The organism is Caulobacter sp. (assembly GCF_965279145.1).
Classification (GTDB): domain Bacteria; phylum Pseudomonadota; class Alphaproteobacteria; order Caulobacterales; family Caulobacteraceae; genus Caulobacter.
In genome coordinates, this window is record NZ_OZ257139.1 from 2,668,718 (window position 1) to 2,898,778 (window position 230,061).

Sequence of the window (230,061 nt, forward strand, 5' to 3'; positions counted from 1 at the left end):
CCATCGTCCACGAAAAAGGCCGCCCAGCTAAGCCGGGCGGCCTTCGTCTTATCTATGGGCCGGCCCTAGTGGATCGGCGTATCGGCCAGCACGCTGGCGCCGCCGGGCGCTGCCCGCAGGCGGGCGTGGGCCAGTTCGTCCATAATCGCCTGGGAGCGCGGATCGCCCAGGATCCAGGCCGAGGCGGCGACGGCCCGCATCGAGGTGGAGCTGACGCCCAGGGCGCGCTCCAGGGCCTCGAAGGGCGACTTGCCGCCGTCCATGCGCTTGAGCTTAACGTCGCCCTTGATGTTCGCCAGGGCCTTGGCCTTGTCGACCGCCTGATAGAAGCCGCCCAGCTCATCGACCAGACCCAGTTGCAGGGCCTGCTCGCCGGTCCAGACGCGGCCCTTGGCGATCTCGCGCACGCGCTCGGGCGGCAGCTTGCGGCCCTCCGAAACGCGGGTGACGAAGCCGGCATAGATGCGGTCCATCCAGCCGGCGAACTTGGCGCGCTGGTCGGGGGTGAAGCCCTCGCCCGTGCCGAAGGCGCCGGCATAGTCGCCGCCCACATGCACTTCGCGGGTGTCGACGCCGAAGCGCGACAGGGCCTCGCCCAGGGCGAACTTGCCGCCATAGACGCCGATCGAGCCGGTCAGGGTGGTGGGCTCGGCCACGATCGAGGAGGCCTGGCTGCTGATCCAGTAGCCGCCCGAGGCGGCATAGGTGCCCATCGAGACCACGACGGGCTTTCCGGCGGCCTTGACGGCCTTGACGGCGGCCAGGATCTGCTCGGAGGCGGTGTCGGAGCCGCCGGGCGAGGACACCCGGAAGACGACCGCCTTGACGTCCTTGTCGGCCGCCGCGTCGTACAGCGCCTTGGAGACGTCGTCCGAATAGACCGTGGTCTCGCCGCCGAACGGCGAGCCGCCGCCGCTGGAGCCGGTCATGATCGCGCCTTCGGCGCCGATCACGGCGATGGTCGGGCCAGACTTGGCGGGCGACTTCTTGCCATGCGCCGCATAGTCCTCGAAGTCGATCAGCTTGGCGCCCTTGCCGGCGCGGGACAGCACCACGCTCTGCAGGTCGTTGACCTGGCCGACGCGGTCGATCAGGCCCTTCTCGCGGGCTTCCTGGGCGCTGTAGGGGCCCGCTTCCAGCACCTTGATCAGCGCGGCGGGCGCGACCTTGCGGTCGGCGGCGGCGGTGGTCAGGGCGCTGCGATAGACCGAGCCCATCCATGACAGCGACGATTCGCGGTGCGCGGGGGTGTAGTCGCTGTAGAGGTAGGGATTGACCGCGTTCTTGTATTCATAGCGCTGCTCGTACTCGGCTTTGACGCCGTACTTGTCGAAGAAGCGCTTGAAGAACATCGCCTCGCTGGCGACGCCGACGGCCTGGAACGAGCTGTCAGGCTGCATCCAGAACTCGGTGGAGGCCGCGCCCAGCATGTAGGTCGAGGTCACCATGCCCGAGGGATAGAGCCCCTGGCTGTGCGAATAGATCGGCTTCTTGCCCACCGAACGGAAGTGCTTGAAGGCCAGGCGCAGTTCGTCGGCGGTGGCCGGAGCGATGCCGCCCTCTGGCAGGCGCACGAAGATCGCCTTGACCTTGTCGTCGGTCTCGGCCCGCCGCAGCGTCTCGATCACCGACATCACGGAGTTTCCCCCGCCGCTGAACGCCGCGAACGGGTTCTGGGCTTCCTGGTCGGTCAGGCCGCGGCGCAGGTCCAGCGCCAGGACGGAATGGGCGGGAATGGGGGCCGGCCGGGCCGCGCCGGCGGCCATCACGATCAGCAGGAAAGGCACGCCGACCACGAACAACACCAGGCCGACAAAGACGCCGGCCACGGTCAGGAAGAACTGCTTCATCGAAGATCCCGTCACGAGTTGCCACACAAGCTAACGGGTGTTGCGGTGCGGTCAAATGAACAGCGTGCAACCTGGCGCGAGCGCGCCAGGATTATCATGGAATAGACAGGATACAGATGCGGGAAAAATGGTCGGAGTGGCAGGATTTGAACCTACGACCCCTGCGTCCCGAACGCAGTGCTCTACCAGACTGAGCCACACTCCGACTTGGAGGGCGGCTTATAGAGGGGCGGTCGCGGCCTCGCAAGCGTGAATTATGGCGCTGTAAAAAGAAGTTCAAAGTCCCGTTGCATCCGTCCGACTCGTGCGCTATCTCCACCGCCTCGCCGAACCCCACGGGGTTTTGCCGTTCCTGCTGGGGAATGGTGTAATGGTAACACAGCGGTTTTTGGTACCGTCGTTCTAGGTTCGAGTCCTAGTTCCCCAGCCACACTTCCCAAGACTTGTAGAGACGTTCGGGGCGCCGCCAGCCGTCGCGCCGTCACCGCCGACGCCAGGCGCGCGCGCCTGGCTCGCGCAAGACAGCGCTGTTTCGGCCGCGATTGTTTCGCCATTGAAACCAAGATTAGACGCGCCCGGCGTCCGGTCGGCGAAGATGTGCGGCCCTGGCCCGTGGTCATCGACGGTGGGGACCTGCCGACAGGCAAGATTTGGGGCGTCTTCCACTTATCGACAACGGCCGTGCCAGTTCGCGCCAGATATTGGCGGTGTCTTCGACGCTTGGACGGCGGGGTGTTCTTATCGATTTTCAAGATCCCGAAATTGACCCGACGGCATCCCTGAGGCGTTTTGTCGCGGGATTTTTTACAATTTCAGATTGTCATCGCTCGAAGCTCGGCTGTGATCACGGTTCGCGGACTCCGGGTCTCTATTTCGCGCCCGCGAACAGAAAAGATTCACCTTATGATCAACTATTCCTGCATTTTATCCTGAAGACTACTTGTATTTCGGTCAGAGGGGTGTATTCCCGAAACAAATCCGCATGGAGTCATAATCGTGGAAGACAGGGCGTCCCTTATCGAACTGACCGCTGAAATCGTGGCCAACTATGTCGCGAATAACAGCACGCCGGTTTCCGATCTTCCGGCTCTGATTCGAGCAACTCACGACGCGCTGGCAGGTATTGGCTCGCCGGAAGCACCCGTCGTCGAGAGCGTTACCAAGGCGACCGCGGCGCAGATTCGCAAGAGCATCACGCCCGACGCCCTGATCAGCTTCGAAGACGGCAAGCCGTACAAGACCCTCAAGCGCCACCTGACGACGCACGGCATGACCGTTGCCGAGTACAAGGCCAAGTGGGGCCTGCCCAACGACTATCCCACCACGGCGCCCGCTTACAGCGAAGCCCGTTCGGCCATGGCCAAGGCCCTGGGCCTGGGGCAGGGCGGCCGCAAGGCCAAGAGCCCCGCCAAGGCGCCGCGCGCCCGCAAGGCCTAAAAGCCGAAAAGGCTTTCAAGACCCGTTCAGGAGGGGCTGGCCGAAAGGTCGGCCCCTTTTCTGATTCCAGGATCAGGCCGAGGCGCGCGCGTCTTCCGGCGCCGGCGGCGCCAGGACCCGCGTCATGGTCTCGACCAGCTTCACGACCTCGATCGGCTTGGGAATCAGGCCGTCCATGCCCGCCTCCGAATAGAGCATCCGCTCGTGGGTCAGCACGCTGGCCGTCACCGCGATGATCGGGGTGCGGGGACGGCCGGTCTCGCCTTCGCGCTCGCGGATCGTCCGGCTGGCCTCTATGCCGTCCATGCCGGGCATGTGGATGTCCATCAGGATGGCGTCCCAGCGTTCGCGCTCCCACATCGCCACCGCCTCGCGGCCGTCGACCGCGAACTGGCCGCTGACGCCCAGATGGCCCAGCAGGGTCAGCAGGACGGTGCGGTTGGTGTCGTTGTCGTCGACCACCAGCACCCGCAGCGGGGTCTCGTTGTCGAGGGTCGCGTCGGGCAGGGTCGCCACCGCGCCCTCCGTCGCTTCGACTTGCGGCATGGCGGTGGAGAAGCTGAATCGGGTGCCGCCGTCCGGGAGCGAGGCGAAGTCGATCCGGCCGCCCATCAGCCCGACCAGCTCCTTGCAGATCGCCAGGCCAAGGCCTGCGCCGCCCGCGCGCCGGGTGCTGGAACTGTCCAGTTGGACGAACTTGCCGAAGATGAGGTCGCGCTGGGTCTCCGGGATGCCGACACCGCTGTCAGCGATCTGGAAGGCGAGGGTGTCGCCGTCGCCCCGGACCGAGACCCGCACCGCGCCGGCGTCGGTGAACTTGATGGCGTTGGAGATCAGGTTGCTCAGCACCTGGCGCAGGCGCTGGGCGTCGCCCAGGCGCCAGCCCGTCGCCGTGGGGGCGATATCCAGTTCGAAGGTCAGGCCCTTTTCCCGCGCCAGGCCGCCGTACAGCTGTCGCAGGCCCTCGAGCACGCCCTCCATGGCGAACGGCGCGGGGATGATCTCCATCCGGCCGGCCTCGATCCGCGAGATGTCGAGAATGGCGTTGATGACGCCCAGCAGCGACTGGCCCGACGTGGTGATGATTCCCAGGCGACGCCGCTGTTCCGGTTCCAGCGCGCCGCTCTCCATGATCTGGGCCATGCCCAGGACGCCGTTCAGGGGCGTGCGGATCTCATGGCTCATGGTGGCCAGGAAGTCGGTCTTGGCGCGGTTGGCGGTCTGGGCGGCCAGGGCCAGGGCCTCGGCCTTGCCTTGCAGTCGCCGGTTTTCCTTCAGTTCCCGCTGCAGCTCGGCGTTCAGCGCGTCGCTGGCCAGGCGGGCCCTGACCTCGCGTCCCACCACGCCGCGCATCAGGGTCGACATGCCGCCGGCCGCGAAGGCGCCGGCCAGAGCCAGGAACATGTATTGGTTGATCGTGTCGCCGGGCGCGTGGCGGGCCATCCAGACCAGCCCCGCCACCGCCAGACCCACGCTGACCAGGGCGACGCGGCGGCTGGGGGCCGAGGTGGCGAACACCAGGGCCATCAGCACGAAATAGACCAGCTTCTGCGGCTCGAAATGGAGGCTCTGATAGACGACGACATTGGCCAGGAAGAGGCCGTTCATGCCCATCACCAGGCCTTCGAGGCGCAGGCCTTGCGTGTTTCCGCCGCGCAGAGCGCGCCAGGCCGCCAGGCCGTAGCAGGCCGCCACGATCGACAGTCCATCCAGAATGAAGAGCTCAGCGCCGGTTTCGTAGAACGGATGTGAAAGGCTGATCAGGCAGTAATAGACCGCGGCCGCCAGAAGATAGCCTCTGGCGATGGGCACATAGGCCTGCATCAATGCGCGGTTGGTCGGAGACGTCAAACCCCTGCCTTCTGAACTATTAGGTCCCCACCTTTTCAGAGTTGTAGAGGCGAAACGTTAAGCCTTGCTTTGAGTGTCGCTACACCCCGCTCAGGGTCAGACCCGGCGAATCGGGCTGGCGCTCGCCGCCGCCGTTCAGCGGCCGCTGCATCCAGACCAGATCCACCCAGCGCCCGAACTTGTGGCCCATCGACGGGAACACGCCGCGCGGCTCGAAGCCCATGGCCGCGTGCAGGCCGATCGAGGCGGCGTTGCCGCTGTCGCCGATCACGGCCACCATCTGTCGCAGGCCCAGGGCCTCGCACTGGGCGATCAGGGCTGTCAGCAGCGCCTTGCCCACGCCCTTGCCGACCGCGTCGGGCGAGACATAGACGCTGTCCTCGACGGTGTAGCGATAGGCGGCGCGCAGGCGGAACGGGCCGGCATAGGCATAGCCCAGCACCACGCCGTCCTCCTCGGCGACCAGATAGGGCAGGCCGCGCTCCAGGAACGCGGCGCGCCGGCGGGTCATCTCGTCCTGGGCGGGCGGATCCTCCTCGAAGGTGCCCAGGCCGTTGAGGACGTTCCAGCCATAGATGGCGGTGATCGCCGGGAGGTCGGCGTCGGTGGAGGGGCGGATCGTGATCATCAGATCCTCCCCCCAGCGGGGGAGGTGTCGGCGAAGCCGACGGAGGGGGAAGTCGGCCGGTGTTGGGGATGACTTCCCCCTCCGGCCCTTCGGGCCGCCTCCCCCGCTGGGGGGAGGACCTTGAACCGCGCGCCCATCAAGCCTCCCAGCCCTTGTCCACGGCCCAGACCGCGAAGGCGTAGTCCAGGGCGATCTCCTTGAGGAAATCAAAGCGTCCCGACGCGCCGCCATGGCCGGCGTCCATGTTGATCTTCAAGAGAGCAGGCTTGCCGCTGGTCGAGGCCGGCCGCAGCTTGGCGATCCACTTCTCGGGCTCCCAATAGGTGACGCGCGGGTCCGACAGGCCGCCGGTGGCCAGCACGGCCGGATAGGGCTTGGACGCGACATTGTCATAGGGGCTGTAGCTGGCGATGTAGTCGTAGGCTTCCGCGTCCTCCAGCGGATTGCCCCATTCGGGCCATTCGGGCGGGGTCAGGGGCAGGGACGTGTCGCTCATGGTGTTGACCACGTCGACGAACGGTACGGCCGCGATGATCCCGGCGAACAGGTCGGGCCGCATGTTGGTGATGGCGCCCATCAGCAGACCGCCGGCCGAGCCGCCATAGGCCACGGTGTTGGCGGGCTTGCCGTAGCCGGCGCCATGCAGGTGCTCGGCGCAGGCGATGAAGTCGGTGAAGGTGTTTTTCTTCTTGAACTTCTTGCCGTCCAGGAACCAGCTCCAGCCCTTTTCCGAGCCGCCGCGCGGGCAGGCCGTGGCCCAGATCCAGCCCCGGTCGACCAGGCTGAAGTTGCGGATCGAGAAGCTGGCCTCCATCGAGATGCCATAGCTGCCGTAGCCGTACAGCAGCAGCGGGGCCGAGCCGTCCAGCGGCGTTCCCTTCTTCATCAGGATGAAGATCGGCACGTCGGTTCCGTCGGACGCCTTGGCGTTCAGGCGGCGGGTCTCATACTTCGAAGGATCGTGGCCCGAGGGGATTTCCTGGGTCTTGCGCAGGGTCCGCTGGCGGTTGGTCATGTCGTAGTCGAACCACTGCCGGGGCGTGGTCATCGAGTTGTAGACGAAGCGCACGGTGGCGGTGTCGTACTCGTAACCGCCCTCCAGGCTCAGCGCATAGGCCTGCTCGTCGAAGCCGACCACATGCTCTTCACCACCGACCGCCGTGATGACGATGCGGTTGACCGCGTCCACCTTTTCCAGCCGCGCGAAGTGGTTCCTGAAGGCGATCATGCCCACGATCAGCCGGCCGGGATGGTGGGCGATCCAGTCCTTCCAGTGCGCCTTGCCGGGCGTGGCCTCAGGCGCGGTGACCAGCTTCCAGTCGACCGCGCCGTCGGCGTTGGTGCGGATCACGAAGTGGTCGTTCCAGTGGTCGATCTCGTAGCGCACGCCCACCTGGCGCGGCTCCATGATCACCGGCTTGGCCGTCGGGGCGCTGGCCGGGATCAGCAGGTTTTCGCTGGTCTCCTGGTTGCCGCAGCTGATGACGATGAACTTTTCCGACGAGAGCACGCCCACGCCGATGAAGAAGCCTTCATCGGGCTCGTCATAGATCAGCACGTCGTCCTTGCCGGCTCCGCGCGCCGGGCGGCGATAGATCTTCGCGGGACGGCCGTTGTCGTCCCGGAAGGTCCAGAACAGCCATTCACTGTCGGGCGAGAAGCAGAAGTCGCCGGTGGTGCTTTCGACCGGGCTGTCCAGCACCTGGCCGGTCGCCAGGTCCTTGACGTGAATGCGGTAGACTTCCGAGCCCTGCTCATCGATCGCGAAGGCGTAGAGCTTGTGGTCCGGCGAATGGCTGGCGGCGCCGACCTGGTAGAAGGCCTTGCCCTTGGACTCGGCCTCTTCGTCCAGCAGGATCTGCTCGGCCCCGCCGCCCTTGGGCTTGCGGGCGTGGATCGGGTGCTGCGCGCCGGTCTCGAAGCGGGTGTAGTATTCCCATTCGCCGTCGGGCGCGGGCACGGACGCGTCGTCCTGCTTGATGCGGCCCTTCATCTCCTCGAACATCGCCGCCTGCAGCGTCTCGGTCGAGGCCAGCATGGCTTGGGTGTAGGCGTTCTCGGCGGTCAGGTGTTCCTTGACGTCGGCCTTGATCAGCGACGGGTCGCGCAGGACCTTCTGCCAGTTATCGTCCTTCATCCAGGCATAGTCGTCGGTGCGGACGCGGCCCAGCTGCTCGATGCGCTTGGGCTCCTTCTTGGCGACGGGCGGGACGGGGCGGGCGCTGGCGGGAGCTGACATCGCGATTCCAGGACTGAAGACTGAACTGGAAGTAAGCACGGCGGTCGCGCTCGTCATCATCTGACGACGGTTCATGAGCTTTTTTCTCCCAACGCCCGAAGGTTGCGTCTGCGTCAGAACGCCAACTTGCGAGGCGGCGCGGGTCTGGTCAAACTGAGTCCCGCACCGGACGAGATTGGACGGCGCGGGGGTAGTAAGAGCGTAAGGGGCGACGATGGCGTATGACCTGTCCGTCGATCTGATCCAGGCGACGGTGCAGCTGGAACAGCCGCTCGGCGATGGTTCCCGCACGGTGGGCACGGGCTTTCTGGTCGCCGACCAGTCGCCCGACGGCAAGCCCCGCACGATCCTGATCACCGCCGGTCACGTCTTCGACCGCATGCCCCTGGCCTCGGCCAGGATCGGCTATCGCGTCCAGGCCAAGGACGGCGTCTGGCGCTACGATCCGCAGACCCTGAAGATCCGCGAGGGCGATCATCCGCTTTGGGTCAAGCACGCCGGCCGCGACATCGCCGCCATCGTTGTGGAGGCTCCGCCGGAATTCGCCAGGGCCGCCATTCCACTGGCCTGGCTGGCCCAGGACGACACTTTCGGCAAATACAACCTTGGCCCCGGCGACGAGATGATGGCCCTGGGCTTTCCGCGCGGGCTGTCGGCCAATCCGGCCGGCTTTCCGATCCTTCGGGCCGGTCGGGTGGCGTCGTATCCCTTGGCCCCGGCCAGCAATTTTCCGACCTTCCTGATGGACTTCTCGGTCTTCCCCGGCAATTCGGGCGGGCCGGTGTTCATGGCCGAGGGCGCGCGTCGCCGGCCGGGAACCGACAAGTCCGAAGAGGTGCAGTTCGTGGCCGGCATCCTGACCCAGCAGGTCGAGCTGTCGGGCGAGCGGCTGGAGATCGGCATCGTCACCCACGCCAAATATATCCGCGAGACCATCGCCCTGCTCGACAGGCCGCCGGCCGGCATGGCGGTGGCCGCCGCCGCGACGCGGATCGAGGCCATCCTGCCCGGAGGAACGGCCGCCTCGGCGGCGGTCTCGGCCAGCGCCATGGGCGTCGGCCGCTAGGAAAGTCCGGAACCTCGCTCTGCCCGGCCCGTTTCTCCTGCGAACGTTATCGCAATCACAGGCAGGAGTGAGCCATGAGCACCAATCGTGTTGAAGGCGCTATCGACAAGGGCGTCGGCGCTACCAAGGAAGCCCTCGGCAAGGCCACCGGCAACGAGAAGCTCGAAGCCGAAGGCATGGCCCAGAAGGCCAAGGGCGACATCCAGAACAAGGTCGGCCAGGCCCAGGACAAGATCGGCGACGCGATCAAGCGCTGATCGTTTCCTGACTAAAATCCATTCTGATGAAGACGGCCGCGGGAGCGATCCCGCGGCCGTTTTTCTTTACGCGTGAGGTAATGGCGCAGGGGCCGACAGCGTTCTAGCTTCGGGTCATGACCACCACCGTCCGCACCCTCGGCGAGCGCCTGCGCGACTGGCGTCAGAAGCGTCGCCTCAGCCAGCTGGACCTGGCCTGCGAGGCCGGGATCTCGACCCGCCATCTCAGCTTCCTCGAGACCGGCCGGGCCGCGCCCAGTCGCGAGATGGTGCTGCGCCTGGCCGAGTGTCTGGATGTGCCGCTGCGCGAGCGCAACGCCCTGCTGCTGGCCGCCGGCTTCGCGCCGGTGTTTCCCGAGCGGTCGCTGGACGATCCGGGCCTGGCGGCGGCCCGGGTGGCGGTGGAAGCGCTGCTGACCGCCCACATGCCGTTCCCGGCCCTGGCCATCGACCGGCGCTGGACCATGCTGGCCAGCAACGCCTCGGCCGGCCTGCTGCTGGCGGGTGTCGATCCGAAACTGCTGGAGGGGCCGGTCAATGTGCTGCGGGTCAGCCTGCATCCCGACGGCGTCGCGCCCCGGATCGCCAATCTGGCCGAGCTGCGCGGGCATATCCTGTCGCGGCTGCGTCGCGAGCTGGCCGACACGGGCGACCCGGGCCTGGCCGACCTGATCCGGGAACTGTCGGCCTATCCCGGCGGCGAGGCCCATCCGCGCGGCGGCGAGGGCATGATCGCCACGCCCCTGCGGCTGACGACGCCGGTGGGCGAGCTGTCGTTCCTGACCACGACCATGACCTTCAGCGGCCCGCTGGACGTCACGGTGTCGGAACTGACGATCGAGACCTTCCTGCCCGCCGATCCCGCCACGGCCGCCGCTTTGCGGGCCATGGCGGGAAGCTAGGGCGGGTTTGCTTCAGATTGAATCGCGCATCCCATTTTCCCGTCTTCCCGGCGAAGGCCGGGACCCAGATTCATCCGGAGCATCTCGTGGGTTTCATCTGGGCCCCGGCTTTCGCCGGGGAGACGGAGATTTTGGGTGGTCGCTTCGATGGAAACCAAACGTGCTCTAGAGGTCAGGCGCCGTAGATGATCGAGATCGTCTCGGCCACGCAGGCGGGGCGCTCTTCGCCCTCGATCTCGATGGTGCATTCGTTCTTCATCTGCAGGCCGCCCGACTTGGGCTCGACGCTGAGCAGCTTCTGGCGCATGCGCACCTTCTTGCCGACCCGCACCATGCCGGTGAAGCGGACCTTGTCGCAGCCATAGTTGATGCCGCGCGTCACGCCGGTGACGTGCAGGATGCCGGCGCCCAGCATCGGGATCAGCGACAGGGTCAGATAGCCGTGGGCGATCGGGCCGCCGATTTCCTTGGTGGCGCGCTCGACATCGACATGGATCCACTGGTGGTCGCCGGTGGCTTCGGCGAACAGGTTGACCCGCTCCTGGCTGATCTCGACCCAGTCCGAAACGCCGATCTCCTGACCGACCAGGCTGGCGATATCCGCATAGGCGACTTGTTTCATGGCGTTCTCCCAAACACGTCTTTTGCAAACAGTTGTTTGATTGATCCCATGGCCGGGCGGCCGGGGCAAGGTCAAGCCGGCGCAGTTGTGTCGGTGCTTTTTCGGCGACAGGTCGGCGAAGGGCGTTTCGTCGATCGCTCTGTGTGTAATAGTCGGACAAATATGCGCCACCAAGGGTAAGATCGACCGCATGACCCGGATCAGCCGACGCGCCCTGATGGCGCTCTCCAGCGGATTGATGGTGGCCGGAACGTCGGTCCAGGCCGCGACAGCGACGGGGGGCGTGGAGCCTTATCGGCTGGATCAGGTACGCCTGCTTCCCTCGCTCTTTCTGACATCCGTAGAGACCAACCAGCGCTATCTGCTGTCGCTGGATCCCGATCGTCTGCTGCACAACTTCCGCAAGGGTGCGGGCCTGGCGCCCAAGGGGGAACTGTATGGCGGCTGGGAGGCCCTGGGCATCGCCGGTCACAGTCTAGGCCACTATTTGTCCGCGGTTTCCCTGACCTATGCCCAGACCGGCGATGCGACCTGCCTGGAGCGCGCGCGCTATATCGTGCGCGAGCTTCGCGCGGTGCAGGTCGCCCAGGGGGATGGCTATGCCGGCGGCACGACGGTGGACCGAGACGGCCGCACCGTCGACGGCAAGCTGGTCTATGAGGAACTGAGGCGTGGGGAAATCCGCACCTCGGGCTTTGATCTCAACGGCGGTTGGGTGCCGCTGTATTCCTACCACAAGGTTTTTGCCGGGGCGCTGGACGCGCATCGTCTGACCGGTGATTCCGAAGCCCTGACCGTGGCCGTCGGCCTGGGCGACTATCTGGGCGGGATCCTGGAGCGGCTGACCGATGAGCAGATCCAGCAGATCCTGCGGGCCGAGCACGGGGGTCTGATCGAATGCTATGCCGAGCTTCACGCCCGCACCGGTCAGGCGCGCTGGCTGACCCTGGCGCGCCGGGTCTGGCACAAGGCCATCCTGGATCCGCTCAGCGAAGGTCGCGACGAACTGGCGGGCAAGCACGCCAACACCCAGATCCCCAAGGTGGTGGGTGTCGCGCGTCTGTATGATTTGACCCGTGACCCCCGTGACGCCCGCACGGCGCGCTATTTCTGGGAAACGGTCACGCGCGACCACTCCTATGTTATCGGCGGCAATTCCGATCACGAGCATTTCGGCGCGCCGCGTCAGTTGTCCGCCCATCTGGTGCAGGAGACCTGCGAGGCCTGCAACACCTACAACATGCTGCGCTTGACGCGGCGACTGTACGGTTGGAGCGGGGAGGCCTCGTATTTCGACTACTTCGAACGGGCGCACCTCAACCACATCCTCGCGCAGCAGGACCCGCGAACCGGGATGTTCAGCTATTTCACGCCCCTGGCGTCGGGCCTGGCGCGGCTGCATTCCGAGCCGGAGACCTCGTTCTGGTGCTGTGTGGGTTCGGGCATGGAGAGCCACGCCAAGCACGGCGAGAGCATTTATTGGCGGCGCGGATCGCGCACCCTGATCAATCTCTACTATCCCTCGCGGCTGAACGCGCCGGATGCGAGCCTGACGATCAGCACCGACTTTCCCCATGACGACGAGGTCTTCATCCAGGTTGAGCGGGCTCCGAAGGAACTGGCCCTGCGGGTTCCCGCCTGGTGCGCGGCGCCCGTTCTCACCGTCAATGGCCGGCCGGCCGGGCGACGGGAAGACGGCTATCTGGTCCTGAGCGACCTGAAGGCCGGCGATCGGTTGGCCCTGACCCTGCCCATGACCCTGCGGGCCGAGGCCATGCCCGATGACGACCGCATGGTGGCCTTCCTGGCGGGGCCGCTGGTTCTGGCGGCCGATCTAGGGGCGGTTGACGGTCCCTGGCAGGGTCTGGATCCCGTGATCGTCGCCGACGACGCCGTCCGGGCCCTGAAGGTTTCCGCGGCCGAGCCGCACAGCTTTGGCCTGGAGTCGCCCGGCCAGCCGGCCACGCTGAACCTGCGTCCATTCTACAGCCAGCATCGCAACCGCACGGCCGTCTATTTCCGCCGCTACAGCGCGAGCGAATGGGCGGCGGCCGAGCCCGGCGTACGGGCCGAGACCGCGCGTCGCGCCGCGATCCGCGCCGCGACGATCGACCTGATCCGTCTGGGCGAGCAGCAGCCCGAGATCGACCACAACTTCGCCGGCACGCCCAATACCGCCACCGTCAGCCATATCCGCGACGGAGGGCGCTGGATTCAAGGCGGCTATCTGGAATTTGATCTGGCGGTCGCGCCTGGGCCCATGGCTTTGCAGATGGCCTATGGCGGCGGCGATCGCGGCAAGGACTTCCGCATCCTGATCGATGGACAGTTGCTGGTCCGCGAGACCCTTGAGGGGCCGGCAACCGGTGAGCGCCAGCTTCGCAGCTATCCGCTGCCTTCAGTGCTGACCCTGGACAAGCGCAAGGTGCGGGTGCGGATCGAAGCCGACCGTGACCAGTGGACGACGGCCTTCGAGGCCCGGATGTTCCGACAGGAAGCCGCCGTCTAGAGCAAGGCGCGTGAAATCGGAATCGCGCGCCTTGCTCCAGGTTTTTGTTGCCGCATCGTTTTCGGAAAGCCGGCGTCCATTTTCCCGCACGATGCTCCAGGCGCCTGGTCCCGGAATGATGTGCCGCGCCTTGATCGGGATGGGGGGGGTGACCGCCTCATTCAGCCGCTTGCGCGCCTCGCCCCTATCCCTTCGCCCAGTACGCATCCCGGATCAGCCGCTTGTAGAGCTTGCCCGTGGCGTGGCGCGGCAGTTCCTGCATGAAGTCGATCCGGCGCGGCGACTTGACGTGGCTGAGGTTGGCGCGGGCGAAGGCCATCAGTTCCTGGGCCAGGTCGGTCTGGTCGTCGGCCCAGTCCATCGGCTGGATGACCGCCACCACCTTCTCGCCCATCTCGTCGCAGGGCGCGCCCACCACGGCGGCGTCGGCCACTTTAGGGTGGGTGATCAGCAGGTTCTCGATCTCCTGCGGATAGATGTTCACCCCGCCGCTGATGATCATGAAGCTCTTGCGGTCGGTGAGGTAGAGATAGCCCTCCTCGTCGACCCAGCCCACGTCGCCCAGGGTGGTCCAGCCGTGCTGGTTGTAGCTCTCGGCCGTCTTGTCCGGGGCGTTGTGATAGTTCACCGCCGGGCCGTTGGCGAAATAGACGCCGCCCTCGGTGCGCGGCGGGACGGGATTGCCGTCCTCGTCGCAGATCCGCAGTTCGCCCAGCACGGCCTGGCCGACGCTGCCCTTGTGGGTCAGCCAGTTCTGCGAGTTGATCCAGCAGAAGCCGTTGCCCTCGGTGCCGGCGTAGTATTCGTAGATCACCGGACCCCACCAGGCGATCATCTGCTCCTTGACCGGGATCGGGCAGGGGGCGGCGGCGTGGACGGCCGACTTCATCGACGAGACGTCGTATTTGGCGCGCGTCTCTTCGGGCAGTTTCAGCATCCGCACGAAGTGGGTCGGCACGAACTGGCCGCAGGTCACTTTGTACTTCTCGATCAGGGCCAGGGCGACCTCGGGGGCGAACTTCTCCATCACGATCACCGTGCCGCCCAGCTTGTGGACGCTCATGCACCAGCGCAGCGGCGCCGCGTGATAGAGCGGGGCGGGGGACAGGTAGACGCTGTCGCCGGAGAAGCCGAACAGGCCCTGGGCCATCATCTGCAGCGCGTTGGGCTGGTCGATCGGGCCGCCGTTCAGCGCCGGCTTGACTCCCTTGGGCCGGCCGGTGGTGCCCGACGAATACAGCATGTCGGAACCCGCGCTCTCATCGGCGATCGGAGTCTCGGGCATGGCCGCGCGCGCCGCCTCGAAGTCGGCATAGGGGCCGTGGGCGCCGCCCACCGTGTAGAGCCGCAGGCCCGGAACCAGGGCCGCGATCTCGTCGATCATCGGCCCCATGGCGGTGGAGGTGATGAACACCTTGGCCCCGCAATCGGTCAGGATGTAGTGGGTCTCGGCCGGGATCAGCTTGGTCGAGACGCACACATAATAGAGGCCGGCCCGCTGCGCCGCCCAGGTGATCTCGAAGAAGCGGGCGTTGTTCTCCATCAGGATCGCGATGACGTCGCCGGCCTGAAGTCCCAGCGACCGGAACAGCTGCGCGCCCTGGTTCGACCGCGCCTCCAACTGGGCGTAGGTCACGACTTCGCCCGAGCCGGCCATGACGTAGGCGGGCTTTTGGCCCTGGGACTGGGCGTGGATGTAGGGATGCATGTGCCGGGGTTTCCTTAAGCCGCGACCGGGGTCTTGGCGTCCTGCAGGATCATCGCCGCGCCCTTTTCACCGATCATGATGGTGGGTGCGTTGGTGTTGCCCGAGACCAGGCGCGGCATGATCGAGGCGTCGACGACGCGAAGACCTTCCACGCCGCGCACGCGCAGCCGGGCGTCGACCACGGCCATCGGCCCCGAGCCCATCGCGCAGGTGCCGACCGGGTGATACAGGGTCGATCCCGAGGCGCGGGCGTATTCCAGCAGCATCTCGTCGGTCTCGAAGCCCGGACCGGGGTTCATCTCGTGGTCCACATACTGGGCGATGGCCGGCTGCTCGCCGATCTTGCGGGCCCACTTCAGGCCGGCGATGGCCACTTCCTGGTCCAGCGGGTCGGACAGATAGTTGGCGAAGATCGCCGGATAGTCCGACGGATCGGCCGACTTGATGCGGATATGGCCCCGGCTTTCCGGGCGCAGTTGGCAGGGGGCGATGGTCATGCCCGGCGCGTCTTCCAGCTCCATCTTCTGTTCGTTGAACAGCTTTTCCAGATCCATGGTCGCCGGCAGGATGTGGAACTGGATGTCCGGTCCAGCGAGGTCCGGCCTGGATTTACAGAACGCGGCGACGTGGGCCGCCGACAGGGTCAGCAGGCCCTTGCGGAACAGCACGTATTTCAGCGCCTCGGCGGCCAGGCGACCGCCCTTGCTCATCGCGTTGATCGACGGCGCGCCGGCCTTCAGGCGGTAGCGGACGCCGGTCAGATAGTGGTCCTGAAGGTTCTCGCCGACGCCGGCGACATCGGCCACCACGGCCACGCCGTGCTGGCGCAGCAGCTCGCCCGCGCCGACGCCCGACAGCTGCAGCAGTTGCGGCGAGTTGATCGCCCCGCCGGCCAGGATCACTTCGGCGCGCGCCTTGGCCACGCGCTTGACGCCGTTCTGGACGAATTCGACGCCGCTCGCGCGCTTGCCCTCGAAGGTCACCCGGCTGGCCAGGGCGTTGGTCTCGACCCGCAGGTTGGCGCGCTTCATGGCCGGATGCAGATAGGCGACGGCGGCCGAGCAGCGCGCGCCGTTCTTCTGGGTCACCTGGTACCAGGTGGCGCCTTCCTGGTCCTTGCCGTTCAGGTCGTCGTAGCGGGGAATGCCGGCCTGGTCGCAGGCCTCGATCAGGGCGTCGGAAATGACATTGCCGTCGCGCATGTCGGAGACGTTCAGCGGGCCGCCGGTGGCGTGCAGGTCGCAGGCGCCGCGCTCCTGGTTCTGCGACTTGCGGAACCAGGGCAGGACGTCGTCCCAGGCCCAGCCTTCGCAGCCCAGCTGCCGCCAGCCGTCATAGTCGGCCTGCTGGCCGCGCACATACAGCATGGCGTTGATCGAGGACGACCCGCCCAGCACCTTGCCGCGCGGCCAGACGTGCTGGCGTCCGCCCGTGCCGGGGTCGGGCTCGGTGGTGTAGAGCCAGTTGACCTTGGGGTCCTTCAGGGTCGAGGCGTAGCCGACCGGGATGTGGATCATCAGGTTGGAGGCGAACTGCGAAAGGTTCTTGGTCGGGCGGTCATCGCCGCCGGCTTCCAGCAGCAACACCTTGAAGCGGCCGTTCTCCGACAGCCGCGCGGCCAGCACGCAGCCGGCCGAACCGGCCCCCACGACGATGTAGTCCGCCTCGATGATCGTGCTCATCGTTTCTCTCCCTTTCGCCGTCCGCGTGTCTCCGCGTGATCGACGTTCACTCACCATGCGCGGGTCTGGCCCGAACGCAAAGCCTCACCTTGCGTCAGGTGATTTCACGTTGCCGTCGCGGCGCCGTTGGCGCGCCATGTTTACCCGCTATCGTTGCTTCAAAGAACAATGTTCCCGGGAGAAGACGCGTGGATCTGATCAGCCAGACAGTGGTGGACGGCAAGGCCGGGCCCGGAGCGGGAACGACCTATCCCACCCTGCCCGACGTGGACCTCGCAGACATCTTCCGCTTCTCCAAGGGCCAGCCCTTCGCCGACTACGCGCGGATGCGGGCCGAGGCCCCGGTGATGTGGCACCCCGAGCCCTATGGCGGCCCCGGCTTCTGGGCGGTGACGCGCCATGAAGACGTGATGACCGTCAACGGCGATCCGGCCACCTATTCCTCGCAGCGCGGCGGCATCCTGATGGCCATGGGCCCGCCCGACCGCCGCCACGCCCTGCTGTTCCGGGCGTCGATGGACGCCATGATCAATCTCGACGCGCCGCATCACCTGCAGCTGCGTCGCGAGCACATGCCCTATTTCACCCCGTCCTATCTGCGCGGCATCACCGAGGCGGTGCGCGGCGAGGTGACCCGGCTGCTGGACGCGATGGAACCGCTGCTGGAGGGCGGGGCGACCATCGACATGGTCGAGCACTTCTCTTCGGTGCTGCCGCTCTTCACGCTGTGCGAGATCCTGGGCGTGCCGCCCGAGGACCGCCCCAAGTTCCTGAAGTGGATGCACTATCTGGAGCGCGCCCAGGACCTGGCCGTGCAGCAGGCCGCAGCCCCGATCACGCCGACGCTGGAGCTCATGCAGTTCGTCATGGACTTCAACAACAACGTCGAGGAGATGTTCGACTACGGCCGCATGATGCTGCTCAAGCGTCGGGAAGATCCGCAGAACGACCTGATGACGGCGATCGCCCGGGCCCAGGTCGACGGCGCCCTGCTGGCCGACGAGTATCTGGACGGCTCCTGGCTGCTGATCGTGTTCGCGGGCAATGACACCACTCGCAACACCCTGTCGGGCGCGATGAAGCTGCTGACCGAGTTTCCGGACCAGAAGCAGCTGCTGATCGACGATCCTGGCCTGATCGGCGGCGCGGTGGACGAGTTCATCCGCATGGTCAGCCCGGTGATCTACATGCGCCGCACGGCGACGGCCGATGTCGAGCTGAACGGCCAGATGATCCGCGAAGGCGAGAAGGTGATCATGTATTACGGCGCGGCCAACCGCGATCCGGAGGTGTTCCCCGAGCCGGACCAACTGGACGTGAAGCGCCCCAACGCGGCCAAGCATATCGCCTTCGGTTACGGTCCTCACACCTGCATCGGCAAACGCGTGGCCCAGATCCAGCTGGAGGAAGCCTATCGCCAGATCCTGGCCCGCTTCCCCGACCTGAAGGCGACCGGCGAGATGGAGATCGCGCCCAACAACTTCGTCCACGCGATCAGCAAGCTGATGGTCAAGCGGGGGTAACGCCCTTCTCCCCTTGCGGGAGAAGGTGGCCGCGAAGCGGGCGGATGAGGGGTTTCACCTGATCCGTCCGCTCGCCCCCTCATCCGTCGCCTGACGGCGACACCTTCTCCCGCAAGGGGAGAAGGAAAGTTGCCCCAAATTCATACGCATGTTTGACTGACTGAAAATCAGGAGGACCCCCATGTCGCAGCCCACCTTCGAGACCCTGCTCTATGACGTCGAGGACGGGATCGCGACGATCACCCTGAACCGGCCCGAGCGGATGAACGCCTTCACCGCCCGGATGATGAAGGACCTGATCGAGGTGTTCGACGTCACCGACGCCGACGATGCGGTGAAGGTGGTGATCGTCACCGGGGCGGGCCGGGCGTTCTGCGCCGGGGCCGATCTGGGCGCGGGCGGAGCCACGTTCGATCGCACGTCGCCCCAGGCGCTGGAGCGGGAAGAGGGCAAGGTCGGCGATCTCTATCGCGACGGCGGCGGCCGCTGCACCCTGCGGATGTACGACAGCCTCAAACCCATCATCGCCGCCGTGAACGGCGCGGCCGTGGGCGTGGGCGTGACCATGCAGCTGCCCATGGATATCCGTCTGGCCTCGACCGACGCCAAGTTCGGCTTCGTGTTCGCCCGGCGGGGGATCAATCCCGAGGCCGCCTCGTCCTGGTTCCTGCCGCGTCTGGTCGGCCTGCAGACGGCGCTGGAGTGGTGCTACACCGGCCGGGTGTTCGGCGCGCAGGAGGCCCTGGATCGCGGCCTGGTCCGTTCGCTGCACGCGCCCGAGGATCTGCTGCCCGCCGCCCGGGCCCTGGCCCGCGAGATCGCCGACAACTCGGCGCCCGTCTCCATCGCCCTGACCCGCCAGCTGCTGTGGCGCATGGCCGGCGCCGACCATCCGATGGAGGCCCACAAGGCCGACAGCCGCGCCATCCAGGCGCGCGGCGCCTCGGCCGACGCCAAGGAAGGCGTCACCTCGTTCCTGGAAAAGCGCGCGCCGGTTTATCCCGACAAGGTTTCGAGCGATCTGCCGGATATCTGGCCGGCGTGGGGCGATCATCCCTTCAGCTGATACTTTTGGTCACGCAGGGGCGTTCCCATATCCAGGGGGCGCCCCACCCGTCGCTCATCGGACGTTAATGACGATCTGATCAGTTCGGGATGACGGCTGCTCCGACCGTCTGGATGACCATGAGCGAACCCGCGCCGATCCCCCCGTTCGACACCCCGGAGGTTGCCCCGCCGGCGGCGAAGTCGCGCGCGGCGCTGCTCAAGCGCCTGGCCGACGTGGTGTGCCTGCCGGCCAGCCGGGTCAACGCCTTTGAACGGGCGATGACGGCCGACCTGCTGGTCGAGATGCTGCGCGACGCGGTCACGGTGGAGCGCGAGAAGGTCGCCCGTCGCCTGGCCAATCTGGTCGAGATTCCCGGCGCGCTGGTGCGACTGATGCTGCGCGACGAGCTTTCGGTGTCGCGGGCGCTGCTCGAGAATTCCTCGACCCTGGGCGACGCCGACCTGATCGACTGCGCCCGCAACGCGACGATGGAGCACCGCCGGATGATCGCCCTGCGCCGCGGCGTGGGCGAGATGGTCGCCGACGCCCTGGTCGAGGCCGGCGAAGCGCCGGTGGTCGAGGCCCTGCTGCGTAATGAACTGGTGCGCTTTGGCCATCAGACCATCGAGAGCATGGTGGCGATGACGCGTGACAACCCGCGCCTGATCCCGCTGTTGCTGCGCCGCGCCGAGCTGCGGCCCAGCCACGCCTATGTGATGTTCTGGTGGACCGACGCCGACGCCCGCAAGCAGATCCTCCAGCGCTTCGCTGTCTCGCGCGAGATCCTGCAGGACGCCGTGGGAGACCTCTTCGCCGTGGCCTCGGACGAGGGCTGGCAGGACCCGATGTCGCGCAAGGCCCTGCAGTTCATCGAGCGGCGGCAGCGCAACCGCGCCGCCATCGCCAAGAGCCCGTTCGACAGCCTCGACGACGCGATCGCCGCCGCCCAGAACGGCATGACCCGCGATATCGCCGAGGAGATCTCCTATCTGTCCGGCCTCAAGCCGATGACCGGCGCTAAGATCTTCACCGATCCTGGCGGCGAGCCCCTGGCCATCCTGTGCAAGGCCACCGGCCTGCCGCGCGCGGCGGTGCGGGCGCTGTGGCGCGGGCTGCGCCGGCCCGAGACCGACTCGACCGGCGCCGTGGCGCCGGCGCTGGACCGCGTGCTGGCGGTGTTCGACATGATCGCCGTCGATCGGGCCCAGACCGTGCTGCGCTACTGGAACTGGTCGCTATCGTCGGCGATGACGCCCGCGCTGCTGAAGGCCATCCGCGAGGGCGACGAGGCGGCGGTGGACGAATATTCGGTGCCCCAGCGCGCCGCGATGCTAGCGCTTTCGCGCGATTTTGGCCGATAGATCAAATATCACTGAACGCATTGGGCGAGCGATCGGCCAAACTGGAGGAACTCGACCTCCATTGGCGCTCAAGCACGGCCGGCTGATCTGCCGCTGAACTTACCGATATTGCCGGTCTCGGATAATCTGGCTATCCACCCGGCGACTGGTTTTGGAATCAGGTTAAGAACACAAAAAACAGAATAACGACGGGCCACAGCACCATGGATGATCAATCCGACCTCATCGAGATGACGGCGGGTATTGTTTCCGCCTATGTCGGCAACAATACCGTGACGACCGCAGATCTGCCCGCGCTGATCCGGCAGGTGCATCGATCCCTGGCCGCCATCGGCGGTCCGGCCGAGGCCGAGGCGCCCGCGCCCCGCGAGCCGGCCGTGCCGGTCAAGCGCTCGATCGCGCCCGACCATCTGGTCTGTCTGGAAGACGGCCGCAAGTTCAAGTCGCTCAAGCGCCACCTGCGGACCAAGTACGACATGAGCCCCGAGGAATACCGCGAGAAGTGGAATCTGCCGAAGGACTATCCGATGGTCGCTCCGAACTACGCCAAGGCGCGGTCCGAGCTGGCCAAGCAGATGGGCCTGGGCCAGGGCGGCCGCAAGCCGCCGCGCAAGGGCAAATAGCCGAGTCTGATCAAGCGCTTGCCGTCCCGGCGGCCTGAAGGCCGGCGGCGCCCGTCATCCGAATCCGGTGGCGGGCGTTTCGCTTGTTGATTGACTCTCTGGCGGAATCTTGTTGAGCGATGCGATTTTCGCTTGCCCGCGATTCGATCCTTAAGCGATAGTGAATCGTCGTGATTCCAACGGCTTGTTAAGGAATCTGAAGATGAACGCGCAGCTGAGCGCATCGGCCACGGCGGCCCGCGCTCACCAGGAGATGTTCGCCTATTGGGCGTCACTCCGACGGGGGGCAGCCCTCCCGGCGCGTGCGGACCTGAACCCGCTCGGCATCAAGCGGATGCTGCCCACCGTCAGCCTGATCGATGTGGTCAACGAGCCGCGCGACTATCGTCTGCGCCTGGCCGGCACCGGCCTTTATGGCGTCTATGGCCGCGAGATCACCGGCAAGCGCCTGTCGGACGTCTACAACACCGCCGCCGCCGACTACTGGCGCAAGGAACTGGACAAGGTGGTCGATGGCCGCCGTCCGGGCGTGGGCGTCCACAGCATGGCCTGGCGCGGCGCGCCCCACATGTCGATCCTGTGGCTGCGCCTGCCGCTGGCCACCAACGGCAAGGATGTCGACATGATCCTGGGCTATGACGCGGTTATGGGCTCGCAGTCGTCGGAACACGGCTTCAGCGGCATTCGGGCCGCCTAAACTACCCCTCCAGAAACGCCTCGACCTCGCGCTTGCTGGGCATGGACGGCGCGGCGCCGGCCTTCTGCACCGACAGGGCGGCGGCGGCGTTGGCCATCTCGACCGCCTCGCGCAGGTCCATGTTGATCGACAGGCAGGCCGCCAGGGCGCCGCAGAAACAGTCGCCGGCCCCGGTGGTGTCCAGCGCCTTGACCTTGCGGCCCTCGATCAGGAAGGCCTCGTCGCGTCGCACGCAGGCCACGCCCGACGCGCCCAGGGTGACGATCACGGTCTGGTCGGGGCGGCTCATCAGCTTGCGCGAGGCGCGCGACACCTCTTCCAGCAGCACCGGCTCGACGTCGAGTTTGGCGTAGGTCGCCAGTTCGGTCTGGTTGAGGATCAGGATGTCGGTCAGCGGGAACAGCGCCGCGCCCTGGGGCAGGGCCGGGGCGGCGTTGAGGATGCGCAGCGCGCCCTTGGCGGCGCCGGCCCGGAACAGGGCCTCGATGGCCTGGGCCGGCGATTCCAGCTGGCTGAGCAGCACGCGCTGGCCCTCCAGCGGGGTGGCGGTCACATGCTGCGGCGTGATCGCGGTATTGGCCCCGCCGGTGACGACAATCATGTTCTCGCCGCTGGACCCGACCCAGACATGGGCCTGGCCGGTGGGCAGGTTGGCCAGTTCCAGAACGTCGGCCACCTGCACGCCATAACCGGCGAGCTTGGCCTTCAGGCTGGGGCCGCTGTCGTCCTTGCCCACCGCGCCCATCAGGCGGGTCGGCGCGTTCATGCGGGCGGCCGCCACCGCCTGGTTGGCGCCCTTGCCGCCGGGAAACAGCTCCAGCGACAGCCCGGCCACGGTCTCGCCGGGACGCGGCAGATCATCGACCCGCGCGACAGCGTCCAGATTGATGGACCCCAGGACGAAAACGCTCATGGCCTGACCTTTATCCCCCAGCCCCACGCTGGAAACTTTCAACGAGGCTTCCTGCGACGAGTCGCCAGCCATCGACCAGCACGAAGAAGATCAGCTTGAACGGCAGGCTGATCGTCGCCGGCGGCAGCATCATCATGCCCATGCTCATCAGCACGCTGGCCACCACCAGGTCGATGACCAGGAACGGGATGAACAGCAGGAAGCCGATCTCGAAGGCGCGCTTCAGCTCCGAGATCATGAACGCCGGGGTCACCACCTTCAACGGGGTGTCCTGGGCGGTCTTGGGCTTGGGAATCTTCGACAGGCGCACGAACAGGGCCAGGTCCTCGCGGTCCACCTGCTTGAGCATGAAGGCCTTCACCGGCCCGCCGGCGGCCTCGAACGCCTCGGGCAGCTCCATCTGGTGGTCCAGCAGCGGCTTGACGCCCAAGTCGTAGGACCGCTCGAACGTCGGCCCCATGACGATGGCGGTCAGGAACAGGGCCAGGCTGATGATGACCGGGTTGGGCGGGCTCTGCTGCACGCCGATGGCGGTGCGCAGCAGGCCCAGCACCACCACGATCCGCACGAACGAGGTGGTCATGATCACGATCGACGGGGCCAGCGACAGCACGGTAAGCAGGCCGACCATCTGCACGACGCGTTCCGACAGGCCCGCGCCGGTGCCCAGGTTCACATTGATCGCCGACTGGGCCAGGGCTGCGGCCGGCAGCACCGCCGTGGCGAAGGCCGCCAGCACCGAGATCACGGCGGCGCGGCGCAGGTCCTCGGCGCGGGCTCCCGTGATGGATTTGAAGAGGTCGCGCATCAGACCACGGGCTCCGGAGCGGATACGGCGGGAAGGGGGGCGGGGGTCGTGACGGGGGCGGGGGCGGCCGCCTTGGGGCCCCAGTCCAGCAGCTTGCCCTCGCCCAGCAGCATCAGGCGCTCCTCGCCGTCCAGGCTGAAGATCACCAGGCGGCGGGTGGGGTCCAGGGCCAGGCTCTCGACCACCCGCAGGCGGCGCACCTGCCGGGCGTGGACCATCCGCGTCAGGGCGTCGGGGCCAAAGCGCCGCAGGGCGTAGGCCGCCAGACCGATCAGGCCCAGCGTGACGCCCAGGGCCGCGACGGCGCGAATGAATTCGACGATGGGCATGGCGCCTGGAGGGTGCTGGAGACGAGACAAGATGGCGCAGGCAAATGCCCCGCCAACACTGGTGTGCCTGACGCTTCTTAATGCCGGATTAACCCTGTTTCTTCACCATGATCGCCATGGGTCCCGATGACATTCCCCTCTTTGGCATGCTCAAGAGCCGGCTGGGCTATCTGTCCGACCGGCAGAAGCTGATCGCCCAGAACGTGGCCAACGCCGACACCCCCGGCTATCAGCCGCGCGACCTGAAGGCCTACAGCTTCCAGGCCTCGCTGATGAACCAGGGCGCCGGCGCGGGCGCGCCCTATCGGGGCGGCCGCGCGGTTCCGCCCGGCGGCGTCCAGATGATGGCCACCTCGGCCACCCACATGGCCCCGTCCAACGCGCCCAGCGCCTGGCGCTCGACGACCGGCGCGGATTCGGAGGTCACCCTCGACGGCAACGCGGTCACGCTCGAGGACCAGATGATCAAGATGACCGACGCGCGCATGAACTATGACGCGGCGATCACCTTCTACCAGAAGTCCCTTTCCCTGCTGCGCATGGCGTCGCGCAGGCCCAATAGCTGAGGACGAAGGCCATGCCCGAGATCAAGTCCCAGTCGATGGCGACCATGGCCGTGGCGGCCTCGGCCCTGCGCGCCCAGCAGGGGCGCATGCGGGTCATCGCCGAGAACCTGGCCAACGCCAATTCGACCGCGCGCACCGCCGGCGGCGATCCCTATCGCCGCCAGGTTCCGGTGTTCGCGCCCACCCGGGTGCAGGGCGCCGAGGGCGTGCAGATGGTGCGCGCCGAGGGCGACCAGAGCGACTTCCGCTCCGAATACGATCCCGGCAACCCGGCCGCCGACGCCAAGGGCTATGTCAAGCTGCCCAACGTCAATTCGCTGGTCGAGGCGCTGGACATGAAAGAGGCGCAACGCGCCTACGAGGCCAACCTCAACGTCATCGAGACGGCGCGCGCCATGGAATCGCGCACCCTCGACATCCTGCGCAAGTAAGGGCTGACCCATGATCACCGCGCTCGCCGCCGCCAAGGCCTACGCCTCGCAAGGCGCCATGTCGGTCGGCAATATCGGCTCGATCGGCGGGGGAGAGACCGCCAAGGGCGGGATCAATTTCGGCGACCTGCTGAAGTCGACCATGAACGACGTCACGGCCGCCTCGAAGAACGCCGAACACAAGGTCGCCCAGCAGGTGGCCGGCAAGGCCGAACTGGTCGACGTGGTCACGGCCATCTCCTCGGCCGAAGCCAGCCTGGAAACGGTGATGGCCGTGCGCGACCAGGTCATCTCGGCCTATCAAGAGATCATGCGGATGCCGATCTAGGGCAGGGCTCCGGCCGGCGGTTCGGGCGATAGCCGTTCCGGCGAGACTTCATCCAACATCCCCCCAAGTATAGACCTCCCAGCCTGGCTCTGATGCGGCAAGAATGGGATGGGGCCTGAAGCCCTCGGATGCGAGCAACCGGACGATTGGGGCATTTGCGGTCCGAATGCGGGCTTTTGCGCCCCGCCAACGTTTGCGTCGAATGTAATCAAGGGCATGACGGATAAGCGCCCTACCTACGCCTTGCCTCCTGAACCGCGTTGCGACAACAAGATAGAAAATCTCGTTGGCGCGCATCACCATCACGCCGGCGATGTCTCCAGCGCGATCGTCTAGCCAAACATTTTTTTGTCTGCATTGGCCTCTGACCCAATCTTGGTGCGCAGCGTCAGCGAAATTTTCCTTCAGAGGGATGTCGTTCTTGGCGGCCAGCAGCACCGTGTGTACGGCGAGCGCATCAGCCACCAATGCTCGCCGTATCTTTGATCCGCCAGTGTTTTCAATTTCGATCATGGGATGACTCAACCTTCGACGGAGTATCCAATTCATGGCCCCATGGGGAAGCCGACGCGCCCCGCGTCGCACCAAGCCCTTCATCTCATGGAGGCCAAGCGTGCCGGCGTGGACAGGTCTGTCAAGGACGGCCATTCGGGCCGCCGCAGCGCGGCGACGCGTGCGCGTCGTCCTTGAGAGACCTGTCCACGCCGGCGATCGTCTCTCCGTCAGATAAAGGGTTAGCTCGCCTTCTTGGGCGAAAGGGCTGTTCCAACAAACAGCAAGCTCTTGTCATCCGGGCGCAGCGGATTGGCTACGCCGTTCGGGATGACAAGCATCTGGGGGGCTCGAGGTCTGAAAGCCACCCGTCTTCACTCGCGCAAACGTTGCGGACGGAAACCTGACGTTAAGTTCACTCGCCTAACGTCGTTATCCTTGGGGGATCTCGCGCGGCGCAGCGCGCATTCGAAAATCTGGTGGGTGATGATATGCAACGTACGAAGAAACCAGGCCTGCAGGTGACCTGGCTGGAGAGCGCCCTGTTCGCCGCGCTCCTGCTGACTCTGGGCATGATCGCGTTCACGCTGACGCGGTGACCGCCCTTTGAGATGAAGCCGCCGATCCCCGTCTCCGGGCTTTTCAGGCCGGCGAGAACGGGGATCGGCGGCTTTTCATCCCCGTTCTTTCCGGACCAAACTCCAGTCCGATCAATCGCTTGTAAAATAGTTGATCGCGCCAATCCTCCGCGTTCAAATCGCCCGCATAATCAATCTCACCCAGGAGCAAGGGAAGGGGCGTCGGCCGGCGACCTGATGGGCTCCTGGGGGTGATCGAGCGGGTTGAGAGGACAGGGGACGTAAATCTGTCCATCGGAGGAAGGCCAAAGCCTCCGCCCGTCCGAAGGTACGTTCCGGGTCCTCCGGAATCGGCGTGGCTGCAGCTTGAGGGCTGGGTCCGTCGCGAGGAGGAGCGCCCGGATGGGGGTGAAGGGTTGAACCAGACCCGCGCGCCCCGGCCAGAGGGATAACGATCACGCGGAGCGTTCGTCTTCGTCGAAACGGTACTTAGAAACACAATCATCCGGGCGAGGCCCGGACGCTCCGCGACCCTTCCCATTAACTCGGCGGTTTCCGCGCGAGGCGGCGAAGCCGTGTCCGCCAGACTTGCCCCCACCTGACCTGCGAAGCAGCCCGTAGGGGGCAAGTGGCCCGACTAGAACCCCGCGAAGAACCGCTGATCCACCGCCAGCAGGCCATGGGTGATCGCATAGATGCTGGTCCACAGCACCGCGTTGGCCACGACCATCACGAAGACGCTCAGGCCCAGCGGCCATTGATTGCCGTCGCGGCGGCGCTTGCCGCGGGCGTCGAACGGGGCCGGGTGCAGGGACGTGGCCATCTGTGATCTCCGATTAACTTCAACAGGATCGAGATCGAGTCGGTTCCCAACCAGTGCGACATTCGCCGCGCGCCGCCTTGTCGCACCCGGGCTTTGCGTCCGCCGCGATCCGGGCCAGGGTAGGGGCCGCGCCGTCGGAGACCGCATGACCGCCATCACCCTCGACCGGATCGGCAAGATCTATGGCGGCGCGCCGGTGCTGCGCGACGCCAGCCTGAGCATCGCCGGGGGGCAGTTCGTGGCCCTGGTCGGCGGATCGGGGGCCGGCAAGACCACCCTGCTCAAGACCATCAACGCCCTGATCGCGCCGACCACCGGGCGGGTGCTGATCGACGGCCAGGATGTGGCTGGCCAGCCGGGCCCGGCCCTGCGCCGCCGCATCGGCTATGTCTTCCAGGAGGTGGGCCTGTTTCCCCACATGACCGTGGCCCAGAACATCGGGATCACCCCCAGCCTGCTGGACTGGCCGGCCGAGCGGATCGCCGCGCGGGTCGAGACCCTGCTGGATCTGGTCGACCTGCCGCGCGACATCGCCCCGCGCCTGCCGGCCGCCCTGTCTGGCGGACAGCGCCAGAGGGTGGGCGTTGCCCGGGCCCTGGCGGCGGAGCCGTCGATCCTGCTGATGGACGAGCCGTTCGGGGCGCTGGATCCGGTGACCCGCGTCGCTCTGGCCGACGACGTGCGCCGCCTGCACGAGACCCTGGGCCTGACCACGGTGATGGTCACCCACGATGTCGGCGAAGCCCTGCTGCTGGCCGACCGGATCGTGGTCATGGCCTCTGGCGCGATCATCGCCGACGATACGCCCGCGGCCCTGCTGACTCGGACCCATGCCGATCCGCGCGTCGCCGACCTGATCGACGCCCCGCGCCGGCAGGCCGAGAAGCTGGCGAGGCTCGCCCATGGATGACCGCCTGCATCAGGCCCTGGCCCTGCTACCCGAGCGGCTGGGCTGGCACGTGGCCCTGTCAGCCGCCGCCCTCGCTCTTGGCCTGCTGATCGCCCTGCCGCTGGGCGTGCTGGCGGCCCGCAACCCCCGACTGCGCTGGATCTCGCTGTCGCTGGCGGGACTGGTGCAGACCATTCCCAGCCTGGCCCTGCTGGCCCTGTTCTTCCCGCTGCTGCTGCTGCTGTCGGGGCTTTCGGTGAGGGTGCTGGGCCATGGCTTTTCAGCCCTGGGTTTTCTGCCGTCGCTGCTGGCCCTGACCCTTTATTCGATGCTGCCGATCCTGCGGAACACGGCGGCGGGTCTGGGCGGTGTGGATCCCGCCGTGGTCGAGGCGGCGCGCGGCGTGGGCATGACCGACCGCCAGCGGCTGTGGCGGGTGGAGCTGCCGATCGCCCTGCCGGTGATCATGGCCGGGGTGCGGACGGCGGCGGTATGGACCATCGGCGCGGCCACCCTCTCGACGCCTGTCGGCCAGACCTCGCTGGGCGACTACATCTTCTCGGGCCTGCAGACCGAGGACTGGGTGGCGGTGCTGGTCGGCTGCGCGGCCTCGGCGGCGCTGGCCATGGTCGTCGATCAGTTGCTGGGCCTGATCGAAAGCGGCGTCGGGCGGCGCCAGCGGGGGCGCTGGATGGCCGGTGTCGCGGGTCTGGCCGCCGGCCTGATCGCCGCGCTCGCGCCCTTGGCCGGAGCCGCCCTGAGCACGGGTCAGGCCAGCTATGTGATCGGGGCCAAGAACTTCTCCGAGCAATATGTGCTGGCCGAGCTGATGGCCGGCCGGCTGGAGGCCCGGGGCGCGCGGGTCGAACGCAAGATCAATCTTGGCTCGGCCGTGGCCTATCGCGCCCTGGCGGCCGGCGAGATCGACGCCTATGTCGACTATTCCGGCACCCTCTGGGCCAATGTGCTGGGCCGCAAGGACAATCCCGGCCGCCAGGCGGTGCTGGACCAGCTGCGGACCGGTCTCAAGACTCGCGACGGCGTCGTGCTGCTGGCCCCGCTGGGCTTCGAGAACGCCTACGCCCTGGCCATGCGGCGTGACACGGCCCAGCGTCTGGGGATCAAGACCCTGGCCGATCTGGCCGCCAAGGGCTCGGGCCTGACCATGGGCGGCGACCTGGAATTCTTCTCGCGTCCCGAATGGAAGAGCGTCGAGAGCGCCTATGGCCTGAGCTTCAAGGCCAGACGCCAGTTCCAGCCGACCTTCATGTATCGCGCCCTGGGTTCGGGCGAGGCCGACGTGATCTCGGCCTTCTCCAGCGATGGGCGGATCGCGGCCGATGACCTGATCCTGCTGGGCGACCCCAAGGGAGCCCTGCCGCCCTATGACGCCGTGATCCTGGTCTCGCCCAAGCGGGCGGGGGACCGGCGGCTGGTCTCGGCCCTGGCGCCGCTGGGCGGGACCATCGACGTCAAGACCATGCAGGCGGCCAACTACGCGGTGGACCGCGACACCGGCAAACTCAGCGCGGCGCAGGCGGCGAAGATGCTGGAGGGGAAATAGAACGCTCGGACGTTCAGGTCACGCCCGGCAGATCGCTGGTCGCCGCGATCACCGCGCCCGAGCGGACCAGCCGGTTGGCGGCTTCCATGTCGGGGTGGAAATGCCGGTCCTCGTCCAGGTGCGGCACCTGCTTGCGGACCAGGCCCCGCACCGCCTCCAGCACCTCGCTGGACCGGAGCGGCGCGTGGAAGTCGCAGCCCTGGACGGCGGCCAGCAGCTCGATGCCGATCACCGCCGTGGCGCTGTCGACCATGGCCAGCAGACGCCGCGCGCCATGGGCGGCCATCGAGACATGGTCTTCCTGATTGGCCGAGGTGGGGATGGAGTCGACGCTGGCCGGATAGGCCTTCTGCTTGTTCTCCGACACCAGGGCCGCGGCGGTGACCTGCGGGATCATGAAGCCGGAGTTCAGGCCCGGCCGGGGCGTCAGGAAGGCGGGCAGGCCAGACAGGGCGGGGTCGACCAGCATGGCGATGCGGCGCTCGGCGATCGAGCCGATCTCGCAGACCGCCAGGGCGATGATGTCGGCGGCGAAGGCCACCGGCTCGGCGTGGAAATTGCCGCCCGACAGGGCCTCGTCCGTATCGGCGAAGATCAGCGGATTGTCGGAGACCCCGTTGGCCTCCAGCGCCAGGGTGTTGGCGGCCTGGCGCAGGATGTCGAGGGCGGCGCCCATCACCTGCGGCTGGCAGCGCAGGCAGTAGGGATCCTGCACCCGCTCGTCCTCCTTCAGGTGCGAGGCGCGGATGGCCGAGCCGGCCATCAGGGTTCGCAGGGCGGCGGCGGTCTCTATCTGGCCCGCGTGGCGACGCAGCAGGTGGATGCGCGGATCGAAAGGCGTGTCCGAGCCCTTGGCCGCCTCGGTCGACAGCGCCCCGGTGACCAGGGCCGACTGGAACAGCAGCTCGGCCTCGAACAGTCCGGCCAGGGCGTTGGCGGTCGAGAACTGGGTGCCGTTCAGCAGGGCCAGCCCTTCCTTGGGCCCCAGCACCAGCGGCTCCAGCCCGGCCTCGGCCAGGGCTTGGGCGGCGGGGAGGCGGGCGCCGTCGACGAAGATCTCGCCGACCCCGATCATGGCGGCGGCCATGTGGGCCAGCGGGGCCAGATCGCCCGAGGCGCCGACCGAGCCCTGGCAGGGGATCACCGGCGTCAGGCCTTGGACCAGCATGGCTTCCAGCAGTCTGGCGGTCTCCGCCCTGACGCCGGACGCGCCCTGCGCCAGGCTGGCCAGCTTCAGGGCCATCATCAGGCGGATCACTGCAACCGGCGACGGCTCGCCCGTGCCGGCCGCGTGCGACAGGACGATGTTGCGCTGGAGCGTCTCCAGATCCGCGTCGCCGATCCGCACGCTGGCCAGTTTTCCAAAGCCAGTGTTGATGCCGTAGACCGGCTCGCCCTTGGCCAGGATGCGCTCCACGGCCTTGGCGCTGGCCTCGATCACGGGCCAGGCGGCGTCGGGCAGTCGGGCCGGGGCGCCGCGATAGACCTTTTTCCATTCGACGAGGAACACCTCGCCCGGATGCAGCACGACCATGGCCTGGAGACCCTTCAACGGAGACTGGACCGCTTGTGACCCGTCCTAATATGTATAGACATATTGAGGGCGGCCCCGCGTGTCCAGCGGCCGCCCCCTGGGAGAGGTCTGGCGTGAGCAAACCCGTGTCGCTGCACCAGCGCATCCGAGGCGACATCGAGGATCGCATCCGCTCGGGCGAGTGGCCTCCGGGGCATCGCGTGCCGTTCGAGACCGAGCTGATGGCCCAGTATGGCTGCGCCCGGATGACGGTGGGCAAGGCCATGTCCGCCCTGGTCGAGGCCGGGTTGATCGTGCGGCGCAAGCGAGCCGGCTCGTTCGTGGCCCGGCCCAGGGTGCGCGCGCCGGTGCTGAACATCCCCGACATCCAGTCGGCGATCCTGGCGCGGGGCGACGCCTATGGCTTCCGCCTGCTGTCCAGCACGGTGCGCGCGGCCCGTCTTGACGCGGCCGAGGAGCTTGAGTTGGCGGCCGGCGACGCGCTTCTGGAGCTGGAGGGCGTCCACGACGCCGGCGGCCGGCCCTTCGCTCTGGAGCGGCGCCTGATCAGCCTGAAGGCCGCGCCCGCCGCCGCGAGCGCGGATCTGGCGGTCAATCCGCCGGGCGGCTGGCTGCTGGAACACGTCGCCTGGACCGAGGCCGAGAGCCGGATCAGCGCGGTCAACGCCGACGCCCAGGTGGCCGCTCTGCTGGATCTGGACGAAGGCGCGGCCTGCCTGGTGGTCGACCGCCGCACCTGGCGCGGCGACGAGCATGTCACCCGCGTGCGGCAGGTGTTTCCCGGCGAGGCCTATGATCTGGTGGCGCGGTTCGGGCCGGGCGGAAGCGACTAGACGCCCTTGCCCGAGGCCAGCGGGCTCATCAACCGACGGCTGTCGCTGGAGGTAAGGCGGCCGCTGGCGTCGTACTCCAGCGTGGTCAGGCGCAGGATCGACAGGGCGCTGGCGTCGACGCTGACCCAGCGCAGGCGCTGGCCGCCGCCGGGCAGGGGCTCGCGCACCGAAGGCTGGCCCAGTCGCTTGACGGCCTGCTGCGGGGTGCGGGGGGCGTCGGCGAGCGGGGAGGCCAGGGCGATGGCATTGGCTGGGGCGCCCGACAGGCAGGCGATCATCGCCAGGGCGAGAACGGCGCTGGTCTTGCGGTGCGTCATCGACGGTCCCCTCCGCGAACTCCCTTGAGAAGACCGCAAACCGCCGCCAAAAGCAAATTACCGAGGGGCAATGTGAGCCGCGCAACGCCGCGATCCGGGCGGCGGACAATCAGGGCGAGCGGGAAATCCGTCCTGGTGGTTGGAGGCGGGATCGAACCGCCGACCTGTGGGTTATGAATCCACCGCTCTAACCATCTGAGCTACCCAACCGCACCAGGACGGGAGCGGGGCTTATAGGCGAGAAGCGCGCGGGATTTCAAGCGACCCCGTTCAGGCGATGATCGAGGCCGCCTTCGCCCCCAGGGCCGAGACCAGGTCGGCGGGGGCCAGGCGCATCTGCAGGCCGCGCTGTCCTCCGTTCACGAATACATAGGGCTGGGCCAGGGCGGCTTCCTCGACCGCGGTGGGCATCCGCTTCTTCTGGCCAAACGGGCTGACGCCGCCGACCTTGTAGCCCGTGATCCTTTCGGCGTCCGGGACGGGCATCATGCCCGCCGACTTGCCGCCCAGGGCGGCGGCCAGCTTCTTCATGCTCACTTCCCTGTCGGACGGCAGCACCACGCAGGCCGGTTTGCCGTCGAGCAGGACGACCAGGGTCTTGAGCACCCGGGCGGGATCCTCGCCCAGCGCCTCGGCGGCCTGCAGTCCGACCCTTTCGGAGCCGGGGTCGTAGTCATATGTGAGCAGCTCGAACGAGACCCCGGCCTTGGCCAGGGCTAGGGTGGCGGGTGTGCTTCTGGACATGGCGCAGGTGATATCCCAACTGTCCGTGCGTGTGGAGACGGGGCGCGTCAGCGTTCCAGCGCCACGTGGAGAATGACCAGGATGCAGGCCCTTGATCGCCGCCAGATGCTCGTCGCCGGGGCGACCGCCGGACTTGCCGGCCTGCTGCCCGCCTGGGCGCGCGCCTCGGACCGGCGTCAGCCCGCGACCCTGAGCGGCGAGGAGATCGCTCTCACCATCGGTCATGCGGCGTTAAGCCTGGATGGCAAGGCCGGGCACGCGATGGCCGTCAACGGGACGGTTCCCGGTCCGCTGATCCGCCTGAAGGAAGGGCAGAGGGTTCGCCTTTCGGTGACCAATACGCTGGACGAGGACACCTCTATCCACTGGCACGGCCTGTTGGTGCCGTTCCAGTTCGACGGCGTGCCGGGTGTCAGCTTCCCCGGGATCAAGCCGGGCGAGACCTTCGTCTACGACTTCAAGGTCCGTCAGTCCGGGACCTACTGGTATCACAGCCACTCGGGCCTGCAGGAGCAGATGGGCGTCTATGGCCCCATCGTCATCGATCCGGCGACGCTCGAGGCCGCGCCATACGATCGCGAGCACGTGGTGGTGCTGTCGGACTACAGTTTCCTGCATCCGCACCAGATCATGCGGAAGCTGAAGGCCCAGGCCGGCTATTTCAACGACCAGAAACAGACCGTGGCCGGACTGCTGGCCGGTCGCGACCAGTCGCTGAAGGACCGCCTGGAATGGTCGAGGATGCGGATGGATCCGACCGACATTCTCGACGTCACCGGCTCGGCCTACACCTATCTGATCAATGGCCACGGCCCCGGCGACAACTGGACCGGCCTGTTCACGCCGGGCGAGCGGGTGCGGCTGCGCTTCGTCAACGCCGGCGGCATGACGACCTTCAATGTCCGCGTACCGGGCCTGTCGATGACCGTGGTGTCGGCCGATGGCCAGAACGTCCAGCCGGTCGGTGTCGAGGAATTCCAGATCGCGCCGGCCGAGACCTATGACGTCATCGTGCGGCCCGTCGACGACCGCGCCTTCACCCTGGTGGCCGAGGCCGCCGACCGTTCGGGCCTGGCCCGCGCAACCCTGGCGCCGCGCCCGGGCATGAGCGCGCCGGTCCCGCCGCTCCGCGCCCGGCCCCTGGCGACGATGAAGGACATGGGCATGGACATGGGGGGCATGGACATGTCCGGCATGAGCATGGACATGCGCGACCCCGCCAACGCGCCGCCGACCGTGAAGCTGGGCCCCGGCGTTCAGAGCATCACCCCCATGCCGGCGGACCGGTTGGGCGAGCCGCCGCAGGGGCTGGAGGACGTCGGCCACAAGGTGCTGGTCTATACGGATCTGATCGCGCTCGACGCCAATCCGGATACCAGACCGCCCGGCCGCACTGTCGAGATCCACCTGACGGGCAACATGGAGCGCTTCATGTGGGCCTTCGACGGCGAGGCCTTTGGCCCGCTGAAGAAACCCATCGCGTTCCAGAGGAACGAGCGGGTGCGGGTGCTGCTGGTCAATGACTCGATGATGGCCCACCCGATCCACCTGCACGGCCACTTCTTCGAGGTGGTCAACGGCCATGACGGTCACCATCCGCGCAAGCACACGGTCAATGTCGCCCCCGGCGGCAAGGTCGCCTTCGACCTGACCGCCGACGAGCCTGGCGACTGGGCCTTTCACTGTCACATGCTGCTGCACATGCACGCGGGCATGTTCAATGTCGTCACGGTTCGGCCCCTTGACGGAGCCTCGGCATGAGCGCGGCCCTGTTGATGGCGCTGGCCCTGGCTCAGCATGACCACGCCGCGCCGCCGCCGCCGGCTCCGGTCGAACAGATGGCTCCGGTCGACCCGCACGCGGGTCACGACATGTCGGCGATGACGCCGCCAGTTCAGGCCGCGACGGTCGCGCCGCCGGCGCCGACCGATCACGCGGCCGAGCGGTTCTACAGCCCTGCCCAGATGGCGTCGGCGAGGGCGGTCCTGCGGCGGGAACACGGCGGCGGGACCTATGGCATGGTCCTGTTCGACCAGGCCGAATGGCGCTCGGGCAAGGGCTCTGATGCCGCGGCCTTCGAGGGCGAGGCCTGGTTCGGCGACGACTCCGCCAAGGGCGTGGTCAAGGCCCGGGGCGAGCATGTCGACGGCGCCGGCTGGGACACCGCCGAACTGCAGGGTCTCTACGCCAGGCCCATCGGGCCCTATTTCGACCTGCAGGCGGGGGTTCGCGCCGATCTCGAGCCGAAGGGCCGCACCTATGCCGCCCTTGGCGTGGAGGGCGTCGCGCCCTACTGGATCGAGACCAAGGCGACCGCCTTCCTGTCGGATCGCGGCGACCTGTCGGCGCGCGTCGAGGCGTCGCACGATCTGCGCCTGACCGGCCGGCTGATCCTGCAGTCGAAGGTCGAGACCAATCTGGCCGAGGCGGGGAGCGACGCCGAACTGGGCCTGCGCCTGCGCTACGAGATCCGGCGTGAGCTCGCGCCCTATGTCGGCGTGCTTCGCCACCGAACATTTGGCGACGACGCCGACAGGGTCCGCGCGGCGGGCGAGCGCGCCGGCGAGACCCGCCTGGTCCTCGGAATTCGCGCCTGGTTCTGACCATCGGGGATTTTGTGAAGCGCCTGCCCCAACGGCACGCCTTTACGTATGCGGAAGGGCGCCCCAACATCTGTTTGACCTGAGCGGAAGCGGCGGATTCACGCGCCGCGCCTCGGGCCAGGGAGATCCGGGCGACATGTCTGCCATCGACTTTGACCGCATGCCGACCCTGGGCGACGTCGCCCGCTACCACGCCGAGGTTCGGCCAGACGCCGTGGCGCTCAGCTTCGAGGGGCGCGACACCACCTTCGCCGGCTTCGATCGCAAGACCAACCAGGTCGCCAACGCCCTGCTGGCCGCGGGCCTCAAGACCGGCGACCGGATCGCCTATGTCGGCAAGAACAGCGACCTCTATTTCGAGCTGCTGTTCGGCGCGGCCAAGGCCGGGGTGGTCACCGCGCCGATCGGCTGGCGACTGGCCCCGCCGGAGGTGGCCTATATCGTCGGCGACAGCGACGCGCGGATCGTCTTCGTGGGCCCCGAACTGGTCGATCAGATCGAGACCGTCGCCGCCGAACTGGCCTGGCGTCCCGAGGTGATCGTCATGGAGCCCGTCGCGGGCGACGCGCACCGCACCTTCGAGGCCTGGCGCGACGCCCAGCCCGACACCGATCCGCGCATCGCGATCACCCCGCGCGACATCGCCATCCAGCTCTACACCTCGGGCACCACGGGGCGGCCCAAGGGGGCGATGCTGATGCACGACAACCTGCTGAACCTGCGCCGCAGAAACGCCGAGACCCCCATGGACTGGAACCAGTGGGGTCCCGACGACGTCAGCCTGGTGGCCATGCCGGTGGCCCATATCGGCGGATCCGGCTGGGGTCTGGTGGGGCTGCTGAACGGCGCCAAGGGCGTGGTGGCCCGCGAGTTCGATCCCTTCAAGGTGCTGGACTTCATCGAGAAGGACCGCATCTCCAAGATGTTCATGGTGCCGGCCGCGCTGCAGATCGTGGTGCGTCTGCCCCGGGCGCGCGAGGTCGACTATTCGCGCCTGACCCACATCCTCTATGGCGCCGCGCCGATCCCCCTGGACCTGCTGCGCGAGTGCATCGAGATTTTCGGCTGCGGCTTCTGCCAGCAGTACGGCATGACCGAGACCACCGGCACCATCGTCTATCTGCCGCCCGAGGATCACGATCCGGCGGGTAACGCCCGGATGCGCTCGGCCGGCCTGCCGCTGCCCGGCGTCGAGCTGAAGGTGATCGACGAGGCCGGAAACAGCCTGCCGCCCAACACGGTGGGCGAGATCGCCACGCGCTCGCCCTCGAACATGGCCGGCTACTGGAAGCTGGACGCCGCCACCGCCGCCACGGTCGACGCCGACGGCTGGCTGCGGACCGGCGACGCCGGCTATCTGGACGAGGACGGCTATCTGTTCATCCACGACCGGGTGAAGGACATGATCATCTCGGGCGGCGAGAACATCTATCCCGCCGAGGTGGAAAGCGCCGTCTACGGCCACCCGTCCGTGGCCGAGGTGGCGGTGATCGGCGTGCCGGATGAAAAGTGGGGCGAGGCGGTCAAGGCGGTGGTCGCCCTGAAGCCGGGCGCGGTCGCCGATCCCGACGACATCATCGCGTTCGCCCGCACCCGGATCGCGGCGTTCAAGGCGCCCAAGAGCGTGGACTTCATTGACGTTCTGCCGAGGAACCCGTCCGGGAAGATCCTGCGGCGGGAACTGCGCGCGCCGTACTGGGAAGGGCGGACGCGGCAGGTGAACTAGAGCGACTCACTTGCCCCCACCTGACCGCTTCGCGGTCGTCCGCCCCCGTAGGGGGCGGATGAACCATCTTCCCCCTACGGGGGAGGAGCGCGCAGCGCGGAGGGGGCGAGTCGTCCTGACGCCTACTCCACAAACGCCTCGACCAGCTCCCGCGTCCCGACCAGAAACGCATCGGCCACCAGCGCCAGGGGGCGCACGTCGGCCTCGGACCGGCCCGCCCGGATCAGCTCGCCGAACCGCTTGTAAAGCCCCGGATATTCGTCATCGGCCGCCTGGACTACCGGCTGACCGTCGATCTCGATACGGGCCCCGCCGCTTGACAGCCGCAAGGTTCCGTCTTCGGCCGTGACCGTGATGTCCCAGGTCTGCGGGCCGGTCTGCAGGAAGTCGAAGTCGGCGGTGATCGGGGTGTCTTCGATATCGGTCATGGTCAGGTGCGCGGCGACGGGCGACTGGACGTTTTCCGGCACTTGGAGCCGAGCGTCGGTGACGAACACCTCGCGGGGCATGATCTCGGTCAGGATCGACAGGGCGTTGATGCCGGGGTCGAACACGCCCAGGCCGCCGGCTTCCCAGATCCAGGTCTGGCCGGGGTGCCAGCGGCGAACGTCCTCGCGCCACTGGATGTCGACATTGCGGATCTTGCGGGTGGCCAGCCAGGTCTTGGCGGTCGGCACGCCGGCGGCGAAGCGCGAGTGCCAACTGGCGAACAGGGTGACGTTCTTCTCGGCGGCCAGGGCGGAAAGATCGCCGACCTCGCCGACGGTCGCGCCGGGGGGCTTTTCCAGGAAGACGTGCTTGCCGGCCCGCAGGGCGGTGATCGCCGTCTCGCGGCGCACCTGGGGCGGCGTGCACAGGGCGATGGCGTCCAGCGCGGGGCCGCGCTCCAGCATCTCCTCCAGCGATTCAAAGGCCGGGACGCCCACATCGGGCTTGCTGCGGCTGGCCACGGCCGCCAGCTCCAGGCCGGGATCGGCCGCGATCGCGGGGAGATGCTGGTCCCTGGCGATCTTGCCGACGCCGACGATCCCGACCCTGATGATGCTCACGATGCGTTTCTTCCCAAGCTTGTGTCTGGCCGTATTATACTACAAATGAGGCGGGCAAAGCGATTTGAAGTCTCTCATAAAATGGGACTTTATTCCGAATTATGAAACCGCCTTGTCGTCACCCCTGCCGCTTGCTAATTGTATGAGTATATAGCGGCGCGGCCAAGCTCGACGTCCAGACAAAGTCGACACGTGATCGGCAGGTCGAAGGTGAGGAAGCGCGAATGAGCCTCGACCGGAGGAGTCTCGTGATGGGTCTGACCCTGGGGCCTGTCGTCGGCGCGTTCGCGGCCGGGACACCCCGCTGGGCTTTTGACTTCCGCCCGGGCCCGCCCGCCGAGGGGCATGTCTCGGTGGCGGCGACCCGGGCCTATTCCACCGAGGCTGGCTTTGGATTCGAGCCCCGGCCCGTGGGCGCGGAAGCTTCGCCGACCTTCCTGTTCTCGGTGGCTGTTCCCGAGGGCGACTACCGCGTCACCGTCGACCTGGGCGACGCCGGCGCGCCGGGCGATGTGACGATCAAGGCCGAGTCCCGCCGGCTGATGGTCGAGAGGGGCGTCACCAGGAAGGGTGAGGTGGTCTCGCGGACCTTCATCGTCAACGTCCGCCATCCCGCCATGACGCCGCCGCCGGCCAACGCGCCGGGCGCGGCGGGCGTGCAACTGAACGCGCGCGAGGTCGGGTCCTATGACTGGGACGACAGGCTGACCCTGGAGTTCTGTGGCCCGGCTCCGCGCCTGGCGCGGCTGAAGGTCGAGCCCGTGACCGTGCCGACGGTGTTCCTGGCCGGCGACTCCACGGTGACCGATCAGCGCTACGAGCCCGCCGCCGGCTGGGGCCAGATGCTGCCGCGCTTCTTCAAGCCCGAGGTGTCGATCGCCAACCACGCCGAGTCCGGCGAGACCCTCAAGGCGTTCCTGGTCGAGCGGCGGCTGGACAAGCTGCTGAGCGCCATGAAGCCGGGCGACTATCTGTTCATCCAGTTCGGCCACAACGATCAGAAGGCCAATTGGCCCCAGACCTATGCCGAGGCGGCGACCACCTATCGCGACTATCTGAAGGTCTATATCGGCGAGGCGCGTCGGCGGGGGGCGACCCCGGTGCTGGTGACCTCGATGCACCGGCGCAAGTTCGATGCGGCCGGCAAGATCGTCAACACGCTGGGCGACTATCCCGACGCCGTCCGCGCCGTGGCGCGCGAGACCGGCGTGACCCTGATCGACCTGCACGCCATGAGCGCGGCCTTCTACGAAGCCCTGGGTCCGGACCAGGCCTGGAAGGCGTTCAACGACGGCGGCAAGGACGCCACCCACCACAATAACTACGGCGCCTACCAACTGGCCCGCTGCGTGGCCGAGGCGATCCGCGTCTCGGGCCTGCCGCTGGCCAGGAGCCTGGCCGCCGATGTGTCTCCCTTCGACCCCGCCAGGCCGACGCCGCCGGACGCCTTCGTCCTGCCTGAAAGCCTGGCCCGCAGCTCGGTGGCGCCCCGTGGCAACTGATCTTCACCTCGACCGCCGGGCCCTGCTGGCCCTGGGGGGCGCGGTTTCGCTCACGCCCGGCCTCGCCAGCGCGCGCGGCCTGGAAATCCAGGACCTGTGGCCCGGTCCCGCTCCCGGCGGCGGGAAGGTCACGGTCACCGAGCAGACCATCCTGCGCACGCCGGGCGGCGATCCCAACGACACCGCCTTTCTCAACATCACCCGCCCGGTGCTGATGATGCGCCGGCCGGCCAAGCCGAACGGCGCGGCGCTGCTGATGATCCCGGGCGGCGGCTACAAGCGGGTGGCGGTCAGCAAGGCCGGCGGGCCGATCGACGCCTGGATCGCCGAGCAGGGGATCACCGCCTTCGTCATGACCTACCGCCTGCCGGCCGACGGCTGGGCGGCGGGACCCGATGTGGCCCTGCAGGACGCCCAGCGCGCCATGCGGATCATCCGTAGCCGGGCCGGGGAGCTGGGACTGGACCCCGCGCGCGTCGGCGTCGTGGGCTTCTCGGCCGGCGGCCACCTCGCCGCGCGCCTGGCTGCCCGCTCGGCCATCCCCGCCTATGCGCCGGTCGACGCCGTCGACACCCTGTCCTCGCGCCCGATGGCGGCGGGCCTGTTCTATCCGGTGATCACCGGGACCTTGCCATCGGCTCACGGCGCGTCGCTGAAGGAACTGCTCGGACCCAACCCCACCGACGCCCAGCGCAGGGCGATCTCCGCCGAGCTGGACGTCACCGCCCAGACGCCGCCGACCTTCATCGCCGCCGCCATCGACGACAAGGTTGTGCCTGTGGATAACTCGCTGCTGATGTTCCAGGCCCTGCGCGCCAGGGGCGTCGCCACCGAACTGCATCTCTTCGAAAAGGGCGGTCACGGCTTTGGCCTCAAGGGCCCCGACGGCGCGCCGATGCCCTGGCCGGGGATGCTGGACGCCTTCCTTCGCCGTCACGGTCTCTACGCGTGACCCGGCCTGCCCTGAACGTCCGGGATTTCGGCGCGCGGGGCGATGGCGCGAGCCTCGATACGGCGGCCTTGAACGCGGCGATCTCCGCTGGCGGACGGCTGATCGTTCCGGCGGGGCGCTATCTGTGCTTCTCGATCCGGCTGCTCAGCGGCGTGCATCTGACACTGGAAGAGGGGGCGGTGATCGTCGCGGCCGATCCGGCCATGCACCCCGGCGCCTATGATCCGCCCGAGCCCAATCCGCACGATCTCTATCAGGACTTCGGCCACAGCCACTGGCGCAACAGCCTGATCTGGGGTGAGGGCGTCGAGGACGTAGCCATCGACGGTCCAGGCCTGATCGACGGCGCGGGCTTGACCCGCGAAGGCCCCGGCTCGCGCTGGACGGCCCAGTCCGGCGAATTTCCGCTCAGCATGGCGGGTCTGTCCGACGCCGAGATGGCGGTGCTGGTCCCCGATCGCGCCGCCATGGTCGGGCAGGGCAACAAGGCCATCGGCCTGAAGACCTGTCGGGGCGTGGTTCTTCGCGACTTCACGATCCTCAAGGGCGGTCACTTCGCGATCCTGGCGACGGGGTGCCAGGATCTGACCCTCCAGAATCTGCGGATCGACACCGACCGCGACGGGATCGACATCGACAGCTGCAAGGGCGTGCGGATCGCCGGCTGCCGGGTCAACACGCCCAATGACGACGCCATCGTGCTCAAGAGCTCCCGGGCGCTTGGACAGCCGAGGTTCACCGAGGATGTCGAGATCGCCGACTGTCTGGTCAGCGGCTATGACCTGGGCACCACCCTGCACGGTCCGCCGGGACGCACCCAGACGATCGCGCCCGACCAGGACGGGGTGACGGGCCGCATCAAGCTGGGCACCGAAAGCAGCGGCGGCTTCCGCAACATCCACATCCGCGATTGCGCGTTCGAGCGCTCCCGCGGCCTGGCGCTGGAAGTGGTCGACGGCGGGGTGATGGAGGATGTCACCGTCGAGCGCCTGATCCTGAGCGAGGTGACCACGGCGCCGATCTTCCTGCGGATCGGCGACCGCCGGCGCGGACCGGCGGGGACGGGCGTGGGCGTCATGCGCCGGATCGTCATTCGCGACGTCGAGGCCACCGACGTGCGTCCCGATTTCGCGGCGATCCTCGCGGGCCTGCCGGGTCATCCGATCCAGGACGTGACGCTGGACAATATCCGCCTCAGCTATCGCGGCGGCGGCACGGTCGAGGACGCCGCGCGGCGTCCGGGCGATCTGGCCGACGCCTATCCCGAACCCAGCATGTTCGGCGTCACCCCGGCCTTTGGCCTGTGGGCGCGCCATGTGGACGGCCTGCGCCTGACCGGCGTGCATCTTGAAACCCTGACCCCCGACGCCCGGCCGCCCCTGCGGCTGGAGCATGTTCAATCCCTGACCGGAGACCTTCCATGACCCTTCGCAGCCTGCTTGCCGCCACCTCCGGCATGGCCGCGGCCATCGCCCTGAGCGTCCCGGGCCTGGCCCTGGCCCAGAGCTTCGTGCTCCACGCCGACCAGCCCGGCGCCAAGATCGACCGCAACATCTATGGCCAGTTCGCCGAGCATCTGGGTCGCGGGGTCTATGAAGGCGTCTGGGTGGGGGAAGACAGCAAGATCCCCAACACCAACGGCTATCGCAACGACGTGGTCGCGGCGCTGAAGGAGCTGAAGGTGCCGCTGGTGCGCTGGCCCGGCGGCTGCTTCGCCGACGAGTATCACTGGCGCGAAGGCATCGGCCCGCGCGACAAGCGGCCCGTGCGGGTCAACACCAACTGGGGCGGTGTCGACGAGAACAACGCCTTCGGCACCCACGAATTCATGAACTTCGCCGAGATGATCGGCGCCCAGACCTATGTGAACGGCAATGTCGGCACCGGCACGCCGCAGGAGAGCGCCGACTGGATCGAGTACATGACCTCGGACAGCGGCTCGACCCTGGCCCAGGAGCGCCGCAAGAACGGCCGCGACAAGCCGTGGATGGTCGACTGGTTCGCGGTCGGCAACGAGACCTGGGGATGCGGCGGCGGCATGCGGCCGGAATACTATTCCGACCTGTTCCGCCACTACAGCACCTTCATCAAGACGCCCGGGGATCGCCGCACCCGCAAGATCGCCAGCGGGGCCAGCGACGCCGACTACAACTGGACCGAGGTGATGCTGTCGACAGCCGCCAAGTCCATGGACGGCTACAGCATTCATTATTACACCCTGCCCACCGGCAAGTGGGACAAGAAGGGCTCTGCGACACAGTTTGGCGAGGACCAGTGGTTCTCGACCCTGGCCAACACCCTGAAGATGGAAGAGATGGTCACCAAGCATTCGGCGATCATGGACAAGTACGATCCCAAGAAGCGGATCGGCCTGCTCGTCGACGAATGGGGCACCTGGTACGACGTCGAGCCGGGCACCAACACCGGCTTCCTCTACCAGCAGAACAGTCTTCGCGACGCGCTGGTGGCGGCGATCAATCTGAACATCTTCCATCAGCATGCCGACCGGGTGCGGATGAGCAACATCGCCCAGATGGTCAATGTGCTGCAGGCGATGATCCTGACCGACAAGGAGAAGATGGTCCGGACGCCCACCTACTACACCTATCTGATGTACCGGCCGTTCCAGGACGCCACCTCGCTGCCGATCAAGGTCACCGCGCCGGACTATGCGTTCGGCGGCAAGAGCGTGCCGGGCGTGACGGCGTCGGCGGCGCGCGATGCGGCCGGCGTGGTCCACGTGGCGCTGGTCAATCTGGACCCGAACAAGCCGGTGACCCTGACCGCCGAGCTGGCGGGGATGGCGGCCAAGACCGTTTCCGGCCAGGTGCTGACCGCTCCGGCCATGAACACCATCAACACCTTCGACAAGCCCGATCAGGTCAAGCCGGCGGCCTTCACGGGCGCGGTGTTGAGCAAGGGCGCGCTGACCGTCACCCTGCCGGCCAAGTCGGTGGTGGTGCTGGATCTGAAGTAGGGGCGGGCACTAGCCCCCTCCGCGCCTGCGGCGCTCCTCCCCCGGAGGGGGAAGATGAAGCGGTCATCCGCCCCCTACGGGGGCGGACGGCTGCGCAGCCCGGTGGGGGCAAGTGTGTAGACCTAGCCCCGACCCCACAGGCGCTCCCACGGCCAGCCGGTCAGGTTCTCGACGATGGCCCGGGACTCGGCGGTCTCGGGCTGGGTCTCGCCGGCGCGGAGGCGTTCGACCTCGTGGATCAGCACGGCGTGGGTCCGGGCGTTGAGGCGGAACGACCACGAGATGACCATGCCGGCCAGCATGACCAGGATCGGCAGGCCCACCATCACCAGCACCAGAGCGCGAACCGCTTCGGGCGCCTGTTCGGGCATCGGCTGGCCCTTGGCCGCCGAGACGAAGCCGCCCATGCCGATCAGGGAGGTCGTCAGCACGATCGCGCCAGACTGGGCGATCTTGCGCACGAAGGTCATCACCCCCGCGAAGATGCCTTCGCGACGCTGACCGGTCACGGCCTCGTCCACGTCGGGCAGATAGTTGTAGACGCTCCAGGGCACGAAGTTCAGCGTCCCGCGGCCTAGGCCCGCCAGGATGATCGGGACGAACAGCCAGAACATCACGGCCGGCGACGCGCCGCCGCCAAACAGGTTGCCGCCCAGCGCCGTCAGACCCGCCGCGAAGCCGGCCGGCTTGATCAGATAGAAGGCCAGGAACAGCAGCAGCGCCGAGCAGACCAGGCTGATGGCGATGCGATAGGCCATCACCGGCCCGGTGCGGATCACCACATTGACGGCGATCATCACCGAGATCAGCTGGGCGACATACATCGTCGTCATCAGCTGCGAGATCACCAGGGTCGCCCCCAGCATCACCGTCGCCACGAACAGCGGGAAGGCGGTGTTGAAGATGTCCTGGCTGATATAGCCGCCCAGATAGAGCGACAGGTGCTGGCGGAAGGCCTTGATGCGCAGGGTCGAGAACAGGTCGCGGAACATGTTGACCGGGATCAGCGCCGCCTTGGCCCAGTCCATGGGCTCGGGCTGGATCAGCTTTTCGGCCTCGGTATAGGGCCGCTCCCAGCTGAGCAGCACCACCAGCAGCACCACAAGGCTGAACAGGCCGCCGAAGATCGCCGCCATGATCAGGAAGGTGCCGGGCGAGTCCTTGCCGCCCAGCTGGTTGATGATCAGGGTCGGCAGGTACGAGGCCAGGATCGCCGAGGTCTGGGCGATCATCATCCGCGCGCCGGCGAACTTGGCCTTCTCGTCGTACTTCTTGGTCATCTCCGCCGCGAGGGTTTCCCACGGGATCAGGAACATCGTGTAGACGAACTCGAAGAACACGAAGGTCAGCAGGTAGTAGGTGAAGGTCTGGCCGCTGACGAAGATCAGGGCGAAGGCCGGCAGCAGCGGAATGGTGATGATCAGGAAGATCTTGCGCCGGCCAATGTGGCGACCCACCCAAGTGTGGCGCAGATTGTCGGAGATATAGCCGATCAGCGGGCAGGTGATGGCTTCCAACAGGCGCGGCAGGCCCAGGATCAGCCCCGTTTCGACCGGCGACAGCCCGCAGAAGGTGATGAAGAAATAGGCCAGCCAGCCGGTAATCACGGCCTGCGCGCCGGCTCCCAGCATGTCGCCGGAACCCCAGCCCCAATAGTTGATCCAGGTGGGTGTGCGGGTCTCCGGCGTCGCCATGGTCGTGTCTCTTCCCAAATGTGTCGGGGGTCTAGCGCCCCGCTAGGCTGGTGTTCTCACCGAAGCCAAAATCTCCACCGCCGTCTTCCCGGCGAAGGCCGGGATCCAGATCCATCCAGAGTGGCTCGTGGGTGTCATCTGGGCCCCGGCCTTCGCCGGGGAGACGGAAGAGGTGGTGGCGATCCGATCGCAAAAACGAGTTTCTAGATGAACGCCCGCTGGAACTCGCCCAGCGCCAGCAGGGCCAAGGACTGGCCGTAGGGCATCGAGGTCAGGGGGATGTCCTTGTAGCCCTGCTGGGTGTCGAACACCGGGGTGCCGAACGACACCTGCTGCAGCTCTCCGGTCTCGTCGATATTGGCGATCACGCCCTTCAGCGCCTTGATCGCCAGGTGCTGGTATTCCTTGCCTACATAGCGCTTGCGCACGGCCTTCAGCACGCCGTAGGCGAAGCCCGCCGTGGCCGAGGCTTCAAGGTAGGAGGTCTTGTCGTCGACCAGGGTGTGCCACAGGCCGGTGGCGTCATCCTGGTAGCGGGCCAGGGCCTTGATCTGGGCTTCAAGCGTGTCGATCAGGAAGGTGCGCAGGGCGTCGCCGGGCTTCAGGTCCAGAAGCTCGATGAACTCCGGGATGGCGATCGTCACCCAGCAGTTCCCGCGCGCCCACAGGGCGTCTGCGAAGTTGTGCCGGCCCTCGAACGTCCAGCCGTGGAACCACATGCCGGTCTTGCGGTCGGCCAGGTACTTCACGTGCACCATGAACTGGCGCTTGGCCTCTTCCACGAAGTCTTCGCGGTCCAGCAGCAGGCCGATCTTGGCCAGCGGCAGCACGCTCATCATCAGCGTGTCGTCCCACAGCTGCTGCGGGTTTTCGCTGTTGAAGACGATGTGCTGGAAGCCGCCTTCCTCGGTGCGCGGACCCTCGTACATGACGTAGTCGGCCCAGGTTTCGAGGTAGGGCAGATAGGTGTGGTCGCCGGTGGCCTCGTACAGATAGGCCAGGGTCAGGAACGGCGAGACGGTGTTGATGTTCTTGGTCGGGGTGCCGGCCTCGAAGCGGTCGGCGAACCACTGGGTCATGATCTCGAAGGCGCGCTCGTCGCCCGACATCTCGTACTGCTTCCACAGGCCGTACAGGCCCACGCCGTGGGTCCACTCCCAGTCGTTCCAGCCTTTGGTGTCGATCACCCGGCCGTCGTCCAGGCGCAGCAGGAACTCGCCCGTCTCGTCCTGGATGTCGACCAGATTGCTGATCAACAGGGCGATCCTGGCCTTGATGTCCTTGGCCTCGAGGCCGTGTGCGAGATTGGGCACGGGATAGTCTCCTTGGAAAACTAGACTCGGACGAGCGCGTCGCCGCGCGTGCGCAGCGTCACCGGTCGCCCGGGTTGAAGGTCGAGGGGCAGCTTGGCCGCGCCGTAGCGGACCAGATGCCTGCCGGGTTGGTCGGCGGTGAAGGTGGCGGCGTCGAGCCGTCCGTCCTTCCACGACAGGTCGATCCCCGCCGCGCCGCGCAGGCGCAGGCCCTTCACCGAGCCGGTCGGCCAGGCCTTGGGCAGAGCGGGCAGCAGCAGGACGCGGCCGCCATAGCTTTGAACCAGCATCTCGGCGATGCCGGCCGTCCCGCCGAAATTGCCGTCGATCTGGAACGGAGGATGGGCGTCGAACAGGTTGGGATAGGTGCGGGCGGGCGCCAGCAGCAGCTTGAGGATCGCATAGGCGTGCTCGCCGTCGCGCAGGCGGGCCCACAGGTTCAGTCGCCAGCCCAGGCCCCAGCCGGTGGCGTCGTCGCCCCGGATCTCCAGGGTGCGCCGGGCGGCGGCGGTCAGGGCCGGCGTGTCGTCCGGATTGATCTGGCTGGACGGATGCAGGCCATACAGGTGCGAGACATGGCGGTGGTGGATGTCGGGGGCGCCGGCGTCCCAGTCTTCCTGCCACTCCTGAAGCTGGCCCTGGGCGCCGACCTTGTCGGGCGGCAGCTGGGCGCGGGCGGCGGCGGCCTTGCGGGCGAAGGCGGCGTCGACGCCCAGGGTCTTGGCGGCCAGCCCGACATGGTCGAACAGGTCGCGCAGCAGCTGGTTGTCCATGGTCGGCCCGGCCGCCGTCGAGGCGCCGTCATGGTGGATGTTCTCGGGCGACATCGACGGGGCGGTGACCAGGAAGCCGGACTTCGGATCCTTGACCAGAAAGTCGAGGAAGAACTCTGCCGAGCCTTTGAGAAGCGGATAAAGGCGCTTCAGATAGGCCGGGTCACGGCCATAGTCCCAGTGGTCCCACAGGTTCTGAAGCAGCCACACCCCGCCCATCGGCCACAGGCCCCAGGGCGCGCCGTCGACCGGCGCGGTCACCCGCCACAGGTCGGTATTGTGGTGCGCCACCCAGCCGCGCGCGCCGTACATGGTCTTGGCGGTGCGGGCGCCGGTGATCGCCAGGTCCTCGACCATGCGGATCAGGGGCTCGACCAGTTCGGGCAGGTTGGTCGACTCTGCCGGCCAGTAGTTCATCTCCGTATTAACGTTGATGGTCCACTTGCTGCCCCACGAGGGATTGGTCTTCTCGTTCCAGATGCCTTGCAGATTTGCTGGCTGGGTCCCCGGGCGCGAGCTGGCGATCAGCAGGTAGCGGCCGTACTGGAAATAGAGCGCGGCCAGGGCCGGGTCGCCCTCGGACGCGAACCTGGCGATGCGCGGCTCGGTCGGCTGGGCGGCGGCAGGGGTGGTCCCCAGGTCGATCGCGACGCGACGGAACAGCTTGCGGTGTTCGGCCTGATGGGCGTCCAGCAGTTGGGTCCAGCTCTTGGCGGCGGCCCTGTCGATCTGCCCCTTGGTGATGGCCACCGGGTCGCCCGAGATGTCGTCGAAGCGCTTGTACCCGGTCGCGGCCGCGACCAGCAGCACCGCCTCGTCGGCGCCGCGCACATAGATGCCGCCCTCGCTCACCTTCAGCGAACCGCCGGCGGACATGGCGCGCAGACGGATGGCGAAGGGCAGGCGACCTTCGACGCCTTCCTGGGTCGGGCTGAGGCCGCTGATGACGATGTCGCGGCCATCCACCGTCAGGGTGGCGTTCTGCGGCGTCTGCAGCGAGGCCTGCACCGTGATCCGGCCCTTGGGCGGAGCGCTGAGCCGCACGGCGATCACCTGGTCCACCGGCGAGCTGATCACCTCGCGCAGGTGCGGCGCGGACCCCACGTTGAAGCGGGTCCGGGCCACCGCCCCGTCCAGGTCGAGTTCGCGGCGATAGGCGCTGTGGTTGTCCAGCGCGGGGAACACCATCAGCAGATCGCCCAGGGTCTGGTAGGTCGGCAGCGACGCGGGCTTGCCGATCATCTTGGCGTTGGCCAGGTCTTGGGCGGCTTTGTACTGGCCCGCGAACAGCAGGCGGCGCACCTCGGGCAGGGCGGCCAGGGCCTCGGGATTGTCGTTCGAATAGGGACCGCCGCCGAAGAAGGTGTCCTCGTTCAGCTGGATCCGCTCGGTGCTGGCGCCGCCGAACACCATGCCGCCCAGCCGGCCGTTGCCGACGGGCAGGGCCTCGATCCACGCGTCGGCGGGGGCCGGATACCACAGCGTCAGGCCGTCGGGGCTGGCCTGGGCGTTGGCGCGACCGCTGGTCAGGGCCGCGAGCGCGGCCGCGCCGGCGGTGGCCAGAGCGCCTCTGCGGGTAAGCTCGGTCATGGTCGATACTCCGGTGCGGAAACCTTGGCGACGGGGATGCCGCCACGCACCGTACGCAGATTCACCAGCGTCACGGTCTCCAGGGCGTCGTCGGGGGCGCCGTCGCTGGTCACCGCCAGGGCGAGGGTGTTCTTGCCGTGCAGATCGATGATCCCGGTCGGCAGGACGAAGGTCCGCTGCGGACCGACATGGGCGATGAACTGGCCCATGTTCCACCCATTGACGAAGATCAGAACCCGATAGCGACCGGGCGAGCGGGGTCTGTCCGGATCACCGATGGTCAGGCCCAGGGTGACATCGTGGTCCTTGGGCAAAGCGAGGTCGAAGCTGGTGCGATACCAGGTCGTGCCGGCATGGGGCTGGGTCGCCGCCATGTCGGCCTTGGTCCAGGCCGCGTCGGGGAAGCCCGGCAGGTGCCAGCCCATCCGCTCGCCGAACTGACCGCCCGTGTTGGCGTTGCCGCGCACCGGATCCTGGATGTCCTCGCCGCCCAGATTGCCCTGGATCTTCCAGGCGATCGGGACCGCGAAGCTGTAGCTGGCCGGGCCCGACAGCGAGGCCGAGATCAGGCCGCGCGCCTCCTTGTGGAGGTCGTCGGCGTCCAGATCCCAGTTATGGCCGTTGTTGCGCACCATCACCGACAGCAGGTGCTCGCCGGCCCCCTGCGCCTCTGGCGGCAGCTTGAAGGCAGCCACGCCGGTGGTGATCGGGCGGGGCAGGCCGCCGTCCAGTTCGTGCTGGCCCAGGAACCTGCCGTCCAGCCACACCTGCAGCATGCCCGCGCCGCCGGCGCCATAGTGCAGGGTCAGGGTGTCGATACCAGCCTTGGCGGTGTAGCGGCCGCGATACCAGACGTCGCCCTGGTGGAAGCCATAGGTGCTCATGTCCAGGGCGGGCTGGCCCGTGGGGCCGCGCACGGTCGAGGCGCTGCGGCGGCCTTCGGTCCTTTGCCAGGCGCTGTCGTCAAAGGCCGGATCGGCCTCGGGCGAGCCGGGGGCGGTCTTCCAGGTCAGCTGGGTGATGTTGGGCAGGGTGATCGCGGCCGGACCGGCCAGGGCCCTGTCTGCCAGCAGGCTGCCCGAGGCGGTGGTCTTCGCGGCGACCTTGCCCTCGTTCCAGCGGACCGCCGTTACGGCCTTGGGCGCGAACACTTCCAGCGGGCTGTCGGTCTCGGTGTCGCCAGTCAGGGACAGCACGCCGCCCTTTGTGGCGTCGCTACGGACCAGACCCGGGCCACGCACCAACAGGGCGTCGCGCCGCCAGAAGGTCTGGCCGGTCTCGGCGTCGGCCAGCAGCAGGGTCAGGGGCGGGCGACCGCCGCCGGTGATGCGCACGCGGGCCAGGCCCTTGTGTGTGTAGGCTAGCTTCAGGTCGCCCTTGGCGGCGTCGAACGTCGAGGCGACCTCGCCCTCAATGACCTCGACCTTGGGCGCGCTGGCATAGCGCAGCACCGTCTCGCCCGCCTCGCCGGCCCGGCCATAGAGCAGGGCCAGGTCGCCGTCGTTCCATTTCAGGTGGGTCTGGATCTCGGACGTCGAATAGACCAGCCGCTGGCCGCCCAGATCATAGCTGGCCATCAGCATCTTGCTGTCCTGGCCCTTGATCTTTGAGGCGACCACATACTCGCCGTCGCGGGTCTTCACCTTGAAGGTGAAGGCCTCGTCGCCCGTGCCGCTGCTGGGATTGTGTAGCACCACATAGAGGTGGCTGCCCGTCTCGGCGTTGGTGTTGTGATAGACCTTCACCCTGTCGTTCGACGGGGTGACGGCCTCGCCCTTGTCCATGCGGCGGATGTCGGGAACGGCGGCGATGAACTCGCCCATCTGCTTGATGACCCGGGCCTTGTCGCGCAGGCCGCGGGCCTCGTCGATGGCCGAGCCGTAGTCATAAGAGGTGAACACCACCGGGGCGGGCAGCCAGCCCCAGCTGGTCCCGCCATAGGTCATGTAGAAGCTTTGCAGCGTGATGCCGTTGGCGATGTTGGTGGCGTAGAACACCCGCTGATAGCCGATGCCGCGATGGATCGCGGTGCAGTCATAGTCGCCGTTGCTGCCCCAATAGTCGAACCAGCCGCCGCCGAACTCGGCCAGGAAGCCCGGCGTATTGGGACTGGTCGAGGCGCCGCCTCTGGAGCCGCCATTGCCGTGGATGCCCCAGTCGGGCGCGACGCCGGGGCTGGAAGGCGTGGAGTCTACCTTGCAGTTGCCGCCCGGATAGCCGTCGAAGGCATAGAGGTCAGTGGGGCCTTCCACCGTGCCCGGCACGTTCGAGCCCTTGGGCACCCAATAGCCGTTGCGGCCCTTGTCGTTGTGGAAGATCGGGACGGTGATCCCATCCGCCTTCGCCTTGTCGGCCAGCCACTGCATGTAGCGCTGCTGCGGGGCGCCGACGACGTCCAGCTCATTCTCGATCTGGTGGGCGATCACCGTGCCCTGGCCGGTGGTCAGCTGGTGGCGGGCGATGACGGCGTTGATCTGGGTCAGCCACTCGTCGGCGGCGGTGATGTATTCTGGCGCGTCGGTGCGGGCGCGGGCCTGCTGGTTGACCAGCCAGCCGGGGAAGCCGCCCCGGGTCAGCTCGGCGTTCACGTAAGGCCCGGCGCGGGTGATGACGTAGAGGCCTTCCTCTTTCGCCATGGTCAGCACGCGGTCCATGTCGCGCACGCCGCTGAAGTCGTAGACGCCCTGCTTGGGCGAGTGGTAGCCCCAGTCGAAATAGAGGGCGACGGTGTTGTAGCCGCTGGCCTTCATCTTCTGCAGGATGTCGCGCCACAGGTCCGGGCTGGGCACGCGGAAGGGGTGGAACTCGCCGCCCCACGAGAAGACGCGCTCGCCGTCGACCTTCAGGGAATACTTGTCCCAAGTGATCTTGTGGGCTTCAGCCGGCTTGGTCGTGAGGGCCTGATCGCCGCCTTCCTTCAGCACCGTGAAGTGGCGCACCGTTCCGGAAAGTTCGGGCAGCTCGGCCTTCTTGCTCCAGGTCCGGAAGCCGTCCCTGCTGTCCGACGACCAGTAGCGCTTGGCCATGTATTCGTCGAAATAGATTCGCCACGCGCCGTCAGGCGTGCGTGTCAGGGCGGGGCCTTCCAGGAACCGGCCCCAGCCGGCCCAGTCGCCCGTTCCCCTGGCCTGCCAGGGTCCGTCCAGCGACGGGGCGCTCCACAGCTCGATGAACTTGCTGGTCTCGTTCTTGGCGAAGGCGTTGTAGAGGCCGCCCTCCTTGACCACGAAGGTGTCGATGAAATTGGGGCCCAGCCCCGCCAGCGGCCTGGGCGCGCTCCAGCTCGCCAGCGAGGCGTCGGTGGCGGTGATCCGTACAGGCTGGAAGGCGCCCTGCTGGCCGGTGGTCGAGACCGACAGGATCAGGTTCACCGATCCGTCCTGATCGACGAACCATTCGGGCGCCCAGCTGTTGGTCGCGCCCGCCACATCCACGGTGACGTCGCGCAGGAAGGTCCAGTCGGCCAGGTCCTTTGACCGCGCCAGGCCGATCGTATTGCCGCTCCAGCCGGTGGTGTAGGCCACATAGTACCAGCCGTCGGTGTGCTTCATCACGCTGGGGTCGCGGATCAGGCCCTTGGGTGGCGTATAGGCCAGGGGCTTCTTCAGTGTGAACCGCGCGCCGTCCGCCGAGTCATAGACGCTCATGTTCGACGGACTGGCGTTGGTGAACGCCGTCATCGTGTAGCGCAGAGGTTCGGCTCCCATGGACTGAACGGGCGCGGTCGTGGCGAACAGGCCGGCGGCGAGGCCGAGGGCGCGGAAGGGCAGGGACATTGCGGCCTATCCCTCGAAATAGAAGACGGGCTTCAGCGGCCACTCGACGGGCCGGTTATCCGGGTGGACCTCCATCAGGTCGGCCATGAAATCCCACCAGCGCTTCATCACCGGCTCCAGCGGCAGGGCGTCCTTGGTGTGGTCGGGGCGCAGGCGCAGGACGGCGAACAGGCTCATGGTCTGCTCGTCCAGGAAGATCGAATAGTCGTGGATGCCGGCCTTGCGCAGGGCGTCGGCCAGGTCGGGCCACAGTTCGTCGTGGCGGCGCTCGTACTCGGCGGCGACACCGGGCCTCAGCTGCATGCGGAAGGCGAGGGGGCGGCTTTCCGTGTTCGTGCTCATCGTCTTCCTCCCGGTCCTGTTCTTGTCGTTGTCAGTGGGGCAGGCGGTAGATCCGCCGGGCGGTGTCGGCGAAGAGCCGGGATCGCTCGACCTCGCTGAAGTCGGCGGTGATGGCGTCATAGGCGCGATAGAAGTCGTCGAAGGATCCGTGAACCTTCTCGACCGGGAAGTTGCTGGCGAACATGCAGCGCTCGGGGCCGAAGGCGTCGATGACCTTCAGCACGAACGGCCGCAGGCTGGCCTCCGTCCAGGCGCGGTCGACCATGGCCAGGCCCGAGATCTTGCAGCTGACATTCGGGCGCTGGGCCAGCAGGGCCAGGCCGTCGCGCCAGGCCCGCAGCCCCGCCTCGTCGCGGTCGCTCGGCATGCCCGCGTGGTTCAGGATCATCGGGATGTCGGGATGGTCGCCGGCCAGGGCGGCGGCGGCCGGGAACTGCGAGGGATAGGCCTGCAGGTCGAACGACAGGCCATGCCGGGCCAGCAGCGCGTAGCCCCGGCGCCAGTGCGGATCGAGCAACAGGTCGCGGTCGCTGTAGGTCTTGGCTGGGTCGGCGTGCCAGTTGACGATCTGGCGCACGCCGCGAACGCCGGGCCGGGCGGCCTGGGCCTCCAGCAGGGCTTCGACACCGGTGTCGTCCAGGCATGCGCCGGCGACGATGCCGCCGATGATCCCCCGGGTGTCGGCGATGCCCTGCAGCCAGTCGGTCTCGGACAGCTGATCCTTGGGCGGCAGGCCGCATTCGACGTGGACGGTCTGGTCGATGGCCCAGCCGGCGGTGTCGGCCAGATAGTCGTCCAGCCCGTAGGAGCGATAGGCGATCGAGGTCATGTCGCCGGCCGGATTGTTCGGCAGCGGACGGTCCTGGAGCCAGGCATAGTAATGCCGCTCCAGGTCCCACAGGTGCATGTGGGGATCGACGATCGGACCCGCGTACGTCATCGCCCCCGCTCCCTAGAAGGTGGTCCGGCCGCCGGAGGTGTCGAAGGTGGCCGCAGTGGTGAAGCTGCACTCTTCCGACGCCATGAAGCACACCATGGCGGCGCTCTCGTGGATCTCGCCGAGGCGACCCATCGGGATCTTGCCGCGCATGTAGTCGACCTGGCTCTGGGGCAGCTGCTCCAGGATCGGGCTTTCGAAGGTGGCGGGCGTCAGGGCGTTGGCGATGATGCCCTTGGTGGCCAGCTCCTTGCCCAGCGACTTGGTCAGGCCGATCACCCCGGCCTTGCTGGCCGAATAGGCGCTGGCGTTGGGATTGCCTTCCTTGCCGGCCACCGAGGCGACATTGACGATCCGGCCATAGCCGTTCTGGATCATGAACGGCGTGACTTCGCGGCAGCAGTAGAACAGGCCGTTGAGGTTGATGTCGATCACCCGGCGCCAGCTGTCCAGCGGGTACTCGTGCACCGGCGCCGTGGCCCCGGTGATGCCGGCCGACGCGACCAGGATGTCGATCTTGCCCAGGGCAGTATTGGCGTCCTTGGCGGCCGCCGCGACAGCCGCCTGGTCGGAGACGTCCAGGGCGGCGCTGTGCGAGGCTCCGACCTCGGCGACGGCCTCCGTCAGGGCGGCGGCGTCCAGGTCCCACAGCGAGACCTTGCCGCCCTCGGCGACGATGCGCGCGGCGACGGCCCGGCCCAGGCCCGAGGCTCCGCCGGTGATGACGGCCGTGCGGCCGGCGAAACGATCGAGATAGGGGGTGCTCACGCGCCGCCGTCCTGCGTCCAGGCCACGACGATCTGGCGCTGCTCGCCCAGCTTCTCGATGCCCAAATGGATCTGGTCGCCAGCCTTCAGATAGACGGCGACGGGCTTCTGACCCATGCCCACGCCCGGCGGCGTGCCGGTGGTGATCAGGTCGCCCGGCTCCAGCGTCATGAACTCGCTGATGTAGGAGACCAGCTTGCTGATCGGGAAGATCATGGTCCTGGACGAGCCGTCCTGCTTGCGCTGGCCGTTGACGTCCAGCCACATGGCCAGGTCCTGGGGATCGCCGACTTCGTCCGACGTGACGATCCACGGACCGACCGGACCGAAGGTGTCACAACCCTTGCCCTTGTCCCAGGTGCCGCCGCGCTCGATCTGGAAGGCGCGCTCGGAGACGTCGTTGATCAGCACGTAGCCGGCCACGTGGTCGAGGGCCCGGTCTTCGCTGACATAGCGGGCGCGCGAGCCAATCACGACGCCCAGCTCGACTTCCCAGTCTGTCTTCTCCGAGCCGCGCGGGATCATCACCGGATCGTTCGGGCCGGTCAGGCAGCTGACGGCCTTGGTGAACAGCACCGGCTCCTCGGGGATGGGCAGGTTCGACTCGGCGGCGTGGTCGGCGAAGTTCAGGCCCACGGCGATGAACTTCGAAACGCCGCTCACCGGCACGCCGTAGCGGGGCGAGCCCTCGACCAGCGGCAGCGACTTGGGATCGATGGCGGCCAGCGCCTTGAGGCTGGCGGGCGACAGCTGCGCGCCGGTGATGTCGGCCACGTGGCCCGACAGGTCGCGGATCCGACCATCGGCGTCGAGCAGGCCTGGCTTTTCGGCGCCCTTGGGGCCGTAGCGGAGAAGCTTCATGGGTCTAGGCTTTCAACAGGATCAGCGGACGTAAGGCCGGTGCAGACCGACCTCGCGATTGAGTTCGACGCCGAAGCCAGGGGCGTCGGAAAGCTTCAGCTTGCCGTTCACCGGCACGGGCTCGCCGATCAGCTGGGGGTGGAACATCGGGACCACCTCGTCGGCCCTGGGCGCCATCATCAGGAACTCGGCGAACGGGCTGTTATGGCGGGTGACCACGAAGTGGTAGCTGTAGACGCTTGAGCCGTGCGGGATGCACAGCACGCCCCGGCTGTCGGCCAGGTTTGAGATCTTGACCAGCTCGGTCATGCCGCCGCACCAGCCCACGTCGGGCTGGATGATGTCGCAGCACTCCATCTCCAGCAGCATGCGGAAGCCCCAGCGGGTGGCTTCGTGCTCGCCGGTGGTGACCAGCATGCCCGCAGGCGCGGCCTTCTTCAGGTCGCGATAGCCCCAGTAGTCGTCGGGGCTGAGGGCTTCCTCGATCCACTTCAGTCCATACTCATGGGCCTTGTGGGCCAGCCTGGTGGCGTAGTTCAGGTCCAGCGCCATCCAGCAGTCGAACATCAGCCAGAAGTCCTCGCCCGTGCGCTCGCGCATGGTGGCCAGTTCTTCGATATTCTTGCGCAGGCCTTCCTCGCCCTCGGCCGGGCCGTGGTGCAGGGGCATCTTGCCGCCGATGAAGCCCATCTTCTGGGCCAGGTCGGGCCGCGCGCCGGTGGCGTAGAAGGTCAGCTCGTCGCGAACCTTGCCGCCCAGCAGGTGATAGACCGGCTCGCCGCGCAGCTTGCCCAGCAGGTCCCACAGCGCCAGGTCGACGCCCGACAGCGCGTTCACGACCAGGCCCTTGCGGCCGTAATACTGGGTGGAGAAATACATCTGGTCCCAGATCTTCTCGATCTCGGTCGGGTCGCGTCCCTCCAGGAAGCGGGCCAGATGCTTCTCGACGATATAGGCGGCCGGTTCGCCGCCGGTGGTCACCGCAAAACCGATCGTGCCGTCGGCGGCCTCGATCTCGACCACCAGGGTGCCCAGCACATTGATGCCGAAGCTCTGGCGGCTCTGGCGATATTCGGGATAGCGCGACATCGGGGTGGCGATGTGGTCGTCGATCCAGTGACCGGCGCCCTGGTCGTGATAGTCGGCGCCGCCGCCGCGAACCACATAAGCCCGAACATGCTTGATCAGCGGAAACGCCATGGAAGACCGAAGCTCCAACCGGGTGGGGCGCGTCAGCGACCCCGGGAACGGGGAGGCGCCGGCCGGGTCCAGGACGGCCCCCGCATGCGTCGGCGAAAGCCAAGTTGGCCGCGCCTACCTCCCTAAGACAACGTATGACACGCTATGGGTTCGCGGGGTGCGGGGCTTGAGACCGCCGCCGTCCGTATCGCTTGCCTCGCGTTCCACAATATGAGAGAGAGTGCTACAAAATGAAACGACAGGCGTCAAGGGGAGCGGGAACGGTGGCGGCGGACGACAGCACGGCGACCAAGAGCCCCAGCGGCAGCCAGACCCTGTTCCGGGGGCTGGACCTGCTTGACGTGGTGGCCGAGTCCGGAACCATCGGCCTGCCGGCCCTGGCCAAGCAGCTGGGCCTGACGCGCAGCACCACCCACCGTCTGGCGACGGCCTTGGTCGAACGGCGGATGCTGTCCCAGGCCCCGCGCGAGGGCTACAGCCTGGGCTCCAAGCTGCTTGAACTGGGCTATCTGGCCAGCCAGCAGATGGACCTGCCGCGGGTGGCCCGGCCGCATCTGGAAAAGCTGCTCGACGAGCTGGAAGACACCATCCACCTGGGCGTCCTGGACGAGGATCGCGCCCTCTATCTCGACAAGCTGACCGGGCGTCGCCGCATCAATATCAGCTCGCGCGTCGGCGATCGGCAGCCGATCCGCTCGACCGGCCTGGGCAAGGCCCTGGTGCTGGACGACACCGAAGCGCGCTGGCGCGAACTCTATCGCCTGGAAGGTCCGCCGGCCCCCGGCGCGCCCGACGAAGAGCAGTGGATCGCCTGGATGCACGGCTACGCCAAGCGCGGGGTGGCCTTCGACCTCGAGGAGAACGAGGATCGCATCCGTTGCGTGGCCGCGCCGATCCGCGGGGCCGCCGGCCAGATCGTCGGGGCCATCAGCGTCTCGGGCGCCGCCCAATACATGGACGACGCACGCATGAACACGCTGGTGGATGACGTGCGCGAGGGCGCCAACGCCATCGGCCGCGACCTGGGCTGGAACGGTAAGCGCGTCGCGCGCTGAGAACAGGAGCTTCGGAGGACCCATGTTGCTTGAAGACAGGATCGTCGCCGTCACCGGCGCCTCGCGCGGCATCGGCCGGGCCACGGCGATCGAGTGCGCGCGTCAGGGGGCGCACGTGGCTCTCAATGTCTTCAAGGATCCCGAAGCCGCCGAGGAGGTCGCCCAGGCCATCCGCGACCTGGGCCGCAAGGCCGTGGTGTTTGATGGCGATGTGGCCGATCCCGATAACGCTCCGCGCTTCATCGAGGCGGCGGTGGCGGGACTGGGTGGGCTGGACGTGTTCGTCAGCAACGCCGGCATCTGCCCCTTCCACGCCTTTCTAGACATGCCGCGCGAGACCTATGAGCGAACGGTCGGGGTCAACATGACCGGGGCCTATTTCATGGTCCAGGCCGCCGCCAACCAGATGGTCAGGCAGGGCCGGGGCGGGGCGGTGGTGGCTATCTCCTCGATCAGCGCCCTGGTGGGCGGCGAGATGCAGACCCACTACACGCCGACCAAGGCGGGGGTGCACAGCCTGATGCAGTCCTGCGCCGTGGCGCTGGGCAAGCACGGCATCCGCTGCAATTCGGTGATGCCGGGCACCATCGCCACCGACATCAACAAGGATGACCTCGCCGACCTGGACAAGCGCCGCTACATGGAAGGCCGCATTCCGCTGGGCCGCCTGGGCGAGCCGGAAGACATCGCCAGGATCGTAGTGTTCCTGGCCTCCGACATGGCGTCCTACGTCACCGGCGCGGCCGTGCTGGCCGACGGCGGCGCCTTCGCCAATTTCCAGTAGGGCCCATCTCTTGAGAAGGAGAGAGGCATGATCGTCTCTTCCACTACCGACTTTCGCGAAGCGGCCCGTCGCAAGCTGCCGCGCTTCCTGTTCGACTATATCGACGGCGGCGCCTATGCCGAGCGGACCCTGGCCCGCAACGTCTCCGACCTCGCCGATCTGTCGCTGCGCCAGCGGGTGCTGAAGGACGTCTCGGGCGTCGATCCCTCGACCACTCTGTTTGGCGTCAAGCAAGCCCTGCCGGTGGCCCTGGCTCCCGTCGGCCTGACCGGCATGTACGCCCGGCGCGGCGAGGTGCAGGCCGCCAAGGCCGCCGCCGCCAAGGGCGTGCCGTTCTGCCTGTCGACGGTCTCGGTCTGCGATGTGGATGAAGTGTCTAAGGCCTCCAGCGCGCCGATCTGGTTCCAGCTGTATGTGCTGCGCGATCGCGGCTTCATGCGCGACCTGCTGGTTCGCGCGCGCGACGCCGGGGCCACGGCCCTGGTCTTCACCGTCGACATGCCGGTGCCCGGCGCGCGCTATCGCGACGCCCATTCGGGCATGAGTGGCCCCAACGCCGCCGCCCGCCGGCTGCTACAGGCCGTGACCAAACCGGCCTGGGCCTGGGATGTCGGCGTGATGGGCCGTCCCCACACCCTGGGCAATGTCGCGCCGGTGCTGGGCGAGAACTCGGGTCTGGAAGACTTCATGGGCTGGCTGGGGGCCAATTTCGATCCCTCCATCCAGTGGAAGGACCTGGAATGGATCCGCGACCTCTGGAAGGGCCCGCTGATCATCAAGGGCGTGCTGGATCCGGAAGACGCGAAAGCCGCCGCCGACATCGGCGCCGACGGGATCGTGGTCTCCAACCATGGCGGACGTCAGCTGGACGGCGTGCTGTCGTCGGCCCGCGCCCTGCCGGCCATCGCCGAGGCCGTGGGCGACCGCCTGACCGTGCTGGCCGACAGCGGTGTGCGCTCGGGTCTCGACGTGGTGCGGATGCTGGCCCTGGGCGCCAAGGGCGTGCTGCTGGGCCGGGCCTTCGTCTATGCCCTGGCGGCGCGCGGCGGCCCCGGAGTCACCCAGCTGCTCGACCTGATCGACAAGGAGATGCGCGTGGCCATGGCCCTGACCGGCGTCAATTCGGTCGACCAGATCGATCGGTCCATCCTGGCGGAGCTGACGTCGTGATCGCGCCTTTCCTGCTGGCCCTGGCCCTGGTCGCGGCGCCCGCCAAGACGACTTCGCCGGTGCAGCGCATCGTGATCGCCAGCGACTCCACGGCCGCGTCCTACGGTCCAGACCGTTATCCGCAGATGGGCTGGGGCATGGTGCTGAAGTGTTCGCTGACCCCCAATGTCGAGGTGGTGAACCTGGCGCGCGGCGGCCGCTCGACCAAGACCTTCATCGAGGAGGGCCTGTGGTCGGTGCTGCTGGCCGATCTGAAGCCCGGCGACACCGTGTTGATCCAGTTTGGCCACAACGACGCCGACACCAGGAAGATCATCCGCTTCACCGATCCCAACGGCGCCTATGACGTCAATCTGCGCCGCTTCGTCGGCGACGTGCGGACCGCCGGGGGGCGTCCCGTACTGGTCACGCCCATCGCTCGCTGGATGTGGGAAGGCGGCAAGCCGAAGGACGCCCACGGCCCCTATGCCGCGACGGTCCGAAAGGTGGCGACCGAGATGAAGGTCCCGCTGGTCGATCTGGACGCCGACATGATGGCCGCCCTGCAGGCGCGGGGTCAGCTGGCGTCGCGTGGCCTGTACCTGTTCTACACGCCCAACGACCACGTCGCCCGCTATCCCGACGGGGTCAGCGACGACACCCACATCAACGAGCAGGGCGCCCGCCTGGCCGCCGCCCTGGTGGCGACCCGGCTGAAGGGCCTGGGCCTGCCGGTGTCGAAATCGGTGCGTCCGGCCTCGGTCGCGGGGCAGGCGAGGTTGGGCGGACCTACTTGTCCCTGAGGCGTCATAGACAAAGATCCTCCCCCTAGTGGGGGAGGTGATCGCGAAGCGATCGGAGGGGGAAGTGCTGCTGAGTCATTGCGGTCTTCCCCCTCCGGCCTTCGGCCGCCTCCCCCGCTAGGGGGAGGATTTACTGAGCCGCCTTCGCCAGCTCCACCGCATACACATGACTGGCCCCGTGCATGTTGGAGCGGAACACGATCCACTTCTGATCAGGGGTGAAGTTGACGTTCGGCTCCAGCCGATAGTCGTGGGCCTTCATGTTCACCAGCTTCTCGGTGTCGATCACGCCCGGCTGGATCAGGGTTTCCGAGCCCGGCGCGTGGATGCCGGCCACGTCCGGGATCGTCCGGGGGCGCATCAGGTACAGCCATTTGCCGTCCGGTGCGTGGGCGACCATCTCGCTGTCGCCGCCGTCGCCCGCGAACAGCTTGCCGTCCGGCGAGCTGTTGAAGTGCACCGACCAGGCGTTGCGATCCAGGTGCAGCCAGGTGCGCTTGCCGGTGGCGATCTCGTAGCCGGCCACCCAGAAGTCCTCGCCGCGCGGGGTCTGCAGATCATACCAGACCGTCTTGCCGTCGGCGCTGAACCACTCGTGGCCGGCGATCTCCATGTTCATGGTGCGGGTGTGGATCTTGACCGGAGCATCGGCCCTGTCGGTGCGCACCAGCCATAGCCGGTCGACCTTGTGCCAGGGGCCCTCGTGGCAGAACATCAGCAGGTTCGGATCGGTCGGCGAGAACTGCAGGTGGTTCAGCCAGTCGGTGGCCTGATGCACGATCCTGCGCTCGCCGGTCACGGTGTTGATCGTGAAGATCTCCATCGGGATGCGGCTGTCCAGGCGCGCATTCAGTTGCACCTCGCGGCCCTCGGCATAGCTCAGGTCGCGACCGTCGGGGCCTTTGACGTCATCGGGATTGCGGGGCAGGGCCTGGGCCGCGTCCGCCGGGACCGGCACGTCGGTGCGCACCGCGACGCCGGCCAGCAGGGTCTCGTCGGCATTGAGGGTCTGCAGGCCGCCGCGATCCAGCGTGGCCACCTGCCGCGTGGTCCCGGTGTAGGGATCGATGGCCATGACCACCTTGGGGCCGTTCGGCGCGTCGCCCACGGCCTTCTCGTAATAGACCGCGCCCGTCTTGCGGCCGACGAACAGCAGCCGGACCTTGCCTTCAACAATTTTGCGCAGGGCCCGGGTCTTCAGATCCATGACGGTGATGCCGCCCGGGCTCGAGAACACCAGCCTGTCGCCCTTGGGCGTATAGGCGTTGAAGTTGAAATACAGGCTGGAGCTGCCGGCCTCGCGCGACAGCCGCACCACCCGGTGGCCGGTGTCCCTGTCGATCCATTCCAGAGGCGGTTCGGCCGCCCCCGCCGCCGGATGGGTCATCACGTCCTGCGCGCGCGCGGCGGGAGCGAAGGCCAAGGCCGCCAGGGCCAGCAGGGACAGCAGGGGAGCTTTCATCGGACGACTTACCGTGTGCGGATGTTTGGACGGGGCGCGGGCTTCATGCCGTCGCCGAGGAAGAAGTCGGGGTGCGGCGGCTGGTTATAGGCCACGTTCTGCCAGGCGATGCTGAGCCGATATTCCGCATCCTGCATCAGGGTGGTGATGCGCAGATCGGTCGGATAGGGCGTGGCGTAGATCCGCAGCGACTGGTTGTCCTCGGCCCGCCAGATCACCTCCTCGCGCCAGTCGCCCAGGATGTCGGCCGACAGGGCGGGCGTCGACTTGGTGCCGTTGTTTGAGGTCATGCCCTCGGCGGTCAGCAGGGGCCTGGCCTCGCCGGCCGTCCAGTCCCACTTGCTGATCTGGTTCTTGTCGAGCAGTTCGCGCAGCGGATCGCCGTCCCACCAGACGGCGAAATTGGTCTGGCGCGGATGCTTGACGCCCTCGATGACCTTGCCCTGGGCGGTGTAGAGGTTTTCGGAATTGCTGCCCCAGGCTTCCGCGCCCGCGAAGCGCGGGTCGATATCGGCGGCCAGGCCCCGGCCGGTGTCCTTGTCGGTGGGCGTGGTCCACAGCACCTGGCCGGTGCGGGCGTCCAGCATGGCCGCGCCGATCCCGCCGTTCTTGCCTGGGCTCTCGTGAACGCCGAACTTCTCGAGGCCCGGCCGGGTGGGGTCCAGGTCCGACACGTGCATGGTGTCGCCGTGATAGAGCCTGGCGGTCCACAGGCCCTTGCCGTCATCATCCACGGCCATGGAGCCGTAGAGGATCTCATCGCGGCCGTCGGCGTCGACATCGGCGACGCTGAGCTGGTGGTTGCCCTGGCCGCCGAAGCCCTCGGGCGCGGTGTTGCTGTCGAACAGCCAGCGCTGGGTCAGTTTGCCGCCGCGCCAGTCCCACGCCGCCAGGGTGGTGCGGGCGTAGTAGCCGCGCGCCATGACGATGCTGGGATGGACGCCGTCCAGATAGGCCACGCCGCCCAGGAAGCGGTCGGAGCGATTGGCGTAGCCGTCGCCCCATAGCGCCGTCTGCTGCTCGGCGGTGGGCGCGTCGGTGTCGGGATTGCGGGGCGGCGCATAAGGCGCGCTGGCCAGGGCGGCGCCGGTCAGGCCGTCGAACACGGTCAGGAACTCGGGGCCCTTCAGCATGCGGCCCACCAGGGGCGCGACCTTGCTGCCGTCGGCCTTCACGACCGCGCCCGTGCGGTCCATCTGCACGACCTCGCCCTGCGTTCCGCGCCAGTCGGCGTCAGGATCGCCGATCACCTTGCCCCGGCCGTCGACCGTGCCGTCGCTGGTGCGGGCGACCACCTCGGCCCGGCCGTCGCCATCGAAGTCAAAGACCAGGAACTGGGTGTAGTGCGCGCCCGCCCGGATGTTGCGGCCCATGTCGATGCGCCACAGCCGCTGGCCCTCCAGCGTATAGGCGTCGAGGATCACGGGGCCGGTATAGCCGGCAAAGGCGTTGTCCTTGCTGTTGGTCGGGTCCCACTTGAGGATGATCTCGTAGCGCCCGTCGCCGTCCAGGTCGCCGACGCTGGCGTCATTGGCGGTGTAGGTGAAGGCCTCGCCCGAGGGCGTGGTCCCGCCCGGCGGCTGTTGCAGCGGGATGGAAAGATAGCCCCGCGCCCAGGCCGCGACGGCCTTGTCGCCCGGCTGTTCCTTTCCATCGACAACCGCGCGCACGCTGTAGGCGTCGCCGGGCTTGCCCTTGGGATCGACCTGGTTGGTCGCGCCCCTGAGCGGCCTGGCGTTCAGCCGCTTGCCGCCCCGGTAGAGATTGAAGGCGACATCGTCCGGATCGTCGCCCAGCAGCCGCCAGCTGATCAGCACGCCGCCGCCCAGGGCCCGGACGGCGACCACGCCCCGATCCAGTCGCTCCATGCGACGGGCGGGCGGCCCGTCGGCCAGGGCGGGCGAGAGGCCCGAGCAGAGACTCAAGGCGGCTGAAATCGCCAGGGCGGAGCCCGTCCGCCACGCCGTCATGCGGGCCTTGCTGCTCATCGTCATTTCCATCCCGTCACACTTTTTTCCGGTCCGGCGCCGATCCGCGCGCCGGGAGGCATGACCTGGCCGCCGTGACAAATCCCTTTTGGGACAGGGGGTTGGCCGTCACCGGTCCGTCGTTTTGCCAACGATGGGGCCTGGCGATCTTTCTAGACCATGAAACCGGCGATATGTCTTCCCACAAAATGCATTGACATCTCAATATGTGGCACTTAGTTTTTGGTCGTAAGCTGCCGCTGATAGGGTCGCGGCGGAATTATAAGACAAATGGCGCTGGCGGCGCCGGGCTGAGAAAAATCACGACGACCGGGGGTCTCCAAAAGGGACGCGTCGATCGTGAAGAGAAAACTGGGAGGGACACCATGCGAGCTAAACCATCCGCGCGTCTGCGCGCCGTCACGACGACGTCCTGGATCGCCCTGAGCCTGGCGGTGGTCACCGCCCAAGGCGCCCAGGCCCAGACGGCCGCCAAGAGCGAGGACGCCACGCTGGTCGAAGAGATCGTCGTCGGCACCCGCGCCAGCCTGCAGTCGGCCATCGAGCGCAAGAAGCGCGCCGGCACGATCGTCGACTCCCTGGTGGCCGAGGACGTCGCCTCCTTCCCCGACAAGAACATCGGCGAGGCGCTGTCGCGCATCACCGGCGTGCAGCTGGCCCGTGACTTCGGCGAAGGCACCCAGGTCAGCATTCGCGGCGTCGAGCCCGACCTGAACCGGATCGAGATCAACGGCGTCGGCGTGATGGGCTCCACGTTCGGCGGCGCCACCTCGCGCGGGGCCGACTTCCGCGAAATGGCGGCCGAGCTGGTCAAGTCGATCGACGTCTACAAGGGCTTCACCGCCGACATGACCGAAGGCGGCATCGGCGGCACGGTCAATATCGAGACCCGCAAGCCGCTGGACCTGAAGGCCCCGCTGCTGTCCTTCACCGGCTCGGCGCAGAAGGTGGACCTGGTCGGCAAGACCCGCGGCCGCTTCAACCTGACGGCCGGCACCAAGTTCCTGAACGGCCGCCTGGGCATCCTGGGCAACATCACCTTCGACGACAACGACACCCGCCAGGACTATCGCAGCGGCACGCAGTGGCAGCGGATCTTCGACTTCGACAAGTCGGCCGAAAAGACCGTGACCAGCACCGACTCGCGGTTCGCGGCGATCGCCAACCAGGCCGATTGTACGACCGCCTTCAGCGTCGCCGCCGACCGCACCAGCTGCCAGTCGCAGTGGTACGACTACAATGGCGGCGTCCCGGCCCGTAACCGCATCCTGATCCGCCACGACAAGCGCGCTTCGGCCGACGGGACGATCCAGTTCCAGGTGACCGACAGGCTCGATGTGTATTTCGAGGGCCAGTACAATCGCCGTGACAACTTCCTGACCGACTACAACTACACGGTCGACTTCACGGCCCTGTCGCGCTTCGACCAGACCCAGCCCTTCGTGGTCGACAAGGGTCACAACCTGATCGAGTGGACCTCCGGCTCGACCCCCGCCGCCGCCGCCAACATCTTCGGCTCGGGCCAGCGCGCCTTCTCGCAGTTCCAGGACACGATCTACAAGATCGCCGGCCTGAACTATCGGGGCGACAACCTGACGATCAAGGGCATCCTGTCCCAGGCCAAGGGCTGGACCACCAACGACACCAACCAGATCGCCATCAACGCCAACATCCCCGGCATCAAGGTGAAGCTGGACGAGTTTGGCCGTCCCAACTTCACCTTCCCGACCGGTTTTGATCCGCAGAACGCCTCGACCTACACCCAGGTCTCGGTGCAGTACCGCCCCGTCGAGGCCGAGAACGCCGAGGACATGGCCAAGATCGACCTCGACTACGATGTCGACATGCCGTTCTTCACGCGCTTCGAGACGGGCCTGCAGCACCGCAAGACCACCTCGCTCAGCTATGCCGGCGGCGGTCGCATCGACGCCGTGACCGGGGCGGTCGTGCCGTCGGCCAACTTCACCCAGAACGCCAACCTGGCGGCCGCCGGTCCGTTCAGCCCGTTCAAGGCGGCGCCCGCCAATCCGCTGACCCCGGTCAGCGGCGCGGTGAACATCACGACCAACTTCAACTGGTCGGCCGCCCAGATCGCCCAGTTCGTCCAGACCGCGGGCATCCAGACGCCGGGCCAGTTCTTCAAGGGCTACAGCGACCGTGACGGCTCGTTCGTCAACAGCTGGCTGGCGGCCAACTATGGCGCGGTGGGCCAGTTCTTCGACACGTCCAGCTTCAACCACAGCACGGTGCGCACCGCCGTCGGCAGCGACGGCAAGACCTATGACCAGATCCCGGCTTCGGATCTGAGTGAGCAGGTCGACGCCGTCTATCTGAAGGCCAACTATGCCTTCGAGGTGGGCCAGTTCCCGGTGCAGGGCAACTTCGGCGCCCGCTACGTCAAGACCAAGGTCGACGCGGCCGGCGGCCTGACGGTGCGCGAGCGTCGCCAGACCGGCACCACCAGCGGCGGCGCGCCCATCACCACGGACGTGACCGTCGGGGTCAAGGAAGTGTCGATGAAGGACAGCTATTCGGACCTGCTGCCCGCCTTCAACATGGAAGTGGGCCTGATCCCCGACAAGCTGGTCGCCCGCGTCGGCTACGCCAAGCTGCTGGCCCGTCCGCAGGTGAGCTTCCTGGTGCCGGCCGCCAACTGCCTGTTCGACGTCACGCCCGCGGGCCTGGTCGACTCGGTCGACGACACCTGCTCGGCCGGCAACCCCAAGCTGGATCCCTATCGCGCCGACGAATACGACTTCAACCTCGGCTGGTACGCCAACCGCGATACGCTGATCAGCGTCGCCTACTTCTACAAGGACGTGAAGAGCTTCATCGTCGGCCCGGTTCTGGTGCCCAAGGTCGACCTGCTGGGCGACGGCAAGCTCTACACCGTGACCCAGCGGATCAACGGCACGGGCGTCAAGCTGAGCGGTGTCGAGGTCTCGGCCCAGACGGTGTTCAGCTTCCTGCCGGCCCCGCTGGACGGCTTCGGCAGCAGCATCAACTTCACCTACAACCACGCCAAGAACGTGGGCCTGTTCAACTCGCTGAGCGGCGAGGAACTGCCGTTCCCGGGTCTGTCGAAGACCAGCTACAATCTCGTGCTCTTCTACGACAAGGGCCCGATCAACGCCCGCCTGGCCTACAATGTCCGCTCCGATTACCTGGTCACGGTGGCCGAACGCTCGGGCAATCCGAAGTTCGCCGAAGGCACCGGCTATCTGGACGGCAAGATCACCTACCGCGTGCCCAACACCAACTTCCAGGTCTATGCCGAGGGAAAGAACCTGACCGGCGAGACCGAATACGCCACCTCGGGGGCCGACATCCGCAACTCGGACTTCTCCTATCCGGGCAAGCGGTTCCTGGTCGGCTTCGGCATGAAGTTCTAGGCGCTCATACCTGTGATGAGGGCGGCGATCGGGAAACCGGTCGCCGCCCTTTTTTTGTGCGCGACCCGGTCTCCCGGATCGCGCCGCGTTCAACAGGATACGGCTGCTACTTGGCCAGCGGACCGACCGGCAGGGCCTGGGCCTTCAGGCTCACCGTCGTGGTCGCCGCCGACGCGCGCGACGAGGCGCCGACCGACACCGCATAGTCGCCGGCCGCGATCGACCAGCCATGGGCCTTGGCGTCCCACACCGACAGCAGGCGCGGATCGACCGTGACGGTCACCGTGGTGCTGGCGCCGGGCGCAAGATCGACCTTCTTGAAGCCGCCCAGCCGTTGGGGCGCCTCCCAGCCACCGGCCTTGGGCGAGACATAGACCTGGGGCACGTCCTTGCCGGCGCGGGCGCCGACATTCTTGACCGCGAAGCTGACGGTGAGGACGCCGTTGTTGTCCTGCGCCTTCAGGTCGGAATAGGCGAACCGGCTGTAGGACAGGCCGTGCCCGAACGGGAACAGCGGCTCCAGCTTCTTCAGGTCGTACCACTTGTAGCCGACGGCGGCGCCTTCGATCGCATAGTCGACGTCGAACTTGTCATCGGGCTTCTTGGGATCACCATCCAGCTTGGGACGCGGCAGTTGCGCCTCGCTGGCCGGGAAGGTCACGGGCAGGCGGCCCGAGGCGTCGACCTCGCCGGTCAGCACGCGGGCGATGGCCTCGCCACCGCTGGTGCCCGGGTACCAGGCAGCCAGCACGGCGGGCACCTTGGCCAGCCACGGCATGGTCACCGGGCCGCCGGTCTCCAGCACCACGACCGTGCGGGCGTTGGCCGCCGCGACGGCGGCGATCATCGCGTCCTGGTTCCGGGGCAGGGCCAGGGACGGGACGTCTTCCGACTCGGTCGCCCACTGGTCGGCGAAGACCACGGTCAGGTCGCTGGCGGCGGCCAGCTTGGCGGCGGCGGCCGGATCGGTCCCGTCGGCATAGGTGATCGTCGCGTTGGGGAAGCGCTTCCGCAGCGCCTTCAGCGGCGAGGACGGATAGTAGATCACCGGACCGGGCCAGGTGGCGGGCATCAGACCCTGCACCGCGCGGCCGCCGGCCGGATAGACCTGGGACGAGCCGCCGCCCGACAGCACGCCGGCGTCGGCATGGCCGCCGATCACCGCGATGGTCTTCGCCGTCCTGGCCAGAGGCAGCACGCCGCCCTCGTTCTTCAGCAGGACCATCGCCTCCTCGGCGTCGGCCTGGCTGACGGCGCCGTTGGCCTTCAGGTCGATCGGGGCGATCTTGACCGGCTTCTCGACCACGCCGCTGGCGAACAGGGCGCGGGTGATGCGGCGGGCCATGTCGTCCAGGCGCGCGCCGCTGACGGCGCCGCTGGCAAGGTCGGCCTTCAGCACGTCGCCCAGGAAGTCCTGCTTGTCGAAGGCGCGGCCGGCCGACTGCTGGTCCAGGCCCGCATTGACCGCCTTGGAGCCGGAATGCACCGCGCCCCAGTCGGACATGACATAGCCCTTGTAGCCCCAGTCCTTCTTCAGGACGGTGTTCAGCAGCCAGTCGTTCTCGCAGGCATAGACGCTGTTGACGCGGTTATAGGCGCACATCACCGAGTGCGGGTCGGACGCCTCGATGGCGATCTGGAAGGCCAGCAGGTCGGAGGTGCGGGCCTCGGCGTCGCCGATATTGGAGCTGACGACGAACCGGCCGGTCTCCTGGTTGTTGAGGGCGTAGTGCTTGATCGTCGAGACGATGTGGTTGGACTGGATGCCCTTGATCTGGGCCCCGACCATCGTGCCGGCCAGCAGGGGGTCCTCGCCGCCATATTCGAAGTTGCGGCCGTTGCGCGGCTCGCGGGTCAGGTTGACGCCGCCGGCCAGCATGACGTTGAAGCCGGAGTCGCGGGCTTCGGACCCGATCATCGCGCCGCCCTTGAAGGCCAGGTCGGGATTCCAGGTGGCGGTGGTGGCCAGGCCCGAGGGCAGGGCGGTGCGTTCGCGGAATTCCTTGGCGCTGCCCTGGGTGGCCACGCCGACGCCGGCGTCGGTCTGCCACTGTTCAGGAATGCCCAGGCGCGGCACGCCTTTCACATAGCCGGCCGAGCCGGGCAGGGCGCCGTCGATCCGGGTGTATTTCGGCTTCATGTCGGCGCCGAAATAGCCGAACACCAGGGTCAGCTTCTCATCCTGGGTCATGGCCTTGACCACCAGGTCGGCGCGGGTGTCGGGATCGAGCTTGGGGTCCAGCCAGGGCTGGCTGGTCTGGGCGTTGGCGTTCAGCGCCGTCGCCGACGCACCGATCATCAGCGCCAGGGCCAGGCCCTGGAATGTCTGCCGGTTCATGTTTCCTCCGTACTCTTTGTCTGGGCCGCCGGCCGTGATCGGCTCGGCGGCGAAGGGGGTCAGGTCTTGCGCTTCGGCGGTCCGTCGCCGCGCACGGGTCCGGTCGACTCGCGCACGACCAGACTGTGCTGGGCCAGGAACGGCGCGGCGGCCTTGCCGGCGGCGTCGTTGGCGTTCCAGGCGCTGAAGGTCTGCAGGGCCCGCAGCGCCATCTGTTCAAAAGGCTGGCGGATGGTGGTCAGGGTCGGCCAGATCACCCCGGCGATCGGCGCGTCGTCGAAGCCGACCACCGAGATGTCGTCCGGAATCCGCAGGCCGCGGCGCTGGGCTTCCATGCAGGTGGCGGCGGCCATGTCGTCATTGGCGGCGAAGATGGCGGTGGGCGGCTCGTCGATCTCGAGCAGGGTCCTGGCCGCCTCGATGCCCGTCTTGAAGGTGAACTCGCCGTCGGCGATCAGTTCCGGCGCCGGGCGCGGCAGGCCTCGGGCGGCATAGGCCTCGAAGAAACCGTTGCGGCGATGGGTGCTGGCGGCGTGGTCGGGATGGCCCGAGATGTGACCGATCCGGGTGTGCCCCAGGGAAAACAGGTGCTCGACCACCTCGCGGGCGGCGGCGCGGTCGTCCATCGCGATGGCGGGAAAGTAGGGGTCGGGGCTGGTCGGCGAGATCAGCACGCAGCGGACTTCCAGTTCGCGCATCAGCTCCTTCAGCGGACCAAAGTCGCACTCGGGCGGCAGCAGGATCATCTCGCGCACGCCGCCGTCGGCGACGAAGGCGCGGATGCGGTCCTGCCAGCCGGCGACCGGGCCGTCGAACAGGTCGACCGTCAGGTGGCGGCCGGTCTCGACGCAGGCCAGCAGCAGGGCGTGGTGGACCTTGGTGTGATAACCGCCGCTGGGATCACCCATCAGCACCCCGACCGAGGACGAGGTCTGCGAGCGCAGGCTGCGCGCCACGGCGCTGGGCTGATAGCCCAGCTCATGCATGGCCGCGCGAACGCGGTCCCGCGTCTTGGCGCTGACGCTCTCATGATCGTTGAGCACGCGAGAGACCGTCTTGGGCGAGACATCCGCCCGCGCGGCCACATCGTGAATCGTCGCCATTGCGTTCCTGCACCCGGTTTCGCGTTCTTGGTGGCCGGACTCCACCACGGTGAAGGTGGCGGGGGCAAGGCGACGCGTCATGCAAGTCATAACCCAGGCTGTCCACGTTGTCATGCATAAGGACAAATTGAAGTCATTTCGGGTCATATTGCAGGACATTTTGAGGACATGAATTGGCATCAATCGGTCTGGATTTCGGGGCGTTCCGGGTGATCGGGGGTGGTGTGGGACGAGCTTGGGCGATCCTGGGAAACCGCTGTCATCGCCGGGTATCCTGACCCTTCGTCGCCAGAGTCGCCTCGCGGAATCAGGAAGCTGTTGGAAATCCGAGGATTTATGCGCCACCAGATATGTCTTTCCGTTCGGACTGGCCTTGGCGGGACTAGGTCTTCGCACTGAAAAACGCCTTGCGCCGCAAGAATGACAACGTTGACATTTTGGTTGACTTGGTCGGGACATTTGATGATGTTGACGCCAACCGATAACGGCGTTGGGCCGGAATCGTCAGCCCGGGCGCTGGGGGTCGCCGTCAAGAACGGACAACGCGGACAACGGTTCGCCGGGCCAAAAGGCGCTCAATCGGTTCTGGAACGCGTCGCGTAGACGGCGCGCCCGGGAACGGGGCGAACGATCAAAGAAAAACATCTAGTTGGGGAGCGAGGAATTTGACCAATCAACGTAGGACAGCCGTGCTGACGCGCGGCCTGGCGGTGGCCCTTCTGGCCGGCGCCTCCCAGGTGGCCCTGACCACCAGCGCATTCGCCCAAACAGCCGCAGCGGACGCCGTCGAAGAGGTGGTGGTCACCGGGGTTCGCGGATCCCAGATCAGGTCGGTCGACGTCAAGCGCAAGGAAGTCTCGATCGTCGACGCCATCTCGGCCGAAGACATCGGCAAGCTGCCCGACGTCACCATCGCCGACTCGCTCCAGCGCATTCCGGGCATTCAGATCAAGCGCGACGCGGGTGAAGGCTCGACGGTCAACATCCGCGGTCTGGCCCAGGTCATCACCCTGCTGAACGGCGAGCAGTATCTCAGCGCGGGCAACATGGGCTCGGCCCAGCCGAACCTGCTCGACGTGCCCTCGCAGCTGATGAACCAGGTGCTGGTCTACAAGTCGACCGACGCCAAGAACGCGCTGTCGGGCATCACCGGCACGATCGACCTGCGCACCCGCCGTCCGTTCCAGATGGCGAAGGGCCTGCAGATCGCGGGCGGCCTGGAAGGTCAGACGGGCGAGCGCACCAAGGAAAACGACTACGTCGCCAACGCCCTGGTCAGCTGGCGCAATGATCGCGTGGGCATCCTGGCCTCGGTGGCCGGCAGCGAGTCGAACCTGGGCAACAACTCCTCCGGCGTTGTCGGCCTGTCGGGCAACAACGACTGGGGCGGTTCGGCCGCCAACAACTTCATCTCGCCGCACGGCTTTGAAAGCTTCAACCGCGTCGTCGAGCGCAAGCGTCTGGGCGTCAATGTCGCCTTCGAGGCGGACTTGGGCGAAGGCTTCACCCTGATCGCGGAAGGCTTCTACGCCAAGCTTGACGAATACAATCGCGCGTCGGGCATCAATATCTCCAACCGCTGGGACGGCGGCGCCTTCGGCGTCTGGACCCAGCCCACCGCGTCGGAAGCCACCGGCCAGAAAAGCTCCGGCAACGGCCGCCCGTGGCTGGCCGTCGACGAGTACGACATCGACGCCTGGTGGGTGAACACCTTCTCGGTCAACCGCACCACCAAGTCGACGACCAAGAACTACAACCTCGAACTGAAGTATGACAACGGCGGGCCATTCACCAGCGAGGTGCGGGCCATCCGCGCCAACGGCGATCGCCTGAGCATGAACGGCCAGGCCCAGGGTGACCTGAGCAACTGGCAGTACGGCCCAGGTCGTTTCAATCTGTTCCGCGATCCCGCCGACCGCACGCGCGGTCCGTTCTATCCGGCGTCGATCTGTTCCAAGTATCCGGCCGCGCAGCGCAGCAACGCCGTCGTCGGCAGCGCCGGCGGCTGTTACCTGAACCCCAACCCGCAAGGCTACGGCGCCAATCCGCAGCTGCACTACAATATCAGCGGCGACAAGGCGATCTGGAGCGGGTTCGACCGTCCCCTGGCCGGCGGCCTGGGCGCGGGCAAGTCGCTCAAGGACTATATGGCCAACAAGGACAGCTACGCGATCGCGGCGTTCTCCTCGGAAGGCAATAACGAGATCAACTCGGACATGAACGTGTTCCGAGCCGAAGGGCACTATGATTTCGAGGATGATTTCCTAGGCTTCATCACCAAGGTCGACATCGGCGTCCGCCAGAGCGATCGCACGGTCAATGTCGAGCAGTTCCACCTGTTCTCGCCGTTCTACGGCGGCACACCGGGCGCGGTTCAGGCCAACGGCCTGCCGGTGCCGGCCGCCGGGTGTTACGCCCAGTGGAAAGCCATCGACGTCGTGATGAACCAGGACCAGTGCCAGGCGGGCGAATTCGTGCCCAACCCGGCCGGCGGCGCGCCGATCTTCCAGGGCTACACCGTCAATCGTCCGACCAAGATCGACGCCTATAACAACGTCATCTTCCAGACCAACCTGGGTGGCATCACCCAAGGCATTCCGGGCTTCTGGGTCGTTGATCCGCACGACTTCGACAACGTCGCCGCCTTCCAGAAGAAGGTGTTCGGCGCGGCCGTTCGCTATCAGATCCCTGGCCAGACCTATGACGTGACTCTGAAGGAGCAGAGCGCCTACGGCGTCCTCAACTTCGCGGCCGGCAAGCTGTCGGGTAATCTGGGCCTGCACGTCATCCAGACGCATCTTCTGGTGAAGCAGAACCTGACCGGCGCCACCCAGAACTACGGCGACACCAACCTGGACGTCGGCGACACGGTCTCCAACCGCAAGTACACCGACTGGCTGCCGTCGCTGAACGCGATCTATGACTTCAACGACAATCTGAAGTTCCGCTTCGCCTACAGCAAGACCATGCAGCCGCTGGACCTGGGCAATTACGGCGGCGGTCTCAGCATCTCCACCGCCGACTGCGGCACCAAGCCGGGCCGCTGCGTGACGGGCGCCAGTTCGTCGGGCAACCCCAACCTGGATCCCTGGCGCTCGAGCAACTTCGACGGCGCGGTGGAATACTATGTCGGCCGGGCCAGTATGGTCAGCCTCTCGGCCTTCAAGCTTAAGATCGACAGCTTCGTGACCAACGGCACGACCACGGGCACGTTCAAGGATGAGGACGGCACGCCGCGTACGGTCAATGTCACCCAGCCGATCCAGGGCGACGGCGGTTCGGTCAAGGGCGTCGAAATCGGTACAAAGCTGGCGTTCAGCGATCTTCTGACCGACGGCGGCTTCTTCTCCAACTTCGGCATCGACGCCAACTATACCTACTCGCCCAGCTCGGAATCGCGTCTCGGCCTCGACGGCAAGAAGCTGCCGTTCACCGATAACTCCAAGCAGCAGTACAATCTGATCGGCTGGTATCAGGACGACAAGTTCCAGGCCCGTTTGGCCTACAACTATCGGACCGATCGCCTGTCCAGCGTGACGGGAAGCTCGGGCGACAACCTGCCGATCTTCCAGAAGGCCACCGGCTATGTTGACGTCAACGTCAGCTACGACGTGCGCGACAACGTCACCATCTATGCCAACGGCTCCAACGTGACCGGCGAGATCGAGAATTACTACGTGAAGTTCGCGCAAGGTAAGACTCAGTACGCCAACCAGAACGAGTTCGAAGCCCGATACACCGTGGGCGTTCGCGCGAAGTTCTAAGACCTGACCCCCTCTCTGCGGGCCGCTGTGACCCCCCGTCACAGCGGCTTCTTTTTTCGCGCGGTGGGGCTAGCATTGACCCCGAGACGGGCGCGCTGACGTTGGCGACGCAGGAGCCGAAAGAGCTTCGGGGGTGTTTGGGAGCCGGCATGCAAGACACCTCGCACGACAACCGCATCCGCAGCGTCGTCATCGTGGGCGGCGGCACGGCCGGCTGGATGGCGGCGGCCAGTCTGCAGCGCCATTTCAAGGGTTCGCCCCTGAAGATCACCCTGATCGAAAGCTCCGAGATCGGCACGGTCGGCGTGGGCGAGGCGACCATCCCGACCATCCGCAATTTCTACCAGAACCTGGGCCTGACCGACCTGGACGTGATGCGGGCCACCCAGGCCACCTGCAAGCTGGGCATCCGCTTCAACGACTGGCTGAAACCCGGCTCATCATTCATCCATCCCTTCGGCCTGTTCGGCCAGGACCTGAAGGGCGTGCCGTTCCATAACTACTGGCTGCGACTGAAGGCCCTGGGCGACACCGCGCCGATCGGCGAGTATTCGCTGGGCGCGTCGCTGGCCCGGGGCGGCAAGTTCACCCTGCCGTCGCGCAATCCGCCGTCCAGCCTGTCGGTGTTCGACTGGGCCCTGCATTTCGACGCCAGCCTGTTCGCCGGGCTGATGCGCCAGGTCGCCGAGGCGGCCGGGGTCTCGCGCCTCGACGCGCGGATCACCAAGGTCAATCTGCGTCCCGACGACGGCTTCATCACCTCGGTCGACCTGGACAACGGCTCCACGGTCGAGGGCGATCTCTTCATCGACTGCTCGGGCTTTCGCGGCCTGCTGATCGAGGAGGCGCTGCAAACGGGGTATGAGGACTGGTCGCAATGGCTGCTGTGCGACCGCGCCCTGGCCGTGCAGAGCGAGGGTGTCGGCGAGCCGCCGCCTTATACCGATGTCACGGCCCAGACCGCCGGCTGGCGCTGGCGGATCCCGCTGCAGCACCGCTACGGCAACGGCTATGTCTATTCCAGCCGACACATCAGCGACGACGACGCCCTGGCCGAACTGACCGGCGCCGTGCCCGACCCTCTGCTGCACGCGCCGCGCCAGATCCGCTTCGTTCCGGGCCGTCGCCGCAAGGCCTGGAACAGGAACTGCATTGCCCTGGGCCTGGCCTCCGGCTTCCTGGAACCGCTGGAAAGCACCAGCATCGCCCTGATCGAAACGGGCATCGAGAAGATCAAGCAGCTGTTCCCGGACCGCGACTTTAACCCGGCCGTGATCGACGAGTTCAACGACATGTCGAAACTGGAGATGGAGCGCGTGCGCGACTTCATCATCCTGCACTACAAGGCCAACCAGCGGGGCGACACGGCCTTCTGGCGCGACTGCGCGGCGGTCGAGATCCCCGACACCCTCAAGCACAAGATCGAGTTGTTCCGCGAGCGCGGCCACTTCATCCGCTATCGCTGGGAGATGTTCCAGCCGGCCAGCTGGCTGGCCATCTATACGGGCTTCGACATCCTGCCCAGGACCTGGGATCCCAGCCTGGACGGGGTGGACGTAGAGCCGCTGAAGCGGGGCCTGACCGAGATGCGCAAGGCGGTCAGAGACGCGGTCGCCGCCGCGCCCTCGCATGGGGCCTTCATCGAGCAATATGCGCGGCCTTCTTCTCCTCCGTTCTCCCCGGCGAAGGCCGGGGCCCAGATCGAACCTATGGAGGCAGGCGCTCTTGGCTCAGGCGGAGGGCGCGTCATCCCCAGACGCTCAGGCTGAATCTGGGCCCCGGCCTGCGCCGGGGAGAATGGATTTGGTTGAATTTTCTCCAAGTCGCGATGCCCCGCCGGGAGCGTGACAAAATAGAACAAGGCTGGGATAGAATGAGCACGGACACCAATCCCAACGGCATCCGCAAGGTCGTGATCGTCGGCGGCGGCAGCGCCGGCTGGATCTGCGCGGCCATGGCCAGCCACTATTTCCACAAGACCGGCGTGGCGATCGAGCTGATCGAGTCCGAGGAGATCGGCACGATCGGCGTGGGCGAGTCCACCATCCCGCCGTTCCTGCAGCTGATCCATAGCCTGGGCATCGACGAGCAGGACTTCATCCAGAAGACGCAAGCCAGTTTCAAGCTGGCGATCCGCTTCGAGAACTGGCGCCAGAAAGGGCAGGCCTATTATCACCCGTTCGGCCAGATCGGCGGGCCGATCGGGCGGCACGAGTTCTATCAGTGCTGGCTGCGCGCCAAGGCCAATGGCCATCCCTCCAACCTGCAGGATTTCGCACCCGCCACGGCGATGGCCGATCAGGGCAAGTTCATCCCGCCGGCCAGGGCCCAGCGCACCCTGCTCAGCGGCGCCAGCTACGCCCTGCATATCGACGCCAAGCTGGTGGCCAAATACCTGCGCGACTTCGCCGAGGCGCGGGGCGTGGTCCGCACCGAGGGGATCGTCACCGATGTGGTCACCCGGCCCGACGGCTTCGTCGACAAGGTGATCATGAAGGACGCCCGCGAGGTGTCGGGCGACCTGTTCATCGACTGCTCGGGCTTTCGCTCGCTGCTGGTGGGCCAGACCCTGGGCGAGGCCTTCGTCGACTGGTCGGACATGCTGCTGTGCGATCGCGCGGTCGCGGCCCAGACCGAGAACGTCGGCGATCCGCATCCCTACACCCTGTCCCAGGCGCAGGATGCCGGCTGGCGCTGGCGCATCCCGCTGCAGCACCGCGCCGGCAACGGCTACGCGTTCAGCAGCCGCCATCTCAGCGACGACGAGGCCGTCTCGACCCTGCTCAGCCAGGTCGAGGGCGATGTGCTGCTGGGGCCGACGATCATCCCGTTCAAGACCGGCATGCGTCAGCGCTTCTGGAGCGGGAACTGCGTCGCCATCGGCCTGGCGGGCGGCTTCATCGAACCGCTGGAATCCACCGCCCTGCACCTGATCTATCGGGGCATGGACTTCCTGCTGCGCTTCTTCCCGGACCGGGATTTTGATCCGGCCCTGGCGGCTGAATACAATCGCCGCATGGCCGGCGACTATGAAGAGATCCGCGACTTCATCGTGCTGCACTACTGCACCAGCCAGCGCGACGACACGCCGTTCTGGCGCGAGGCCCGCGCCGTTGCGCTGCCCGACAGCCTCAAGGCGCGCATCGAGCTCTTCCGCGCCTCGGCGGCGCTGCCGGACGGGATCGACGACATGTTCCGCGCGCCCAGCTGGCAGTCGGTCATGGAAGGCATGGGCGTGCGCCCCCGCCGCTATCAGCAGCTGGTCGACACCGTGCCCTATGCGGTGATTTCCCAGACCCTCGACCAGTCGGCGCCGATCCTCAAAGCCCAGGCGGCCGGCCTGCCCAGCCATGGCGAGTTCCTGGCCCAGCACTGCCCGGCGGAGCCGTTCGTGCGGGCGCCAAAGGCGCAGGCCGCGCTGGTCTGACCGGCCTAAACCCGCTCTTCCCCGCGAAGGCGGGGACCCAAGCAGAGTATCCAACACGTCCTTGGTTTGCTCAGCTTAGGTCCCCGCCTTCGCGGGGATGAGCGGAGATCAAGACGCCACCCGCGCCATCGGCAACCGCACCTCCGCCACCAGCCCCGTCTGGCCCCGGCGCAGGCGGATGTCGCCGCCATGTGCGCGGATGGTTGAGCGCGAGGTGGATAGCCCCAGCCCGACGCCCTGCCGGGTCGAGTTGCGCGCCTCGGCGCTGCGGTAGAAGGGCAGGAACACCCGGTCCAGCTCGGTGTCGGCCAGGCCCGGCCCCCTGTCGCTGACCTCGGCGACGATCTCGTTGCGGTCGCGGAACAGCCGCACCTGGGCCTGGTCGCCATATTTGACGGCGTTGTCGATCAGGTTGGCGAACACCCGCTGGACGCTCAGAACGTCGACCTCGACCTCGGCCGGTCCGCCCGGTTCCAGGCTTACATCGGCCCCCACCACCTCGGCGTCGTCGACGGCGCATTCGATGATCGAACGCAGGTCCACCCGCCGGCGATCGCCGGCCTCGGCGTTTTCGCGCATGAAGGTCAGGACCGAGGTGATCATCGCCTCCATCTGGTCCAGGTCCCGGGCCATCTCGCGGCGCAGGCCCGGCGAGGCCCGCTCGATGCGGAACCGCAGTCGCGCCAGCGGCGTGCGCAGGTCGTGCGAGATGGCGCCGATCATGCCGTTGCGGTCCTCGACATAGCGCCGCAGCCGGGCCTGCATCTGGTTGAAGGCGCGGGCGGCCTGGCCCACCTCGGCGGGACCCTCCAGAGCCATCACCTCGGCCGTGGGCTCGCGGCCCAGGCGCTCGGCGGCTCGGGCGAAGTCGCCCAGCGGCGCGGCCAGCCGGCGGGCGAAGATCCAGCCCAGCGGCGCGACAATGGCGAACGAGATGCCGAACCACAGCATCATCCGCTTCTGCCAGGCGCTGGGGAAGGCTTCCGGCTGGGTGCGCAGGGTCACCCAGCGATCGGGCGCGACGCGATAGGCGGCGATGAAGTCGCCCTCGATATAGGGCGCCTGCGACAGGCCAAACAGTCCGCGCGCGCTGGGCGCGGCGATCCGGCGTCCCGGGTCGGCGCTCGGTATGGCCGCCTTGACGGCCGCCGCCGCGGCCAGGACGGGCGCGCGGGTGATCGCAGGCTCGGGCGTCGGCGCGGCCCTGACGGTCAGGGGCGCGGGCGTGGCGACGGTGTCGCTGCGGGTCTCGCGCGTGACAGGGTGAAAGCCCTGGATCGGCTTCGCGCCGGTGGTGGTGGGGCTGATGATCGCGGTCGAGCGATAGACGAAGCCGCGCTCCAGCCCGTCGCCGCCGCCGAACCCGCCGGCGGACGCGCGCATCGGTCCGATCGGGCCCGACAGACGCCCGACGGCGGGCGCCGCGCTCATGTCGCCGGCGGCGCGGTTCAGGCCGGGCAAGGGCATGACCATGGCCGGACGTGAGACGACCCTGTCACCCGGCGCGCTCATCAGGGCGGGGCGTTGTCCCGCCTGGAGGGCTCCGCGCGGGGCCTGAGCCTGCGGGAAGCGCGAGGCCCAGACCGGCGGCGGGCCGCCGCCTGAACCGGGACGCAGGATGACCATGCCGCCCGGACGCGCGCCCGGCGGTGGCGTCATCATCCCGCCCCGAAAGTCCGGAGCGCCGGAGCCGTCGGGCCGCGCGGGGAAGCCCGGCGGCGGCAGGACCATTCCGGTCGCCGAGGCGGGCGGTGTCTGGGCGGCGGCTGGCGGCGCGATGGCCGAGCGCAGACCGTCCAGCAGGCCCAGGCCCAGACCCAGACGGGGGGAGGGCGGCTTCTGGCCCTCGGGATTGGTCAGGGCGCGGGTCGGCGAGCCGGCGAAGGGCAGGGGGGCGTAGAACAGCAGGCGCACGTCATCGGGATCTGCGTTCAGCATCCGCGCCAGATCGGCGTGGGCGGCTTCGGAAACGAACCAGCCGGGGCTGTCCAGGCTGGGCGGCTGGTCGTCGGCGGCGCGCAGCAGCGGCTTGGCGCCCTGGGTGGCCACCGGCGCGCCGCGCAGGCCGGCGGCGATGTCGGCCAGGCTGTGGCGGGGCGGCGGCGTGGGCGGCAGCAGCAGGGTCAGGGCCAGGGTGACCAGCTGGGCCACGATGATCCCGCCCAGCAGCAGGGCCACGATCTGGACCGCGATCGGCGGGCTGAGCCGATGCCGCGCGGGCCAGCGCCACGGGCGAGAGGCCGTCCTGGTCATTGCGCCACCACCCTGGCGTCCAGCACATAGCCCACGCCCCGATAGGTCTTGATGATCTCCTGGTCGGTCTGGGCCTCGATCTTGCGGCGAAGCCGGCTGATGTGCAGATCCACGCCGCGTCCCACCACCTCGGGCTCCTCGCCCCTGACGATGCGCAGCAGGTCCTCGCGCGGCACCACCGTCTGGGCGTTCTCGAGCAGGGTCGACAGGATCGACAGCTCGCCCCGGGTCAGCAGCAGCAGCATCCCGTTGGGCGCGGTCAGCTGGCGGGCCGCCAGGTCCAGGCGAAAGCCGGCGAAGGCGTAGGACGAGCGCCGGGCGCCCCGCGCGCCGGCGCCCCGGCGACGCATCAACGCCTTGACCCGGGCCAGCAGTTCGCGCGGCGGGATCGGCTTGACCACATAGTCGTCGGCGCCCAGTTCCAGGCCCAGGATGCGGTCGACGGGATCGCCCAGGGCGCTGAGCATCAGGATGGCCGGACCGCCATCGACGGCCAGGCGACGACACAGGGAAAGGCCGTCCTCGCCGGGCAGGTTGACGTCCAGCACCGCCACGTCCACCGGATGGGCGTCGATCAGCTCACGCGCCTCGACGGCCGAGGGCGCCTGATGCACCACATAGCCCTGCGACTCCAGGTATCCGGCCATTTCCTGGCGCAGGTCCCGGTCATCTTCCACCAGCAGGACGACGGCGGGTTGCGAGGTCTGAACGTCGTGTCTCATGGCTTGAAAACTATGACAGGTCCGCCACGGCGCGCGTCGCGAAAGCAAGGCGGAGCAATGGATTTGGGCGAGGGCCGTGTTCCGATAAAGGCGCCAATGTTTCTCCGCGGTGTCGCTTTCATTGCAGGTGAAACACGCGGTGACCGCATCGGTCAGCCGTCGGCCCCCGACGGCGCCGACGGGGCTCCGAAAACGCCAGAGGCCGGGGCTGGACGGCGGGGTCAAACTGATGCGTAAAAGGGATCGTACCCTGTCAGTTTGTGAGGCGCCGTGAGCGATCCAGAGTCCACGGTTGTCGTGATCGGCGGCGGCCTCAGCGGCGCGCTCTTCGGCCTCAAGCTCAGCCGCGCCCGGCCCGACCTGCGGGTCGTGGTGGTCGAGTCCGGCCGACGGCTGGGGCGGGGCCTGGCCTATGGCGCCTGCACGCCGCGCCATCTGCTCAATGTGCCGGCCACCCGGATGGAGCTGGGCCTGACGCCGTCGTTCATCGACTGGCTGGCCGCGCGGCCCGACCTGACCGTCGAAGCGCTGGAGGAAAGCGGCGGCGACCTGGCCGCGGCCTTCCTGCCCCGCGCCGTGTTCGGGACCTATCTGCAGGAGCGCCTGGACGAGGCGCGCGCCGTTTCCGACGGTCCCGGCTTTGTCGCCCTGCGCGGGCGCGCCTCGGCGATCATGACCGGGGTCAGGCGCGGGGTGCGGCTGGAGGATGGGCGCTCGGTCCTGGCCGCCGCCGTGGTGCTGGCGATCGGCAATCTGCCGCCCCAGCCGCCCGGTGGCCCCGACGGCTGGTTCTACGACACCGCGCTGTTCACCCCCGACCCCTGGGCGCCGGACGCCTTCGCCGACCTCGACCCCGCCGCGCCAATCCTGCTGGTCGGCACGGGCCTGACCATGGTGGATGTCGCGCTGAAGCTGACCGACGAGGGCCACACCGGGCCGATGCTGGCGGTGTCGCGCCGGGGGCTGGCGCCGCTCAGCCACAAGGCGGGCGGGGCTTGGCCGCCCTTTCTGCAGGACATGCTGGGCGCTTCGCCCCTGGCGCTCAGCCGCCGGGTGCGGGCCGAGGTGGCCGCCGCCGACGCCCAGGGGGTGCCCTGGCAGCGGGTGTTCGACGCCGCGCGTCCGGCCGTCAGCGGAATCTGGAGCCGCTGGAGCCACAGGCAGCGTAGTCAGTTCCTGCGCCACCTGCGGGCCCGCTGGGACATCCATCGCCACCGCACCGCCCCGCGCATCGCCACGGCCCTGGGCGAACTGACGCGGCGCGGTCAGCTGGAGATCCAGGGCGCGCGTCTGGGCGGCTACGCTGTCGAGGGCGACCGCGTGACCGTCACCCTGGCCCCGCGCGGCGGCGGCCGGCGGACCTTCACGGCGGCGCGGGTGATCAACTGCACCGGCCCGGCCAGCGACCTGCGCCGGCTGGCCCTGCCGCTGATCGAGGACCTCAAGGTGCGCGGCCTGGCCCAGCCCGACGCCCTGGGCCTGGGCCTGGAAACCCAGGACTGCGCTCTGGTCCAGCCGGACGGGGCGGTGTCGTCGTGGCTGTTCGGCCTGGGTCCCGTGACCCGTCCCGCCTGGTGGGAGATCACCGCCACGCCGGAGATCGTCGTGCAGATCGACCGCCTGGTCGCCCGTTTCGCCGAGGGCCAGGGCGCGGCCCCACGCCCGGCGCGCGGGCTGACGGGCAGCGCGTTCCTGGATCTGGGCGCGGGGATTTAGACGGCAGACTCGCCCCCTCCGCGCTGACGCGCTCCTCCCCCGTAGGGGGAAGATGAAGCGCGCCGACCTCATCTTCCCCCTACGGGGGAGGACGGCTGCGCAGCAGCCAGGAGGGGGCGAGTGGCGCGAACTACCGCGTCGCCGCGATCGCCGGTCCGTACAGCAGCCCGTTGAACAGGAACTTGAACGTTCCGTACGACTGCGCCCGCTGGGTGACCTCGGGGCCCATGGCGAACAGCTTGCCCTTGCCCACGTCGATGTCGAGGATCGCGGTCGAGCCCTTCAGCTTGTCCTGACCCACGGCCCAGCCGCTGCGCAGCGGCTTGTCGGTGTCGAACCACGAGACGCGCGACACGCCCTTGGCGTCCGACTTCAGGGTGAAGGTCGGGCTGCGGTCGAAGAACACGTCGACCTCGGCCGGCAGGCCATAGGCCAGCGGCTGGTGGTTATCGACCTTGGCGCGCAGCACCGAGCCGGGGATGTAGAGCTCCTTGTTCGGCAGGGCCTTGAGCACGCCGTTCTCGGTGCGGGCGGTGGCCACGTCGACCGGCGCACCGAAGGCGGTGGCCAGGCGGGTGGAGGCGCCGATCGCCACCACGGTGCCGCCGGCCTTCGCGAACGCGGCCAGCTGGGGCAGGGTCTTGTCGTCGCTCACCCGGCCCAGCCACGACCGATACTCGGCCGGGATCTCTTCAGGCGTGGGCTGTGCGCCGCCGCGACCGGCCTTGAACGGACCGTCGGCCGGAGCCGGCACCACGCCGTCGGCGAACACCAGCACGTCGAAATCCTTGTTCAGGTCGCCGGCGTCCAGGCGCTGGGGATACACCACCGTGAAGGGGGCCTCGAACTTCTCGAACATCCAGCGGTTCCAGCCCGACGGCATCGAGCCGCCATAGACATCGACCAGACCCACGCGGATCGGCTTCAGCGGCAGGGCCGCGCCGCCCGGCTTGGACCCGACGGCATAGGCGTCGACGCCCAGGTCCTTGACGCCTTGGGCGATCACGGTCGCGGCGGCGGGGGAGGCGGGGACCCAGATCGCGCCCGCGCCGAAGCTGGTCTTGCCGACCTTGGCGCCGTCCTTCAGCCACTGCACCTTGGCTCCGGCCTTCAGCAGGCGGTTGGTCAGGGTGAAGCTGGCGTTGGTCTCGTGGCTGATCAGCCAGCCGGCCTTGCCCGCGCCCTTGATGGCGCCGGGGGCGGTGGTGATCAGGTCGGGCACGCGGGTGGTGGGAGCGTCGAAGCCCTCCAGCACGCGGTCGAACTTGATCCCCATCTGATAGGCCAGGGTGTAGCCGGTGACGTCATAGGGCGCCTTGGGCGGACCGCCGGGATATTCCAGGTCGTGCGGGTGATCCTGCGGCTCGAACATGTCCATGATGTGCGGGCGATAGGCCTGGGCGGCCTTCACCACATACGAGCCGGCCGGATAGGTCTTGCCGGCGACGGTGAAGGGCTTGTCGGCCTTGTCGACATCGACGCCGGTCTTGATCAGGGCGTTGAGGAAGGCGGTGACGGTCGGCATGTCGGCCTGGTCGGCCGGGATGATATAGCCGCGCGCGTCGCGCTCCTCGGGCGTCTGCAGCACGGTCTTGAACAGGGTCGGGTCGACGGCGTCGCGGCCCGGACCGGGCTTGCCCTTGCCGGCGGCGGCCAGTTCCTCGACGCGGGTCGGGGTGATGGTCCAGCTGTCCTGGTTGCCGCGCTTGATGCTGTTGTCGCCCATCTTCCAGATGTTGAACAGCAGGCGTTCCCGGTTACGGGCGGCATAGTCGATCACCGCCATGTTCATGGTCCACTGGTAGTCCAGCGAGTCCTGCAGATGCCATTCGCGCGGGGCGATGGGGGCCGGGCGGTCGTTGCCGGGCAGCTGCAGTTCCGGCACCAGATTGACGGTCGTCGGGGTGGGGCCGCCGATGATCTCGGTCAGCAGGCCGATCGAGTTGTGGAAATAGGCGACCGACCGCTCCATGCCGTTGTGCCAGGTCGAGTAGGGGGCGGCGCTGCGGGCGCCCGAGCCCTTCTTGTCCTCGGCCACCAGCCGGCTGTGCATGGCCATGCCGACTTCCTGCAGCTCGGTCATGACCAACGGGTCGTAGTTGAAGTTGAACGGGTCGCGGAACGGCGGCACGAACACCACCATGCCGTTGGGGCCGGTCTGGTGCTGGTTGTAGACGATCTGCGGATACCACTCGCGAAACAGCATCTTGTTGACGTTGGTGGTCTCGGCCATCGACGACATGAAGCTGTCGCGGTTATTATCGTGGCCGATATACTTGTGGTACAGGCGCGGCAGCGAGCCGAACTCGCGCTTCTTCGGGTCTTCATTGCGCATGTACCAGTCGGAGATCATCTCCATGCCGTCGGGATTGTCCTGGCCGAACAGGATGATCACGTCGTCCAGCAGGCGCAGGGTCTCCGGATCGGTCTGGGTCAGCATCCGGTAAAGCACCTGGATCTGGCCCTGGGTGGTGATGGTCTCGCTGGCGTGCAGGCCGGCGTCGATCCAGACTACGGCCTTGCCCTCGGCGGCCAGCTTCGTCGCCTCGGCCTTGTCGACGCCCTGCGCCTTGGCCAGTTTCCGGGCGATGTCCTTGTAGTGGTCCAGCTTGGCCAGGTTGGCGGGCGACGAGACGATCGCCGTCCACATGGTGCGGCCTTCCTCGGTCTTGCCGATGTCGACCAGCTTGATGCGGTCCGACTGGCCGGCCAGGGTCTTCAGATAGGCTTCATAGGCGGTGTAGTCGGCCAGGAAGTAGTCGCTGCCGACCGGTTGGGCGAAGGCCTTCTCCGGGGGCGTGATCTCTGCGGCCGCGTGAGCGATCCCGCCAAAGGCCATCACCAGAGCCAGGGCCGCGCCGGCCATTGCTTTGTGTCTCGTCATCGAAAGGCGCCCATCCACTAAACACGCGGCCGATCAAACGCCGGCTCCTTCTATAAGACGCAGGCGGATCGCGAATCCGCCCCCTCCGCAATCAGAAGGCGGAGATTTTTCCGGGCGACCCTCCACGCCCGCCCCGCCGCGGGCGGCGCGCCTTTAGGCGCCGTTGCGGAAAATCGCGCGCCCCTATGGTCTTCGGCCAGGGCCGGTGAGAGGGTCGCCTCCGCCGGAAATCGCGCGGGAATCGCCCGCGCGGCCGGGCAAGTTTTGGGGCGTTCTTCATGCTGGGTTCCGTCAGTCGCGCCGCGCTCGCGGCCGCTCTGCTTGTGTCGGCGGCGACGCCCGTCCTGGCCGCGCCCAAGGACAAGCCCCCGGTCTCCGCCTCGGATGCCGCCCTGGCCGGGACCACGCTGTCGGACGGCCTGCTGCCGGTGCACATCGACAAGGCCAAGGGGCGGATCCTGCTGTCCCTGCCCAAGCCCGACGCCGACGGGGTCAGCGGCCGCTTCCTGTATCTGACGGCCCTTAAGACCGGCCTGGGCTCGGCCCCCGTGGGCCTGGACCGCGCCGCGATCGGCGACACCCAGATCCTGGTGTTCCGCCGCATCGGCGCCAAGGTCATCGCCGAGTACGAGAACCCCAAGTTCACCGCCGTCGGCGCGCCCGCCGCCGAACAGACCGCCGCCCGCGAGGCCTTCGCCGTCTCGACCGTCTGGGCCGGGACGGTGGCGTCCGAAACGCCCGATGGCCGGATCCTGGTGGATATTTCCAGCTTCCTGACCCGCGACGTGATGGGCGTGACCGACGCCCTCAAGCAGGCGGGCGAGGCGGGCTTCCGCCAGGTTGCCGATCTGTCCGTCGCCGACCCCTCGGCCGTGAAGGTGTTCCCCGAGAATATCGAGTTCGAGGCCCGCGAGACCTTCACCTCCGACACCCCCGGGCCCGAGACCCGCAACATCGCCCCCGATCCCAAGCTGATCACCCTGGTGATCCGCCACTCGCTGGTGAAGCTGCCCGAGCCGGGCTTCGTCCCACGCCCCTTTGATCCGCGCGCCGGAACCTGGGGCGTGGTCGGGCTCGACTACGCCGCGCCGCTGGGCGAGGACATCGTCAACCGCTGGGCGCGCCGTTTCCGGCTGGAAAAGACCGATCCGACCGCCGCCGTCTCGACGGTGAAGAAGCCGATCGTCTTCTATGTGGACCGCGCCGCGCCCGAGCCGATCCGCACCGCCCTGGTCGAAGGGGCTTCGTGGTGGGCCAGGGCCTTCGAGGCGGCGGGCTACAAGGACGCCTATCGCGTCGAGGTTCTGCCCGAGGGCGTCGATCCGCTGGACGTGCGCTACAGCGTCATCAACTGGGTGGACCGGGCCACGCGCGGCTGGTCCTACGGCCAGTCGGTGTCTGACCCGCGCACGGGCGAGATCCTCAAGGGCTCGGTGCTGCTGGGCGCGCTGCGGGTGCGCCAGGACATGCTGATCTTCGAAGGCCTGGTCGGCGCCGACCAGAACGGCAAGGGCGGTCCCAATGATCCGGTGCAGGTGGCCCTGGCGCGCCTGCGGCAGCTGTCGGCCCACGAGGTTGGCCACTCTTTGGGCTTCGCCCACAATTTCGCCGCCTCTACCCAGGACCGCGCCTCGGTGATGGACTATCCCGCGCCGCGCGTGAAACTGACCGATGGGAAGATCGACCTGTCCGACGCCTATGGCGTGGGCGTCGGGGCCTGGGACCGGTTCACAGTCGACTGGCTGTACGGCGACGTTCCTGCCGGGGCGGCGGGCAAGCAGGCGTTGGCGGCCAAGGCGGCCCAGAGCCGGCTGCGCTACATCACCGACGGCGACTCGCGCGGCGCGGCCTCGGGCCAGCCCTGGGGCGCGCTGTGGGACGACGGCGCGGACTCGGTGGCCGAGCTGAAGCGGATGATGACCGTGCGCCGCGCGGCCCTCGACCAGTTTGGCCTGGGCGCCCTGAAGACCGGCGAGACGGTCGAGACCCTGAAGCGCAAATATGTGCCGATCTATCTACTGCATCGCTATCAGGTCGAGGCCGCGGTCAAGCAGGTGGGCGGCGTCGAGTTCAGCTATGCGGTCAAGGGCGACGCCGGACAGGTCGCGCCGCTGGTCGCGCCCGACCGCCAGCGCGCGGCCCTGGCCGCGCTGATGACCACCCTGTCGCCGGCGGCGCTGGATACGCCCGAAAAGCTGGTCCCGCTGCTGTCGGGCGGCCAGTCGGGCGAGACCGATCGTCAGCACGTGATCGAGGTGTTCGGCGGCATGGGCGGGCCGGTGTTCGATCCGCTGGTCGCCGCCGATGTCGGGGCGGGCGTCACCCTGGACACGTTGCTGGCTTCTGACCGCTTGGCGCGGCTGGTCGACCAGCATCGCCGCGATCCCGCCCAGCCGGGCGTGGGCGAGGTGGTCGACACCCTGCTAGCCACGGTCTTCGCCCCGGCCACCGGGCGTCAGGCCGAGATCGCCCGGCGCGTGCGCTGGCGCACGGTGCTGGACCTGGCCGCCGCCGCCCGCGACGTGAAGCGCTCGCCGCAGGCCGCCTCCGAGATCGACCAGAAGCTGGCCGAGCTGGCGACGAAGCTGAAGACCGCGCCGGGGGCGGACGCCTCGGACCGGGCGCTGAACCTGCGTCTTGCGGCTCTGCTGCGGGACGGCGACGACCTGACCCGCGTGCTGGGCGAGGCCAAGCTGAAGCCGGAGACGCCGCCGGGGATGCCGATCGGGGATGTGGAGGACTAGGGGTAGTCTGCACTAAAGCCCCCAAAATCTTGTCATCCCGGAAGCCTCGCAGAGGCTATCCGGGACCCAGGGGCAACCGCAGTGCACCTGCCCCTGGGTCCCGGCTCTCCGCTTCGCTGCGGCCGGGATGACAAGCGAATTTGAGCTCTCTAATCCCCCCGCTGCAGAACACTGGGCGTGCCCACGTACAGCAGCACCGCTTCCTGGTCGGTGCGGTTTTCCACGGTGTGCGGCGCGCGGGCGTCGAAGTGCATGCTGTCGCCGGCCTTGAGCACGGTGTGGATGTCGCCGGCCCGGGCGTAGAGCTCGCCCTCCAGCACATAGCGGAAGTGCTCGCCGTTGCGGGTGTCGACCGGAAAGACGTGGCCGGGCGGGATGCGCATCAGCACGATGTCCAGCTTGCGGTCGGGCAGGGCCGAGGCCAGGTCGAAATAGGTGACGGGCGAGTCTACCGCGATTTCCTGCGGCGCGTCGGCCCGGCGCACCATGTCCCGGGCCTGGGGGATCTCCATGAAATACGAGACCTCGACCTCCAGCCCCTTGGCCAGGCCCAGCATCGACATCAGAGACGGCGTGGTCAGGTCGCGCTCGACCTGCGACAGGAACGGCTTGGACAGGCCCGAGCGATCCGCCAGTTCCTGCAGGGTCAGGCCCAGGGCCTTGCGACGCGACTTGATGCGCGCCCCGATCGGCGGGCGACGCTTCTTCTGCGGCTCGTTTTCGGCGTCGAGAATCATGACGCCATGTTTCCAGCCCGGGCGGTCCCCGCGCCAGTTGATTCCGCGTAACCTCGGCGGGCGCGGATTTGTCGCGGATATGTCGGGTGGTCGACTGAAAATAAACCCTTTGAACTTAACCGTGGCGCTCAGACGAGACCGGCCTTCGCCGCTCGACAGGAGCCGACTCCGTGGCGTTAAAGCCGGCCAAGCAACCCGAGCGTGTTCGCGTCAACCAGCGTGAGGCCGACCTGATGGTCGCCGCGCATGAATGGTTCGTGGCGCGCAAGCCGGGCGGTCGGCGACTGGTGCTGCGTTTCGCGATCATGGAGGACGTCGACCTTTCGGGTCGCGACCTGGCCGATGTCGACCTGACCGGCAGCACCCTGGTGCGGTGCAAGTTCGACCGGGCGCGGCTGGCGCGGGCCTGCCTGTTCGGCGCCGACCTGCAGGGCAGCAGCTTCGTCGGGGCGTCCCTGATCCGGGCCGACCTGCGCGGCGCGCGGCTGAAGGGGGCCAATCTGTCGCTGGCCAACCTGACCCAGGCCGACCTGCGGGCCGGGCGGATCGCGATCTCGGACGAGGACACCAAGTTCGCGGTGCTGCGCCACAAGGTGGCCGCCGGCCAGCTGGACGGCGCCAATGTCTCGGGCGCGGTGCTGGACCGGTCCCGCCTGGACGACGTTTCGGCGGCGGCGGCCGACTTCTCCGAATGCTCGATGCGCGGGGCCAAGCTGGTCGGCGCCAATCTGAAGAACGCCAGCCTGCGCGGCGCGATGATCGACAATGTCGACGTGCGCGGCGCCAATCTGGAAAGCGCCGATTTCAGCGACGCGGTGGTCACGCGCGTCGACCTGACCCAGGCGCGGACCATGGGCGCGGTGATGGACCGCTGTCTCTGCGATCCGTCGGCCGACGCGACGGCGCGCGGGGCGGTGATCTTCGCCCGGCTGGCGGCGCACCGCGAATGGGTGACCACCGGCGGCAAGTCCGGCGAGCCGGCCGTGCTGGACGGCGAGGACCTGCGCCCGATGGGCAGTCTGGCGGGCGCGTTCCTGACCGCCGTCAGCGCCCGCAACGCCTGCCTGGCCGGCATGAACCTGGGACGGATCTCCCTGCAGGGCGCCCAGCTGGACGGCGCGGACCTGCGCGGGGTCAATCTGCGCGAGGCCGATCTGCGCGGGGCCAATTTCAGCGGCGCCAACCTGGGTCAGGCCGACCTGCGCCGCGCCATGCTCAGCTCACTGCCCTTCAAGGCCGACCGCGAGAAGATCACGGCCCTGGAGCAGGCCAATCTGCGCTTCGCCGACCTGCGGGAGGCCGATCTGGGCGAGACCGACCTGGCTCAGGCCGATCTGCACGGCGCCAAGCGCACGGCCCTGGTTCCGACGGTGGTCGACACCGCGCAAGACGATGACGACGATGACGACAGCTTCGTCATCGACATGTGATCAGGCCAGCGGCGCGCCGCTGCGCCAGGCCTGAAGCAGGGCCGCGCGATGGTCGGGCGCGGCGATCGCGATCAGGGCCATGGCCCGCGCCTCGCCCTCCAGTCCGCGCAGATCCGCCGCGCCATGCTCGGTGACCACGAGGCCGATGTCGCTTGCCGGCAGGGTGGGCGGGACCGTCAGGCGCGGAACGATGCGGCTGATCGCGCCGCCCTTGGCGCTGGACCCCAGGGCGATGATCGGCAGACCGCCGCGTGACCGTTGCGCGCCCCGGATGAAGTCGGGCAGGCCGCCCGCGCCGGAGATGGCCTGACCGTCCACCCACTCGGCGTTCACCTGGCCCAGCAGATCGACCTCGATGGCTGAATTGACCGCCACGAAGTTCGGGATCGCCGCCAGGCGCTCCACGTCATGCGTCTCGAGGGCGGTGGCCATCACCACGCCGCGCAGGCCGGCCGCCCGCGCATAGAAGGCGCGCGAGCCCAGGAAGCTGCCTACGGTGACGCGGTTGAAGACGCCCTGCTCAATCAGGTCGGCCACCGGATCGCAGATCATGCCGCTATGGATCGAAAGGCCCGTCTTGCCCGCCAGCCCCGACCACAGGGCGTCGCCCAGCCGGCCAAGACCGCTCTGCACGGCGGCGCCATCGGGGATCAGCGCCGCGACGTGGGCGATGATCCGGGTCTCCAGCGGCCCGGGCGGCCGCACGGCGTATTCGACCAGAGGCGTGTCGAGCTCGATCACCTCGTCGAAGAGGCCGATGGGCGCGGTCGGCGCGCCGGCCAGGCGGGGCATGGACGGATTGATCACCGCGATCTTCACCGCGCAGCGCTCCAGCGCCGTGGGCGCGAAATCGGTGGTGACGCCGAACGAGCACAGGCCGTTCGCGTCGGGCGGGCTGAGCATGAACAGGCCCGCCGCATAGCGCGTCGCCGCCACCCGCCGGGCGAAGCCGTTATAGGTCAGGGCCAGCTTCTCGAACCGTCCCGCCGCCGCCGTCTCGCGCCAGGCTGGCGACATGAAGGGGCCGGCCATGCGGGCGTCTGGCGAAAGCCTGCTCCAGTCGAAGCTGTTGATCCCGGGCAGGAAGCCGCCCTCGAAGGTCGCCGCCCGCAGGGGCTCCAGCAACCGCGACAGCGGCGCGGCGGCGAAGGGCTCGGAGGCCGAAGCGCTGACAAAGACGCGGGGCGCCTGGGACATGGGGCTCCTGAAGCGAGGTCGTGGCCGTGATCCTATAGCCGAGCGCGCGGCCCCTGTGGTCCCGTCCCCTGGGTCAACCATGAGCGGACGGCGCGGGGCTTGAAGAAAAACTTCGTTGAGTCCGGAAATCCTACGCGTAGGGTAGGGTTATAAAGACCGCTCGCGCGGACGGGCGGCTATCCGGGAGGATGCCATGAACGCCCACGCGCCTGTCACCGCGGCCGCAGCGCCGGACTATGCCGGCCTGACCGTCACCCCCGTCAGCACGGTGCTGGGCGCCGAGATCTCGGGCGTCGACCTGCGCCAGCCGCTGACGCCGGAGATCGTCGCCGCGATCCGCGCCGCCCTGCTGCGCCACAAGGTGGTGTTCTTCCGCGACCAGGACATCAGCTACGAGGACCATGTCCGCTTTGGCCGCTATTTCGGGGATCTGGAAGGCCATCCGGTCACCAGCCACGTGCCCGGCTTCCCCGAGATCCTGCACATCGAGGCCGCCGACGGCATGAAGCTGCGCGAGGAGATCGTGCCGCTGGTCCGGGTGGCCAACAAGTGGCACACTGACGTCACCTTCCGCGCCGCGCCGTCGATGGGCGGGGTGCTGCGCATGCGGCACATGCCGCCGCTGGGCGGAGACACCCTGTTCGCCGACACCGCCGCCATCTATCGCGACCTGCCCGACGCCCTGAAGGACAAGCTGGCCACGCTGACGGCCGAGCACGACATCATCCAGAGCTACGGCTATCGCGTCGACGAGGCCAAGCGCCAGGAACTGCGCGCCGCCTATCCGCCGATGGTCCACCCGGTGATCCGCACCCATCCCGAGACCGGCGAGAAGCACCTGTTCGTCAACAAGGTCTTCACCACCCGCATCCTGGGCCTGCCCGAGGACGAGGCGAAAACCTTGCTGGCCGAGCTGCTGGATCGCGTGAAGACGCCCGAATACCAGGTGCGCTTCCGCTGGACGCCCAACGCCATCGTCTTCTGGGACAATCGCGCGACCCAGCACTACGCGATCCTCGACTACTGGCCGCAGGAACGGATCGTCGAGCGCGTCACCATCGTGGGCGACGCGCCCTTCTGATCGTCAGCCGTAGTGGATGTCGACGCTTGTCGCGCCCGCGCCAACCGACAGGCCCGTCACGCCGACCAGCCGGATCAGACCGTCGCCGCTGTTGACGCCGACCGTGGCGTCCTGGTGGTAGATGTAGCTGTCGCCGGCATAGTCGAACACCGCCGTGCCGTTGGCCGCCAGCTGGCTGGAGACATTGATCAGCGCCTGCTCCAGCGTGGTGGCCGAGCCGATGCTGAGGCCGGTGACCATGGCCGGGATCGCCGTGCCCAGGTCGACATGGTCCACGCCCTTGGCGAAGTCGGTGATGGTGGCGTACGTCGCCACCTTGCCGCCGTCGATCGACAGGTTCGAGAAACGCGGCGAAGCAAAGCCGTCCTGGTAGAGCTGGAAGACGTCCGAGCCGCCGCCGAGGGTATAGACCGAGGTCGACTGGCCGCGCAGGTCGGCGGCCACGCTGTCATTGACGCTCGACAGCACGACAGTGGTCGCCCGGCTGTCATTGCCGGCCGATCCGATCTCGGTGACGTCGATGCCGCCCGAGCCGGAAGCGTCGAGGCTGAAGGTCTTGGTCACGGCGCCGGTCACATGGCTGTTGAAGCCGGCGGTCAGGCGGCCGGTCCCGGTGACGATGACCGCTCCCGAACCGCTGGAGGCGGTCTGCGAGGTGATGGCCCCCAGCACGCTGTCGCTCTGGACGTGGACCTTCAGCGCGCCGTCATTGCCGGTGACCTTCAGGCTGGCGCCGCTCGTGACGCCCGACAGGTAGGCGTCGACCGACGAGACGCCGACCTGCACCGAGGACATGCCGGAGAACACCAGTTGGGTCTTGTAGTTGGCCGTCAGACCGCCGGAGCCCTCCATCTTCAGGGCCACGCCATCGGCGATCTCGCTGACGACGACGGTTTGCGACGCGCGGGTCGTGAGGTCGCGCAGGCCGCTGTAGTTGAGCGCGCTGACCCCGCTCAGGCCTCCGCCGTTGGTGAGCTGGAAGTTGCTGACCACCAGGTGCTCGACATTGGTGATCTTGGTCGCGGTGTAGAAGTCGCTGACGATGCCGATCACGGCGGTGTCGTCGCCGGCGCCGCCGTCGATGACGGCGCCGTCCACGACGCGGCCGATGGTGATCAGGTCGTTGCCGGCCCCACCATTGACGGTTCCGTTCGGCGCGCCGCCCAGAACCTCGACGGCCGCGTTCAGGACTCCCAGCGTGATGGTGTCGTTGCCGGCGCCGCCATCGACATAGCCGCCCACCGAGCCGGAGAGGGTGATGACGTCATGCCCGTCGCCGGTGGCGATGATCTGCGAGGCGTTGCTGTCGGTTCCCGTGACGGTGTCGTTGCCGCCGGTTGACTGCAGGGCCGGGGACGCGGCGGTCGCGGAGACGCTCTGGGCCTCCGTCACCGTGATCGTCGCGCCGGTGGCGAACACGGTCTGCGGGCCATAGACGCCCAGCAGGTCGACATTGAACGCGGCCTGACCGTCATTGGCGAGATCGGCCAGGAAGGCGTCGTTGGCCTTGGCGTAGACGCCGACGTCGGCCTTGGCCGCCTCGCTCAGCAGCCAGCCGACCATGGCGGCCTTCGTGCCGATGCCCGTCAGTCCGTCCCGGCCATAGGCGGCGAAGTATTCGCCTCGGGTGAACGTCCCGCCCAGACCGTTGGCCACCTGAGTGTTCAGGATGGCGTCGATCTTGCCCGCCTCGGGCGCGAAGCCGAAGATCTCGGTATAGGCCTTGGTCGCCGCCGCGGTCAGGTCCAGCTGGCCATAGGCGGCGGCGAAACGCGCCTGGCCCTCGCCGCTCTTGCCCAGGGCGACCGAGAAGTTGATGTAGCGGTTCTCCGCCGAAAAGGCCGCGTAATAGGCCGAGTTGAGGTTGGTGGGGTTGGCCCCCGTCGGCGAGACCAGATAGTCGAAACCCCGCGCCAGCGGCGTCACGCCCGTGAAGAAGGCATAGGACAGGGAGGCGACCGAGGTCGTGGAGAGCACCATCTTGGCGATCTCGACCCGCGCCGCCGTCAGGCTCAAGGCCGAGGCGTCGACCTGCTGGCCCAAGGTGTCCAGCTTGGCCAGATCGGCGGCGGGGATGTTGGAATAGGCGACGCGCGAGACGTCGGCATAGGCGGATTTCAGGATGTGTTGCGTAGCCATGACTCAACCTCCGGCACTGTTACGCCTATCGGTATTGAACTTGCTGTACATTGCAAGCTGAGCCATGGAAAATTCCCGGCCCGAGCGCTGGAGCGGTCGGGCCGGGCAATCGCGTCAGGTCTTCCACCCGCCGCCCAGCGCCTTGTAGATCGCCACCACGTCGGTATTGACCCCGGTCTCGGCGACGCTGAGGGCGTCTTCGGCCGCCAGCAGGGTGCGTTCGGCGTCCAGCAGCACCAGGAAGTCGATGCCGCCCTCCTTGTACTGGATGCGCGCCAGTTCGGCCGCGCGGCGCGAGGCCGCCGACTGGGCGGCCAGACTCTTCAGCTGGGCCTGTTGCTGGCGGTAGGAGACCAGGGCGTTCTCCAGATCCTCGAGCGCCCGCAACACCGTCTGGTCATAGGCGGCCAGCGAGGCGTCGCCTCGCGCTTCCTGCGCCTTCAGCCGCGCATGGGCGCCGCCGAGGTCGAGCGCCGGCCAGCTGACGCTGGGCGCGACCGACCAGGCCTGGCTGGCGCTGTCGCCGAAGGTGGCTGAAGACCCCGACAGGAAGCCGACGAAGCCGGTCACCCGCACGCGCGGGAAGAGGTCGGCCGTGGCCACCCCCACCTTGGCGGTCTGGGCAGCCAGGCGACGCTCGGCGGCCTGGACGTCGGGGCGGCGGCGCAGCAGGTCGGCGGCGTCGCCGATCGGCAGGGCGGCGATCCGGGGACGGATCTCGGCCTGGCGGGCCACCAGCAGGGCGTCCAGCGCGCCGGGACGCTGGCCGGTCAGCACCGCCAGGCGGTGACCGGCCATCTTCTCGGCCGTGATCAGGGCGGGGATCGCCGCCTCGGTGGCGTTCAGGCGCGCCTGGGCCGAGGCGACGTCGATCGGATTGCCGGCCCCCGCGTCGAACCGCACGCGGGTCAGGCGCACGGTCTCGCGCTGGGTTTCCAGGTTACGCTGGGCGACCGCCAGGCGGGCCTGGGCGCCGCGCAGTTCCAGGTAGTTGCGGGCCACCTCGGCGGCGATGGTCACCTGGGCGTCGCGCAGGTTCGCCTTGGCTGCCCCGCTCTCGGCCCGGGCGGCCTCGACGCCGCGTCGCACGCGGCCGAAGAGGTCGATCTCCCAGCCGGCGTCGAAGCCGGTCTGGTAGGTCTCGCTCTCGACCCGCGCACCGCCCGAGCCGGGCTGCTGCTGGTCGCTCTTCTGGTAGGCGCCGCCGGCGGTCACGCGGGGCAGTTGGTCAAGACGCGCGTCCCTGAACAGGGCGCGGGCCTCGTCGACCCGGGCGACCGCGATCCTGATGTCGAGGCTGTCGCCCAGGGCCTGGGTCACCAGCTGGTCCAGCACCGGGTCGCCGAAGCTCTTCCACCAGTCGGCTTCGGGCGTGGCGGTGGTGAAGGTGTCGGCGGCGGCGTTCTGGAACACCGCCGGCGGCGTGGCCGGGGTCTTGTAGTTTGGCCCGACGGCGCAGGCGGCGGCCAGGAGGGAGACGCTGGCGATGAGGGTCAGTTTCAAAGCAGTCATAGGTGACCTCGGAGGTCTCCCTTCCCCCTTGATGGGGGAAGGGTTGGGGATGGGGGTGAAAGAGGGTCCGGATGTGGCGCGGCCGACCTGAAGCCCGCCGGCGCTGTCACCCCCACCCCCGACCCCTCCCCCATCAAGGGGGAGGGGAGAGGAAAGCGCGTTCATCAGTGCGCCTCTACGGTCGTCGTCGAAGGGGGAGCCACCGCCACCACCCTGCGGGCGGCGTTGCGGCGGATGACGAAGTAGAAGATCGGGGTCAGGACCAGGCCGAAGACCGTGACGCCCAGCATGCCGGAGAACACCGCCACGCCCATCGCCTTGCGCATTTCCGAACCGGCGCCGTGGCTGACGACCAGCGGCCACACGCCCATGATAAAGGCGATCGAGGTCATCAGGATCGGCCGCAGGCGCAGGCGACAGGCTTCCAGCACCGCTTGCAGCGGCGTGTCGCCATGCTCCTCGCGCTCCTTGGCGAACTCGACGATCAGGATGGCGTTCTTGCAGGCCAGGCCCACCAGCACGATCAGCCCGATCTGGGTGAAGATGTTGTTGTCGCCATGGGTCAGCAGCACGCCGGCCAGTGCCGACAGCAGGGTCATCGGCACGATCAGGATCACCACCAGCGGCAGGGTCCAGCTTTCGTACTGGGCGACCAGCACCAGGAAGGCCAGCAACACGCACAGCGGGAAGATGTAGACCGCCGAATTGCCGGCCAGGATCTGCTGGTAGGTCAGCTCGGTCCACTCATAGCCCATGCCGTTGGGCAGCTCGGTCTTGGCCAGGTCTTCCAGCGCCTTCTGGGCCTGGCCGGACGAGAAGCCGGGCGCGGCGCCGCCGTTGATCTCGGCGGTCAGCATGCCGTTGTAGTGGCTCTCGCGGTCGGGACCCGTGGCCTCCTTGAAGCTGACGAAGCTGCCCAGCGGGATCATCTGGCCGGCGTTGTTCCGCGTCTGCAGGCGCAGCATCTGCTCGGGTTGCAGGCGGAATTTCTGGTCGGCCTGGACGTTGACCTCATAGGTGCGGCCAAAGCGGTTGAAGTCGTTGACGTACAGCGAGCCCAGATAGACCTGCATGGTCTCGAACAGGTCGGTCAGCGAGACGCCCGAGGCGCGGGCCTTTTCGCGGTCGATGTCGGCCTGGATCTTCGGCACGCCGACCTGATAGCTGGAGAACACGCCGGCCAGGGCGGGGTCCTTGCGGGCCTTGTCCATCAGGTTCTGGGTCGCGGCGTACAGCTCATCCGAACCCAGACCCGCCTTGTCGACGATCTGCATGCGGAAGCCGCCGATGGTGCCCAGGCCCTGAACCGAGGGCGGCGGGAAGACCGCGATCTGGGCGTCGGGGATGGCGCCGAACTTCTGGTTCAGCGCGCCGACGATGGCGCCGGCCGACACGTCCTTGCCGCGACGGTTCTTGAAGTCGTCGAGGGCGAAGAAGATCGCGCCGGAGTTGGGGCTGTTGATCAGGCCGTTCACCGACAGGCCGGGGAAGGCGATGGCGTGCTTGATGCCCGGTTGCTTCAGGGCGATGTCGCCCATCTGCCGGACGACGGCTTCGGTGCGGTCCAGCGAGGCCGCGTCGGGCAGTTGCACGACGGCGACGACATAGGCCTTGTCCTGCTGCGGCACGAAGCCGCCGGGGGTCTTGGCGAAGGCGCCGATCGTCAACAGCAGCAGCACGCCATAGATGATCAGGCCGGCGGTCGACCTGCCCAGGCTCTTGGCCACGCCGTTGACATAGCCGTTCGAGGCCTTGGCGAAGAAGCGGTTGAACGGGTTGAACAGCCAGCCCAGGGCCGCGTCGATCATCTTCTGGAAGCGGTCCTTGGGGGCGTCGTGGCTCTTGAGGAGCACGGCGGCCAGGGCCGGCGACAGGGTCAGGGAGTTGAAGGCCGAGATCACCGTCGAGATGGCGATGGTCAGGGCGAACTGACGGTAGAACTGGCCCGACAGGCCGGTGATGAAGGCGGTCGGGATGAACACCGCGCACAGCACCAGGGCCGTGGAGATGATCGGTCCGGTGACCTCGCTCATGGCCTTGCGGGTGGCCGCCGCTGGCTCCAGTCCGTTGGCGATGTTTCGCTCGACGTTCTCGACCACGACGATGGCGTCATCGACGACGATGCCGATGGCCAGCACCAGGCCAAACAGGGTCAGGGCGTTGAGGCCAAAGCCCAGCATCAGCAGCACCGCGAAGGTGCCGACCAGGGAGACCGGCACGGCGATCAGCGGAATGATCGAGGCGCGCCAGCCCTGCAGGAACAGCACCACCACCAGCACCACCAGGATGATGGCCTCGATCAGGGTGTGGACCACCGAGTCGATGCTTTCATGCACGAAGGCGGTGGTGTCGTAGACGATCTCGTAGTCGACGCCTTCGGGGAAGTCTTTCTTCAGCGTCTCCATCGTCTTCTTGACCTCGGCGGCCATGGCCAGGGCGTTGGAGCCGGGACGCTGGAAGATCGGCATGGCGACGGCCGATTTATTGTCGAGCAACGAGCGCAGGGCGTAGTTGTTGGCGCCCAGCTCCACGCGGGCCACTTCGCCCAGGCGGGTGATCTCGCCATTGTCGCCCGAGCGGATGATCACGTCGCGGAACTGTTCCTCGTCGGTCAGGCGGCCAGGGGCGTTGATCGACAGCTGGAAGTCCGAGCCCATGTTGGTGGGCGGCGCGCCCAGCTGGCCGGCGGCCACCTGGACGTTCTGCTCGCGCAGGGCTCTGACCACGTCGCCGGCCGTCATGTTCAGCGAGGCCAGCTTTTCGGGGTCCAGCCAGACGCGCATGGAGTAAGCGCCGGCGCCGAAGATCTGCACGTCACCCACGCCATCGACCCGCTTGATGCGGTCCTTGATGTTCAGTTGGGCGTAGTTGCTCAGATACAGCATGTCGTAGCGGTTGTTCGGCGAGGTCATGTGCACGACCATGGTCAGGTCGGGCGAGGCCTTGTCGGTGGTCACGCCGATGCGCTGCACCTCCTGAGGCAGTTTCGGCAGGGCCTGGGCGACGCGGTTCTGCACCTGCACCTGGGCCTTATCGAGATCGGTCCCGAGGGCGAAGGTGACGGTCAGGAGCATCGCGCCGTCGGCGGCCGACTGCGACGACTGGTACAGCATGCCCTCGACGCCATTGATCGCCTGCTCCAGCGGGGCGGCGACGGTCTGGCCGATGACGGCGGGGTTGGCGCCCGGATAGGCGGCGCGCACGACCACGGTCGGCGGCACGACTTCCGGATATTCCGAGATCGGCAGGCGCGGCAGCGCCACCAGTCCGGCGATGAAGATGACGATCGAGAGCACGGCGGCGAACCGCGGTCTGCTCACGAAGAACTTGGAGAAATTCATGGGAGGCGTCCGGGGAGGAGCGGGCAGGGGGAGGAGCGTGAGAATGGATTCCCTCCCCCTTGATGGGGGAGGGGTAGGGGTGGGGGTGAAAGCGTCGGCGGGCCTGAACGCGGCCTCGCCACCTACTGATGCGGTGTCACCCCCATCCCCGCCCTTCCCCCATCAAAGGGGGAAGGGAGAAGAAGGAGATCAGCGCTGCTGGACGGTCTCGGCCAGGGCCACGCGCTGCGGACCCGTTTCGAACTGGCTGAGGTCGCTGGTCAGGTCGGTCTTGATGGTCACGGGATTGACCGTGTCGCCCGGCTTGACCTTCTGCAGGCCGCCGACGATCACCCGGTCGCCGGGCTTCAGGCCCGAGCGGATGATGCGCAGGTTGCCGGCCAGGGGGCCGATCTCGACGGGGCGGTACTGCGCCTTGTTGTCCTTGCCGACCACCACGACGAAGCGCTTGCCCAGGTCGGTCGCCACCGCGCGGTCCGGCGCCAGGGCGACGGTCTGCGAGGCGTCGCTGACCAGGCGGATGCGGGCGAACAGGCCCGGCGTGAACCGGCCGTCGCCATTGGCGAAGATGGCCCGGCCGCTGATGGTGCCGCTCTTGGCGTCCATGGCGTTGTCGATGAAGGCCAGCTTGCCCTGGTGCGGATAACCATCCTCGGTCATCAGGCCCATATAGACCGGGCTCTGCTTGCCCCGCTCGGCGGCGGCGTATTTCAGGAAGGTCTGCTCGTCGGCGTTGAAGGCGGCGTAGATCGGGGTGTCGGACACCACGGTCGTCAGCAGGTCGGCCTGGGTGACCAGGTTGCCCCGCGTGATCAGGGCCTTGGAGACGCGGCCGTCGATCGGCGAGACCACGCGGGTGAACTCCAGGTTCAGCCGGGCGGTCTGATAGGCGGCGCTGGCGGCGGCGAGGTTGGCCTGGGCGGCCTTCTCCTCCGAGGCCAGGCGGTCGAACTCGCTCTGGGCCAGGGCGTTCTGGTCGATCAGGCGGCGGCCGCGCTCGCGGTTGACCACGGCCAGGTCCAGCTGGGCCTTGGCCCGGGCCACCTCGGCGTTGGCGCGGTTGGCCTCGGCCTGGAAGGGGCGGGGGTCGATCTCGAACAGCACCTGGCCCTTGTGGACCCGGGCGCCTTCCTGAAAGCGGGCGCCGTCGACATAGCCGCCGACGCGTGGGCGGATCTCGACGGTGTCGATGGCTTCAAGCCGGCCGGTGAAGTCGTCCCACTGGCGCAGCGACTTGAAGGCCACGTCGGTGACTGTGACCTGGGCGGGCGGCGGCGCGGCCGCTTCCTGCCGGGCCTGGGCGGTGCAGGCGGCTAGGACGGCGGTGGCGGCCAGGGCGGTCAGGGAGGTGAGGAGGGGTTGGATACGCATGGGGGAGGTCCTGCCAGGAGGCTAGAATAACGAGGGGGGAGGCGGCGCTTGGTTCATTCCCAGGCCGGGCGGCGGGCGGAGCGGCTGGACTTCGCGGTGGTCCAACCCTGGCCTGCCCGATCCTTCGCGGCTTGACCGATCCAGTCGGAAATTGGACGGGCGCGCCGCCGTGCGACCGCCAGCCATCCTTTGGCTAGCCATCCTTTGGGAGGAACAGGCGCGAGGGCGTGCTCGTTCGTGTCCTGGGGCATGGCGCGCGCTCCAAATGGGTTTATGGATGGAATGTCGCGGGGCGGGCCACTTGACCTTCGTCCCTGCGAGGACGATTTAGGATGTGACGAGACCGTTCGGTATCATCGCCACGAGGCAGAGATACTGACCGGTCACTCTCACGTCAAGATGAGGTACCTGAAATGGCCGCGAGAAATTCTGATGGGGGTGAGACAGCCGGGGCGGACGCCACGGTCTGCGCGCCCGCGTCGAAGCGCCCGGCCCGCGATCGGATCTTCGAGACGGCCCGTGAGCTGTTCTACCAGCACGGCATCCGCGCCGTGGGCGTCGAGACCATCGCCGCCGAGGCCGACGCCACCAAGATGACGCTGTATCGGAACTTCCCCTCCAAGGATGTTCTGGTCGCCGAAATCCTGCGCGAGCAGGAAAAGGACTACTGGATCTGGTGGGATCAGGTGACGTCGGCCTGTTGTGACGATCCGCGCGGCCAGCTGGAAGCGATCTTCGACGCCTTCGAGACCAAGGCCTGCAGCGGCGACATCCACGGCTGCCCGCTGTCGAACGCCGCCATCGAACTGCACGAGGTGGATCACCCGGCCCAGAAGGTGTCGGTGGCCTACAAGCAGACCCTGCACAAGCGGCTGATCGACCTGTGCCAGCGGGCCGGCGCGCCCGACAACGACCTGGCCGACGGCCTGATGCTGCTGATGGAGGGCTCGTCCTCGGCGCGCGTCACCCTGGGCGCCGAAGGTCCGGTGCGCGCCGTGGCGCGGGCGGGCCGGGCGCTGATCCGGTGTTCGCTGGGCGAGCGTCGTTAAAAACTGTCATCCCGGCTCGGCGCGCTTCGCTGCGGCCGGGATGACAAGATTTATGTACTAGGGCTTCAACCCCATCTTCGCCGCGATCGCCGACCACGGCACGAGCTTGAAGTTCTGGTTCTCCGGCGGCGAGACGTTGCGTCCGTCCTGGGCCACGAAGGCCCCGGCTTCCAGGCCGGCGCCCAGCGAGGCGCTGGTCACCTCCAGGCCGTCGGTTTCCGAGATGCCGTCGATGCCGGTCGCGCCGTCGGCGATCACCGCGAAGCTGCCGACATAGGCGTTGTCGCCCTCGCGCCGGAACACGGCGTAGCTGTTGTTGCCCTGGCTGGAGACGACCAGATAGCCCTTGCCGCCGGCCTGGGCGTAGATCCCCACGCCTTCCAGGTCGTTCTTCAGGGCGGAATTGTCGGCGACGCGCGTCACCGCCTTGCGGGTCGCCTCGGCGGACGGCTCGGCGCCCAGCTTCCACAGCGCGACGTCTTCCTCGGCGACATACAGGGCGCCGGTCTCGTCGTCGGCGACGCAGCCCTCGGTCTGGGTGTCGAACTTCAGGTCGCGCACCTGCTCGGCGCGCACCTTGCCGGCCGGGGTGGCGACCAGCTTCCACTGGCGCACGCCGCCGTCGGGATCGCTGATGAACACGAAGGTCGCGCCCTTGCGGTTGCGGTACATGCACAGGCCATAGGGATCCGACAGGCCGGTGGCCTGCACGCCGTCGGCGACCTCGGTCAGCAGGCGGGTGTCGGCGTCCAGCGTGTAGAGGGCGATCGATTTGTGGGTGCGGTCGCTGGCGGCCACCAGGGTGGTGGTCCTGCCGCCCAGTTTGAAGCCCTGGCGAAGGTCGACATTGTTCATCTTGCCGTCGGGCAGGTACTGCAGCGGCTTGCCCGTCAGGTCATGGACCAGCAGGCCGCCTTTCTTGTCGGTGGCCACGATGACGCTTCTGGCCGGATCGGTCGGGTGGACATAGATGGCCGGATCGTCGGCCGCGTCGCCGCCGTGATCCACCGGTCGGGTCTCCATGGTCGCCTGCACCAGGGCCAGCTTGCCGGGCGCGGTGGTTGGCGCGGCCTGGCCGGGCGAGACCTTCAGGGCGGCGGCGACGTCGTTCCACGACAGCACCTGGGTGTTGGCCCCGACCTTGCGGTCGTCGGTGACCAGCAGGGCGCCGGCCGGCAGGCTCGCGCCGACCGGCGCGCGGACGCCGAACAGGCCCGAGGGCTTTTGCAGCAGGTCGGCGCCGTTGGCCTGGATGCGGAAGGCGCCCAGGAATTTGTCGCCTGTGTTGCGGTCATAGACGTTGTAGTCGCCCGCATCGGCGTTGACGGCGACGAGATAGTCGCCCTCCGCGCCGCCGTTCAGGATCGCCAGGCCGCCGGTCTCGCCGGCCAGGCGCCCCAGGCGGTTGATGTCGACGATGGTCGGGACGGCCTCGGCTTCCGGATCGGCGTCATAGCGCCAGATCCCGACCGCCTGCTGGGCCACATAGAGCGCGCCGCTGGCGTCGTCGGACACGCAGTACTTAGCCTCGGACGACAGGTGCAGGCGGCGCGCCAGGCGGCCGTCCAGCTTGCCGTCGGCGGTGGGATACAGCAGCCACTGGTCCAGCTGGCCCTCGCCGCCCAGGGCGAAGACGTACAGCGAGCCGTCGCGGGCGCTCTGGCTCAGGCACAGGCCTTCGCCGGCATAGCCCAGCAACAGGGGACGCGCCTCGACCGCCCGGGCCTGGCCGGTGGCGAAGTCGTAGCGCGAGAGGCGGATGCGGCCTTCCTTGCGGTCGAGCACCGCGATCAGGTCGCCGCGCGCGTCGACGCCATAGGTCTCGCCGCCGGGCAGGGTGCCCGTGCGCGCGCCGTCCAGGCCATGGAATTCCAGGCCGCCCAGTTCGCCGGTCGCGGCGATGACGCTCTTGCCGGGATCGGCGGCGTTATAGAGCAGGGCGGCGGCGTTGGCCCCGCCTCGGGCCGTCGGCGCGGTCGCGCCGATGGGGGAGACAGTGGCCGATGTCTGGGCCAGGGCGCCGCCGCTGATCAGCAGGGTCAGGGCGCTCGTGGCGGCGAAGAGGGTGCGGAGTCGGATCATCTGGGTCCCACTGGCGGCAAGGGAGGCGTTATGACGAGACTTCAATACGCCTTCGTGACGCTGGAGGATCTCGGCGATCCCGCGTCCAGGTCCGGGGGCGCGACCTCAAGGCCTATGGCTGGTTAACGGATGGGCCTTCATAGTCGCGCGGTCGCCGCGGCGACGCGTTCCCTGAAGGAGGCCTGTTCGGCGATGAGTTTGAGGTCAGACATCGAAGGCCCCGTTCCGGGCCGGGTGGACCGCGACCATGACGCGGCGTCGGATCTCGCCAATTTCTTCGAGGTTTCCCTCGACCTGCTGTGCATTCGCGACATGGCGCTGAAGTTCACCCGGGTGAACCGCACCTGGGAATCGGTGCTGGGCTATTCGATCGCCGACCTGGAGGGCGGCGAGATGCTGCCCCTGGTGCATCCCGACGACCGCGAGGCCACGATCGAGCACATGCGCCGCATGGAGAGCGAGGACGAGGTCCGGGGCTACATCAATCGCTATCGCCACCGGGACGGCCACTATCGCCATCTGGAATGGCGGGCCCGGCGGGTCGGCGACAAGGTGTTCGGCGTCGCGCGCGACGTGACCGAGCGCCTGGTCGTCGAGGCCGAGATCGCGGCGGCCAAGCGGGCGGCCGAGGCCGCCAACGAGGCCAAGACCGACTTCCTGGCCAATATCAGTCACGAGATCCGCACCCCGCTGAACGGCGTGATCGGCGTCGCCGCGGCCCTCGCCCAGACCCCGCTGACGCCGGCCCAGCGCGAGATGGTGGATCTGATCCAGAGCTCGGGCGTGACCCTTGAGCGCCTGGTCTCCGACGTGCTGGACGTCTCGAAGATCGAGGCCGGCCAGGTGCAGCTGGAGGAGCAGGCCTTCGACCTGCGCGACGAGCTGGACGGCGTCCTCTACATCAATCGCCTGCGCGCCCTGGGCAAGGGCCTGGTCTTCGAGGTCGAATACGAGGATCGCGCCAGCGGCGACTTCCTGGGCGACATCACCCGGATCAAGCAGGTGTTCGGCAACCTGCTGGCCAACGCCGTCAAGTTCACCAGCCAGGGCCATGTGCTGGTGCGGATCGGCCTGACCCAGCCCGACCAGCCCGACGCGCCGTTCTGGCTGACGGCCGAGGTCGAGGACACCGGCTGCGGCTTCAGCCCGGCCTTTGGCGAGACCCTGTTCAACCGGTTCAGCCAGGCCGACACCAGCATCACCCGGCGCTTCGGCGGCACGGGCCTTGGCCTGTCGATCTGCAAGTCGCTGGTCGAGATGATGGGCGGACAGATCAACGCCCGCTCGGAGCTGGGCCGGGGCAGCCTGTTCCAGGTCCTGCTGCCGCTGCGGCCGGCCGAGCGCACCGCCGCGCCGGAGGCGGCCATGGCGGCCCTCGGCCCGTCCGTCGAAGACCAGCCGGCGCTGCGCGTCCTGCTGGCCGAGGACCACCCGGTCAATCAGCGCGTGGTCCAGCTGATCCTGGAACCGCAGGGCGCGCGGGTGCTGACGGTCGAGAACGGGGTCCAGGCCGTCGAGGCCTTCACCTCCGGCGTCTTCGACCTGGTGCTGATGGACATGCAGATGCCCGTCATGGACGGCCTGGCCGCCACCCGCGCGATCCGCGACCATGAGGCGGCCCGCCCGGACCGCGCGCGGACGCCCGTCATCATGCTCAGCGCCAACGCCATGGCCCAGCATCGCCAGGACGCGCTCGACGCCGGCGCCGACGCGCACATGTCCAAGCCGGTCACCGCCGCCAGCCTGATCCTGGGGATCAATGACGTGCTGTGACGGGCGAGCAATACGCTCGGCATAATGAAACCGACAATATTGGCCGCTACACCGCAGGTTCAGGCGGCGCTTCCGCGTGGGCTCAGGCCCGCATAGGCCGCCAGACGCCTTTCAGCGTCTTCAGACCTCGTTCCCGCGCGCGCCAGAGGACGCCGACCCATGCTCGACCTCGTCACCATCACCCGCGAGGAGTTCGCCGATCTGCGCGCGAGCCTGCCGGCCATCACCGACCGCTATCTGTTCGATGTGCTGGGCATCAGCGAGACCACCTGGGTCAAGCTGCGCAAGGGCCTGCCGATCAAGCGCGCCACCCTGGAGCGGGCCCTGGCCAAGCGCGACCGCTGGCGCGCCATGGGCGGCGCCTCGCGGATCGCGGCTTAAGCGGGGCGGTTGTCGGATCTGGGAGGCCTGGAGAGCGGGCGTTCTGATCGAACCTGAAAGCCAACTCTCACCGGCAGCACACTCTTGTCATCCCGGCGCTTCGCTGCGCTACGGCCGGGATGACAAGATTTTGTGGGTGAATGGCGCGAAGCTGGGCCGGCATCGACGATGGGTCCGTCACCTGTCGCAAACGTCTATCCATCGCCCCCTAGATCCGCCCCCGCCTGCCGCCCTTGAGGCGGTCGAGCGCGCGCTGGGCGATCTGGGCCTGGGTGACGGCGGCGGGCGGGACGGCCTGGTCGTGCTCCCCGTCGAGCCCCATGTCCGGCGTCGGGGCGATGAGGGGCCTGGGCGGGACCATGGCGGCGATCTTGCGGACCACGGCGGCCATCTCACCGCAGGCCCGGGCCTTTTCGCGGGCCTTTTTGACGGCGGCGGGGTCGTCGCTGGTCTCGATGGTCTTCCAGGCCGCGTCGAGGGCGGCCATCAGCTTCAGTTGCAGGTCCTGGGACCAGGCGGGGACGGATCTCTGGGTCATGCCTAGAGTGTGCGGCCGGTTTGGAAGCCGGGGATAAGAAACGTGCGTTTTCCTTCAGGTCATTGATTTAATTCAGGTCTATCCAGAAGGGGGCGGGGATGGACGCTCCGCATGGCGTGCGCCAGCCGACCTCAAGCCCTGTGGATAACTTTTCGCGACGCCGCTTCAGGGCCTTCGCGCGGCGCCCGCCGGCCGCCATCGGGCGAGCTTTGTAATCTATTGTAAAAGCAGGGCCTCCACCTCTGGTGGCGCCGGCGGTCCTGCCCTTTAACCCTGGCCTTGGCTTAGGGGCGGACATGGACCAGGCAGAGGCGACAGCGCGGGGACAGGGCGGCGGGGCCGCCACGGTCGCGATCCTCAATCCGCTGGTCGATGAGATCGTCCAGGCGCTGCTGGCGATGGGCGGCGCGGCGCATCGGGATTCGGTGATCGCCTATGTCGCCCGGCAGCGGGGCCTGTTTCGTCCGCCGGCCGAGTTGGCCCAGGCGCTGGCCGAGGCCTTCGCCGCCTATTGCGGCGGGGCGGTCGATCCGCGTTCGCCGGGTCTGCTGCATCTGCCTTACGGCGCTGAAAGCCAGCGCTGGGCCCTGACCGACCAGGCCTTTGGGCTGCTGCGCGAGAGCCAGGCGCGATCAGCGGATGACCGCGAGCCCCGCGCCCGCTAAATTCCAACCGTAATCAGACCTTGGCCTTCATGGGCCGGGGAGGGGAGCGATCGAACGTGCGCATCTTGGCGATCACCATGGCGACAGCCCTGACCCTGGGCGGCTGCGCCACGGCCCCGGCCGTGGTCCGCGAGGGCGATCTGGCGGCGCTGCGCGGCAAGAGCCTGGCGCCGTTGAGCGGTCAGGCCGCGCCGACCGACGCGGTGCTGGCCCGGGCGATCGAGGCCGGCGTTCTGAAGCGTCTCGGCGCGGGTGGGGCCGACATCTCGGGCGGCAAGCCGCCGGCCTATCTGCTGCAGGTCGGGGTCGGAACCTCCGCGCCGGCCCTGGGCGTTTCCAAGGTCGCCGGGCCGTCGTTCAAGGAGACCGCCTGGCGCAGCGCGCCGACCAAGCGCCATTTCTGGCAGCGCGGCGGTCCGGCCCAGACGGCCACGGCGGTGATCCTGGATGTCTCGACCGGCAAGCCCGCCGCCTGGGCCTCGGTGCGGGTCGGTCGCGGCGATGCGGAAGAGATGGCTGACCAGTTGGCGCTGGCCCTGGCCAATACGCCCAAGACCTAGCCCGCCCGATACTCCGGCAGCCTCAGCGTGAAGGTCGCCCCGGCGCCGGGCGCGCTGGAGCACAGCACGCCGCCGCCATGCCGCGCGGCGGCGGCCTCGACGAAGGCCAGGCCCAGTCCCACGCCGCCGGCGGCTTCCGCGCCCGGACGGTCGAAACGCTGGAACGCCCGGAACGCCATGGCCGCCTCCTCGGGCGACAGGCCGGGTCCCTGGTCGCTGATCGCGATGTCGACGAAGGCGCGGCCCTCGGTCTGAACGGTCCGGGCCGACACCCTGATGCGCGAGCCTTCCGGGCTGTATTTCACGGCATTGCCCAGCAGGTTGACCAGGGCGCGGGCCAGCACGCCGCGATCGCCCAGCACCATCAGGGGCGCGTCGCACCCGTCCTGCTCGATCTCGATATGGCGCTGGCGACACTGGGGCCACAGCTCGTCCACCGCCTCGACGGCGACGTCGCAGACATCCACCGGCTCCATGGCCACGGGCGTGACCTCGGCGCGGGCCAGCTGCACGAAGCCGTCGGCCAGGGCCAGGGTGCGGCGCGCGCAGGCCGCCAGGCGGTCCGACAGCTCCGGCGGCACGTCCGGCGTCGTGGCCAGCAGGGCCAGGATCGAGGTCTGCGGCGAGCGCATGTCGTGGGTCAGCAGCTGCAGGGCCTGTTCGCGCTGGCGCATGGCGGCGGTCAGGGTGGTGATGTCGGCCAGCCGCACGATCCAGCCGTCGCTCTGGCCGGCCTCGTCGCGCCGGAACACCGTCTGCGACTGATAGGCCCGGCCGTCGGCCAGGTGCAGGTCGACCGGGTCGATGCGGTCGGCTTCCGGCGGCCACGACTCGTCGAAGGTGCGGCCCAGGGGCTCCAGGGCGTTGAGCAGCGACGCCACCGAGGCGCCGGCCAGGGCGACCGGCGCGCCCCGCAGCAAGGTCTGGGCGGCGGCGTTGGCGGCGATCACCCGGCGCTTGGCGTCCAGCACCACGGTGGCGTCGGGCAGGCTGAACAGGGCGTCGGCCGAGAAGCGGCGCAGGTCCTCGATCCGGTTGATGGCCGCGCCCAGGCTCAGCGCCTGACGGGCCACCAGATCGCTCTCGAAGCCCTCGGCCGGCGGGGTGTGGGTGACGGGCAGCAGGCGGCGCAACTCGCGGCCCAGCAGGTCGCTGACCCGGCCCAGCTGGCCCCAGCCCCAGACCAGCGACACCGCCGCCAGGCCGATGATCGTCGCCACCGGCGACAGCCACAGGTCGGCGCGCCAGAAGAAGGCGGCGCTCAGCGCCAGGGCGCAGCTCGACAGTCCGACCAGCAGGGCCAGGTTGGCGCGCGGCGGCAGGACCAGCAGCCCGGCCAGCAACAGCCACAGCAGGCTCAGCGCGAAGGCGATGCGACTGACCAGGCCGGCGGGCTTGACCATGGCGCCGCTGCGCAGGCCGTCCAGCACGCTGGCCTGCAGCTGCACGCCGGTCATGCTGGCCGCGTCCGGGGTCACCGGCGTCGGGAAGGCGGGGCCAAGGCCGGGGGCGGTCATGCCGACGAAGACCGTGCGGCCGGCGATCAGCTCGGACGGGATCTCGCCGGCCAGCACGCTGGAGAACGACACCCGGGGAAACCGGTCGGGTCCGCCGGCGAAGGGAATCAGCAGGGTGGTCTCGGCGCCGCGCGTCACGTCCGGCGCGCCGGGCGCGTGGGTGGCGCGGTGGACCACGGTCATCAGGTCCGGCGTCAGGTCGGGGCCCAGGGCCTCGAACGGCGCCATGCGGCGGACCACGCCGTCGGCGTCGAAGCGCACATGCACCAGGCCCAGGCCGGCGGCGCCCTGAACGAACTCGGGCAGGGGGCCGATCAGGCGCTCGGGGCTGTCGGGGCCGGCCGGCTCGATGAACTGGGGCAGATAGACCCGGCCCGACAGGGCGATGGCGTTGGCCAGGGCCGCGTCGTCGCTGGGATTGGCCGCGGGCTGGCTGAACAGCACGTCATAGACGATGGTCCGCGCGCCGGCCGCCGTCAGCCTGTCGATCATCCTGGCGTGGGCGGTGCGCGACCAGGGCCAGGCGCCCATGTCGCCCAGGCTCTTCTCGTCGACCTCGACAATCAGGATCGAGGGGTCGACCGGCCGCGACGACGCCCGTTGCAGGGCGTCGTAGAGGATGTTGTCCAGCCGGGTCGTCAGCGAACTGGCGGTCAGGCCGGCCAGGGCGATGCTGGTCAGGGTCGCGATCAGCAGCCAGTTCAGCAACCGTCGGCGCGGCGAGACCGGTGAGGCCGGTCGGAGCGGTCGCGACGGAGACAGCAAGGCCTATTGCCCGATCTGCAACGTCTGCATCGGGCCGACCTTTTCGCTGAACGTCCCGCCCTTGAAGCGCACCGCGCTGACCCGCCAGCCATAGGTTCCGGGCGGCAGGTCGGTGAGGGTCAGTTGCGGCTCGGACAGGCCTGGCTGGTCGACGATCGGCGAGGCCGCGTCGGTTCCCGCAAACAGCTGGAAGCGGAAGCTGCGCACGCCGTCGCCGGCCGCGCTCCAGCGGAACAGGAAGTTGCGGTGCTTGCCCGAGGTCTGGGCGCTGGGCGCCGCGCCGGGTTCCAGGACGTCGAGATCGCGATCGAAGCTGTAGTCGGCCGGCAGGCCTTCCAGGCCGCCGCCGTCCAGGGCGGTCAGGCGCACGAAATAGGTGCCGTTGGCGATCTCGCCGAACGCGGCGGCGGGCGTGGCGCTGTCCTTTTCCGCGAAGATCTCGACGAAGCCGGCGTCGCGCGACAGGGCCAGGCGATACAGGGCCGCGCCCGTCACGGGCTCGACGGCGAAGGCGACGATCTTGTCGCCCTGGCGCTGGCCGCCGGCGCCCAGCTTGGGCGCGGGCAGCAGGGCCACCGGCGCGCTGACGCCGGCGGGCGTGGCGCTGACGCCGAAGCCGGCCGGAACGGGCGGGCCGCTGGTCGCGGCCGAGGCCAGGTCGACGGCGACCGCGCCCTTCAGCACCTCGGTCTGGGCCTTGGCGCCGGTCGGGTCCTGGCCGACCCGGAACTCGGTGCCGCGCACGGCCGAGATCGAGACGGGGGTGCGAACCTCGAAGCGGCCGCTGGGATTGGGGTTGGGCGTGGCCGAGATCACGCCCCGGCCCTGGTCCATGTGGAACACCCGCTGGGGGGCGTTGTTCAGCAGGATCTGGCGCATGCGCTCGATGCGCAGGCTGGTGTTGGACGGCAGGGTGACGCGGGAATCGTCGGCCATCTCGAACGTGGCGAAGCCGCCGGGGCCGGTGATGATCCGCTGGCCCTCGACCAGGACCATGCCGGCGCGGGCCGGGGCCTTGGCGCCGTTGGTCTCCAGATCCACCGGTCCGCTGACGGCGCTGAACCGGGCGTCGATCGGCGTGCTCTTCAGCAGGTTCGGGTCGATCAGCAGGGTCGAGCCGATCTTCAGCGCCTTGGGGCGGCGGATCTGGTTGGCGCGCTGCACGCTCAGATAATCGCGGGGATTGCGCAGATAGGCGGCCGCGAAGCCGATCAGGGTGTCGCCGGGGCGAACGATATAGGGGACGGGCGAATCGATCGCCGGCGCGGCCGCGGCGGCGGTCGACAGGGTCAGGCCAAGGGTCGCGGCGAGGATGGCGAAATCACGCGCGGGCATCATGTTTGGGTCGCTCCGGCTTCGGCGTCCGCCCCGGGGCGGCCCTGGGGATCACAGGCCTCGAGACGATAACCGAAACCGTAGACGGTCGTTAGACGAAACCCGTTGGCGGGGCGAAGCTGAAGCTTGGCCCGCAGGCGCGAGACGTGGGCGTCCAGGGTGCGGGTCTCCAGATCGGGCCGCTGGCCCCAGACGCGACGCAGCAGATATTCGCGCGACAGCGGCCGGGCCAGGTTGTTGAACAGGATCACCGCCAGCTGGAATTCCTTGGGCGTCAGCGTCTCGACATGGTCGGCCCAGCCGACGGTGTGGGTGGCGGGGTCCATGCGGTAGAGGCCGTGCTGCTCGACCTGCGGCGTGACCGGCGCGCGATAGACCCGGCGGGCCAGGGCGTTGACCCGGGCCAGCAGCACCGGCGGCTGCAGCGGCTTGACGATGTAGTCGTCGGCCCCGGCGTTCAGGCCCTCGACCAGGTCGGCCTCGATCGAGCGGCTGGTCAGCAGCAGCACCGGTGGCGCGGCCGGCAGCATCTCGTCGATCCGACGCAGGGTCTCGATGCCGCTGAGGTCGGGCATGTTCCAGTCGATGATCAGCAGGTCGAAGGTCTGGCGGCGCAGTTCGGCCAGCAGGCGTTCGGGGTGGGTGAAGCTGACGCAGTCATAGCCGGCGGGGCCCAACAGTCCGGCGACCAGCGCGTTGTGGCTCTCGTCGTCGTCGAGAAGGGCGACTTTCATGCGCTCACTTGAAAAGAGGAAATCGCGCGCCCCGCTGCGAGAGCGGGGCGCGCGGCGGGCGTCCGCCTGTCCGGTGGGGGGGATCCAGATGATCGTCCGCCCATTGGGAATACCTTGTTCGCCCTTGCGTCGCGCTAGGCCAGGCAAGGATTTTACAATGGTTTACAGTCTGGTTCGAGACGCTTTGGCGCCGGTTGGGGCGGGTGCGAGCCCAAAATCCCCGTCGCGGGCCGACATCAGGCCACCGTCACGGGGGTGAGCAGCGAGGCGGCGGGCTCGGTGGTCCAGCCGTCGGCGGCCACCATGAACGATCCGCGCAGCCGGATGTCGTCGGACGAGGCGCCGATCATCACATCGATTCGGCCGGCCTGCACCCGCCAGCGCCCCGCGTCCCAGAACGCCACCTGGGCGGCGGTCAGGCGGAAGGTGACGCGCCGGGTCTCGCCGGGCTTGAGAGCCACCCGGACGAAGCCGCGCAGTTCCTTGACCGGCCGGGCCACCAGGGCGACCGGATCGCGGACATACAGCTGCACCACCTCATCGGCGGCGACCTTGCCGGTATTGGTCACCGACAGGCTGATCGCCACGGCGCTGTCCAGGCCGATGGCGGCGCGGTCCAGGGCCAGGTCCGCATAGGCGAAGCTGGCGTAGCTGAGGCCGTGGCCGAACGGGTAGAGCGGCCCGACCTCGACATCGTGATAGCGGGCCGTGTCCTTCAGCAGGTCCGCATCCGCCGGGCGGCCCGTGGGGTTGTGGGCGTAGAAGGTCGGGCTGGTCCCGCTGTTGCGCGGCAGGCCGGCGGGCAGGCGGCCGGCGGGCGAGACCTTGCCGGTCAGCACATCGACGATGGCCGGACCGCTCTCGACGCCCAGGAACCAGGTCTCGATCGCCGCCCCGGCCTTGCCCAGGATCTCGGCCAGGGCGATCGGGCGGCCGTTCATCAGCACCACGACCACCGGCTTGCCGGTCGCCAGCACGGCCTGCGCCAGCTGTGACTGTACGCCGGGCAGGGTGATGTCGGACCGGCTGCGGGATTCGGCGCTGTGGTCATAGTCCTCGCCGATCACCAGCAGCACGACATCGGCGGCCCGGGCGGCCGCGACGGCGGCCGGGATGCCCGAGGCGTCGTCTCCGCGCGGCGCCGCGCCGGGCTGATAGTCGATGGCCGCGCCGGTTTCGCGCAGCGCCGCCAGCAGGGTCTTGACGTCGGCGACCTGACCCCGGGCGCGCCAGGATCCAAGGGCCGAGGAGGCGTCGTCGGCCAAGGCGCCGATCACCGCGACGCGCTTGCCGGCCGGCAGGGGCAGCAGGCCGCCGTCGTTCTTCAGCAGCACGATGGCCTTGCGGGCCGCCTCGCCGGCGACGGCGCGGTGGGCGGGGGAGTTCAGCTCGGTCTTCTCCCGCGCCGCGTCGCCGAACCGGAACGGATCGTCGAACAGGCCCAGCCTGGCCTTGGTGGCCAGCACCCGGCCGACGGCCTGGTCGAGATAGGGCAGCAGGCCCTTGTCGGCCTCGACGGCCTCGCGCAGGTGGCCGGCATAGACGCCGCCGGCCATGTCCATGTCGACGCCGGCCTTCAGGGCCAGGGCGGCGGCCTGGGCCGGGGTCTCGGCGATCCCGTGGTTGATCAGCTCCAGGATGGCGTTCCAGTCGCTGACCACCAGGCCCTGATAGCCCCAGTGTTCGCGCAGCTGGCCGCGGACCAGGGCCTCGTTGGCCGTGGTCGGCACGCCGGCGATGTCGTTGAAGGCGGTCATGAAACTGCCCGCGCCCGCTCGGACCGAGGCGTAGAAGGGCGGCATGCACACCTCCTGCAGGGTGCGCTCGGACAGGTCGGCGCTGTCATAGTCGCGCCCGCCCATGGCCGCGCCATAGGCCCCGAAGTGCTTGGCGCAGGCCAGGATCACGTCCTTGCCGCTCAGGTCGTCGGTCTGCAGGCCCAGGATCTGGGCCTCGGCCATGCGCGACCCCAGATAGGGATCCTCGCCGGCCCCCTCGACGATGCGACCCCAGCGCGGGTCGCGGGCGATGTCGACCATCGGGGTGAAGGTCCAGTGCAGGCCGCTGATCGACGTCTCGATCGCCGCCACCCGCGAGCAGGCCCGGGCGATGTCCGGATCAAAGGTCGCCGCCAGACCCAGGGGCACGGGGAAGATGGTGCGGAAGCCATGGATCACGTCGATGCCGAACAGCAGCGGGATCTTCAGCCGGCTTTCCTCGACCGCCACCCGCTGCAGCTCGCGCAGGAAGTCGGCCCCGGCCACATGCAGGTACGAGCCGATCGCGCCCTTGCGGACCAGGTCCAGTTGGGCCGCGTCGATCTTCGAGTTCAGCGCCTTCTGCCGCCCGCCGGGGACCTGGTTCAACTGGCCGATCTTCTCGTCCAGGGTCATCTGGCCGATCAGGCGCTTGATCAGCGCCGCGTGGTCGGCGCGGCGGGGCGCGGCCTGAGCGACGCCGGCCAGGGCCAGGGCGGTCGCGCTGGCCAGCAGGGCCCTGCGGCTCAGGCCGTCACGCGATCCTGTTGTGATTGGCGGCATCCCTGGGTCTCCCATCGCGGCGGCCTCTTTGATCGGCCTTCCCGTCGGGTGACCCTCGCAGAAGTTCAGTCGGCCGACAACGCTGTCAGATCGGGCCTGGCGCTAGGCGAGCGGCGGCGCGCTTCCGTCGGCCGGGCTCCGGGCCGGATTGTTCGCTTCAGTATCCGCGAGGCGCCGGGCTAGGCCCGGGGCAGCTTGCTCAGCGCCTTGGCCCGCATCGCCTTGGCCTGATCGGGCGCGACCTGGTCGAAGATCATCGCCAGATGCTGGTCCTTGGCGTGGTCGTTGTGCAGGTCCCAGGCCAGGGACACCGGCAGGCGCAGGCGCGAGCCGTCGTCCAGCCGCACCACCAGCACCCGCCAGCTGAAGCCCTCGCCGGCGTCGCCCAGCGGATCCTTGAACTCCAGCGGGGCGGGATCGCGCAGCAGGAAGTCGCGCTCGGGCTTGGCGTCGAACCACGCCTTGTCGGCCAGGGCCGTGACGTCGGCGGCGGGCGCGACGACCTTTCCGGAAAGATTGCGGGCCATGGTCTATCTCCTGACGAAGCGGGCCCCTATTAGCCACTCCCGCGCCCACCATCCATCGTCACCGTGGCGATCTCGGTCGCGAGACACTATGTTACCGCTACCCTTTCCGTCGCGATGGAAAGCGACTCAACCTTCGAACAGGGAATGGCTTCGTGAACTTGACCGGTGAACTGCTGATCGGCGGCCGCGCGACGCGTGGCGCGCAGGGTGAAATTCGCGGGATCGATCCCGCCACGGGCGAGACGCTGGAGACCGTTTTCGGCGGCGCGACGCTTGAGGATCTCGAGGCCGCCTGCGCGCTGGCGGCGGCGGCCTTCCAGCCCTACCGCGCCCTGTCCTACGAGACCCGCGCCACCTTCCTGGAGACCATCGCCGAGCACATCGAGGCGCTGGGCGACGACCTGATCGTTCGCGTCATGGCCGAGAGCGGCCTGCCGCGCGGACGGCTGGAAGGCGAGCGGGGACGCACGACGGGCCAGTTGCGCCTGTTCGCCAGCGTCCTGCGCGACGGCGGCTTCCTGGAGACCCGCATCGATCCGGCGATGCCGGACCGCAAGCCGATGGCCCGCCCGGACCTGCGGCTGCGCAACATTCCGCTGGGCCCCGTGGCCGTGTTTGGCGCGTCCAACTTCCCGCTGGCCTTCTCGGTGGCCGGGGGCGACACCGCCTCGGCCCTGGCGGCCGGCTGCCCGGTGGTGGTCAAGGCCCACCCGGCTCACCCCGGCACGTCGGAAATGATGGGCCGCGCCATTCAAGGCGCCGTGGCCGCCTGCGGTCTGCATCCGGGCGTCTTCAGCCTGATCCATGACAGCGGCTTCGAGGTCGGCCAGGCTCTGGTCGCCGACCCGCGCATCAAGGCCGCCGGCTTCACCGGGTCGCGTCGCGGGGGCCTGGCCCTGGCGGCCGTCGCCCAGGGCCGGCCCGAGCCGATCCCGTTCTACGCCGAGATGAGCAGCATCAATCCGGTGCTGCTGTTCCCCGCCGCCCTGGCCGCGCGCGGTCCCGCGATCGCCAAGGACTTCGTCGGCGCCCTGACCCTGGGCGCGGGCCAGTTCTGCACCAATCCCGGCCTGATCCTGGCGCTGGAAGGCCCCGAGCTGAACGGCTTCCTGGCCGCCGCCGAGGAGGCCCTCAGCCCCGTTCCGGCCGCCACCATGCTGACCCCGGCCATCAGCCGCGTCTACGCCGCCGGCGTTCAGGCCCTGGCTCAGAGCGCGGTGGTCACCCAGGTGGCCAAGGGCCAGCAGCCCGGACACAACCAGGGCCAGGCCGCGCTGTTCAGCGTGTCCGGCGCCGACTTCCTGGCCCATCCGCATCTGGCCGAGGAGGTGTTCGGCGCCGCCTCGATCGTGGTGCGCTGCGCCGACATGGCGGAACTGCACAGGGTGGTTCTGGCCCTGGAAGGCCAGCTGACCGTCGCCCTGCACATGGACGAGCCCGACCACGCCCTGGCCGCCGACCTGCTGCCCGACCTGGAACTGAAGGCCGGCCGCATCCTGGTCAACGGCTTCGGCACCGGCGTTGAGGTGGCGCACGCCATGGTCCACGGCGGTCCGTTCCCGGCCACGTCCGACAGCCGGACCACCTCGGTGGGGAGCCTGGCCATCGCCCGCTTCCTGCGGCCGGTCAGCTACCAGAACCTGCCCGCCGCCCTGCTGCCTGACGAACTCAAGCCCGAGAACCCCCTGGGTCTGGCGCGCCGGGTCGACGGCAAGCTGAGCCTGACCTGAGACTGACAGCCGTCACGCGCCTTCTTTCTCCTATGGGACTTCCCCAGAGGAAGGAGGCGCTGGCGGCGCTGGACCACCCATACCCGTCAGGCGCCCGATAAGGCGGCGCTTTGAGAAATGCCACCTCTGGCTAGTTGCCATGGCTTGCGGATCACGGTTCGTTACGGGAGGGGGTAGGTATGGATTCACAAGACGACGAGCGCCGCGCCTGGTTCCGGCGCGAGATTTTGCCGCTCGAGCCTCAGCTCCTGACCTATGCCCGCCGGTTCTGCCGCGACGGCGAGGCCGACCCCGAAGACCTGGTGCATGACGCCTTCGCCAAGGCCATCGCCTACAAGGCGTGGCGCGAGGTGCTGAACCCCGCCGCCTTCGCCGCCCGCATCGTGCGCAACGTGGCGCTGGACTCCCTGAGGCGACGCAAGGTTCTGACCATCACCGCCGTGGCCGATTTCGAGCGGCTGTCGCTGGTGGACGAGGCCCCGACCCAGGAGGACGTGGCCGTCGGGCGCGACGAGCTTCGCCAGCTTCGGGAGGCGATCGGTGAACTGCCGGTTCAGTGCCGAAAGGTTTTCACCCTGCGGAAGGTCTATAATCTTTCGCCCCGCCAGATAGCGGAAAGGCTCGGCCTGTCCGTCTCCACTGTAGAGAAGCATCTCGTGAAGGGATTGCGTTACTGTTCGGATAGACTGGGCCGTGTCGACGGTCGGATCAGCAAGGTTGACGAAGGGCGTTCATGGGTCGCGAAGCGGGATCTCGGCGGGAAGCGATAAGGCTGGAGGCCGCCCGATGGGTGGTCCAGCTCGACGCGCCGGCCTGCCTCGCCGCCGATCGCGCCGCCTTCGAGGCCTGGCGCGACCAGGGCCCTGAGTACGAGGTCGCGTTCGAGCGCGAGGCCGCCGCCTGGGAGCGGCTTGACCGCCTGCGGGCCCTGTCGCCGCGGGCCGAGACGCCGGACGCCGATCTGCTCGCTCCGGCCCACAAGCGCTCGCCGTTCCGGAAAATGGACGGCCTGGACGCCAAGGGCTGGGCGCGCGCGGCCGCCGTGGTCGGCGCGCTGGGCATGGTCGCCGCCGGGGTGATCTCGGCCACCGCCTCGACCGCCTACGCCACCGCCATCGGCGAGCGGCGCGTGATCGTGCTCAGCGACAACAGCCGTATCGAGCTCAACACCAACAGCAAGGTCCTGGTTCGCTATCGCAAGGGCGCGCGGGAAATCCGTCTGGTGCGCGGCGAGGCCCTGTTCGCCGCGTCGCCCGACGCGCGGCCCTTCATCGTCACGGCGGCCGGAACCCAGCTGGAGACCTCGGACGCCGCCCAGATCGCGGTGCGGGTGAAAGGCGATGTCGCCGCCGTCACGGTCAGGAGCGGGGCGGTCGACGTCGATCTGAAGGACTCCGACCGGGAGTCCCGCCAGCCGGCCGGCGTCGCCGCCGTCTACACCCCGGCCGGAGGGCGCGTTCAGCGCGTCTCCACCGCCGAGATCGACCGGTCCCTGGCCTGGCGGCAGGGCGGCATCGCCCTGAACGGCCAGACGCTGGCGCAGGCCGTGGCCGAGTTCAACCGCTACAACCGCCAGCGCATCTCGGTCGATGAGGCCTCGGTCTCGGGCCTGCGCCTGGCCGGCTATTTCCAGAGCACCGAGCCGGGCAGCTTCGTCGCCGCGGTGACCAGCGCGTTCCCGGTGCGCGCCACGCGCGACGCCGAGGGCGCGATCCACCTGACCGCGCGCGACTGATCCAGGCCGCGCCAAGCGCCGTGTCGGGCGAGGCGGACAAATAATCCTGTCGCGACTGGCGGATCGCTCGAGATCAGTCGTCGGACAGTGAAAGGACGCCATGTCGAGGGGGCAGGGCGAGCTTAGGGGCGAGTCAGACCATGCGCGATTCCAGCCGTCTGCGAACCGTCAGGCGATGGCTTCTGACCTCGGTCGCCGTCCTGTCCATCGCGGGTCCGGCGCTGGCGCAGGCCGCCCGCCACACCTTCAACATTCCCGCGCAGGACGCGGTTTCGGCGCTGCAGGCCTATGCCCGTCAGTCGGGCCGGCAGGTGCTGTTTCCCTTCGACGCGGCCACGGGACGCAAGACCCCCGCCGTGACCGGCGAGATGGCTGACAGCGACGCCCTGGCGCGCCTGATCGCCGCCGCCGGCCTGGAGGTCGCCTCCGACAACGGCCAGACCGTCACCCTGCGCCCGGTGGCCGCCTCGCGCCCCCAGCCCCAGGCCGCGTCGGGCGGCCAGGCTGACGAGGAAGCCGCTGTCGTCGAGACCGTCGTGGTCGTCGGCTCGCAGATTCAGGGCGCTCGCACCACCGGCGCCCTGCCGGTGACGGTGGTCGACGAGAACGACATCATCGCCACCGGCGCGGTGTCGGGCGACGAGCTGTTCCGCTCGATCCCCCAGGCCGGGGACGTGCAGTTCCAGGAAGCCCGCACCACGGGCAATCTCAATGACGCGCGCGGCGATGTCGCCTCGCTGAACCTGCGCAGCCTGGGCACCGGCAACACCCTGTCGCTGCTGAACGGCCGACGCGCCGTGATGCATCCCGGCACCCAGACCGAGAACCTGGTTCCGGTGCAAACCCCCAACACCAACGCCTTCCCCGTGGCGGGCATCAAGCGTGTCGAAGTGCTGCGCGACGGCGCCGCCGCCATCTATGGCACCGACGCCGTGGCCGGGGTGGTCAACACCGTGCTCGACACCCGGTTTCGCGGCCTGCGGGTCGAGACCCAACTGGGCGGCTCGGAAGGCACGGGCTATCGCGAAGGCACGGTCAACCTGAAGGCCGGAACGCGCCTGAAGGACGGCACGCGCCTGACCTTCTTTGGCACCTACACCGGCCATAGCCGCCTGATGGCGAGCGAGCGCGACTACGCCGCCAGCGAAGACCATCGCGGCCAGGTCGCCGACACGCCCTGGGTCGACAACACCAGCTTCGACAGCCGAACGACCTCCAGCCCCTGGGGTTCGTTCACGGTGATCCCGTCCTCGACCGTGGTGCGGCAGGGAACGACGGCGCTCACGACTTCGGGCGTCTTCCACGTCGAGCCGACCAGCAACACCGCCGCCGGCTGCAGCAGCACCGTCCTGACCGGCAACCTCTGCCTGAAGTCGGGCACGATCACCGGCGCCGCCGACCGCGTGCTGCGCTATGACGAAAATCCGGACCGCACGCTCAAGGGCGGGCTGGACCGCACCAATCTGTTCAGCACCGTCGAGCACGACTTCGGCGACATCACCGCCTTTGGCGAGGCCGGCTACTATCACGCCCTGTTCTCGGGCAGCCGAGAGCAGTCGGCCCCGATCGCCTCGGCCCCGATCAGCATCGCCGCCAACGCCTACTGGAACCCCTTTGGCCCCGCGACCAGCCCCAATCGCCTGACCGGCCTGACGGGCGTACCGGCCACCGGCCTGGCGATGACCATCACCACCTATCGCCCGGTCGACGCCGGTCCGCGCACCTATACCGTCACCGACGACAGCTACCGCCTGCTGGGCGGTCTGAAGGGCGACTGGAACGGCTGGAAGTGGGACTCGGCGCTGGTCTATTCCAAGGCCCGCACCAAGGACAAGACGCACAACGCCATCAGCAACACGCTGTTTCAGGCGGCGATCAACCGCACCACCAGCGACGCCTACAACCCGTTCAACGGCGGCTCGCTGGACAATGTCTCGCGGGGCGACGCCACCCCCAACGGCGCCGACACGATCAAGTCGTTCCTGATCGACGTCTATCGGATCAGCGAGACCTCGCTGGCGATGTGGGACTTCAAGGTCTCGAAGAAGGATCTGTTCGCGTTGCCGGCGGGCGACGTGGGCTTCGCCGCGGGCGTCGAATACCGCCGGGAAACCTATCTGGACGACCGCGACGACCGCCTCGATGGCAAGGTCACCTATACCAACACCGTCACCGGCCTGACCTACGGCACCGACGTCATGGGCGCCTCGGGGTCGGTGGATGTCAAGGCCGATCGCGCGATCGCCTCGGCCTTCGCCGAACTGGCCGTGCCCGTCGTCTCACCCGAGATGAACATCCCCTTCGTGCAGGAAATCCAGCTGCAGCTGGCCGTCCGCGACGAGCGCTATTCCGACTTTGGCAACGTGCTCAAGCCCAAGGGCGCGATCCTGTGGACCGTGGGGCAGGGCCTGGCCCTGCGCGGCTCGGTGTCGCAAAGCTTCCGCGCGCCGAACCTGCCGCAGTTCTACAGCCCGGGCTCGACGGTCACCAATACCCGCACCGACAACGCCTTCTGCCGGATCAACACCCCGGCCGCCACCACCTGCGCCAGCGCCAGCACCCTGGAGGTGCGCAGCGGCAACGACAACCTGAAGCCCGAGGAAGCCGACAACGCCTCGGTTGGCTTCGTCTATCAGCCGACCTTCCTGCCGGCCGGATTTGGCAAGCTGGTCCTGACCACCGACTTCTGGTCGATCCGCGAGAAGAACGTCATCGGCATTCTGGGCGCCCAGAACCAGATCAACTACGACCTGCTGCTGCGGCTGACGGGCGGCTCCAACCCCAATGTCGTGCGCGACGCCCCGACCGGAACCAACCCCGTCGGGGCCCTGCTCTATGTCAACGACACCTACGCCAACCTGCAGCCGCGCATGGTGCAGGGCTTCGACTTCACCATCGACTATGACCTGGACGACACCGCGTGGGGCGACTTTGGCGTCACGCTGAACGTGGCCAAGCTGTCCAAGTACGACCAGTCGCCCGGCTCCGTCGAGGCGACGCTGCTCACGGCGATCGCCGACGGCAGGCTGGCCGGCCTGACGGTCGCCACGTCAGGCAACCAGATCAAGATGGACGGCTACCCCGAGTTCCGGGGAACGGCCAACCTGACCTGGCGCCGCAACGGCTGGGGCGCCGGCGTGTTCGTCAGCCATGTGGGCGAGATCTATGACACCGGGCCGGCCCAGATCGGCGGCCAGTATTTCCCGGTGAAGGCCTGGACCACGGTCAGCCTGTACGGCCAGTACGCCTTCCGGGACGGCCGCTTCGACGGCTCCACGGTGCGCCTGGGCGTCCGCAACCTCGCCGACAAGGATCCGCCGATCTCGTCGTCGAACTTCGGCTACATGGGCTCTCTGCACAACGCCACGGGGCGCTACTGGTACATGAACGCCAGCAAGCGCTTCTAGGGGTCGCCGAGCGCCCCCTGACGGGACGACGACCAGGCCCCCGGTCGTCGTCCCGTCCCCCTTTCGGCTATTTCGGAACGACCCGCAGCAGCTTGCCGTCGTCGTCGTCGGTTAGCAGATAGACCGCGCCGTCAGGCCCCACGGTCACGTCGCGGATGCGCGCGTCCAGCTCCTTGAACAGCCGCTCCTCGCCGACCACCCTGTCGCCGTCCAGCGTCAGGCGGGCGACGTGCTGTTCCTTCAGCGAGCCGATCAGCAGGCTGCCCTTCCAGGCGGGGAACAGATCGCTGTTGTAGAAGGCCATGCCCGAAGGGGCGATCACCGGATCCCAGTAATAGACCGGCTGCTCCATGCCCGGCCGGGCCGTGATCCCTTCGCCGATCGGCTTGCCGGAATATTCCTCGCCATAGGTGATGGTGGGCCAGCCATAGTCCTTGCCGCCCTGCGGATGGTTCAGCTCGTCGCCGCCCCGGGCGCCGTGCTCGACGGTCCACAGGCGGCCGCTGGCGTCCAGCGCGGCGGCCTGCAGGTTGCGGTGGCCCGACGACCAGATCTCGGGCTTCACCCCGGCCTTGCCGACATAGGGGTTGTCGGCGGGGATTGAGCCGTCCGGCTTGATGCGGATCACCTTGCCCAAGGTTCCGTCCAGCCGCTGGGCCTGCATGCGGCCCTCGAGGATGGAGCGCTCGCCGGTGGTGATGAACAGGGCGCCGTCGCGCCCGAAGACCAGTCGGCCGCCGAAGTGCAGGGTGGAGTCCAGCTTGGGCGCCTGGCGCCAGATCACCTGGGCGCCCTCGACGCGGGGCGCCGGCCCGCCGACGAACCGGCCGCGCGCGGCGGCCGTGCCGTTACCGCCGTCGCCGGCCTCGGCGAAGGTCCAGTAGATCAGGCCATTGCGGGCGAAGTCGGGGTCGATCGTCACATCCAGCAGGCCGCCCTGACCACGCGCGTCAATCTCCGGCAGGCCGGTGACGGCCGGCGACAGCTTGCCGTCCACGCCCAGCACGCGCAGCCGCCCGGCGCGCTCGGTGACCAGCTTGGTCCCGTCGGGCAGGAAGGCCATGCCCCAGGGGTGATCCAGGCCCGTGGCCAGGGTCTCGACCGCATAGGCGACCCCGGCGGCCTTCAGCGGCGCGCGGGTCTGGCCGGGAAAGGCCGGAACCTGGTCGGGCGCATTGGCGGGCCGGGTCTCGACGGGCCCCGGCTGCTGGGCCCGGGCGGAGGGATCGGAGCCACAGGCGCAGAGGGCGAGGGCGATGGCGGGGATGAGGCGAGTGCGCATGCGGAGAGCTTAGACGAGCTGTCGCTCGGCGTAAGGGGGAGATCGCAAGTCGCAAGGGCGGGCGAAGCGGTGGCGGTGCTGTCAGTCTAACCCCAACTTTTCTCCACTGGGCGCAGTTCGAGCAGAAGCAGCAGTGTCTCAAGCCATGAGGGATTGCCACTCAGCCAAGGCGGCTGAGCGTTGCGTCTTGGAAGTCTCCCGGTTGATGAGGTGGCGGTCCTGGTTGAAGTGGTTGTGGAAGGCGGCGTGGACGGAGCTGAATTTTTGCCGGCTCTTCATCTGTCGGAACCGCAGCATGGCCCGTTCTCGTCGCCGGAACGGCAGGTGTGGGTTCTCACAACGGTTGTTGGCCCAGCGGCCAATCTCCTGCTTCTCGGCATTGCCAAGTTCCTTCATGGCCGCTCTATATGAGCGCAGGCCGTCGGTGGTGACCACCTTGGCACCGCCGTGCCGCTTCATCAGTTTCTTCATGACTTTCAACGCCGCAGGCTTGTCGCGAGTCTTGCTGGCGAAGGACTCTAGCACTTCACCCTCGTGGTCGACGGCCCGCCAGAGGTAATACATCTGGCCGTTGATCTTCACGTAGATCTCGTCGAGATGCCATTTCCAGTGCGTGAAGGCCCTCATCGGCCTAACTCGCTTTTGGCGGATCCCGGCGGCGAACATCGGGCCAAACCTGTTCCACCAGAACCGCACCGTCTCGTGGCAAATGTCGATGCCCCGTTCGGCCAGGAGGTCTTCAACGTTCCGAAGCGACAGCGGGTACTTGACGTACATCATCACCACCAGGCGGATCACCTCGCGCGAGCTGTTGAGTAGCGGAATAGGTTGCTCATCCCAGCAGGCTACCGGCTAGGGGCACCGTCCGCAATTTGCTCTGACAGCACCCTCAGCCGCGCTGCGCCAGACACTGCGCGAGTGCATCGCGTGCCTTCAATCCTTCATGCCAGCGGCCCGAAAAGATCGTCTTACCGTTTTCGGACAGGTAGTAATCCTGACTATCCTCGATCGAACGCACCAGCAGATCCGCTGTCGGCACGACGAAGCTAACCATCCCCATCTTGCGCTTGTCGAGACCGGCGCGCGAGATCACGGCCGTAACCGTCTGTGTTTCGCCGGACTGCGTGAGCGAGAATTTCCGCGTTTGCGATCCGCTTGGGAGCGGGATGCTGTAGCCCATATACCGGATGAAGGCCTTATCATCCCCGCCGCCATTTGCGGACATGATAACGGCGCCGCTGAGCGTCCAATAGCTCACGGTGCAATCCTTGCGCGCCGCCGTCGCACGACTGGCGCTGGCCGGCTGGGGCGACGACCATCCGGCAAAAGGCTGCTCGCCGGGCAGAAACCAGACCCCCTGCTGAAGCTGACGATAGCGTTGCGCCGCCAGCCGCCGCTCCTCGGAATTAGCGGCCTCCACCTGGGCCCCATGGTCGGCAAAGGCCTTCCATTCCTCGGCCGAATAATAACGCATCGCCGCCCCACTGTTCCCGGCGCCCTTTGAGGACCATTCGCACCAGGATTCAACAACGCCACCACCGGCGACATAGACTTCCGACACTACATATTCATCGGACCGCCCGCCGCATATATGCTCCGCCGACGCCGCTTGCGGCAACAACATGATACCGAGCAGCGCAACAAGTATCAGCACGGACACCCACCGCGAGCGAAGGACCAGACGCTCCGGAATCATCTGTGGCAGCCTTGACCCAGCGAGTGAAACGGACGGCATCGGGTGCTCCGCGCGAGAACATAAAGTATCATTTTTTCCATTAACATCGTCGATCGCGCCATCCGCAAAACGTACCGGTACCCCCACCCTCCTACCTGAGTGACGCAAGCTGAGAGTGGGGCCGCCGTCGACCTCGCCGCGCTGGAGTGCGCGGACTGCCGCCCCATCCCTCGCTTCCGTTGAAAGCAAAAGCCTTGAATCAGCCACCCAGCTCACCGCAAGTCGATTGAGTACGGAGCCTATTCGATGTGCGGCTTGGGGCCCGCCCTCGGTCAGCGGCGCGGCATTCGCGGCTAAGTCGACAGGCCTGTCGAATGACTAGGTGTCGGTCAGCGCGACCTGAAGCTCACTTGGCTAGCGGACGGTCCAAGGTTTGATGGCCTCGACCATGAGCGTGAAGATGACGATGTAGATCACCAGCGAGAGCACAGCCGGGAAAGGTTCCAGTAAGCTCTGGCATGCGGTCGCGACCACCAGGCACGACAGCACCGCCGAGACCCGGCAGCCGATACACATCATCGGTTCGACCACCCAATCTGGCAGGCCACTGGCTGCCTCAACAAACAGTACCCCGCCCTGAGCGTCGGGGCAGGGCGAAGTTAAGCTGACAACACCCACGCGCCCGCGAAGGAACAACGCGGGCTTCGCCGTCGCTAGACGGTCAGCCGGCAGATCGGGGGTCCAGCAGCCGCAGATACTCGTCCAACGCTCTTTGCATTAGCGTGTCGGCGCGATCTTCGCCGCCCCACTGGACGAACTGACCATCGATCCACATGCGCGCCAGGCCATAGACCAGCGCCCGCGCTTGGACGCCGATCATCTCGGCGTCGGCGCTGCGCAGTCGACCCTGCGCGCGCGCCTGCTCGATGAAGCCGGTCATCAGCGAGCGGATCTCATCATTGAGGGCGACGAGCGTCTCTGAGCCGTCGAAATCAATGTTGCGGCGCGTTGAGATCACCTCGAAGTGTGTGGGGTTGCGAACGGCCCAGCGCAGGTAGGCTATCCCCATTGCCCGGAGTCTATCGAGGGGCTCCTGGCTTTCGCATGCGTCTAAGGCGTTGGCGACCTCGCTTCGAAATCGTCGCATTGACTCTTCGGCAATGGCCGTCATCAGGGCAGTCTTGTTGACGAAATGCCGAAACGGCGCGGCCGACGAAACCCCTGCCCGTGCGCCGACTTCGCGCACACTGACCTGGTCAGTGCCGCGCTCCTCTACGATCGCCAGGGCGGCGTCGATCAGCGCCTGACGCAGGTCGCCGTGATGATAGGGCCGTGCTCGGCTTTCTTCCGACATCCCCAACGTAAGCACGACTCAAATCGCCGAGGCAAGCACGCCTACCCGTGGTTAGCGCGGCGCGACCAGCTAAGATGTAAGCACTGATAACTTTCCGTTTGACAGCTCGGCTCGGCGACGATGTTATCGGCGCTTACATTATCCGGAGGCACCAACATGCTGTTTCGAATGGCTACTATCGCGAGTGTGGCGAGCTTGACGTTGATCACCGCGGCCGAGGCGCAGGCGGCCTCTCCCGAAGGGGTTTGGGTAACGGCCAGCGGCAATGTCGAGGTCAAGATTGCACCCTGCGCCAAGGTCCTGTGCGGAGACGTCGTCAAGGTGCTGGCCAACAGGTCGATGGCCGACCCCAGCGCCGAGGTGAAGGGCTCGCCCGCCAAGGTCGGCTTGAGGATCCTCAGCGAACTCCAGCGATCGGACAGCCACGAATGGAAGGGAAAAATCTTCAATCGAGAGAACGGCAAGACCTACGATTGCATCGTCAAGTCGCGCGGCGAGACGCTCGAAGTGCGCCCCTATGTCGGCGTTCCGGCGATGGGCAAGACGCAGATCTGGACCCGCGCCAGCCCGGCCAACTAGTCGGATCGAGTCACGCTCATGATCGATCTCGTGCTCGCCCTCCTCGCAGGCCTGGCCACAGCCGTCTCGCCCTGCATCCTGCCGGTGTTGCCCATTCTGATGGGCGCATCGGTGGCGACGCAGAGCGTCTATCGGCCCTTGGCGATCGTGGGCGGGTTCATCGTGTCCTTCGCGTTGGCGGCCCTGGCGTTCTCGGCATTGACCAGCGCGTTCGGTTTTTCCCAGGGGGCATTGCGGACCATCGCCTGTCTGGGCTTGGCCTTCTTCGGTTTGGGCATGGTCTGGCCGCCGCTGATGAAGCCGCTGAACGCTCTGACCGAACGGATCGCTCGGGCCGGCAACATCCCCGATCGGCCCGGTTTGGGGGAAGTCACTGGGGGCTTCGTCGTCGGCATCTCGCTCGGACTGGTTTGGACGCCCTGCGCCGGACCGATCCTGGCCTCGATCCTGGCCCTGATCGCCGGGTCGGGTAATCTTGGTCACGGCGCGCTGCTCTTGTTGCTCTATGGGGTTGGTGCGGGCGTACCGATGTTGACGATCGCTTACGGCGGCCAAGCGGCGAGCGCCAAGGTCAAGATCGCCACGCGCTATGCCGATCGCTTGCGCCAGATCTTCGGCGTGCTCGTCATCGCCTCGGCAGCGGCAATCTTCTTCCAAGTCGATACACTGATCGCGGCTTTCGTCGCCGGCGCCTTTTCCCAATAACCACGGACAGAAGCCGATGAGCTTTCAACGTAAGGCCCTGATCAGCCTGGCCCTGGGGGCTGTGGTTCTCACGGGCGGCCTTGCCCTCTGGGCCAAGGACATGCAGGCCGATTTGAGCTTCGCTGGCGAGGCGAGCGCCAGCCAGCAGATCGGTCGCCCCGCGCCAAGCCTTGATGCGGCCGAAGGCTGGATCAACTCTGCGCCCCTATCGCTGCAAGCCTTGCGCGGCAAGCCGATGTTGATCGATTTTTGGACCTATGCCTGCGTCAACTGCGTGCGCACCTTGCCCCACTTGCGGCGATGGCATGAGACCTATGGCCCCCAGGGCCTTACGGTCATCGGGGTTCACTCTCCGGAGTTCCCGTTCGAGCGATCCGAAAGGAACGTGGCCGGCGCCGCGCGTCGTCTGAAAGTCGGCTATCCAATCGCTCTGGATCCCGCCCACAAGGTTTGGGACGCCTATGATGTTCGTGCCTGGCCGACCCTGTTCCTCGTCGATCGCGCTGGCCGAATTGTCTTCGTCCACGAGGGCGAGGGCGATTACGACGCCATCGAGCGCCAGATTCAGCAGGTCCTGGCCCAATGAGCCGCTCGCTTCTGCTGATCGCCTCCACGCCCCTCCCCGGCCGGCGTGCACGGCCGGGGAGGGGCGTAGCGTCTTCAGGCGCCTGGCGATCAACGGTCCGAACTTCTCGGTTCAACACCGGATCGTCTCCTAGCTCACGTCGGGCGATGCGTTTTCTTTTGGTCCGTCAGTCTTTGGTATCGATACGGCACGCCTTCTCTGGACCATCGCGGAAGTCGTAGATTTTGGCCGCCCTCGCGATGGAGATCTCGCCGATTTGGAAACCGGCCATGGTTTTTGGGGCTTAGACACGAAGGTGCTGCGGCGAGGTCCAAACATCGGGTCACCTCAACCGCAAAGGCCGGTCCCCCTTTGTCCAAACCGTTAGACGTTCATGGGTCGAGGTCGAGCTCGTCATCGGTAGCCGCTGGAGGTGCCCCGCTTCTGCCTTCCATGGACCACGGAGACCTGATGGGGTCCGTGCGAGATTCGCCTGCGCGGCGGCCGACCCGGTCATCTGCCAAAGCGTGGCCGGGCAGGCCGGTATGCGAACGCGACCAGCACAGCTCAGTGGTACGTGGAGCAATGGCCCGGAAGTGAAGCACCGGTACATTTCGTACTGACCTCTATGACTCTCCCTCCGGGTTAGTCTCGCGCTGCCTAGCGGAGCGAGGTTCACAGCGTGCGACGTTCAAAAGTGTTCGACAATCTGCGTGACGCCAGGCGTATCGGGGGTCAATCCATGACCACCCGCCCGCCGGAAGACAGCCGGGTGCGTGTCGACTTCATCGTTGATCGCTTCACCCTGGTTCAGGATGAGATTCCCCATAGCCGTATCGAGGAATGTCTTCGCTCCGTTGAGTGGGAACTGCACTTGCCGACTTCGGCGCGGTCATCCAAGGGGGCGCAATCGGCGCTACGGACAAGGGTCTACGCGGCCAACAGGTCCATGGGCGACCTCGACGTGGCCGAGATCACCGTACCCATCGTACTCTGGCTATCATGGCACCACCACAGCCATGGTGCCGAGATTCAAGCCACGCTTGAACGTGGTCGTGCACATTCCATGACGCTCGTGCTTTGCGTCAGCGCCGAGGAAAGGGATGGGCGCCTATCCTGGGGCGTCACGATCAGGCCGACTGACGTTGAACGGTCTGGACGGGACCGATGAGCCCTGCCAGCGCAGGCGAGCGGGGCTGTCAGGCGCTGTCAGGTTAACCGCCGCAAGTTGAAGTGAGCCTATACTTGGCCATTTCGGGCCGCGGCCTTCGCGCAGGCGGCATGAGCCTTGGCGCGGAAGCGGCGAAGGTTGGATCGGCTGATCAGATGTCGCTGGACGGAGAAGGTGTTGTAGATGACGGCGTGAGTGGACAGGAAGCGCTGGGCGGATGGATGGCTTTTGAAGCCCTGCATCCTTCGCTCTCGTTGCCGGATCGGAAGATGGGAGTTGTCGGCGTGATTGTTTTCCCGGAGCCGTCCTGGCCGATGAAGGTGCTGCAAATCCGTAAGCGCTGTTCCAAGGCCACGGCGCTGAGAGTTCAGGCGTTGAGCTGAGCGGGAAGCGTGTTCCACGGCATGAACTCGTCGATTCGTCACGGAACTCAGCTCGCCCACAGATCAGGGCGCGCACCATCCGAGGAACTAGGCGCCGGCGCTAGGTGTGGTCGGGGCTCCGCTTACGAGATGTCGCGGGTTCTGCCAGTTAGAAATGTCACCCGGCACTGTGTTTGGGGTCGGGCGGCGGGCGGGCGCGGAGCCTTCGGACTTAGTGTTTGCGGTTGGAGAAAGCCTTCCACACCGATTTTAGGTCTTCGGGTACCGGTCGCTGACGCTGTCAACAATTTGCCTGACAGCGCCGCGGTCAGATGTACCGGTGCGCGCGCCTATCGTTACATTGGCGGCCAAGCGGACTAGCTTGGTTATGGGACCAACGGGAGTGCCGCATAAGGCGATTACGACTCCCATCTCGATATCGTCTGGTGCCCTTGCGTCTCGGCCGCGCCCCCGGTTTGCGTTCCCTCAACTGGAACATGGCGCGGCCATTTCGCCATGCGTCTGACCTTGGGTTCTGTTGGGCCGGGAGCCGTGAAAACCGCGAATTCGCACTCAGCGCGGGCGAACTTGTCAGGAGGCCCGTAAGGGGCGCAAGAGGCTATTGGCAAGGCGCTGCAAACGCCACCGCTCCCCGTCATCAAGGGCTTCAGCGAGCGTCGACGCGCGACCTCGTGGCCCAGACGGCGGCGAGCGCGCTTCGGGTGGCGACATTGAACAGCCGCATCAGCTGCGAGATATGATTTCGGACGGTAAAGTGCGATATACCCATCGCCCGGCCAATTTCCTTGTTGGACCTGTTGCTTGCCAAGTGTTCGAGAATAGCCGTCTGTCGGGCGCTTAGCATGCCGCGGCCATCGGTCAAGAACTCCAGGGGACGCCAGGCCCCGCCGCGCCGAGTGTATAGCAGGCTTCCCGGGGAAAGCGCCGACCGGATTGCATTCAAAGTGTCTTGCGCGCGTTCGCTGCAAACCGCGAAGAAGACGACAGCGGCGTCTGTGTCTTGGGGTTGAAACCCATGATCCGGAAAAGAAAATAGCGGCGTTTGAGCAGTAGCCGTGTTGAGGCTTTGTTGGACCGTCATGGCAGAGGTTGTCCTGCGAGTGCGATGTTGTCTGGCGGACCTACAGTGGCTTTCGCCTCGGCTGTGCTCAATGTGGCGCTCGTCATACCGCTATGGGCGGCTGGGCGGCGTCATGGTTTTCGACGAATGGCTGCTGAGCGCCGACGGGCGGCAGGGCGGGAGGCGTGCCGCTTTTGGTTACACGTCGCCTGGAATAGCCTCGTTCAGCCTTGGCCATGACGACAGCTGTCCAGCGTCCCGCGTATGCGCCCTTGGGTGAGGTCGCGCGGGACACATGCGGCTTGGAGTAGTGGTCGTCGCCCGACCTTGACGAGACGCTGGACTTGCGACGGCGGCTATCGGGTGTCGAGCTCGTTTCGGTCGGCGATTATCCAAGTCAGGCCAGGGTCATCAGTCCTATGCAGCAGCGGAGACAGCGCGTCAGATTCTCAGAGGTTGAGCCTCATCTATAAGAAGAGGCTGATAGGCCGGATCGATCAGAAAGAAGGTTGTCTTGACGATCGTCCGCCTCCAAGCTCAACAGGCACCAACGGCACGCGCGTGGCGAGGCCATGGGCGTAAGTCGCAACCCACGGATCGCCACCCAAAGGCGATATGATCAACATAGCCTCAGATATTGAGGCAAAGACCCGGGTGTGAGGCGTTACGCGCCGACCCCCGTTGATGGCGGCGACAAGCATCACGCGCTGTGAGCCTTACGTGAAGGCCAGGCTTTAAGGACTAGGTCCGCAGCTGCGAGATAAGCGAGAAGCAGCGTGACGGCGCTGAAGCGACTGCGGCAGGACAGCACAGTAGTGGTCGCATTGCCGTTATGTTCATCAGCGTGAGGCAGGTTCGAGGCACGGATCGTCCCACGCAAACAATCACTCAAAGCGAAACTGTGATCGCCGGGCCTAAGTTGCGAAACGACCGAGGCTGGGTCGGTAAAGTCGATGGGGGGCATCCCCACCGATTTGGCTTGAGAACGAGAAAAGCGGCGACGAGGACCGCGCCGAACGTGGTGTATCCACTCGCCCGCATCATAAGGCTACACTGCCTAGTGTTCGTCCTAGAATCCTGCCGCTATCCCAACAGGCGATCAATTTCCAAGGTGTACTGGTTCTGCGCTGAATGATGACAAAACAATCCGAAGATCATTTCTACGAGCCTCGCGAAGAAGAGGCGATTGCCATGGATGTTGGATTGCAAAGCCGGAGTGCCCTGGTCCGTGAGGCGTTCAAGCTTGGTGTCACATACCTTTTCCTGACAGCGCTTATCTTTGGGGTCACCGCTTATTTTTCCGGCGCGGGGCTAGCCGAGAAGAGCCCCCAGGGCTTTGCCGGCTACTCGACGCTGGTCGATGTCTTCTCGGGATTCCTGTCCCTGTTCGTCATGTCTGTCGCTGTCTGGAATCTTCGCAAAAGCAAGATGATCTACAACATCATCGTGTGCTTCATTGTCGCCACAGCCGTCGCCTTTGCCGACTTTTTCGCGAGTCGGGAATTCTATAGGATCTTTTACGCGTCCGAGAATTTGGACCTTTCGGTCAGCGGTAACGTCCAGGACCTGTTCATGTGCTGGGTGGCGTTCTTCGGCTGGTCGTGTGTGTTTCTGACTCTGCTCTTCAGTTTCGATGTTCGTGACCGTGAGCGCCGTCTGGCGGCCGTCCGCGAAGAAGCGCTGTCGGCGCAGATGCGGGCGCTGCGTTATCAGGTTAATCCGCACTTCCTGTTCAATACTTTGAACTCCATCGCCGGGCTGATCGAGGAGGGCTCCTCTGCGCGCGCTGAGCAGATGGTGCTGTCGCTTTCGACATTTCTGCGCACCACCTTGACCCTGGACCCCTTCAACGATGTTCGCTTGTCCGAGGAGCTGACCCTGCAGGAGGAGTACCTAGAGATCGAGCACCAGCGCTTTTCGGACCGGATGAGTTTCCATATCGACATGCCCGACGACGTGCGCGGGGCGCTGGTGCCAAGTTTGATCCTACAGCCCCTGATCGAAAACGCCATCAAACATGGGGTGGGCGCCATGGCTGGACGGGTGAATATCTGGCTTTCGGCCAGGCGCGAGGCTGATCGCCTGCGCGTGATCGTTGAGAACAGCATGCCTATCGAGATGGTCGGACCCAAACCCGTCGGGATGGGCGTTGGGCTGAAGAACGTCGCGGGGCGCCTTCGCGCGCGGTTTAAGAGCGACTGCCAGTTTTCCGCGGGGCCCGCCGAGCCGGGGGTTTATCGCGCCGCCTTGGATCTGCCGTGGAGAACCGAATGATGGCCCTGTCGGTCCTCGTCGTCGATGATGAACCGCTGGCTCGTCGCCGCCTGATCCGACTGCTCAACAAGCTGGAATGGGTCGGTGAAATCAACGAGGCAGGCGACATCATCCAGGCCGCCGCGCGAATTCAGGCGTGCATGCCCGACATTCTGTTGCTCGATATCCAGATGCCCGGCGGCACGGGGTTTGAGCTGCTGAAACACTTTGGCGAGGTCTCGCCAGCCATCGTTTTCGTTACCGCCTTCGATCACCATGCCCTGCAGGCGTTCGATGCGAACGCGATCGACTACGTGACCAAACCCATCGAGCCAGGACGCTTCGCCCTGGCCATGGAGCGCGCGCGGCGCGCGGCCAGCTCGCAGGGCCAGGCCGAGCGCATTGTCGAGCTTCAGGAAACCCTGTCGTCCCTGCGGCGTGTTTCGGATCCGGGGGAGGGCCGGGCGCGGGAATTTTGGGTCAAGTGCCGCGGTGAACATGTGCGCATCGCCCTCGAAACAATCCTCAGTTTTCAGGCCGATCGGGACTATGTCCGGATCTTGGTTCCAGGCGCGGAGTACCTTTATCAGGAGAGCTTGGCCTCACTGGAGCGCCGCCTTAATCCAACCGACTTCTGGCGAGTTCATCGCAGCACTATCGTTCGACGAGGCGCGATCGCCCGTGTCAAGCCAGCGCCGTTTTCCGCCTTGGTCCTGGTTCTTATCGACGGCGCCGAAATTCGCGTGGGTCGCACTTATGGCAATGCCGTCCGAGCTGCCTTGGCGCGATGACCGCGTTGAATTTGCTCTGCGCTCTGCAAGAGCATTTCAATAATAGGGAGGGATGGTGCGAACTTATATTCTGAGATCGCATTGGTTTTCAATTTCTAAGTAATCACGTATTGAATTTCAAAGTTAATTAGTGAAATATTTTAGCAAATAAAATGGATCAATGTACTGGTACTATTAAAAGGTAACTCGTGACTAGGTGCATCAATTAGAACGGGTACGCGCCTGTTCAAAGAATTCGGGCGAAAAGTTCACCCGAGGATTGCACCATGAATTCGCCCTTCTCTTTTCAAGCGCACTATCGTCGCGCCACGCCGGCCGCCCTGAGAGCCGTTAGCCTTGCAGCTTTGTCGATGCTCGCCGCGGCGAGCCAAACTCTGCCGGCTCATGCATCGCACCCTTCGGTTTCGTCGGCCGCCCCTGTGGACCCGATGAGCAAAGCCAAAAAGACCGCCGCCAAGGTCGAGCGCGACGACGCAGCCGCAGATGCGATCAAGCGCGTCTATATCGAGCCTAGCGTTCTGGAGATCAGCGCCGACACGCCGATCACTGCGGGCGATCAGGACATGGTCGGCTGGGAGATCGACCGCCAGCTCTGCTTCAAGATCAGCCAGCGGTTTGAGATCGCCGCTACGCCCGACCCCGACGCGGGGCTCATCCGCACCCGGATTGTGGCCATCAAGCCGACCAGCAAGGTGGGCTCGGCGGCGACCGCCGCCGCCAGCTTCTTTATCCCGGCCCCGGTAAGTATTCGCGGTCGCGCGATCTCGGGCGGGCTCACAGTAGAAACGATCTTGACCGCTCCCGGCGGGAGCCTGGCGGCGCAAATCACTTGGACCAAGTCCGTAGGCGGTCTAAGCCGCGTTGGTCCTTCGCTCTCGCCCGTGGGTGATGCGCTGCAGCTTGCTGATCCGTTCGCAAAGGCCGTTAGCAAGGCCTTCGCGGCCAAGGAGAGTGTCAAGCGACGCATCGGCAAGCCCGATCCGTGCGCCCGCTTTGGTCCGCGGCGGACGGCGGGTCGCATCGTGGGTGGCGTACTGGCGGACCTTGGCACGGGCCTCTACGTTCCGTCGCTCGCCGGCGCGGGGCGCGCACCGAGCGGCGAGGCCGTGGCCGCAAAGCCATAGCTCCAGGGCCTGGTCAGGGACGTCGTTGAGCTCGGATTGTGGGCGTCGCCTTTTCGGGGGGGCTTGCAGCTTCAGTCCGAGGACGGCGCGAAAGGGCGCGATCAAGCGTCCAGGACGGCTCAGATGAGGCCCAAGCGCCGGCTTTCTGACGCTACCCAGACTAGGCGCCTTTGCTCTGAGAGGTCGCCGCGACGGGGCTCATGTTGCCCACTTGGCGACGACGGTAAGCGCTTGTGCCGCCTCCGGACGACCATCAGCGCTCTGTTGAGCAATCGGGCGAACTGGATTGTTGTTTGGGAGGTTGGGGCGGACGCTGTCGTTTGGGCGTGCCGGAACCCTCGCATCGTCGAGCCGGGGCTTCGTCGGCAACACAGGTCTAGGGTGCTCGAGAGGCGGGACGTTATCGATGCGACCGGCCGCGCGGACGGCACGCGGCCGTGTGGTGACCTTGGTGATCGGACTGTCGGCAAGATCGGCGTGCCGGACCTGGGCCCGTTTCCAACCGCCGAAGAAGCTGGCCTCGGGACGCCGCGCGCTTTTAAGCGCGCGGCGTCCCGGCGGCGCAGGCTGCGTGAGCCGACTTTTTCGACCTACTGGTCGGCCGGCGTCTTCACGGTGTAGCCACGGTCGCGAAGCTGATCGAGAACGCCATTTTGAGCGACCAGACCGCGCATCGAGTAAACTGCCACGGCGTGACCGGGAGTTTTCAGCGCCTCGCTCAGCGCGGCCACGTCGTCAGAGGCGGCCTTGCGGATAAAGGCCGGGACCCCGGGTAGAAGCAGGCTGCAGCGATCGGGGCCGCGACGGCCAGATAACGCCGCGCTCACCCTGCCTTCGGCCCAGGCGCGCGAGGCTTGCCGATCAACTTCGGGGCCCCGATCGAAATCATCCAACACTTCTTCCAGGCAGGCCAAGCCATCGGTTTCGTTTGCTTGTCGGGCGACTGCGTTAAGGATTGGCACGGCTTTGTAGACAGCCGAAGCTCGGATCTTGATGCGGTTCTTGCGCGCCATCTTTTCGATGGTGCGCTCTGGTTCAGCGTCTTCCAAGCCGGCGACCTTGTTGGCCTTGCTGCCCAGAAACAGCGCCGCCCCCAGCGGTTTCCAGTCGCGCCAGTCATTGGGCTTCTTCGGGTCGGTGGCAGCCCAGGCCTTGGACAGGCGCGCGGCCAACTGGGGCGATCGGTCTTCCAGAGGGTGCTCGGCCAGCAAGGATTTACGTAGCTTCAGCAGGGCGGGGATGTCGCCAAGGCCAGCTTGAGCCTTTGGGGGCTTGATATAGGCGAAGGCGCCTTTCAGCCGATTGTCCAGCACCGAACTGTCCCAAGCCATGCCCTTGGGCAAAGACGGCGGCAGGCCCAGGATATAAACGGTTGTGTCTTCATCGGAAACCTTCCACCAGGCCGGGCCGGGCAGGCGGGCGTTGACCACTAGGGTTTCCACTACAGTGGCCTGAGGATCGTCCACCGTCTGGGCGAGGGTGGCGGTCGGTGCAAGGGCCACCGATCCCAGCGCCAGAGCAACGTGTCTAAATTTCATAGTCTTGCCTTTGATTCATTTCGGTCTTTGCAAAGCAAGACCCATAGGCGCGAAATGCTATACAATGGCGAGAACTGCACCCGGTGGCGGTGCACCGGTACATTAAAGATATTGTCTTTGGTTAATCGACCTAGGTCGGGTTCCTGGACGTTATTGATGATTCTATCGACTGAACTCTACGCGTCAATCTATTGGTCTCTGGCGTCTCGCCTGGGCGAGCGACGCGAGGCGGCATTTAACGGGCGGACTACCTGAGACGACCGGCCCAGACTAGCGAGCTGAGCAAGCCAGCCATTCACAAAGCGCGGCCTGAAGGGCTTGGGCGAATTCGGGGCGCAGGCCGCGGTAATTTCGGCGCGGGGACCGGCAAGTTGGGCGGTCTTTGTCATCATCGACTGGCCGATCGGGCTCTCCTAGAACGCAACAAGCGCTCCAAACTCTTCCACGGTGAAGGCTTGAGGCTAAAGCTTGGCGAAGGTGGCGATAAGCCGGGGACCAACGTCTCGGCGAGCTCCTTGACGACCTCGCGATAGATCTCGCGCTCGGCCGCCGCTTGGGCCTCAGCGCAGCGTGCGAAGACGCTTGATCCGCTGTCGTCCTGGCGCTTCCGTTAGCCCCCTGGCGATGGCGCCGGCGCTGAAAGCGGCGGCTCCGCCTACGGGCCGATCGAACGCGGGCCGGGAGCGGTCGGGGCGTAGACCGAGCGCGCTCCGCCATGGTGGGTGTTGTTGGGTCTCTTGCGCCAAGATCCTGGCGGGGCCTGCGAACGTCACCATCGCGATCAGAATTGCACCACTATAGCCAAGCAGCGGCCTTGGGCGCCGCTTGTGCTTGGTTTGGGCCGGCGTCGACATCGTGACACTCCAAAGATCGGGCGCGTCTTTTGCCGGTGAAGGCTAAGATCCAACAGGGCCCGCGACGTCCAAGGTCATCGGCGCGGCTGATGGTTCATCGCCGACGCGGGCGGAAGTTCGCGCCGGCATGATGGCCGGGGCCGCAGGTCGGCTGCACGCTCCACATGATCGCACTCAGGTGATGAGGCCTGGCGAGGCGAACGCTTCGCCGGTTCAAATCGATCTCAAGCGTCCGGAAGGCCTGCGCAATCCCCGCCTAGCGTCTGAGTGAAACCACCCATCGTGTAGGCCAGCTCTCGACCATTGTCCTTGGCAAACCGGTAGGTCACGCTCGGGCCCGAGCCGTCGCTGGCTTCAACGACCCATGCAGCGACATCGCCACTTGATACAGCCACCGTGTCCTCCCCGACCACCTGGATCGCGAACCGGCCAAGGCCTTTTTCGTAGTGCCAGAAGGGCAGGGTCAACTGGGCGTCTTGAGACAGCGGCAAAGCCGCGAATACAGCGCCCCATAGATTACCTTCCCAGACTGGCCCTTCGAGCGCGGCGGAAAGCGCATTGCGATCACCATCCTTGGTGACGCGATAGCCGCTGACCCCATCGGCGCGATAGGTGACATCGACCGTGACTTTTCCGTGGCTTCGGCTCTCGTAGCGCAAGGGGCGAAGATCGGTTGTCGCGAGCAAGAAATCATCGCGCACGTCGAATGCGCCGTTCTGAAGCTGTTGGTGAACGATGACCCGGATCACCTGCCGCCCGTCGACGCGCTCGCGGCGGACGATCTGTAGCGTGCGACCGATTGGTCGCAGGGCGTCTGCTGCTTTGATCTGGAGGACGTAACAGCTCCGGCCCTCTTCGAGCCGCGCCCCGACAGGCGTGACCTGCGCGGCGGAAGGGGGGGCTTTTAGCGACATGGCCCCGAGCGCCACAGTGACCAGCATCATCGCGGTTGTTCCGATCCTGTTTGGTGCGTCGATGAACGGCGCATACGGCGCCAGAATGGCGTAAGGCCAAGGTCTGGCAGGCCGTAGCGCTTGAAAAGCTAAGCCGATGCACCAGGACATGACCGGGGCCACACCAGCCCCGCCCAAAGGCGTATACCGGAGCTGAACAAAAGCTCAGCTTGCTCAGGATGGATGCGGCGCCTACGCCCAACACTCCAAACCGGTCTTTACGGCCCATGCGCGATTCGACAGCGCGCTCGCTTAGGGCAGGCGCAGCAATTTCGTATCGTAGAGAGATTTGGCCAATGGCCGACTCTCGTCGGCAAAGCTCAAACCGTACGCGAGGTGGTGGTTTGTGAACGCACCCAGCTTGTTGAGCTGCGCCCGATCAGTCCGGTGGCCTCGGACTTTATTGTCTCGGCTAATGACGTGCGGCGCACAGGGGCGTTCAGGGCGGGTTTGTATCGGACAGATGTGCGATGTCGGGTTCAGAAGCAGTCTTACGCTGGTCATCGTAGAGGGCGAGGTGCGTTCTACCCGAACCGATGGCCGTTACGCCCCGGCCGAAGGCGGCAAGACGTCTAGCTGCTGAGACGCTGCTTCGCTAACAAGCGAGCCAGTCAGCCCACCTAAAGCCAACGACTAATGTCCGGGGCAAGGACAAGTCCCGCAGCCTAGTCGCGGCCGGCTGGGTTGCCGACTACCTCGAGCGCATACGCGCCATGAACAAGGCCAGCGAGACCGGTGACTTCATGTTCACGACCGCAACAGGCAAGCCCTCGGCGACCCTACATAGCGATTTAATCGAGGCCCATCGAGGGCAGGCCTGGCTCTTGAGCGGGATTGCGCCGCCGCCGCCGCTCTGCTGTTGGCGGGCGCGGTCACCAGCGATCTGGCGACCGATCTATCGGACCGAATGATCGCAATCGCCAAGCGGAAGCTTCGAGCATTTCCACTGCTAGGCCTTGGCTTACAGATCGCCATGGCGCAGTCGCCGACGCTGATGCGAGGGCGATCCGACATGGCCTTGGGTCTAAACGCCTTCCACACGGTGCGGGATGTACCAGTGACACGGAAGTCTATTCACACGCTGCTGGCTCCTGGGGGATTGTTCATCTCCAAGTCGCCCTGTCTGGGCATCATGAACCCGCTCGTTGGTCTGGCCCTGTTGCCGTTCATCTGCGCGGTTTGCGGGGCATCTTATGTCGGCATTTCTAACGAGATCCCACTTTGCCGCATGGTCAGCGGTCGCGCCTTCTGAGGTCGGCGCCACCAAAAACCACGGTCGGGTCCCCTAAATCATGTCGCAAAAGCAAGGGGTGTAGCGCCCATCGCGACATTTAACGACTTGGCCTAGCGTTGCTTCTCTAGCGACGGGCGCACTTTGCCGGTCACCAGTTTCGCAATGGTGTGGAGCAGGCAAGCGCCATCGGGCCCTACTCGCAGCCAGTCCAATGTTGAACAAGGAAGGATTATTAAGTGCGCTCAAAAGCGAAAAAGACAACGAGATTAGAAGACGTAAAAATGAGCCCAAAGGTCAAAATGGCCTCCATTTGGGCTAGTTTCATGTTTTTGTATATATATGTAGATTATTTCCATCTTTATATGCCGGGTTCTTTGGATGAAATTCTGAATGGTAGAGTATTTGCATTTGAAATAAGTCAGTCATTTCTAATCATCAGTTTTGCATCGGTGGCGCTGCCAGCGATCATGATATTTCTCTCGGTCAGCATGCCGGCTGGCCTCAATCGCGGAGTGAATCTCTTGGTCGCGACGCTTTACATCCCCTATTCTTTATTTAACTTGGTTGGGGAGGCTTGGATTCATATGTATCTGGGGGCCGCGATTGAAGTTGCTCTTCTGATCCTGGTTATCCGCACAGCTTGGACATGGCCCCGAGTCGATAGACGCGCGGCCTGAGCCGGGCCTGTGGCGCCTAGCGTTACGACTGCCCAGGCCGGCCGCGGGGGCTCATCCCTCGCGGCCTCTAGCCGGTTTGTGAGGCCTGCCAGACGCTTGTTCTTGGTTCTACGCGGCTGGGGTTCCAGCGGGCGTAGTCAAAGCCTAAGAGGCCGGGCGGCGAGCGATGCACAGGGCAAATCACCTCTGAGCTAAAGCGCGGGCTTATCGCGCCTCGAAGTGGGGCGACATATTGCACAGGCCGGCGAGGATCATCCGTTCTCACGCTGGCCAGCCCTAGATATGCTTCAGGCCCTCCCCAAAGTTGAAACTGTCCGATCTCATTTGATCGCGATGTTGTTGCGTCTGTTCGACTTACGCACTCAGCCGTTTAAGACGTCTTGGCTATCGGAAAAGTCTTCTCCGATCGCCAAGCGCTTGCTGTCAAGGCGACGCGCAAGGGCCATGCGGGATTGGTGATGCGGGGCGATGCACCGGTACGCCAAGTCATGCGCGAACGCCCCGCAGGTTCACTAACTTGCAGGATGGCCCCGGTACGCGGGCGCCAATCCATGCAACCGGGGAAGCCGCCGTGATGAAGGTATACCGCAACGCTCTAGCCGTTGGCCTGGCGCTCACCACGATCTGGCCTGCCTCTACCTTCGCCCAGACCAGCGCCAGCAAAGGACAGGCCTTGCAGCAGCAAGCTTCGGCCGAAGTGCCACGGTGTGCTCGCAAACTTGGCACGCTCTCGATCGTGGATGGCGACGATACCAGCGGCTGGACCCAATACAATTTGGCTTCACCGCAGAAGGTGTTGCGCACCATCGTGCAACGATCCGGATGCTTCAACCTGGTCGACAGAGGCGCGGGTCTAGGCGCTGCCGAGAAGGAACGCGCACTTAGTGGCAACCTGGGGCTTCAACGCGGCTCCAACGTCGGTAAGGGCCAGGTTAAGGCCGCTGACTACGTGCTGGTGGCCGAGGTCCAGGGCAGCAACAGCAATGTGGGCGGCAATGCCGTGGCCGGCGCGCTTGGCGGCCTTATCGGCGGTCGGGCCGGCGCGCTCGTCGCTGGCCTCAAAACCAAAAAGCTAGAAGCCAATACCGTCCTGTCTCTGACCAATGTGCGCACCACCGAGACCATGTCGGTCTCCGAAGGCTATGCGGTCAAGAACGACATCAATTGGAGCGCCGGCGGTCGTTTGGACTTTGCGGGCGCAGTCGGCGGGGGCTACGAAGACACTGACATTGGTCGAATCATCACCCTGTCGTTCATTAACGCCTATGCGAAGATGATTGGAGACCTTGGTCTTTTGGCTGAGGGCGGGGCGGCGACGGCGCCCGCAAAATCCTTCGCAGCCCAGCGCCCTGTCGCGCTGCGCGCGGCGCCCCTGGCCAGCGGCAAACTGGTCCGCACCATCCCGCCCGGCGCGGTCGTTTATCCGACGGGCAAAAAGCAGGAGCTCTGGTGGGAGGTGACTGACGAAAACGACAATGTTGGCTGGGTGCTGAATACAGGCTTGGCGCCGACCAACTAGGTCGATGGTGCTGCTTTTGGGTGCTCAGGTTAAGAGACCTGGCAAGCCGCAGGCTTTTGCCTCGACGCCCGAGTGCCGGGAACGCTTACCCGCTATGGACGCGCGCAGGTGACCGTTAGCCGGTGACGGTGCGGCCTTCTTGACGCGCGTGAGGCGCGCCAAGACAAGGGCTTTCGCACGTGACCAGCCAGCGGCGAAGACCTCTTCGGCAATGGCCCTGAGCGCGGCCGGGTGGCTTGCGCAAGGCGGAGGTGGTTTTGGCTGTGGCGCTAGGCCCGGGCTGCTCTCTACCGCCCATCGTGGAAAGACTCTGGGCTTGCCATTGCCAGAGATCACTCGCCGCTTTGGAAACTTGACGGGCGATAATCTGGACTCTCACGCAGGCGGCCGCTCGCCATGGTGCTCCTGCGGCGCCCGACGCGATCATCGCGTATGAAGTGACACGTGCCGGAATCTCCGCATCGCCAGTTAGAAGCGATGGAGGGGGGCAGCGCCGGAACCCGGTGAGCGGCAGATCAGGTGATTGCTGTTGCCGCCTGAAAGGCTGTCATAGGCTGCTCACCCTAGACCGCGCGCAATGTTGCATCCTGGGCTTGGCGAGGCGCGGCTGAACCTGTAGCCGGGCCCCGAGCCGGTACCTGCCGGGAGATCGAGCGGACAGCGCTAAGGGTATGGCCGTTGTGGCTAGGCCGAAAACTCGAGCATTTGTGGTCATGCACGTTTAGGCGGGCAGCGTGCGGGTGCGCGCCACGATCTCTTCCGACAATGGGCCTTGTCCCCCAGCCGAGCGCGGACTCTCCGCATCAAGCGGACCACAATCGACGAATGCATCAAGCGCCTGCCGCCGATTGGCAAAAAGGGGGCGCAGCCCGGGGCGGCGGGGCTTAGTCTAGGCGCTGGGTCTGCTTAATGTCGCGATACAAGAGCGCAGCGCGTAAGCGTCGCCGCGAGTCCCGTCTTCATATCGGCGGGACCGCGGCGCGTCTTGGAATCGCATTTTAAGCAGTGACATCAATCACTGCGCCCCGCTTTATCTTATCGCTGTCGCCGTGGAACAGCTCGTTTTTGATCATTTCCTCGATTTTATCCTCAATCGCCTTTCGCTTTTCAGGCGTCATGGCCTTTATTTCTTCTTCGGTGATCTTCATCTTGCCCAAGATGGCCGCGCGCATTTTTTGTGCAGGCGTGAGCTTCGCGTAGTCGAGAAACTCCTGCTTGGCTGATTTGGCGCCGGTCGGGCTGGCGTCGTCCGTGGCGCCCGAGAAGGCGGGGTTGTCGATTGATACTTTCGCCTGGATCGGTTTCGAGCCGCCATGCAAAAAGAAATTTTTATAGGTATTCGAGACCTGCATTTCCAACTCCTAGAAGAAAAGAATTCCTCGTGGAGGGTGCAAGCTGCGTGCCAATTATAGAATTGGAAATTTCAATACGAATCAATGAATTAAAATTTATTTGGTAAATGCAAAAGTCGCCGGGAAATATTTGCCGTATAATTCATGCCCGGCCAGAACGGCTGGGCTACATTGTCGAATTTGGGCAGGACGACTGCCGATTGCTGTCGAGCGATGTTGACGGGCAGCCGTGTGCTGCGACCGCGTCTAAACCAATCAGATCGGAGAGGCCTGCGTCCATTTTCGGATGCCGCGGGTTTCGACGTAGCCGATTTTGGCTGGGCCGACGAACACGCCGCTTGGCCTCTGTCCTGCTCGTCGCCCCGCACTTTGAGGTAGACCGCGACCTTGCTGGAAACCATCCTTGGAGCGGCACGGCCTGACACACTGAGGCTGCGATCATACCGCTGATCTCACAAGGTCAACGATCGACCCGCCAGCGTTCCAAAGTGCATGATAACTCCGACTCTGTGGATCTAACGAGCGCCACCGACATATCAGCTGAGCCCCGCCTGTCTGAAGCACGATGATGTACTGGTACGCCGGGCGGGGATTGGGCGTGGCAAAGATGCTCAAGACGACGACGCCAGTACGCCGCCATGCAACGGGCGCGTGCGACGGACCGGCTGCGCAGCATGTTCACCAGCGCGCCAGGCCCGACCTGTTGGGCGCCGTCTTGGCGATCATCAGGATTTGAAGATAGAGACGGTAGCGGTTGTTGCCGCAGGACGGCCAAGCGCTCACCTGCCACCGCTGTCGCCATTGTCGCGATATCCCGCCCGCGCCTCCGCTCGCGCCATCAGCGGTTATCCCATGATCAAGGTCAGAACGATGGGCGCGATCGAGGCCTGCAGATTGGCCAGCGTCAGGACAATCAGAAGTAAGACTATCAATGCCATCAAGCAACCGACCGCGACGCCCATCGTCAAAGCAAACCTAGATAAAGGTAGCGTTTGGCGAGCTCGTTTGAGGAGCCTATTCCACCACTGAACGGAAAACACCGCAGCGAACGTCAAGCCTGTCAGCGACAGTGCGGCTTTGGGCGCCTGCCATGCAAGGCGCGCCTCGATCGCGCGTCTAAGCACGACGGGCATGGCAGCCTCACCTGATGCCATCCAGGCCGCGCCGGCGTCCTGAACAGCGCTGCGCTGGGACGGCGCGCGTTGGCCGGAGATCGGCTTGATCGCGTCTGCAAATCCCGCTGCCGGGTGAAGGGCGTTTCCCAGGTTCGCCAAAACAAGCACGGCCATGCCGGCCCCTGTCAGCAATCCGGCGGCCGCGGCCGCGGTGTAAGTCCAGCGGGCGAATCTAATCCCATGGGCCGGTCTTGTGTGTTTCAATCGAGCCAGCGCGCGAACGCTTAGGGCAGCCAGGCCAAAAGCGGCCATCACGACCAAAGCGCCGCCGATCGCGAAGACGAGGTGATAGTTGGCGTAGTCGCGGACGAGAATGTCAATCGCGGCCTTTGAGGCTGTGGGCGCGGGCCCTTTCATGCCCGAAGGCCTCGGATCGGGGTGCATCCAAACGCTATATCGACGGAATTTATCGGCGTATGGCTAGAGCTGTGGCAAATCACCGTCACTACTTGTCTCGATGTATCCCGCACCTTCCCGCGAGAATATTTTCCTAAATCTTGACGTCCCTTCAAACTGAACATCAAATGATTTTCCTCTGATGATGTTTCGTATTGATCCTGTGACGGAGACTGCTTTGGGGCCTTGGCCCTCGGCGGCGACATCGTCGTAGCCCGGCCGAAAGGCGACAACCGCCGTGGGCTGGCCTCGCCAAGCTCGTAGAGGGCGGTGCTGGCGCAAGCCACGCCTTGCCACAAGCCGATGCTGTCGCAGGCGATCACCGGCTCATCGCCAAAGTTGGTGGAAACGAACGATTGAGGCGCCTCCCAAAGGGACTGCCGAATATGGCGCCTGGGTAAGCGCTAAGAACCTGGAACGCGGCCCATTTAGGTTTGAGATAGTAGACATCCAAAGCGCCGCTATCCTCGCCATGGCGCGCGCCAGCGTCCCGCTCGCTTATCAAAGCCGCGCCGGACCAACTTTGGCTGGTGCCCATAGTTCGTGGCGCCTCGCGCGCGCTACTCAGTGTAATAATCTCTACAATGCGCTGAGACGTATCGCCGAAGGTAGGCGTTTTGCCTTGCGCCATCGCCGCGATCAGGGCGGGGTCGGCCGGAAAAGACAAACCCGTTTGCTTGTTGGCGCGGGGCGTTTCTCTTGCGCTTAGCTGCAGATTAAAGATGACCTTGCCGGCCGTGTCGAGAACGGTGAGCTCACGAACAACCGCCGGATCCGGCTCGTGTTTGGGCTCGCACTTGTAGCAGGGCAGCACGCGAATATGAGGCGTTGCGTTGGCGCCGGGATCGCGATCGATCGCCATGCCGATAGCATTGTCGGCGATTATATCTGTGCCAGCCTTGAGATCGCCGATCTGACTGGTCGAGATGGTGGCGGCCAGAACGATCGATAGCAAACTTGGTCTCCAGCAATGACTGCGGGGCCACCATCTGGAATTTGCCACCGCAACACCATTAGCGGCGATGCACCAGGACAGCGTCGCGGCGACAGTTTGGAGGTCATGTTTTCTTCGAGACGTTGCGGCGATAAAGGCGCCAGGCTCAGCGATCTTGTGGTTGCTGTTTTGCGGTCCGATCGCTTGGTGCTAGCCGCGCCAGCCCCCGAAATCCAGCGCGCGGACAACGGACACTCACGCCTGACGAGAACCTTGGCCTATTCTGCTCGCTAACGCCGATCGGCCAGAAACTTCCGCCCTGATCTTCCCGTCGATGTACCGGGACGTTTCGGACAGCAGTGTCGGTCCGTTGACGACGTATATCTCAGGTCTTTGGGGCGTGCGCACGGTTGGAATACCTGTCCGGCGTGGCGCGTCCGGCTAGGACGAAGATCGCCATGACCAGAGCCGGATGGTTGGCCGCAGCGTTGATGACTTTCTGTGGCGAAGTGCACGCCCAAGCGCCTGCGAGCCAGGGGGGCAATGCCGATCAGCAAGGCGTGCTCACGTTCGAGCCGGCCTTCTTTGCGGCGTCTCGACCGGCGAGCGCGCTGGACATGGTCCAGCGCTTGCCTGGGTTCTCGCTAGATTTTGGCGACAGCGTCAGGGGATTGGCCGGGACCGCCGCAAACGTCCTGGTCGACGGCCGTCGACCAAACTCCAAGAGCGAGGCCATCGATGCGGTGTTGCGCCGTATCCCCGCGGATGGCGTTCAGCGTCTTGAGCTGATCCGTGGCGGCGCACCGGGCGTCGACATGCAAGGCCGCTCGGTGGTGGTCAATGTCATCCTTAAGCGTAGCGCGGTCGCCTCGCGCCTTATTGAACTCAATACTACCGTCTATCCGGACGGCTACGTCGCCCCCCGGGTGGCCGGCCAGTTTTCGCGTCGGGAGGGGGACAGTCTCCTGGAAGCGTCCTTCACCACCCGGATGGATCGTACGGACGCCACCGGCAAGGGTTTCCGCCGCCGGTATGACGCTGCCGGCAAGCTGATCCAAAACGCGGACCTCGACCTTCGGGACGGCTTCCGCAACGCTCGCGGCACCGTGGGCTGGCAAGGCTTGGCGGCCGGCGGCAAGCTCAGCTTGAACGGGCTGCTGGGTTGGTCCTCCAGTAAAAGGGAGCAAGATCTGCGGATCCTATCCGGTGCGGGGGACGGCGGCGCAAATACCGAACGCGTCGAGCTGACGAGGCTTGAGATAGGGGGTAACTGGACACGTGACCTTTCGCCAAAACTGGAGGCCGAGATCGTGGGTCTCCACACCGCACTCACGCAAGACTATGCAGGCCTCACGTCCGGAGCAGGGAGCGGTACGCTTTTTAGCCTGGACGAGCGGTCGCGCGAGAGCGTCGCCAAGGGCGTCCTGCGATACCGGCCAGCTAACGCCTGGGCCGTGGAGGCAGGCGCTGAGGCTGCCTACAATGTCCTCGATAGCGCCACCCGCTTTGAGGAGAACGGCATCCCCATTGCGCTGCCCTCCGCGAAGGTCAAAGTCTCCGAAGTGCGCGGGGAAGTCTTCGGTCAAGCCACTTGGCGTCCCAGTTCCAAGTTCACGCTGGAGAGCGCCGTCCGCGTGGAGGTTTCCAAGATCAGCCAATCTGGCGACACCGATCTAGCCAAGTCCTTCGTCTATCCCAAACCGCGGCTACAGGCGACTTGGACGCCTTGGGTTGGGCATCAGTTTCGTGTCCGGCTCGAGCGAGAAGTTGGACAGCTCGACTTTGGAGATTTCGTCGCCTCGGCCGACATCGATGTCGGTCAAGTCGAAGCCGGTAACCCCAATCTCGAGCCCGCGCGGTCCACGATTGTCGAAGGCGTCTATGAATGGCGCTTCTGGGGCAAGGGCGTGGCGGAGGTGACCGTCCGTCACGCCAAGATCAAAGACGTGGTCGACATTATCCCGCTGGCCGGCGGCTTCGATGGCGTAGGCAATATCGGTGACGGCCGATCGGACCAGCTTCAAGTGAGGCTGACCCTACCAACCGAAAAGCTTGGACTTGCAAACGCCCGCGTCCAGCTGAATGGCGACTGGTCCCATACCGAGGTTACGGATCCCGTGACGGGACGGATCCGTCGCGTCCAAGGCGACCAAGCCTTCAGCTGTTCGGTGAGCTTTGTTCACGACCTTTCCGGCGGACGGTTTTCCTATGGCTTTGAGCATGGCTGCAGCCCCGAGCATGGAGCAACCTTCAGGGTCCGGGAAATCCGTCGGACAGTTTCTCGCCCCTACGTAACGGCCTTCGGGCAATGGAAGCCCAGCAGCGCCACAGTCGTGCGCCTAGAGCTCCTGAACGTCACAAACTATACGTTCGGCTACGACCGCGAGATTCACGCAGGTCCCCGCGATAGCGCGCCACTCCAGTACACTGAAATGCGTCGCGCCAAGGCTAGTCCCTCGCTGCTGCTTCAGGTCCGGAGGTCATTTTAAGGCTCCCGGCAGCAGCGGCCCCGTCGGGCGCAGTCTGTGTCACAGAGGGCGGCGCTTGTAGCGACATGGCCGCGACCGCCAGGATAGCCAGGATCATGGCGGTGACTCCGATCCTGAAATTATCGGCGGCGACCGACATACGGCGCCAGACCGACCATGGTCCTCCGTCCGGCAGACCCGCAATCGTGGCCAGTCAGGCCGATGCACCAGGACATCCCCGGCCCAGCATCGCTAGGTCTTTGGCGGTAATTTGTGTGCTGAACAATGGCTCAGCTTGCTCATGACGGACTCTCGCCTCCCGCCTTCCAGTCGGAACGTTCGCGCTCGGCCGGCGCGCGACCCTGCGCTTCTCAACCTCATTCTGGGAGACTGGCCCGGACTCGTTGTCGCCTTGGTGGCGCTCTTGCTGGCGGTCGCCGACGTCGGGCATGGCTTGTTCGCGCCAGGCGCGCGATCATCTGATCCGATCGGTATTCACGCCATAGCCGGGGCGGAGGCCCCCGCCGAAGTCTCCAGCTTTGAGCGCGTACTTCCCGATCCGCACGCGGCCTTCTCGCGGGTCGTTCAGGCCCATCCTGAATGGGGTGCTGCGGGCGATGGGCCCTATCTATATGAGCCTCGTATGGTCTTGGCTCTGGAGGGCGGGGGCATCCTTCTCGCATCGGCCGAGGCCCGAGGGGCTCACGCGCCAGCGACCGGCTCGGTCGGCATCTTCTATCTTAGGTCCACACCGAGTGGTCTTGAATTGGCGCGCGCATGGCCCTCTGTGACGATTGGCGCGCCCCTTGGGCGGGCACCGGGCTTCCGTGTCGTCGAGACCTTCGGCCAGTGGCCAGTCCTGGTCGCCAGGGCCCGGGACGTGCGCTCCGGCGTGGTCTGTGAGCGCACTCAATTGGTCGAACTGCGAGCGACTGGCCCAGTGAAGTCGGACCCGTTCGTCTCGGCGTACGATGCGCGCGGCGCGCAGGGGCGCTCGGGCCGTGTCTGGTCCGGACGTATGCGTGATGTCGGGTTTCGAAGCGGATTCACACTGGTCACAGGAGAGGGGGACATCCCATTCGTCCGAACGGATGGCCGCTACGCCCCGGCCGACGGCCACAAGTCGCCTCGCTGCTGAGGCCTTGCTTTGTTATCATGGAGCCATCCAGCATGCATAAAGCCAGCGACGCGCGATTTTGGAACCGCATCTCGCGCAAATACGCCAAGGATGTCACCACCGATCAGGGCGGCTATGAGCGCACGCTGGATCGGACCCAAGCGCTGTTGCGCAGCCAGGACCGGGTGCTGGAGCTGGGCTGCGGCACTGGCTGCACGGCACTACGCCTGGCGGACGGCGTTGCAAGCTATCTGGCGACAGATTTTTCGGCCGGCATGATCGCGATCGCCAAGCAGAAGCAAGGGTCAAGTCTGGTGGCCGGTCTAGCCTTTCAGATTGCCACGGCCGAATCCCCTATGCTAGCGCGGGCGCGCTATGATGTGGTGCTGGGGTTTAATTACCTGCATTTGGTGCGCGACCTGCTGGTGACATTGAACCATATTCGCACGCTGCTGGTTCCTGGGGGATTGTTCATTTCAAAGACGCCTTGTCTGGGCGATATGAACCCGCTCGTCGGTCAGGCCCTGTTGCCGGTGATGCGCGCGGTCGGCAGGGCGCCCTATGTCAACATTTTCAACAAGGCTGAACTTTGCAGCCTGTTCAGCGCATCCGGCTTTGAAATTCTCGCCGTCGAAGACCATGCCACCAAGGGCAACGGCCGTTGTCCCTGTATTGTGGCGCGCAAGAGCGGACCTGGCGGGGCGGTTGCAGTCTATCGCGACGCCTGACGCTCGTAGTGGGGCGTAGCCCCATTCTGGCGCCGGTGCGGCGCATTGATGCAAGGGGCTCCACCAATCGCCAATATAGCGGCCAAGACTTAACGCGGCGCACCGCCGCTTCGTCCCTAAGCCCTGTGATCGAACGCCAAGGCTGCTGCCCTGGTCACCGTGTCCACGACGGCCATAGCGGGGATGGACCGCTACCACTTGGGATGTAGAGATGGCCGATCAGATGATCTTCGGCGACCGTGAAGTGCACTAGCTCCACTTAGAACGTTCCTTTCGTGGGGCGATTAGTATGGCCGATTTACTGAGCCCACTCATCAGCAGCCATAGGCGAGGTCTAGACCACCGAACTGAGGGCTTTCGACACGAATAGGCCTACTCAGCGCCTGGGTAAGTAGAGCGTAGCGCTGATGTGCAGTCTCATTTCAGGCTTTCGCGCTGCCACGGAGCTTTTGCAAAGCTCCCGAAGCTTGGCCAAAGCTGATCATTTGATTGGCTAGCCCGTCGATCTGGTCCTGGGAATGCGCCGCCGAAACAGCGCAGCGCAGTAGGCTCTCACCAGAGGGTGTGGCTGGCGGCAGGCCGACATTGACGTAGTAGCCACGATCCAGTAGCGCCCGCCACATGGCAAGGGTTGTTGCTTCGTCTTGCAGGCATACTGCGACGATCGGGCTGGGAGTCGAGCCTAGTTGGAAGCCAGCTCCGTCCAAGGCATTGTACAGTCGGTGGACGTTTTCCCAAAGCTTGGCGCGCAATTGCGGGCGTTCGCGGACGACCTTCAGCGCAGCGCGCGTTGACGCGACGGTGGCGGGCGGTAGCGAGGCTGTGAACATGTAGGCGCGGCAAGCCACGCGCAGGATGTCGAACTGCTCATGGCTGGACACGCAGTAACCGCCGACTGCGCCTAGGCTCTTGGAAAAGGTTCCGACTACGAAGTCGACTTGGTCGAGCAGGCCCTCCTGCTCTGCCAGGCCGCAGCCGCGCTCGCCTAGAACGCCCATTGAGTGGGCCTCGTCCACCAGGATGTAGGCGCCGTGTCGCTTGACGACCTCGACGATGGCCTTCAGCGGAGCCATGTCGCCTAACATTGAATAGATGCCCTCGACGACAACGAGTTTATTGCCGGGCTCGCCCGCCAAGCGGCGCAGGCGCGCATCGAGGCTGGCGGCGTCGTTGTGCTTGAAGCGAACAGCGCTGGCCTGGGTTTGCTTGCACGCGTCGTAGATGGAGGCGTGGCTGTCGGCGTCCAGCAGGAGGAAGTCACCGGCCCCGACCAGGGTCGAGATGATCCCCAGATTGGCCTGGTATCCGGTTGAGAACACCATGGCGTGGCGCATGCCGTAGAAGCTAGCTAGCTCTTGCTCCAGCGCTAAATGCTCCGAGAACGAACCATTGGCGACCCGCGAGCCGCATGTGCCGGTTCCTTCGCGCCTTACGGCCGCGATCGCGGCCTCGATGCAGGCCTCGTCGAAAGCAAGGCCTAGATAGTTATGTGTGCCGACGGTAATGGTCCGCTTGCCGTTGATGATGGCTTCGCTGGCCGACAGCAATTGATCCATGATCACGCCGGTTGGCATTTGGCCGGCCGATCTGGCGGCGTCGTATCGGGCGCTTAGGCCAGCATGGGTATCAAAAAGGCCCAAGGAGATGCTTTCAACGCGCGGTGCTAGAAGGCGACCGCAAGGTACCGTTTGTTGAAATCTGGAATACAATCTAAAAACTGATAGAACAATGAATTTAGATCCCAATCCAAATTTGATGCTGGCACTGCGCGCGCGCGGCAAGGCGCTGCGCTGTGCGGCGATCATCGCCGCAGCGTCTTCGCTCTGGCGCGCGCACGGGATCGACAAGGTATCGCTAGGTCAGATCGCCAGCGTCGCTCACGTGGCCCCTCAAACTATCTACAACTTGATCGGGGGGTTCGACGCCATCGCGCTTGCCGTGATGAACGCGGCGCTGGACCGCATTGATGCGGTTCTGGCTATGACCGACGCTACTGGTATTGAACTTGCGCTCGAAGCTTCGATCTTTTCGGCGCGAATGTATGTCGACGACGCGTGTCTCTACCGCCAAGTTCTGGTGAGGATCCCGCGTGTGCTCTTCGAAGGTACACATCTGGGTCGCGACCCGGCCAAGCTCGTCACCGACGCGATGGCGCAAGCCCAGGCAGCCGGCTTGATTTCGGCGGCTGTAGATCCAGATCGGTTGGGGCGAACTATCTATTCCAACTATCTGGGGGCGCTCTACGATTGGGCGTCCGGCGACGTGAGCGATAACGTTTTTCTCGAAGCGAGCGAAGTCGCGGTCCTCGCGCCGGTGGTCGCCTGTGCGACAGACTCGGCTCGACCCGAATTGGCGGCGCGCCTTTTGGCGCATATCGGCGTTCGCATGACCTAGAGCCGCGAACGCAGAAGCGGCGATGATCCCGCCCACAATCGAATGCTTGTTCCCGCGAAGGGGCGGTCATCGCCGCCCGGCACAGTCTCGGCTGTCGGGGCCCTGGAGCGGCCCGAGTCTCTGTTGGCGTGAAAGGTCGGCTGGCTAGTGTGACCAGTCGAGATAGCCCAGCAGGGTCATGGTGCCTTCCGTAGCCACGTTTGAGACAAATAGCGAAGCCAGCTTTTCGCGAGTATCCTGGCAGTGCCACCATTCTGTTGTAGAACTCCGGCATCCATCCTGAGGCTTCGCGCTCTTCGGCGCTCACGGTTGCATAACGGGCGATTATCGCTCTACGAAACCTGGACGTTCCGGTCGAAGCGGGCGCTTGCTCTCTAGCTGATCATAACTGAAGAAGGATCAGGGGCGTATCTCGCTGGCGGCCTCGGTGACCTCGTGGTCCGAGAACAGCCCGTCTCGATTGAGGGAAATCGCCGCGCCATCGGCCATTTCCAGGCTGTATTGCCGGTCGAGCACTGCCCATACATCGCCGGCGACATTGCCTAAATCGCGGGCTTTGGCTTGGACGACGACCGCGCCAATGTCCTTGGGGTAGGCCCCGACGAGATCGCTCTCTATGCCAGCCGGGGCCGGACCAGGTTTTTCGATGGCCTTTCTACGCCCCTCGACGAGGGCCGCAACGCCCTCGACCATGTAACGCCGTAGCGCGCTGGCGAACCGGCCCAGTCGCCAGTCGAGGACCTACTTTTTCTTCTCGAAGGCCGCGCTGATATTGATAGTTGTTACGTCGCTGATCACTGGAATCCACTTACCGATCCCGAAGTCTGAACGGTTGATAACGCCTTGGGCCTTGAAGCCGATGGTGAACACTTCGGAGAAGCTATTTGGGCCTGCGCCGGTGAATGTGGCGTCGAGCACGATCGGCTTCGTGACGCCGTGCAAGGTAAGGTCGCCGGAGATCTTGGCCGTCGTCGGGCCGGTGCGGGTCACCGAGGTCGAGACAAACCGCATGTTGGGATACTTCGCCGCATCGAAGAACGCCGACGACCGGAGCTGGGTATCGAGGTCCTTGTTGGTGGTTGAAACCGTGGCTACCGGTACGGAGACGTCGAGCTTTGCGTCTCCGATCGACTTTGGGTCGAGCACTAGTGTCCCTTTGGCGTTGGGAAAGGTGCCCCAGAACTCGTTGATGCCCATGTGGATGGTCCCATAGCGGACCAACGTCTCTTTCGAGTCTATCGCGTATGCCCCTGCCTGCACGTCATCAGGATTGAGGAGCACTTGAGCATTAGCCGGGGCGATGGCGACGCCCATAGCTAAAGCGGCCGTGAGGAAAGGCAGGTTTCGGGTCATTTAAGAGGCTCCTAGGTCAGTTACGGGGAGGTCAAAGGCCTGGCCGTGCGCGCCTCTGCCAGGTCACAGCAGCGCTTGGCCACGATGCCAACGACCGTCGAGGAGGTCCTGAATGGATGCCTGAAAAACTCTGAAAACTTCAAATAAGGCAGATTAGTCGTTACGATTCTGGACCGTTAGGCCTTGACGTCTTCCGCGTTCGCGAGACTTTCGCACGTCCCGAGCGGGGCTTTTAAACCTATCCAAATACCGGAGCTTCCGTAGAAGAATGAGCCCTCTGTCTGGATCGGCCTTCCGCGTTGGCACTTGGTCGGTCGACCCAAAATCCTGTCAGATTACCCGCGATGGCGAGCGCCTGCGCGTCGACGATCGGTCAATGCGGCTCCTCGTGTGCCTGGCCGAGCATGCTGGACGGACGGTCACCATCGACCAACTCCTCGACGAAGTCTGGGCGGGCACGATGGTGTCGCAGGATTCGGTTTACCAAGCGGTCACTTCGCTCCGCCGCTTACTGGGGGACAATCGCAGGGAGCCGGGTTATATCGCCACCGTGCCGCGCCAAGGTTACCGGCTGGTGGCTTCCGTCGAGAGGGAAGTCAGTCCAGCAATCTCCGGACCGGTGGTATCATCCCCCTATCGGCGACCGCTCGAGTTGTTCGCGGGTTCCGTCGCGGCCTTGGTTGTGGCGATGGGGTTCATCGTTCTGAGCCGCAGCTATACCGCCGCCGACACCCCTCGGTCACCGTCACCGTCGCCTGCGGTTCGACCTCGCCCCGCACGTGCCGTGGCCGTTCTTTCTTTTCTGGACCTCACAAGCCAAGCAATGAACGAAGAATATTTCGCCGATGGGATGACCGAGGAATTGATCACGCGGCTCAATCACGTGGATGGATTGCGGGTGACCGCGCCTCTGGATTCTTTCGCGCTGAAGGGCAAGAAAATGACAGTCGCTGAAACGGCAAAGGCGCTGAATGTCGACTACGTGGTCGTCGGTAGCTTGCGCAGATCCGGCGGCACCTTGCGGGTCTCTGCCCGCGTCGTGCGCGCGGCCGACGGCTTCGTGGTCTGGTCGCAGAGCTATGATCGTTCATCGCGCGATCTGCTGAAGGTGCAGGACGACATCGCCGGACATGTGGCCGAGGCGATTCAGCGATGCTGCCAGGCATAGACGCATCGCGCGCGGAATTACCTCAAGCACGCCCTCGCTAGCCCTTAGCGTTTGACCTACGTGACGGTGGGGATTGCCTCTAGTCTTTGTTTCAGCCGCCGCTTCTCCATAGGTTGTAGCGAAAGCTGGCGCTACTAATCGAAGCCCAGAATTGACTCTGAGTGCGGGGGGCGCCGACGAACCTGATTGCGACCGGTGCGGCCTGCGGATATCTCGGCATGCGGGATGGCTAGTCAAAGAAGTTGCTGCTCCGACGAAGAGAGCGTCGGACGGTGCGGCCATCTGACCCGGAAAAGGCGATCGGCCTAGGCGGGTAAGCTAAGGGGGGCAGGCTCCAGAGCTAGTATGCGGCGATCCGGGGGCAACTGTCTGTGCCCGCTTGAGGGCGTCGCGGCTTGGTTACAGAGAAAGTCGCCTGAGAATGCGCGGCGCTCCCGAAGCCCTAAATGATTTGAGCTGACCTAGTAGCTTGCAGCGCCGCTTCGCCCGATGGCGTGATCTGGTCGGTATGACGAGCTAGCGTCCGATCCTCAGGGGCTCTCGCCACTGGATGTCAGGCAAACCTCGTTCCGCGATACGACCCAAAATCGGGTAGAGAATGACCGATTTCAGCCCGCTGGCTTGGGATAGGTCAGGCCCGTAGAACCAGCGCTTCGTATGCTCGGCCATGAGGTCAAGGACAGCCCTAGTTCAGGGTAAAAGCTGACGAATACGCGTTGGCACGACAATAGTCTAATTATATAGAGATATTATTCAAAGATGTCCGCCTATGATTAAGGCGAGGCCAAATTGGAGTTGTGGCGAGTGGCCAGAATTGCCGAAATCGAAGAACGTGAGGAAGCTCTGCGAGCCGCAATGCTCGCCAGCGACGTGCCGGCGTTGTCGTTATTGATTGATGATGAGCTGGTTTTCACCGGCCCCGATGGGACGGTTTTAAGCAAGGATCAGGATTTGTCGGCCCACGAGTCCGGTATCTTGAGGCTAAGCAAGCTCGACCTGTTTGACAGCAGACTGCATCCGATCGGGGAGACCGTGCTCGCAACGATGAAGGCCGATCTTGCAGGAACGTTCGCCGGGACATCGATCGACGGGACATACTCCTATACGCGGCTATGGTCCCAAGCGTCCGGGCAATGGCGTGTGATCGCAGGCCATGCGGCGAGGTTGGGCTGATCTTTCCCGAAAATCAGCGTGTGCAAAAGGGCCGGACTTGTTGATCGGTTAACTGCCGCTTGTCTCTTTGGTCTTCTCGACGAGTCAGGAAACGAAACTCCGCACCCGCTCATCGCCCCGCAGCGCAGATGGCCAACGCAGCACATAGGCTTGGAGCTGGGGGGGGGGGGCTTGAGATGGCCCCTGATCTGCTCTGGCGACCAGGTATCTAGCAGACGCTCGATGGTAAAGCGGGCCAGTTCTGGATCACGATGGAGCTAGCTGAGCGGCCCGTTACTGGCTGGAAGTTCGCGTTAGGTTCGCCCTGAGCGTTGTTCAGCTAACAATCGTCGCGCTGCCAACGCAACGGGCCGGCCCGCTGCGCAATGTGGACGCTCCACGGCTCGGCCAGTTGCTCCAACCGCGCCATCCGGCGTAACCAAAGCCGAGACTCCGGTCCGCGTTGGATGAAAGATCAGGGGCAGGTCAGAGGGTCTGGGCTTCATCTTCGTTCATTCATCACTGCGACGAAGCCCAGATCCTCCTTACATTACAACCTCAAATCTGAGCCTTTGGTGATGACGGGGGACAGCTGTAGCTTCATTTTCCGCATCGTTTTCGTGGAGAACCGGTTCTGGCTCTTACCAGCGATGATCCAGATCCCGTCACGCCCTCAGGTCAGCCCAAATAGGCGTATTCCGCCTTGCCATAGACACCGATCAGATCGATCGCGAAGGTCGCACCGTCGGCAAGGTCCGCCAGAAACGCGTCGTTGGATTTGGCGTACATTCCCACATCGGCCTTCGCCGCCTCTGCCAGCAGCCAGCCGACCATCGCGGCCTTAGTTCCCTGGCCGCCAACGCCGTCGCCCCCATAGGATGCGAAATAGTCAGCGCGGGTATCGATGAGGGCATGGATCTTAGTGTCCGTCGGCGTCGAGCCGAAGATCGTCTTATAGGCTTCGCGGGTAGCGTCGAAAAGCGATAGAGCGCCGTACTTGGTTGAGAACGCCTCCTTACCCTCGCCGATCTTGCCCAGATTAACCGCGAAATTGATGTAGCGGTTTTCCAGATTGAAGCTCTGATAGTAGGCGGAGTTGAGGTTGTTCCCGTTGGGCCCTGTTGGCGAGACCAGATAGTCGATGCCGCCTTGGCTGGGGATTTTGCCGGTGAAGAACTCGTAGGCCAGTGTCGCTACCGATGTGGTCGCGCGCGCGGCGGTAGTGATAGCATTGTAAGCGACGTTGCTCGACAGTCCTGCCAAGGACGTCACCAGCGCCGTGTTCGCCGGAGCCGAAGGGTCGCTTCGGAGCACGTTCTGGAAGGCGTCCACGACGCCGGCTGCTAGCGCCCCGACGGGGGTAACGAACGTCTGATCAGTAAACTGGAGAAACTCCACGCTAGAGAGCGTGTCAGTATCGTCGGGTGATCCCGAACGAATGTCTCTAACCAGCCAGTTCCCCGTTCCGTCATTTGCTTGCGTTATTATGTAATTCGACATAGAGCCGGAAAAAATCGCAGTATCGACCCCGAAACCACCAATCAAGAGATCGTTGCCGCTGCCCCCGGTCAAGAAGTCATTCCCGGCGCCGGCGGAAATGGTGTCGTTGCCGTAACCACCGTTCACGCGGTCTGAGCCGACGCCTCCAAATAGAACGTCGGATCCGGTACTGCCGTTTACTGTAAGGCCAGCAGTAGATGTATTAAAAATAAACGCAGATGACGTAAGCGAAGATGACTGCACGTTTTGAAGCGTTATAGACTCAACGCCGCTGAAGTAATTTAATGTAATGACTGCATCAGAGCCAACCTGAGTAATAAACCTCTGAATCTGGGAGAGCTCGGCAATGTTTAGTGCCGAGAGATCTATACGATCGCCCTCCGAGGCGGAGAAGTCCGCGATCGTATCTCGATCAAAGCGGCGATCAATGTACTGGAACGTGTCCGCGCCTAGGCCGCCAATCAAGAGATCGTCGTCGCTGTCCCCGGTCAGGAAGTCATTTCCGGCGCCTGCGGAAATGATGTCGTTGCCGTACCCGCCATTTGCGCGGTCCGAGCCGAGCCCGCCAAATAGAAAATCGGATCCGGTGCTGCCGCTTACAGTAAGGCCGGAAGCGGACGTATTGAAGATAAATGAGGATGCCGTGAGGGAAGACGCTTTCACGTTTTGAAGAGTTATAGATTCAGCATCGTTGAAATATTTTAACGTAATGACTGCATCGGATCCAACTTGAGTGATAAATCGCTGAAGCTGAGAAAAATCAGCAATGTTTAGCGCCGAGAGGTCTATGCGGTCGCCCTCCGAGGCTGAGAAGTCTGCGATCGTATCTCGATCAAAGCGGCGATCAATGTACTGAAACGTGTCCGCGCCTAGGCCACCAATCAAGAAGTCGTCGTCGCGGTCCCCGGTCAGGAAGTCATTTCCGGCACCTGCTGAAATGATGTCGTTGCCGTACCCGCCATTTACGCGGTCCGAGCCGAGCCCTCCAAATAGAAAGTCGGATCCGGTGGTGCCGTTTACAGTAAGGCTAGATGAAGACGTATTGAAGATAAACGAAGATCCCGTGAGGGAAGATGATTGAACATTTTGAAGAGTTATAGATTCAACGTCATTAAAATATTTCAATGTAATGACCGTGTCGGGTCCGACTTGAGAAATAAATCTCTGCAACTGAGAAAAGTCAGAAATGTTTAAAGCGGAAAAATCTATCTTATCTCCTGGTGAAAAGTCAGTAATGATATCTTTGTCAAATCCTCGCGCAAGGTAAAGGAAGACGTCGTTGCCTCCGCCCCCTGTTAGTTGATCGTTGCCCGCGCCGCCGTTTATAAAGTCGTCAGCCGCCGTGCCGACGAGCGTGTTGGAGCTGCTTGTCCCATTGATCGTAGCCATCGTTTTCCCTTTTTGATTGTAAGGTACCGCACCCAACGTCACAGCCCCTTGAGCGGGCGCGAACGGTTTGAGTGATAACAACTTTAAGTTGATTATAAGAATGTGTTACGGGCTTCAGTTCGGAGCGGGGCCGAAACAAAAGGTTGGCCAGTCTCTAAGTTGCTCGGCGCTAGGCCCGTATTCAGCAGCCAGCCTACAATGTCGTTTTCATCAGCCGCCTCCCGCCGGAGCTCCTGCTTTTCCCCGTCGGATAGACGACCGCGCCAGCGGGAATGGTGTGACCCAGTTCGCCGCTAACCATTGGGGTCCACCGAAGCGCGACGGGGCGCTGGGCGGTGTTGGCTTCTAGCTTCTCGGTTTTGAGGCTGGCGACGTGCGCGCCGGCCCGACCGCCGATAAGGCCGCCAAGCGCGCCGGCCACGGCGTTGCCGCCGGCATTGCTGTTGCTGCCCTGGACCTCGGCTACCGGCAGGTAGTCAGCGGCCTTAACCTGGCCCTTACCGACGTTGGAGCCGCGTTGAAGCCCCAGGTTGCCGCTAAGCGCGCGTTCCCTCTCAGCAGCGCCAATACCCGCGCCCCGATCGACCTGGTTAGAGCATCCGGACTGTTGAACGATCGTGCGCAAGATCTTCTGTGGTGAAGCCAAATTATATTGGGTCCAGCCGCTGGTATCGTCGCCATCGACGATCGAGAGCGTGCCAAGTTTGCGAGCACACCGAGGCGCTTCGGCCGAAGCCTGCTGCTGCAAGGCCTGTCCTTTGCTGGCGCTGGTCTGGGCGAAGGTAGAGGAAGGCCAGACCGTGGTGAGTGCCAAACCGACGGCCAGACCGTTGCGGTAAATCTTCATCACAGTGGTATTCTCAGTAGTGTGGGTTGGAGCCCCCGTTCCGGAGCCCGCCTGTACTTTAGCGGTGGCGCAAGGGATGAGCGCATCGTTTGGCGTACCGGTGCATTAACCTGCAATTCCGAACGCGGGTGGCGTCCAGCGCGCCCAACTGACTGGCGGCCATGCCCTGCAATTGGCTGACACCAAGGCCAGCCCACTGTTCTGCCGAAAGGCCAGTGATCGGTTCTGCCGTAATCGCGCCGATCTGGGTGGCGGTCAGGCCCGTAGCTCAGTCGCAGACAGTCGGTCCAAGTCAGTCACCGCGACGGTGAAAGCTGGCCCGCAGTGACGCCCGGCAATTGCGCAGGCGTGAATGCAGTAACCCCCCGCAACGTTGAAAGCTGGGTTCCGGTCAGGGCAGCGATCTGGCCACTAACCAAGGCACTAGCCTGATCGCCGGCCAGCGCGGCAAGGTCGTTGGTCGATAGGGTCGGCTTTCAGCGCAGGTTCGCTCGTCTACAGCCGAACGTCGTTGAGCGTTCCCCGTTCGCACATCACCACCCCAACTGGTTGAAACTCCGACGAGTTTCGACCAGTCATGAATAGAGTCCCACTGTATAAATTCGGCCCGCTCAGCACTGAGAGAGTATGACCCGGTGCATAGTTCTCTGGCGGGTGATGGCGCAGGGGACCTGCCAAATTGGCTCACAACGAAACTCCCTACTTGCCCGTCCAGCGGGTCATCGGGCGGTGCGAAGGCAAGGCCAGCTAGCCAGTAATCTAGCTCACTCTGAACCGTTGAGCCTGGCTTGAGCGCTTAGTCGTCGGTCGCAGCCATGGCCATGGCCATACTGACCAACTGCCGGCGTAGAGCGGGCGACATGGCCGTAAAAGCCGCCACCAATTCGCGGCCGCCGCGCTGATTAAGGAACTCGGTCAGGCCCCCGGCAATGGGGCCTCCGTCGACGGGCGCTTCCAGGCCTTCGAAGAATGACGCCAACGGCGTCTCTAGTTTCAAGGCGATCTCATAGAGCTTGGATGCACTGACGCGGTTGGACCCCAGCTCATACTTTTGGACCTGTTGAAAAGTAATGCCCAGCGCGTGGGCAAGCGCAGACTGTGAAATCCCTAAGGCTTTGCGCCGTGTCTTGATCAAGGCGCCAACATGCAGATCGACAAGGTGGGGCTGTGCGCTATTGGCGCCTTGGGTCACAAGTTTCTTCATTTTGTTAGTTTTGGCTCGATAGGGGGCGGGACTGTTCGTAGGTAAGTCGCCCGCGCTGCCATCGACACACGACTGCCCGTCCGGCTGATTTTAGGCTTGGTCGGAACTACTTGTAGCGCCGGTTCTCGCGGATCCCGAACTTCAGGAAGTGCTTTCGGGCGTCCACCCTCGCTGCGGCCACATCGGCATTGAGCGCCAGATAGCGCTTGGGGTCGAAGTCGGCCGGGATCTTGCCCGGAACGAGGGCGGCCTGATGCTGGGCGGCAGGCGGGGGCGGCTCCCGTCGAACGATCTCGGAGATCGGCCGATTAATATAGATGTTGGGTACCACCTGACCAGTCGAAAGATCCACGATCTGACGCAGGTCCAGATTGCCGACCGGAGGGTCCGAATAGGCCGGCGTGTAATAGGTGCAGTCGTCGAAATAGTAGTGCGTCACCTGAGACCAGCGGGTACGGGCAGGGTCCTTCTGCCGGCTACCGCCGTGCAGCAGATTGGCAGCCCAGATCAGAGCTTGGCCCTTCTTGGGATGGAAGTATTCCGGTTGCACACCGGTCGCCTCTACAAGGGCTGCCCAAACGTTCTCGTAGGGTGTCTGGGCCAGAAAGTCCGCGCCGGCCCCGATCAATTTGCCAATCATGTCATTGTAAATAATCGGCCACTTGTGGGAGCCTGGGTAGTAGACTAGTGGCCCGGCATCGGGATGGATATCCTCCATGGCCAGCCAGACACCGCACATGAAGCGCTCAGGAATACTGGAAAAGTGAATCGAGTCAGAATGGATATGCTGCTGGGTCCCGACCGGGAAGCTCAGGGTCTGGAACGGAAAGGCCCGACGGCCATAGAGCTTGCCCAGCAGGGCTAACACCGCCTCATTGACCGCAATGGCGCGCACGTCTTCGCTGGTCTTCCAGGCATCCTGAACCCTTAGGCCGTTATTGGCGGCCCAGCCCTCGGAGCGCCAATGGTCGAATGCACACTGGGGGGTCAGGGTCTCGATGATCCGATCGATGCGCGCATCCAGATCATCGTCCGGGAAATCCAGGACGGCAAAACCCTGCTCATGCAATTGCAGGGCAATGTTACGCTCGATTGCGGTCAGGCCCATCTGATCCAGAGAGGCCTTGAGCAGCCAGGACTCGACCAGTGGCACGCCGGGGAGAAGGTCTTGGGAAACGGTCATGTGAATTCGATTGGTTCGTTCGTTGCCCCTTTCTAGGGACCAGGGACACTTTTTCCGCCTGGAGATGCGTACTGGTTCTTCGTGGGCAGGTCACACCGACGCCCTTCATCGAAGGGAGCTGTCAGGGTAACTGCCGCAAGTCGAGAAAGGCCAATACTTGGCCGATTTAGGCCGTGGCCTTCGCCCATGCGCCGTGCGCCTCGGCGCGGAAGCGCCGAAGGGTAGGGCGGCTGATCAGGTGTTGTTGGGTGTAGAAGGTGTTGTACACGGCGGCGTGGGTAGTGAGGAAACGCTGGGCGGACGACTGGCTTTTGAAGCCCTGCATTCGCCGCTCTCGCTGGCGGATGGGCAGATGAGAATTCTCCGCCCTGTTGTTTTCCCTGAGCCGACCCGCCCGATGAAGGTGCTCCAAACCCAGTTCCGACAAGGCCGCCGAATAGGATCTTAGCCCGTCGGTGGTGATCAATTTGGGCTCGACGGGCTGTCGGCCTAGCAGCCTCATGAGCAGTTTCTTGGCCGCCTGGGTGTCTCGACGGCGCTGGACCAGCAGGTCGAGGACCTCGCCTTCATCGTCCACGGCGCGCCACAGGTACATGCGCTTTCCGCCCACCCTGCACACCATCTCGTCCAGGTGCCAGCGTGGAGAAGGGGAGGGGCGAAGTCGCTTCAGTCGCCTGGCGATCGCCGGTCCGAACTTCTTGGCCCAGCAGCGGATGGTTTCGTAGCTGACCTCTATCCCGCGCTCGGCGAGCAGCTCCTCGACGTCGCGAAGGCTCAAGCTGAAACGAAAGTAGAGCCAGAGCGCATGCTTGATGACCTCGGTCGGGAAGCGATGGCGCTTAAACGAGAGCGGTTTCAAGCCTGGTCTCCGCAAATGGCCCGAATGCCGGGCGAAACGGAAACTTGTTAGCGTTAGACTGACAGCACCCTGTCCGGGTATGAGCGCAAGGTCCTTTCATTTGCATCGGACTCCGCCGAAGCGTAGCGAAGGCAGAAGTCCTCCTCCTGGATTTGTGTCAATATCCGTACACTATGCCTCTCGAGCCACGGTGCGAAAGTGCTCGCTCCGTTGCAGTTGAGCCGCGCGCCGGTCGCCGGCGTCGGTGAGCACATCAAGGATCCGCAGCAGCCGCTCGCGTGTCGCGCTCTCCAAAGGATCACCACGATCCAGTAGCGTCTGCAGGATAGGTCCAAGTCGGATCAGGAAGCCACTTTCCTTAGCTTGTTTGGCGGGCAGAGCGTCCAGGATCAAACTGGCTTCAGCGGCGAACCGGGCGATCGGGTAGTGCGCGTGGGCGTGCTCGAGGAGGCTGAGCCAAATCTGGGCGAAATCGCTGCGGCGCTTCAGGGCCGGCAGCAAGATGTCGATTATGGGCCAGAGGACGGGAACGTCGCGCCATTCGCCGTTGGCGAACCGGCGCGCGCCGGTTGTTCGGATATGGGGCACGCACATTACGTCGCGGAGAAGTTGGCGGGTGTCAGAACCATAGGCGTGGCGGCTAGCAGGACCCATGGCCGCCACCCGCCGCGCCGCGGCGAGCATGACAGTCATGGTCGCGGGAGCTATTTCATCGGCCTCGTGCATAAGCGCTGCGGCATAGATGCCGATGAACGGCTCGAGCAACTGAAGGCATGCAGCGTCTTCTTCAGCGGCGATCGGATCAACGATCAAGGCGATGACTTGCTCGGCGGGCCACGGTCGCGCACGCCAGGCCATCCAGCGCATCAGTTGCCCGCGCCAGACAATCAAAGATGAGCGGCCACGCCGTTCATCGTCGCTCGCCCGTGACAGGGTCCAGCGCAACAATCCGTCGGCCAGCGTATTCACGGCCTCATCGAGGCCCGGGGGCGGCGCCACGAGCCCCTCTAGATGCGCGGTGAGAAAGGTGGTGTCCAACCAAGCCTCATCATCGGGCTTTCCGTCATCGGCCTCTTCCAGATCGTCGTGGCTGATCGGCAGTTCCGGCAGGCCGAATGCCGCCTTGCCCGACGCCACGGCCAGGGCCGCCTCGAATGCTGCGTCTGCGGCCGCCTGGCGGATCCCGTCAGCGCGGTTCCGATCTCTGCGACGCGCCAATGGAGCGTCCGACCTTATGCCAAGCGCCACGACCAGCCGCAGCGCTGCGGCGGCGACCCTCGGCTCGACATCGGCCAGGCTGTATGCGGCGCGGGCGGCGGCGACCGAGACTTCGTTGACGAAGCACCTGACCATGTTGAGCAAACCGTAGCCGACGCTTTCGACTGGTCGCCCGCGGCGGATGATGCCGGCTAGACCGATTGGGACGAACTTGAGGGGATGATGGCTCAGAATTGATTCTGCGAAGGTCATGCCGTCGCCGCTCAGCGGGGTTCCGTAGGCCCGCATGGTAACGTCCTGAGCCCAGGCAAGGAGCGGTTCGTCTTGGTAGCGCGTCTCGCGCAGAACGAAGGCCGCCGCCCCGGCGACGCCAGCACGGCGTAGCTCCTCCAGGCCTCCGAATTGATCCCGATCTTCAAATAAGTCGGGCGCGTCAAGGGCCTGGGCTTCGGCAATCGCCACCTCGTCCGACAGGCCAACGCTTTCCACCGCCTCGCCCAGCGCCCGGGCAGCCCACATCGCTAAGGCGATCCAACGTTGGGTGTCCTTAAGCTCTTGGACCTGTCGGATATCGGCTTCGTCGGTGGAATCTGGTTGACGAGCCTCGATCTGAACACCGCCCTCGACCGGCTCTATCGAATAGGCCTCGGGGTCGCCGAACGCCGACCAGCGTGCGCCTTGCCGCTTGCGCTCGGCGACCCAGGCTTCGTCCTCGGCCTGCTCAGCGAAATCCAACGCCGCATCGTCGCCGAACTTGGCGACCGCCGCCTTGAAAGCCGCTCCAACCTCAGGCTCTGCGTTGAGCAGGAATAGCCCCGCTAGGCTGCCGATCCACAACCGTCGTTCTGGTCGGCCGTTGGCAGCCTTGAGGGCTACCAACTCGCGCCGCCGCCCCATCGCAGTGATCTCGTTTGCCGGCGCACCCGTGGAATCGACGCGCGCCAGTCGTCCGATATCCCAATGCCAAAGGCGCTGAGCTGTAACGAGCGGCAGGGTGGCGGCGCTGGCGGTCGGACGGCTGAGCGCTAAGGTCGAGGCGATTCCCAGGAGGGCGTTGTGCTGGCAACCCTCAAGGATGCGATGTAAAAGGGCGTCGAGATCCGCGCCGGCGTCGAGTTCGGCGAGCGCCCATCCCTCCAGGACCATCAAGCTCGCCGTGATGATCTGCGGAGAGAAGACGCCGCGGTAGAGCAGATATTCGCGCTCAGCCCCCCAGAATGTCTGACGTCCCCAAGGCAAATCGAGCTCAAGCGGCAAGGGCGTACCATCGCCCTCGTCAGGATCGAGTTCGTGGAGTTCGCGCCATGCCGCAACGGCGTGGTCGCACAACGCCTTGACCGTCTTGAGGGCAAGATCTGGGTTCACCGCGAACAACGCGTGAAATGGCTCGGCGATGGGGGAAGGGATCTGAATGTGCTGATCAAGGCCATGCACCGACAGATGGTCCCAGTCCCAAGAGTTGATCCACCCGCCCAGTCCCGAAGGCATTAGGAGATCGCGTTCGCGCGATCCTTCCGGATACTCGAGCGCCTTTGCGCGCGCCGCAGCGTCATCGTCCGCCTCGCGCTGCATTTGTGCGCGGGGCAGCAATTCGACCGCTAGCTTGAGCACGAGCGCGGACAAGCGTTGCGCGTCAGCTCGGGCGACGAAGGCGGACATGGAGACGACGCTAGCGATTGCGTCGTGCGAGGCGTGCTCTTCAGCCAGTAGGCGCTCAAGATAGGTTTGGGTGTGCTGGGGGAAAACCACAGCGGCTCCGAAGATGAACCCTCGAAGTGACTGCGCCAGCTCCTTTTCCTGGTCGTAGTCCAGGTCGCCGGGGGAGCGCTTCCGATCCCAAGTGGCCCCTCTGCGCTTTTCTTCGATGATTGCGAGCCAGTCGCCGGCGAGGGTCAAAAGACTCTCGGTGACGTTCGTGCGGCTCCTTGGGAATGCACGCTGCCAAACTTCCGCGCAGGTGAGCACCGATGGCCACAGCCTAGGCGGAATGTAAATCTGCTCCTGCAGAAGCCAGTACAGGAACCGGGTCCACGTGGAGAGGTCGTCTGGGATGGCTAGGTTGTCAGCCAGGCGCACTATGTCTGCTTCGGAAAGGTCGCCTAGCAAGGCGTGCCAATCACGGTGGCTAGGCTGTGAGCGCACGGCCTGGAACCAAGTCAGTAAGTGTTCCAGGCGACCCCAATCCTCGCCGCCGACGAGCGCCTTGGAGAAAGCCGCGCTCTGCGTCCAAAAGCGCGGAGACGACAGCGGCGCAATGAGCCATGCCCGCCGCCATTGACTGCGCGTTTGGCCAGCCTCGAGCAGAGCAAGTTCGTTTTCCCAGGCCTGGTCTTGTTCGAAACACCGCTGTGATAGCAACTCGACCGGTCGCCCCAGCGCCGGCGGCTCACCGGCGTTGACCAGTTCCTCCCGCCAACCGGCCTCGGCATCGATGAGCAGGTGCGTGAAGGCCCATTCGAAGAAGATGTCGTGGGCGAAGGAAACCGTGTGCCCTTGTTCGACATCAACGAGGATCCGATCGGCCTTCAATGACTCGACAGCCTCGTGGTCGAGGCCCCGTATGCGCGCCTTGCGGCCGAGGTTGGCGGCGCTGTGCTTGGCGAGGGCTACCAGCGCTTCTTGGCGTCGAGCACGTTCGGGTCCTTCGGCGGCATAGCCGCCCCCCGCCCACCAGGCGCCGATCAATTCGGTCTCGCTTGATGGTGTCTGAGCATCGAGATCGATCGCGCTGGCCAGCACGCCGAGGAAAAACGGCCGACGGGCGATCTCCTGAACATCGTTGGGTCCAAAGAGCAGTTCACGTAGGCGCGGACGGTCGGCCGCGACGATCTCGGCTTCGGCGTCGGAGAGGCCCTTGACCTCAACAGCGTGGGACAGAGTGGCTTTGAGCGCTGGCAGCCAGCGCCGAACCTGTTCCCATGCGCCATCGCGCAGGGTCGCGACGATACGCCATCGCGCGAGGGTGGGATCCTCCAGGATCAAGCCTACCAGTTCCTGCACCAGGGTTCTCGCGACCCCAACGACACGATCGAGTCCGTCGATGAACAGGATCGGATCGCCGGCGCAGGCCATCTCGCGCAAGACGGGAAGCGGCGTCGCGTGAGTCAGACCTAGGGCGCGCGCGTAGGCTGGCCATCCGCCAGCCTCGATCCGATCCGATCGCAAACCTATCAGCGGCTCATGCACGGCGCCCTCGGCTGCCATGCGCAGCAGCACAGACTTGCCCGCGCCAGGCTGGCCTACGATCTGGACCAGCCGGTGCGTGACTAAGCCCACTCCAATCGCTTCGACTAAGCTTGGTCGCGCGATCTGCAGACCGTCGATGTCGCGTTCGATCGTCGAGAACGCCAGTTGAGCTTCGGCGACCAGCCGTTCTACGTCGGCCGCCAATCGGTGCGTGATCGAAAAGCGCTCGGGCGTGCCGAGCCGCAAACGGAGGGTCTCTCGATCCAAGCCCCCGGCGCGCCCGGCGATGTCGCGGGCGATCGTACGCAAACTGCGCCACACCTCCAGCGCAGCGCCGGGCTGGTCGGTGACGAGCACACGGCTCAGACGGTCGAGCACGAGATCCTGGTCCGCCGCGGCTTCGTCCAGGAGGTCGAACCGCAACAGCACGAAGTGGCTGAGGAAACGATGGATGTCCGACACGTCAGCGGGACGGCCCAAGGCCCGCGTGAGTCCTTCGCGCGCGGCGGCGACCACCGCCTGCTTGGCCTTGCTGGAGACGCCCTGGGTATCGATGCGGCGTAGGAAGTCGGCCGGGTTGAGGCTATCGCGCGCCCACTCGCAGACCGTCCGAACCTGGCGCAGGTGGCTTGCATCAATCTCATCGGTAGCCACACCGATCCGATCGATGCCGGTTCGAAAGGTCGAAGCGCCGAGGGTCTGGCTGGCTCTGGCCACGATGTCGAAGAAGTCGCCATTCGACTCGTTGGCCTTGAACGCGAAGGCGCGCTTGACCTGCAGGTCGAGGCTGACCAAGCCGCTGGGCGTTTGGGAAGCCACCGTGACGTCGTCCAGTGGGTGTCCAAGGGCACCGCGCTGGACGCTGACGTGGCTCGGTCCAGAGCTGTTAAGTCCGCGCGCCGCTGTCTCAGAGAGCAGAGCCGTCAGATAGTAGGCGACCACAGCATCTTCGAATGTGAAGCCAGCGCCGCCTGCGAGTTCGGGACTTGCCGCCACAGCGTCTCCATCTGCACCCCGGGCGCAATCGCTCCCGATTCATTCTTGGCCACTATCGTAAGGCATTCGCCAGCATCGGGTGGTGACGAAGTTCTTGCGGTAGAAGATCGGTGCCTTAGCGACCCGGAGCCAGCGAGCCAGATGTCGTGTTTTCCAGCGCTGCCACAGGGGCCGCTCGTGACAATCAAATGTCCGGTTCTCGCATGGCCCGAAGGTCTAGAAATGGCGCAGCTCGCCATATTGTTTCATGCATCTGAGCGATGGGGCAAGGCGTGGGCGGACGTTGCTCCACGCGTGGAGGAATGAACGTCAGGCCACACAGTTTGGGCACGAGATCCTGGTCAGCGGGTTGAAGGGAAACCTGGCAATTGACCCTCTTGGCGAGCATCTGATCGCCGGGAGGGGAACGAAGCGGCAGACAACAGCATGTTGGATCGCGTTGAGCGGGTGCCTGGCTCAGCGACACCTCTTATGGTCAGGTCTACTGCCTTGAAGTCGCGGGGGGAGTGGATTTGGACGTGGAAGGCACTTTCGGGCCGGCAGGCCGAGCGGGTGTATTCGTTGGGCGCGAGCGCGAGTTGGCCTGGCTTGAGGACCATGTTCGCCGTGCGCCGACCAAACCCCTGATCGTCCACGGCGGCCCAGGCGTGGGTAAGACGGCGCTCCTGAATCACTTCACTCGCATGTCCCGGTGGACAAGGCCTCCGCTCTTTTGGCTCCTGCCCTTCGATCCCGCTGAAGCGCGCACGATGATTAAGGTTGGGATCGACAGCCTGCTGGAGCAGCGAAATCCTCCGCGCGCGATCATCATGGACGAAGCCGATGTTCTCGCGCCGGCCGACATTCTCGACATCACCGAGCGCCTGACGAACCACCTGACGATTGACGCGGTCATCTTCTCGCGCCGTGAGCCCATCGAGAAGGAACTGACCGGCGGCCAGTTGCATCTGCGGGAGCTTTCCGCACCTGACGCGCGAAAGTTCGCGCGTCAGGTGCTCGGTCCATTGCTAACTGAGGAAGCTCTCGATCTCTTCCTCGAAGCAACTCGAGGCAATCCAGCGCTCCTTAGTGCGATGAACGAAGTCGCCTCGCGGCGGTCGGACGAAGGCGCACGCGCATTGGTCAAGGGGCAACTCTATGGTCCTAAGGGCAGTCTCGTCGTCCCCAAACCAGAACTGCTCAAGGCGGCGAAGCCCGAACTCATCCGGGTCAACGACCATCTGATCGATCGGCTTCGGCGCGAACCGAAGGGCCTTTACGCACTCACGCCCCGACAGTTCGAGGAGGTGGTCGCCGATCTGCTGGAGGATATGGACTACGAGGTGCATCTGACGCCGCCCGGCAACGATGGCGGGGTCGACATCTACGCTTACGTCAACCTTCCCCATGGCCGAATTCTGTGCGCCGTTGAGGTAAAGCACTACGCTGCGGACAAGCCGGTGAAGGTCGGCGTAGTCCGCCAGTTGCTGGGCGTCCTCGAACTTGCGAAGGCGCCAACAGCGATGCTGGTTACCAGTTCTTCGTTCACGGCAGGCTCACGCAAGGCGGAAAGCCAGTGCGAACATAGGCTCTCTCTCAAGGAGTACGGCGACGTCGTCCAGTGGATCGCTGAATATGGCCAGCCAGGCAGGCCGCGCATCGGTCGCTTCTGATCAGAGGAACCATCCCAGACGCGTCAGGGGCCGGGAAAATCCGCCTCGGACCCTACGCTCGCGACCGCAACCTCGAGAAGGATCCGGTCAAGGCACCAGGGGCGTCCAGTCAAACTCGCCGGCGGAGCTGTCAGGTTAACCGCCGCAAGTCGAGAAAGGCCAATACTTGGCCGATTTAGGCCGTGGCCTTCGCCCATGCGCCGTGCGCCTCGGCGCGGAAGCGCCGAAGGGTAGGGCGGCTAATCAGGTGTCGTTGGGTGTAGAAGGTGTTGTAGACGGCGGCGTGGGTAGTGAGAAAACGCTGGGCGGACGACTGGCTTTTGAAGCCCTGCATTCGCCGCTCTCGCTGGCGGATGGGCAGATGAGAATTCTCCGCCCTGTTGTTTTCCCTGAGCCGACCCGCCCGATGAAGGTGCTCAAAACCCAGTTCCGCCAAGGCCGCCGAATAGAATCTGAGCCCGTCGGTGGTGATCAATTTGGGCTCGACGGGCTGTCGGCCTAGCAGCCTCATTAGCAATTTCTTAGCCGCCTGGGTGTCTCGACGAAGCTGGACCAGCAGGTCGAGCACCTCGCCTTCATCGTCGATGGCGCGCCATAGGTACATGCGCTTTCCGCCCACCCTGCACACCATCTCGTCCAGGTGCCAGCGAGGAGCAGGGGAGGGGCGAAGCCGCTTCAGTCGCCTGGCGATCGCCGGCCAGAACTTCTTGGTCCAGCAGCGGATGGTCTCGTAGCTCACCTCGATCCTGCGCTCGGCGAGCAGCTCCTCGACGTCGCGAAGGCTCAAGCTGAAACGAAAGTAGAGCCAGAGCGCATGCTTGATGACCTCGGTCGGGAAGCGATGGCGCTTAAACGAGAGCGGTTTCAAGCCTGGTCTCCGCAAATGGCCCGATCACCGGACGATACGGAGACTTGTTAGCGTTATACTGACAGCACCTTCGTGGATGCTTCAAGGACGGGATAGCGATAGCCCGAACGTTAGAGATGTTGGCTAGCGACCGCACAGAGCAATGACCTTATCGCTTGCGGGTCAGGTCCTCTATGTCAGCGTCCAGCGCCGCCGCGATCCGTGCGAGTATCTGAACAGACGCATTACGCCGCCCGCGTTCGACCCCGCTCAAATAGGTCTGATGCACTTCGGCGCGATGGGCGAGCTCCTCCTGCGAGAGCCCTCGCTCCCGTCTTAAGCCCTGCAAGTTCAGGCCGACTCGCACGCGCACGTCCATGCGCGCATGGCGTGGTCAGACTTGACTTTGGCCCATAGACTATAAGTCATAAACGACCTGGGGGAGAACGCATGCGGGCCTACTCAAAACCACTGATCGTGACGGGCATGGGCTTGGCCGAAGAGCAGTGCCAAGCGCTTGAACGCCTGCCCCTTACATCCAGGTCACAGCCATCGGACTACAATGAGCTGTGGCTGCAGATGCTGATCCAGCGAAACCCGACCCTGTTACCGGTTGAGCAGATCGAGCCGGCTTTGACGCCGCTAAGGCCGATCTGTGTTGAATTGCCGGTGCCATCAGGCTTTGCCGACAATTTGTTGATGACGCCCGATGGCGGGATCGTGGTCGTTGAAGCCAAGCTGTGGCGCAACGGCGAGGCCCGCCGTGAGGTGATTGGCCAGGTACTCGACTATGCCAAGGACCTCTCGGCGTGGACGTACAACGACCTACAAAGGGCGGCCCGCCTAGCTACCAAAAACCCCCAGCTTGATCTCTTTCAAACTGTTTGTGGCGACGATCGTGAGCCGGATGGGGAAGCGCTATTTTGCGATGCCGTTTCGCGAAATCTTCGCCTTGGCCGCTTCCTGATCATCATCGCCGGTGACGGCATCCAAGAAAGCGCGGAGGAACTTGCGAACTATCTCCAGCGACACATGGCGCTGCATTTCACGCTGGCGATGGTGGAGATATCGCTATGGCGCGCACCGGGCAGTGGCGCTGTTTTCGTCCAGCCCAAGGTCGTGACGCGCACGGTTCAGATCGAGCGGGCCGTAGTGCGGCTTGAGGAAGGTGTAGCGGTGGCGCCGTCCCGCATTGCTCCCGCCGCATCAAGCGCCAAGCCGACGACCCTGTCAGCGGAAGCTTTCTACGAGACCTTGAGGTCCGTGAACCCAGCCTTGCCCGAGCGGCTGCAGGCATTTTTGGCCCTTGTTGAACCCTTGGGTGTCTATGCGGACATAAAGCGCAATATGACGATCAAATGGCGGAACATCGATGGCCTGGAGTTTGCTTTGGGAGCCATCGATCAACAGGGGCTGCTGGGAACTGATGTCGCACATTGGAGCGCCAAAGCGATCAATCAAATTAGCCTGAGTCATCATTATCAAGACCGCCTAGTGGCCTTAGTCCCGGGCGCCGTCGTCCGCCACACTCCGAATCCTGTGGGCTGGCGCGTGGTCTTGGGTGACCGAAATGTGCCGGCTAGCAAGCTTCTGGAGCGGGCCGAAGAGTGGGCTCAGGCCATCGCTGACTATATCGCCCAGCTCAACCAGCAGGCAGAACCGCAGGCTTAAGGACCTGCGGTTCGTGAATTCCTACCTGTCCGGCTCGGTAGAGCTGTGATCTTCAAGCTCGGAGTAGCCACTAAGAAGTCCGCGAATTTCGTCAATCTGGTTAATTTCTTCGCGGGTCAAGGTACGAACAAGTTCGTCATCAGTCATAGGGCGATCCCCAAAAGCTTCGGCATCTTTCAAAAGATCGAATGCTACTTGGATCAACCGAGGGTGCTTGCCACTCAGCGCTTCCTTCAGAATTCGCTCGATCATAAGGGTAGGTAGGTGAGCATTGCGAACAGTATCACCCTCTTTAACCTTGACAGGTTTCCGAGCTACTTCGCGAACCAGTTCGTTCAGGGTCCGAGGTAATTTATTGACCTCCCGAAAATTCTGATCTCGCGTACGGCTGCGACCAGACTCTCCGGGCTTAAACTGGCTGTGCTTCGGCGGCTTCTTGTAGCCGACTTCGTAATCGCGGGTGTCGCTCATTAGCGGTCCCCCTCGTCGGGCGTGGCATGGGCGAGCTGGCAACGGTCAGCCGCGGTCTCTTCAAAAGAAAAGCCGGTGTCTTCCAGCATCGCAATCTTGCCCGTCATCTCCTGCCAGCGACGCACGGCCAGATCGACATAGAGCGGATCTAGCTCGATGCCGCGGCAACGGCGACCGGTGCGTTCGGCCGCGATCAGCATCGAGCCCGACCCAAGAAAGGGATCGACCACGATATCGTTGGGCTGGGTGATGTCGCGGAGGGCATCTTCAAGCATCGCGACAGGTTTGGGCGTGGGATGATCAGCAAGCCTGCTGCTAGCATCAGAGCCCAGCACGTTGGCCCCCGGATAGGTCCACAGATTGGAACGATACCGGCCGTGCTTGCCCAGCTCGACGTTGTTGATGTGAGGCGCTTGGCCCTTCTTGAACATCGGCAACAGCTCATGCTGGGAACGCCACAGCGAACCCATCCCGCCGTTGGTTTTGGCCCAGACGATCAGATTGATCAGGCTCATGCCAAGCGTAAGGGCCACCCGGATCACCAGTTCAACGCTGCGCCAATCGATGAAGGTCCCGAAAAGCCCCCCATCTTGCAGAGTCGCATAACTGGCCTTCATCCAGTCGCGATTGAAGGCCTCGAATTCTTCGAGATTCATCTCGCCGGCGGCCATTTTGAACTCGCGATGACTGCCAGAACTCACGTGGCCGCTAATCGGCACGTTGTAGGGCTCATCGGTCAGAACGAGCCTGGCCTGCTCCGAGCCCATCAAGGCCGAATAGACCTCAGGCTTACGGGCATCCCCGCAGATCAGCCGGTGGGGACCAAGACGCCAAGAGTCGCCCGCACGGCTCACGGCCTGCGCGTCGGTCGGCGGCGGTTCGACTTCGGGCTCAAACGGCTCGTCGTCAGTCATCAGCAGGCCGTCGAGCTCAGGGGTCGTAAACCCCATCACTTCCAAGGGCAGACCTTCAAGCTTGATCTCTTCCAGTTCGATTTCCAGGATCTCGATATCCCAGGTCCCGGTCTCGGCCGTCCGGTTAATCGCGATCTTCAGCGCAGCGAGCTGAACCGGCGTCAGGTGATCGACCACCAAACAAGGGATGGTCGCCAAGCCCAGCCGTCGCGCGGCTTCGTGACGAATGTGGCCATCGACGATGTGGTCATTCTTGTCGATCAGGATCGGGGTGACGAAGCCGAACTGCTCGATCGAAGTTTTGACCCTGACGACCTGTGCTTCGGCAAGTTTGCGGACCTGACGCCGGGCAGGCTTCAACTCCCCCGGCGGACGATGAACTTTGGGAATATCGGGCAAAAGGTCATTAAGACGCTGAACCTGCCTCGCCTCGACATCGGCGACGACCCGCCGTGTGGACCGCCGTTTCTGGTCCTTAGAGCGAATAGCGTCACGGATCGCGTGGCGACCTTGGTCCTGATCTTTGATGAAGTTGTCAGTCATCGCATGTACCCCTCGTTTCAGCCTTGGGGGCTTTCGTCGAGAGCGGCCTTCAAGGGGACCATCAATGCCGTAGCATCGATGTCTCCCCTCCATGCGAGACCTTCAAGGACGCTTCCCTATGACGGAAGCTCCTATCGATGAGCCTCACGCGTTAGTGCCGATTCGGCAAGGGGGTCGATTCCAACGCTCCTGGACTGGACTATCTGCGTCAAGTAAGCATTGTTCATCTCGTCCTAGCCCGCGCCAGCCGGGCTCGTCTCAGTAGCGACGCCGTTTTGGCAGTCGCGTCTTCGACGAGGACATCATGACTAAGCTGACCAAAGCTCAACTAGACCTTCTAGCGCGCGCCGCCGACTATGAAGGCGCTGGGATCGACAGCGATCCTAAAAGCCAAACCACGTCTGCTATCCTCATCAAGCAAGCCTTGATGATCTCTCTGCCTCAGGCGAAGGGAGCAAGTCGGCTGCTGATTACCAGTAAGGGGCTGGCGGCAATCGGACGCCCCGCATCCTCGCCCGAGGGTTTCATGCCGAGCGACCAGAAATCAAACATCGAGGTCGCGCCGCCTACGGGAAAATTGGACAAACTCGTGTCTCTGCTAAGCCGTCCAGGCGGCGCGACCATCGCGGACTTGATGGCGGAAACTGGATGGCAGGCTCATTCGCTGCGCGGTGCAATCTCAGGAAGCTTGAAGAAGACCCGCAAACTTGCCGTGACCTCTGAGGTGGTTGAAGGCACCCGGACCTACCGCATCGTTCCCGCAGTGTGACCCCATGGACAGGCTGCAGAATGCCGTCAGCATCGCCAATGAGGTTCGGGCACTTGAGTTGCTCGACCTCGAAGGTTTGAGGTCGCAATGGCGTCAACGGTATGGAGCGCCGCCAACGGTCCGGTCTGCCGAACTCCTCCGCCTTGCCCTGGCTTGGCGAATTCAGGCGCAGGCATTTGGTGGTCTAGATGTTGTTACGCGTCGACGCCTGCGCCAATCACCGGGCGCGCCAGCAAGGGCGGATCATCTTGGAGCTGGCGCTAAGCTGATCCGCGAATGGTCTGGCCAGCGCCATGTGGTCGAACGCACTGCTGACGGCTTTGTATGGTCTGGAACCACCTATGCCAGCCTTTCGGCGGTGGCTTGCGCGATCACCGGCGTGAAGAGAAACGGCCCCAAGTTCTTTGGTCTGCGAGAGGAGACGGCGAGTTGAGCGTCTCGCGTGCGCCATCACCACGCCTTCGCTGCGCGATCTATACCCGTAAGTCCTCCGAGGAGGGGTTGGAGCAAAACTTCAACAGTCTCCACGCTCAGCGAGAATCTTGTGAGGCCTACGTCCTTAGCCAGGCGGGTGAAGGATGGTCGGCTCTGACGGAAATCTACGACGATGGCGGGTTTTCGGGCGGTACGATGGACCGTCCTGGACTGCGCAAGCTGCTCGCCGCTATTGAGGCGGGGCGGGTCGATATTGTGGTTGTTTACAAGGTCGATCGCCTCACGCGCTCACTGACCGACTTTGCCAGGATCGTCGAAGCGTTCGACAAGGCGAACGTTTCCTTTGTGTCAGTCACTCAGGCCTTCAACACGACGACCAGCATGGGTCGTTTGACGTTGAACGTCTTGCTCTCCTTCGCGCAGTTCGAACGCGAGGTTACCGGTGAGCGTATCCGCGACAAGATCGCGGCTTCGAAAGCCAAGGGCATGTGGATGGGTGGGAACCTGCCGCTCGGCTATGACGCCCCTACCGGTCAAGCTAGTCGCGCTCTTGTCGTCAATGAGCCTGAGGCTCGGACCGTTCGTCTGATCTTCGAACGATACCTGGAGACGGGATCGGTCCATGCGCTGGAGCGATGGCTCGACGACCAGGCCATTCGCTCAAAGGTCTGGACGACGAAGGCGGGGCGCCAGATCGGTGGTTTGCGCCTTAGCCGTGGGGCGCTTTTTCATCTGCTGAAGAACAGAACCTACGTCGGACAAACCGTACATCGCGAGATGGCCTATCCCGGCGAGCACCTAGGCATCGTCGATCCAGTCGTCTTTCAGCAGGTTCAGGCGCTACTCGCCAGCCAGGCTCGCCGACACAAGGCCAGTCAGCGTTCGGTGTCCAGCATGCCGCTCCGCCGATTGATCTTCGACGCAGATGGGCAGGCCATGAGCCCGGTGTTCACGCATGGCAAGAAGGGGCAAGTTTATCGCTACTACGTCTCGACGGTGCTTCAGCGTGGAGGGCGACGCGCAGGAGCTGGCGGCCCAAAGCGTGTCCCGGCAGCGGCGATTGAGGATCTAGTTCGTCGGTCATTGGCGCTGGCTGATGATGGTGCGGGTTTAGATTTGGTGGCCGCCGTCGAGCGGGTCGAGGTTCATTCATCGGCGATCGAGCTGCTACTAAAGCGCAAGGCGCTTTTCCCGCGTGGGGGAGATCGCACCAATCAGTTGCGAACCCTGCGCGCGCGATTGGCTGACGACCACGCCGATTGGGATGATCAAGATTCAGAGTTGGTACGCATCAGCATCGCCTGCCGCGTTGCGGCGCGTGGCGGATCTGCTCGTATCGTTACTGCCGATGGTTCGCAGGTAACGGGCAATCCGTCACCAGACAGCTCTCTAATTCGCGGGCTCAAGATGGCTCATCGGCTTTTGGCGCATGCCAGTGGCGGCGCCGTCGCATCGCCAGAGCAGGCGATGATCTCGTTGGTTCCTATCAGTCCCTATGATCGGAACATTCTGCCTTTGGCATTTCTGGCGCCTGACCTTCAGGTTCAGATCCTGGAAGGGCGGCAACCAGCCGGTCTGACCTTGCAGCCATTGATCAGGGTGCCGCTTCCTGCGGCCTGGGAGGACCAGCGCAGGCTTTTTGCAGAGCTGGCTCAGCGTTAGCAAAGAATGCTGGTCCAAATGGCGTCGAGATCCAGGCAAGTTCCCTGAAGGGCCCCTCCGAATTCCCTATTGGAAGCTTAGGGAATTTGGACTGGTAAGAGCCTTAAGGCACTGAATTGGCGTGTTATATCCGCAGCCGATCGCTGCGGTTTTCGCGCAACGCGCTTTGAAATCACAAAATTCCCTAAGCAGTTCCCTATCATAGGGAAACCCAACCGCATCGCGAACCGGCGGAGACGCGGCCGCCTATCTGGCAGGTCGTTGTCCGACTTCCTGTTGGATTTGGGGGAGCGCGAATGGCTTTCCGCGGCATTAGGCGCGCGAAAACGCAGGCTTAGGGAACCGGCCTGTCGCGCGAGCTAATTTGCGGGGGTGCGTGGCGGTGAGAGAGGGATTCGAACCCTCGTTAGGCTTTCACCTAAACACGCTTTCCAAGCGTGCGCCATCAACCACTCGGCCACCTCACCATGCGCACGTGAATCGGGAGCGGTTGAGGCCCCCCTTCGCAGGAAGGCGCGCAATATACTCATGGGGCTTTCGGGGGCAAGCGCTCATGAGGGATGAAATGTCGGGCGGGAGCACATATATCGGCTGAGACGCTTTCCCCGCCGAGGCCCCGCCATGCTGCTGACCAAAAAGTCCCAGGATCTGCCCACCGTCGACAGCGCCCTGCCGGGCCGCGAGACGGCGATCCCGACCGCCGAGACCCACTTCATCAACGGCCATGCGCTGAAGGGGCCCTATCCAGAAGGCCTGGAGACGGCCGTGTTCGCCATGGGCTGCTTCTGGGGCGTGGAGCGGATCTTCTGGAAGGTACCGGGGGTCTATGTGACCGCCGCCGGCTATGCGGCGGGGATCACCCCCAACCCGACCTATCAGGAGGTCTGCAGCGGCGGCACCGGTCATACCGAGGTGGTGCTGGTGGTGTTCGATCCCAGGGTGGTCAGCTATCAGACCCTGCTGAAGACCTTCTGGGAAAACCATGATCCCACCCAGGGCATGCGCCAGGGCAACGACATCGGCACCCAGTATCGCTCGGGCATCTATGTGACCAATGACGCCCAGGCCGCCGAAGCGGTGGCCTCCCGGGAGGCCTATGCGCAGGCCTTGGCCGACAAGGGCCTGGGCTCGATCACCACCGAGATCGCCGCCGCCGGCCCGTTCTACTTCGCCGAGGACTATCACCAGCAGTACCTGGCCAAGAACCCGCAAGGCTATTGCGGTATCGGCGGCACGGGCGTGACCTGCCCGATCGGCGTGGGCGTAGGGGCCTAGGGTCGAAAGCCTGGCGCCTAGAGCATTTTCCGATAAGTGTGAAACGGTTATCGGATCGAAAAATGCTCCAAACTTCTGATTTAGAGCCCTTTTCGCCCGACCCTGATGAAACTATCAGGTCGGAAAGGGCTCTAGAGCGTATCCACCGGCGGCGGCTTCTTGTGGTGCTCCATGTGGGGCCCGTGCATGACCGGCGTGCGCTCCAGGATCTGACGCACCTTGCGCACGGCCGTCGAGGCGCGGCTGCGGCGCTGGCGCCAGACCAGCAGCAGAAGCGCGCCCAGGGTGGCGGCCATGAAGGCCCAGGGGCCCAGAAGCCAGGCGGCGGCGGCCAGCGCGAAATAGTAACCGCGCACCCCGGCGTTGAAGGCCGACAGGGCGGGGTTGAGGATCCCGCCGGCGGCTTCGGCATATTCAGTCAGCACCTCTGGCGGCGCCCACATCGGCGTCGCGCCGATGGCGGCCAGGCAGTAGTTCATCTGGCGGATGGCCCAGATGAAGTCGAGCAGGCCGCGCGCCAGGGCCAGCAGCACCATGCCCAGCTTGACCTGGAACATCAGTTCCGAGGCCGGAGCCAGCACGGCCAGGCCCTCGATGCTCTTCCAGGCGCTGTCGCCGCCAAACAGCACGCCGGCGGCGGCCGCGATCAGGATCAGGTTGGACGAGGCGAAGAAGCTGGCCGAGTTGATGGCGTGGCCCAGAAGCTGGCCGTCCAGCAGGGCGATCTCGCGCACCGCCATCTCCTGCATCCACCGGCGACGGATCACCGTCATGTCGGTGTTGATCAGGTTTGACCCTTCGCCCAGGCGCTTGAGCAGCGGTTCATAGAACAGCCAGGCGAAGGCGAAGAGGGCGAGGGCGATGATGTCGATGATCGGCATGGTCATAGCTTAAGGCGGATTCGCGGGAAGGGTCAGTGCTCGACGATCCGGCTGTGCTTGCCGGTGTCCTTCAGCAGGATGGCGCACAGAAGGCCCAGCGACATCACGGCGGCCACATAGACGTAGAAGGCGCTCTCGATGCCGTTCGACTTGAAGGCCAGGGCCGCCATCTCCGCCGTGCCGCCGAACAGCACATTGGCCAGGGCGTAGGGCAGGGCCACGCCCAGGGCGCGGACGTGGGCGGGGAACAGCTCGGCCTTCACCACGGCGCTGATCGAGGTATAGGCCGACTGGAAGGCGATCCCGACCAGGATCAGCACCAGGGCGGTGGTGGTCGAGGTGGTGTTGGCGATGCCGTTCATGATCGGCCAGATGGTCGCCACCCCGCCGCCGAAGGCGATGATCAGCATCGGCTTGCGGCCCAGCCTGTCCGACAGCCAGCCGGCCACGGGCTGCAGCAGCATGAAGGCGATCAGGCTGAGCGCGCTGATCTCCGAGGCGACCGATTTGCTGAAGCCCGAGGTGTTGACCAGGAACTTCTGCATGTAGGTGGTGTAGACATAGAAGGTCAGCGAACCGCCGGCCGTCAGGCCCATGATCAGCAGGCTCTCGCGCGGGTGCAGGCGCACCAGCGGCACGATCAGCGAGATGAAGAACAGGACCAGGAACACCGCGCCGGCGATCTGGGCGGGCCGGGCGTAGTCCCAGGTCATCACCCCCGCCACGCCGCAGGCCACGGTCAACAGCAGGAACAGCGCGGCCAGGGCGCCCTGGGTCTTGCTGATGCTCTCGCCCTTCTGGGTCTTGGACTGGAACGAGACGCTCTCGTCCAGGCCCTGGCGGATCCAGAACACGACCACGGCCAGCAGGGCCCCGATCGCGAACGGCACGCGCCAGCCCCACTGGGCCAGGGCGGCCTCGGACAGGGTGCGTTGCAGGACGATCAACACGCCCAGGGCCAGAAGCTGGCCGGCGATCAGGGTCACGTAGTGGAAGCTGGACCAGAAGCCCCGCCGGCTCCTGCCGGCCATTTCGCTCATATAGGTGGCGCTGGCGCCGTACTCTCCGCCCACCGACAGGCCCTGCAGCACGCGGGCGATCAGCAGGATGGCCGGGGCCCACAGGCCGATGGTCTTGTAGTCGGGAGTGACGGCGATGATCAGGGCGCCGCCGCACATCAGGGCCACCGAGATCGACAGGGCCGCGCGCCGTCCGGCGTGGTCGGCGTACATCCCCATCAGCCAGGCGCCGATCGGCCGCGCCACGAAGCCCAGGAAGAACACCGCCGCCGCCTGCAACAGCTGGACGGTCTGGTCGCCCTTGGGGAAGAAGTGCGGCGCGAAATAGAGGGTGAAGGCCGCGTAGGCGAACCAGTCGTACCATTCGACCAGATTGCCGGCCGAGCCGCCCAGGATGGCCTTCATGCGGGCCAGGGACGTCAGTTGAGGCGCTGGCGCCTCCGCGCTGCTGGTCATCCCGTCATCCCGCCCTGATTTGTGTCGCCCTTGGGCGCGCACCTTAGGGGAACGGGGTTCGACGGCAAGACGTCAGCGGCCCCCGCCCGCCCATCCGGGCGGGCAGGGGCGCGCGATCTAGAGTCGACCCATCAGGACGAGGACGATCAGGATCACCAGCACCAGGCCGAGGCCGCCGCTGGGGAAATAGCCCCACGAGCGGCTGTGGCCCCAGGTGGGCAGGGCGCCGATCAGGGCCAGGATCAGGATGATGATGAGGATGGTGCCGAGCATTTCGTTCTCCCGTGGATCACGACCCGGCGTCGGCCTGGGTCGCGGTGTCGGAAGGGGGAATGTGCGGCGCCGCTTGTCGGTTCCTCGAAGGCCGTTCAGCCCCCGGGCGCGTCCTCGGCCTTGCGCAGCTTGTGGGCCCACAAAGCCCCGATCACCGCCCCCTTGACCCTCGGCAGCAACACCAGGGTCAGGGCGCCCAGCGGGATGACGGTCAGCGGCACCACAAGCGCCACGGGAGCCTGCCAGATGAACGGGAAGAACAGCAGGGGCGCCACGAACAGGTGGCCGATGATCAGGATCGTGAAATAGGCCGGACCGTCATCGGCGGGATAGTGGGCCAGGTCGTGGCCGCAGACCTCGCAGTCGAGATCGACCTTCAGGTAACGCGAATACAGGCGACCTTCACCGCAGTTGGGGCAGCGGTGCATCACCCCACGCTTGAGGCCGGTGAGGAAACTGGGGGCGGAAATCTTACGCATGCCGTCCATATGGGCTTCCCCGGGGTCGATGAAAAGGTGACCCAGCGCCGCATCTCTTAGTTAACTCGGGCTAAAGTGCCGCCAAAACTAAGTATCGAATGTGGCGAACGTGAACATGATCTTGCCAAAATTGGCGTAGTTAACGCACTGTATTCTTTCGGCGCCGTTCTGAAGGCCGTGCTCTTGCGGGCGCGCAGAATGGAACCGACGGCCGCGTCTTGCGTTGCATGGTTGTACTTGCGACGGAGCTACCACCATGGCGGAACCCGGCCTCCCGACACCGTCCAACGATGATGAGCGTCCGCCCGCCGCGTCGCGCGCCGAGCAGGTGGCTCGGCACGCGCCGGACAGTCAGATCGCGCCCCATGAAAAGAACGCGATCGCCATGGAGACGTCCCGCGAGGAGGACGCCTGAAGCCTAGTGCTTTGCGTCCTTGGCGGTGGTGCTGACCGCCCGGCCGGCGGCCGAGACGTCACGGCCCACGCCTTCGATGGTGTTGCAGGCCGAAACCAGCAGGGCGGTCGCGGCGGCGGCCAGGACGATGATCTTGCGCATGGTGAAGCTCCAACAAATGGCGCGGGACCTTAGCCATGAGGCCCGTCGTGCTTCAAGAGCGCGCCGGGCCTTACGGGTTTCTAACGGACCCGGCGGATCGAGCTGATCTGGTCGTTCCATTCGCGCGGCAGGACGGCCTGGTCGGCGTCCAGTCGGCTGCAACGGCCCTGATAGTTGGTGTGCTCGCAGATTTCCCAGGCGCCGGCGCCGCGGACGATCTTGATCGACGAGGCGCGGTCGTTGAACTTGACCATGCCCAGATCGGGCATGTCGCCGATCACCTCATAGACCCGCCCTTCGTAGCCGGCGTCCTCGAACATCACGATGTCGGCGCGCCAGCCGCCGTTGGGGCGACCGCCGCCGCCGCCAGGCCCGCCGCCGTTCCAGCCGCCGCCCGGCCCACCGCCGTTCCAGCCACCGCCACCCGCGCACATCAACCGGCCGTCGCGGTTTTCCAGTCCGGCGCCGCGGCAGTCGCTGGTGCGCGCGCTGCTCCACGACCAGCGACCGCCGCCGGACTGGCACAGGGCCCAGACCCGGCCGTCAAAGGCGGTGATTTCGCGGCACGAGCGGGTGTAGGAGCCGCGCGGCGGATCATCGTACGACCCGTACCAGCTGGGCGCCTGGGCCTGGGCGGCCACGCCGATCAGGGAGGCGGCGCCGAGGGCGATGGCGGCGATGGTCTTGTGCATTCTGGTTTCCCCACGCTTTGAACTTCGTGTGGCCAAGCTAGGCCGTGCGCCTGAACCGTAGCTGAACAATACCACGCGTCTTTCCCTGGCGCCGGTCGGGAAGGGCGGCGGTCAGGGTTTCTTCCTCTCGCCCGGGCGGTAATCCTCCCGCACATGGCCCTTCAGCTGGTCCTCGGTGAACAGCACCGGCTTGGTCTTCATGGCCACGAACAGCGGCGTCTGGTCGGCATAGTGCGGCGAGGCGGCGTCCAGGGTGGCCGAGCCGAACTGGTGGATGCTGTCGGAATGCAGCGCGCCGTCGCGGTCCCAGGTGACGAACATGATCAAGGTGTCGCCGCCGTCGGCCGTCAGGGTGCCGTCCTTCTGGGGAATGCCCCAGACCGAGCGATAGGTGTCGGCCATGCCGTCGATGGGCAGGTCCACCTTGCCGCGTCTGATGCGATTGACCTGGCCCCACTCCGGATCCAGCCGGCCAAAGTGGGTCTTCAGCGTGGTGATCGCGGTCCTGAGGCTCTCCGTCAGGTCAGGCTCGGGCGCGCCGCTGGTGCGGGCGAACAGGATCGGCTGGCTCATCAGGGCGGCCAGGGCCGTTCCCCGGTTGTGGATGTCGGCCTTGCGGTCCCAGCCCTTCAGTATGGCCTGCGCCGCGATCAGATCCCTGTCGCCCTTGGGATCCATGGCCAGAACCTGGGCGATCATCGCCACCAGGCCCGAACGCTCGCTGGCGGTGATGTCGTACTTGTAGCGGCGGAAGCTCTCGTCGGTGATCGCCGGGTCGGCGCCGATGTTCTCGCCGATCCGCAGGGCGCGGTTGGTCATGTTGGTCTGCAGACCCATTGAGGCGGGGAAGTCGGCGGACTTGAGGTTGTCCTCGGCCGCGCTGGCCTCGAACGGCGTGTTGTTGGAATTGAACACGAAGCCCGACTTGGGATTCCACAGCTGGGGGATCTGCTCCACCGGGCGATAGCCCTGCCAGATCAGGTCCGACCGGTCGCCGGGCAGCACATGGGACCAGTCGGCCGTGGCGGTGCGGTTGGGATACTGGCCGTTGTGGACGAAGCCGATGTTCCCGGCCGCGTCGCCATAGATGTAGTTCAGGCTGGGCAGGGCGTGGGTGGCGATGGCCGCGCGCCATTCCGCCAGGTTCCGGGCCCTGTCCAGTTTCCAGTACTGCACCGGCTGGCGGTACTCGCCCATGCCGGCGTAGCGGATGGCGAAGACGCCGCTCTTGGTCTCCAGCACCGGGCCGTGCGCCGAGCGCAGCACCGCCTTGCGCACCGGCAGCACGATCGGGCCCCACAGCTTGACCCGCAGGGTGGCGGTGGTGCGCTCGAAGTCGCGCCAGGCGCCGTCCAGCCGGTACTGGTTCTTGTTCTGCGGGTTGATGGTCAGCTTGTAGATATCGACCAGGTCGGGCTTGGACACCGTGTTGGCCCAGCCCAGCGTCGCGTTATGGCCGTGCAGCATGAACGGCGAGCCGGGGAAGAAGCCGCCGGCCACGTGCCAGCCTTGCCCGCTCTCGACCACGGCCTCGTACCAGGCCACCGCGCCGGTATAGGGCTGGTGCGAATTGACCAGCAGGCGGGTCGCGCCATCGGCGTTGCGCGAGGGGGCCACGGCCAGGCCGTTGGAGCCCTTGGGCGGCGGGGGCGGACCGCCCGGCGCGGTGATCGCCTTCAGCTCGGTGTCCAGGCCGTAGAAGAACGGCTGCTTGAAGACAAACCCCGCCTCGATGTCCTTGCCGGTCACCGGCAGCAGGCCGGGCGTCACCGCGTCGGGATGCAGGGCGGCGTAGTGATTGACCCCGTCGGCATAGGCCTGCAGCACGGCGCGCAGCTCGACCGGCAGCTTGTCGTAATTGGCGTTGACCGTCGGCCAGACGTTCAGCAGCGAGACCACATAGTCGGTCGGGGCGGCCGAGGCGCCCTTGGTGCGGGCCAGCACGCCCCGGGTGGCCAGGGTCACGTCGCGCAGGGTGGCGAAATCGTCCTCGCTCTGGGCGAAGCCCAGGCCATAGGCCGCGTCGGCGTCGGTCTTGCCCAGGATGTGCGGCACGCCCCATTCGTCGCGCCGGATGCGGACGTCATAGCGTTCGCCGGCGGCGATCAGCGCGGCCTTGCTGGGCGCCTCGGGCAGGCTGGCCCGGTCGATGACGATCAGGGCCACGACCGCCAGCACCGCGAGCGCCAACAGTCCGCCGATCCCGCGCAGGATCCACCGCATTCCAGCCTCCCCGGCTTTTTCTTTGCCAGGATCATTGGGGCAAGCCGCGGGGCAGGGGAAGAGCGACGTGGGGGAAGCCTTGGGCACGGGCGTCGGTCATCGCCCTTGCCCAGCGGAAATCTTCGCGCTAATACTGAACTTAATGGTTCAGTATTCAACATCTCGCCTCGACACCTCCTTCGCCGCGCTCTCGGACGCCACCCGCCGCGGTGTTCTGGAGCAGCTGGGACGGTCGGAGGCTTCGATCACGGAGCTGGCCGACCGGTTCCACATGACCCTCACGGGCATGAAGAAGCATGTCGGCGTCCTGGAGCATGCGGGCTTCGTCACGACGGAAAAGGTCGGGCGGGTGCGCAAGTGCAGGCTGGGCCTGCGCAGGCTCGAGGAAGAGGCCGCCTGGATCGAGACCTACCGCCAGCTCTGGGCCTCGCGCTTCGACGCGCTGGACCAGGTTGTCGAGGATTTGAAACTCAGGGAGAAAGCCGATGACCCACCGCACGACGATTGAACGGAAGTCCGAGCGCGAGCTCGTCGTCACCCGCATCTTCAACGGCCCGCCGCGCCTGGTGTTCGAGGCGTGGACCACGCCCGCGCTGATGACCCAGTGGTGGGCCCCCAAGTCGTCGGGCGTGCCCCTGCTGTCGTGCGAGATGGATGTTCGCGTCGGCGGTCAATACCGGCTGGCGTTCGGCCACGACGCCGCATCGTCCTTCGCGTTCTTCGGCAAGTATCTGGAAGTGGACCCGCCCTCGCGCCTCGTCTGGACCAATGACGAGAGCGAGGACGCCGCCGTCACCACGGTGACCTTCGAGGAAAGGGACGGCCAGACGCTGCTGGTCCTGCACGAACTCTATCCCTCGAAGGCGGCGCTCGACGAGGCCATGGTCGGGATGGAAGACGGCATGCCCGAACAGTTCGAGCAGCTGGACGCGCTGCTGGCGACGCTCGGCGCGAGCGCGTGAAAGGGCTGTAGAACCTTTTTGACGTCCGCTTTCCAGCCGGAGCGGACGTCAGATGCTCCCCCTCTGGGGGAGCTGTCGCGGAGCGACTGAGGGGGCAGCGCCGGCGTGCGTTGAGTGGAGCGCCATCTGGGCCAGCACCGCGCTGCCCCCTCCGGCCCTCCGGGCCACCTCCCGCACAGGGGGAGGATCTATCCCCCAACCACCCGGCAACATCCTTCTCGTCAAAGCTCTGACGGTTTCGCCTACAGGCTGGAAATCGCCGCCTGGAGCTTGTCGGCGACCGTCCGAGCCGCGACCTTCAGGCCCGGATTGTCGATCGCCTGCATGGACGCCACAGGATCGATGGCGGAGACCTCCGTGCGGCCATTGTCGCCCTCTTGCACCACGACATTGCAGGGCAGCATGGCGCCCACATTGGCCTCCAGCTTCAGCGCCTCATACGCCAGCCCCGGGTTGCAGGCGCCCAGGATCAGGTAGCGGCGGAAATCCACGCCGATCTTGGCCTTCAAGGTCTTCTGGATATCGATCTCGGTGATGACGCCGAAGCCTTCCTTCGCAAGGGCCTCGCGTGTCCGCGCGACCGCCTCGTCGAATGGAACGTCGAGGGTCTTGGAAAACACGTAGGTCATGTGCGCCTCCCGGGCGACTTGAGGGGGCTTCAGGCTGTGGCGTGGACGACGCGGCGGCGAATGACGCCTTCCAGGACGGTCGCCGCGGCGACCGTGTTCGAGATCGTGCCGTATTTGCGGACATTGCGATGCAGGAGGTCCAGGCGACCATCATCCTCGTCGGTGTCGACGATCAACTCATAGTCCACGCGCAGGATAAGGGGCGGCGCGTCCTGGCGCACGGCCGTGAGCCGAACCTCAACACCCCGAAGCTTGAAGTTCAGGAGCGGGGTGACCCGATCGATCCCCTTGATCATGCAGGCTGCGATTGAGGCCAGGAACAACTCCGCGGGGTTGAACGCATCCCGTCGGCCGGCGACGTCCGTATCCAGGACAAGGCTCGCCTCCTTGGCGCGCGCCAAGCTTCCGTGGCCGTCGATACGCTCTGCGGTGACGCTGTAGTTCATCCTGAGCCTTTGCAGCACGGTTGGCGCTTCGACAGGCCATCAGCGACCTGCGCTTCGGTGTGCGGCTGATGTGAGTAGAGGCTCGAGACGGAAGTGCATTGATCCGTCTCAAGTCGTCGCCCGCCATTGGCCTGGCGAGCAAATTCCTACGCCCCCTTCGCCCGCTCCGCGCCCAGAAACACCACCTTGGCGCCCTTCTTCACCGCCGCGCCCAACTCGGCCGCGTCCCAGTTGGTCAAGCGCACGCAGCCGTGCGAGGCGCGCTTGTTGACCAGCTTGGGGTCGGGGGTGCCATGGATGCCGTAGGTGTCCTTGGTCAGGTCGATCCAGGTCGAGCCGACCGGATTGTTGGGGCCGGCCTTGATGGTCAGCTTGGCCTTGGGCTTGCCGAAGGTCAGCCGCGAAGGGTCGTAGGTATAGGTCGGCCGGGGGGCGACAGTGTTGACCGCCCATTCGCCGACCGGGGCGGGGCGCTCGGTGCTGCCGACCGTGGCCGGATAGACCGCCAGTTCCACATCCTTGTCGTCGAAGGCGCGGACCTGGCCCAGGGCCTTGTCGATCTCGATGCGAGCCACCTTGCGGTCCAGCGTGTCGGGGCCGACGGCGGCGACCAGGATGGTGGTCCCGGCCTTGGCGAAATCGACGCCGGGATTGAGGCTCTGCAGCAGGGCCTCGTCCATGTGGAACCTCTCGGCCAGGGCCTCCAGCGCGGTCGAGTAGGATAGGGCGGGCAGTTTCGCCATCGCCTCGTAGTCGTTCGTGGGGATGTCGGTGACGAACGGGCCGGCGGCGTCCGCTTCGGTGATGAGATAGTCGGTCAGGGCCGGGCCGTTGTCGCCGGCGGTGATCGTCTCCCACAGCTGGGCCGACAGCACGCCGTCGGCCGGCAGGTTACGCGAGGCCTGGAAGGCCTGGATGGCGATCTTCAGATTGGTCCCCTCCTGGCCGTCGATGACGCCGGGCGAGAAATGGGCGCGGTCCAGCAGCACCTGCAGCCGTACCAGGGCCTGGGTCTTCGCGGCCGGGTCGGTGGCGGCCGGGTCGAACCGCGCGCCGTCGAACGCTTGGGCGAGGGGCGAGGCCGAGACGGCGGCGGCCGGCGCGGGGACCAGGGGAACCTGCTGCGGGGCCTTCTCCACGGCCTTGGTCGTCGGCGCGGCCGGCGGCTTGGCGGGTTGCGGGTCGTCGCAGGCGGCGAGCGCGAGGCCGAGGGCGGTGATCAGGGCGAAACGGGAAACCGGACCGGTCATGCGAACTCCAGACGGGAACAACTGCGTTGTCTCAAGGCTTCAGCCATGGCGAAGTTCCGCGAGACGACGAGGATCGGGTTTGAAGCGACGACATCCCGTGCTGTGGCTTGTGGGCGGACTGCTGCTGGCGGGCGCGGCCTTCTGGCTGTGGGTGGTCTGGCCGACGGGCAAGGCGCCGCCGGCCCCGGCCCGCGACGAGATCGCCTGGACGCCGAACCTGCCCCAGCACATCCCCTCCATCGATCCGCCGGCCTCCCTCACCCTGGCCGGTGCGTCGGCCGAGGCCTGCGACCGGTCTGACGGACCCCAGGGCGCGGCCGCCGCCAACGCCGCGACCCTCACCACCCTGGCCTGGGCGCCGTTCGGTCAGGCCGAGACCGGCTGGGAAATCTATGCCCCCCGCATCGCCGCCGAGATCGGCACGGCGTGCGCGCCGAGCTCAGAGGGCTTCGCCGCCGCCCTGGCGCGCTGGCAGAGGGGCCACGCCATGCCGGCGACCGGCGTGGTCGAGACCGGCGTCTTCCAGCGCATGCTGACCGGCTGGCACCTGGCCCGACCCTTCGTGCGGACCAACAACCAGGGGATCTGCCCTAACGCGCCGCCAGAGGCGACGCTGGCCGCGGCCAGCCCACGCGAAAGCTATGGCGGCAAGGTCATCCGCCTGCGCCCCGGCGCATTGGACGCCTATCGACGGATGGCCGCCGAGGCCCGGGCCGCCGGCGTGCTGCGCCGCCCCGAGGCCCTGACCCTGTATTCAGGCTATCGCGAACCGGCCGCCGACGCCGAACGCTGCGCCCGCGACAACAACTGCCAGGGGCTGGTGCGCTCGATCTGCTCGGCCCATCGCACGGGCCTGGCGGTGGATATCTTCATCGACGCCGCGCCGGGCTTCGGGCCCGACTCCTCGGCCGACGCCAATCGCCTGACCATGTCGCGCTCGCCGCTGTATCGCTGGATGGTGCTCAATGCCGGCCGCTTCGGCTTCGTCAACTACGCCTATGAGCCCTGGCACTGGGAGTGGACGGGCGAGCCGCTGCTGCCCGGCGTGCCGATCAACAGCCTGCCACAGGCGGGGGCGCAGCCGGTCGTCAAAACGCCATGATAACGCCGTTCTTCCGGGTCGCGGAAACTGCTAACTTTGCCGCAAGCAAGGGAGGGCTACATGGCTCGCAAACATAACATCTCGGTTCTGGCGCTCATGGCCGCCTGCGCGTTCGGCGGCGCGGCGCTGGCCCAGGTTCCGGCCAACATCTCCGCCGCCGTGACCAGTTCTTCGCGTCCGGCCGAGGACACCGCCCGCGACGCCGCCCGGCATCCGGCCGAGGTCCTGGCCTTCGCGGATGTTAAGCCCGGCGACACCGTGGTCGATTTCATCATGGGCGGCGGCTATTTCACCCGCCTGCTGTCGGGCGCCGTCGGTCCCACGGGCACGGTCTATGCCTATCAGCCGGCCGAATTCATCAAGTTCCAGGCCAAGTATGGCGAGAGTCTCAAGGCGGTCTCGGCCAGCCTGCCCAACGCCAAGCCGCTGGACGGCAGCGTCATCGCCCTGGACCTGCCCGACAATCTCGACTTGGTCCTGACCGTGCAGAACTATCATGACCTGCACCTCAAGCCCTTCCCGACGGCCACCGCCGCCACGGTCAACGCCGAGGTGTTCAAGTCGCTGAAGCCGGGCGGCGTGTTCCTGATCGTCGACCATGCCGCCACGGCCGGCTCGGGCATCTCGGCGGCCGACACCCTGCACCGCATCGACGTCGAAGCCGTCAAGGCCGAGGTCGAGGCCGCCGGCTTCAAGCTGGAGGCCGAAAGCCCCCTGCTGCGCGACGCCGCCGACCCGCACACGGCCAGCGTCTTCGATCCGTCCATCCGGGGGAAGACCGATCAGTTCATCCTGAAGTTCAGGAAGCCGAAGTAGAGCAGGGCTGAAACCCTATAATCTTGTCATCCCGGGCGGCGAAGCCGACCCGGGACCCAGGGGCAGCCGCGTTGCATTGGCCCCTGGGTCCCGGCTCTCCGCTTCGCTGCGGCCGGGATGACAAGCTTTTTAAGCCACGTCCGCCAGCGCATACGGCGGAAACGCCGCCCGCGCCCGCAGCCGCTGATAGTAGGCCGTCACCGCCGGCAGGTCGGCCCGCTCGATCGGCGTCGCCAGCCAGCGGTGGACCGACAGGCCCAGCACCACGTCGGCCAGGGTGAAGGCCTCGCCCGCCGCATGGGCGCCGGTCCTGTCGAGCTGGTCGGCCAGCAGCGTCATCTGGCGGTTCCAGGCCTTGGCGCTGTCGGCGATCTGGGCCGGATCGTCAAAGCCCGGCGCACGCCGCACCAGGGCCAGGAAGGCGTAGCGCCAGGCCGGATTGAGCTCGGTCGCCTGCCAGTCCATCCACTGCTCGACCCCCGCCCGGCCGCGCGGATCGGCGGGCAGCAGGGCGCCGTCGCCATGGCGGTGGGCCAGGTAGCGGCAGATGGTGTTGCTCTCCCACAGCGGCCCCTGGTCGTCGATCAGCACGGGGATCAGGCCATTGGGATTGAGCGCCCGGAATTCGGGCCGGTCGGTGGACGCAAAGCCCGCGCCCCAGTCCTCGCGCTCATAGGGCAGGCCCAGCTCGTCCAGCGTCCACAGCACCTTGCGGACATTGATCGACGAGGTCCGGCCCAGCACCCTCATTCTAGCGGGTCATCCACGGCTTGGACTTGCCGGCCTGCACATTGGCGGCCTGCTCGCGCTGGAACTTGCCGCCGCGCGGCGGCTTGGGCTTGGCGTCGAGGGCGGCCTTCTTCAGGCGCAGGGCGCGCTGGATCGGGGTCTCTTCTGGAACGTCGGGCGTATCGGTCATGAGCGCGCCTATAGCATGGAGGAAGGCGATCGGGCACGCCTCTCGCCTTGAGAACGCCGCGCTTGCCGGTCAAGCTGGCTCCATGACCCGAACCGGCCTCGCCCTGACCCTCGCCGCCGCCGCTGTCTGCGGACCCGCCGCCGCCCAGGTGAAGCCGCGCGAGGAGCCCACGGCCGTCTCGCCCGTCACCGTCATGCCGCCGACCGCGCCGCCCAGGGTGGTGGCCACCTATCCCGCCGAGGGTCAGGCCATCGCGCCCGGCGTGCTGGTGCTGAAGGTCGCGTTCGACCAGAAGATGGACCCCCGGGGCTTCAACTACGGCGCGGCGCCGGACGGCGACCAGCCCGACTGCGTCAAAACCCCCCGCCTGCTGAAGGACGACAGGACCTTCGTGCTGCTGTGCCGCGTCACCTCGGGCAAGACCTTCAAGGTGGCCTTCAACGCCCAGCGGCTTGGCGTGGAAGGTCGGGGCGGCTTCGCCAACCAGGCCGAAAACCCCGCCGAGGCCCTCGTCCTGACCTTCCAGGTGGTGCGCGGCGACCCCGTCACCACCGTGTCGCGCGCCATGGCCGCCGCCGGCCTGAAGGACGACGAGATCCCCATCCAGGACGATCCTTCCCTGACCGCGACCGCCGCCAACTAGGGCGACGTCAAGCTTTGGTGGCGAGTCACCTCGACGTCAGGCATCGTCCCCGTCGTGAGCGAGGAAATCATCCAAGGACGTGACTGGACCGGGGCCGATCTGGACCTGGTGGTCGGCGACTATTGCGTCATGCTGGGCAAGGAGATCGCGGGCAAGACCGCCGATCGCGCCGCCCATCAGCGCGCGCTTCGCTTCGTCTCCGGCCGCTCCGGCGCGGTGATCGAGTGGAAGCAGTGCGAGATTTCCGCCGCCTTCACCCTGATCGGCCTGCCGATCCTGTCGGACTTCCAGCCGCGCTGGAATCTGGCCGACGACCTGCTCGACGCCGTCGACCGGCAGCTGACCTCCAAGCCCGCCCTGATCACCGCCGCCCTGCGGCCGCCCAGCCTGTTCTCGCCGGCCGGCTCGCCCCTGCCGGTCGAGGGCCCGCCGCCGCTGTTCAATGACGAGCAGGCCAACCCCAATCCGCGCGCCGCCCGGCTGATCGCCCGGTTCGACCCCGGGGCCCGCGACCAGGCCGACCGCTTCCTGACCGAGACCGGCCTGGCCTTCATCCTGGCGTCCGAGCAGCGCCGCCTGCGCGATCACGGCCGCCACGACCTGGCCGACCAGGTGCGTCCCGCCGCCTATCCGGTCGACCCGCGCGGCTGCAGCCTGATCAGCTTCAAGCCCACGGGCGAGCTGCGCCGCATCGCGGTCAAGGCCACCACCGGCGGCGTCGCCACGCCGTTCCACCTGACCCCGGACGAGGACGCCCTCTGGCGCGCCGACCCGGCCTTCCGCATCCGCCGCCTCTACGACCTGGGCCGCGAGCCGAGGTTCTACACCCTGCGGCCGCCCCGGAGCGGGGAGGGGGAGCAGGGCGCGGAGGCCGGCTAGCGCTTCAGCGCGCGTCCTCCAGCATCATCCGCGCGGCTTTCTCGGCGATCATCAGGGTGGGCGTGTTGGTGTTGCCCGAGACGATCGTCGGCATCACCGAGGCGTCGGCCACGCGCAGCCCTTGGATCCCCAACACCCGCAGACGCGCGTCGACCACGGCCGTCGGATCGCCGGCCAGGCCCATGCGCGCCGTGCCCACCGGGTGGAAGATCGTCGTCGCCAGCTGGCGCGCGGCCGTCAGCAGTCCCGCGTCGTCGTCCACCGCCGGGCCAGGCGCCATCTCGTCGGGCGCATAGCGGGCCAGCGGCGGCTGGGCGACGATCCGGCGCACAAGACGCATGGACTCGATCGCCACCTGCTCGTCCTCGACCGTCGACAGGTAGTTGGGCTGGATGCGCGGCGCGTCGGCCGGATCGGGGCCGCCGGCATGGATCGACCCCCGGCTGGTGGGGCGCAGGTTGCATACGCTGATGGTGATGGCCGGAAAGCCGTGCAGCGGCTCGCCGAACCGGTCCAGCGACAGGGGCTGGACGTGGAACTGCACATTGGGCGTCGCGTGCTCCGGCGAACTGCGGGCGAACGCCCCCATGTGCGACGGCGCCATCGACATCGGTCCACGCCGCATCAGGGCGTATTCCAGCGCCATCAGCGGCCGCCGCCACACGGACGCATACAGCGCGTTCAGGGTCGGCACGCCGGTCACCCGATAGGCCGGACGGATCTGCAGATGGTCCTGCAGGTTCTCGCCCACGCCCGGCAGATGGCGATGCACAGGCAGGCTCAGGGCCGCCAGCCGCGCACCGTCGCCGACGCCCGACAGCTCCAGCACCTGGGGTGTGTTCACCGCCCCGGCGGTCAGCACCACCTCGCCGCGACACCGCGCCTCGCGCGGCTCGCCGCCCTCGGTCCAGGCCACGCCCACGGCGCGACCGTCCTCGAGGATCACCCGGCTGACCCTGGCCCCGGTGCGCAGCTCCAGATTGGGCCGCGACAGCACCGGCTTTAGAAATCCCCGCGCCGCGCTCCACCGCAGCCCGGCCCGCTGGTTGACGTTGAAATAGCCCGAGCCGGCATTGTCGCCGCCATTGAAATCCGGGCTGGGCGCTATGCCCTCCAGCGCCGCGGCTTCGGCGAAGGCGTCCAGCACCTTCCAGCGCATGCGCGGATGCTCCACCCGCCACTCGCCGCCCGAGCGGTGATGCTCCGACGGCGGCGCGATATGGTCTTCCTGGGCCAGGAACAGCGGCAGCACGTCGTCCCAGCCCCAGCCCTCGAGGCCCTGCCGGCGCCAGCCGTCATAGTCGGCCGCCTGGCCGCGCATGTAGATCATGGCGTTGATCGCCGACGACCCGCCGATCACCTTGCCGCGCGGATAGTTCAGGCTGCGCCCGTCCAGCCCCGGCACGGCCTCCGTGCGATACATCCAGTCCGAACGCGGATTGCCGATCGCGAACAGATAGCCGACCGGGATGTGGAACCAGATCCAGTTGTCCCGCCCCCCGGCCTCCAGCACCAGCACCCGCTTGGCCGGATCCGCCGACAGCCGGTTGGCCAGCACGCACCCGGCCGACCCCGCGCCGACGATGATGTAGTCGTAGGTCTCGACCGCCACGGACTTGTCCGTCCCGTTGCCGGCAGTCGTGCCGCGATTTGAGGGTGGGCGCTAGCGGTGGATGGCGACGCTAGGCCGTGGCTGTAGCAAAACGCCCCCGCCAGCTTCCGCTGACGAGGGCGTCTAAAACACGTCGACCGGGCTAGCCCAGCCCCTCGATCAATCCTCGTCCATCTTCAGCGCGGCGATGAACGCTTCCTGCGGAATCTCGACCTTGCCGAACTGGCGCATGCGCTTCTTGCCGGCCTTTTGCTTGTCCAGCAGCTTGCGCTTCCGCGAGGCGTCGCCGCCGTAGCACTTGGCTGTGACGTCCTTGCGCAGGGCGCGGACGGTTTCGCGGGCGATGATCTTGCCGCCGATAGCCGCCTGGATGGGGATGACGAACATGTGCTGGGGGATGAGCTCCTTCATCTTCTCGCACATGCCCCGGCCGCGGCTCTCGGCGCGGTCGCGGTGGACCAGCATCGAGAGGGCGTCGACGGGCTCGGCGTTGACCAGGATCGACATCTTGACCAGATCGCCCTGGCGGTAGTCCTCGACCTGGTAGTCGAAGCTGGCATAGCCCTTGGAGATCGATTTCAGGCGGTCATAGAAGTCGAACACCACCTCGTTGAGCGGCAGGTCGTAGACGACCATGGCGCGGTTGCCGACATAGGAGAGCTCGCGCTGCTGGCCGCGACGGTCCTGGCACAGCTTGATCACGCCGCCCAGATATTCGTCGGGGGTGAAGATGGTGGCCTTGATCCAGGGCTCGCTGATGCTCTCGATGTGCATCGGGTCGGGCAGGTCGGCGGGGTTGTGCAGCTCGATCTCGCTGCCGTCGCGCATGTGGATCTTGTAGACCACCGAGGGGGCGGTCGCGATCAGGTCGAGGTCGAACTCGCGCGACAGGCGCTCCTGGATGATCTCCAGGTGCAGCAGGCCCAGGAACCCGCAGCGGAAGCCAAAGCCCAGGGCGGCGCTGCTCTCCATCTCGTAGGTGAAGCTGCCGTCGTTCAGGCGCAGGCGGCCGACGGCGGCGCGCAGGTCCTCGAAGTCGGCGGCGTCGACCGGGAACAGGCCGCAGAACACCACGGGCTGCACGTCCTTGAAGCCGGGCAGGGCCTTTTCGGTGGGGCGCTTTTCCTCGGTCAGGGTGTCGCCGACGGCGGCGTCGGCCACTTCCTTGATCTGGGCGGTGAAGAAGCCGATCTCGCCGGGGCCGAGGCTCTCGACGGGGGTGTTCTTGGGCTTGAAGACGCCGACGCGGTCGATCAGGTGGACCGAGCCGTGCTGCATCATCTTGATCTTCATGCCGGCCTTCAGGCGGCCGTCGAAGACACGGACCAGCACGACGACGCCCAGATAGGCGTCGTACCAGGCGTCGACCAGCAGGGCCTTCAGCGGCGCGGCCTCGTCGCCCTTGGGGGCGGGCAGGCGGGTGACGATGGCTTCCAGCACGTCATGGATGCCCAGGCCCGACTTGGCGCTGGCCAGCACGGCGTCGCTGGCGTCCAGGCCGATCAGGTCCTCGATCTGGGCGCGCACGCGCTCGGGCTCGGCGGCGGGCAGGTCGATCTTGTTGAGGACCGGGACGATCTCGTGATTGTTGTCGATGGCCGAATAGACATTGGCCAGGGTCTGGGCCTCCACGCCCTGACTGGCGTCGACGACCAGGATCGAGCCTTCGCAGGCGGCCAGGCTACGGCTGACCTCATAGGCGAAGTCGACGTGGCCGGGGGTGTCCATCAGGTTGAGGATATAGGTCTCGCCATCGTCGGCCTTGTATTCCAGACGCACGGTCTGGGCCTTGATGGTGATGCCGCGTTCCTTCTCGATGTCCATGTTGTCCAGGACCTGCGCGGTCATCTCGCGCGCGGTCAGGCCGCCGGTCTCCTGGATCAGGCGATCCGACAGCGTGGACTTGCCGTGGTCGATATGGGCCACGATGGAAAAATTGCGGATTTTGTCGAGAGGCGTCGAAGTCATGCGCGTGCGTCTAGCACATTTGAGCCGCTTCGCGAGAGGGCGATCGGCAGGTCTCGCCAAGCGGCCGGGCGCGGGATTGTTCATGCTTAACCAAGCCTTAAAGCGGCCGGCCGCAAACCTGTCCCAATGGGCTGCGACAGTGGCGCAACGATTTTTCTGAAAGGCCAACCATGGACCGTCGCAAGCTGATCCTCTCGGGCATGGCCGCCGCCGGTTCGGCCGCGGCGACGTCCAGCGCGTTCGGCCAGGAGCCCGTCTCGAACGGATCGACCACCCCGGCCTACAGCACTGGCCCGGCCTCGACCTATTCGGCCGACGAGATGATCCGCGCGACCTCCGACTTCCTGGGCGTCACCGCCGAAAGCGCCGGCGCCGCCATCGAGAAGGTGTTCCGCGACAAGGGCCAGCCCACCGGCTACATCGCCGGCGAGGAAGGCTCGGGCGCGATCGCCGTTGGCCTGCGCTATGGCCGTGGCCTGCTCTACATGAAGGGCCGTCCGACCCAGGAAGTGTTCTGGCAGGGCCCATCGGTGGGCTGGGACTGGGGCGGCAACGCCAGCCGCGTCTTCACCCTGTGCTATAACCTGCAGTACGCCGACGCCATCTATCGCCGCTTCCCGGGCGTGGAGGGCACCGCCTATCTGATCGGCGGCCTGGGCGTGAACTATCAGAAGGCGGACGACATCACCCTGGCGCCGATCCGGGCGGGCGTCGGCCTGCGTCTGGGGGCCAATGTCGGCTATCTGGGCTACAGCCGCAAACGCCGGATCATGCCCTTCTAGGCGGCGACCGGCGCTTCGGCGGCTTTCCTGACACTGACCGACTGCGCGTTCATCGTCGCCCGGCCAAAGATGGTCAGGAAGGCGATGTCCGCCGCGTCGCGGCCCTGGCCGATCAGCGCCATGCCGCTGGGGCAGGCGAGGCCGCTGGGGTCGGCCAGTCGCCAGCGACCGCCGACGAAGACCTCGATCACGGCGTGGAAGTCCGGCGGTTCGACCCCCAGGGCATAGGCGCTGACCAGACGGGCCGGAATGTCGCTGGCCCGGCACAGGGCGGCGGCGACATGCGCATAGTCGCGGCAGACGCCGGCCCGCGTCATGTAGGCGCCGACGGCGGTGGTGCTGGAGGTGCTGACGCCGGGGCGATAGTTCAGATGCCCCTTCAGCCAGGCGATGATCGCCTCCACGCGGTCTCCCCCCTTCAGGTCGCCAAAGTCACCCTCGGCCTTGGGCTCGAAGCGGTCGGACTCCACGAAGCGGCTGGCGCGCAGATAGGGCAGGACGTCGATGGGCAGGTCGGCGATGGCGTGCTGGGCGGCGCCGGCCAGGTCATTGTCGCGCGGGGCGATCTCCACCGTGGCGGCGTAGACGATCTTCAGCGGGCCCTGATGACGAAAGGCGATCCGACGCTCGCCCGTGGCCGGGTCATCCAGGCGCGTCCAGGCGATGGGCGGATCCAGGCTCAGGCTTTCGACGATGATGTCCTGGCCGCCCACATGGGCCAGTTCCAGATGCAGGAGGGACTCCGCCGCCTCGGGGAAAAAGTAGTCCAGCCGCGCCTCGACCTGCAGACGCATGGCCATACTCCCTTTCGAACCGGCCACCTCAACGGGCTGGCGGCGGCTTTGGTTCAGTCGGATCGGCGATTTGGCTCAGTGCTAGGAAACCCTGCTGTTCAGCCAGTCCATCAGCGCCAGCAGCACCCCCGAGACCACGAACGACAGGTGCACCACCACCAGCCACAGCAGGCGCGGCTCGTCCAGCGGCGTACCCGGTTCGCTAAGCTCCAGGAAGGCCTTGAGCAGGGCGATGGCCGAGATCGCCACGATGGAGGCGATCAGCTTCATCTTCAGGCCCGAGAAATCGACGGTGCCCATCCATTCGGGCCGATCCTCGTGGGCGGCCGTGTCGATCTTGGAGACGAAATTTTCGTAGCCGGACAGGGTGACGATCACCAGCAGGTTGGCCGCCAGAGACAGGTCGATCAGCGACAGCGCCATCAGGATGGCGTCCTCGGGCTTCATCGACAGCAGGTGGCCCAACTCGTGGAACAGCTCCTGGAAGAACACCACGATCAGGGCGGCCAGGGCGATGACCAGTCCCACATAAAACGGCGCCATCAGCCAGCGCGAGGCGAACAGGCCACGCTCCAGCATCACTTCCAGGCGGGGCTTGATCATGGGCGGCGAATCCTCGGGCGTCAGCCTTCGTATTCCACCACATAGCGCACGGTCTCGCGACCATTGGGCGACAGGGTGAAGCGCCAGGCGATCGCGCCGTCGCGGATGTCGTGTCTTTTGGGCTCGCTGATCACCTTCAGCGCGGTCTGGTGCTGGGGGTAGCGCAGTTCGATGGTGATCGGACCGCTCTTGGCGTTGGCCAGATCCACTTCGTAGGTCCGGCGCGTGCGGTGGCGGCCGGCCTTGGTCTCAGCCACCACGCGCGGCCTGATCGACACATCCATGGCTCGGCCGATGGCCAGGTCGAACGGTTGGCCGACAGGGACGTCGCGCATGGCCTGTTCGCCCGCGAAGGCGGGACGGCCGCCGGCGGTCTCCATCACCGCCAGGGCGCCGGAGGGCAGGGCCTTGCCCAGACCCTGATCCTTCTTGTTCTCCAACCGCAGCAACACGGTGGCGGCCGGAACCTGATCTTCGCCCTCATCGCTCCAGGGATCCACCGTGAACAGGTAGAGCCTCTGGAAGGTCACGCCCTTCTGGTCGAGGAAGGCCACCTGCTTGGTCTGGCGCGCGGCGACGGTGACGGGCTCGGGCAGGGTGTAGAGCTTGTAGTCGCCCAGCTCGGACTGCTCGGCCATCTTGGCGCGGGAGCCGCTGACGGCGATCTCCTCCACGCCGCCCCGCGCCATCATCACGGGCGACGCCATCGCCATCGGGGGCGCTGGCGGAGGCGGCGGCGGAGGCGGGGGTGGCCGCCCGTGCGTCGTGGTGTCCATTGGCCAGCAGGCGCGCTGGATGGCCTTGGTGTCGGCCGCCGGCACATTGACCGGCGCCCGCGATAGCTTGCCCGCCACGGCCTGGGTGGGGGCGTCGACGAAGCTGGTCCCGCTGGAATTGACCAGGGTCAGCCAGCCGGTCAGGTCCAGGGTTTTGCCGTCCGGGGCGATGCGCGCCACATAGTCGGCCTGCCAATTCACGCCGATGGCGAGGTAGGAGAGGGTCAGCTTCACCCGCGTGGCGGTCGGCACGTCTATCAGGGTCGAAAGCGCCGGCTTGTCTGAAAGGCCCTCGGGCACGTGGTCGAACACCAGCCGCTCGGCGCCGCCGGAGCAGCCCAGGGCCTCGACGCCGGTGGCGGTCTGCAACACCACGCCGTTGGGGCCCTGGCGGACGATGGCGGACTCGGCGGTCTGGCGACCGGTCTTGCGGTTGGTGCGAACGATGCCGACCGGCTGGTTCAACGACCGCTCCAGCAGGGTTCCGGGGCTGAGCAGGGCGTAGTCGTAGTTACGCTCGATCACGCCGCCGGGCAGGCCTTCCACCGCCGCGCTCTGCGGGATCAGGCCGTCTGCCACGCCGTCGAAGCGCAGGGTGTGGCGACCAGCGGGCAGGGTCACGGTCCGGATCTCGGTGACCAGGATCAGGCCCTTCTTCAGGGCCTGCTCACGCTGCCAGGGCTGCAGGGTCTGGAAGGCGCGAGAGTCGCCGCGATAGAGGGTGACGGCGGTGGTCTCGGCGGCGGGCGAGGGGATGGTGTCGGCCAGGGCGGGCGAGGCGAGTAGGGCGAGGGCCAGGGCGAAAGTCCTCCCCCTGAAGGGGGAGGCGGTCCCCGACTTGATCGGGGGCCGGAGGGGGAAGTCGGCAATGACTGAGCCGTCACTTCCCCCTCCGTCGGCTTCGCCGACACCTCCCCCGCTAGGGGGAGGATCTTTGATTTGGCGCCGCTTGCTCACCAGCCCGTCTCGACCGTGAAGGTCAGCACCGTCTCGCCATTGGCCGGCACGGGCACGCTCCAGCCCAGGGTGCGGGCGTCGATGCGGCGGCTTTTCAGGCTCTCGGCCTTGACCTCGCCGTCGCGCCACAGGCCGCCCTGGCGCAGCTCCACCGTCACCGCCTCGGGCCGGGCGTTGCGGATCAGGTACTTCATGGCGTAGCGCGAGCGCGTCTTGCTGACCCGCTCCTGGCTGACCAGCGTGGCCTGGCTGGTGACGTCGAAGGCGTCGCCGGTCTTGATCGACAGCTCCGAACCTGCGGGCGTGTGGCCGATGCTGTTCTCGCCGACGAACTTGGGATCGCCCGCCTGGTCGCGCATGTAGACGCGCATGACCCCGGCCGGCAGCTGGCTGCCCAGGCCCGCCAGCTTTGCGTTGCTGAACTGGATGGCCACGGTGGCCGACGAGGGGTTGGCCTCGCTGGTGAAGCCGCCTTCGCGGATCTCATAGACCTTTCTGGCGCTCACGCCCTGGGCGCTGAGGAAGCCGACCTGCTTGCTCTGGTTGGCGGCGATCGTGGTCCGCTGCGGCAGGGGATAGACATAGTAGTCGGCCAGGCGCTCGGCGTCGCCGCTCTCCATGCCCGCGGACTGCATCGCCGTGTTGGACTGGCGATAGCCGCCGTTGTTAAGTTGGTTCACGTCGCCGGCCACCAGCTGGGTGCGGGCGTTCTCGAACGGGGTGCCGGACTCGTTGGTCAGGGTGATCCAGCCCTGAAGGTCCAGCGCGCCTTTCTTCTCGTCGAACAGGGCCACATAGTCGGCCTTCCAGCCCAGACCCGAGGTCAGGTAGCTGAGCCTGGAGGCGCGAGGGCCGGCCCTGTCGGCGTCGACCGTGACCGACAGGGTGGGGCGCGCGCGGAGGGTCTCGGGCACCTTGTCGAAGATCACCCGGGTGGGCACGCCGTCGTCGCGCAGCACCTCGATGCGGTCGCCGATCTTCAGCACCACGCCTTCGTTGGCGGCCAGCACTGTGGCGGTCTCGATGGTTTCCTTGCCGTCGCCCGGATTGGTGCGGACGATCTTCACCTGCTGGCCGACCGCCTTTTCCATCAGCTTGTCGGGGGTCAGCAGGTCGTAGTCGAAGTTCTGCTCGATGATCGTCACGCCGGCGGCCGACAGGCTGACCGTTTCGGGCCGGATGGCGGCCGAGACGTCCTTGAACTCCAGCCGCTGGCGACCGGCCTTCAGGTCCAGGTCGCGGGCGTCCTCCACCAGGGCGAGGTTGGAGTTGTAGATGGTGACCGAAAGGTCGGGCGCCGTCTGGGCGTGGGCCGAGCCCGCGGCCAGCACAAGCGCGGCGGTCGCCAAAAGCGCGCGACGATTCATCGACGTCCTCCCATTTTACAGACTTAAATCTACATGGGATTGGGGCGGAGTCGAGGCGGGTGTGTCGAGATCCTCCCCCCAGCGGGGGAGGTGTCGGCGAAGCCGACGGAGGGGGAAGTATTGGCTCAGTCATTGCCGACTTCCCCCGCCGGCCTCCGGCCGCCTCCCCCTTCAGGGGGAGGATCGTAGATCAGCCGCCCCAGACCTGCTTCAGCCGCAGGTCGCGCCCGCAGCCCATGCGATACGCCTGATAGTTCAGAGTGTGCCGCTTGGCGTAGTCGCGGTGGTATTCCTCGGCCGGCCAGAAGGTCTTCAGGTCGAGGATCGGGGTGACCATCTTGCCCGTCTTCAGGCGCGTGGCGGCCTCGGCGCGGGACTTTTCGGCGATCTTGCGCTGCTCGGGTCCGTTGACGAACACGGCCGGGCGATAGGAGGGGCCCCGGTCGCAGAACTGGCCGCCGTCGTCGGTGGGGTCGACCAGCTTCCAGTAGCGATACAGCAGGAAGCCATAGTCCAGCTTGGCCGGATCATAGGTGACGCGCACCGACTCGTAGTGACCGCTGGTTTCGCGGGTGACGTCTTCGTAGCGCGGCTTGTTGACGTGGCCGCCGGTGTAGCCGCTCTCGACCTTGAGCACGCCGGGCACGCCCTGCATGTCGTGCTCCATGCACCAGAAGCAGCCGCCGGCGAACACGGCGGTAGCGGGCTCCCCACGCTTGGGTTGGGGCGGCGTCGCGGCCAGGGCGGGCAGGGCCGCCAGGGCGAAGACGGAGATCAGCAGGGAGAGCAGGCGGCGCATGTGACTGGAGTTCCCGAGCGGCCCGACGGCGGGCCTGCCTTCAGATACGGATCAGCGCCGCGTTTGGTTACGCGCGCCAGCCAAAACCGACGCCGCGCACCGAAGGACAGGCCGCCAGGCGCGAGGCCAGGCTCTGGGCGCGGTCGTCGCCCTGGTCGTCGATCTCCAGGCGAATGGCCAGGGTCGAGCCGTCGGGTGTGGCGGTCAGGGCGCGCAGGCGGGTCTGCTGCACGCTGGCCACGCCCAACACCCGCATCAGGGCGTCGGGCGTGTCTTCGGCGGTGACGAGGAAGAGCCTACGTTTGTCCTCATCCGGTTTTCGGTCGGTCAAGGTCGCACCCACTGATGCTCGACGCTGGCCGAGCTGACGCCGGGCCAGGCGGCCAGGTCGCGGGCCAGCAGGCGGGCGGCCTGGTCGCCCAGGCGACGGACGCGCAGCGACGCCTCGACGATCTGGCCCACGGGCTTGAGCGTCAGGTTGCACAGCTCGGCGCCGCTGTCGGCCAGGCCCTGGCGAACGGCGTCCAGCGCGCTGTGGGCGTCGTCGGCGGCCAACAGCAGCTGGTGAACGGTGACGCCGTCGGCGTCGCTGTGGAAGGCGGGTGGTGCGGGCAGGTAGCTCATGGTCTTCAGTCCCCCTCTGGGTGGTTTTGGAGACCGGCGAAACGCGCAACAAAAAAGCCCCGCTCCTTTCGGAAGCGGGGCTTTTTGAAGATCTTGCGATCCGTCGGCTGCGTTCAGTCTATCTCGCGCGCCGTTGCCCCGTCCGTACCGGAACGGTTTTAATCTGGTTCCACATCATAATGGTCGCGGCGCACGACATCGCCGCGACGGCGGCAAAGCCGGTCGTGAAGGCGATGTTCAGAGCGAGTTGCGAAACCATTTGGATCCAGTGACTCCGTGCGAGAGCACTAGAGGTAGCGTGGGCCAGGGCCATGCGCAAGACCTTGCCTCGAAAGGAGGCGATCGGTCGCGGATGGAGGCCAAATGTTCGAAGCTTGGGCGTGGGCGCCCAAGTCGTGGGCGAACCTCCCCCTGAAGGGGGAGGCGACCGAAGGTCGGAGGGGGAAGACCGCAATGAGTCAGCGGTGACTTCCCCCACCGTCGGCGGAGTTTATCCTCGGGCCGGCCGCTGGCCGGTCCCGGGGGCCGACACCTCCCCCGCTAGGGCGAGGCCCGGATTTAAGACCGCAGCTTGCCGCCGGCCTTCTCGGCCGCCGCGACGATCTTGGCCGACAGGGCCTCGATATCCGCGTCGGTCAGGGTGGCCTCGCGCGGCTGGACCACGATCTCCAGCGCGATCGACTTGAAGCCTTCCGGCACGCCGGGGCCTTCATAGACGTCGAACACGCGGGCGGCCGTGATCAGCGCCTTGTCGGCGCCCAGCGCGGCCTTTTGCAGATCACCCGCCGCCTTGGTTTTCTCGACCAGGAAGGCGAAGTCGCGGGTCAGGGGCATCAGCGGCGAGGGCGAGAAGGCGGCCCTGGACTTGATGGCCTTCTTCTTGGGCTCGGGGATGGCTTCCAGGGTGATCTCGAAGCCATAGACCGGACCCGAGACGTCCAGCGCCTTCAGAACGGCCGGATGCAGCTCGCCGAACTCGGCCATCACCGCCTTGGGGCCCAGCTGCAGGCGCGCCGAGCGGCCCGGATGCCACCAGGACGAGGCCGAGCCTTGCGCGGTCTGCAGCTTGTCGACCGGCGCGCCCAGCTCCTCCAGCAGGGCCAGCAGGTCGGCCTTCATGGTGAAGACATCGTCCTGCTTGGCCTTGTCCCAGCCGCGCGGGGCGCGGGGAACCAGGATGGCGGCCACCACGGTGCGCTGGTCCTGCGGACGGTCGCCGTGGAAGGTGGGGCCGATCTCGAACAGGGCGACGTCCGGGAAGCCCTGGCGGGCGTTGCGGCCGGCGGCCTCGATCAGGTTGGGCAGCAGCGACGGGCGCATGCAGTCCAGCTCCGAAGCGATCGGATTGGCCAGGATCAGCTCGGCCGCGCCGCCGCCGAACAGGGTCGCGGTCTTCTGGTTGGTGAAGCTCCAGGTCAGGGCCTCGGCGTAGCCGGCGGCGGCCAGGGCGCGACGGGCGGCGCGAGCGCGGGCCTGCTTGGGCGTCAGGATGCCGCCGACGGCGCGGGGAGCCTCGGGCAGGGGCGTCGAGGGCAGGGCGCCGTAGCCGGCGATGCGGGCGACTTCCTCGACCAGATCGGCCTTGCCCGCGACGTCGCGGCGGAAGGTCGGCGGCGTCACCGTCCAGGGCGAGCCCAGCACGATGTCGAAGCCCAGGTCGGCCAGGATCTGGCGGGTGCGGTCCGGCGAGATGGCCAGGCCCGACAGCTGCTCGACATAGTCGGGCTCGAACGCGAAGCCGGTCGGCGCGGCGGGAGCCTCGCCAGCCACCACGATCTCCGACGGCTCGCCGCCGCAGAGCTCAAGGATCAGCTTGGTCGCCAGTTCCACGCCCGGAACCACCGAGCCGGTGTCGACGGTGCGGGCGAAGCGGTACTGGGCGTCGCTGTTGATGCCGGTGGTGCGGCCGGTCTGGGCGATGCGGATCGGTTCGAACCAGGCGCTCTCGACGAAGACGTCGGTGGTCTCGTCCGAGCAGCCGGTGCTTTCGCCGCCCATGACGCCGCCCAGGCCGATCGGGCGCTCGCCCGCCGCGTCGGCGATCGCGCACATGTCGGGCGTCAGCTCGTAGGTCTTGCCGTCCAAGGCGATCAGGTGCTCGTCGCCGTGCTGGCCGTGGCGGCCCATCCGGGTGGAGATCTCGGTCCCCGACAGCTTGGCCGCGTCATAGACGTGCAGCGGCCGCGCGCGGTCGTAGCTGACCAGGTTGGTGATATCCACGAGGGCGCTGATCGGGCGCAGGCCGATGGCCAGCAGGCGGTCCTGCAGCCACTGGGGCGAGGGACCGTTCCTGACGCCCTTGATCAGGCGGCCGGCGAACACCGGGCAGGCCTCGCCGTCGACCTTGACCGTGATCGGGCAGGGGAAGGCGCCGGCCACGGGGGCGATCGACAGGTCCTTCAGCGTCCCGACGCCGGCGGCGGCCAGGTCGCGGGCGATGCCGGCCACGCCCAGCCAGTCGGGGCGGTTGGGGGTGACCTCGAAGTCGATGACGGCTTCCAGGCCCAGCGCCGTGGCGGCTGGCGTGCCCACAGCCAGGTCGTCCGGCAGCTCCATGATGCCGTCGCTCTCGCTGGCGGCTTCCAGCTCGGAGGCCGAGCACAGCATGCCGTTGGAGACGACGCCGCGCACCGGCTTTTCCACCAGGGTCACGCCCAGGCCGGGCACATAGGCGCCGATCGGGGCATAGATGGTGGTCAGGCCCGCGCGGGCGTTGGGCGCGCCGCAGACGATCTCCTTCATGCCGTCGACGGTGTCGACCTGGCAGACGCGAAGGCGGTCGGCGTTCGGATGCTGCACGGCCTCCACGATCTTGGCGACCGTGAAGGCGGCCAGCTTGGTCGCCGGATCGGTGACGTGCTCGACCTCGAGGCCGGCCATGGTCATGGCGGCGACGACGTCGGCGGCGGTGGCGGTGGTCTCAAGATGGTCCTTGAGCCAGGAGAGGGTGAATTTCATCGTTGGAACTCACGGTTCCTTCTCCCCTTGCGGGAGAAGGTGGCCTGCGAAGCAGGACGGATGAGGGGTTTCTCGGCGAGCCCGGCGCGACCCCTCATCCGGCCTTTCAGGCCACCTTCTCCCGCAATGGGAGAAGGGATGAGGAGCGCGGCCGGCATCAGCTGAGACCGGAGGCCGCGTTCGGCGCGGCAAAGGCGCTGAAGCCGTAGTGGGCCAGCCAGCGGCTGTCGGACGACCACATGTCGCGCAGGTCGGGCATGCCGTATTTCAGCATCCCCAGGCGGTCGACGCCCATGCCGAAGGCGAAGCCCTGGTACTCGTCCGGATCGATGCCGCAGGCGCGCAGGACATTGGGGTGAACCATGCCGCAGCCCAGGATCTCCAGCCACGACGTGCCCTGGCCGATCTTGATCTCGCCGCCGCTGCGATCGCACTGCACGTCCATCTCGGCCGACGGCTCGGTGAACGGGAAGTGGTGCGGGCGGAACTGGGTGGTCACCGCGTCGGTCTCGAAGAACCGCGCCAGGAAGGTCTCCAGGGTCCATTTCAGGTGGCCCATATGGATGCCCTTGTCGATCACCAGGCCCTCGACCTGGTGGAACACCGGCGTGTGGGTGGCGTCGTTGTCGCAGCGATAGGTGCGGCCCGGGGCGATGATCCGGATCGGCGGCTGTTGCGACACCATGGTCCGCACCTGCACGGGGCTGGTGTGGGTGCGCAGCAGCATGCGCTCGCCCGACTCCTTCGGGTTGAAGAAGAAGGTGTCGTGCATCTCGCGGGCCGGGTGCTTCTCGGGGAAGTTCAGGGCCGTGAAATTGTGGAAGTCGTCCTCGATGTCCGGACCTTCGGCGACGGCGAAGCCCATCTCGGCGAAGATGGCGATCATCTCGTCCATGGTCTGCATGGTCGGGTGGACCGATCCCTTGCGGCGGTAGGGCGCCGGCAGGGTGAGGTCCAGGGTCTCGCTGGCCAGGCGCGCTTCCATCTCGGCGGCCTCCAGCGTGGCCTTGCGGTCGGCGATGGCGGCGGCCGCGGCGTCCCGCAGGGCGTTGATCGCCGCCCCCTGCGTCTTGCGCTCCTCGGGGCTCATCGCGCCGAGGGTCTTGAGCAGGCCGGAGATCGAGCCGGTCTTTCCCAGGGCCGCGACGCGCACGGCGTCGAGGGCGGCAAGGTCGGCGGCGCCGGCGACTTGCGCCAGCACATCGGATTCGAGAGTTTTGAGATCGGTCATGACGGGCATCCGTCTAGGCGGTTTCGGTGGAACTGGCGAGAGCGGTGCGCACCAGATCCTCCCCCCAGCGGGAGAGGTGTCGGCGAAGCCGACGGAGGGGGAAGCCGATCCCCGGCCGAGGGGAGTTCCCCCTCCGGCCCTTCGGGCCACCTCCCCCGCTGGGGGGAGGATGGCAAAAAGCCCCCCGGTTCGCACCGAGGGGCTTTTCTAGATCGCAATCGGGACGAACCCGAAAAAGACCTTAGGCGGCCAGGGCGGTGCGGACCTTGTCAGCAATGGCCTTGAACGCGATCGGGTCGTTACCCGCGATATCCGACAGAACCTTACGGTCGATCACGATACCCGCCACGTCCAGGCCGTGGATAAACTGCGAGTAGGTGAAGCCTTCGGTGCGGGCGCCGGCGTTGATGCGTTGGATCCACAGCGAGCGGAACGCCCGCTTGCGAACCTTGCGGTCGCGGTACGCGTACTGGCCGGCCTTGTCGACGGCGGCCTTGGCGGTGCGGATGGTGTTCTTGCGGCGGCCGTAGAAGCCTTTCGCCTGCTCAAGAACCTTCTTGTGCTTGGCGTGGGCGGTGACGCCCCTTTTGACGCGAGCCATGTGTCAGCGCTCCTCTTAAAGGCCGTAGGGCAGGTACGAACGGATGGTCTTGGCGTCGGATTCGCTCATGACCTTCGTGCCGCGGTTTTGGCGGATGTACTTGCCGTTGTGGCCGATCAGACGGTGACGCTTGCCGGCGACGCCGGCTTTCAGCAGGCCCGTGGCCGTGATCTTGAAGCGCTTCTTCGCGCCCGACTTGGTCTTCAACTTAGGCATTTCGCGTCGGAGCTTTCGCCCCGTCCTCTGGGATAGCAAGACGAACCGCCATGGCATGCCAATAAGCCAGGCGGTTCCGGAAAGGCGGGGTTAGTACGGGAAAGAGTCGCTCAAGGCAAGCGAGTCGTCAGGCGGCCGTCTTGGTCTGGCCCACCAGGCGGAAGCCGAAATAGGCGGCGGGCAGCATCAGCAGGGCGCCGAACCAGTACGGACCGCCGACCGTGAGGCCAAACAGGGGGCCGGCCGCCAGCGGGCCGATCATCCGGGCCAGCGAGCCGGACGCCATGTTCAGGCCCAGGGTCGCGCCCTGGCGGTCGGGTGGGGTGGCCCGTGAGATCAGGGCCCCGACGCAGGGAAACACCATCGACTGGCCAAACGCCGTCAGGCCCACCAGCAGCGGCACGAACACCCAGCTGGGCGAGAACGGCGTCAGGGCCATCGACAGGGCGATCAGGCACAGCCCCGTGGTCAGCACGCGAGGCTCGCCGAACCGGCGGGCCATCTTGCCTGTCAGCACGCCCTGGCCCACGGCGGCCACCACCCCGATCACCGCGAAGCACAGGCCCACCTGCTGCGGTCCCCAGTTAAACCGGGCCTGGGTCCAGAGGCCAAAGACGGCCTCCATGCCTGAGAAGGCGGCAGTGGAGACGAAGGTGATCAACAGCACGCGCGAGACCACCGGATTGGCCAGGGCGGCGTCCAGAACCTCGCGGCGATTGGGTTGCGCGACATGCGACGGCGCGCTGACCCGGCTCTCCTTCACGAACAGGAAGACGCCCAAAGCGGCGATGGCCGCCAGGCCGGCGGCGGCCAGCAGCGGAATCTGGTACCCCAGTCGACCGGCGCCGGGATGGGCCAGGATCCCGCCCAGGAACGGACCGACCACGAAGCCTAAGCCGAAGGCGCTGCCCAGCAGGCCCATGCGCTCGGCCCGCCGGGCAGGGGGCGTGACATCGGCCATGTAGCCCTGGATGGTCGAGATGTTGCCGGTGGCGAACCCGCCGACCAGACGCACCAGGAAGGCGACGCCGATCGTCGGCGCGAACGCCAGCGCCACATAGGCCAGCACATTGGCCAGGATGGTGATGATCAGGACGGGGCGTCGGCCGATGCGGTCCGACAGGCGTCCCCAGAAGGGTTCGGCGAAGAACTGCCCGAACGAATAGGCCGAGAACATCGCCGTCACCTGCCACGGCGCGGCGTTCAGCGACTTGGCGTAGAACGGCAGCAGCGGAATGACGATCCCGAAGCCCACCAGGTTGATAAACACCACCAGCAGCAGGACATACAGCGCGCGCTCGCTGTGGGCGGGTTCTGCTTCTGTGGACGTGGCGGACATGGACGACGCTTTCGAAGGGCCGTCCGGATACGCTTTTTCCGACCGTCAGACGACTCAAACCTGACCTGGGGTCGCGAAACGCCGCTGTCGGTTGAGTGGGTGGGCTATCCGGCCAGCGCGACCGACGGCTCGGGCAGAAGGCTCGCCCGCGCCACACGGTTGCGCCCGGCCTGTTTGGCGCTGTAGAGCGCGGCGTCCGCGCGGGCCATCAGACTATCGGGCGTGTCGCCTGGCCTGAACGCGGCGACCCCGAAGCTGCAGCGGACCTGGCCCACGGTCTCGAACCGGGTGGCTTCGATCGAAGCTCTCAGCTTTTCGGCGACATGGAAGGCTGTCTGCTCGCTGGCGTGCGGACAGACAATCACGAATTCCTCTCCGCCCCATCGCGCCGCCAGGTCCGTGTTGCGCACGCCGTCGCGCAGCAGTTGCGAAATGTGGGCCAGCACGCTGTCGCCAACCGCGTGGCCGTAGGTGTCGTTGACCTGCTTGAAGTGATCCACGTCGCAGATCATCAGGCCGAGCGAGGTCTCATAGCGATGGGCGCGTTGGAACTCCGCGGCGAGGGTCTCATTCAGTTTCAACCGGTTGCTGAGACCCGTCAGAGTGTCCGTGGACGCCTTGCGTCCCAGGTCCCGAGCCAGGTTCTGCAGTTGCAGGCGTCGATCCATCAGTACGGCGTCGCGTTCGGCATGCTCGCGACCCAGAAGATAGATCAGCCACATGACGGTCAGCAGAAGCGTGATGATGATGCCCAGCGCGCGGCTGGCGACGATCGAGGTGGTCGGGATCAGGACGACCAGGGACCAGCCCTCCCGGCCGATTGGCTGGCGCCTGACATAGTTGCGCTGGCCGTCCAGCATGGCCCAGCCCGATCCGGCGATGGACCGCGGGAGGATGGGGCTTGAGGTGGGCGCGGGCGCCGTTCCCGCTCCTTGGGGGCCCCACAAGACCCTGTCCAGGGCCCCGGATCGGTTGGTCGATCGGACGACATTTTGCGGGTCAATCACGAAATACGGGCGCGGCAAGGCGTGCAGCGCCTGGTCCAGGGCGTCCAGACGGCTTTTCAGCACCACGTGACCCACAATCCGCCCGTCCGGTTCGCGGATAGGCGTACGGAAATGGTAGGCGTGGCTGGCGTCCAGGTCGTCGAAGTCGAAGCGCTCATGGATGGCGGTGGTTCGCAGGGTCTGGGGAGCGTTCTTCTGCTCCCGAGATCCGAACCGGGCGACGATCCTGTCCGCGCTGTTGAGGATATAGCCCTCGGTGGCCTTTGATCCGACGACATGAAGGCGCAGCGCGGCCCTGACTTCGGCCGCGTCGCCCGCCCTCGGGTTGTCCGCGAAGGCGACGACCGAGGGCAGTCTGGCGAGCGCCCGGCTCATCAGTTCCAGCGGCGCGGTGCTGGCGTTGATCTGGCTGGTCAGCAGAGCAAGGCTGTTTTGAGCCTCGAGCGCCACAGTGCGCTCATGCGCTTCGCCCAGGCGCTGGGTCAGCTCCCAGCCTCCCGTGAAAATCAGGGTGATGGCCGTCACCGTCCACAGAAACTGGCGTCGCAGATAGGCGGAGTAACGTTCCGAAGCGATCTCCTGGGCCAGCAGACGTCCCGAGATCGTCCAGATCGAAAACGCCAGGAGCGTCGCCAGCAGGCCGCGAACAAGTTGGATCGGAACGCCGGACAACTGCGCGAACCGGGTCTGGTTGACGATGGTGGTCGGCCAGAACGCCGCTGCGGGGACAATCGCGCCGGCGCAGAGGCCGTACAGCACGAAGGCGGCCGCCACGACGAGGGCCCAGATCTTCAGAGGCCCCGTATTGCGCGCCGCATGCTTGGAGAAGACCCAGGCGCTCAGCAGCGCTCCGGGCAGGCCCAGCGTGTAACGCGCCGCGGCGTTCAGGGCCATCGTCCCGCCGGTGAGGAAGGCCACGATCAAAACGAGCAGAACGGGGGCGTATATCCACCGTCCGGGTGTCTTTTGGCCGAGCTTGGGCAGGTCGCCCCGGCCAAACTCCATCAACAGGCCGAACGATGCGGTCATCAGCACGGTGCGCAGCAGCGTGAAGGCCGGTGTGTCGCTGATCGATAGCGCGATCAGGTCCATCCACTCGCAGGCGCCGTGCAGAAGCGCGAATGCGCCGAGCAGCCCCCAGGCGCTGATCCGCTGCGCGCCCCGCGCAATCGTGAAGCACACGGCCCCCAAGAGAACGAATGAGAACCCGTAAAAGAAGAAAATGAAATCCAGCTGTGATGTCAGGAAATCACGCATTTCTCTTCCGCATCTAGGTATTCAGAGGTTGTATGAAGTTCATGGGAACTACCATACGTCTCTTTTTTCAAACCTATGCCTTCAGGGTAGGCCCTTCTGGGTTAAGGGATTTGTGGAAGGTGATTGCGACATTATAGCGCGGAGCAATCGCGGCGAACTGGATCTCGCGCTTCCGGCTTTGGGTGCAAGCAGGCTCCAGCCCAAACGAAAAACGCCCCGGCCGAGGCCGGGGCGTTGATCCGGAAACGAGAGTCCGGAGCGGCGGCTTAGCGCGGCGCCAGGATCATGATCATCTGCCGGCCTTCCATGCGCGGCTCGTACTCGACCTTGGCGATTTCCTCGAAGTCGGTCTTCACCTTGATCAGCAGCTTCATGCCCAGCTCGGGGTGAGCCATTTCACGGCCGCGGAAGCGCAGGGTCACCTTGACCTTGTCGCCCTCCTCGAAGAACCGGGTCATGGCCTTGGTCTTCACCTCGTAGTCGTGGATGTCGATGTTGGGGCGGAGCTTGATTTCCTTGAGCTCGACGATCTTCTGCCGTTTGCGCGCCTCGTTCTTCTTCTTCTGCTCCTGGAACTTGAACTTGCCGTAGTCCAGGATCTTGCAGACGGGAGGATTGGCGTTCGGAACGATTTCCACCAGGTCCAGACCAGCTTCTTCCGCCGCTTCGAGGGCGGAGGCGGTCGGCATCTCGCCTTGCTTCTCGCCGTTTTGGTCGATCAGCAGGACGCGCGGGACGCGGATTTCATCGTTGATACGCGGTCCGTCTTTGACGGGCGGCGTTTGCATAGGACGGCGAATAGGGGCGGCTCCGGTACAGTTGAACGAGGTCGCGCCGCGCGAAAGCGCGCTGCGAGGAAATGATATATGACCTGCCGGGCGCCCTGTATCAAGCGGCGCGAACCAAACAGGCGCCAGCGCAGCCAATCCTTTTGGGCGCAAGGCGTATCAGGGACGGAAACGGCCGGGCGGGAACATGTTTTTTCCCTGACGGATAACGACCCGCCTTGCCCCCTGACACACATCGCCACACGCCCCTCGAGGACGTCCACGCCCTGCTGATCGGCTCCAGCTTCATCGCCGTGGGCCTGACCCTGCTGAAGACCGCCGGACTGGTCACCGGAGGCGTCGCGGGGGTGGCGCTGATCATCTCCTACCTGACCAACTGGCCGGTCGGCACGGTGTTCCTGGTGCTCAATATTCCCTTCTACGTCTTGGCGCAGCGGGCTTTGGGCTGGGCGTTCACGGTCAAGACCCTGGTCACCAACCTGCTGCTGGCGGGGCTGGCGTTCGGCATGCCGCACTGGCTGAAGGTGACGGGCGTCGACCCGATCTTCGCGGCCATTTTCGGCGGCACGATCATCGGGATGGGGATCCTGGCGTTGGCCCGGCACCGCTCCAGCGTCGGGGGCGTCGGGGTGCTGGCGCTGTATCTTCAGGAAAAGCGCGGCGTCAGTGCGGGCAAGGTGCAGATGATCGCCGATTGCCTGATCGTCGCGGCCGCCTTCGCGGTGATCAGCCCGGCCAAGCTGCTGCTGTCGATTCTCTCGGCGGTGGCCCTGAGCGCCGTGATCATCGCCAACCACCGGCCTGGACGGTACGCGGGGTACTAAGGCAGCAGGCTCATCGCCGCGCTGGCCACGGTTGAGACGGGCAGGGCCTTCAGATCGGGAGACTTGATCACCGCCACGTGGCCGCGCGGGCCGCACAGGTCGGGGTCGGAGGCGTCCGAGAACAGGGCGATGGTCGGCGCGCCGGAAGCGGCCAGCAGGTGCGTGGGGCCGGTGTCGTTGCCGACCACCAGCGCCGCCTTGGCGCCCAGCACGGCCAGTTGGGCGAAGTCGGTGCGGCCGGTCAGGTCGCGGGCCTGGCCGACGGACTTCTGGATCGCCCGCGCCATGGCGCTTTCCTGCGGTCCGCCGATGATGACGATGTCCAGCCCGCGCGCCTTCAGCAGCGACCCCAGCTGGGCGAAGGCCTCGACCGGCCAGCGCTTTTCCGGCCGGTGGGCCGAGCCGCCGGGCACGAACAGCACATAGGGGCGCGGCGCGGCGGCGCCGGCCACCGGCCGGGCTTCCTTGTGCTTGCGCAGGATCCACGACAGGTCCGGCGGCGGGGCGTTGCCGGGCTCGGTCGGCGCGTCGGGCCAGATGCCGGCGGCCTTGAGCTGGTCGGCCTGCCGCTCAAGGGTGTGCATGCGCAGCCGGGCCTTGCCCTTCTGGGGCAGGGCGCAGCCGGCGGCGATACCGTTCCATTGCGGCGGAAAGGGCCGCAGGGCCTGGAAATACCAGTTGGTGCGGCTGTTGGTCTGCAGGTCGTAGACGCGGTCGTAGCGGGCCGCGCGCAGACGGCCCAGCATCCGGGTCAGGTCGCCGAAGTCATCGGGGCGGCCATCGGTCTCGACGGTGTTGAAATAGGGGCTGAGCTTGGCCAGCGCCTCGAAGGGCGGCGTGGTCAGCAGGGTGATCTTGGCCTTGGGGTGCGCCTCGCGGATCTTCTTCATCGCCGCGAGCGCGAGAACGAAATCGCCGAGGGCCCCCAGTTTGATCACCAGGACCTTCTTGATCTCCTTGCTCACGGTCTCCGCTCCAAAACTCTGGCTTCCAGTACGCGCGCATAAACTTGAAGGGTGGCTTCGCACATGGCGTCCACCGAATACAACCGTCGAGCGCGGGCGCGGGCGGTTTGTCCCATGGTCTGGCGCGCGGCCGCGCCGGCGTCGCGGGCGATCACGAGGGCGTCGGCCCAGGCCTGGGCGTCGCCGGGGGCGACCAGCCAACCGGTTTCGCCGTTCAGCACGGTTTCGCGGGCCGCGCCATGGTCGGCGGCCAGCACCGGCCGGCCCATCACCTGCGGCTCCACGGCGGTGCGGCCGAAGGCTTCGGGTTCAAGCGAGGGCGCGATGGCCAGGTCGGCCAGCAGATAGGCGGCCGGCATGTCGTCGCAATGCCCGACGATCTTCACGTCGCCCTCCAGCCCCGCGGCGCCGATCTGGGCCTCGAGCTCGGCGCGATAGGCCTTGCGGCCCTGATCGTCGCCGACCAGCAGCAGCAGGATACGGTCCTGGCCGGCCTGCTTGAGGCGAGACATCGCCTCGATCAGCAGGGACTGGCCCTTCCAGCGGGTCAGGCGGCCCGCCAGCAGCACCTTCAGCCGGCGATCGTCCGCCTCGACGCCCCAGGCCCGGCGCAGGGTCTCGATGCGCTCGTGACCGACCATGCCGGGCTCGAAGCGGGTCAGGTCGACGCCGCGCGGGATGGCCACCACCCGGGCCGGATCGACGCCATGCTCCTTGATCACGTGAGCGCGGGTATATTCCGAATTGGCGATCACCAGGTCGCCCTTGGTCATCACCGCGTTGTACCAGCGCTTGAGGTTGGACTTGGCGTTATAGACGCCGTGATAGGTGGCGACGAACGGGGTCTTGGTGGCGTGCGCGGCCCACAGGGCGCTGAAGGCCGGGGCGCGCGAGCGGGCGTGGACCAGGCTGACCTTCTCGCGCCGGATCAGGTCGATCAGCCGGGCGGCGTTGCCCAGCATGACCAGCGGGTTCTTGGACTGGGCGGGCATCTGGGCCAGGCGGGCGCCGTCGGCTTCCAGGCGCGAGGCCATCCGGCCGCCCTTGGTCGCGACCAGCGCCTTGCCGCCTTGCGTCACGACCGCATGGGCGACATCTATCGTGGTCTGTTCGGCGCCGCCCGTCTCGAGTTCGGGGGTGACCTGCAGCAGGGTAAAATCGGCGGGTAGGTCGGTCACGCGACTCTCGGCTGAAACGACGAGCTTAGTTAGCGAATGGATCGAGGCCGCGCCATGACCGAATACCCAGAGTTTCTGGCCAGGACCGAAGGAAACCGCGTCGCCTATCGCCAGGTGAGGGGCGAGGGCCCCACCGTCGTGTGGCTGGGCGGGTTCCATTCCGACATGACGGGGACCAAGGCCCAGGTCCTGGCCGAGCAGGCCGAGGCGACGGGCGGGGCCTATCTGCGCTTCGACTATTTCGGCCATGGCGAGTCTGACGGCCCGTTTCGCGACGGCACGATCAGCCGCTGGCGTGAGGACGCCCTGGCGGTGATCGACGAGCTGACCGAGGGGCCGCTGGTGCTGGTCGGCTCGTCCATGGGCGGCTGGATCGCGTGTCTGGCGGCGATCGCCCGGCCTGATCGGGTCAAGGCCATGGTTCTGATCGCCCCCGCTCCTGACTTCACCGAGAAGCTGATGGAGCCGGAGCTATCGGACGAGGCCAGGGCGGCCATCGCCAGGGACGGCTTCTGGATCCGGCCTTCCGAGTATGACGACGGCGGCTATGCGATCACGCGCGAACTGCTGGAAGACGGCGCGCGGTGGTCGATCCTGCAGGGCGAGGTTCCGATCGACGTTCCGGTTCGTGTCCTGCAAGGCGGGGCCGATCCGGATGTGCCGTGGACCCATGCGCTGGAACTGGCCAATTCCCTGAAGAGCGACGACGTCGTCTTCACCCTGATCAAGGACGGCGACCATCGCCTGTCGCGGCCGCAGGACCTGGAGCGGCTGGTCGCGGCGGTGATCGAGGCGCGGTCCCTGGTCGAGGTGGACGACGATCCGGTGGCGCGCCGTCTGGCGCGAGCGGCGCGGGCCCGGGGCGCCAGCCTGGCCTCGGCGGCGGCCTGGGCGGCGGCCGATATCGGGCCGGACGAGGAGTAGGCGGCTGCGGGCCGGGTCGTGTTTGCCCTGGCCCGCTTTCGACCCGTCGCCCCTCAAGCCATCCTAGCGCAGCACGGCGTCGGCGCTGACCAGGCGCACGTCGTGCATCTGGTTCAGATAGGCCTCGTAGTAGCCCTTGTGCGACGCCCCGACGATGGCGAGCATCCGCATGCCTGGATGCTGGCCCAGCACGTCGCGGATATTGCCGACCATGCGCAGGTTGCGGGTTTCCCAATAGCCCAGATACCGCCGGCCGAAGCCCTGCGGCGACGGCTCGACCAACGTCGCGCCGAAGTCGCCCTTGAAGGCCATCATCTGGGCGTCGGCGCTGTTGTAGGCCCGGTACAGGTTCAGCACGCCGTCCGGCTTGTCCAGGTCGGATTGCAGGCGCTCGTTCTCGGCCCGGCGGGCGTGGCTGTAGGGGTTGTCCCACGCCTTCAGGATTGCGGCCTCCCAGGCCTTCTGCTCGACCGGGTCGTTGCTGTCAGGGGTGTCGGCCGAGTGGTCATCGACGCTCCACAGGCGTTCGTGGCCCAGGCGGGCGGCCAGCACGGCCGCGATCAGGGTGGACTCGTTGCGGCGGCTCTTGAAGGATTCCAGATAGGTCGCCAGCGCGTCGTTGAGGCCGTCGCCGGCAACGCGTTCGGCCTGCGGCAACCGGAGCCATTGCACCAGGGCCGAGTTTCGCTCGCCGGCCGCCATGAACACGGCCGCCAGATGTCGCCGCTCGGCGGCGGTGGGCTGGGCGGGCCAGGCGCCCAGCAGGCGCTCGGCCTCGGCGTTGGCCGCCTGCACGTCGAGGCTGACGGCCTGGCCCGCCATTGTCGGATCGTAGCAGTAGGTCTTCACCGTCTCGGCGTAGCGGGCCGGATAGCGCCGCAAGGCGTCGCACTGCAGGCCCGACAGGTCTTCGGTGGCGATGCCGGTAGGCTTCCAGGCCGCCAGACGATCCACCAGCGGGGCCAGCAGCGCCATGTCGAAGGTCTTGGGCAGGCCGGAGAGGTGGGTGGTGCCCAGCACCAGGACTTCATTGACCTTGCCGGCGGGCGGTCCCTTCAGCGTGTCGGGATGGAAGCTGGGCCGATAGTCCTGCGCCTGCGCGGCGCCCGCGCTCATCACCAGCGCAGCGGCGCTCGCGATCACAAGACGAAGGAAAGGCTGGCGTATGGGGCGAAACATGAGGCGCTCTCGATGGCTACTCAACCTTAGAGGCCTCAAAGGCGGCCAATGGAGGCGCCTGAATTTTATTTAATGTGGCGCGGCATCCCGGATCCCGGAGTCGTGCGGACCGTCAGCCACCGCCTTCAAGGATCGCTTTCAACCCCTCGCGATAGGTCGGATAGGCTGGCCGCCACCCCAGCTCGGCCTTGGCCAGGGCGTTCGAGACGCGCTTGTTCTCGGCGTAGAAGCGGCGCGTCGCCGGCGACATCCCGAGCGTGTTGAACGGCAGGTCCGGCGGCACGGGGACGCCCAGCAGCCGGGCGGCGTATTCCATGACATCCTGCGGCGGGGCCGGCTCGTCGTCGCACAGATTATAGATGCCGCCGGCCCGGGGCTGGTCCAGCGAGGCCAGCAGACCCGAGACGATGTCGTCCAGGTGGACGCGGCTGAACACCTGGCCTGGCTTGACGATCCGGCGACCTTCGCCGGCCCGCAGGCGGTCCAGCGCGCTTCGGCCGGGGCCATAGATGCCGGGCAGGCGGAAGGTGGTGACCGTCAGGCCCATGCCGCGCCCGACCTGGCGCCAGTCGCGCTCGGCCCCGACCCGGCGGGCGCCTTCCACCGACTGGGCCTTCAGCGGCGAGGTCTCGAACACCCAGCGGCCCTCGAAGTCGCCGTAGACGCCGGTGGTCGACAGATAGCCGATCCAGTCGGGGAAGGCCTGGGCCTGGGCGAGGGCGGGGATCACCGATTCCAGCGCAAAGCAGCCGTCCGGTCCGGGCGGCGAGGTGATCAGCACGGCGTTGACGCCCGTCAGGGCCGCGCTCATGGCGTCCTTGTCGTCAGGATCGGCCGGTGTGATCCCGGCCGCGCGCAAGGCTTCGGCCTGCCGCGGCGACCGCGCCGAGGCGGCGATATCCCAGCCTCTGGCTCGCAGGGCCTGGGCGAAAGCCGTCCCCACATAGCCCAGGCCAAACACGAACAGACGCAAGATCGAAACTCCGCCACCCCAATGCGATAGGGGCTGAATGAGCCCCCGAAAAATCCCGCTCCGCAACCCCTCAAAGGGCGCTTGCCAAGGCCGGATCGCTCTGCCATAAGCCGCCTCCTCGTCGCGGGGCGGTTCTTTCGCTTCCACGATGCGGGCGTAGCTCAGTGGTAGAGCACAACCTTGCCAAGGTTGGGGTCGAGAGTTCGAATCTCTTCGCCCGCTCCATTCCTCCACTCTGGAAGAATGGAACGAGACCCGAGAAATCCGGATGCGGGCGTAGCTCAGTGGTAGAGCACAACCTTGCCAAGGTTGGGGTCGAGAGTTCGAATCTCTTCGCCCGCTCCAATTTCTCACAAGTTCCAGGACATCGTTGAAACCGACGCCACCGGTCCTTCGCCCGGACTTTGGCGTCGCGCTGATTCCTGATCTAACCGGTCCCCGTCGGCCTTCCCGGGGGGATTCCCAATGCTTGATCATCGTCCATCGCGCGGGGCTGTCTCCGGTCTGCTGGCCGTCGCCCTGATGACGGGTTCGGCCGCGGCCGCTCCGGTCGCCGGCGACGGTCTGGCCCAGGCGGTCAAGGCCTATGAGGCCGCCAATGCGGGCGGCGAGGATGATGACGGCGGGGGCGACGCAGCGGGTCGCTGGCGCCTGCCCGCCGTGGGCCAGAAAGCCGACGCGGAGCGGAAGGCTAGGCTGATCCAGGCCAGGGCCTTGCTCTCAGGGGTCGATCTGGCGCGCCTGACCCCGGAACAACGCCTGACCGCCCAGATCCTCGTTTATACGCTGGACGAGCGGATCGAAGGCCTGGCGTTCGACGAGTCGCGGATGCCGTTCTCCAGCGACGGCGGCTTCGACGTCAGCCTGCTGTATCGCGCCAACGGCATGAGGCTGCAGAACGAGGCCGAGGCCCGCAAGTGGCTGGAGCTGATCGCCCGCGCGCCCGAGTGGTACGACGCCAATATCGCCAACGCCCGGCGCGGGATCCGGAGCGGCTTCGTCCAGGCCGTCCCGACCGCCTGGTCGGTTCTGGACCGCGCTCGCCGCGCCGCCGCCACCCCGGTCGCCGACGAGCCGCTGCTGGCCCCGCTGCGCGCCCTGCCGGTCGGGGTTCCGGAAGACCGCAAGGCCGCCCTGATCGCGGAAGGCGAAACGATCCTGGCCACCCGGATCGCCCCGGCCCGCGCGCGCTTTGTCGCCTTCATGGAGAGCGAATACCTGCCCAAGGCGGCGACCAGCCTGGCGGCGTCCGACCTGCCCGACGGCCAGCGTTATTATGCGTTCCTGGTGCGGCGTCACACGACCACCAGCCTGACCCCCGACCAGATCCACGACCTGGGCCAGGGCGAGGTCCGGCGCATCCGGGCCCGGATGCAGACGGTGATGGAGCAGACGGGCTTCAAGGGAACCCTGCCCGAGTTCATCGCCTATCTGCGCAAGGACCCGCGTTTCTACGCCACCAGCCGCCAGCAGCTGCTGGAGAAGGCCAGCGAGATCGCCAAGCGCGCCGACGATCAGCTACCTGCGCATTTCGGAACCCTGCCGCGCCTGACCTATGGCGTGCGCCCCGTGCCAGCCAGCATCGAGAAGGGCTACACCACCGGCCGCTATTTCGGCGGCGATCCCAAGGTGGGGCGCGCCGGCGGCCTGATGATCAACACCTCCGACCTCGACCAGCGGGCGCTGTATGAGCTGCCGGCCCTGGTGCTGCACGAGGGCGCGCCCGGTCACCACATCCAGACCTCCCTGGCCCAGGAGCAGACCGACACGCCGGAGTTCCGCAAGAGCCTCTATTTCAACGCCTATGGCGAAGGCTGGGGCCTGTATTCGGAATGGCTGGGCGAGGAGATGGGGATCTATCGCGACCCCTATGAGCTGTTCGGGCGGCTGTCCTACGAGATGTGGCGCGCCTGCCGGCTGGTGGCCGACACCGGCCTGCACTGGAAGCACTGGAGCCTGGAACAGGCCCGGGCCTGCTTCACCGACAACACCGCCCTGTCGTCGGTCAATATCGAGGTCGAGCTGGCCCGCTATGTGTCGTGGCCGGGCCAGGCCCTGGCCTACAAGGTCGGCGAGCTGAAGATCCTGGAGCTGCGCCGTCGCGCCGAGACGGCGCTGGGCGAGCGGTTCGACGAGCGGAAATTCCATGACGCGGTGCTGCTGCACGGCTCCCTGCCGATGGCGGTGCTGGAGCAGCGCATCGAGGCGTGGATCGTCGAGCAGAAGGCGTAGCCGACCGCCAGCCGGTCTGACGGCGGTTTTCCGCGGGCTTTCGCCGCATGTCCACCATGCGGCGACGGTCAAGCAACCTTCCATTAACCCTGCGGTCCGACTCTCCGCCCATGTCGACCCAGACCACCCACGCCTTCGCCAGAACCGACCGCACCGCGATCGGCATCTGGTGGTGGACCACCGACCGCTGGCTGCTGGGCGCCACGGCCCTGCTGGTCACGCTGGGCGTGCTGCTGTCATTCGCCTCCAGCCCGGCGGCGGCCCAGCGGATGGGCATCGAGCACCAGTTCCATTTCGCCATCCGCCAGTGCCTGTTCGCCGCGATGTCGGCGATGATCGTGCTGTCGGTGTCGATGCTGTCGCCCCGGGGCGTGCGGCGCGCGGCCTTCTTCATCTATATCGTGGCGATCGGCATCATGATCGCCCTGCCGTTCATCGGCCACAACGCCAAGGGCGCCACCCGCTGGCTGCAGTTCGGCGGCTTCACCCTGCAGCCGTCCGAGTTCATGAAGCCGGCCCTGATCGTGCTGGTCTCGTGGATGTTCGCCGAGGGCCAGAAGGGCGAGGGCGTGCCCGGGGTCTCCATCGCCTTCCTGCTGTATTTCATCGCCGTGGGCCTGCTGCTGATCCAGCCCGACGTGGGCCAGACCGTGCTGATCACCGTCGCCTTCGGGGCGGCGTTCTGGATGGCCGGGGTGCCGATCAGCTGGATCATGGGACTGGGCGTGGTGGCCGTTGGCGGGCTGATGTCGACCTATTTCGTCTTCCCCCACGTGCATGCCCGCGTGCAGAAGTTCCTCAGCCCCGACCAGGCCGACACCCACCAGATCACCCGCGCCGCCGAGGCCATCCGGGCCGGCGGCCTGTTTGGACGCGGACCGGGCGAGGGCGTCATGAAGCGCCACGTGCCCGACCTGCACACCGACTTCATCTATTCGGTGGCGGCCGAGGAATACGGCCTGATCTTCTCGCTGGCCCTGATCAGCCTGTTCGCCTTCGTGGTGGTGCGCGGCCTCTACAAGGCCATGAAGCTGTCGGACACCTTCGAGCAGGTCGCGGCGGCCGGTTTGTTCGTGCTGGTGGGCCAGCAGGCGATGATCAATGTGGCGGTGAACTTGAACATGATCCCGACCAAGGGCATGACGCTCCCGTTCATCAGCTACGGGGGATCTTCGATGCTGGCCATGGGATTGACGCTGGGCCTGGCCCTGGCCCTGCTGCGCAAGCGGCCGGGCGCCTACGGACCCACGGGCGAGTTCGCCCAGGGCGGTTCGTTCGCCTGACATGAACAAGCTTGTCGTCGTCGCCGCCGGGGGAACCGGCGGCCATCTGTTTCCCGCCCAGGCCCTGGCCGAGACCCTGGCCGCGCGCGGCTGGCGCGTGGTGCTGGCCACCGACGAGCGCGGCGCGCTCTATGCCGACAAGTTCCCGGCCCAGGAGCGTCTGGCCCTGTCGGCCGCCACCGCCAAGGCCGGCGACCCGATCGGCATGATCAAGGCCGGCTTCGTCGTCGCCCAGGGCGTGCTGCAGGCCCGCAGCGCCTTCAAGCGCCTGGACCCGGCGGTGGTGGTGGGCTTTGGCGGCTATCCCGCGTTGCCCGCCCTGCTGGGCGCCCTCAGCCAGGGCCGCCCCACGGTGATCCACGAGCAGAACGCGGTGCTGGGTCGCGTCAACCGCTTCCTGGCCTCCCGCGTCACAGAAGTGGCCTGCGCTTTCCCGACGCTGGAAATGGCCCCCGGACGGGTCAAGGCCCGCGCCCACGTCGTGGGCAACCCCGTGCGCCCCCAGGTGCGCGCGCTGTTCGACGTCCCCTATCTGCCGCCGGAAGTGCAGCTGCGCATCCTGGTCACCGGGGGCAGCCAGGGCGCGCGCCTGCTGTCGGAGCTGATCCCCGAGGCCATCGCCAAGCTGCCCGAAGAGATGCGCGGGCGCCTGAAGGTCTTCCAGCAGGCCCGCGCCGAGAGCATGGAGCACGCCCGCAAGGTCTATCGCAACGCCATGGTCGACTGCGAGGTCGCGCCCTTCTTCCGCGACATGGCCGGCTATTTGCGCCAGGCCCATCTGGTGGTCGGCCGCTCGGGCGCCTCGACCTGCACCGAACTGGCCGTCGCCGGCCGCCCCTCGATCCTGGTCCCCCTGAAGATCGCCGCCGACGACCACCAGCGCTTCAACGCCCGCCTTCTTGAAGAAGCCGGCGGCGCGGCCGTGTGCCTGGAAGACGAACTGACCGTCGACGCCATGGCCGGCGCCCTCAACGCCCTGCTCAAGAACCCCGAGCGCCTGGCCCGCATGGCCGACGGCGCGCGCAGCGTGGCCACGCCCGACGCGGCCGAACGGCTGGCGGATCTGGTGGAGCGCACGGCGGGGGGGCTAACGCACTCAAGAGTTGCTATTTTGTTCTCGTTGCTCTAGGTTGAGATCGGCCGGGCGAGGGGGAGCTGCATGTGCGACTGGGACGCCGTACCGTTCGAATATTTCGCGGCCCGGGTCGTCCACTTTCAGGGCGCCGACGGCGAAGAGCAGGATTTGCCGATCCGCTTCGAGCTGGCGCACACCGTCGAGCCGGCGCCCTATTGCGACACCTGCGAGACGCACTGGGCGAGTGCGTCTTTCACGTTCCTGGGCGAACGGCACAGACTGCGCGGCATCGGCGAAGACCACATCGTGGCGCTCTCCCGCGCCATGCGTCTGAGCGGCGAGGTGCTGATGCGTGACGCCGAGGCGCGTGGCGTGTCGATTTACGAATACACGCCGGGCGACGCCAAGGCGCCCGCGGACCTGTTCAAGTAGCCGGAGCGTCAGGGCTCTTGCCCTCCCCTTGCGGGAGAGGGGGGGGGGCGAAGGGCCGGGTGAGGGGGCTCTCAGGCCCGTCCGGACAGGTTACCTGCGATCCCTTACCCTGAAGCGCGCGGCCATTGCGAGCCTCTACGACTTCGGCTTCAACAGGCCGTGCATACCGATCCAGCGAATGTAGGCGTCGAACCAGCCCGTACTGGTCGTGGTCTTCTGGTACATCCCAAACCCATGCCCACCTTGCTCATAGAGGTGAAACTCGACCGGACGCCTGGCGGCTCGCCAGCTGTCGATTAGTCCTGAGCCGCTGTTGGCGAAGAAGGGATCGTCGGCGGCGAGCGCCACGAACATCGGCGGGGCGTCGGCGGGCGTGGCCACGGCGGTGAGCGGGCCATAGATCAGGCCGATGAACGCAGGCTTGGCGTCCTCTCCCGCCAGGGTGGTGGCCAGGGTCAGCATGGCGCCGGCGGAAAAGCCCACCATGCCGATGCGGTCGGGGTCGACCCGCCATTCGGCCGCTTTCTTCCGAACGAGCGCGAACGCCGCGCGAGAGTCGGCGATTTGCGGGGCCAGGCCTGCGAGCGCGGCTTGTGGATCGGGGCGGGGTCTCTGCGCTGTGGCTGAAAACATCTCCGCCATCGAGCGCTCGAAGCCGGGCATGTCCGCCGGCGTTGGATTTAGCCTGTATTTGAGCACGAAAGCGGCCACGCCCTTGTCGGCCAGCGCCCGGGCGACATCCCAGCCCTCGTTCTCCATCGACAGGGTGCGAAATCCGCCGCCGGGCGCGACGATGACCGCCGCTCCAGTCGCCTTGGCCGGATCCGGAAGGAACGGCGTAAGCGTCGCCACCGTGACATTGCGGGCAAAGACACTGTTGTACTGGCGGTGCCAGGATTCCGGCGAGGTCGGGCCAGGCAGGGTTCCCGTATCGAGCACGATGGCGGTCGGCTGGGCCGGGACGGGGATGGGCGTCATCTTGTCATTTTGCGCCCGGACCCCCGTGGCCAAGCCGAATGTCAGGGTCAGGGTCAGGGTCAGGCCGGCCAGGCCCGTGCGAAAGGTCCGGCTTCGGCATTTGGACTGAATGGCGTCATGGTGTCTCAAGGCGTTTCTCCCTTTGTTTTTGGTCTTACCGACGGCCGTCATGATCGTGCCGACGAAACGCGGGAGCGATGCGCCAGCGTCCCGGGTTCAGCGTCGCGCTCAAGCGCCGTGGAAACTCAAAGCCGCCGACGTCATGGCGCGTGAGATCTCAGGCTATCCCATGTCAGAGTAATGGTAGCGCTAACTCTGTGCGTCTCGCAACAGGCACTGGAGCCGGATGGCCGAGATATGGCTCGCAATTGCTGGGCGAGAGGAGGAATCGATGTCACCCACCTCGCCTTGTGCGACGTTGGTATGTCTCGCAGCTTGCGCGATTGACGCTCAATTTTGTCTGAGTAATATCTGCGCGCTCTGGGAGGAATACGAAGATGGGTTTGGGCTGGATAGCGCTTGCGCTGGCCGCGATGGTGTCTGTCGCCTCGCCTTCAGAGCCGAGCGGCGGCAAGGGGATCGAACCGGGTTCGAACCCGCTCTTTCGAGACAGGTTTACAGCCGACCCCGCTCCGCTGGTCTTGGGCGATCGTCTGTTTCTGTATGTCGGTCACGACGAGGCCCAGCGCGATGAAATGTTCAATATGCGCGAGTGGCTGGTCTACTCCACGACGGACATGAAGACCTGGACGTCCTACCCGCCGATCATGAAGGCGACAGACTTCAAGTGGGCCAAAAAGGACGCCTGGGCGTCGCAGGCCATCCAGAAAAACGGAAAGTTCTACTTCTACGCCGCAGTCGAGCACGACGACACTCACCCCGGAAAGGCCATTGGCGTGGCGGTGTCCGACCGGCCGACGGGCCCCTTCGTCGACGCGCGAGGATCCGCCCTGATCACCAACGAAATGACGCCCAAGGGGACGCATAGCTGGGAGGATATTGATCCCACGGTCTTCACCGATGATGATGGGACGACCTGGATCGCCTGGGGCAATCGCCAAGCCTACATCGCGAAACTCAAGCCAAGCATGATCGAGATCGATGGTCCGATCACGGAAATCACGCCGCCACATTTCGAGGAGGGGCCGTGGCTGCACAAGCGCGGTGGCCTGTACTATCTCACCTACGCTTCACTCGACCGCACCACCCAGCGCGACGAGCATGTTTCCTATGCGACGGCCCCGGCCATCACTGGCCCGTGGACCTATCGGGGAGAGCTCACGGGCGCGGGCAAATACAGCTTCACAATTCACCCCGGCATCGTCGAGTTCAAAGGTGACTGGTACATTTTCCTTCACAACGCGGCGCTGTCCATCGGCGATCAAAACGGCGCCATCGGGCGCCGGGCGGTGACGGTCGAGCGTCTTGACTACAATCCAGACGGCTCTCTTCGACCCGTCATTCAGACGGAGAAGGGCCTGTCGGCGCAGGAGCCCTGATCCGAAATCGGGCGTCGCAGCGCCGGGCGGCAATCCCCGTTCCCGCTCGGGCATCCACGCCCCTCCACCCCAACAAATTCAACGCCCTGACTCTGCCACCCAGCGTCACGATGCAAAATCGACGCAACACCCCCAAAAACGGCCGCATAATTCTCCTCGCTTCATCGCAAGGGGAGGGCGTCCAGCTGGCGACCTGACGGGCGGTGGGGGCGGTTGTGCGGGGCCACCGGTCGGACGATGTCCGCGCCGGCCGGCTTAAAGTGAGGACAGGGGACGTAAACCTGTCCATCGGAGGAAGGCCAAAGTCTCCGCCCGTCCGAAGGTTCGTTCCGGGTCCTCCGGAATCGGCGTGGCTGCAGCCCAAGGCTGGGTCCGTCGCGAGGAGGGCAAGCCCGGATGTGGTGCAAAGGGTTGAACGAGACCCGCGCGTGCCGGCCAGAGGGAAAACAACCGTGCGGAGCGCTCCGGCCACGGCCGAAACGGTACTCCAACTACACTCCTCCGGGCCTGGCCCGGACGCTCCGCCGCCTCCCCAACTCGCCGGTCAGACCGGCGAGGCTGCGAACCTGTGCGCCTGTTGAAGGCGCCATGCCCCCTGCGGAGAGGACGATGACGTCTGGTGATCTTGAAAGCGCATTAGGTAAATTCCGGAGCGACGCAGCGGCCGAAGTGCTGCGGCAGGCGATCCGGAATCTGGAAACGAAGTTTGATCCCAACCAGCCGCGCGCGCCGGTGGGGAGTTCCAACGGCGGCCAGTGGGTCGATACCGGGCGGGGCGGCGGGGGCGCGAGCGTGCGAAAGCTGCCCCGCGTGAGCCCTAAACCTACTAAGCAGCTATTGCCGCAAGCTGTCCGTACGGTCATCAGGCATCCAGCCGCAGTCCCGGCTACACTGAGGGCTGCAGGCTTGCCCGCCCTTGCTGGAGGCGTCGCGATTTCTCGTCAGGTCGGCGAGTTTGATCGGATCACGACGGGGCGGGCGAAGACGCCGTTTTTGAAGCTTCCAGCGCCCGAACTATCGCTGACTGTGACGGATGTTACTGGCGGTGCGAAAAAGAAGAGGCGGACAAAGAAATGGCGTCCCGGGGTAGGAAGAACTTCTGTCCCAATTGAGGATGATTGCGACGAACTATATATAAATGACGAAATAAAATGCGCATCATATGCAGCCATGTATGGAAAAGATAAAGCCCATAAGGGTGCTATATATGGCGAATGCATGTCATCGGCCATGAGAAGGCATGCGATTTGCCTTCGTGACGGTATAGACGCAGTCAACATCCCGCTCTTTGACGGAAGGAGGATAAAATGAACGCGTTCAAACTCGGTCCTAGACGCATCCCTTATATCGATTCCGATGGCGTTGAGGGGGTGGGGTCCATCATCATCAATTTCGGCCAACCGATTAATCTAGATGTCGGAGAAGGCGAATCAATAGAACGGCAGACTGGAATTTTGAATGTTGAAATATTTGGGCGAAATTATATTTTTTTAGCTAATGGCTCAGATGATATTCAAGTTGCATTCTATTTGATGAGAATTGCTGGAATATGGCTTGTCCGCGTAGCGGAAGAGGAGGGGCTAACCCTCTTTCATTACAATAGCTTTGACATCGACGACCCAATGGATGTCTTTGAAAGCTGAGGGCGTCTCTCAAGGCTCCGCCCCCGTCTCGATCAGCGGCCTCGCCAGTCCCACCGCCTGCTCGACGCTGGTCGCCAGCGGAACCCTGGCGAAGGGCTTCCAGCCGTCGCAGATGACCTTGGCCACCGCGTCGTCGGCGCCGCCGGGCGGGATCGGGGCGGGTGGGCGCTGGTCGCCGGTGACGGGGCCTTCGCGGCCGCCGGCCCGGATGCTGCCAAAGCCCGCATGGGCGATGCTGCGGGCCTCGCAGTCGATGACCTCGTGGCGCCAGCCGCCCCAGTATTCGTCGGCGCCGGCCTTGAAGCCGCCCTCGGTGACCTGCAGCACACGCAGCCGGGCGGCGCGGCCCGTCCAATGGACGCTGGTGATGTCGACGAAAACGGCGAAGCGGCCCACATCGGCCAGGCGCAGCTCAAGCTCGGCGGGAGGCGCGGGCGCGGCGGGGGCCTGAGCGAGGGCGGGGCCCGTCCACAACATCGCGGCCAACAGGGCGTTTCGCGGGCGGCGCAAATGGTCTAATCGGCTCTTCATGATCCAGCGTCGACGCCCCGTACCCTTCGAACTCGGCCCCGTGCACTTCATCGGCATCGGCGGCATCGGCATGTCCGGCATCGCCGAGATCATGCTGCGCATCGGCTACACCGTTCAGGGCAGCGACGCCAAGGCCAGCGCCAATACCGAGCGGCTGGAAAAGCTGGGCGCGCGGATCTTCATCGGTCACGACGCGGCCCATGTCGAGGGCGCCTCGGCCATCGTCTATTCGACGGCGGTCAAGGCCGACAATCCCGAGATGGTGGCCGGCCGCGACAAGCGTCTTCCCCTCGTGCGCCGCGCCGAGATGCTGGCCGAGCTGATGCGCCTGCAGTTCTCGATCGCCGTGGGCGGCACGCACGGCAAGACCACCACCACCTCGATGGTCGCCGCCCTGCTGGACGCTGGCGACCTGGACCCGACCGTGGTCAATGGCGGCATCATCAACGCCTATGGCACCAATGCCAAGGTGGGCGAGGGCGACTGGATCGTGGTCGAGGCCGACGAGAGCGACGGCTCGTTCCTGAAGCTGAAGTCGACCGTGGCCATCGTCACCAATATCGACGCCGAGCACCTGGACCACTGGGGCACCTTTGACGCGGTCAAGAAGGGCTTCCAGGACTTCATCGAGAACATCCCCTTCTATGGCTTCGCGGCGGTCTGCACCGACCATCCGGAAGTCCAGGCCCTGACCGCCCGGATCGAGAACCGGCGGCTGGTGACCTATGGCGTCAATCCCCAGGCCGAGGTGCGCGTCTCCAATATCGAGATGGGGCCGGACGGTTCGAGCTTCGACATCATCGTCTCGCCCCGCGACGGCGATCAGGTGCGCTATGATGGCCTGAAGATGCCGATGGCCGGGCATCACAATGTGCTCAACGCCACCGCCGCCGTGGCCGTGGCCCGCGAGCTGAGCATCGGC

At 66.3% G+C, this 230,061-nt stretch carries 184 protein-coding genes, 6 tRNA genes and 8 pseudogenes (1 of these 198 running past the window's edge); 88 read left to right on the top strand and 110 right to left on the bottom strand.

The genetic code is table 11. The annotated features are described in order from the left end of the window. Window positions 1-65 precede the first annotated feature (65 nt). Together sppA and ACQY9P_RS12555 are read right to left on the bottom strand one after the other, a co-directional pair. Window positions 66-1,850: a signal peptide peptidase SppA gene (gene sppA / locus ACQY9P_RS12550; RefSeq protein ID WP_421738931.1), complete on the bottom strand. Its 1,785-nt coding sequence runs from the start codon at window positions 1,848-1,850 to the stop codon at window positions 66-68. A 128-nt stretch (window positions 1,851-1,978) separates the two neighbouring features. Next, window positions 1,979-2,055 (bottom strand) — tRNA-Pro (locus ACQY9P_RS12555). A 151-nt stretch (window positions 2,056-2,206) separates the two neighbouring features. Between ACQY9P_RS12555 and ACQY9P_RS12560 the strand changes: the two genes are divergently transcribed. Together ACQY9P_RS12560 and ACQY9P_RS12565 are read left to right on the top strand one after the other, a co-directional pair. After that, window positions 2,207-2,280 (top strand) — tRNA-Gln (locus tag ACQY9P_RS12560). A gap of 566 nt (window positions 2,281-2,846) precedes the next feature. After that, complete coding sequence (locus ACQY9P_RS12565; RefSeq protein ID WP_421738930.1) at window positions 2,847-3,287, top strand: MucR family transcriptional regulator; 441 nt, start codon at window positions 2,847-2,849, stop codon at window positions 3,285-3,287. 72 nt (window positions 3,288-3,359) lie between these two features. Here ACQY9P_RS12565 and ACQY9P_RS12570 read toward each other — a convergent pair whose 3' ends face one another. The 3 genes from ACQY9P_RS12570 to ACQY9P_RS12580 form a co-directional block, all read right to left on the bottom strand. Continuing rightward, on the bottom strand, window positions 3,360-5,138 hold the full coding sequence (locus ACQY9P_RS12570; protein ID WP_421738929.1) for an ATP-binding protein: 1,779 nt from the start codon (window positions 5,136-5,138) through the stop codon (window positions 3,360-3,362). A gap of 79 nt (window positions 5,139-5,217) precedes the next feature. Then, on the bottom strand, window positions 5,218-5,766 hold the full coding sequence (locus ACQY9P_RS12575; RefSeq protein WP_421738928.1) for a GNAT family N-acetyltransferase: 549 nt from the start codon (window positions 5,764-5,766) through the stop codon (window positions 5,218-5,220). 136 nt (window positions 5,767-5,902) lie between these two features. Next, window positions 5,903-8,080, bottom strand: a complete 2,178-nt coding sequence (locus ACQY9P_RS12580; RefSeq protein ID WP_421738927.1) for a S9 family peptidase — start codon at window positions 8,078-8,080, stop codon at window positions 5,903-5,905. A gap of 27 nt (window positions 8,081-8,107) precedes the next feature. Here ACQY9P_RS12580 and ACQY9P_RS12585 point away from each other — a divergent pair. From ACQY9P_RS12585 to ACQY9P_RS12595, 3 genes and pseudogenes are all read left to right on the top strand, one after another. Beyond that, window positions 8,108-8,949, top strand: a pseudogene (locus tag ACQY9P_RS12585) (trypsin-like serine peptidase); the annotation flags it as partial. Between the two features lie 196 nt (window positions 8,950-9,145). Further along, window positions 9,146-9,339: pseudogene (locus ACQY9P_RS12590) on the top strand (CsbD family protein). A gap of 105 nt (window positions 9,340-9,444) precedes the next feature. Next, window positions 9,445-10,230, top strand: a complete 786-nt coding sequence (locus ACQY9P_RS12595; protein WP_421738926.1) for a helix-turn-helix domain-containing protein — start codon at window positions 9,445-9,447, stop codon at window positions 10,228-10,230. Window positions 10,231-10,402: 172 nt separating this feature from the next. Here ACQY9P_RS12595 and ACQY9P_RS12600 read toward each other — a convergent pair whose 3' ends face one another. After that, window positions 10,403-10,852, bottom strand: coding sequence for a MaoC family dehydratase (locus ACQY9P_RS12600; protein WP_421738925.1), 450 nt, complete (start codon window positions 10,850-10,852; stop codon window positions 10,403-10,405). Window positions 10,853-11,042: 190 nt separating this feature from the next. Here ACQY9P_RS12600 and ACQY9P_RS12605 point away from each other — a divergent pair, with 190 nt between their 5' ends. Further along, window positions 11,043-13,361: a beta-L-arabinofuranosidase domain-containing protein gene (locus tag ACQY9P_RS12605; RefSeq protein WP_421738924.1), complete on the top strand. Its 2,319-nt coding sequence runs from the start codon at window positions 11,043-11,045 to the stop codon at window positions 13,359-13,361. A 184-nt stretch (window positions 13,362-13,545) separates the two neighbouring features. On the opposite strand, the gene ACQY9P_RS12610 is transcribed toward ACQY9P_RS12605, so the two are convergent. After that, window positions 13,546-15,069: an acyl-CoA synthetase gene (locus ACQY9P_RS12610; RefSeq protein WP_421738923.1), complete on the bottom strand. Its 1,524-nt coding sequence runs from the start codon at window positions 15,067-15,069 to the stop codon at window positions 13,546-13,548. A 14-nt stretch (window positions 15,070-15,083) separates the two neighbouring features. Beyond that, on the bottom strand, window positions 15,084-16,751 hold the full coding sequence (locus tag ACQY9P_RS12615) for a GMC family oxidoreductase (protein WP_421738922.1): 1,668 nt from the start codon (window positions 16,749-16,751) through the stop codon (window positions 15,084-15,086). 188 nt (window positions 16,752-16,939) lie between these two features. Between ACQY9P_RS12615 and ACQY9P_RS12620 the strand changes: the two genes are divergently transcribed. The 5 genes from ACQY9P_RS12620 to ACQY9P_RS12640 all read left to right on the top strand — a co-directional run bounded on the left by ACQY9P_RS12620 (window position 16,940) and on the right by ACQY9P_RS12640 (window position 22,003). Then, the gene (locus tag ACQY9P_RS12620; protein WP_421738921.1) at window positions 16,940-18,274 is read left to right on the top strand and encodes a cytochrome P450; all 1,335 of its coding nucleotides are present in this window, start codon (window positions 16,940-16,942) and stop codon (window positions 18,272-18,274) included. A gap of 181 nt (window positions 18,275-18,455) precedes the next feature. Next, a complete protein-coding gene (locus ACQY9P_RS12625) occupies window positions 18,456-19,340 on the top strand; it encodes a crotonase/enoyl-CoA hydratase family protein (protein ID WP_421738920.1) in 885 nt (294 codons plus the stop codon). A 119-nt stretch (window positions 19,341-19,459) separates the two neighbouring features. Then, window positions 19,460-20,683 (top strand): DUF2336 domain-containing protein, encoded by a 1,224-nt coding sequence (locus ACQY9P_RS12630; RefSeq protein ID WP_421738919.1) that lies wholly within the window; start codon window positions 19,460-19,462, stop codon window positions 20,681-20,683. 203 nt (window positions 20,684-20,886) lie between these two features. Further along, window positions 20,887-21,306 (top strand): MucR family transcriptional regulator, encoded by a 420-nt coding sequence (locus tag ACQY9P_RS12635; protein WP_421738918.1) that lies wholly within the window; start codon window positions 20,887-20,889, stop codon window positions 21,304-21,306. 196 nt (window positions 21,307-21,502) lie between these two features. Continuing rightward, entirely contained in the window at window positions 21,503-22,003 is a 501-nt protein-coding gene (locus ACQY9P_RS12640) for a PAS domain-containing protein (protein WP_421740107.1), read from the top strand. Window position 22,004: 1 nt separating this feature from the next. Here the strand turns inward: ACQY9P_RS12640 and ACQY9P_RS12645 are convergent, their stop codons facing one another. From ACQY9P_RS12645 to ACQY9P_RS12655, 3 genes are read right to left on the bottom strand one after another with little or no spacing between them, the layout of a single operon-like run. Further along, window positions 22,005-22,916: a ribokinase gene (locus ACQY9P_RS12645; RefSeq protein WP_421738917.1), complete on the bottom strand. Its 912-nt coding sequence runs from the start codon at window positions 22,914-22,916 to the stop codon at window positions 22,005-22,007. Between the two features lie 10 nt (window positions 22,917-22,926). Beyond that, the gene (gene fliP / locus ACQY9P_RS12650) at window positions 22,927-23,727 is read right to left on the bottom strand and encodes a flagellar type III secretion system pore protein FliP (RefSeq protein WP_421740106.1); all 801 of its coding nucleotides are present in this window, start codon (window positions 23,725-23,727) and stop codon (window positions 22,927-22,929) included. Next, window positions 23,724-24,053, bottom strand: a complete 330-nt coding sequence (locus tag ACQY9P_RS12655; RefSeq protein ID WP_421738916.1) for a hypothetical protein — start codon at window positions 24,051-24,053, stop codon at window positions 23,724-23,726. The genes fliP and ACQY9P_RS12655 overlap by 4 nt, the downstream gene beginning before the upstream one ends. Window positions 24,054-24,169: 116 nt before the next feature. Here ACQY9P_RS12655 and flgB point away from each other — a divergent pair, with 116 nt between their 5' ends. From flgB to fliE, 3 genes are read left to right on the top strand one after another with little or no spacing between them, the layout of a single operon-like run. Beyond that, window positions 24,170-24,619 (top strand): flagellar basal body rod protein FlgB, encoded by a 450-nt coding sequence (flgB, locus tag ACQY9P_RS12660; protein WP_421738915.1) that lies wholly within the window; start codon window positions 24,170-24,172, stop codon window positions 24,617-24,619. Window positions 24,620-24,630: 11 nt separating this feature from the next. Continuing rightward, window positions 24,631-25,050 (top strand): flagellar basal body rod protein FlgC, encoded by a 420-nt coding sequence (gene flgC / locus ACQY9P_RS12665; RefSeq protein ID WP_421738914.1) that lies wholly within the window; start codon window positions 24,631-24,633, stop codon window positions 25,048-25,050. Between the two features lie 10 nt (window positions 25,051-25,060). Then, complete coding sequence (gene fliE, locus ACQY9P_RS12670; RefSeq protein ID WP_421738913.1) at window positions 25,061-25,378, top strand: flagellar hook-basal body complex protein FliE; 318 nt, start codon at window positions 25,061-25,063, stop codon at window positions 25,376-25,378. A 48-nt stretch (window positions 25,379-25,426) separates the two neighbouring features. Here fliE and ACQY9P_RS12675 read toward each other — a convergent pair whose 3' ends face one another. Then, the gene (locus ACQY9P_RS12675; protein ID WP_421738912.1) at window positions 25,427-25,891 is read right to left on the bottom strand and encodes a GNAT family N-acetyltransferase; all 465 of its coding nucleotides are present in this window, start codon (window positions 25,889-25,891) and stop codon (window positions 25,427-25,429) included. Window positions 25,892-27,085: 1,194 nt separating this feature from the next. After that, window positions 27,086-27,271 (bottom strand): hypothetical protein, encoded by a 186-nt coding sequence (locus tag ACQY9P_RS12680; protein WP_421738911.1) that lies wholly within the window; start codon window positions 27,269-27,271, stop codon window positions 27,086-27,088. 145 nt (window positions 27,272-27,416) lie between these two features. Here ACQY9P_RS12680 and ACQY9P_RS12685 point away from each other — a divergent pair, with 145 nt between their 5' ends. Together ACQY9P_RS12685 and ACQY9P_RS12690 are read left to right on the top strand one after the other, a co-directional pair. Beyond that, complete coding sequence (locus ACQY9P_RS12685) at window positions 27,417-28,181, top strand: ATP-binding cassette domain-containing protein (protein WP_421738910.1); 765 nt, start codon at window positions 27,417-27,419, stop codon at window positions 28,179-28,181. After that, window positions 28,174-29,724 (top strand): glycine betaine ABC transporter substrate-binding protein, encoded by a 1,551-nt coding sequence (locus ACQY9P_RS12690; protein WP_421738909.1) that lies wholly within the window; start codon window positions 28,174-28,176, stop codon window positions 29,722-29,724. Before ACQY9P_RS12685 ends, ACQY9P_RS12690 begins: the two co-directional genes overlap by 8 nt. Before the next feature lie 13 nt (window positions 29,725-29,737). Here ACQY9P_RS12690 and hutH read toward each other — a convergent pair whose 3' ends face one another. Further along, window positions 29,738-31,258, bottom strand: coding sequence for a histidine ammonia-lyase (gene hutH / locus ACQY9P_RS12695; RefSeq protein WP_421740105.1), 1,521 nt, complete (start codon window positions 31,256-31,258; stop codon window positions 29,738-29,740). A 125-nt stretch (window positions 31,259-31,383) separates the two neighbouring features. Between hutH and hutC the strand changes: the two genes are divergently transcribed. After that, window positions 31,384-32,091, top strand: coding sequence for a histidine utilization repressor (gene hutC / locus ACQY9P_RS12700; RefSeq protein WP_421740104.1), 708 nt, complete (start codon window positions 31,384-31,386; stop codon window positions 32,089-32,091). Here hutC and ACQY9P_RS12705 read toward each other — a convergent pair. The 3 genes from ACQY9P_RS12705 to ybaK form a co-directional block, all read right to left on the bottom strand. Next, the gene (locus ACQY9P_RS12705; RefSeq protein WP_421738908.1) at window positions 32,088-32,408 is read right to left on the bottom strand and encodes a hypothetical protein; all 321 of its coding nucleotides are present in this window, start codon (window positions 32,406-32,408) and stop codon (window positions 32,088-32,090) included. The genes hutC and ACQY9P_RS12705 overlap by 4 nt on opposite strands. Window positions 32,409-32,541: 133 nt before the next feature. Beyond that, a tRNA-Met gene (locus ACQY9P_RS12710) sits at window positions 32,542-32,618 on the bottom strand. 60 nt (window positions 32,619-32,678) lie between these two features. Next, window positions 32,679-33,152 (bottom strand): Cys-tRNA(Pro) deacylase, encoded by a 474-nt coding sequence (gene ybaK / locus ACQY9P_RS12715; RefSeq protein WP_421738907.1) that lies wholly within the window; start codon window positions 33,150-33,152, stop codon window positions 32,679-32,681. 81 nt (window positions 33,153-33,233) lie between these two features. Here ybaK and ACQY9P_RS12720 point away from each other — a divergent pair, with 81 nt between their 5' ends. The 3 genes from ACQY9P_RS12720 to ACQY9P_RS12730 all read left to right on the top strand — a co-directional run bounded on the left by ACQY9P_RS12720 (window position 33,234) and on the right by ACQY9P_RS12730 (window position 37,481). Then, complete coding sequence (locus ACQY9P_RS12720) at window positions 33,234-34,913, top strand: copper resistance system multicopper oxidase (RefSeq protein WP_421740103.1); 1,680 nt, start codon at window positions 33,234-33,236, stop codon at window positions 34,911-34,913. Continuing rightward, the gene (locus tag ACQY9P_RS12725; protein ID WP_421738906.1) at window positions 34,910-35,755 is read left to right on the top strand and encodes a copper resistance protein B; all 846 of its coding nucleotides are present in this window, start codon (window positions 34,910-34,912) and stop codon (window positions 35,753-35,755) included. The genes ACQY9P_RS12720 and ACQY9P_RS12725 overlap by 4 nt, the downstream gene beginning before the upstream one ends. 136 nt (window positions 35,756-35,891) lie before the next feature. Then, the gene (locus ACQY9P_RS12730; protein WP_421738905.1) at window positions 35,892-37,481 is read left to right on the top strand and encodes a fatty acid--CoA ligase; all 1,590 of its coding nucleotides are present in this window, start codon (window positions 35,892-35,894) and stop codon (window positions 37,479-37,481) included. A 122-nt stretch (window positions 37,482-37,603) separates the two neighbouring features. Here ACQY9P_RS12730 and ACQY9P_RS12735 read toward each other — a convergent pair whose 3' ends face one another. After that, entirely contained in the window at window positions 37,604-38,524 is a 921-nt protein-coding gene (locus tag ACQY9P_RS12735; protein WP_421740102.1) for a Gfo/Idh/MocA family protein, read from the bottom strand. Window positions 38,525-38,781: 257 nt separating this feature from the next. Here ACQY9P_RS12735 and ACQY9P_RS12740 point away from each other — a divergent pair, with 257 nt between their 5' ends. The 4 genes from ACQY9P_RS12740 to ACQY9P_RS12755 are packed head-to-tail and all read left to right on the top strand — an operon-like array spanning window position 38,782 to window position 43,961. Further along, the gene (locus tag ACQY9P_RS12740; protein ID WP_421738904.1) at window positions 38,782-40,032 is read left to right on the top strand and encodes a rhamnogalacturonan acetylesterase; all 1,251 of its coding nucleotides are present in this window, start codon (window positions 38,782-38,784) and stop codon (window positions 40,030-40,032) included. Next, a complete protein-coding gene (locus ACQY9P_RS12745) occupies window positions 40,022-40,984 on the top strand; it encodes an alpha/beta hydrolase (RefSeq protein WP_421738903.1) in 963 nt (320 codons plus the stop codon). Before ACQY9P_RS12740 ends, ACQY9P_RS12745 begins: the two co-directional genes overlap by 11 nt. Continuing rightward, window positions 40,981-42,408, top strand: a complete 1,428-nt coding sequence (locus tag ACQY9P_RS12750) for a rhamnogalacturonidase (RefSeq protein ID WP_421738902.1) — start codon at window positions 40,981-40,983, stop codon at window positions 42,406-42,408. Before ACQY9P_RS12745 ends, ACQY9P_RS12750 begins: the two co-directional genes overlap by 4 nt. Then, on the top strand, window positions 42,405-43,961 hold the full coding sequence (locus ACQY9P_RS12755; RefSeq protein WP_421738901.1) for an alpha-N-arabinofuranosidase: 1,557 nt from the start codon (window positions 42,405-42,407) through the stop codon (window positions 43,959-43,961). Before ACQY9P_RS12750 ends, ACQY9P_RS12755 begins: the two co-directional genes overlap by 4 nt. A gap of 122 nt (window positions 43,962-44,083) precedes the next feature. Here ACQY9P_RS12755 and ACQY9P_RS12760 read toward each other — a convergent pair whose 3' ends face one another. The 9 genes from ACQY9P_RS12760 to rhmD all read right to left on the bottom strand — a co-directional run bounded on the left by ACQY9P_RS12760 (window position 44,084) and on the right by rhmD (window position 57,214). Further along, entirely contained in the window at window positions 44,084-45,655 is a 1,572-nt protein-coding gene (locus ACQY9P_RS12760; protein ID WP_421738900.1) for an MFS transporter, read from the bottom strand. A gap of 203 nt (window positions 45,656-45,858) precedes the next feature. Then, complete coding sequence (locus tag ACQY9P_RS12765; protein WP_421738899.1) at window positions 45,859-46,968, bottom strand: glycoside hydrolase family 88/105 protein; 1,110 nt, start codon at window positions 46,966-46,968, stop codon at window positions 45,859-45,861. 20 nt (window positions 46,969-46,988) lie between these two features. Beyond that, complete coding sequence (locus ACQY9P_RS12770) at window positions 46,989-49,331, bottom strand: glycoside hydrolase family 95 protein (protein WP_421738898.1); 2,343 nt, start codon at window positions 49,329-49,331, stop codon at window positions 46,989-46,991. Further along, the gene (locus ACQY9P_RS12775; protein ID WP_421738897.1) at window positions 49,328-53,107 is read right to left on the bottom strand and encodes a beta-galactosidase; all 3,780 of its coding nucleotides are present in this window, start codon (window positions 53,105-53,107) and stop codon (window positions 49,328-49,330) included. The genes ACQY9P_RS12770 and ACQY9P_RS12775 overlap by 4 nt, the downstream gene beginning before the upstream one ends. Before the next feature lie 6 nt (window positions 53,108-53,113). Continuing rightward, window positions 53,114-53,449, bottom strand: coding sequence for an L-rhamnose mutarotase (rhaM, locus tag ACQY9P_RS12780; RefSeq protein ID WP_421738896.1), 336 nt, complete (start codon window positions 53,447-53,449; stop codon window positions 53,114-53,116). A 31-nt stretch (window positions 53,450-53,480) separates the two neighbouring features. Then, complete coding sequence (locus ACQY9P_RS12785) at window positions 53,481-54,389, bottom strand: amidohydrolase family protein (protein WP_421738895.1); 909 nt, start codon at window positions 54,387-54,389, stop codon at window positions 53,481-53,483. Between the two features lie 12 nt (window positions 54,390-54,401). Continuing rightward, the gene (locus tag ACQY9P_RS12790; protein WP_421738894.1) at window positions 54,402-55,154 is read right to left on the bottom strand and encodes an SDR family NAD(P)-dependent oxidoreductase; all 753 of its coding nucleotides are present in this window, start codon (window positions 55,152-55,154) and stop codon (window positions 54,402-54,404) included. Further along, a complete protein-coding gene (locus ACQY9P_RS12795) occupies window positions 55,151-56,014 on the bottom strand; it encodes a fumarylacetoacetate hydrolase family protein (protein ID WP_421738893.1) in 864 nt (287 codons plus the stop codon). The genes ACQY9P_RS12790 and ACQY9P_RS12795 overlap by 4 nt, the downstream gene beginning before the upstream one ends. Window positions 56,015-56,035: 21 nt before the next feature. Further along, complete coding sequence (rhmD, locus tag ACQY9P_RS12800; protein WP_421738892.1) at window positions 56,036-57,214, bottom strand: L-rhamnonate dehydratase; 1,179 nt, start codon at window positions 57,212-57,214, stop codon at window positions 56,036-56,038. Window positions 57,215-57,477: 263 nt separating this feature from the next. On the opposite strand from rhmD, the gene ACQY9P_RS12805 reads away from it, so the two are divergent. From ACQY9P_RS12805 to ACQY9P_RS12820, 4 genes are read left to right on the top strand one after another with little or no spacing between them, the layout of a single operon-like run. Beyond that, window positions 57,478-58,269, top strand: a complete 792-nt coding sequence (locus ACQY9P_RS12805) for an IclR family transcriptional regulator (RefSeq protein WP_421738891.1) — start codon at window positions 57,478-57,480, stop codon at window positions 58,267-58,269. Between the two features lie 22 nt (window positions 58,270-58,291). Then, window positions 58,292-59,053, top strand: coding sequence for an SDR family NAD(P)-dependent oxidoreductase (locus ACQY9P_RS12810; RefSeq protein ID WP_421738890.1), 762 nt, complete (start codon window positions 58,292-58,294; stop codon window positions 59,051-59,053). A gap of 27 nt (window positions 59,054-59,080) precedes the next feature. Next, entirely contained in the window at window positions 59,081-60,223 is a 1,143-nt protein-coding gene (lldD, locus tag ACQY9P_RS12815; RefSeq protein WP_421738889.1) for an FMN-dependent L-lactate dehydrogenase LldD, read from the top strand. After that, complete coding sequence (locus ACQY9P_RS12820; protein WP_421738888.1) at window positions 60,220-61,005, top strand: rhamnogalacturonan acetylesterase; 786 nt, start codon at window positions 60,220-60,222, stop codon at window positions 61,003-61,005. The genes lldD and ACQY9P_RS12820 overlap by 4 nt, the downstream gene beginning before the upstream one ends. A gap of 130 nt (window positions 61,006-61,135) precedes the next feature. Here ACQY9P_RS12820 and ACQY9P_RS12825 read toward each other — a convergent pair whose 3' ends face one another. Then, a complete protein-coding gene (locus ACQY9P_RS12825) occupies window positions 61,136-62,467 on the bottom strand; it encodes an oligogalacturonate lyase family protein (protein ID WP_421738887.1) in 1,332 nt (443 codons plus the stop codon). Between the two features lie 8 nt (window positions 62,468-62,475). Continuing rightward, window positions 62,476-64,455, bottom strand: coding sequence for a rhamnogalacturonan lyase (locus ACQY9P_RS12830; protein WP_421738886.1), 1,980 nt, complete (start codon window positions 64,453-64,455; stop codon window positions 62,476-62,478). A gap of 365 nt (window positions 64,456-64,820) precedes the next feature. Between ACQY9P_RS12830 and ACQY9P_RS12835 the strand changes: the two genes are divergently transcribed. Next, the gene (locus ACQY9P_RS12835; RefSeq protein ID WP_421738885.1) at window positions 64,821-67,847 is read left to right on the top strand and encodes a TonB-dependent receptor; all 3,027 of its coding nucleotides are present in this window, start codon (window positions 64,821-64,823) and stop codon (window positions 67,845-67,847) included. A 106-nt stretch (window positions 67,848-67,953) separates the two neighbouring features. Here ACQY9P_RS12835 and ACQY9P_RS12840 read toward each other — a convergent pair whose 3' ends face one another. Both ACQY9P_RS12840 and ACQY9P_RS12845 read right to left on the bottom strand, forming a co-directional pair. Next, window positions 67,954-70,185, bottom strand: coding sequence for a beta-glucosidase family protein (locus ACQY9P_RS12840; protein ID WP_421738884.1), 2,232 nt, complete (start codon window positions 70,183-70,185; stop codon window positions 67,954-67,956). A 59-nt stretch (window positions 70,186-70,244) separates the two neighbouring features. Continuing rightward, window positions 70,245-71,288 carry a LacI family DNA-binding transcriptional regulator gene (locus ACQY9P_RS12845; protein ID WP_421738883.1) on the bottom strand — a complete coding sequence of 348 codons (1,044 nt, stop codon included), beginning with the start codon at window positions 71,286-71,288 and terminating at the stop codon, window positions 70,245-70,247. Window positions 71,289-71,953: 665 nt separating this feature from the next. Here ACQY9P_RS12845 and ACQY9P_RS12850 point away from each other — a divergent pair. The 3 genes from ACQY9P_RS12850 to ACQY9P_RS12860 all read left to right on the top strand — a co-directional run bounded on the left by ACQY9P_RS12850 (window position 71,954) and on the right by ACQY9P_RS12860 (window position 78,479). Next, window positions 71,954-75,052 (top strand): TonB-dependent receptor, encoded by a 3,099-nt coding sequence (locus ACQY9P_RS12850; RefSeq protein ID WP_421738882.1) that lies wholly within the window; start codon window positions 71,954-71,956, stop codon window positions 75,050-75,052. A 149-nt stretch (window positions 75,053-75,201) separates the two neighbouring features. Beyond that, complete coding sequence (locus tag ACQY9P_RS12855) at window positions 75,202-76,821, top strand: tryptophan halogenase family protein (RefSeq protein ID WP_421738881.1); 1,620 nt, start codon at window positions 75,202-75,204, stop codon at window positions 76,819-76,821. 104 nt (window positions 76,822-76,925) lie between these two features. Further along, entirely contained in the window at window positions 76,926-78,479 is a 1,554-nt protein-coding gene (locus tag ACQY9P_RS12860; protein ID WP_421738880.1) for a tryptophan halogenase family protein, read from the top strand. A gap of 108 nt (window positions 78,480-78,587) precedes the next feature. Here ACQY9P_RS12860 and ACQY9P_RS12865 read toward each other — a convergent pair whose 3' ends face one another. Together ACQY9P_RS12865 and ACQY9P_RS12870 are read right to left on the bottom strand one after the other, a co-directional pair. Continuing rightward, window positions 78,588-80,732, bottom strand: a complete 2,145-nt coding sequence (locus ACQY9P_RS12865) for an ATP-binding protein (protein WP_421738879.1) — start codon at window positions 80,730-80,732, stop codon at window positions 78,588-78,590. After that, window positions 80,729-81,454, bottom strand: a complete 726-nt coding sequence (locus ACQY9P_RS12870; protein ID WP_421738878.1) for a response regulator transcription factor — start codon at window positions 81,452-81,454, stop codon at window positions 80,729-80,731. The genes ACQY9P_RS12865 and ACQY9P_RS12870 overlap by 4 nt, the downstream gene beginning before the upstream one ends. Before the next feature lie 270 nt (window positions 81,455-81,724). On the opposite strand from ACQY9P_RS12870, the gene ACQY9P_RS12875 reads away from it, so the two are divergent. Continuing rightward, on the top strand, window positions 81,725-83,170 hold the full coding sequence (locus ACQY9P_RS12875) for an FAD/NAD(P)-binding protein (protein WP_421738877.1): 1,446 nt from the start codon (window positions 81,725-81,727) through the stop codon (window positions 83,168-83,170). Window positions 83,171-83,300: 130 nt separating this feature from the next. Here the strand turns inward: ACQY9P_RS12875 and ACQY9P_RS12880 are convergent. Further along, window positions 83,301-86,145 (bottom strand): annotated as a pseudogene (locus tag ACQY9P_RS12880) (M14 family metallopeptidase). Window positions 86,146-86,332: 187 nt separating this feature from the next. Here ACQY9P_RS12880 and ACQY9P_RS12885 point away from each other — a divergent pair. Beyond that, window positions 86,333-88,798, top strand: coding sequence for a zinc-dependent metalloprotease (locus ACQY9P_RS12885; protein ID WP_421738876.1), 2,466 nt, complete (start codon window positions 86,333-86,335; stop codon window positions 88,796-88,798). 58 nt (window positions 88,799-88,856) lie between these two features. Here the strand turns inward: ACQY9P_RS12885 and ACQY9P_RS12890 are convergent. Together ACQY9P_RS12890 and ACQY9P_RS12895 are read right to left on the bottom strand one after the other, a co-directional pair. Further along, window positions 88,857-88,970: pseudogene (locus ACQY9P_RS12890) on the bottom strand (hypothetical protein); the annotation flags it as partial. Beyond that, entirely contained in the window at window positions 88,948-89,535 is a 588-nt protein-coding gene (locus ACQY9P_RS12895; protein WP_421738875.1) for a helix-turn-helix domain-containing protein, read from the bottom strand. The pseudogene ACQY9P_RS12890 and the gene ACQY9P_RS12895, both read right to left, overlap by 23 nt. A 170-nt stretch (window positions 89,536-89,705) precedes the next feature. On the opposite strand from ACQY9P_RS12895, the gene ACQY9P_RS12900 reads away from it, so the two are divergent. After that, window positions 89,706-90,965 carry a pentapeptide repeat-containing protein gene (locus ACQY9P_RS12900; RefSeq protein WP_421738874.1) on the top strand — a complete coding sequence of 420 codons (1,260 nt, stop codon included), beginning with the start codon at window positions 89,706-89,708 and terminating at the stop codon, window positions 90,963-90,965. Here ACQY9P_RS12900 and ACQY9P_RS12905 read toward each other — a convergent pair whose 3' ends face one another. Beyond that, the gene (locus tag ACQY9P_RS12905) at window positions 90,966-92,162 is read right to left on the bottom strand and encodes an acetyl-CoA hydrolase/transferase family protein (protein ID WP_421738873.1); all 1,197 of its coding nucleotides are present in this window, start codon (window positions 92,160-92,162) and stop codon (window positions 90,966-90,968) included. Window positions 92,163-92,355: 193 nt separating this feature from the next. Between ACQY9P_RS12905 and ACQY9P_RS12910 the strand changes: the two genes are divergently transcribed. Next, window positions 92,356-93,243: a TauD/TfdA dioxygenase family protein gene (locus tag ACQY9P_RS12910; protein WP_421738872.1), complete on the top strand. Its 888-nt coding sequence runs from the start codon at window positions 92,356-92,358 to the stop codon at window positions 93,241-93,243. A 3-nt stretch (window positions 93,244-93,246) separates the two neighbouring features. Here the strand turns inward: ACQY9P_RS12910 and ACQY9P_RS12915 are convergent, their stop codons facing one another. The 4 genes from ACQY9P_RS12915 to ACQY9P_RS12930 all read right to left on the bottom strand — a co-directional run bounded on the left by ACQY9P_RS12915 (window position 93,247) and on the right by ACQY9P_RS12930 (window position 101,606). Continuing rightward, window positions 93,247-95,382, bottom strand: a complete 2,136-nt coding sequence (locus ACQY9P_RS12915; RefSeq protein WP_421738871.1) for a hypothetical protein — start codon at window positions 95,380-95,382, stop codon at window positions 93,247-93,249. 114 nt (window positions 95,383-95,496) lie between these two features. Beyond that, window positions 95,497-96,894 (bottom strand): efflux transporter outer membrane subunit, encoded by a 1,398-nt coding sequence (locus ACQY9P_RS12920; RefSeq protein ID WP_421738870.1) that lies wholly within the window; start codon window positions 96,892-96,894, stop codon window positions 95,497-95,499. A gap of 164 nt (window positions 96,895-97,058) precedes the next feature. Next, entirely contained in the window at window positions 97,059-100,235 is a 3,177-nt protein-coding gene (locus tag ACQY9P_RS12925) for an efflux RND transporter permease subunit (RefSeq protein ID WP_421738869.1), read from the bottom strand. Window positions 100,236-100,424: 189 nt separating this feature from the next. After that, window positions 100,425-101,606, bottom strand: a complete 1,182-nt coding sequence (locus ACQY9P_RS12930; protein ID WP_421738868.1) for an efflux RND transporter periplasmic adaptor subunit — start codon at window positions 101,604-101,606, stop codon at window positions 100,425-100,427. A 413-nt stretch (window positions 101,607-102,019) separates the two neighbouring features. On the opposite strand from ACQY9P_RS12930, the gene ACQY9P_RS12935 reads away from it, so the two are divergent. Next, window positions 102,020-102,655, top strand: coding sequence for a TetR/AcrR family transcriptional regulator (locus tag ACQY9P_RS12935; protein WP_421738867.1), 636 nt, complete (start codon window positions 102,020-102,022; stop codon window positions 102,653-102,655). 57 nt (window positions 102,656-102,712) lie between these two features. On the opposite strand, the gene ACQY9P_RS12940 is transcribed toward ACQY9P_RS12935, so the two are convergent. Further along, window positions 102,713-104,737, bottom strand: coding sequence for a phytase (locus ACQY9P_RS12940; protein WP_421738866.1), 2,025 nt, complete (start codon window positions 104,735-104,737; stop codon window positions 102,713-102,715). Window positions 104,738-104,929: 192 nt separating this feature from the next. Between ACQY9P_RS12940 and ACQY9P_RS12945 the strand changes: the two genes are divergently transcribed. Together ACQY9P_RS12945 and ACQY9P_RS12950 are read left to right on the top strand one after the other, a co-directional pair. Beyond that, window positions 104,930-106,510 carry an ATP-binding protein gene (locus ACQY9P_RS12945; protein WP_421738865.1) on the top strand — a complete coding sequence of 527 codons (1,581 nt, stop codon included), beginning with the start codon at window positions 104,930-104,932 and terminating at the stop codon, window positions 106,508-106,510. Window positions 106,511-106,669: 159 nt separating this feature from the next. Next, entirely contained in the window at window positions 106,670-106,891 is a 222-nt protein-coding gene (locus tag ACQY9P_RS12950; protein ID WP_421738864.1) for a hypothetical protein, read from the top strand. 208 nt (window positions 106,892-107,099) lie between these two features. Here ACQY9P_RS12950 and ACQY9P_RS12955 read toward each other — a convergent pair whose 3' ends face one another. Then, window positions 107,100-107,429 carry a hypothetical protein gene (locus ACQY9P_RS12955; RefSeq protein WP_421738863.1) on the bottom strand — a complete coding sequence of 110 codons (330 nt, stop codon included), beginning with the start codon at window positions 107,427-107,429 and terminating at the stop codon, window positions 107,100-107,102. 296 nt (window positions 107,430-107,725) lie between these two features. Here ACQY9P_RS12955 and ACQY9P_RS12960 point away from each other — a divergent pair, with 296 nt between their 5' ends. Together ACQY9P_RS12960 and ACQY9P_RS12965 are read left to right on the top strand one after the other, a co-directional pair. Continuing rightward, window positions 107,726-108,094, top strand: coding sequence for a hypothetical protein (locus ACQY9P_RS12960; protein WP_421738862.1), 369 nt, complete (start codon window positions 107,726-107,728; stop codon window positions 108,092-108,094). A gap of 56 nt (window positions 108,095-108,150) precedes the next feature. Then, window positions 108,151-108,654: a hypothetical protein gene (locus tag ACQY9P_RS12965; RefSeq protein ID WP_421738861.1), complete on the top strand. Its 504-nt coding sequence runs from the start codon at window positions 108,151-108,153 to the stop codon at window positions 108,652-108,654. Here the strand turns inward: ACQY9P_RS12965 and ACQY9P_RS12970 are convergent. The 5 genes from ACQY9P_RS12970 to ACQY9P_RS12990 form a co-directional block, all read right to left on the bottom strand. After that, window positions 108,651-110,936, bottom strand: a complete 2,286-nt coding sequence (locus ACQY9P_RS12970) for a CHASE2 domain-containing protein (RefSeq protein WP_421738860.1) — start codon at window positions 110,934-110,936, stop codon at window positions 108,651-108,653. The two genes, ACQY9P_RS12965 and ACQY9P_RS12970, sit on opposite strands and share 4 nt — an antisense overlap. Window positions 110,937-110,939: 3 nt before the next feature. Next, window positions 110,940-112,274 (bottom strand): FecR domain-containing protein, encoded by a 1,335-nt coding sequence (locus ACQY9P_RS12975; protein WP_421738859.1) that lies wholly within the window; start codon window positions 112,272-112,274, stop codon window positions 110,940-110,942. After that, window positions 112,271-113,005, bottom strand: coding sequence for a response regulator transcription factor (locus tag ACQY9P_RS12980; RefSeq protein WP_421738858.1), 735 nt, complete (start codon window positions 113,003-113,005; stop codon window positions 112,271-112,273). Before ACQY9P_RS12980 ends, ACQY9P_RS12975 begins: the two co-directional genes overlap by 4 nt. A 236-nt stretch (window positions 113,006-113,241) precedes the next feature. Continuing rightward, window positions 113,242-115,545, bottom strand: a complete 2,304-nt coding sequence (locus ACQY9P_RS12985; protein WP_421738857.1) for a glycoside hydrolase family 3 N-terminal domain-containing protein — start codon at window positions 115,543-115,545, stop codon at window positions 113,242-113,244. Between the two features lie 179 nt (window positions 115,546-115,724). Continuing rightward, window positions 115,725-116,072: a hypothetical protein gene (locus ACQY9P_RS12990; protein ID WP_421738856.1), complete on the bottom strand. Its 348-nt coding sequence runs from the start codon at window positions 116,070-116,072 to the stop codon at window positions 115,725-115,727. Window positions 116,073-116,224: 152 nt separating this feature from the next. On the opposite strand from ACQY9P_RS12990, the gene ACQY9P_RS12995 reads away from it, so the two are divergent. From ACQY9P_RS12995 to ACQY9P_RS13010, 4 genes are all read left to right on the top strand, one after another. Beyond that, window positions 116,225-117,802, top strand: coding sequence for an aldehyde dehydrogenase (NADP(+)) (locus ACQY9P_RS12995; protein WP_421738855.1), 1,578 nt, complete (start codon window positions 116,225-116,227; stop codon window positions 117,800-117,802). Window positions 117,803-117,981: 179 nt separating this feature from the next. Then, window positions 117,982-118,572 carry an RNA polymerase sigma factor gene (locus ACQY9P_RS13000; RefSeq protein WP_421738854.1) on the top strand — a complete coding sequence of 197 codons (591 nt, stop codon included), beginning with the start codon at window positions 117,982-117,984 and terminating at the stop codon, window positions 118,570-118,572. Beyond that, on the top strand, window positions 118,536-119,537 hold the full coding sequence (locus tag ACQY9P_RS13005) for a FecR family protein (protein ID WP_421738853.1): 1,002 nt from the start codon (window positions 118,536-118,538) through the stop codon (window positions 119,535-119,537). The genes ACQY9P_RS13000 and ACQY9P_RS13005 overlap by 37 nt, the downstream gene beginning before the upstream one ends. Window positions 119,538-119,677: 140 nt before the next feature. Beyond that, on the top strand, window positions 119,678-122,944 hold the full coding sequence (locus ACQY9P_RS13010; protein ID WP_421738852.1) for a TonB-dependent receptor: 3,267 nt from the start codon (window positions 119,678-119,680) through the stop codon (window positions 122,942-122,944). A 67-nt stretch (window positions 122,945-123,011) separates the two neighbouring features. Here the strand turns inward: ACQY9P_RS13010 and ACQY9P_RS13015 are convergent, their stop codons facing one another. The 5 genes from ACQY9P_RS13015 to ACQY9P_RS13035 form a co-directional block, all read right to left on the bottom strand. Then, window positions 123,012-124,226 (bottom strand): PQQ-dependent sugar dehydrogenase, encoded by a 1,215-nt coding sequence (locus tag ACQY9P_RS13015; protein WP_421738851.1) that lies wholly within the window; start codon window positions 124,224-124,226, stop codon window positions 123,012-123,014. A 138-nt stretch (window positions 124,227-124,364) separates the two neighbouring features. After that, on the bottom strand, window positions 124,365-125,051 hold the full coding sequence (locus ACQY9P_RS13020) for an IS6 family transposase (RefSeq protein ID WP_421740101.1): 687 nt from the start codon (window positions 125,049-125,051) through the stop codon (window positions 124,365-124,367). Window positions 125,052-125,115: 64 nt separating this feature from the next. Further along, complete coding sequence (locus ACQY9P_RS13025; RefSeq protein WP_421738850.1) at window positions 125,116-125,922, bottom strand: hypothetical protein; 807 nt, start codon at window positions 125,920-125,922, stop codon at window positions 125,116-125,118. 393 nt (window positions 125,923-126,315) lie between these two features. Further along, window positions 126,316-126,597: a hypothetical protein gene (locus tag ACQY9P_RS13030; RefSeq protein ID WP_421738849.1), complete on the bottom strand. Its 282-nt coding sequence runs from the start codon at window positions 126,595-126,597 to the stop codon at window positions 126,316-126,318. Window positions 126,598-126,622: 25 nt separating this feature from the next. Further along, the gene (locus ACQY9P_RS13035) at window positions 126,623-127,255 is read right to left on the bottom strand and encodes a TetR/AcrR family transcriptional regulator (protein WP_421738848.1); all 633 of its coding nucleotides are present in this window, start codon (window positions 127,253-127,255) and stop codon (window positions 126,623-126,625) included. 156 nt (window positions 127,256-127,411) lie between these two features. On the opposite strand from ACQY9P_RS13035, the gene ACQY9P_RS13040 reads away from it, so the two are divergent. The 4 genes from ACQY9P_RS13040 (at window position 127,412) to ACQY9P_RS13055 (ending at window position 130,275) form a co-directional block, all read left to right on the top strand. Continuing rightward, complete coding sequence (locus ACQY9P_RS13040) at window positions 127,412-127,834, top strand: DUF2147 domain-containing protein (RefSeq protein ID WP_421738847.1); 423 nt, start codon at window positions 127,412-127,414, stop codon at window positions 127,832-127,834. Between the two features lie 18 nt (window positions 127,835-127,852). After that, window positions 127,853-128,539: a cytochrome c biogenesis CcdA family protein gene (locus ACQY9P_RS13045; RefSeq protein WP_421738846.1), complete on the top strand. Its 687-nt coding sequence runs from the start codon at window positions 127,853-127,855 to the stop codon at window positions 128,537-128,539. A gap of 16 nt (window positions 128,540-128,555) precedes the next feature. After that, a complete protein-coding gene (locus ACQY9P_RS13050) occupies window positions 128,556-129,125 on the top strand; it encodes a redoxin domain-containing protein (protein WP_421738845.1) in 570 nt (189 codons plus the stop codon). Between the two features lie 721 nt (window positions 129,126-129,846). After that, the gene (locus ACQY9P_RS13055; RefSeq protein WP_421738844.1) at window positions 129,847-130,275 is read left to right on the top strand and encodes a hypothetical protein; all 429 of its coding nucleotides are present in this window, start codon (window positions 129,847-129,849) and stop codon (window positions 130,273-130,275) included. A 68-nt stretch (window positions 130,276-130,343) separates the two neighbouring features. Here ACQY9P_RS13055 and ACQY9P_RS13060 read toward each other — a convergent pair. Next, window positions 130,344-130,598, bottom strand: a pseudogene (locus ACQY9P_RS13060) (DDE-type integrase/transposase/recombinase); the annotation flags it as partial. Window positions 130,599-131,304: 706 nt separating this feature from the next. Beyond that, window positions 131,305-131,739: a response regulator transcription factor gene (locus tag ACQY9P_RS13065; protein ID WP_428150192.1), complete on the bottom strand. Its 435-nt coding sequence runs from the start codon at window positions 131,737-131,739 to the stop codon at window positions 131,305-131,307. A 1,110-nt stretch (window positions 131,740-132,849) separates the two neighbouring features. Here ACQY9P_RS13065 and ACQY9P_RS13070 point away from each other — a divergent pair. From ACQY9P_RS13070 to ACQY9P_RS13080, 3 genes are all read left to right on the top strand, one after another. After that, on the top strand, window positions 132,850-133,992 hold the full coding sequence (locus ACQY9P_RS13070; RefSeq protein WP_428150194.1) for a sensor histidine kinase: 1,143 nt from the start codon (window positions 132,850-132,852) through the stop codon (window positions 133,990-133,992). Beyond that, window positions 133,989-134,762: a LytR/AlgR family response regulator transcription factor gene (locus ACQY9P_RS13075; protein ID WP_421738842.1), complete on the top strand. Its 774-nt coding sequence runs from the start codon at window positions 133,989-133,991 to the stop codon at window positions 134,760-134,762. The genes ACQY9P_RS13070 and ACQY9P_RS13075 overlap by 4 nt, the downstream gene beginning before the upstream one ends. Before the next feature lie 266 nt (window positions 134,763-135,028). Beyond that, window positions 135,029-135,886, top strand: a complete 858-nt coding sequence (locus ACQY9P_RS13080) for a DUF3313 family protein (RefSeq protein ID WP_421738841.1) — start codon at window positions 135,029-135,031, stop codon at window positions 135,884-135,886. A 590-nt stretch (window positions 135,887-136,476) separates the two neighbouring features. Here the strand turns inward: ACQY9P_RS13080 and ACQY9P_RS13085 are convergent. Together ACQY9P_RS13085 and ACQY9P_RS13090 are read right to left on the bottom strand one after the other, a co-directional pair. Next, window positions 136,477-137,424, bottom strand: coding sequence for a TraB/GumN family protein (locus ACQY9P_RS13085; protein WP_421738840.1), 948 nt, complete (start codon window positions 137,422-137,424; stop codon window positions 136,477-136,479). Between the two features lie 1,078 nt (window positions 137,425-138,502). Then, window positions 138,503-139,342, bottom strand: coding sequence for a hypothetical protein (locus tag ACQY9P_RS13090; protein WP_428150199.1), 840 nt, complete (start codon window positions 139,340-139,342; stop codon window positions 138,503-138,505). A 748-nt stretch (window positions 139,343-140,090) separates the two neighbouring features. Here ACQY9P_RS13090 and ACQY9P_RS13095 point away from each other — a divergent pair. The 3 genes from ACQY9P_RS13095 (at window position 140,091) to ACQY9P_RS13105 (ending at window position 142,661) form a co-directional block, all read left to right on the top strand. Continuing rightward, a complete protein-coding gene (locus ACQY9P_RS13095) occupies window positions 140,091-140,483 on the top strand; it encodes a class I SAM-dependent methyltransferase (RefSeq protein ID WP_421738838.1) in 393 nt (130 codons plus the stop codon). Window positions 140,484-140,746: 263 nt separating this feature from the next. Then, on the top strand, window positions 140,747-141,142 hold the full coding sequence (locus ACQY9P_RS13100) for a DUF6326 family protein (RefSeq protein WP_421738837.1): 396 nt from the start codon (window positions 140,747-140,749) through the stop codon (window positions 141,140-141,142). A 574-nt stretch (window positions 141,143-141,716) separates the two neighbouring features. After that, window positions 141,717-142,661: an SH3 domain-containing protein gene (locus ACQY9P_RS13105; protein WP_421738836.1), complete on the top strand. Its 945-nt coding sequence runs from the start codon at window positions 141,717-141,719 to the stop codon at window positions 142,659-142,661. A gap of 998 nt (window positions 142,662-143,659) precedes the next feature. Here ACQY9P_RS13105 and ACQY9P_RS13110 read toward each other — a convergent pair. The 3 genes from ACQY9P_RS13110 to ACQY9P_RS13120 all read right to left on the bottom strand — a co-directional run bounded on the left by ACQY9P_RS13110 (window position 143,660) and on the right by ACQY9P_RS13120 (window position 146,539). Beyond that, the gene (locus ACQY9P_RS13110; RefSeq protein WP_421738835.1) at window positions 143,660-144,013 is read right to left on the bottom strand and encodes a hypothetical protein; all 354 of its coding nucleotides are present in this window, start codon (window positions 144,011-144,013) and stop codon (window positions 143,660-143,662) included. Between the two features lie 845 nt (window positions 144,014-144,858). After that, window positions 144,859-145,545 carry a hypothetical protein gene (locus ACQY9P_RS13115; protein WP_428150203.1) on the bottom strand — a complete coding sequence of 229 codons (687 nt, stop codon included), beginning with the start codon at window positions 145,543-145,545 and terminating at the stop codon, window positions 144,859-144,861. A 358-nt stretch (window positions 145,546-145,903) separates the two neighbouring features. Beyond that, on the bottom strand, window positions 145,904-146,539 hold the full coding sequence (locus ACQY9P_RS13120; RefSeq protein ID WP_421738833.1) for a hypothetical protein: 636 nt from the start codon (window positions 146,537-146,539) through the stop codon (window positions 145,904-145,906). Window positions 146,540-146,928: 389 nt separating this feature from the next. Here ACQY9P_RS13120 and ACQY9P_RS13125 point away from each other — a divergent pair, with 389 nt between their 5' ends. Both ACQY9P_RS13125 and ACQY9P_RS13130 read left to right on the top strand, forming a co-directional pair. Further along, window positions 146,929-149,007: a TonB-dependent receptor plug domain-containing protein gene (locus ACQY9P_RS13125; RefSeq protein ID WP_421738832.1), complete on the top strand. Its 2,079-nt coding sequence runs from the start codon at window positions 146,929-146,931 to the stop codon at window positions 149,005-149,007. A gap of 1,149 nt (window positions 149,008-150,156) precedes the next feature. Further along, a complete protein-coding gene (locus ACQY9P_RS13130) occupies window positions 150,157-150,831 on the top strand; it encodes a class I SAM-dependent methyltransferase (RefSeq protein ID WP_421738831.1) in 675 nt (224 codons plus the stop codon). Between the two features lie 422 nt (window positions 150,832-151,253). On the opposite strand, the gene spt is transcribed toward ACQY9P_RS13130, so the two are convergent. Then, a complete protein-coding gene (gene spt / locus ACQY9P_RS13135; RefSeq protein WP_421738830.1) occupies window positions 151,254-152,471 on the bottom strand; it encodes a serine palmitoyltransferase in 1,218 nt (405 codons plus the stop codon). 88 nt (window positions 152,472-152,559) lie between these two features. Here spt and ACQY9P_RS13140 point away from each other — a divergent pair, with 88 nt between their 5' ends. Beyond that, a complete protein-coding gene (locus ACQY9P_RS13140; protein WP_421738829.1) occupies window positions 152,560-153,225 on the top strand; it encodes a TetR/AcrR family transcriptional regulator in 666 nt (221 codons plus the stop codon). A 399-nt stretch (window positions 153,226-153,624) separates the two neighbouring features. Here the strand turns inward: ACQY9P_RS13140 and ACQY9P_RS13145 are convergent, their stop codons facing one another. Beyond that, window positions 153,625-153,918 carry a hypothetical protein gene (locus ACQY9P_RS13145; protein WP_421738828.1) on the bottom strand — a complete coding sequence of 98 codons (294 nt, stop codon included), beginning with the start codon at window positions 153,916-153,918 and terminating at the stop codon, window positions 153,625-153,627. A 48-nt stretch (window positions 153,919-153,966) separates the two neighbouring features. Continuing rightward, window positions 153,967-154,578: a YceI family protein gene (locus ACQY9P_RS13150; protein WP_421738827.1), complete on the bottom strand. Its 612-nt coding sequence runs from the start codon at window positions 154,576-154,578 to the stop codon at window positions 153,967-153,969. Between the two features lie 268 nt (window positions 154,579-154,846). Between ACQY9P_RS13150 and ACQY9P_RS13155 the strand changes: the two genes are divergently transcribed. Next, window positions 154,847-155,746: a FlgO family outer membrane protein gene (locus ACQY9P_RS13155; protein ID WP_421738826.1), complete on the top strand. Its 900-nt coding sequence runs from the start codon at window positions 154,847-154,849 to the stop codon at window positions 155,744-155,746. Between the two features lie 804 nt (window positions 155,747-156,550). Next, window positions 156,551-156,919 (top strand): nuclear transport factor 2 family protein, encoded by a 369-nt coding sequence (locus ACQY9P_RS13160; protein ID WP_421738825.1) that lies wholly within the window; start codon window positions 156,551-156,553, stop codon window positions 156,917-156,919. A gap of 170 nt (window positions 156,920-157,089) precedes the next feature. On the opposite strand, the pseudogene ACQY9P_RS13165 reads toward ACQY9P_RS13160, so the two are convergent. Next, window positions 157,090-157,176, bottom strand: a pseudogene (locus tag ACQY9P_RS13165) (hypothetical protein); the annotation flags it as partial. A 108-nt stretch (window positions 157,177-157,284) separates the two neighbouring features. Here ACQY9P_RS13165 and ACQY9P_RS13170 point away from each other — a divergent pair. Next, window positions 157,285-157,386, top strand: a pseudogene (locus ACQY9P_RS13170) (hypothetical protein); the annotation flags it as partial. Between the two features lie 190 nt (window positions 157,387-157,576). Here the strand turns inward: ACQY9P_RS13170 and ACQY9P_RS13175 are convergent. The 6 genes from ACQY9P_RS13175 to ACQY9P_RS13200 form a co-directional block, all read right to left on the bottom strand. Further along, window positions 157,577-159,787 (bottom strand): type I secretion C-terminal target domain-containing protein, encoded by a 2,211-nt coding sequence (locus tag ACQY9P_RS13175; RefSeq protein ID WP_421738824.1) that lies wholly within the window; start codon window positions 159,785-159,787, stop codon window positions 157,577-157,579. A gap of 193 nt (window positions 159,788-159,980) precedes the next feature. After that, complete coding sequence (locus tag ACQY9P_RS13180; protein ID WP_421738823.1) at window positions 159,981-160,634, bottom strand: hypothetical protein; 654 nt, start codon at window positions 160,632-160,634, stop codon at window positions 159,981-159,983. 796 nt (window positions 160,635-161,430) lie between these two features. Beyond that, on the bottom strand, window positions 161,431-161,838 hold the full coding sequence (locus ACQY9P_RS13185; RefSeq protein ID WP_421738822.1) for a helix-turn-helix domain-containing protein: 408 nt from the start codon (window positions 161,836-161,838) through the stop codon (window positions 161,431-161,433). 106 nt (window positions 161,839-161,944) lie between these two features. Continuing rightward, complete coding sequence (locus ACQY9P_RS13190; protein ID WP_421738821.1) at window positions 161,945-163,021, bottom strand: phytanoyl-CoA dioxygenase family protein; 1,077 nt, start codon at window positions 163,019-163,021, stop codon at window positions 161,945-161,947. 166 nt (window positions 163,022-163,187) lie between these two features. Beyond that, complete coding sequence (locus ACQY9P_RS13195; protein ID WP_421738820.1) at window positions 163,188-163,880, bottom strand: IS6 family transposase; 693 nt, start codon at window positions 163,878-163,880, stop codon at window positions 163,188-163,190. 171 nt (window positions 163,881-164,051) lie between these two features. Continuing rightward, on the bottom strand, window positions 164,052-169,079 hold the full coding sequence (locus ACQY9P_RS13200) for a hypothetical protein (protein WP_421738819.1): 5,028 nt from the start codon (window positions 169,077-169,079) through the stop codon (window positions 164,052-164,054). A gap of 719 nt (window positions 169,080-169,798) precedes the next feature. Between ACQY9P_RS13200 and ACQY9P_RS13205 the strand changes: the two genes are divergently transcribed. Further along, window positions 169,799-170,932 (top strand): restriction endonuclease, encoded by a 1,134-nt coding sequence (locus tag ACQY9P_RS13205; protein WP_421740099.1) that lies wholly within the window; start codon window positions 169,799-169,801, stop codon window positions 170,930-170,932. 175 nt (window positions 170,933-171,107) lie between these two features. Here ACQY9P_RS13205 and ACQY9P_RS13210 read toward each other — a convergent pair whose 3' ends face one another. Together ACQY9P_RS13210 and ACQY9P_RS13215 are read right to left on the bottom strand one after the other, a co-directional pair. Further along, window positions 171,108-171,800 (bottom strand): IS6 family transposase, encoded by a 693-nt coding sequence (locus ACQY9P_RS13210; RefSeq protein WP_421738818.1) that lies wholly within the window; start codon window positions 171,798-171,800, stop codon window positions 171,108-171,110. Between the two features lie 148 nt (window positions 171,801-171,948). After that, on the bottom strand, window positions 171,949-172,158 hold the full coding sequence (locus ACQY9P_RS13215) for a helix-turn-helix domain-containing protein (RefSeq protein ID WP_421738817.1): 210 nt from the start codon (window positions 172,156-172,158) through the stop codon (window positions 171,949-171,951). Window positions 172,159-172,229: 71 nt separating this feature from the next. Between ACQY9P_RS13215 and ACQY9P_RS13220 the strand changes: the two genes are divergently transcribed. Further along, window positions 172,230-173,450, top strand: coding sequence for a hypothetical protein (locus ACQY9P_RS13220; RefSeq protein ID WP_421738816.1), 1,221 nt, complete (start codon window positions 172,230-172,232; stop codon window positions 173,448-173,450). A 21-nt stretch (window positions 173,451-173,471) separates the two neighbouring features. Here the strand turns inward: ACQY9P_RS13220 and ACQY9P_RS13225 are convergent, their stop codons facing one another. Then, window positions 173,472-173,921 carry a DUF5681 domain-containing protein gene (locus ACQY9P_RS13225; protein ID WP_421738815.1) on the bottom strand — a complete coding sequence of 150 codons (450 nt, stop codon included), beginning with the start codon at window positions 173,919-173,921 and terminating at the stop codon, window positions 173,472-173,474. Next, window positions 173,921-175,378: a site-specific DNA-methyltransferase gene (locus tag ACQY9P_RS13230; RefSeq protein ID WP_421738814.1), complete on the bottom strand. Its 1,458-nt coding sequence runs from the start codon at window positions 175,376-175,378 to the stop codon at window positions 173,921-173,923. Before ACQY9P_RS13230 ends, ACQY9P_RS13225 begins: the two co-directional genes overlap by 1 nt. 304 nt (window positions 175,379-175,682) lie before the next feature. Between ACQY9P_RS13230 and ACQY9P_RS13235 the strand changes: the two genes are divergently transcribed. The 3 genes from ACQY9P_RS13235 to ACQY9P_RS13245 are packed head-to-tail and all read left to right on the top strand — an operon-like array spanning window position 175,683 to window position 178,244. Beyond that, complete coding sequence (locus ACQY9P_RS13235; RefSeq protein WP_421738813.1) at window positions 175,683-176,147, top strand: DUF3489 domain-containing protein; 465 nt, start codon at window positions 175,683-175,685, stop codon at window positions 176,145-176,147. Between the two features lie 4 nt (window positions 176,148-176,151). Further along, window positions 176,152-176,580 carry a DUF2924 domain-containing protein gene (locus ACQY9P_RS13240; protein ID WP_421738812.1) on the top strand — a complete coding sequence of 143 codons (429 nt, stop codon included), beginning with the start codon at window positions 176,152-176,154 and terminating at the stop codon, window positions 176,578-176,580. After that, entirely contained in the window at window positions 176,577-178,244 is a 1,668-nt protein-coding gene (locus ACQY9P_RS13245) for a recombinase family protein (protein ID WP_421738811.1), read from the top strand. Before ACQY9P_RS13240 ends, ACQY9P_RS13245 begins: the two co-directional genes overlap by 4 nt. A 377-nt stretch (window positions 178,245-178,621) precedes the next feature. Here the strand turns inward: ACQY9P_RS13245 and ACQY9P_RS13250 are convergent. Continuing rightward, a tRNA-Ser gene (locus ACQY9P_RS13250) sits at window positions 178,622-178,711 on the bottom strand. A 154-nt stretch (window positions 178,712-178,865) separates the two neighbouring features. Here ACQY9P_RS13250 and msrA (ACQY9P_RS13255) point away from each other — a divergent pair. Beyond that, on the top strand, window positions 178,866-179,519 hold the full coding sequence (gene msrA, locus ACQY9P_RS13255) for a peptide-methionine (S)-S-oxide reductase MsrA (RefSeq protein WP_421738810.1): 654 nt from the start codon (window positions 178,866-178,868) through the stop codon (window positions 179,517-179,519). Window positions 179,520-179,650: 131 nt separating this feature from the next. Here the strand turns inward: msrA (ACQY9P_RS13255) and ACQY9P_RS13260 are convergent, their stop codons facing one another. The 4 genes from ACQY9P_RS13260 to ACQY9P_RS13275 all read right to left on the bottom strand — a co-directional run bounded on the left by ACQY9P_RS13260 (window position 179,651) and on the right by ACQY9P_RS13275 (window position 182,627). Continuing rightward, a complete protein-coding gene (locus ACQY9P_RS13260; protein WP_421740098.1) occupies window positions 179,651-180,400 on the bottom strand; it encodes a DUF599 domain-containing protein in 750 nt (249 codons plus the stop codon). Between the two features lie 32 nt (window positions 180,401-180,432). Next, entirely contained in the window at window positions 180,433-181,875 is a 1,443-nt protein-coding gene (locus ACQY9P_RS13265) for an MFS transporter (protein ID WP_421738809.1), read from the bottom strand. A gap of 117 nt (window positions 181,876-181,992) precedes the next feature. Continuing rightward, a complete protein-coding gene (locus ACQY9P_RS13270; RefSeq protein ID WP_421738808.1) occupies window positions 181,993-182,148 on the bottom strand; it encodes a DUF3309 family protein in 156 nt (51 codons plus the stop codon). A gap of 95 nt (window positions 182,149-182,243) precedes the next feature. Continuing rightward, window positions 182,244-182,627: a DUF983 domain-containing protein gene (locus ACQY9P_RS13275; protein ID WP_421738807.1), complete on the bottom strand. Its 384-nt coding sequence runs from the start codon at window positions 182,625-182,627 to the stop codon at window positions 182,244-182,246. A gap of 256 nt (window positions 182,628-182,883) precedes the next feature. Between ACQY9P_RS13275 and ACQY9P_RS13280 the strand changes: the two genes are divergently transcribed. Continuing rightward, window positions 182,884-183,042 carry a hypothetical protein gene (locus tag ACQY9P_RS13280; RefSeq protein WP_421738806.1) on the top strand — a complete coding sequence of 53 codons (159 nt, stop codon included), beginning with the start codon at window positions 182,884-182,886 and terminating at the stop codon, window positions 183,040-183,042. Window positions 183,043-183,045: 3 nt separating this feature from the next. Here ACQY9P_RS13280 and ACQY9P_RS13285 read toward each other — a convergent pair whose 3' ends face one another. The 3 genes from ACQY9P_RS13285 to ACQY9P_RS13295 all read right to left on the bottom strand — a co-directional run bounded on the left by ACQY9P_RS13285 (window position 183,046) and on the right by ACQY9P_RS13295 (window position 186,098). Further along, entirely contained in the window at window positions 183,046-183,183 is a 138-nt protein-coding gene (locus ACQY9P_RS13285; protein ID WP_421738805.1) for an entericidin A/B family lipoprotein, read from the bottom strand. A gap of 80 nt (window positions 183,184-183,263) precedes the next feature. Next, window positions 183,264-183,875, bottom strand: a complete 612-nt coding sequence (locus tag ACQY9P_RS13290) for a beta/gamma crystallin family protein (protein ID WP_421738804.1) — start codon at window positions 183,873-183,875, stop codon at window positions 183,264-183,266. 111 nt (window positions 183,876-183,986) lie between these two features. After that, window positions 183,987-186,098 (bottom strand): acylase, encoded by a 2,112-nt coding sequence (locus tag ACQY9P_RS13295; protein ID WP_421738803.1) that lies wholly within the window; start codon window positions 186,096-186,098, stop codon window positions 183,987-183,989. 142 nt (window positions 186,099-186,240) lie between these two features. Here ACQY9P_RS13295 and ACQY9P_RS13300 point away from each other — a divergent pair, with 142 nt between their 5' ends. Beyond that, window positions 186,241-186,606, top strand: a complete 366-nt coding sequence (locus tag ACQY9P_RS13300; protein WP_421740097.1) for an ArsR/SmtB family transcription factor — start codon at window positions 186,241-186,243, stop codon at window positions 186,604-186,606. Next, a complete protein-coding gene (locus tag ACQY9P_RS13305; RefSeq protein WP_421738802.1) occupies window positions 186,584-187,060 on the top strand; it encodes an SRPBCC family protein in 477 nt (158 codons plus the stop codon). Before ACQY9P_RS13300 ends, ACQY9P_RS13305 begins: the two co-directional genes overlap by 23 nt. A 242-nt stretch (window positions 187,061-187,302) precedes the next feature. On the opposite strand, the gene ACQY9P_RS13310 is transcribed toward ACQY9P_RS13305, so the two are convergent. From ACQY9P_RS13310 to ACQY9P_RS13320, 3 genes are all read right to left on the bottom strand, one after another. Then, complete coding sequence (locus ACQY9P_RS13310) at window positions 187,303-187,689, bottom strand: DUF302 domain-containing protein (protein WP_421738801.1); 387 nt, start codon at window positions 187,687-187,689, stop codon at window positions 187,303-187,305. Between the two features lie 29 nt (window positions 187,690-187,718). After that, entirely contained in the window at window positions 187,719-188,090 is a 372-nt protein-coding gene (locus tag ACQY9P_RS13315) for an OsmC family protein (RefSeq protein ID WP_421738800.1), read from the bottom strand. Window positions 188,091-188,281: 191 nt separating this feature from the next. After that, window positions 188,282-189,385, bottom strand: coding sequence for a L,D-transpeptidase family protein (locus ACQY9P_RS13320; protein ID WP_421738799.1), 1,104 nt, complete (start codon window positions 189,383-189,385; stop codon window positions 188,282-188,284). Window positions 189,386-189,464: 79 nt separating this feature from the next. On the opposite strand from ACQY9P_RS13320, the gene ACQY9P_RS13325 reads away from it, so the two are divergent. Next, window positions 189,465-190,487 (top strand): D-alanyl-D-alanine carboxypeptidase family protein, encoded by a 1,023-nt coding sequence (locus ACQY9P_RS13325; RefSeq protein WP_421738798.1) that lies wholly within the window; start codon window positions 189,465-189,467, stop codon window positions 190,485-190,487. Between the two features lie 60 nt (window positions 190,488-190,547). Then, window positions 190,548-191,303 carry a class I SAM-dependent methyltransferase gene (locus tag ACQY9P_RS13330; RefSeq protein ID WP_421738797.1) on the top strand — a complete coding sequence of 252 codons (756 nt, stop codon included), beginning with the start codon at window positions 190,548-190,550 and terminating at the stop codon, window positions 191,301-191,303. Between the two features lie 15 nt (window positions 191,304-191,318). On the opposite strand, the pseudogene ACQY9P_RS13335 reads toward ACQY9P_RS13330, so the two are convergent. From ACQY9P_RS13335 to ACQY9P_RS13345, 3 genes and pseudogenes are all read right to left on the bottom strand, one after another. Beyond that, window positions 191,319-191,429, bottom strand: a pseudogene (locus ACQY9P_RS13335) (hypothetical protein); the annotation flags it as partial. A gap of 3 nt (window positions 191,430-191,432) precedes the next feature. After that, a complete protein-coding gene (locus ACQY9P_RS13340; RefSeq protein ID WP_421738796.1) occupies window positions 191,433-192,053 on the bottom strand; it encodes a glutathione S-transferase family protein in 621 nt (206 codons plus the stop codon). Window position 192,054: 1 nt separating this feature from the next. Next, window positions 192,055-192,222 (bottom strand): hypothetical protein, encoded by a 168-nt coding sequence (locus ACQY9P_RS13345; RefSeq protein WP_421738795.1) that lies wholly within the window; start codon window positions 192,220-192,222, stop codon window positions 192,055-192,057. A gap of 82 nt (window positions 192,223-192,304) precedes the next feature. On the opposite strand from ACQY9P_RS13345, the gene ACQY9P_RS13350 reads away from it, so the two are divergent. Both ACQY9P_RS13350 and ACQY9P_RS13355 read left to right on the top strand, forming a co-directional pair. Next, window positions 192,305-192,865 (top strand): hypothetical protein, encoded by a 561-nt coding sequence (locus ACQY9P_RS13350; RefSeq protein ID WP_421738794.1) that lies wholly within the window; start codon window positions 192,305-192,307, stop codon window positions 192,863-192,865. Window positions 192,866-192,919: 54 nt separating this feature from the next. Beyond that, window positions 192,920-193,744 carry a hypothetical protein gene (locus ACQY9P_RS13355; RefSeq protein WP_421738792.1) on the top strand — a complete coding sequence of 275 codons (825 nt, stop codon included), beginning with the start codon at window positions 192,920-192,922 and terminating at the stop codon, window positions 193,742-193,744. Between the two features lie 4 nt (window positions 193,745-193,748). Here the strand turns inward: ACQY9P_RS13355 and ACQY9P_RS13360 are convergent, their stop codons facing one another. Next, window positions 193,749-195,356, bottom strand: a complete 1,608-nt coding sequence (locus ACQY9P_RS13360; RefSeq protein ID WP_421738791.1) for a GMC family oxidoreductase — start codon at window positions 195,354-195,356, stop codon at window positions 193,749-193,751. 159 nt (window positions 195,357-195,515) lie between these two features. Further along, on the bottom strand, window positions 195,516-197,324 hold the full coding sequence (lepA, locus tag ACQY9P_RS13365; protein WP_421738790.1) for a translation elongation factor 4: 1,809 nt from the start codon (window positions 197,322-197,324) through the stop codon (window positions 195,516-195,518). A 170-nt stretch (window positions 197,325-197,494) separates the two neighbouring features. Between lepA and ACQY9P_RS13370 the strand changes: the two genes are divergently transcribed. Beyond that, the gene (locus ACQY9P_RS13370; RefSeq protein WP_421738789.1) at window positions 197,495-198,106 is read left to right on the top strand and encodes a DUF1134 domain-containing protein; all 612 of its coding nucleotides are present in this window, start codon (window positions 197,495-197,497) and stop codon (window positions 198,104-198,106) included. On the opposite strand, the gene ACQY9P_RS13375 is transcribed toward ACQY9P_RS13370, so the two are convergent. From ACQY9P_RS13375 to ACQY9P_RS13405, 7 genes are all read right to left on the bottom strand, one after another. Continuing rightward, a complete protein-coding gene (locus tag ACQY9P_RS13375; protein ID WP_421738788.1) occupies window positions 198,103-198,900 on the bottom strand; it encodes a transglutaminase-like domain-containing protein in 798 nt (265 codons plus the stop codon). The two genes, ACQY9P_RS13370 and ACQY9P_RS13375, sit on opposite strands and share 4 nt — an antisense overlap. A gap of 81 nt (window positions 198,901-198,981) precedes the next feature. Then, window positions 198,982-199,503 carry a TIGR00645 family protein gene (locus tag ACQY9P_RS13380; protein WP_421738787.1) on the bottom strand — a complete coding sequence of 174 codons (522 nt, stop codon included), beginning with the start codon at window positions 199,501-199,503 and terminating at the stop codon, window positions 198,982-198,984. A 20-nt stretch (window positions 199,504-199,523) separates the two neighbouring features. Then, complete coding sequence (locus ACQY9P_RS13385) at window positions 199,524-201,236, bottom strand: DUF4139 domain-containing protein (RefSeq protein WP_421738785.1); 1,713 nt, start codon at window positions 201,234-201,236, stop codon at window positions 199,524-199,526. Next, on the bottom strand, window positions 201,233-202,603 hold the full coding sequence (locus tag ACQY9P_RS13390) for a DUF4139 domain-containing protein (protein ID WP_421738784.1): 1,371 nt from the start codon (window positions 202,601-202,603) through the stop codon (window positions 201,233-201,235). The genes ACQY9P_RS13385 and ACQY9P_RS13390 overlap by 4 nt, the downstream gene beginning before the upstream one ends. Before the next feature lie 190 nt (window positions 202,604-202,793). Next, window positions 202,794-203,402 carry a peptide-methionine (S)-S-oxide reductase MsrA gene (gene msrA / locus ACQY9P_RS13395; RefSeq protein WP_421738783.1) on the bottom strand — a complete coding sequence of 203 codons (609 nt, stop codon included), beginning with the start codon at window positions 203,400-203,402 and terminating at the stop codon, window positions 202,794-202,796. 67 nt (window positions 203,403-203,469) lie between these two features. Continuing rightward, complete coding sequence (locus ACQY9P_RS13400) at window positions 203,470-203,733, bottom strand: hypothetical protein (RefSeq protein WP_421738782.1); 264 nt, start codon at window positions 203,731-203,733, stop codon at window positions 203,470-203,472. Continuing rightward, the gene (locus tag ACQY9P_RS13405; protein WP_421738781.1) at window positions 203,730-204,026 is read right to left on the bottom strand and encodes a hypothetical protein; all 297 of its coding nucleotides are present in this window, start codon (window positions 204,024-204,026) and stop codon (window positions 203,730-203,732) included. Before ACQY9P_RS13405 ends, ACQY9P_RS13400 begins: the two co-directional genes overlap by 4 nt. 20 nt (window positions 204,027-204,046) lie before the next feature. Between ACQY9P_RS13405 and ACQY9P_RS13410 the strand changes: the two genes are divergently transcribed. After that, window positions 204,047-204,298, top strand: coding sequence for a hypothetical protein (locus ACQY9P_RS13410; protein ID WP_421738780.1), 252 nt, complete (start codon window positions 204,047-204,049; stop codon window positions 204,296-204,298). Between the two features lie 286 nt (window positions 204,299-204,584). Here ACQY9P_RS13410 and pheT read toward each other — a convergent pair whose 3' ends face one another. From pheT to infC, 7 genes are all read right to left on the bottom strand, one after another. Beyond that, complete coding sequence (pheT, locus tag ACQY9P_RS13415; RefSeq protein WP_421738778.1) at window positions 204,585-206,984, bottom strand: phenylalanine--tRNA ligase subunit beta; 2,400 nt, start codon at window positions 206,982-206,984, stop codon at window positions 204,585-204,587. A gap of 157 nt (window positions 206,985-207,141) precedes the next feature. After that, a complete protein-coding gene (gene pheS, locus ACQY9P_RS13420; RefSeq protein ID WP_421738777.1) occupies window positions 207,142-208,215 on the bottom strand; it encodes a phenylalanine--tRNA ligase subunit alpha in 1,074 nt (357 codons plus the stop codon). 241 nt (window positions 208,216-208,456) lie between these two features. Beyond that, window positions 208,457-208,816, bottom strand: a complete 360-nt coding sequence (gene rplT / locus ACQY9P_RS13425; RefSeq protein ID WP_108505198.1) for a 50S ribosomal protein L20 — start codon at window positions 208,814-208,816, stop codon at window positions 208,457-208,459. A gap of 15 nt (window positions 208,817-208,831) precedes the next feature. After that, window positions 208,832-209,032, bottom strand: coding sequence for a 50S ribosomal protein L35 (rpmI, locus tag ACQY9P_RS13430; protein ID WP_007672148.1), 201 nt, complete (start codon window positions 209,030-209,032; stop codon window positions 208,832-208,834). A gap of 127 nt (window positions 209,033-209,159) precedes the next feature. Next, window positions 209,160-210,371, bottom strand: a complete 1,212-nt coding sequence (locus tag ACQY9P_RS13435) for an MFS transporter (protein WP_421738776.1) — start codon at window positions 210,369-210,371, stop codon at window positions 209,160-209,162. Between the two features lie 104 nt (window positions 210,372-210,475). Then, entirely contained in the window at window positions 210,476-212,560 is a 2,085-nt protein-coding gene (locus ACQY9P_RS13440) for a diguanylate cyclase (protein ID WP_421738775.1), read from the bottom strand. 341 nt (window positions 212,561-212,901) lie between these two features. After that, window positions 212,902-213,423 carry a translation initiation factor IF-3 gene (infC, locus tag ACQY9P_RS13445; protein ID WP_419255817.1) on the bottom strand — a complete coding sequence of 174 codons (522 nt, stop codon included), beginning with the start codon at window positions 213,421-213,423 and terminating at the stop codon, window positions 212,902-212,904. 218 nt (window positions 213,424-213,641) lie between these two features. Between infC and ACQY9P_RS13450 the strand changes: the two genes are divergently transcribed. Continuing rightward, a complete protein-coding gene (locus ACQY9P_RS13450) occupies window positions 213,642-214,247 on the top strand; it encodes a YitT family protein (protein ID WP_421738774.1) in 606 nt (201 codons plus the stop codon). Here ACQY9P_RS13450 and ACQY9P_RS13455 read toward each other — a convergent pair. Next, window positions 214,244-215,212 (bottom strand): glycosyltransferase family 9 protein, encoded by a 969-nt coding sequence (locus ACQY9P_RS13455; protein ID WP_421738773.1) that lies wholly within the window; start codon window positions 215,210-215,212, stop codon window positions 214,244-214,246. The genes ACQY9P_RS13450 and ACQY9P_RS13455 overlap by 4 nt on opposite strands. Then, complete coding sequence (locus ACQY9P_RS13460; RefSeq protein ID WP_421738772.1) at window positions 215,209-216,390, bottom strand: glycosyltransferase family 4 protein; 1,182 nt, start codon at window positions 216,388-216,390, stop codon at window positions 215,209-215,211. The genes ACQY9P_RS13455 and ACQY9P_RS13460 overlap by 4 nt, the downstream gene beginning before the upstream one ends. Before the next feature lie 54 nt (window positions 216,391-216,444). On the opposite strand from ACQY9P_RS13460, the gene ACQY9P_RS13465 reads away from it, so the two are divergent. Next, entirely contained in the window at window positions 216,445-217,314 is an 870-nt protein-coding gene (locus ACQY9P_RS13465) for an alpha/beta fold hydrolase (RefSeq protein WP_421738771.1), read from the top strand. A gap of 63 nt (window positions 217,315-217,377) precedes the next feature. Here ACQY9P_RS13465 and ACQY9P_RS13470 read toward each other — a convergent pair whose 3' ends face one another. Further along, window positions 217,378-218,493 (bottom strand): DUF5694 domain-containing protein, encoded by a 1,116-nt coding sequence (locus ACQY9P_RS13470; RefSeq protein ID WP_421738770.1) that lies wholly within the window; start codon window positions 218,491-218,493, stop codon window positions 217,378-217,380. 112 nt (window positions 218,494-218,605) lie between these two features. After that, the gene (locus ACQY9P_RS13475) at window positions 218,606-219,466 is read right to left on the bottom strand and encodes an SDR family oxidoreductase (protein WP_421738769.1); all 861 of its coding nucleotides are present in this window, start codon (window positions 219,464-219,466) and stop codon (window positions 218,606-218,608) included. Between the two features lie 150 nt (window positions 219,467-219,616). Here ACQY9P_RS13475 and ACQY9P_RS13480 point away from each other — a divergent pair. The 6 genes from ACQY9P_RS13480 to ACQY9P_RS13505 all read left to right on the top strand — a co-directional run bounded on the left by ACQY9P_RS13480 (window position 219,617) and on the right by ACQY9P_RS13505 (window position 224,488). Then, window positions 219,617-219,691, top strand: a tRNA-Gly gene (locus ACQY9P_RS13480). Window positions 219,692-219,736: 45 nt separating this feature from the next. Further along, window positions 219,737-219,811 (top strand) — tRNA-Gly (locus ACQY9P_RS13485). A gap of 120 nt (window positions 219,812-219,931) precedes the next feature. After that, entirely contained in the window at window positions 219,932-221,698 is a 1,767-nt protein-coding gene (locus tag ACQY9P_RS13490; RefSeq protein WP_421738768.1) for a DUF885 domain-containing protein, read from the top strand. A 110-nt stretch (window positions 221,699-221,808) separates the two neighbouring features. Continuing rightward, window positions 221,809-222,981 carry a putative lipid II flippase FtsW gene (gene ftsW / locus ACQY9P_RS13495; RefSeq protein ID WP_421738767.1) on the top strand — a complete coding sequence of 391 codons (1,173 nt, stop codon included), beginning with the start codon at window positions 221,809-221,811 and terminating at the stop codon, window positions 222,979-222,981. Between the two features lies 1 nt (window position 222,982). Next, window positions 222,983-224,110 (top strand): undecaprenyldiphospho-muramoylpentapeptide beta-N-acetylglucosaminyltransferase, encoded by a 1,128-nt coding sequence (gene murG, locus ACQY9P_RS13500; protein ID WP_421738766.1) that lies wholly within the window; start codon window positions 222,983-222,985, stop codon window positions 224,108-224,110. Between the two features lie 30 nt (window positions 224,111-224,140). Further along, window positions 224,141-224,488, top strand: a complete 348-nt coding sequence (locus ACQY9P_RS13505; RefSeq protein ID WP_421738765.1) for a hypothetical protein — start codon at window positions 224,141-224,143, stop codon at window positions 224,486-224,488. Window positions 224,489-224,623: 135 nt separating this feature from the next. Here the strand turns inward: ACQY9P_RS13505 and ACQY9P_RS13510 are convergent, their stop codons facing one another. Further along, a complete protein-coding gene (locus tag ACQY9P_RS13510; RefSeq protein ID WP_421738764.1) occupies window positions 224,624-225,595 on the bottom strand; it encodes an alpha/beta hydrolase in 972 nt (323 codons plus the stop codon). 368 nt (window positions 225,596-225,963) lie between these two features. Here ACQY9P_RS13510 and ACQY9P_RS13515 point away from each other — a divergent pair, with 368 nt between their 5' ends. From ACQY9P_RS13515 to ACQY9P_RS13525, 3 genes are all read left to right on the top strand, one after another. Next, the gene (locus ACQY9P_RS13515; RefSeq protein ID WP_421738763.1) at window positions 225,964-226,965 is read left to right on the top strand and encodes a glycoside hydrolase family 43 protein; all 1,002 of its coding nucleotides are present in this window, start codon (window positions 225,964-225,966) and stop codon (window positions 226,963-226,965) included. A 609-nt stretch (window positions 226,966-227,574) separates the two neighbouring features. Continuing rightward, a complete protein-coding gene (locus tag ACQY9P_RS13520) occupies window positions 227,575-228,276 on the top strand; it encodes a hypothetical protein (RefSeq protein WP_421738762.1) in 702 nt (233 codons plus the stop codon). Continuing rightward, window positions 228,273-228,608 (top strand): hypothetical protein, encoded by a 336-nt coding sequence (locus tag ACQY9P_RS13525; RefSeq protein ID WP_421738761.1) that lies wholly within the window; start codon window positions 228,273-228,275, stop codon window positions 228,606-228,608. The genes ACQY9P_RS13520 and ACQY9P_RS13525 overlap by 4 nt, the downstream gene beginning before the upstream one ends. Window positions 228,609-228,617: 9 nt before the next feature. Here the strand turns inward: ACQY9P_RS13525 and ACQY9P_RS13530 are convergent, their stop codons facing one another. Next, on the bottom strand, window positions 228,618-229,139 hold the full coding sequence (locus tag ACQY9P_RS13530; protein WP_421738760.1) for a hypothetical protein: 522 nt from the start codon (window positions 229,137-229,139) through the stop codon (window positions 228,618-228,620). Between ACQY9P_RS13530 and murC the strand changes: the two genes are divergently transcribed. Beyond that, window positions 229,138-230,061, top strand: the 5' portion of a protein-coding gene (murC, locus tag ACQY9P_RS13535) for a UDP-N-acetylmuramate--L-alanine ligase (RefSeq protein ID WP_421738759.1). The gene runs 495 nt beyond the window's last position; only the first 924 of its 1,419 coding nucleotides appear in the window; its start codon is at window positions 229,138-229,140; its stop codon lies off the right edge, out of view. The genes ACQY9P_RS13530 and murC overlap by 2 nt on opposite strands.

Excerpts from the sequence above, each read along its gene's own strand:
- ACQY9P_RS13100 (WP_421738837.1), top strand. The coding sequence starts at position 140,747 with ATGAGCCCAAAGGTCAAAATGGCCTCCATTTGGGCTAGTTTCATGTTT.
- ACQY9P_RS13505 (WP_421738765.1), top strand. The coding sequence starts at position 224,141 with ATGTGCGACTGGGACGCCGTACCGTTCGAATATTTCGCGGCCCGGGTC.
- ACQY9P_RS12955 (WP_421738863.1), bottom strand. The coding sequence starts at position 107,429 with ATGACCCAGAGATCCGTCCCCGCCTGGTCCCAGGACCTGCAACTGAAG.
- ACQY9P_RS13490 (WP_421738768.1), top strand. The coding sequence starts at position 219,932 with ATGCTTGATCATCGTCCATCGCGCGGGGCTGTCTCCGGTCTGCTGGCC.
- hutH (WP_421740105.1), bottom strand. The coding sequence starts at position 31,258 with ATGGTCGTGCTGCATCCGGGCGAGGTGTTCCTCGTCGAATGGAAAAAG.
- ACQY9P_RS12975 (WP_421738859.1), bottom strand. The coding sequence starts at position 112,274 with ATGATGCCCGCGCGTGATTTCGCCATCCTCGCCGCGACCCTTGGCCTG.
- rplT (WP_108505198.1), bottom strand. The coding sequence starts at position 208,816 with ATGGCTCGCGTCAAAAGGGGCGTCACCGCCCACGCCAAGCACAAGAAG.
- ACQY9P_RS12725 (WP_421738906.1), top strand. The coding sequence starts at position 34,910 with ATGAGCGCGGCCCTGTTGATGGCGCTGGCCCTGGCTCAGCATGACCAC.
- ACQY9P_RS13310 (WP_421738801.1), bottom strand. The coding sequence starts at position 187,689 with ATGACCTACGTGTTTTCCAAGACCCTCGACGTTCCATTCGACGAGGCG.
- ACQY9P_RS12930 (WP_421738868.1), bottom strand. The coding sequence starts at position 101,606 with ATGCGTATCCAACCCCTCCTCACCTCCCTGACCGCCCTGGCCGCCACC.
- ACQY9P_RS12675 (WP_421738912.1), bottom strand. The coding sequence starts at position 25,891 with ATGATCGAAATTGAAAACACTGGCGGATCAAAGATACGGCGAGCATTG.
- ACQY9P_RS12775 (WP_421738897.1), bottom strand. The coding sequence starts at position 53,107 with ATGTCCCTGCCCTTCCGCGCCCTCGGCCTCGCCGCCGGCCTGTTCGCC.
- ACQY9P_RS13230 (WP_421738814.1), bottom strand. The coding sequence starts at position 175,378 with ATGACTGACAACTTCATCAAAGATCAGGACCAAGGTCGCCACGCGATC.
- ACQY9P_RS12645 (WP_421738917.1), bottom strand. The coding sequence starts at position 22,916 with ATGAGCGTTTTCGTCCTGGGGTCCATCAATCTGGACGCTGTCGCGCGG.
- ACQY9P_RS13235 (WP_421738813.1), top strand. The coding sequence starts at position 175,683 with ATGACTAAGCTGACCAAAGCTCAACTAGACCTTCTAGCGCGCGCCGCC.
- ACQY9P_RS12690 (WP_421738909.1), top strand. The coding sequence starts at position 28,174 with ATGGATGACCGCCTGCATCAGGCCCTGGCCCTGCTACCCGAGCGGCTG.
- ACQY9P_RS12840 (WP_421738884.1), bottom strand. The coding sequence starts at position 70,185 with ATGAACCGGCAGACATTCCAGGGCCTGGCCCTGGCGCTGATGATCGGT.
- ACQY9P_RS12575 (WP_421738928.1), bottom strand. The coding sequence starts at position 5,766 with ATGATCACGATCCGCCCCTCCACCGACGCCGACCTCCCGGCGATCACC.
- ACQY9P_RS12730 (WP_421738905.1), top strand. The coding sequence starts at position 35,892 with ATGTCTGCCATCGACTTTGACCGCATGCCGACCCTGGGCGACGTCGCC.
- ACQY9P_RS13240 (WP_421738812.1), top strand. The coding sequence starts at position 176,152 with ATGGACAGGCTGCAGAATGCCGTCAGCATCGCCAATGAGGTTCGGGCA.
- ACQY9P_RS12990 (WP_421738856.1), bottom strand. The coding sequence starts at position 116,072 with ATGGCCCGCAATCTTTCCGGAAAGGTCGTCGCGCCCGCCGCCGACGTC.
- ACQY9P_RS13105 (WP_421738836.1), top strand. The coding sequence starts at position 141,717 with ATGAAGGTATACCGCAACGCTCTAGCCGTTGGCCTGGCGCTCACCACG.
- ACQY9P_RS13265 (WP_421738809.1), bottom strand. The coding sequence starts at position 181,875 with ATGACCAGCAGCGCGGAGGCGCCAGCGCCTCAACTGACGTCCCTGGCC.
- ACQY9P_RS13190 (WP_421738821.1), bottom strand. The coding sequence starts at position 163,021 with ATGACCGTTTCCCAAGACCTTCTCCCCGGCGTGCCACTGGTCGAGTCC.
- ACQY9P_RS13085 (WP_421738840.1), bottom strand. The coding sequence starts at position 137,424 with ATGAAATTTAGACACGTTGCTCTGGCGCTGGGATCGGTGGCCCTTGCA.
- ACQY9P_RS12680 (WP_421738911.1), bottom strand. The coding sequence starts at position 27,271 with ATGGCCACGTCCCTGCACCCGGCCCCGTTCGACGCCCGCGGCAAGCGC.
- ACQY9P_RS13015 (WP_421738851.1), bottom strand. The coding sequence starts at position 124,226 with ATGCGCACTCGCCTCATCCCCGCCATCGCCCTCGCCCTCTGCGCCTGT.
- lldD (WP_421738889.1), top strand. The coding sequence starts at position 59,081 with ATGATCGTCTCTTCCACTACCGACTTTCGCGAAGCGGCCCGTCGCAAG.
- ACQY9P_RS13280 (WP_421738806.1), top strand. The coding sequence starts at position 182,884 with ATGGCGGAACCCGGCCTCCCGACACCGTCCAACGATGATGAGCGTCCG.
- ACQY9P_RS13215 (WP_421738817.1), bottom strand. The coding sequence starts at position 172,158 with ATGGACGTGCGCGTGCGAGTCGGCCTGAACTTGCAGGGCTTAAGACGG.
- ACQY9P_RS13220 (WP_421738816.1), top strand. The coding sequence starts at position 172,230 with ATGCGGGCCTACTCAAAACCACTGATCGTGACGGGCATGGGCTTGGCC.
- ACQY9P_RS12935 (WP_421738867.1), top strand. The coding sequence starts at position 102,020 with ATGGCCGCGAGAAATTCTGATGGGGGTGAGACAGCCGGGGCGGACGCC.
- ACQY9P_RS13285 (WP_421738805.1), bottom strand. The coding sequence starts at position 183,183 with ATGCGCAAGATCATCGTCCTGGCCGCCGCCGCGACCGCCCTGCTGGTT.
- rhmD (WP_421738892.1), bottom strand. The coding sequence starts at position 57,214 with ATGGCGTTTCCGCTGATCAAGCATGTTCGGGCTTATGTGGTTCGCGGC.
- ACQY9P_RS13465 (WP_421738771.1), top strand. The coding sequence starts at position 216,445 with ATGACCGAATACCCAGAGTTTCTGGCCAGGACCGAAGGAAACCGCGTC.
- ACQY9P_RS13000 (WP_421738854.1), top strand. The coding sequence starts at position 117,982 with ATGGATTCACAAGACGACGAGCGCCGCGCCTGGTTCCGGCGCGAGATT.
- ACQY9P_RS13035 (WP_421738848.1), bottom strand. The coding sequence starts at position 127,255 with ATGTCGGAAGAAAGCCGAGCACGGCCCTATCATCACGGCGACCTGCGT.
- ACQY9P_RS13380 (WP_421738787.1), bottom strand. The coding sequence starts at position 199,503 with ATGATCAAGCCCCGCCTGGAAGTGATGCTGGAGCGTGGCCTGTTCGCC.
- infC (WP_419255817.1), bottom strand. The coding sequence starts at position 213,423 with ATGCAAACGCCGCCCGTCAAAGACGGACCGCGTATCAACGATGAAATC.
- flgB (WP_421738915.1), top strand. The coding sequence starts at position 24,170 with ATGGGTCCCGATGACATTCCCCTCTTTGGCATGCTCAAGAGCCGGCTG.
- pheS (WP_421738777.1), bottom strand. The coding sequence starts at position 208,215 with ATGACCGATCTCAAAACTCTCGAATCCGATGTGCTGGCGCAAGTCGCC.
- ACQY9P_RS13055 (WP_421738844.1), top strand. The coding sequence starts at position 129,847 with ATGACCACCCGCCCGCCGGAAGACAGCCGGGTGCGTGTCGACTTCATC.
- ACQY9P_RS12960 (WP_421738862.1), top strand. The coding sequence starts at position 107,726 with ATGGACCAGGCAGAGGCGACAGCGCGGGGACAGGGCGGCGGGGCCGCC.
- ACQY9P_RS12760 (WP_421738900.1), bottom strand. The coding sequence starts at position 45,655 with ATGGCGACGCCGGAGACCCGCACACCCACCTGGATCAACTATTGGGGC.
- ACQY9P_RS12980 (WP_421738858.1), bottom strand. The coding sequence starts at position 113,005 with ATGAAAGTCGCCCTTCTCGACGACGACGAGAGCCACAACGCGCTGGTC.
- ACQY9P_RS12905 (WP_421738873.1), bottom strand. The coding sequence starts at position 92,162 with ATGTCCCAGGCGCCCCGCGTCTTTGTCAGCGCTTCGGCCTCCGAGCCC.
- ACQY9P_RS13345 (WP_421738795.1), bottom strand. The coding sequence starts at position 192,222 with ATGACCGATACGCCCGACGTTCCAGAAGAGACCCCGATCCAGCGCGCC.
- ACQY9P_RS12885 (WP_421738876.1), top strand. The coding sequence starts at position 86,333 with ATGCTGGGTTCCGTCAGTCGCGCCGCGCTCGCGGCCGCTCTGCTTGTG.
- ACQY9P_RS13130 (WP_421738831.1), top strand. The coding sequence starts at position 150,157 with ATGCATAAAGCCAGCGACGCGCGATTTTGGAACCGCATCTCGCGCAAA.
- ACQY9P_RS12635 (WP_421738918.1), top strand. The coding sequence starts at position 20,887 with ATGGATGATCAATCCGACCTCATCGAGATGACGGCGGGTATTGTTTCC.
- msrA (WP_421738810.1), top strand. The coding sequence starts at position 178,866 with ATGCTGCTGACCAAAAAGTCCCAGGATCTGCCCACCGTCGACAGCGCC.
- ACQY9P_RS12770 (WP_421738898.1), bottom strand. The coding sequence starts at position 49,331 with ATGACCGAGCTTACCCGCAGAGGCGCTCTGGCCACCGCCGGCGCGGCC.
- ACQY9P_RS13145 (WP_421738828.1), bottom strand. The coding sequence starts at position 153,918 with ATGGTCGAGGGCGTTGCGGCCCTCGTCGAGGGGCGTAGAAAGGCCATC.
- ACQY9P_RS13110 (WP_421738835.1), bottom strand. The coding sequence starts at position 144,013 with ATGCAGGTCTCGAATACCTATAAAAATTTCTTTTTGCATGGCGGCTCG.
- ACQY9P_RS13150 (WP_421738827.1), bottom strand. The coding sequence starts at position 154,578 with ATGACCCGAAACCTGCCTTTCCTCACGGCCGCTTTAGCTATGGGCGTC.
- ACQY9P_RS12810 (WP_421738890.1), top strand. The coding sequence starts at position 58,292 with ATGTTGCTTGAAGACAGGATCGTCGCCGTCACCGGCGCCTCGCGCGGC.
- ACQY9P_RS12870 (WP_421738878.1), bottom strand. The coding sequence starts at position 81,454 with ATGAGACACGACGTTCAGACCTCGCAACCCGCCGTCGTCCTGCTGGTG.
- ACQY9P_RS12595 (WP_421738926.1), top strand. The coding sequence starts at position 9,445 with ATGACCACCACCGTCCGCACCCTCGGCGAGCGCCTGCGCGACTGGCGT.
- ACQY9P_RS12835 (WP_421738885.1), top strand. The coding sequence starts at position 64,821 with ATGCGAGCTAAACCATCCGCGCGTCTGCGCGCCGTCACGACGACGTCC.
- ACQY9P_RS13065 (WP_428150192.1), bottom strand. The coding sequence starts at position 131,739 with ATGACGGTCCAACAAAGCCTCAACACGGCTACTGCTCAAACGCCGCTA.
- ACQY9P_RS12785 (WP_421738895.1), bottom strand. The coding sequence starts at position 54,389 with ATGACGTACGCGGGTCCGATCGTCGATCCCCACATGCACCTGTGGGAC.
- ACQY9P_RS12855 (WP_421738881.1), top strand. The coding sequence starts at position 75,202 with ATGCAAGACACCTCGCACGACAACCGCATCCGCAGCGTCGTCATCGTG.
- ACQY9P_RS12910 (WP_421738872.1), top strand. The coding sequence starts at position 92,356 with ATGAACGCCCACGCGCCTGTCACCGCGGCCGCAGCGCCGGACTATGCC.
- ACQY9P_RS13045 (WP_421738846.1), top strand. The coding sequence starts at position 127,853 with ATGATCGATCTCGTGCTCGCCCTCCTCGCAGGCCTGGCCACAGCCGTC.
- pheT (WP_421738778.1), bottom strand. The coding sequence starts at position 206,984 with ATGAAATTCACCCTCTCCTGGCTCAAGGACCATCTTGAGACCACCGCC.
- ACQY9P_RS12940 (WP_421738866.1), bottom strand. The coding sequence starts at position 104,737 with ATGATCCGACTCCGCACCCTCTTCGCCGCCACGAGCGCCCTGACCCTG.
- ACQY9P_RS12845 (WP_421738883.1), bottom strand. The coding sequence starts at position 71,288 with ATGGCGACGATTCACGATGTGGCCGCGCGGGCGGATGTCTCGCCCAAG.
- ACQY9P_RS12720 (WP_421740103.1), top strand. The coding sequence starts at position 33,234 with ATGCAGGCCCTTGATCGCCGCCAGATGCTCGTCGCCGGGGCGACCGCC.
- rpmI (WP_007672148.1), bottom strand. The coding sequence starts at position 209,032 with ATGCCTAAGTTGAAGACCAAGTCGGGCGCGAAGAAGCGCTTCAAGATC.
- ACQY9P_RS13010 (WP_421738852.1), top strand. The coding sequence starts at position 119,678 with ATGCGCGATTCCAGCCGTCTGCGAACCGTCAGGCGATGGCTTCTGACC.
- ACQY9P_RS13330 (WP_421738797.1), top strand. The coding sequence starts at position 190,548 with ATGGCTCGCAAACATAACATCTCGGTTCTGGCGCTCATGGCCGCCTGC.
- ACQY9P_RS12655 (WP_421738916.1), bottom strand. The coding sequence starts at position 24,053 with ATGCCCATCGTCGAATTCATTCGCGCCGTCGCGGCCCTGGGCGTCACG.
- ACQY9P_RS13300 (WP_421740097.1), top strand. The coding sequence starts at position 186,241 with ATGGTTCAGTATTCAACATCTCGCCTCGACACCTCCTTCGCCGCGCTC.
- ACQY9P_RS12895 (WP_421738875.1), bottom strand. The coding sequence starts at position 89,535 with ATGATTCTCGACGCCGAAAACGAGCCGCAGAAGAAGCGTCGCCCGCCG.
- ACQY9P_RS12685 (WP_421738910.1), top strand. The coding sequence starts at position 27,417 with ATGACCGCCATCACCCTCGACCGGATCGGCAAGATCTATGGCGGCGCG.
- ACQY9P_RS12945 (WP_421738865.1), top strand. The coding sequence starts at position 104,930 with ATGAGTTTGAGGTCAGACATCGAAGGCCCCGTTCCGGGCCGGGTGGAC.
- ACQY9P_RS13295 (WP_421738803.1), bottom strand. The coding sequence starts at position 186,098 with ATGCGGTGGATCCTGCGCGGGATCGGCGGACTGTTGGCGCTCGCGGTG.
- ACQY9P_RS13260 (WP_421740098.1), bottom strand. The coding sequence starts at position 180,400 with ATGCCGATCATCGACATCATCGCCCTCGCCCTCTTCGCCTTCGCCTGG.
- ACQY9P_RS13530 (WP_421738760.1), bottom strand. The coding sequence starts at position 229,139 with ATGAAGAGCCGATTAGACCATTTGCGCCGCCCGCGAAACGCCCTGTTG.
- ACQY9P_RS13090 (WP_428150199.1), bottom strand. The coding sequence starts at position 139,342 with ATGTCCTGGTGCATCGGCTTAGCTTTTCAAGCGCTACGGCCTGCCAGA.
- ACQY9P_RS13050 (WP_421738845.1), top strand. The coding sequence starts at position 128,556 with ATGAGCTTTCAACGTAAGGCCCTGATCAGCCTGGCCCTGGGGGCTGTG.
- ACQY9P_RS13180 (WP_421738823.1), bottom strand. The coding sequence starts at position 160,634 with ATGAAGATTTACCGCAACGGTCTGGCCGTCGGTTTGGCACTCACCACG.
- lepA (WP_421738790.1), bottom strand. The coding sequence starts at position 197,324 with ATGACTTCGACGCCTCTCGACAAAATCCGCAATTTTTCCATCGTGGCC.
- ACQY9P_RS12830 (WP_421738886.1), bottom strand. The coding sequence starts at position 64,455 with ATGAGCAGCAAGGCCCGCATGACGGCGTGGCGGACGGGCTCCGCCCTG.
- fliE (WP_421738913.1), top strand. The coding sequence starts at position 25,061 with ATGATCACCGCGCTCGCCGCCGCCAAGGCCTACGCCTCGCAAGGCGCC.
- ACQY9P_RS13470 (WP_421738770.1), bottom strand. The coding sequence starts at position 218,493 with ATGTTTCGCCCCATACGCCAGCCTTTCCTTCGTCTTGTGATCGCGAGC.
- ACQY9P_RS12605 (WP_421738924.1), top strand. The coding sequence starts at position 11,043 with ATGACCCGGATCAGCCGACGCGCCCTGATGGCGCTCTCCAGCGGATTG.
- ACQY9P_RS13185 (WP_421738822.1), bottom strand. The coding sequence starts at position 161,838 with ATGAAGAAACTTGTGACCCAAGGCGCCAATAGCGCACAGCCCCACCTT.
- ACQY9P_RS13435 (WP_421738776.1), bottom strand. The coding sequence starts at position 210,371 with ATGTCCGCCACGTCCACAGAAGCAGAACCCGCCCACAGCGAGCGCGCG.
- ACQY9P_RS13515 (WP_421738763.1), top strand. The coding sequence starts at position 225,964 with ATGGGTTTGGGCTGGATAGCGCTTGCGCTGGCCGCGATGGTGTCTGTC.
- ACQY9P_RS12925 (WP_421738869.1), bottom strand. The coding sequence starts at position 100,235 with ATGAATTTCTCCAAGTTCTTCGTGAGCAGACCGCGGTTCGCCGCCGTG.
- ACQY9P_RS12860 (WP_421738880.1), top strand. The coding sequence starts at position 76,926 with ATGAGCACGGACACCAATCCCAACGGCATCCGCAAGGTCGTGATCGTC.
- flgC (WP_421738914.1), top strand. The coding sequence starts at position 24,631 with ATGCCCGAGATCAAGTCCCAGTCGATGGCGACCATGGCCGTGGCGGCC.
- ACQY9P_RS12865 (WP_421738879.1), bottom strand. The coding sequence starts at position 80,732 with ATGACCAGGACGGCCTCTCGCCCGTGGCGCTGGCCCGCGCGGCATCGG.
- ACQY9P_RS13155 (WP_421738826.1), top strand. The coding sequence starts at position 154,847 with ATGAGCCCTCTGTCTGGATCGGCCTTCCGCGTTGGCACTTGGTCGGTC.
- ACQY9P_RS13075 (WP_421738842.1), top strand. The coding sequence starts at position 133,989 with ATGATGGCCCTGTCGGTCCTCGTCGTCGATGATGAACCGCTGGCTCGT.
- ACQY9P_RS12615 (WP_421738922.1), bottom strand. The coding sequence starts at position 16,751 with ATGAGCACGATCATCGAGGCGGACTACATCGTCGTGGGGGCCGGTTCG.
- ACQY9P_RS12740 (WP_421738904.1), top strand. The coding sequence starts at position 38,782 with ATGGGTCTGACCCTGGGGCCTGTCGTCGGCGCGTTCGCGGCCGGGACA.
- ACQY9P_RS13025 (WP_421738850.1), bottom strand. The coding sequence starts at position 125,922 with ATGATTCCGGAGCGTCTGGTCCTTCGCTCGCGGTGGGTGTCCGTGCTG.
- ACQY9P_RS12610 (WP_421738923.1), bottom strand. The coding sequence starts at position 15,069 with ATGCATCCCTACATCCACGCCCAGTCCCAGGGCCAAAAGCCCGCCTAC.
- ACQY9P_RS12705 (WP_421738908.1), bottom strand. The coding sequence starts at position 32,408 with ATGACGCACCGCAAGACCAGCGCCGTTCTCGCCCTGGCGATGATCGCC.
- ACQY9P_RS13525 (WP_421738761.1), top strand. The coding sequence starts at position 228,273 with ATGAACGCGTTCAAACTCGGTCCTAGACGCATCCCTTATATCGATTCC.
- ACQY9P_RS12950 (WP_421738864.1), top strand. The coding sequence starts at position 106,670 with ATGCTCGACCTCGTCACCATCACCCGCGAGGAGTTCGCCGATCTGCGC.
- ACQY9P_RS13390 (WP_421738784.1), bottom strand. The coding sequence starts at position 202,603 with ATGAATCGTCGCGCGCTTTTGGCGACCGCCGCGCTTGTGCTGGCCGCG.
- ACQY9P_RS13350 (WP_421738794.1), top strand. The coding sequence starts at position 192,305 with ATGACCCGAACCGGCCTCGCCCTGACCCTCGCCGCCGCCGCTGTCTGC.
- ACQY9P_RS13270 (WP_421738808.1), bottom strand. The coding sequence starts at position 182,148 with ATGCTCGGCACCATCCTCATCATCATCCTGATCCTGGCCCTGATCGGC.
- ACQY9P_RS13370 (WP_421738789.1), top strand. The coding sequence starts at position 197,495 with ATGGACCGTCGCAAGCTGATCCTCTCGGGCATGGCCGCCGCCGGTTCG.
- ACQY9P_RS13040 (WP_421738847.1), top strand. The coding sequence starts at position 127,412 with ATGCTGTTTCGAATGGCTACTATCGCGAGTGTGGCGAGCTTGACGTTG.
- ACQY9P_RS13140 (WP_421738829.1), top strand. The coding sequence starts at position 152,560 with ATGAATTTAGATCCCAATCCAAATTTGATGCTGGCACTGCGCGCGCGC.
- ACQY9P_RS12600 (WP_421738925.1), bottom strand. The coding sequence starts at position 10,852 with ATGAAACAAGTCGCCTATGCGGATATCGCCAGCCTGGTCGGTCAGGAG.
- ACQY9P_RS13005 (WP_421738853.1), top strand. The coding sequence starts at position 118,536 with ATGGGTCGCGAAGCGGGATCTCGGCGGGAAGCGATAAGGCTGGAGGCC.
- msrA (WP_421738783.1), bottom strand. The coding sequence starts at position 203,402 with ATGCGCCGCCTGCTCTCCCTGCTGATCTCCGTCTTCGCCCTGGCGGCC.
- ACQY9P_RS13520 (WP_421738762.1), top strand. The coding sequence starts at position 227,575 with ATGACGTCTGGTGATCTTGAAAGCGCATTAGGTAAATTCCGGAGCGAC.
- rhaM (WP_421738896.1), bottom strand. The coding sequence starts at position 53,449 with ATGAGCACGAACACGGAAAGCCGCCCCCTCGCCTTCCGCATGCAGCTG.
- ACQY9P_RS12915 (WP_421738871.1), bottom strand. The coding sequence starts at position 95,382 with ATGGCTACGCAACACATCCTGAAATCCGCCTATGCCGACGTCTCGCGC.
- ACQY9P_RS13305 (WP_421738802.1), top strand. The coding sequence starts at position 186,584 with ATGACCCACCGCACGACGATTGAACGGAAGTCCGAGCGCGAGCTCGTC.
- ACQY9P_RS13320 (WP_421738799.1), bottom strand. The coding sequence starts at position 189,385 with ATGACCGGTCCGGTTTCCCGTTTCGCCCTGATCACCGCCCTCGGCCTC.
- ACQY9P_RS13175 (WP_421738824.1), bottom strand. The coding sequence starts at position 159,787 with ATGGCTACGATCAATGGGACAAGCAGCTCCAACACGCTCGTCGGCACG.
- sppA (WP_421738931.1), bottom strand. The coding sequence starts at position 1,850 with ATGAAGCAGTTCTTCCTGACCGTGGCCGGCGTCTTTGTCGGCCTGGTG.
- ACQY9P_RS13070 (WP_428150194.1), top strand. The coding sequence starts at position 132,850 with ATGATGACAAAACAATCCGAAGATCATTTCTACGAGCCTCGCGAAGAA.
- ftsW (WP_421738767.1), top strand. The coding sequence starts at position 221,809 with ATGTCGACCCAGACCACCCACGCCTTCGCCAGAACCGACCGCACCGCG.
- ACQY9P_RS12630 (WP_421738919.1), top strand. The coding sequence starts at position 19,460 with ATGAGCGAACCCGCGCCGATCCCCCCGTTCGACACCCCGGAGGTTGCC.
- ACQY9P_RS12985 (WP_421738857.1), bottom strand. The coding sequence starts at position 115,545 with ATGCCGCCAATCACAACAGGATCGCGTGACGGCCTGAGCCGCAGGGCC.
- ACQY9P_RS13080 (WP_421738841.1), top strand. The coding sequence starts at position 135,029 with ATGAATTCGCCCTTCTCTTTTCAAGCGCACTATCGTCGCGCCACGCCG.
- ACQY9P_RS13290 (WP_421738804.1), bottom strand. The coding sequence starts at position 183,875 with ATGCACAAGACCATCGCCGCCATCGCCCTCGGCGCCGCCTCCCTGATC.
- ACQY9P_RS13405 (WP_421738781.1), bottom strand. The coding sequence starts at position 204,026 with ATGAGCTACCTGCCCGCACCACCCGCCTTCCACAGCGACGCCGACGGC.
- ACQY9P_RS13375 (WP_421738788.1), bottom strand. The coding sequence starts at position 198,900 with ATGCGTCTGCAGGTCGAGGCGCGGCTGGACTACTTTTTCCCCGAGGCG.
- ACQY9P_RS12580 (WP_421738927.1), bottom strand. The coding sequence starts at position 8,080 with ATGAACCGTCGTCAGATGATGACGAGCGCGACCGCCGTGCTTACTTCC.
- ACQY9P_RS13340 (WP_421738796.1), bottom strand. The coding sequence starts at position 192,053 with ATGAGGGTGCTGGGCCGGACCTCGTCGATCAATGTCCGCAAGGTGCTG.
- ACQY9P_RS12795 (WP_421738893.1), bottom strand. The coding sequence starts at position 56,014 with ATGAAGCTTCTCCGCTACGGCCCCAAGGGCGCCGAAAAGCCAGGCCTG.
- ACQY9P_RS13275 (WP_421738807.1), bottom strand. The coding sequence starts at position 182,627 with ATGCGTAAGATTTCCGCCCCCAGTTTCCTCACCGGCCTCAAGCGTGGG.
- ACQY9P_RS12625 (WP_421738920.1), top strand. The coding sequence starts at position 18,456 with ATGTCGCAGCCCACCTTCGAGACCCTGCTCTATGACGTCGAGGACGGG.
- ACQY9P_RS13115 (WP_428150203.1), bottom strand. The coding sequence starts at position 145,545 with ATGAAAGGGCCCGCGCCCACAGCCTCAAAGGCCGCGATTGACATTCTC.
- ACQY9P_RS12825 (WP_421738887.1), bottom strand. The coding sequence starts at position 62,467 with ATGAAAGCTCCCCTGCTGTCCCTGCTGGCCCTGGCGGCCTTGGCCTTC.
- ACQY9P_RS12920 (WP_421738870.1), bottom strand. The coding sequence starts at position 96,894 with ATGACTGCTTTGAAACTGACCCTCATCGCCAGCGTCTCCCTCCTGGCC.
- murG (WP_421738766.1), top strand. The coding sequence starts at position 222,983 with ATGAACAAGCTTGTCGTCGTCGCCGCCGGGGGAACCGGCGGCCATCTG.
- ACQY9P_RS12755 (WP_421738901.1), top strand. The coding sequence starts at position 42,405 with ATGACCCTTCGCAGCCTGCTTGCCGCCACCTCCGGCATGGCCGCGGCC.
- ybaK (WP_421738907.1), bottom strand. The coding sequence starts at position 33,152 with ATGTCCAGAAGCACACCCGCCACCCTAGCCCTGGCCAAGGCCGGGGTC.
- ACQY9P_RS13225 (WP_421738815.1), bottom strand. The coding sequence starts at position 173,921 with ATGAGCGACACCCGCGATTACGAAGTCGGCTACAAGAAGCCGCCGAAG.